Annotated in this window: 186 protein-coding genes, 3 tRNA genes, 3 pseudogenes, 1 riboswitch and 1 other annotated feature (1 of these 194 running past the window's edge); of the genes and pseudogenes, 102 read left to right on the top strand and 90 right to left on the bottom strand. The window is 53.6% G+C overall.

From position 1 onward, the window contains the following. Nucleotides 1-800, bottom strand: partial view of a glucan biosynthesis protein D gene (locus KVT28_RS12475; protein ID WP_101763662.1) — the 5' portion only. It extends 859 nt beyond the left edge of the window; the window shows 800 of its 1,659 coding nt (coding positions 1-800); it begins with the start codon at nucleotides 798-800; its stop codon lies beyond the left edge, outside the window. Between the two features lie 288 nt (nucleotides 801-1,088). Between KVT28_RS12475 and elaB the strand changes: the two genes are divergently transcribed. Both elaB and KVT28_RS12465 read left to right on the top strand, forming a co-directional pair. Beyond that, entirely contained in the window at nucleotides 1,089-1,400 is a 312-nt protein-coding gene (gene elaB, locus KVT28_RS12470; protein WP_192234492.1) for a stress response protein ElaB, read from the top strand. A 144-nt stretch (nucleotides 1,401-1,544) separates the two neighbouring features. Next, nucleotides 1,545-2,741 (top strand): nicotinamide mononucleotide deamidase-related protein YfaY, encoded by a 1,197-nt coding sequence (locus KVT28_RS12465; RefSeq protein ID WP_101763664.1) that lies wholly within the window; start codon nucleotides 1,545-1,547, stop codon nucleotides 2,739-2,741. A 37-nt stretch (nucleotides 2,742-2,778) separates the two neighbouring features. Here the strand turns inward: KVT28_RS12465 and yfaE are convergent, their stop codons facing one another. The 4 genes from yfaE to ubiG all read right to left on the bottom strand — a co-directional run bounded on the left by yfaE (nucleotide 2,779) and on the right by ubiG (nucleotide 8,079). Beyond that, on the bottom strand, nucleotides 2,779-3,039 hold the full coding sequence (yfaE, locus tag KVT28_RS12460; protein WP_061717835.1) for a class I ribonucleotide reductase maintenance protein YfaE: 261 nt from the start codon (nucleotides 3,037-3,039) through the stop codon (nucleotides 2,779-2,781). A gap of 2 nt (nucleotides 3,040-3,041) precedes the next feature. Next, nucleotides 3,042-4,172, bottom strand: coding sequence for a class Ia ribonucleoside-diphosphate reductase subunit beta (nrdB, locus tag KVT28_RS12455; RefSeq protein WP_101763665.1), 1,131 nt, complete (start codon nucleotides 4,170-4,172; stop codon nucleotides 3,042-3,044). Between the two features lie 53 nt (nucleotides 4,173-4,225). Then, nucleotides 4,226-6,511, bottom strand: coding sequence for a class 1a ribonucleoside-diphosphate reductase subunit alpha (gene nrdA / locus KVT28_RS12450; RefSeq protein ID WP_101763666.1), 2,286 nt, complete (start codon nucleotides 6,509-6,511; stop codon nucleotides 4,226-4,228). Nucleotides 6,512-7,353: 842 nt separating this feature from the next. Continuing rightward, nucleotides 7,354-8,079, bottom strand: coding sequence for a bifunctional 2-polyprenyl-6-hydroxyphenol methylase/3-demethylubiquinol 3-O-methyltransferase UbiG (gene ubiG, locus KVT28_RS12445; protein WP_061717833.1), 726 nt, complete (start codon nucleotides 8,077-8,079; stop codon nucleotides 7,354-7,356). A gap of 176 nt (nucleotides 8,080-8,255) precedes the next feature. On the opposite strand from ubiG, the gene gyrA reads away from it, so the two are divergent. Further along, the gene (gene gyrA / locus KVT28_RS12440) at nucleotides 8,256-10,895 is read left to right on the top strand and encodes a DNA topoisomerase (ATP-hydrolyzing) subunit A (protein WP_101763668.1); all 2,640 of its coding nucleotides are present in this window, start codon (nucleotides 8,256-8,258) and stop codon (nucleotides 10,893-10,895) included. Nucleotides 10,896-11,059: 164 nt separating this feature from the next. Next, nucleotides 11,060-13,915: a two-component system sensor histidine kinase RcsC gene (gene rcsC, locus KVT28_RS12435; RefSeq protein ID WP_101763669.1), complete on the top strand. Its 2,856-nt coding sequence runs from the start codon at nucleotides 11,060-11,062 to the stop codon at nucleotides 13,913-13,915. A gap of 48 nt (nucleotides 13,916-13,963) precedes the next feature. On the opposite strand, the gene rcsB is transcribed toward rcsC, so the two are convergent. Genes rcsB through KVT28_RS12420 form a run of 3 tightly spaced genes read right to left on the bottom strand, consistent with a single transcriptional unit; the run spans nucleotide 13,964 to nucleotide 18,457 of the window. Next, nucleotides 13,964-14,614: a response regulator transcription factor RcsB gene (rcsB, locus tag KVT28_RS12430; protein ID WP_007889370.1), complete on the bottom strand. Its 651-nt coding sequence runs from the start codon at nucleotides 14,612-14,614 to the stop codon at nucleotides 13,964-13,966. Nucleotide 14,615: 1 nt separating this feature from the next. Continuing rightward, the gene (rcsD, locus tag KVT28_RS12425) at nucleotides 14,616-17,279 is read right to left on the bottom strand and encodes a phosphotransferase RcsD (RefSeq protein ID WP_101763721.1); all 2,664 of its coding nucleotides are present in this window, start codon (nucleotides 17,277-17,279) and stop codon (nucleotides 14,616-14,618) included. A 23-nt stretch (nucleotides 17,280-17,302) separates the two neighbouring features. Further along, the gene (locus KVT28_RS12420) at nucleotides 17,303-18,457 is read right to left on the bottom strand and encodes an MFS transporter (protein WP_110866581.1); all 1,155 of its coding nucleotides are present in this window, start codon (nucleotides 18,455-18,457) and stop codon (nucleotides 17,303-17,305) included. A 562-nt stretch (nucleotides 18,458-19,019) separates the two neighbouring features. On the opposite strand from KVT28_RS12420, the gene KVT28_RS12415 reads away from it, so the two are divergent. The 4 genes from KVT28_RS12415 to ompC all read left to right on the top strand — a co-directional run bounded on the left by KVT28_RS12415 (nucleotide 19,020) and on the right by ompC (nucleotide 25,898). Further along, nucleotides 19,020-20,804, top strand: coding sequence for an Ig-like domain-containing protein (locus KVT28_RS12415; RefSeq protein ID WP_217548725.1), 1,785 nt, complete (start codon nucleotides 19,020-19,022; stop codon nucleotides 20,802-20,804). Nucleotides 20,805-20,876: 72 nt separating this feature from the next. Then, nucleotides 20,877-23,009 carry a type I secretion system permease/ATPase gene (locus KVT28_RS12410; RefSeq protein WP_217548723.1) on the top strand — a complete coding sequence of 711 codons (2,133 nt, stop codon included), beginning with the start codon at nucleotides 20,877-20,879 and terminating at the stop codon, nucleotides 23,007-23,009. After that, nucleotides 23,006-24,175, top strand: coding sequence for an HlyD family efflux transporter periplasmic adaptor subunit (locus KVT28_RS12405; protein WP_217548721.1), 1,170 nt, complete (start codon nucleotides 23,006-23,008; stop codon nucleotides 24,173-24,175). Before KVT28_RS12410 ends, KVT28_RS12405 begins: the two co-directional genes overlap by 4 nt. Before the next feature lie 598 nt (nucleotides 24,176-24,773). Continuing rightward, complete coding sequence (gene ompC / locus KVT28_RS12400) at nucleotides 24,774-25,898, top strand: porin OmpC (RefSeq protein ID WP_101763675.1); 1,125 nt, start codon at nucleotides 24,774-24,776, stop codon at nucleotides 25,896-25,898. Between the two features lie 24 nt (nucleotides 25,899-25,922). Here ompC and KVT28_RS12395 read toward each other — a convergent pair whose 3' ends face one another. Beyond that, nucleotides 25,923-26,486: a TetR/AcrR family transcriptional regulator gene (locus KVT28_RS12395; protein WP_192233291.1), complete on the bottom strand. Its 564-nt coding sequence runs from the start codon at nucleotides 26,484-26,486 to the stop codon at nucleotides 25,923-25,925. Between the two features lie 93 nt (nucleotides 26,487-26,579). Between KVT28_RS12395 and KVT28_RS12390 the strand changes: the two genes are divergently transcribed. After that, nucleotides 26,580-27,035, top strand: a complete 456-nt coding sequence (locus KVT28_RS12390) for a nuclear transport factor 2 family protein (protein WP_217548719.1) — start codon at nucleotides 26,580-26,582, stop codon at nucleotides 27,033-27,035. 3 nt (nucleotides 27,036-27,038) lie between these two features. On the opposite strand, the gene KVT28_RS12385 is transcribed toward KVT28_RS12390, so the two are convergent. Further along, nucleotides 27,039-27,197 carry a hypothetical protein gene (locus KVT28_RS12385; RefSeq protein WP_168197464.1) on the bottom strand — a complete coding sequence of 53 codons (159 nt, stop codon included), beginning with the start codon at nucleotides 27,195-27,197 and terminating at the stop codon, nucleotides 27,039-27,041. A gap of 147 nt (nucleotides 27,198-27,344) precedes the next feature. Then, complete coding sequence (locus KVT28_RS12380) at nucleotides 27,345-27,458, bottom strand: response regulator (protein WP_192233297.1); 114 nt, start codon at nucleotides 27,456-27,458, stop codon at nucleotides 27,345-27,347. A gap of 141 nt (nucleotides 27,459-27,599) precedes the next feature. On the opposite strand from KVT28_RS12380, the gene apbE reads away from it, so the two are divergent. The 3 genes from apbE (at nucleotide 27,600) to KVT28_RS12365 (ending at nucleotide 31,456) form a co-directional block, all read left to right on the top strand. Next, on the top strand, nucleotides 27,600-28,637 hold the full coding sequence (apbE, locus tag KVT28_RS12375; RefSeq protein ID WP_217548717.1) for an FAD:protein FMN transferase ApbE: 1,038 nt from the start codon (nucleotides 27,600-27,602) through the stop codon (nucleotides 28,635-28,637). A 10-nt stretch (nucleotides 28,638-28,647) separates the two neighbouring features. After that, complete coding sequence (gene alkB / locus KVT28_RS12370) at nucleotides 28,648-29,289, top strand: DNA oxidative demethylase AlkB (RefSeq protein ID WP_217548715.1); 642 nt, start codon at nucleotides 28,648-28,650, stop codon at nucleotides 29,287-29,289. Nucleotides 29,290-29,803: 514 nt separating this feature from the next. Beyond that, nucleotides 29,804-31,456, top strand: a complete 1,653-nt coding sequence (locus KVT28_RS12365; protein ID WP_110866591.1) for a multidrug ABC transporter permease/ATP-binding protein — start codon at nucleotides 29,804-29,806, stop codon at nucleotides 31,454-31,456. Nucleotides 31,457-31,612: 156 nt separating this feature from the next. Here KVT28_RS12365 and KVT28_RS12360 read toward each other — a convergent pair whose 3' ends face one another. Both KVT28_RS12360 and KVT28_RS12355 read right to left on the bottom strand, forming a co-directional pair. Then, a complete protein-coding gene (locus KVT28_RS12360) occupies nucleotides 31,613-32,338 on the bottom strand; it encodes a 4'-phosphopantetheinyl transferase (RefSeq protein WP_217548713.1) in 726 nt (241 codons plus the stop codon). Between the two features lie 77 nt (nucleotides 32,339-32,415). Further along, nucleotides 32,416-32,619 (bottom strand): hypothetical protein, encoded by a 204-nt coding sequence (locus KVT28_RS12355; protein ID WP_008105079.1) that lies wholly within the window; start codon nucleotides 32,617-32,619, stop codon nucleotides 32,416-32,418. A gap of 291 nt (nucleotides 32,620-32,910) precedes the next feature. Between KVT28_RS12355 and KVT28_RS12350 the strand changes: the two genes are divergently transcribed. The 4 genes from KVT28_RS12350 to KVT28_RS12335 all read left to right on the top strand — a co-directional run bounded on the left by KVT28_RS12350 (nucleotide 32,911) and on the right by KVT28_RS12335 (nucleotide 36,217). Next, on the top strand, nucleotides 32,911-33,231 hold the full coding sequence (locus tag KVT28_RS12350; protein WP_101763682.1) for a metalloregulator ArsR/SmtB family transcription factor: 321 nt from the start codon (nucleotides 32,911-32,913) through the stop codon (nucleotides 33,229-33,231). Between the two features lie 41 nt (nucleotides 33,232-33,272). After that, nucleotides 33,273-34,562 (top strand): arsenic transporter, encoded by a 1,290-nt coding sequence (locus KVT28_RS12345; protein WP_217548711.1) that lies wholly within the window; start codon nucleotides 33,273-33,275, stop codon nucleotides 34,560-34,562. A 12-nt stretch (nucleotides 34,563-34,574) separates the two neighbouring features. After that, entirely contained in the window at nucleotides 34,575-35,000 is a 426-nt protein-coding gene (arsC, locus tag KVT28_RS12340) for a glutaredoxin-dependent arsenate reductase (RefSeq protein WP_217548709.1), read from the top strand. A gap of 287 nt (nucleotides 35,001-35,287) precedes the next feature. Beyond that, nucleotides 35,288-36,217, top strand: a complete 930-nt coding sequence (locus KVT28_RS12335; protein WP_217548707.1) for a hypothetical protein — start codon at nucleotides 35,288-35,290, stop codon at nucleotides 36,215-36,217. A 65-nt stretch (nucleotides 36,218-36,282) separates the two neighbouring features. Here KVT28_RS12335 and KVT28_RS12330 read toward each other — a convergent pair. From KVT28_RS12330 to KVT28_RS12320, 3 genes are all read right to left on the bottom strand, one after another. Beyond that, nucleotides 36,283-36,359 (bottom strand) — tRNA-Pro (locus KVT28_RS12330). Between the two features lie 70 nt (nucleotides 36,360-36,429). Then, a complete protein-coding gene (yejM, locus tag KVT28_RS12325; RefSeq protein WP_192233308.1) occupies nucleotides 36,430-38,184 on the bottom strand; it encodes an LPS biosynthesis-modulating metalloenzyme YejM in 1,755 nt (584 codons plus the stop codon). Between the two features lie 22 nt (nucleotides 38,185-38,206). Further along, entirely contained in the window at nucleotides 38,207-38,434 is a 228-nt protein-coding gene (locus KVT28_RS12320; RefSeq protein WP_036648480.1) for a YejL family protein, read from the bottom strand. Nucleotides 38,435-38,592: 158 nt separating this feature from the next. On the opposite strand from KVT28_RS12320, the gene yejK reads away from it, so the two are divergent. Further along, nucleotides 38,593-39,597, top strand: a complete 1,005-nt coding sequence (yejK, locus tag KVT28_RS12315; protein ID WP_101763686.1) for a nucleoid-associated protein YejK — start codon at nucleotides 38,593-38,595, stop codon at nucleotides 39,595-39,597. Nucleotides 39,598-39,632: 35 nt separating this feature from the next. On the opposite strand, the gene KVT28_RS12310 is transcribed toward yejK, so the two are convergent. The 3 genes from KVT28_RS12310 to KVT28_RS12300 all read right to left on the bottom strand — a co-directional run bounded on the left by KVT28_RS12310 (nucleotide 39,633) and on the right by KVT28_RS12300 (nucleotide 45,832). Further along, nucleotides 39,633-43,445 (bottom strand): S6 family peptidase, encoded by a 3,813-nt coding sequence (locus tag KVT28_RS12310; protein WP_217548705.1) that lies wholly within the window; start codon nucleotides 43,443-43,445, stop codon nucleotides 39,633-39,635. Between the two features lie 216 nt (nucleotides 43,446-43,661). Next, the gene (gene rplY, locus KVT28_RS12305; RefSeq protein ID WP_101763688.1) at nucleotides 43,662-43,946 is read right to left on the bottom strand and encodes a 50S ribosomal protein L25; all 285 of its coding nucleotides are present in this window, start codon (nucleotides 43,944-43,946) and stop codon (nucleotides 43,662-43,664) included. Nucleotides 43,947-44,077: 131 nt separating this feature from the next. Further along, nucleotides 44,078-45,832, bottom strand: a complete 1,755-nt coding sequence (locus tag KVT28_RS12300) for a DEAD/DEAH box helicase (protein ID WP_192233312.1) — start codon at nucleotides 45,830-45,832, stop codon at nucleotides 44,078-44,080. 166 nt (nucleotides 45,833-45,998) lie between these two features. On the opposite strand from KVT28_RS12300, the gene rsuA reads away from it, so the two are divergent. The 3 genes from rsuA to KVT28_RS12285 all read left to right on the top strand — a co-directional run bounded on the left by rsuA (nucleotide 45,999) and on the right by KVT28_RS12285 (nucleotide 48,590). Next, on the top strand, nucleotides 45,999-46,721 hold the full coding sequence (gene rsuA, locus KVT28_RS12295) for a 16S rRNA pseudouridine(516) synthase RsuA (protein WP_101763690.1): 723 nt from the start codon (nucleotides 45,999-46,001) through the stop codon (nucleotides 46,719-46,721). 12 nt (nucleotides 46,722-46,733) lie between these two features. Further along, nucleotides 46,734-47,927 carry a Bcr/CflA family multidrug efflux MFS transporter gene (locus tag KVT28_RS12290; RefSeq protein ID WP_192233314.1) on the top strand — a complete coding sequence of 398 codons (1,194 nt, stop codon included), beginning with the start codon at nucleotides 46,734-46,736 and terminating at the stop codon, nucleotides 47,925-47,927. A 336-nt stretch (nucleotides 47,928-48,263) separates the two neighbouring features. Then, a complete protein-coding gene (locus tag KVT28_RS12285; RefSeq protein ID WP_101763692.1) occupies nucleotides 48,264-48,590 on the top strand; it encodes a hypothetical protein in 327 nt (108 codons plus the stop codon). Here KVT28_RS12285 and yejF read toward each other — a convergent pair. From yejF to yeiP, 9 genes are all read right to left on the bottom strand, one after another. After that, nucleotides 48,584-50,173 (bottom strand): microcin C ABC transporter ATP-binding protein YejF, encoded by a 1,590-nt coding sequence (gene yejF, locus KVT28_RS12280; RefSeq protein ID WP_217548703.1) that lies wholly within the window; start codon nucleotides 50,171-50,173, stop codon nucleotides 48,584-48,586. The two genes, KVT28_RS12285 and yejF, sit on opposite strands and share 7 nt — an antisense overlap. Then, nucleotides 50,174-51,196, bottom strand: coding sequence for an ABC transporter permease (locus KVT28_RS12275; protein WP_217548701.1), 1,023 nt, complete (start codon nucleotides 51,194-51,196; stop codon nucleotides 50,174-50,176). Then, entirely contained in the window at nucleotides 51,196-52,287 is a 1,092-nt protein-coding gene (locus tag KVT28_RS12270; protein ID WP_176972345.1) for a microcin C ABC transporter permease YejB, read from the bottom strand. The genes KVT28_RS12275 and KVT28_RS12270 overlap by 1 nt, the downstream gene beginning before the upstream one ends. 10 nt (nucleotides 52,288-52,297) lie before the next feature. Next, nucleotides 52,298-54,106: an extracellular solute-binding protein gene (locus tag KVT28_RS12265; protein ID WP_217548699.1), complete on the bottom strand. Its 1,809-nt coding sequence runs from the start codon at nucleotides 54,104-54,106 to the stop codon at nucleotides 52,298-52,300. 65 nt (nucleotides 54,107-54,171) lie between these two features. Further along, the gene (locus tag KVT28_RS12260; RefSeq protein WP_110866603.1) at nucleotides 54,172-55,737 is read right to left on the bottom strand and encodes a cyclic di-GMP phosphodiesterase; all 1,566 of its coding nucleotides are present in this window, start codon (nucleotides 55,735-55,737) and stop codon (nucleotides 54,172-54,174) included. 280 nt (nucleotides 55,738-56,017) lie between these two features. Continuing rightward, nucleotides 56,018-56,593 carry a bifunctional murein DD-endopeptidase/murein LD-carboxypeptidase gene (mepS, locus tag KVT28_RS12255; RefSeq protein ID WP_008105015.1) on the bottom strand — a complete coding sequence of 192 codons (576 nt, stop codon included), beginning with the start codon at nucleotides 56,591-56,593 and terminating at the stop codon, nucleotides 56,018-56,020. Between the two features lie 514 nt (nucleotides 56,594-57,107). Further along, nucleotides 57,108-57,815: a phosphatase PAP2 family protein gene (locus KVT28_RS12250; protein ID WP_101763698.1), complete on the bottom strand. Its 708-nt coding sequence runs from the start codon at nucleotides 57,813-57,815 to the stop codon at nucleotides 57,108-57,110. 44 nt (nucleotides 57,816-57,859) lie between these two features. Then, nucleotides 57,860-58,834 (bottom strand): GTP-binding protein, encoded by a 975-nt coding sequence (locus KVT28_RS12245; protein WP_217548697.1) that lies wholly within the window; start codon nucleotides 58,832-58,834, stop codon nucleotides 57,860-57,862. 106 nt (nucleotides 58,835-58,940) lie between these two features. Next, the gene (gene yeiP, locus KVT28_RS12240; RefSeq protein ID WP_008105009.1) at nucleotides 58,941-59,516 is read right to left on the bottom strand and encodes an elongation factor P-like protein YeiP; all 576 of its coding nucleotides are present in this window, start codon (nucleotides 59,514-59,516) and stop codon (nucleotides 58,941-58,943) included. A 152-nt stretch (nucleotides 59,517-59,668) separates the two neighbouring features. Here yeiP and KVT28_RS12235 point away from each other — a divergent pair, with 152 nt between their 5' ends. The 4 genes from KVT28_RS12235 to fruA all read left to right on the top strand — a co-directional run bounded on the left by KVT28_RS12235 (nucleotide 59,669) and on the right by fruA (nucleotide 63,981). Then, nucleotides 59,669-59,923: a YkgJ family cysteine cluster protein gene (locus KVT28_RS12235; protein ID WP_008105007.1), complete on the top strand. Its 255-nt coding sequence runs from the start codon at nucleotides 59,669-59,671 to the stop codon at nucleotides 59,921-59,923. A 278-nt stretch (nucleotides 59,924-60,201) separates the two neighbouring features. Continuing rightward, complete coding sequence (gene fruB, locus KVT28_RS12230; protein ID WP_217548695.1) at nucleotides 60,202-61,332, top strand: fused PTS fructose transporter subunit IIA/HPr protein; 1,131 nt, start codon at nucleotides 60,202-60,204, stop codon at nucleotides 61,330-61,332. Beyond that, entirely contained in the window at nucleotides 61,329-62,267 is a 939-nt protein-coding gene (gene fruK / locus KVT28_RS12225) for a 1-phosphofructokinase (RefSeq protein ID WP_101763702.1), read from the top strand. Before fruB ends, fruK begins: the two co-directional genes overlap by 4 nt. Before the next feature lie 16 nt (nucleotides 62,268-62,283). Beyond that, nucleotides 62,284-63,981 carry a PTS fructose transporter subunit IIBC gene (fruA, locus tag KVT28_RS12220; RefSeq protein WP_217548693.1) on the top strand — a complete coding sequence of 566 codons (1,698 nt, stop codon included), beginning with the start codon at nucleotides 62,284-62,286 and terminating at the stop codon, nucleotides 63,979-63,981. 54 nt (nucleotides 63,982-64,035) lie between these two features. On the opposite strand, the gene nfo is transcribed toward fruA, so the two are convergent. Beyond that, nucleotides 64,036-64,881: a deoxyribonuclease IV gene (gene nfo, locus KVT28_RS12215; protein WP_101763704.1), complete on the bottom strand. Its 846-nt coding sequence runs from the start codon at nucleotides 64,879-64,881 to the stop codon at nucleotides 64,036-64,038. A 57-nt stretch (nucleotides 64,882-64,938) separates the two neighbouring features. After that, on the bottom strand, nucleotides 64,939-65,982 hold the full coding sequence (locus tag KVT28_RS12210; protein ID WP_217548691.1) for a YeiH family putative sulfate export transporter: 1,044 nt from the start codon (nucleotides 65,980-65,982) through the stop codon (nucleotides 64,939-64,941). 138 nt (nucleotides 65,983-66,120) lie between these two features. On the opposite strand from KVT28_RS12210, the gene yieE reads away from it, so the two are divergent. The 4 genes from yieE to KVT28_RS12190 all read left to right on the top strand — a co-directional run bounded on the left by yieE (nucleotide 66,121) and on the right by KVT28_RS12190 (nucleotide 70,624). Then, complete coding sequence (gene yieE, locus KVT28_RS12205; protein ID WP_101763706.1) at nucleotides 66,121-66,987, top strand: DNA-binding transcriptional regulator YeiE; 867 nt, start codon at nucleotides 66,121-66,123, stop codon at nucleotides 66,985-66,987. Nucleotides 66,988-67,123: 136 nt separating this feature from the next. Next, nucleotides 67,124-68,590, top strand: coding sequence for an amino acid permease (locus KVT28_RS12200; protein WP_101763707.1), 1,467 nt, complete (start codon nucleotides 67,124-67,126; stop codon nucleotides 68,588-68,590). A gap of 169 nt (nucleotides 68,591-68,759) precedes the next feature. Beyond that, nucleotides 68,760-69,839 carry an iron ABC transporter permease gene (locus KVT28_RS12195; protein ID WP_101763708.1) on the top strand — a complete coding sequence of 360 codons (1,080 nt, stop codon included), beginning with the start codon at nucleotides 68,760-68,762 and terminating at the stop codon, nucleotides 69,837-69,839. Continuing rightward, on the top strand, nucleotides 69,839-70,624 hold the full coding sequence (locus KVT28_RS12190; RefSeq protein WP_110866609.1) for an ABC transporter ATP-binding protein: 786 nt from the start codon (nucleotides 69,839-69,841) through the stop codon (nucleotides 70,622-70,624). Before KVT28_RS12195 ends, KVT28_RS12190 begins: the two co-directional genes overlap by 1 nt. Nucleotides 70,625-70,813: 189 nt before the next feature. On the opposite strand, the gene fghA is transcribed toward KVT28_RS12190, so the two are convergent. The 3 genes from fghA to KVT28_RS12175 form a co-directional block, all read right to left on the bottom strand. Further along, on the bottom strand, nucleotides 70,814-71,656 hold the full coding sequence (gene fghA / locus KVT28_RS12185; protein WP_137386162.1) for an S-formylglutathione hydrolase: 843 nt from the start codon (nucleotides 71,654-71,656) through the stop codon (nucleotides 70,814-70,816). A gap of 12 nt (nucleotides 71,657-71,668) precedes the next feature. Then, the gene (locus KVT28_RS12180) at nucleotides 71,669-72,793 is read right to left on the bottom strand and encodes an S-(hydroxymethyl)glutathione dehydrogenase/class III alcohol dehydrogenase (RefSeq protein WP_064739274.1); all 1,125 of its coding nucleotides are present in this window, start codon (nucleotides 72,791-72,793) and stop codon (nucleotides 71,669-71,671) included. Between the two features lie 67 nt (nucleotides 72,794-72,860). After that, nucleotides 72,861-73,772 carry a LysR family transcriptional regulator gene (locus KVT28_RS12175; RefSeq protein WP_101763711.1) on the bottom strand — a complete coding sequence of 304 codons (912 nt, stop codon included), beginning with the start codon at nucleotides 73,770-73,772 and terminating at the stop codon, nucleotides 72,861-72,863. A 99-nt stretch (nucleotides 73,773-73,871) separates the two neighbouring features. Here KVT28_RS12175 and KVT28_RS12170 point away from each other — a divergent pair, with 99 nt between their 5' ends. The 7 genes from KVT28_RS12170 to mglC all read left to right on the top strand — a co-directional run bounded on the left by KVT28_RS12170 (nucleotide 73,872) and on the right by mglC (nucleotide 82,098). Then, nucleotides 73,872-74,999, top strand: coding sequence for a YbfB/YjiJ family MFS transporter (locus tag KVT28_RS12170; protein ID WP_217548689.1), 1,128 nt, complete (start codon nucleotides 73,872-73,874; stop codon nucleotides 74,997-74,999). Nucleotides 75,000-75,116: 117 nt separating this feature from the next. After that, nucleotides 75,117-75,782, top strand: a complete 666-nt coding sequence (gene folE, locus KVT28_RS12165; RefSeq protein ID WP_217548687.1) for a GTP cyclohydrolase I FolE — start codon at nucleotides 75,117-75,119, stop codon at nucleotides 75,780-75,782. Nucleotides 75,783-75,835: 53 nt separating this feature from the next. Further along, complete coding sequence (gene yeiB / locus KVT28_RS12160; RefSeq protein ID WP_101763713.1) at nucleotides 75,836-76,996, top strand: DUF418 domain-containing protein YeiB; 1,161 nt, start codon at nucleotides 75,836-75,838, stop codon at nucleotides 76,994-76,996. 142 nt (nucleotides 76,997-77,138) lie between these two features. Continuing rightward, on the top strand, nucleotides 77,139-78,179 hold the full coding sequence (gene galS / locus KVT28_RS12155) for an HTH-type transcriptional regulator GalS (RefSeq protein ID WP_217548685.1): 1,041 nt from the start codon (nucleotides 77,139-77,141) through the stop codon (nucleotides 78,177-78,179). Between the two features lie 303 nt (nucleotides 78,180-78,482). Then, the gene (gene mglB, locus KVT28_RS12150) at nucleotides 78,483-79,478 is read left to right on the top strand and encodes a galactose/glucose ABC transporter substrate-binding protein MglB (protein WP_101763715.1); all 996 of its coding nucleotides are present in this window, start codon (nucleotides 78,483-78,485) and stop codon (nucleotides 79,476-79,478) included. 70 nt (nucleotides 79,479-79,548) lie between these two features. Continuing rightward, nucleotides 79,549-81,069, top strand: coding sequence for a galactose/methyl galactoside ABC transporter ATP-binding protein MglA (gene mglA / locus KVT28_RS12145; protein ID WP_110866613.1), 1,521 nt, complete (start codon nucleotides 79,549-79,551; stop codon nucleotides 81,067-81,069). A gap of 18 nt (nucleotides 81,070-81,087) precedes the next feature. Next, the gene (mglC, locus tag KVT28_RS12140) at nucleotides 81,088-82,098 is read left to right on the top strand and encodes a galactose/methyl galactoside ABC transporter permease MglC (RefSeq protein WP_007889502.1); all 1,011 of its coding nucleotides are present in this window, start codon (nucleotides 81,088-81,090) and stop codon (nucleotides 82,096-82,098) included. A 119-nt stretch (nucleotides 82,099-82,217) separates the two neighbouring features. Here mglC and sanA read toward each other — a convergent pair whose 3' ends face one another. The 5 genes from sanA to KVT28_RS12115 form a co-directional block, all read right to left on the bottom strand. Beyond that, nucleotides 82,218-82,937: an outer membrane permeability protein SanA gene (sanA, locus tag KVT28_RS12135; protein WP_008104952.1), complete on the bottom strand. Its 720-nt coding sequence runs from the start codon at nucleotides 82,935-82,937 to the stop codon at nucleotides 82,218-82,220. Nucleotides 82,938-83,071: 134 nt separating this feature from the next. Then, nucleotides 83,072-84,769, bottom strand: coding sequence for an NAD-dependent malic enzyme (locus KVT28_RS12130; RefSeq protein ID WP_101763321.1), 1,698 nt, complete (start codon nucleotides 84,767-84,769; stop codon nucleotides 83,072-83,074). 160 nt (nucleotides 84,770-84,929) lie between these two features. After that, on the bottom strand, nucleotides 84,930-85,826 hold the full coding sequence (cdd, locus tag KVT28_RS12125) for a cytidine deaminase (protein WP_217548683.1): 897 nt from the start codon (nucleotides 85,824-85,826) through the stop codon (nucleotides 84,930-84,932). Between the two features lie 124 nt (nucleotides 85,827-85,950). After that, complete coding sequence (locus tag KVT28_RS12120) at nucleotides 85,951-86,643, bottom strand: CidB/LrgB family autolysis modulator (RefSeq protein WP_101763323.1); 693 nt, start codon at nucleotides 86,641-86,643, stop codon at nucleotides 85,951-85,953. Next, a complete protein-coding gene (locus tag KVT28_RS12115; protein WP_217548681.1) occupies nucleotides 86,636-87,019 on the bottom strand; it encodes a CidA/LrgA family protein in 384 nt (127 codons plus the stop codon). Before KVT28_RS12115 ends, KVT28_RS12120 begins: the two co-directional genes overlap by 8 nt. Nucleotides 87,020-87,171: 152 nt before the next feature. Here KVT28_RS12115 and KVT28_RS12110 point away from each other — a divergent pair, with 152 nt between their 5' ends. Continuing rightward, nucleotides 87,172-87,528, top strand: coding sequence for an endonuclease domain-containing protein (locus KVT28_RS12110; RefSeq protein ID WP_192411507.1), 357 nt, complete (start codon nucleotides 87,172-87,174; stop codon nucleotides 87,526-87,528). Between the two features lie 137 nt (nucleotides 87,529-87,665). Here the strand turns inward: KVT28_RS12110 and metG are convergent, their stop codons facing one another. Next, entirely contained in the window at nucleotides 87,666-89,699 is a 2,034-nt protein-coding gene (gene metG / locus KVT28_RS12105; protein WP_217548679.1) for a methionine--tRNA ligase, read from the bottom strand. A gap of 161 nt (nucleotides 89,700-89,860) precedes the next feature. Here metG and apbC point away from each other — a divergent pair, with 161 nt between their 5' ends. After that, nucleotides 89,861-90,973, top strand: a complete 1,113-nt coding sequence (apbC, locus tag KVT28_RS12100; protein WP_110866619.1) for an iron-sulfur cluster carrier protein ApbC — start codon at nucleotides 89,861-89,863, stop codon at nucleotides 90,971-90,973. Here apbC and KVT28_RS12095 read toward each other — a convergent pair. Beyond that, nucleotides 90,970-91,422, bottom strand: coding sequence for a GNAT family N-acetyltransferase (locus KVT28_RS12095; RefSeq protein WP_110866620.1), 453 nt, complete (start codon nucleotides 91,420-91,422; stop codon nucleotides 90,970-90,972). The two genes, apbC and KVT28_RS12095, sit on opposite strands and share 4 nt — an antisense overlap. 226 nt (nucleotides 91,423-91,648) lie before the next feature. Here KVT28_RS12095 and ahpC point away from each other — a divergent pair, with 226 nt between their 5' ends. Further along, a complete protein-coding gene (ahpC, locus tag KVT28_RS12090; RefSeq protein ID WP_101763328.1) occupies nucleotides 91,649-92,212 on the top strand; it encodes an alkyl hydroperoxide reductase subunit C in 564 nt (187 codons plus the stop codon). A gap of 67 nt (nucleotides 92,213-92,279) precedes the next feature. Further along, nucleotides 92,280-93,848, top strand: a complete 1,569-nt coding sequence (gene ahpF, locus KVT28_RS12085; RefSeq protein ID WP_192411512.1) for an alkyl hydroperoxide reductase subunit F — start codon at nucleotides 92,280-92,282, stop codon at nucleotides 93,846-93,848. 69 nt (nucleotides 93,849-93,917) lie between these two features. On the opposite strand, the gene KVT28_RS12080 is transcribed toward ahpF, so the two are convergent. The 6 genes from KVT28_RS12080 to KVT28_RS12055 all read right to left on the bottom strand — a co-directional run bounded on the left by KVT28_RS12080 (nucleotide 93,918) and on the right by KVT28_RS12055 (nucleotide 102,550). Continuing rightward, nucleotides 93,918-94,121 (bottom strand): hypothetical protein, encoded by a 204-nt coding sequence (locus KVT28_RS12080; RefSeq protein ID WP_101763330.1) that lies wholly within the window; start codon nucleotides 94,119-94,121, stop codon nucleotides 93,918-93,920. Nucleotides 94,122-94,306: 185 nt separating this feature from the next. Further along, the gene (locus tag KVT28_RS12075; protein ID WP_217548677.1) at nucleotides 94,307-96,172 is read right to left on the bottom strand and encodes a GNAT family N-acetyltransferase; all 1,866 of its coding nucleotides are present in this window, start codon (nucleotides 96,170-96,172) and stop codon (nucleotides 94,307-94,309) included. After that, the gene (gene galE / locus KVT28_RS12070; protein WP_217548674.1) at nucleotides 96,172-97,203 is read right to left on the bottom strand and encodes a UDP-glucose 4-epimerase GalE; all 1,032 of its coding nucleotides are present in this window, start codon (nucleotides 97,201-97,203) and stop codon (nucleotides 96,172-96,174) included. Before galE (KVT28_RS12070) ends, KVT28_RS12075 begins: the two co-directional genes overlap by 1 nt. Nucleotides 97,204-97,259: 56 nt before the next feature. Further along, a complete protein-coding gene (locus KVT28_RS12065) occupies nucleotides 97,260-98,384 on the bottom strand; it encodes a sugar efflux transporter (RefSeq protein ID WP_217548672.1) in 1,125 nt (374 codons plus the stop codon). Nucleotides 98,385-98,437: 53 nt separating this feature from the next. After that, complete coding sequence (locus tag KVT28_RS12060) at nucleotides 98,438-101,101, bottom strand: beta-N-acetylhexosaminidase (protein WP_217548670.1); 2,664 nt, start codon at nucleotides 101,099-101,101, stop codon at nucleotides 98,438-98,440. A 51-nt stretch (nucleotides 101,102-101,152) separates the two neighbouring features. Further along, nucleotides 101,153-102,550: an OprD family outer membrane porin gene (locus tag KVT28_RS12055; protein WP_217548668.1), complete on the bottom strand. Its 1,398-nt coding sequence runs from the start codon at nucleotides 102,548-102,550 to the stop codon at nucleotides 101,153-101,155. Nucleotides 102,551-102,816: 266 nt separating this feature from the next. Beyond that, nucleotides 102,817-102,912: riboswitch (TPP riboswitch) on the top strand. 33 nt (nucleotides 102,913-102,945) lie between these two features. Between KVT28_RS12055 and thiM the strand changes: the two genes are divergently transcribed. From thiM to fbaB, 3 genes are all read left to right on the top strand, one after another. Continuing rightward, a complete protein-coding gene (gene thiM, locus KVT28_RS12050) occupies nucleotides 102,946-103,731 on the top strand; it encodes a hydroxyethylthiazole kinase (RefSeq protein ID WP_192233356.1) in 786 nt (261 codons plus the stop codon). Beyond that, the gene (gene thiD, locus KVT28_RS12045) at nucleotides 103,728-104,528 is read left to right on the top strand and encodes a bifunctional hydroxymethylpyrimidine kinase/phosphomethylpyrimidine kinase (protein WP_137386135.1); all 801 of its coding nucleotides are present in this window, start codon (nucleotides 103,728-103,730) and stop codon (nucleotides 104,526-104,528) included. Before thiM ends, thiD begins: the two co-directional genes overlap by 4 nt. A 147-nt stretch (nucleotides 104,529-104,675) precedes the next feature. Beyond that, a complete protein-coding gene (gene fbaB, locus KVT28_RS12040) occupies nucleotides 104,676-105,728 on the top strand; it encodes a class I fructose-bisphosphate aldolase (protein WP_110866629.1) in 1,053 nt (350 codons plus the stop codon). A 156-nt stretch (nucleotides 105,729-105,884) separates the two neighbouring features. Here fbaB and KVT28_RS12035 read toward each other — a convergent pair whose 3' ends face one another. From KVT28_RS12035 to KVT28_RS12015, 5 genes are all read right to left on the bottom strand, one after another. Then, complete coding sequence (locus tag KVT28_RS12035; RefSeq protein ID WP_101763339.1) at nucleotides 105,885-106,571, bottom strand: GntR family transcriptional regulator; 687 nt, start codon at nucleotides 106,569-106,571, stop codon at nucleotides 105,885-105,887. 98 nt (nucleotides 106,572-106,669) lie between these two features. Next, complete coding sequence (locus KVT28_RS12030) at nucleotides 106,670-108,130, bottom strand: mannitol dehydrogenase family protein (RefSeq protein ID WP_217548666.1); 1,461 nt, start codon at nucleotides 108,128-108,130, stop codon at nucleotides 106,670-106,672. Nucleotides 108,131-108,174: 44 nt separating this feature from the next. Next, nucleotides 108,175-109,458 carry an MFS transporter gene (locus KVT28_RS12025; RefSeq protein ID WP_101763341.1) on the bottom strand — a complete coding sequence of 428 codons (1,284 nt, stop codon included), beginning with the start codon at nucleotides 109,456-109,458 and terminating at the stop codon, nucleotides 108,175-108,177. Nucleotides 109,459-109,542: 84 nt separating this feature from the next. Continuing rightward, a complete protein-coding gene (locus KVT28_RS12020; protein ID WP_101763342.1) occupies nucleotides 109,543-110,553 on the bottom strand; it encodes a Zn-dependent oxidoreductase in 1,011 nt (336 codons plus the stop codon). A 208-nt stretch (nucleotides 110,554-110,761) separates the two neighbouring features. After that, nucleotides 110,762-110,837: transfer RNA gene (locus tag KVT28_RS12015), tRNA-Asn, on the bottom strand. A 306-nt stretch (nucleotides 110,838-111,143) separates the two neighbouring features. On the opposite strand from KVT28_RS12015, the gene KVT28_RS12010 reads away from it, so the two are divergent. Continuing rightward, nucleotides 111,144-112,265, top strand: a complete 1,122-nt coding sequence (locus tag KVT28_RS12010; protein ID WP_217548664.1) for a Gfo/Idh/MocA family protein — start codon at nucleotides 111,144-111,146, stop codon at nucleotides 112,263-112,265. A 77-nt stretch (nucleotides 112,266-112,342) separates the two neighbouring features. Here the strand turns inward: KVT28_RS12010 and yegS are convergent, their stop codons facing one another. The 10 genes from yegS to KVT28_RS11960 all read right to left on the bottom strand — a co-directional run bounded on the left by yegS (nucleotide 112,343) and on the right by KVT28_RS11960 (nucleotide 126,640). Then, nucleotides 112,343-113,242, bottom strand: a complete 900-nt coding sequence (gene yegS / locus KVT28_RS12005; protein ID WP_110866633.1) for a lipid kinase YegS — start codon at nucleotides 113,240-113,242, stop codon at nucleotides 112,343-112,345. Between the two features lie 249 nt (nucleotides 113,243-113,491). Further along, nucleotides 113,492-114,859 (bottom strand): tRNA 5-hydroxyuridine modification protein YegQ, encoded by a 1,368-nt coding sequence (yegQ, locus tag KVT28_RS12000; protein ID WP_101763345.1) that lies wholly within the window; start codon nucleotides 114,857-114,859, stop codon nucleotides 113,492-113,494. Between the two features lie 145 nt (nucleotides 114,860-115,004). Continuing rightward, a complete protein-coding gene (baeR, locus tag KVT28_RS11995) occupies nucleotides 115,005-115,712 on the bottom strand; it encodes a two-component system response regulator BaeR (protein ID WP_217548662.1) in 708 nt (235 codons plus the stop codon). A 9-nt stretch (nucleotides 115,713-115,721) separates the two neighbouring features. Next, nucleotides 115,722-117,107 carry a two-component system sensor histidine kinase BaeS gene (baeS, locus tag KVT28_RS11990; RefSeq protein WP_101763347.1) on the bottom strand — a complete coding sequence of 462 codons (1,386 nt, stop codon included), beginning with the start codon at nucleotides 117,105-117,107 and terminating at the stop codon, nucleotides 115,722-115,724. Further along, nucleotides 117,104-118,510, bottom strand: a complete 1,407-nt coding sequence (gene mdtD / locus KVT28_RS11985; RefSeq protein ID WP_110866636.1) for a multidrug transporter subunit MdtD — start codon at nucleotides 118,508-118,510, stop codon at nucleotides 117,104-117,106. The genes baeS and mdtD overlap by 4 nt, the downstream gene beginning before the upstream one ends. A 16-nt stretch (nucleotides 118,511-118,526) precedes the next feature. Further along, nucleotides 118,527-118,925, bottom strand: coding sequence for a tRNA(fMet)-specific endonuclease VapC (gene vapC / locus KVT28_RS11980; protein WP_217548660.1), 399 nt, complete (start codon nucleotides 118,923-118,925; stop codon nucleotides 118,527-118,529). Next, nucleotides 118,925-119,158 (bottom strand): type II toxin-antitoxin system VapB family antitoxin, encoded by a 234-nt coding sequence (gene vapB / locus KVT28_RS11975; RefSeq protein ID WP_217548658.1) that lies wholly within the window; start codon nucleotides 119,156-119,158, stop codon nucleotides 118,925-118,927. The genes vapC and vapB overlap by 1 nt, the downstream gene beginning before the upstream one ends. A gap of 71 nt (nucleotides 119,159-119,229) precedes the next feature. Continuing rightward, the gene (gene mdtC, locus KVT28_RS11970) at nucleotides 119,230-122,301 is read right to left on the bottom strand and encodes a multidrug efflux RND transporter permease subunit MdtC (RefSeq protein ID WP_217548656.1); all 3,072 of its coding nucleotides are present in this window, start codon (nucleotides 122,299-122,301) and stop codon (nucleotides 119,230-119,232) included. Next, entirely contained in the window at nucleotides 122,298-125,420 is a 3,123-nt protein-coding gene (locus KVT28_RS11965; protein WP_217548654.1) for an MdtB/MuxB family multidrug efflux RND transporter permease subunit, read from the bottom strand. The genes mdtC and KVT28_RS11965 overlap by 4 nt, the downstream gene beginning before the upstream one ends. Further along, the gene (locus tag KVT28_RS11960) at nucleotides 125,420-126,640 is read right to left on the bottom strand and encodes an MdtA/MuxA family multidrug efflux RND transporter periplasmic adaptor subunit (protein WP_110866640.1); all 1,221 of its coding nucleotides are present in this window, start codon (nucleotides 126,638-126,640) and stop codon (nucleotides 125,420-125,422) included. The genes KVT28_RS11965 and KVT28_RS11960 overlap by 1 nt, the downstream gene beginning before the upstream one ends. Nucleotides 126,641-126,880: 240 nt before the next feature. On the opposite strand from KVT28_RS11960, the gene KVT28_RS11955 reads away from it, so the two are divergent. Next, nucleotides 126,881-127,843 carry an aldo/keto reductase gene (locus KVT28_RS11955; protein ID WP_217548652.1) on the top strand — a complete coding sequence of 321 codons (963 nt, stop codon included), beginning with the start codon at nucleotides 126,881-126,883 and terminating at the stop codon, nucleotides 127,841-127,843. Nucleotides 127,844-128,061: 218 nt separating this feature from the next. Beyond that, nucleotides 128,062-129,396: a carbohydrate porin gene (locus KVT28_RS11950; RefSeq protein WP_167391199.1), complete on the top strand. Its 1,335-nt coding sequence runs from the start codon at nucleotides 128,062-128,064 to the stop codon at nucleotides 129,394-129,396. Between the two features lie 56 nt (nucleotides 129,397-129,452). Here KVT28_RS11950 and yegD read toward each other — a convergent pair whose 3' ends face one another. The 3 genes from yegD to KVT28_RS11935 all read right to left on the bottom strand — a co-directional run bounded on the left by yegD (nucleotide 129,453) and on the right by KVT28_RS11935 (nucleotide 134,220). Further along, nucleotides 129,453-130,805, bottom strand: a complete 1,353-nt coding sequence (gene yegD, locus KVT28_RS11945; RefSeq protein ID WP_217548650.1) for a molecular chaperone — start codon at nucleotides 130,803-130,805, stop codon at nucleotides 129,453-129,455. 77 nt (nucleotides 130,806-130,882) lie between these two features. Continuing rightward, on the bottom strand, nucleotides 130,883-133,447 hold the full coding sequence (locus KVT28_RS11940) for a diguanylate cyclase (RefSeq protein ID WP_217548648.1): 2,565 nt from the start codon (nucleotides 133,445-133,447) through the stop codon (nucleotides 130,883-130,885). Nucleotides 133,448-133,608: 161 nt separating this feature from the next. Next, complete coding sequence (locus KVT28_RS11935; RefSeq protein WP_101763357.1) at nucleotides 133,609-134,220, bottom strand: phosphatase PAP2 family protein; 612 nt, start codon at nucleotides 134,218-134,220, stop codon at nucleotides 133,609-133,611. 230 nt (nucleotides 134,221-134,450) lie between these two features. Here KVT28_RS11935 and udk point away from each other — a divergent pair, with 230 nt between their 5' ends. The 3 genes from udk (at nucleotide 134,451) to asmA (ending at nucleotide 137,619) form a co-directional block, all read left to right on the top strand. Beyond that, complete coding sequence (gene udk, locus KVT28_RS11930) at nucleotides 134,451-135,089, top strand: uridine kinase (RefSeq protein ID WP_008104883.1); 639 nt, start codon at nucleotides 134,451-134,453, stop codon at nucleotides 135,087-135,089. A gap of 72 nt (nucleotides 135,090-135,161) precedes the next feature. Continuing rightward, nucleotides 135,162-135,743, top strand: coding sequence for a dCTP deaminase (gene dcd / locus KVT28_RS11925; RefSeq protein WP_007888946.1), 582 nt, complete (start codon nucleotides 135,162-135,164; stop codon nucleotides 135,741-135,743). A 76-nt stretch (nucleotides 135,744-135,819) separates the two neighbouring features. Beyond that, entirely contained in the window at nucleotides 135,820-137,619 is a 1,800-nt protein-coding gene (gene asmA / locus KVT28_RS11920; RefSeq protein WP_217548646.1) for an outer membrane assembly protein AsmA, read from the top strand. Between the two features lie 103 nt (nucleotides 137,620-137,722). Here the strand turns inward: asmA and KVT28_RS11915 are convergent, their stop codons facing one another. Beyond that, the gene (locus KVT28_RS11915) at nucleotides 137,723-139,279 is read right to left on the bottom strand and encodes a TerC family protein (protein WP_217548644.1); all 1,557 of its coding nucleotides are present in this window, start codon (nucleotides 139,277-139,279) and stop codon (nucleotides 137,723-137,725) included. A 786-nt stretch (nucleotides 139,280-140,065) separates the two neighbouring features. Here KVT28_RS11915 and wbaP point away from each other — a divergent pair. From wbaP to KVT28_RS11775, 28 genes are all read left to right on the top strand, one after another. Next, the gene (gene wbaP, locus KVT28_RS11910) at nucleotides 140,066-141,499 is read left to right on the top strand and encodes an undecaprenyl-phosphate galactose phosphotransferase WbaP (RefSeq protein WP_008104880.1); all 1,434 of its coding nucleotides are present in this window, start codon (nucleotides 140,066-140,068) and stop codon (nucleotides 141,497-141,499) included. Between the two features lie 273 nt (nucleotides 141,500-141,772). Beyond that, nucleotides 141,773-142,903 (top strand): polysaccharide export protein, encoded by a 1,131-nt coding sequence (locus tag KVT28_RS11905; protein WP_101763361.1) that lies wholly within the window; start codon nucleotides 141,773-141,775, stop codon nucleotides 142,901-142,903. A 9-nt stretch (nucleotides 142,904-142,912) separates the two neighbouring features. Continuing rightward, nucleotides 142,913-143,347 carry a protein tyrosine phosphatase gene (locus tag KVT28_RS11900; RefSeq protein WP_217548642.1) on the top strand — a complete coding sequence of 145 codons (435 nt, stop codon included), beginning with the start codon at nucleotides 142,913-142,915 and terminating at the stop codon, nucleotides 143,345-143,347. 12 nt (nucleotides 143,348-143,359) lie between these two features. Continuing rightward, on the top strand, nucleotides 143,360-145,537 hold the full coding sequence (gene wzc / locus KVT28_RS11895) for a tyrosine-protein kinase Wzc (RefSeq protein WP_217548640.1): 2,178 nt from the start codon (nucleotides 143,360-143,362) through the stop codon (nucleotides 145,535-145,537). A 181-nt stretch (nucleotides 145,538-145,718) separates the two neighbouring features. Then, nucleotides 145,719-146,855, top strand: a complete 1,137-nt coding sequence (locus tag KVT28_RS11890) for an EpsG family protein (RefSeq protein WP_217548638.1) — start codon at nucleotides 145,719-145,721, stop codon at nucleotides 146,853-146,855. 15 nt (nucleotides 146,856-146,870) lie between these two features. After that, complete coding sequence (locus KVT28_RS11885) at nucleotides 146,871-147,593, top strand: SGNH/GDSL hydrolase family protein (RefSeq protein WP_217548636.1); 723 nt, start codon at nucleotides 146,871-146,873, stop codon at nucleotides 147,591-147,593. 24 nt (nucleotides 147,594-147,617) lie between these two features. After that, nucleotides 147,618-148,796: an acyltransferase gene (locus tag KVT28_RS11880; RefSeq protein WP_192233381.1), complete on the top strand. Its 1,179-nt coding sequence runs from the start codon at nucleotides 147,618-147,620 to the stop codon at nucleotides 148,794-148,796. 74 nt (nucleotides 148,797-148,870) lie between these two features. After that, nucleotides 148,871-149,788 (top strand): glycosyltransferase family 2 protein, encoded by a 918-nt coding sequence (locus KVT28_RS11875; protein ID WP_101763367.1) that lies wholly within the window; start codon nucleotides 148,871-148,873, stop codon nucleotides 149,786-149,788. Between the two features lie 73 nt (nucleotides 149,789-149,861). Further along, nucleotides 149,862-150,614, top strand: a complete 753-nt coding sequence (locus KVT28_RS11870; RefSeq protein ID WP_110866651.1) for a glycosyltransferase family 2 protein — start codon at nucleotides 149,862-149,864, stop codon at nucleotides 150,612-150,614. A 50-nt stretch (nucleotides 150,615-150,664) separates the two neighbouring features. After that, nucleotides 150,665-151,699 carry a glycosyltransferase gene (locus KVT28_RS11865; protein ID WP_101763369.1) on the top strand — a complete coding sequence of 345 codons (1,035 nt, stop codon included), beginning with the start codon at nucleotides 150,665-150,667 and terminating at the stop codon, nucleotides 151,697-151,699. Nucleotides 151,700-151,756: 57 nt separating this feature from the next. Beyond that, a complete protein-coding gene (locus KVT28_RS11860) occupies nucleotides 151,757-153,967 on the top strand; it encodes a phage tailspike protein (RefSeq protein ID WP_217548634.1) in 2,211 nt (736 codons plus the stop codon). A gap of 210 nt (nucleotides 153,968-154,177) precedes the next feature. After that, nucleotides 154,178-155,440, top strand: a complete 1,263-nt coding sequence (wcaK, locus tag KVT28_RS11855) for a colanic acid biosynthesis pyruvyl transferase WcaK (protein ID WP_101763371.1) — start codon at nucleotides 154,178-154,180, stop codon at nucleotides 155,438-155,440. A gap of 4 nt (nucleotides 155,441-155,444) precedes the next feature. After that, nucleotides 155,445-156,668, top strand: a complete 1,224-nt coding sequence (locus tag KVT28_RS11850) for a glycosyltransferase (RefSeq protein ID WP_192411955.1) — start codon at nucleotides 155,445-155,447, stop codon at nucleotides 156,666-156,668. Beyond that, nucleotides 156,665-158,005 (top strand): MOP flippase family protein, encoded by a 1,341-nt coding sequence (locus KVT28_RS11845; protein WP_008104858.1) that lies wholly within the window; start codon nucleotides 156,665-156,667, stop codon nucleotides 158,003-158,005. Before KVT28_RS11850 ends, KVT28_RS11845 begins: the two co-directional genes overlap by 4 nt. 326 nt (nucleotides 158,006-158,331) lie before the next feature. After that, the gene (gene galF / locus KVT28_RS11840) at nucleotides 158,332-159,225 is read left to right on the top strand and encodes a UTP--glucose-1-phosphate uridylyltransferase GalF (RefSeq protein WP_101763372.1); all 894 of its coding nucleotides are present in this window, start codon (nucleotides 158,332-158,334) and stop codon (nucleotides 159,223-159,225) included. 48 nt (nucleotides 159,226-159,273) lie between these two features. Further along, nucleotides 159,274-160,287: a UDP-glucose 4-epimerase GalE gene (galE, locus tag KVT28_RS11835; protein WP_217548632.1), complete on the top strand. Its 1,014-nt coding sequence runs from the start codon at nucleotides 159,274-159,276 to the stop codon at nucleotides 160,285-160,287. Nucleotides 160,288-160,813: 526 nt separating this feature from the next. Further along, a complete protein-coding gene (locus KVT28_RS11830) occupies nucleotides 160,814-162,238 on the top strand; it encodes a mannose-1-phosphate guanylyltransferase/mannose-6-phosphate isomerase (protein WP_217548630.1) in 1,425 nt (474 codons plus the stop codon). 5 nt (nucleotides 162,239-162,243) lie between these two features. Next, on the top strand, nucleotides 162,244-163,629 hold the full coding sequence (cpsG, locus tag KVT28_RS11825; protein WP_217548628.1) for a phosphomannomutase CpsG: 1,386 nt from the start codon (nucleotides 162,244-162,246) through the stop codon (nucleotides 163,627-163,629). Nucleotides 163,630-163,750: 121 nt separating this feature from the next. Then, nucleotides 163,751-165,091, top strand: a complete 1,341-nt coding sequence (locus KVT28_RS11820) for a bifunctional 2-polyprenyl-6-hydroxyphenol methylase/3-demethylubiquinol 3-O-methyltransferase UbiG (RefSeq protein WP_217548626.1) — start codon at nucleotides 163,751-163,753, stop codon at nucleotides 165,089-165,091. Nucleotides 165,092-165,102: 11 nt separating this feature from the next. Next, on the top strand, nucleotides 165,103-167,619 hold the full coding sequence (locus tag KVT28_RS11815) for a glycosyltransferase family 1 protein (protein WP_217548624.1): 2,517 nt from the start codon (nucleotides 165,103-165,105) through the stop codon (nucleotides 167,617-167,619). Then, nucleotides 167,619-168,656: a GDP-mannose 4,6-dehydratase gene (gene gmd / locus KVT28_RS11810; RefSeq protein WP_217548622.1), complete on the top strand. Its 1,038-nt coding sequence runs from the start codon at nucleotides 167,619-167,621 to the stop codon at nucleotides 168,654-168,656. The genes KVT28_RS11815 and gmd overlap by 1 nt, the downstream gene beginning before the upstream one ends. Before the next feature lies 1 nt (nucleotide 168,657). Then, entirely contained in the window at nucleotides 168,658-169,557 is a 900-nt protein-coding gene (locus KVT28_RS11805) for a GDP-mannose 4,6-dehydratase (protein WP_217548620.1), read from the top strand. After that, nucleotides 169,533-170,696 (top strand): glycosyltransferase family 1 protein, encoded by a 1,164-nt coding sequence (locus tag KVT28_RS11800; protein WP_254633539.1) that lies wholly within the window; start codon nucleotides 169,533-169,535, stop codon nucleotides 170,694-170,696. Before KVT28_RS11805 ends, KVT28_RS11800 begins: the two co-directional genes overlap by 25 nt. Next, nucleotides 170,693-171,808 carry a glycosyltransferase family 4 protein gene (locus KVT28_RS11795; RefSeq protein ID WP_254633529.1) on the top strand — a complete coding sequence of 372 codons (1,116 nt, stop codon included), beginning with the start codon at nucleotides 170,693-170,695 and terminating at the stop codon, nucleotides 171,806-171,808. The genes KVT28_RS11800 and KVT28_RS11795 overlap by 4 nt, the downstream gene beginning before the upstream one ends. 134 nt (nucleotides 171,809-171,942) lie before the next feature. Further along, nucleotides 171,943-173,355 carry an NADP-dependent phosphogluconate dehydrogenase gene (gene gndA, locus KVT28_RS11790; RefSeq protein WP_217548618.1) on the top strand — a complete coding sequence of 471 codons (1,413 nt, stop codon included), beginning with the start codon at nucleotides 171,943-171,945 and terminating at the stop codon, nucleotides 173,353-173,355. A gap of 290 nt (nucleotides 173,356-173,645) precedes the next feature. Further along, the gene (locus KVT28_RS11785; protein ID WP_217548616.1) at nucleotides 173,646-174,446 is read left to right on the top strand and encodes an ABC transporter permease; all 801 of its coding nucleotides are present in this window, start codon (nucleotides 173,646-173,648) and stop codon (nucleotides 174,444-174,446) included. 13 nt (nucleotides 174,447-174,459) lie between these two features. Then, nucleotides 174,460-175,200 carry an ABC transporter ATP-binding protein gene (locus tag KVT28_RS11780; RefSeq protein ID WP_217548614.1) on the top strand — a complete coding sequence of 247 codons (741 nt, stop codon included), beginning with the start codon at nucleotides 174,460-174,462 and terminating at the stop codon, nucleotides 175,198-175,200. Nucleotides 175,201-175,409: 209 nt separating this feature from the next. Continuing rightward, a complete protein-coding gene (locus KVT28_RS11775; protein ID WP_217548612.1) occupies nucleotides 175,410-179,225 on the top strand; it encodes a glycosyltransferase in 3,816 nt (1,271 codons plus the stop codon). A 101-nt stretch (nucleotides 179,226-179,326) separates the two neighbouring features. Here the strand turns inward: KVT28_RS11775 and KVT28_RS11770 are convergent, their stop codons facing one another. The 12 genes from KVT28_RS11770 to hisL form a co-directional block, all read right to left on the bottom strand. Next, nucleotides 179,327-180,442, bottom strand: a complete 1,116-nt coding sequence (locus KVT28_RS11770) for a succinylglutamate desuccinylase/aspartoacylase family protein (protein WP_217548610.1) — start codon at nucleotides 180,440-180,442, stop codon at nucleotides 179,327-179,329. 112 nt (nucleotides 180,443-180,554) lie between these two features. Further along, nucleotides 180,555-181,352, bottom strand: a complete 798-nt coding sequence (locus tag KVT28_RS11765) for an ABC transporter substrate-binding protein (protein WP_217548608.1) — start codon at nucleotides 181,350-181,352, stop codon at nucleotides 180,555-180,557. Nucleotides 181,353-181,418: 66 nt separating this feature from the next. After that, a complete protein-coding gene (locus KVT28_RS11760) occupies nucleotides 181,419-181,895 on the bottom strand; it encodes a YbaK/prolyl-tRNA synthetase associated domain-containing protein (RefSeq protein ID WP_217548606.1) in 477 nt (158 codons plus the stop codon). 88 nt (nucleotides 181,896-181,983) lie between these two features. Further along, nucleotides 181,984-182,595: a bifunctional phosphoribosyl-AMP cyclohydrolase/phosphoribosyl-ATP diphosphatase HisIE gene (gene hisIE, locus KVT28_RS11755; protein ID WP_101763386.1), complete on the bottom strand. Its 612-nt coding sequence runs from the start codon at nucleotides 182,593-182,595 to the stop codon at nucleotides 181,984-181,986. After that, nucleotides 182,589-183,365: an imidazole glycerol phosphate synthase subunit HisF gene (gene hisF, locus KVT28_RS11750; protein WP_192233420.1), complete on the bottom strand. Its 777-nt coding sequence runs from the start codon at nucleotides 183,363-183,365 to the stop codon at nucleotides 182,589-182,591. The genes hisIE and hisF overlap by 7 nt, the downstream gene beginning before the upstream one ends. After that, nucleotides 183,347-184,084 carry a 1-(5-phosphoribosyl)-5-[(5-phosphoribosylamino)methylideneamino]imidazole-4-carboxamide isomerase gene (gene hisA / locus KVT28_RS11745; RefSeq protein WP_192411542.1) on the bottom strand — a complete coding sequence of 246 codons (738 nt, stop codon included), beginning with the start codon at nucleotides 184,082-184,084 and terminating at the stop codon, nucleotides 183,347-183,349. Before hisA ends, hisF begins: the two co-directional genes overlap by 19 nt. Beyond that, nucleotides 184,084-184,674 (bottom strand): imidazole glycerol phosphate synthase subunit HisH, encoded by a 591-nt coding sequence (hisH, locus tag KVT28_RS11740; protein WP_101763389.1) that lies wholly within the window; start codon nucleotides 184,672-184,674, stop codon nucleotides 184,084-184,086. The genes hisA and hisH overlap by 1 nt, the downstream gene beginning before the upstream one ends. Continuing rightward, nucleotides 184,674-185,741 carry a bifunctional histidinol-phosphatase/imidazoleglycerol-phosphate dehydratase HisB gene (gene hisB, locus KVT28_RS11735; protein ID WP_137386098.1) on the bottom strand — a complete coding sequence of 356 codons (1,068 nt, stop codon included), beginning with the start codon at nucleotides 185,739-185,741 and terminating at the stop codon, nucleotides 184,674-184,676. Before hisB ends, hisH begins: the two co-directional genes overlap by 1 nt. Next, complete coding sequence (gene hisC, locus KVT28_RS11730) at nucleotides 185,738-186,814, bottom strand: histidinol-phosphate transaminase (protein WP_192411543.1); 1,077 nt, start codon at nucleotides 186,812-186,814, stop codon at nucleotides 185,738-185,740. Before hisC ends, hisB begins: the two co-directional genes overlap by 4 nt. Beyond that, a complete protein-coding gene (hisD, locus tag KVT28_RS11725) occupies nucleotides 186,811-188,118 on the bottom strand; it encodes a histidinol dehydrogenase (protein ID WP_217548604.1) in 1,308 nt (435 codons plus the stop codon). Before hisD ends, hisC begins: the two co-directional genes overlap by 4 nt. 4 nt (nucleotides 188,119-188,122) lie before the next feature. After that, nucleotides 188,123-189,022 (bottom strand): ATP phosphoribosyltransferase, encoded by a 900-nt coding sequence (gene hisG / locus KVT28_RS11720; protein WP_210081861.1) that lies wholly within the window; start codon nucleotides 189,020-189,022, stop codon nucleotides 188,123-188,125. A 53-nt stretch (nucleotides 189,023-189,075) separates the two neighbouring features. Next, nucleotides 189,076-189,197: a sequence feature (His leader region), on the bottom strand. Beyond that, nucleotides 189,173-189,220 (bottom strand): his operon leader peptide, encoded by a 48-nt coding sequence (gene hisL, locus KVT28_RS11715; protein ID WP_100396937.1) that lies wholly within the window; start codon nucleotides 189,218-189,220, stop codon nucleotides 189,173-189,175. It overlaps the preceding feature by 25 nt. Before the next feature lie 176 nt (nucleotides 189,221-189,396). On the opposite strand from hisL, the gene KVT28_RS11710 reads away from it, so the two are divergent. Then, on the top strand, nucleotides 189,397-190,224 hold the full coding sequence (locus KVT28_RS11710) for an SDR family oxidoreductase (protein ID WP_217548602.1): 828 nt from the start codon (nucleotides 189,397-189,399) through the stop codon (nucleotides 190,222-190,224). 100 nt (nucleotides 190,225-190,324) lie between these two features. Here the strand turns inward: KVT28_RS11710 and KVT28_RS11705 are convergent, their stop codons facing one another. From KVT28_RS11705 to puuD, 3 genes are read right to left on the bottom strand one after another with little or no spacing between them, the layout of a single operon-like run. After that, nucleotides 190,325-191,602, bottom strand: a complete 1,278-nt coding sequence (locus tag KVT28_RS11705) for an FAD-binding oxidoreductase (protein WP_101763397.1) — start codon at nucleotides 191,600-191,602, stop codon at nucleotides 190,325-190,327. A 24-nt stretch (nucleotides 191,603-191,626) separates the two neighbouring features. Further along, entirely contained in the window at nucleotides 191,627-192,184 is a 558-nt protein-coding gene (gene puuR / locus KVT28_RS11700; RefSeq protein WP_008104818.1) for an HTH-type transcriptional regulator PuuR, read from the bottom strand. Continuing rightward, entirely contained in the window at nucleotides 192,181-192,945 is a 765-nt protein-coding gene (puuD, locus tag KVT28_RS11695; protein ID WP_217548600.1) for a gamma-glutamyl-gamma-aminobutyrate hydrolase, read from the bottom strand. Before puuD ends, puuR begins: the two co-directional genes overlap by 4 nt. 210 nt (nucleotides 192,946-193,155) lie before the next feature. Between puuD and KVT28_RS11690 the strand changes: the two genes are divergently transcribed. Together KVT28_RS11690 and KVT28_RS11685 are read left to right on the top strand one after the other, a co-directional pair. Beyond that, nucleotides 193,156-194,574: a glutamine synthetase family protein gene (locus KVT28_RS11690; protein ID WP_192234497.1), complete on the top strand. Its 1,419-nt coding sequence runs from the start codon at nucleotides 193,156-193,158 to the stop codon at nucleotides 194,572-194,574. A gap of 371 nt (nucleotides 194,575-194,945) precedes the next feature. Next, on the top strand, nucleotides 194,946-196,304 hold the full coding sequence (locus KVT28_RS11685) for an APC family permease (RefSeq protein WP_101763400.1): 1,359 nt from the start codon (nucleotides 194,946-194,948) through the stop codon (nucleotides 196,302-196,304). A 194-nt stretch (nucleotides 196,305-196,498) separates the two neighbouring features. On the opposite strand, the gene ygbI is transcribed toward KVT28_RS11685, so the two are convergent. After that, entirely contained in the window at nucleotides 196,499-197,260 is a 762-nt protein-coding gene (ygbI, locus tag KVT28_RS11680; protein WP_101763401.1) for a DNA-binding transcriptional repressor YgbI, read from the bottom strand. A 259-nt stretch (nucleotides 197,261-197,519) separates the two neighbouring features. Here ygbI and ltnD point away from each other — a divergent pair, with 259 nt between their 5' ends. The 5 genes from ltnD (at nucleotide 197,520) to KVT28_RS11655 (ending at nucleotide 202,563) form a co-directional block, all read left to right on the top strand. Further along, complete coding sequence (gene ltnD, locus KVT28_RS11675) at nucleotides 197,520-198,428, top strand: L-threonate dehydrogenase (RefSeq protein WP_101763402.1); 909 nt, start codon at nucleotides 197,520-197,522, stop codon at nucleotides 198,426-198,428. A gap of 2 nt (nucleotides 198,429-198,430) precedes the next feature. Further along, nucleotides 198,431-199,690, top strand: a complete 1,260-nt coding sequence (gene otnK, locus KVT28_RS11670; protein WP_254633528.1) for a 3-oxo-tetronate kinase — start codon at nucleotides 198,431-198,433, stop codon at nucleotides 199,688-199,690. Next, nucleotides 199,687-200,313: an aldolase gene (locus KVT28_RS11665; protein WP_192233438.1), complete on the top strand. Its 627-nt coding sequence runs from the start codon at nucleotides 199,687-199,689 to the stop codon at nucleotides 200,311-200,313. Before otnK ends, KVT28_RS11665 begins: the two co-directional genes overlap by 4 nt. Next, nucleotides 200,313-201,092, top strand: a complete 780-nt coding sequence (locus KVT28_RS11660) for an HPr family phosphocarrier protein (RefSeq protein ID WP_217548598.1) — start codon at nucleotides 200,313-200,315, stop codon at nucleotides 201,090-201,092. Before KVT28_RS11665 ends, KVT28_RS11660 begins: the two co-directional genes overlap by 1 nt. Before the next feature lie 118 nt (nucleotides 201,093-201,210). Beyond that, entirely contained in the window at nucleotides 201,211-202,563 is a 1,353-nt protein-coding gene (locus KVT28_RS11655; RefSeq protein ID WP_217548596.1) for a GntP family transporter, read from the top strand. 198 nt (nucleotides 202,564-202,761) lie between these two features. Here the strand turns inward: KVT28_RS11655 and sbcB are convergent, their stop codons facing one another. Next, nucleotides 202,762-204,183, bottom strand: coding sequence for an exodeoxyribonuclease I (sbcB, locus tag KVT28_RS11650; protein WP_101763407.1), 1,422 nt, complete (start codon nucleotides 204,181-204,183; stop codon nucleotides 202,762-202,764). 202 nt (nucleotides 204,184-204,385) lie between these two features. On the opposite strand from sbcB, the gene dacD reads away from it, so the two are divergent. From dacD to KVT28_RS11625, 5 genes are all read left to right on the top strand, one after another. Next, nucleotides 204,386-205,552 (top strand): serine-type D-Ala-D-Ala carboxypeptidase DacD, encoded by a 1,167-nt coding sequence (gene dacD, locus KVT28_RS11645; RefSeq protein WP_217548594.1) that lies wholly within the window; start codon nucleotides 204,386-204,388, stop codon nucleotides 205,550-205,552. A gap of 308 nt (nucleotides 205,553-205,860) precedes the next feature. Beyond that, nucleotides 205,861-206,919, top strand: a complete 1,059-nt coding sequence (locus tag KVT28_RS11640; protein WP_101763409.1) for an FUSC family protein — start codon at nucleotides 205,861-205,863, stop codon at nucleotides 206,917-206,919. Nucleotides 206,920-207,080: 161 nt separating this feature from the next. Continuing rightward, entirely contained in the window at nucleotides 207,081-207,401 is a 321-nt protein-coding gene (tmaR, locus tag KVT28_RS11635) for a PTS system regulator TmaR (RefSeq protein WP_008110563.1), read from the top strand. Between the two features lie 140 nt (nucleotides 207,402-207,541). Beyond that, nucleotides 207,542-207,730 (top strand): type II toxin-antitoxin system HicA family toxin, encoded by a 189-nt coding sequence (locus tag KVT28_RS11630; protein ID WP_007891008.1) that lies wholly within the window; start codon nucleotides 207,542-207,544, stop codon nucleotides 207,728-207,730. Nucleotides 207,731-207,747: 17 nt separating this feature from the next. Beyond that, nucleotides 207,748-208,161 (top strand): type II toxin-antitoxin system HicB family antitoxin, encoded by a 414-nt coding sequence (locus KVT28_RS11625; protein WP_101763410.1) that lies wholly within the window; start codon nucleotides 207,748-207,750, stop codon nucleotides 208,159-208,161. 86 nt (nucleotides 208,162-208,247) lie between these two features. On the opposite strand, the gene KVT28_RS11620 is transcribed toward KVT28_RS11625, so the two are convergent. The 3 genes from KVT28_RS11620 to KVT28_RS11610 form a co-directional block, all read right to left on the bottom strand. Beyond that, on the bottom strand, nucleotides 208,248-209,075 hold the full coding sequence (locus KVT28_RS11620) for a glycosyltransferase family 8 protein (RefSeq protein ID WP_217548592.1): 828 nt from the start codon (nucleotides 209,073-209,075) through the stop codon (nucleotides 208,248-208,250). A gap of 18 nt (nucleotides 209,076-209,093) precedes the next feature. Beyond that, nucleotides 209,094-210,476 (bottom strand): D-arabinono-1,4-lactone oxidase, encoded by a 1,383-nt coding sequence (locus KVT28_RS11615; protein ID WP_217548590.1) that lies wholly within the window; start codon nucleotides 210,474-210,476, stop codon nucleotides 209,094-209,096. A 74-nt stretch (nucleotides 210,477-210,550) separates the two neighbouring features. Next, the gene (locus tag KVT28_RS11610) at nucleotides 210,551-211,192 is read right to left on the bottom strand and encodes a TetR family transcriptional regulator (RefSeq protein ID WP_217548588.1); all 642 of its coding nucleotides are present in this window, start codon (nucleotides 211,190-211,192) and stop codon (nucleotides 210,551-210,553) included. A gap of 212 nt (nucleotides 211,193-211,404) precedes the next feature. Here KVT28_RS11610 and KVT28_RS11605 point away from each other — a divergent pair, with 212 nt between their 5' ends. The 5 genes and pseudogenes from KVT28_RS11605 to KVT28_RS11585 all read left to right on the top strand — a co-directional run bounded on the left by KVT28_RS11605 (nucleotide 211,405) and on the right by KVT28_RS11585 (nucleotide 216,619). Continuing rightward, nucleotides 211,405-212,232 carry a MetQ/NlpA family ABC transporter substrate-binding protein gene (locus tag KVT28_RS11605; RefSeq protein WP_137386082.1) on the top strand — a complete coding sequence of 276 codons (828 nt, stop codon included), beginning with the start codon at nucleotides 211,405-211,407 and terminating at the stop codon, nucleotides 212,230-212,232. A 12-nt stretch (nucleotides 212,233-212,244) separates the two neighbouring features. Then, nucleotides 212,245-213,375: a methionine ABC transporter ATP-binding protein gene (locus KVT28_RS11600; protein ID WP_217548586.1), complete on the top strand. Its 1,131-nt coding sequence runs from the start codon at nucleotides 212,245-212,247 to the stop codon at nucleotides 213,373-213,375. Then, nucleotides 213,356-214,012: a methionine ABC transporter permease gene (locus KVT28_RS11595; RefSeq protein WP_192233454.1), complete on the top strand. Its 657-nt coding sequence runs from the start codon at nucleotides 213,356-213,358 to the stop codon at nucleotides 214,010-214,012. The genes KVT28_RS11600 and KVT28_RS11595 overlap by 20 nt, the downstream gene beginning before the upstream one ends. Before the next feature lie 97 nt (nucleotides 214,013-214,109). Continuing rightward, nucleotides 214,110-215,309 (top strand): annotated as a pseudogene (locus tag KVT28_RS11590) (M20 family metallopeptidase). Between the two features lie 11 nt (nucleotides 215,310-215,320). Next, nucleotides 215,321-216,619, top strand: coding sequence for an NtaA/DmoA family FMN-dependent monooxygenase (locus tag KVT28_RS11585; protein ID WP_217548584.1), 1,299 nt, complete (start codon nucleotides 215,321-215,323; stop codon nucleotides 216,617-216,619). Between the two features lie 87 nt (nucleotides 216,620-216,706). On the opposite strand, the gene KVT28_RS11580 is transcribed toward KVT28_RS11585, so the two are convergent. Next, nucleotides 216,707-218,281 carry an ATP-binding protein gene (locus tag KVT28_RS11580; RefSeq protein ID WP_217548582.1) on the bottom strand — a complete coding sequence of 525 codons (1,575 nt, stop codon included), beginning with the start codon at nucleotides 218,279-218,281 and terminating at the stop codon, nucleotides 216,707-216,709. A 100-nt stretch (nucleotides 218,282-218,381) separates the two neighbouring features. On the opposite strand from KVT28_RS11580, the gene KVT28_RS11575 reads away from it, so the two are divergent. From KVT28_RS11575 to KVT28_RS11560, 4 genes and pseudogenes are all read left to right on the top strand, one after another. Beyond that, a complete protein-coding gene (locus tag KVT28_RS11575; RefSeq protein ID WP_217548580.1) occupies nucleotides 218,382-220,682 on the top strand; it encodes an AAA family ATPase in 2,301 nt (766 codons plus the stop codon). Between the two features lies 1 nt (nucleotide 220,683). Next, entirely contained in the window at nucleotides 220,684-221,655 is a 972-nt protein-coding gene (locus tag KVT28_RS11570; protein ID WP_217548578.1) for a hypothetical protein, read from the top strand. A gap of 600 nt (nucleotides 221,656-222,255) precedes the next feature. Next, nucleotides 222,256-222,572, top strand: a pseudogene (locus KVT28_RS11565) (type II toxin-antitoxin system RelE/ParE family toxin). Between the two features lie 14 nt (nucleotides 222,573-222,586). Further along, a pseudogene (locus tag KVT28_RS11560) lies at nucleotides 222,587-222,888 on the top strand (transcriptional regulator). Between the two features lie 98 nt (nucleotides 222,889-222,986). On the opposite strand, the gene KVT28_RS11555 reads toward KVT28_RS11560, so the two are convergent. The 4 genes from KVT28_RS11555 to KVT28_RS11540 all read right to left on the bottom strand — a co-directional run bounded on the left by KVT28_RS11555 (nucleotide 222,987) and on the right by KVT28_RS11540 (nucleotide 224,954). After that, nucleotides 222,987-224,009 carry a type II toxin-antitoxin system HipA family toxin gene (locus KVT28_RS11555; protein WP_217548576.1) on the bottom strand — a complete coding sequence of 341 codons (1,023 nt, stop codon included), beginning with the start codon at nucleotides 224,007-224,009 and terminating at the stop codon, nucleotides 222,987-222,989. After that, nucleotides 224,006-224,317, bottom strand: a complete 312-nt coding sequence (locus KVT28_RS11550) for a HipA N-terminal domain-containing protein (RefSeq protein WP_110866690.1) — start codon at nucleotides 224,315-224,317, stop codon at nucleotides 224,006-224,008. Before KVT28_RS11550 ends, KVT28_RS11555 begins: the two co-directional genes overlap by 4 nt. Then, a complete protein-coding gene (locus KVT28_RS11545; protein WP_110866699.1) occupies nucleotides 224,302-224,634 on the bottom strand; it encodes a helix-turn-helix transcriptional regulator in 333 nt (110 codons plus the stop codon). The genes KVT28_RS11550 and KVT28_RS11545 overlap by 16 nt, the downstream gene beginning before the upstream one ends. A 244-nt stretch (nucleotides 224,635-224,878) precedes the next feature. Then, nucleotides 224,879-224,954: transfer RNA gene (locus KVT28_RS11540), tRNA-Asn, on the bottom strand. A 507-nt stretch (nucleotides 224,955-225,461) separates the two neighbouring features. Between KVT28_RS11540 and KVT28_RS11535 the strand changes: the two genes are divergently transcribed. The 4 genes from KVT28_RS11535 to nac all read left to right on the top strand — a co-directional run bounded on the left by KVT28_RS11535 (nucleotide 225,462) and on the right by nac (nucleotide 230,435). Continuing rightward, nucleotides 225,462-226,385 (top strand): sugar ABC transporter substrate-binding protein, encoded by a 924-nt coding sequence (locus KVT28_RS11535; RefSeq protein ID WP_101763419.1) that lies wholly within the window; start codon nucleotides 225,462-225,464, stop codon nucleotides 226,383-226,385. A gap of 33 nt (nucleotides 226,386-226,418) precedes the next feature. Then, on the top strand, nucleotides 226,419-227,903 hold the full coding sequence (locus KVT28_RS11530; protein WP_217548574.1) for a sugar ABC transporter ATP-binding protein: 1,485 nt from the start codon (nucleotides 226,419-226,421) through the stop codon (nucleotides 227,901-227,903). Nucleotides 227,904-227,917: 14 nt separating this feature from the next. After that, a complete protein-coding gene (locus KVT28_RS11525) occupies nucleotides 227,918-228,949 on the top strand; it encodes an ABC transporter permease (RefSeq protein ID WP_101763421.1) in 1,032 nt (343 codons plus the stop codon). A gap of 568 nt (nucleotides 228,950-229,517) precedes the next feature. Next, nucleotides 229,518-230,435 carry a nitrogen assimilation transcriptional regulator NAC gene (gene nac / locus KVT28_RS11520; RefSeq protein WP_101763422.1) on the top strand — a complete coding sequence of 306 codons (918 nt, stop codon included), beginning with the start codon at nucleotides 229,518-229,520 and terminating at the stop codon, nucleotides 230,433-230,435. The last annotated feature ends 251 nt before the right edge of the window (nucleotides 230,436-230,686 follow it).

The raw sequence follows: 230,686 nt of genomic DNA, 5'->3' as shown, positions 1-230,686 counted from the left end.
TCGTTACGCGCAAACAGGTGGTTTTCCACCTCCATCACGACGCGTTTCTCCTCGCAGTGAATGGTGAACTTGTAGGCACCGGTGACGCTCGCGCCATCCAGCAGGGCGTAGACCACGAAAGTAGTGTCATCCGCTTTTGGTGTTTCGAACCAGAACGCGGTGAAGTCCGGGAACTCTTCTTTGCCGTTGCTGAAGGTGTTGACCGCCACGCCGCGCGCGGAGAGGCCGTACTGGAAGGTTTCATCAACCGCACGGAAATAGCTGGCGCCAAGGAAAGAGACGATATCGCGGCGCGCCAGTTCAGGCTTCTTAAACGCACGGAAACCGGCAAAGCCGAGATCGGTTTTACCAACCAGCTGCCTGGTATCAACGTTGGCGTTGTGATAATTGAACAGCTCCGGACGGAAGTGGATCTCACGCGCTTCACGGCTCTGGGCATCGACCGAGAACATGCGGATGCGGCGCTTGAAGCCCATACCGACGTGGAAGAATTGCACGTCCAGCTGACGATCGGGGATGTTATTCCACAGCGAGTGGTTGGCGTCGTACTGAATTTCGTTATAGGCCTGTGGAGTGAGATTGGCCAGGGTGTCGGGCAAGGGGCCGGGGGCGCCGCCCCAGGGCTGTTTTGCCAGCGCGGAGGCTTTCTTTTTCAGTGAGTCGAAATCGAAGCGAACCGCGGTACCGTCGGCGATACCATCATCGGCCCAGGCGGATTGTGCAAACAGCGTGGAGAGACCCGTCATGCCGCTAACAGCGGAGAGGGCCATGGACGCTTTCATAAATTTTCTACGATTCATGCCGGAAATCTAATCCTTAGCTGCTCGGGTGTATTTTGACTCTCGTAAGACGAGAAGCGTCTGACTACAGGGGGTTACGACAGTCGTGAAAATAAATAATTCAGTCTGCGGAAAATTTATCAGATTAATCAAATAAGCGAAGCAGAATTCGCGTAGCGGCAGCGTACATGACACAACTTTGCACTGCGGTGGATGAAACTCGGTGAAAACCTTGCAGTCGCCACCCAGCAAATCTGCAATTTATGACTATAGTTAAACCACAACGAGCAAGGAACATGGAGGAACTACATAGTGTCATCTTCAGATCAATTTGAAACGCACCTTGACGACGACCTGGCGCTGCTAACGGAAACGCTGGAAGAAGTGTTACGGGCATCAGGCGATCCGGCCGATCAGAAATATATCGAGCTGAAACTCAAAGCTGAACAAGCGCTGGAAGACGTGAAATCGCGCGTTAGCCATGCGTCAGACAGCTATTACTATCGTGCCAAAAACGCGGCCTATCGCGCCGATGATTATGTGCATGAAAAACCGTGGCAGGGGATTGGCATCGGTGCCGCCGCTGGCCTGTTTGTCGGTTTACTGCTGGCTCGACGTTAAGTTCCAACGGGCGCGACACGCTTCGCGCCCGCTTCCTGATTGCCTCGCCGCTTTTCCCGCTAAATCCCTGTTTCGCATCATCCGCGATTGTGTTTCGCCTGCGCGCTTCCTACAGTAAAGCGACAGGGAAAAGGAGAACGCAACGTGATACGTGTAGAAATGCTCTCAACGGGCGATGAAGTGTTACATGGGCAGATTGTCGATACCAACGCCGCGTGGCTGGCCAATGTGCTGTTCCAGCACGGTTTGCCGATGACCAGCCGTAGCACCGTCGGTGATGCAATGACCTCGCTGGTGGAGGCGCTGCAGAGCCGCAGCCAGATTGCTGACGTGCTGATCGTGAATGGCGGTTTAGGACCGACCAGTGACGATCTCAGCGCGCAGGCCGCAGCCATTGCCAGCGGCAGCGAGTTAGTTATCCAGCAACCCTGGCTGGAAAAAATGGAAGCCTGGTTCGCCAGCCGCGGACGTGTGATGGCACCGAGCAACCGCAAGCAGGCAGAAATCCCCGCCATAGCTGAGATGCTCGATAATCCGGTCGGCACCGCATGCGGCTTCGCGCTGCAGCTCAATCGCTGCTGGATTTTCTTCACCCCTGGCGTGCCGTCGGAATTTAAAGTGATGGTTGAGCAGGAGATTATTCCGCGCCTCAAAGCACGCTTTGAACTGCCTGAGCCACCATTGTGTTTGCGCCTCACCACCTTTGGACGTGGGGAAAGTGACATTGCCGCCGAGCTGGAGCCGCTCCCGCTGCCGGAAGGCGTAGTGATGGGCTATCGCTCATCGATGCCGATTATTGAAATCAAACTCACCGGACCCGCCAGCCAACGCGTGGCGATGGAGCAAGTGTGGCAGCAGGTAAAACTGTTGCTGGCTGAATGCACCATCTTTGAGGGCACCGAAGGTTTACCGGCGCTGCTGGCGCGCGAGTTGCAGCAGCGTGGCTTCCATTTGGCGCTGAGCGAGCAGTTCACCGCCGGCTTACTTAACTGGCAGCTGGCCGCTGCGGACGTGGCGCTCAGCAAAGCAGAGATTCTGCCGCCGCAGGATGAAGATCTGGAAGCGCAGGTTGCGCGCACGCGTGACTGGGCGAAACAGCAGGGCGTGGCGCTGGCGTTGTCGGTGGGAAATTTAGTAGAAGGCGAAGTATCGATTGCATTGCATACGCCGGAAGCCAGCTGGGGCCAACGCGTAAAGTTCACTCATGGACGTCATAACGTGGAAACGCGGCAGAAAGTGGTGGCAATGATGGCGATGAACATGTTGCGTCGCTGGCTACACGGCAGTGAAGTCAGCACCGGTCACGGTTGGATTGATGTGCTGGAAACGGTGAAAAGCTGATTGATCACCAGGTCGCCATAAATGGCGGCCTGGTCAATCACAGCTCGATCTCAATCTCCCCTTTGGCGCGACAGCAGCACGGCAAAATCTCGCCTTGCTGCACAAACGCCAACGGGGTTTCGGCATAATCCACTTCGCCTTTTAGCAAACGCATGCGGCAAGAGCCGCAGTAGCCTTCGCGACACTGAAACTCAACGCACAGATTATTAGCTTCCAGCGTCGCCAGCAGATTGGGGTGATCTTCTGCGCACTCCAGCCGGGAGCCGGAGCTACGCAGAATAACAACAGAGCGGCTCATGCTTACAGCTGGAAGCCGTCGAAATCGTCTTCGCCCACTTCAGAATCAATCTGACCGACCAAATACGAGCTCACTTCAACTTCCTGCGGTGCAACCTGTACGTTGTCCGACACCAGCCACGAGTTGATCCATGGAATGGGGTTGGAACGCGTCTGGAACGGCAGATCGAGACCCACCGCCTGCATACGGATGTTGGTGATGTACTCGATATACTGGCACAGAATGTCTTTGTTCAGGCCAATCATCGAGCCGCCGCTGAACAGGTATTCTGCCCACTCCTTTTCCTGCTCGGCTGCCTTCTTGAACAGATCGAAGCATTCATCACGACACTCCGCGGCGATGGCTTTCATCTCTGGATCGTCTTCACCGGTGCGCAGCAGGTTCAGCATATGCTGGGTGCCGGTCAGATGCAGCGCTTCATCGCGTGCAATCAGCTTGATGATTTTGGCGTTGCCTTCCATCAGCTCGCGCTCGGCGAAAGCAAATGAACAGGCGAAGCTGACGTAGAAGCGAATGGCTTCCAGCGCGTTGACGCTCATCAGGCAGATATAGAGCTGCTTTTTCAGATCGCGCAGGTTAACGGTAACGGTTTTACCGTTGACCTGATGCGTACCTTCACCCAGCAGATGCCAGTAACTGGTCATCTCGATCAGGTCATCGTAGTACTTCGAGATATCTTCGGCGCGCGCCAGAATCTGCTCGTTGGTGACGATATCGTCAAACACCACCGCCGGATCGTTAACGATGTTACGGATGATGTGCGTGTAGGAGCGCGAGTGAATGGTCTCGGAGAACGCCCAGGTTTCAATCCAGGTTTCCAGCTCAGGGATGGAAATCAACGGCAGCAGCGCCACGTTCGGGCTACGGCCCTGAATCGAGTCCAGCAGCGTTTGATACTTCAGGTTGCTGATGAAGATGTGCTTTTCATGCTCCGGCAGCGCCTGGTAATCGATGCGATCGCGCGAGACGTCCACTTCTTCCGGACGCCAGAAGAAGGAGAGCTGCTTCTCAATCAGCTTTTCAAAGATGTCATATTTCTGCTGATCGAAACGGGCAACGTTGACGGACTGGCCAAAGAACATCGGCTCTTTCAGCTGGTCATTTTTGTTCTGCGAGAATGTGGTGTAAGCCATTTTGAGTCCAAATGTGAAGAGGGCCGACCAATGTCGGCCCTGACAAGATGAGATTAGATCTTACATGCGCCGCTTTCGCAGCCATCATCCTGAATGGAAGGTGCCAGATCGTCCTGTGCATCTTCTGCACCGTCGCGGGTGTTTTGATAGTACAGGGTTTTCACGCCGAACTTGTACGCGGTCAGCAGGTCTTTCAGCAGCTGTTTCATCGGCACTTTGCCATTCGCAAAGCGGCTCGGATCGTAGTTGGTGTTCGACGAAATCGCCTGATCGATGAACTTCTGCATCACGCCAACCAGCTGCAGATAACCGTCGTTGGACGGCATTTCCCACAGCAGTTCGTACTGGTCTTTCAGACGCTCATACTCTGGCACCACCTGACGCAGAATACCGTCTTTCGATGCTTTGATGCTGATGTGTCCGCGCGGCGGCTCAATGCCGTTGGTGGCGTTCGAAATCTGCGAAGAGGTTTCAGACGGCATCAGCGCAGAGAGCGTTGAGTTGCGCAGACCGTGCGTGGTGATTGACTTACGCAGGCCTTCCCAATCCAGATGCAGCGGCTCGTTGCACACCGCGTCGAGATCCTTTTTATAGGTATCGATCGGCAGAATGCCCTGCGAGTAAGTGGTCTCTTTAAACCACGGGCACGCACCTTGCTCTTTCGCCAATTCGTTCGAGGCTTTCAGCAAGTAGTACTGAATGGCTTCGAAAGTTTTGTGCGTCAGATTATTGGCGCTGCCATCAGAGTAACGCACGCCGTTTTTCGCCAGGTAATACGCGTAGTTGATCACGCCAATACCCAGCGTACGGCGGCCCATGGCGCCGCGTTGTGCTGCCGGAATGGGGTAATCCTGATAATCCAGCAGTGCATCAAGCGCACGCACCGCAAGGGTGGCCAGCTCTTCCAGATCGTCAAGGCTGTTAATCGCGCCCAGGTTAAAGGCAGACAGCGTACACAGGGCGATTTCGCCGCTTTCGTCATTGACGTCGTTCAGCGGTTTGGTCGGCAGTGCGATCTCGAGGCACAGATTCGACTGACGAACTGGCGCGATGCTTGGATCGAACGGGCTGTGCGTGTTGCAGTGATCGACGTTCTGAATGTAGATACGGCCAGTTGACGCACGCTCCTGCATCATCAGTGAGAACAGCTCAACGGCTTTCACGCGCTGTTTGCGGATGCTGTCATCTTTCTCGTATTTGGTGTACAGACGCTCGAACTCGTCCTGATCGGCGAAGAACGCATCGTACAGGCCAGGCACGTCAGACGGGCTGAACAGCGTGATGTCTTCACCTTTCAGCAGGCGGGTGTACATCAGTTTGTTGATCTGTACGCCGTAATCCATGTGACGCACGCGGTTGCCTTCAACACCGCGGTTGTTTTTCAGCACCAGCAGGCTTTCAACTTCCAGATGCCACATTGGGTAGAACAGCGTCGCTGCGCCGCCACGTACGCCGCCTTGTGAGCAGGACTTCACGGCAGTCTGGAAATGTTTGTAGAACGGAATACAACCGGTGTGGAACGCTTCGCCACCGCGAATCGGGCTACCCAGCGCACGAATGCGGCCGGCGTTGATGCCGATACCGGCGCGCTGAGAAACGTATTTCACAATGGCGCTGGAGGTGGCGTTGATAGAGTCGAGGCTGTCGCCGCACTCGATCAGTACGCAAGAGCTGAACTGACGCGTTGGGGTACGCACGCCGGACATGATTGGCGTTGGCAGCGAGATTTTGAAGGTTGAGATCGCATCGTAGAAACGCTTCACGTAATCCATACGGGTTTCGCGCGGATAGCCAGAGAACAGGCACGCCGCCACCAGAATGTAGAGGAACTGGGCGCTTTCGTAGATTTCGCCGCTGACGCGGTTCTGCACCAGATATTTCCCTTCCAGCTGCTTAACCGCTGCGTAGGAGAAATTCATGTCGCGCCAATGGTCGATAAACGCGTCCATCTGCTCGAACTCTTCGGTGCTGTAATCTTCCAGCAGATGGCGGTCGTATTTGCCCATCTCAACCATTTTCACCACCTGATCGTACAGCTTCGGCGGCTCAAACTGGCCGTAGGCTTTTTTACGCAGGTGGAAGATAGCCAGACGCGCAGCCAGGTATTGGTAATCCGGCGCATCACGCGAGATCAGGTCTGCGGCAGCCTTGATGATGGTCTCATGAATGTCAGAAGTTCTGATGCCATCGTAGAACTGAATGTGTGAGCGCAGTTCAACCTGTGAAACTGAAACATTGTTCAGCCCTTCGGCTGCCCAATCCAGTACACGATGAATTTTGTCGAGATCAATGCGCTCCTGGCGGCCATCGCGTTTAGTAACGAGCAGACTTTGGTTCATGTCGCGTTTTTACCTGTCCATGCATGAATGACGTATTTATCCCCCATGTATGCACAAGGTTTATGCACAAGCCGCTCGTTGTGAGTAAGCCTGTGGATAAACACTATATATAGGGGGTGCGGGAAGTTTGAACAACAATATGGTGAGTATTCTAGTCAGCAATCTCTTCTTAACAAGAGTTGATTTTCACTAAAAAATCGTCATTACCGGCTGGCTAAAATCCTGGATCCGCATGCCGCAAGGCCTGCACTTAGTGTCAACCGCTCAACACTTTTTTTTCACTTTATGATCGGACGCGTGTTTCTTGCTCAACCACCGCGCTTCAGGAATTTTCTTAGACAAAAAAAGCCCCGACAAGGCCGCCAGCAGCGAACTTATCTAAAAGTGCTTATGAATTTTTTGTGACTTGCTTAGCCTATAAAAAAGGCTGGTACGCGTCTAAAAGGAAATTGATCTGGATAGGGCCAAAATTAGGGTATAAGAGGTCGCCATGAATGACGTAATGTTTGTTAGTTAAGCCAACGACGAGTGCGCTGGCCGGGGCCACTTTTGGGCCGGCGGTCCTCGCGCCGCTAGCGCGGTACCTTCACTTCGTTCGTCTGCCTGACGGACCGGCGGAGACGGGACTTCCATGTCCCTGCTCCGCCTTTCGCCCGCGTCCTGCGGGCTCTCCTGGCTTCCTCGCTTCGTTCAGCGCTGCGGATTGCCGGACCAAAAGTGGTCCCGGCCTGCTCGTAAGCTCCAGTGCGTGTTGTTGAAAAGGGCTCATTTGCCCGTGAAGCAGATGTGCAAGGGCCCGCACGTATGATGAACGTACTTTCTGAAATCTAAGCTGGCAGTCATCACTCCTGACGATGCGTATGAATCATGTAGTTCACATCGACACCGCGACCCAGACGGAACTGGTTGGTCAGCGGATTGTAGTGCAGGCCAATCATATTTCTTTCACGCAGCGGGGTTTCATCCACCCAGTTCAGCAACTCGGCGGGACGGATGAATTTCTTCACGTCGTGCGTCCCGCGCGGCACCATGCGCAGCACATACTCGGCACCAAATACCGCCAGCAGCCAGGCTTTTGGATTGCGGTTGATGGTGGAGAAAAACACTTCGCCGCCGGGCTTCACCAGCTGCGCGCAGGCTAAGACTACCGAGCGCGGATCCGGCACATGCTCCAGCATCTCCATGCAGGTCACCACATCATACTGCCCGGCGTGACTTGCGGCGTGATCTTCCACGGTTTGCTGCACGTAGTTAACGCTAACGCCGCTCTCCAGCGCATGCAGACGCGCCACTTCCAGCGGCTCAGCGCCCATATCCAGGCCGGTAACCTCAGCGCCTTCACGCGCCATGCTCTCCGCCAGAATGCCGCCGCCGCAGCCGACATCGAGCACTTTCTTGCCGAACAGGCCATTACTATGCTGCGCTATCCAGCCAAGTCGCAGGGGGTTAATACGGTGCAACGGCTTAAATTCACCCTCTAAATCCCACCAGCGGGATGCCACGGCCTCAAACTTGGCGATCTCGGCGTGGTCGACGTTCTGGCGGCTTTCCTGCGGTTGTTCACTCATTGAATCATCACTCCAGACAAAATATTCCCTCAGTATAAACGCTTAACTCACGCGAACGCATCTCTCACGCTCAAGGAAAAGCGGGATTAAGGCCTGGTTAACGTTCACCGAAGGGAAGCAATGTGATATACTTTCGCACCTTTAAATCCGGGATTATGTAGAGGGATAGCGGCTCCATGAGCGACCTTGCGAGAGAAATTACACCGGTCAATATCGAAGAAGAGTTGAAAAACTCCTACCTCGATTACGCCATGTCGGTCATTGTTGGCCGAGCCTTACCCGATGTGCGTGATGGTCTGAAGCCGGTACACCGCCGTGTGCTTTTTGCCATGAGCGAACTGGGCAACGACTGGAATAAACCCTATAAAAAATCCGCCCGTGTGGTCGGTGACGTCATCGGTAAATATCACCCGCACGGCGATTCCGCGGTATACGAAAGTATCGTGCGTATGGCCCAGCCATTCTCCCTGCGCTACATGCTGGTTGACGGTCAGGGTAACTTTGGTTCGGTCGATGGCGACTCCGCCGCAGCGATGCGTTATACCGAAGTCCGCATGGCAAAGATCTCTTCGGAGCTGCTGGCTGACCTGGAAAAGGAAACCGTCGATTTCGTGCCGAACTATGACGGCACCGAGCAGATCCCTGAAGTCCTGCCAACTAAAATTCCTAACCTGCTGGTAAACGGTTCTTCCGGTATCGCCGTTGGTATGGCAACCAACATTCCACCGCACAACCTGACGGAAGTGATCAACGGCTGTCTGGCGTTTATCGAAGATGAAGACATCACCGTTGAGGGTCTGATGGAGCACATCACCGGGCCAGACTTCCCGACGGCGGCCTTCATCAATGGTCGTCGTGGTATTGAAGAAGCCTATCGCACCGGGCGCGGTAAGATTTACATTCGCGCACGTGGCGAAGTGGAAACTGATGCCAAGACCGGCCGTGAAACCATCATCGTGCACGAACTGCCGTATCAGGTGAACAAAGCGCGTCTGATCGAGAAGATCGCCGAGCTGGTGAAAGAGAAGCGCGTGGAAGGCATCAGCGCACTACGTGACGAATCTGATAAAGACGGCATGCGTGTTGTCATTGAGATCAAACGCGATGCGGTGGGTGAAGTGGTTCTCAACAACCTCTACTCGCTGACACAGCTGCAGGTCTCTTTCGGCATCAACATGGTGGCGCTGCATCAGGGCCAGCCGAAGATCATGACGCTGAAAGGCATCATCGAAGCCTTCGTGCGTCACCGTCGTGAAGTGGTTACGCGTCGTACCATTTTCGAACTGCGTAAAGCGCGCGATCGTGCTCACATCCTTGAAGGCCTGGCGATTGCGCTGGCTAACATCGACCCGATCATCGAACTGATTCGTCGTGCACCAACGCCAGCCGAAGCGAAACTGGGCCTGCTGGCGCAGTCGTGGGATCTGGGTAACGTTGCCGCGATGCTGGAACGTGCCGGTAATGATGCTGCGCGTCCGGAATGGCTGGAAGCCGAGTTCGGTATTCGCGATGGTCAATATTATCTGACTGAACAGCAAGCGCAGGCGATTCTGGATCTGCGTCTGCAGAAACTGACCGGCCTCGAGCACGAAAAGCTGCTCGACGAATACAAAGAGCTGCTGGATCAGATTGCTGAGCTGCTGCACATCCTGCAAAGCGCTGAGCGCCTGATGGAAGTAATCCGTGAAGAGCTGGAGCTGATGCGCGATCAGTTCGGCGACGCACGTCGTACTGAAATTACCGCGAACAGTGCAGACATCAACATCGAAGACCTGATCAATCAGGAAGACGTTGTGGTGACGCTGTCGCATCAGGGTTATGTCAAATACCAACCGCTGACCGACTATGAAGCCCAGCGCCGCGGTGGTAAAGGCAAATCCGCCGCACGTATTAAAGAAGAAGACTTTATCGATCGTCTGCTGGTGGCCAACACCCACGACACCATTCTGTGCTTCTCCAGCCGTGGCCGTCTCTACTGGATGAAGGTCTATCAGCTGCCGGAAGCCAGCCGTGGTGCGCGCGGTCGTCCAATCGTCAACCTGTTGCCGCTGGAAGCCAACGAACGTATCACCGCCATTCTGCCGGTGCGTGAATACACCGAAGGCTTCAACATCTTCATGGCTACCGCGAGCGGTACCGTGAAGAAAACCGCGCTGCAGGAGTTCAGCCGTCCGCGTAGCGCGGGCATCATCGCCATCAACCTGCGTGAGGATGACGAGCTGATTGGCGTGGCGCTGACCAACGGTAGCGACGAAGCAATGCTGTTCTCTGCCGCCGGTAAAGTGGTGCGCTTCGCTGAAACGGCGGTACGTGCGATGGGCCGTTCGGCTTCGGGCGTTCGCGGTATCAAGCTGGCTGAAAGCGACAAAGTGGTGTCGCTGATTGTGCCACGCGAAGAGGGCGCGATCCTCACCGTGACGCAGAACGGTTACGGTAAACGTACCGCCAACAGCGAGTATCCAACCAAGTCGCGTGCGACCCAGGGCGTGATCTCGATTAAAGTCACCGAACGTAACGGACCGGTTATCGGCGCGGTACAGGTGGTGGATGGCGATCAGATCATGATGATCACCGATGCCGGTACGCTGGTGCGTACTCGCGTATCGGAAGTCAGCGTGGTAGGCCGTAATACTCAGGGCGTGATTCTGATCCGTACAGCGGAAGATGAAAACGTGGTGGGTCTGCAACGCGTCGCGGAGCCGGTGGAAGAGGAAGAACTCGACGCCATCGACGGTAGCGTAGCGGAAGGCGAGGAGGATATCGCGCCGGAAGTGGACAGCGACGACGATGCACCAGAAGCTGACGACGAAGAGTAATTCGTAACGGCTTTAATAAGCGGCAGGTCAGGAAACTGGCCTGCCGTTTTTTTATCTGAGTTTTCCCCTAAAGGCGCGGGCTAGCTGGCTTTTTAGGGCCGATAAAGCTAGTGTATGGAAGCTTTTCAACATCCTGATAACCTCTTACCGCCAGTGAGCCTCATTTGAAATATCTCGTCTCCTTTCGCACTACGCTTCGAATTTCGCGCTATCTGTTTCGTGCGCTGGCGTTGCTGCTCTGGGCGCTGGGTGCGCTGCTGACCACTTTCTACATCATCAACGTGCTGCACGAGAAAGAGAACGCGGTGCGTCAGGAGTTTGCCGCCAATTATGGTCAGGCTGAGTGGTACGTGCGCCATTCGGCGGATGTGATGCGCGAGCTGAAATACATCACCGAAAATCGCCTGAGCAGCAGCGCTAATGGTCTGGATGTGCTCAACGGTTTGCCGCCGGGCAAAGGTGCGTTGCCGCAGTTCACGCCGCTGTTTTCCGATGGCGACTGCACGTCAATGAGCAATACCTGGCGTAACTCGCTGGACTCGCTCAGCTACTACATCAATTACTGGAAAAGCAATTTTGCCTCGGCGTATGAATTGAACCGCGTGTTCTTCATCGGCGGAGAGAATCAGTGTCTGGCTGATTTCACTATCGGCAGCAACAATTCGGTCGATCGTGAACGTAGCCTAAAAGCGCTGCGCGAACGCGTGCTGCATTATCGCAACGGCAATGAAGAAGAGCGCCGTCAGCCGATGTATTGGATCACTAGCAGCGCGCAGCCGGGCGTCGGCAACTTCTATATGGTGATGCCGGTATATGTGGCGAACAAGCTGCAGGCGTTGCTGGGCGTGGAGCAGAATATTCGCCTTGATGAGTTTATTCAGCCGGGCGGTTTGCCGCTGGTGGCCACCATCACCGATGAAAACTACCGTCCGCTGATCAGTTCGCGTCGCGGCGGGCCGGGCTACTCGCTCGACGATCTGCCGGATAACAGCACCTGGTTCGGCTATCTCGACAGCTATCGCCAGCTGGTGCTGAAAAAGCCGCTGCCGCCGTCGAATCTCAATGTGGTGTGGTCGCTTTCCACCGACGTGTTAACCGATCAGCTCAAGCTGATGCTGATCAACGCGCTGCTACTCAATATCTTAACCGCGGTGATTTTGTTCACGCTGGCGTGGATTTTTGAGCGCCGCATGTTCCTGCCGGCCGAGGAGAATGCGCATCGGCTGGAGGAGCACGAGCAGTTCAACCGCAAGATTGTCGCCTCGGCGCCGGTCGGCATCTGTATCCTGCGCACCAGCGACGGCACCAACATTCTGAGTAACGAACTGGCGCATAACTATCTGACGCTGCTGACGCAGGAAGATCGCCAGCGTCTGAATGAAATCATTGGCGGTCAGCAGGTCAACTTTGTCGATGTGCTGACCGGCAGCAACACCAACCTGCAAATCAGCTTTGTACATTCGCGTTATCGTAATGAAAACGTGGCGATTTGCGTGCTGGTGGATGTTTCGGCGCGCGTGCGTATGGAGCAGTCGCTGCAGGAGATGGCGCACTCGGCCGAGCAAGCCAGCCAGTCGAAATCAATGTTCCTCGCCACCGTCAGCCATGAACTGCGCACGCCGCTGTACGGCATTATCGGTAACCTCGATCTGCTGCAAACCAAAGTGCTGCCGAAAGGCGTCGATTCACTGGTGACGGCGATGAACAACTCGTCGAGCCTGCTGCTGAAGATCATCAGCGACATCCTCGACTTCTCGAAGATTGAATCCGAACAGCTGAAAATTGAACCGCATCCGTTCTCGCCGCGTGAAGTGGTCAATCACATTGCCAGCAACTATCTCTCGCTGGTGGTGCGTAAGCGCCTGGCGCTGTATGTGTTTATCGAAAACGATGTGCCGCTGATTATGGATGGCGACGCCATGCGTCTGCAGCAGGTGATATCCAACCTGCTTAACAACGCCATTAAATTCACGCATACCGGCTGCATCATTCTGCATGCTTACGTCAAAGAGGGTTATCTGGCATTCCGCGTACGCGATACCGGCGTCGGTATTCCGGCCAAAGAGGTAACGCGCCTGTTCGATCCGTTCTTCCAGGTGGGTTCTGGCGTGCAGCGTAACTTCCAGGGCACCGGCTTAGGGCTGGCGATTTGTGAAAAGCTGATCAACATGATGGACGGCGACATCGAAGTCGATTCCGAACCGGGTATGGGCAGCCAGTTTATCGTGCGTATTCCGATCTATTCCGGTCAGCTGGCGGCGCCACCGCTGCTCGACGGCTTGCAGGAAAAAGCCATCTGGCTGGATATGCGTAATGAGTATCTCGCCAGCTTCCTGCTGCGTCTGCTGCAACAGCAGGGTATTCAGGCAGCGTATTACCACGGCCAGGCGGCGGCTGATGATGTGATCATCAGCGATCACGATGAGCCTGCCGCGCAAACTGGACGCGCACATATTCGTATCTGTGGTGAGCACATCGATATGCCGCACGAAACCGCGCCGGGGCAATGGATTCAGAGCAGCGCGATGCTCCACGATCTGCCGCAGCTGCTGGGCCGCATCTACCGCATCAACATTAATAGCCAAACCGCCACGCCGCTGCCGTTAACCGCGCCAAAAGCCGCCGCGACCTTCGAGGATATTATCGTGCTGATTGTTGATGACCATCCGATCAACCGCATGCTGCTATCAGAACAGCTCGGCACCGTCGGCTATCAAACCAAAACCGCGCAGGATGGCGTTGATGCGCTGAACGTGCTGAGTCGCAACCATATCGATATCGTGCTGAGCGACGTGAACATGCCGAACATGGATGGTTATCGCCTGACGCAACGTCTGCGTCAGCTGGGACATACTTTCCCGGTGATTGGCGTCACGGCAAATGCGTTAGCGGAAGAGAAGCAGCGGTGTATGGATGCGGGTATGGATAACTGTTTGTCGAAGCCGGTCACGCTGGATGTGTTGAAAAGCACGCTGGCGGTGTATGCGGAACGCGTCAGAAAGGGCAGGGTAGAGGCGTAAAGCGGATACTAAAAAATGGGCGGTGTCAGAAGACGCCGCCCATTCGTATTACTCTTTGTCGACCTGAGTGGCGCTGACAGAAGAGAGATAGTTCAGCAGCGCGATATCGTTTTCCACGCCCAGTTTCATCATGGCTGATTTCTTCTGGCTACTGATGGTTTTGATACTGCGGTTAAGTTTCTTAGCGATCTCAGTCACCAGGAAACCTTCTGCGAACAGACGCAGTACTTCACTCTCTTTCGGCGACAGACGTTTGTCACCGTAACCACCGGCGCTGATGCGCTCCAGCAGTTTTGCCACGCTTTCCGGCGTATATTTTTTGCCTTTCTGCAGAGCCGCGAGTGCTTTTGGCAGATCGGTTGGTGCGCCTTGCTTCAGTACGATCCCTTCGATATCCAGATCCAACACCGCGCTCAGGATCGCTGGGTTATTGTTCATGGTCAGAACGATAATCGAGAGGTCCGGATAGTGACGTTTGATGTATTTAATCAGGGTGATACCGTCACCGTACTTCTCGCCTGGCATGGAGAGGTCGGTAATCAGGACATTAGCGTCCAGTTTGGGCAAGCTGTTTACCAGTGCTGTTGAGTCTTCAAACTCACCTACAACGTTAACCCATTCAATCTGTTCCAGTGACTTACGGATACCGAACAGAACGATCGGATGGTCATCGGCAATAATTACGTTCAAGTTATTCATCTTATTGGTTACCTTGCTGCAGCAGTTGGCTGACGTAAGCGTCAATTTCACTGGTGGTATTTTTAATGGTTAAATCGTCACATACTTTAATGTGTTGTTCTAACGCTTCACAAAGCTGTTTACCTGAACCCAGATTGAGCATGGCAAACACGCCTTTCAGGCGATGTGCTGTCTGAGCAAGCGAGGGATAATCCTTTTCCGCCGCTTCAGTATACAGTCTCTTCACATCTGGCGGTACTGTCTCGGTAAACAGCTGGAAATAGCCTCCGCTCATTAGCGGCGTGGCTTCTTCATCTTCGCGACTCTCCTCTAACAAATCATGAGAAAGTTGCTTTTCAATCAGGGCCAGCAGCGCATCAAGCAGTGCATTACTGAGATTGAAGTTGACCCGGAATTGCTGATCGTTCAACGCGTGATGACCCATTTCGTCACCGGCCAGCAGCAGCGCCCAGCCGGTCAGGCGCGCCGGATCGTCGGTCACCAGCACATCATGATCCTGACCAGTTAAACGCTCATCCGAGGTCAGGCATTTCGCTCCCCAGTTTTCGAGGTGGCGACAAACGATCTTGTGTACGTCTTCTACGGCGATATCCACCAACGCGGTCACGCCTTCCAGCAGTTTCTCTTCCTGCTCGCCTTGCTGCTCTAACGCCAGCGGCAGCTGAATATTGTAGCGTGTGCCGATATCGGGTTTAGCGATGATCTCCAGCTGGCCGCCCATCTGTTTGCACAGCTGCTTACAGAGGAAAAATGCCATGCCGGACGCCTGGCCAAAACGATCTTGCGTGGTGTCGCCGAGATAGGGGAAATCGACATTCGCCAGTTCATCGACGCTCAAGCCGGAGCCGGTATCCACCAGCTGCAGTAAGACCTGATTGGGCTTGTCTTCACTGGTTTTGATCTCCAGCGAAATCTTGCCCCAGCGCGTGGTGGTCAGCGAATAGTGCATCAGCGTGGTCAGCACTTTACGCAGCGCACGACGATCGCCAAAACGCATCTCGTCATTGGCTAAATGGTTATTCACCACCAGCGCTAAACCTTTACGACGCAGCAGCGGCAGGCTTTCCAGCGCGATTTCGTCCAGCATATCCTGCAGGTTGAACACGCTGGCATCAGGCGACCAGTCATGCGCTTCCAGGCGATTAAGCAGCACAATGTCATCCACCAGGCGCGCCAAACCCTGGCTCTCGTCGAGCAGATCGAGCACGCTTTCGTCATCGTCACGCTGGCTAAGTTGTACTAGTTGCTTAACCATGCTTTGCAGTGGACCATTGAGGGCGTGACCGAGGTTATGCATTAACTGCTGACGCATCTGGTGATTACGATCCAGCACCTGTTGTGCCTTCTGCAACTTCTTATTTACCAGTAATTCGCGGTCCTGATCGCGCATCATAAATAGCTGAGTATGCGGCGACAGCACGCTGCGCGCGTGGCGAATTTCATACACTTCATTATTGATGGTCGCCTGCAATACGCCCTGATGTTGATCGGACATATTGATGATTTTCTGCAGATTCAGGTGCGGCAATAGATGTTCAGCGATTTTATTGCTGAGCAGCGTGCGGTTAGTGGCGAAGTCGTACACCAGCAAGCCGACCGGCAAACTGGCGACGATCTCTTCGTTAAGCATGCGCAGCGAATCCAGCTCGGCGCTCTGATTCTCGTTCGGGCGCAGCGATTGCTGACGCAGCAGCGTAATGCCCGCAATCGACAATAAAAACAGCACAAGGTTGATCAGCAGCGGCCACATCAGATTATGCAGCGTATCCAGCGCCAGGCTGGTGAGCGGCACGCGATACACCAGCTGCAGCGAAGTGCTAGGCAGCGAGGCGGCGATCTCCAGATTCGGGTTTACCAGCGCCACGTGCGTGCTTTCGCTGCTGGTATCGTCGCTGGTGGTGGTGGTGGTCGACGTTTGCGTCGCGTCCTGACGCAGTTGGAAGTTCTCCAGCGGCATATTACGCGGAATCAGATCGTTAACCGGCAAATCAAATGCCACCACGGTGGCTAAATGGCCCGGCTGATTGAAAGTGGTGCGCAGGGTAAAGTAGTGATCGTTCTGCCAGGCGAAGTGACGCAGCGGCGAGAAGCTTTCGCGCTCATCCAGCGCATTGGCCTGCTGCAGCATCTCGGCGCGGCGGCTATCAACCAGCGAATTGATCGCACTCTCTTTATAACGTGTCGCCATGTCTTTCAGCGGCAGCGTGGAGATCATAATCAGGCTGTTATCCTGACCATTGAGGAAGTACATCGACCAGGTCGGATTTTCCGCGCCCCACAGCGTATCGAGATAGTTGGACATGCGCATGGTCATATCCAGCGTGCTGCTATCGTGCGAACCGAAAATCAGTGCTTCGGTTTTGCGGCGGGTTTTTTCCAGATAATAGACATCCGGGCGCAGGCGGGTTTCCTGAAGATTACTGTTCGGCGACGAACCGGCGGCGCTGGTGGCCAGGTTCTCATAGATCTGCCACGTAGCGAAGCGCGACGCATCGATGCGTTTCTGCATCGCACGCGCCAAATCGGTCATCGCATAGCGCTTCTCTGTCATCCAGGCATTCACGCTGTTGTGCACCATCGCGCCGAGCGCCAGAAAAAGCACCAGGTTAAACACCACGAAAAAGCGCGTTACATTGCCGGATGTCAGAGGAAATTTATAAGGCAGCATAGTGTCTCAGGATCATGGAATTAGCGCGCAACCCGTCGGGCACTGGCAGCGACGGCCAGCAGCAGCAGAGCGATAAGCAAAAATGCACCACTCAGGCTGATCCACTGGGAAATTAATCCGATTAAAGCCGGACCTGAAAGAATACCTGCATAGCCTAACGTTGTCATGGCCGAAATCGCCAGATTCGACGGCATATCGTGTTGATTCCCGGCAGCATTGAACAACATCGGCACCGTATTGGCGAGGCCAAAACCCACCAGCAGGAAAGCCAGCAGCGCAATTTGCGGCCACGGCAGCAACACCGCCAGCGTCATGCCTGCGGCAGCGGCTAACGCACCGGTCAACATCACCGGATAACGGCCGAAGCGCTGAATCACTTTATCGCCGGTCAGACGACCAATGGTCATTGCCACCGAGAACACCGCATAACCTAAACCAGCGTGCGCCGGACTCATCTCCGGGCTTTGCAGCAGCAACAGCGCGCCCCAATCCAGCACCGCACCTTCGGCAAGAAACAGAATAAAGCAGAGTAAACCGAGGAATGCCACCCAACCGCGCGGAATAACCAGCCACGGCTGATCGGGCTGATGCAGGCGTTCGGTCATCAGCGTTGGCAGGCTCCACACCAGCAGCAGCACAATCAGCACCATCACCGCGCCAACCGCTTGCAACGGCGTCAGGCCGCTGCCGAGTAACAGGCTGACGGAGCCGGCGCCGATAATCCCGCCGAGGCTAAAGAAACCGTGGAAACCGGACATCATCGGCTTGCGTGCGGCTTTTTCCACTTCGACAGCCTGCACGTTCATCGCGACATCCAGCATGCCGAGTCCGGCACCAAACACCATTAAAGTGGCGGCCATCAGCCACATCACATCAAGCGTCGCCAGCAGCGGTAACATCGCCAGCACCACCAGCGTGGAGCACAACATCACCCGACGACCACCGAAGCGCGCAATCAAACCGCCGGTAATCGGCATCGCCGCCAGCGAGCCAATTCCCAAACACAGAAGCAAACCACCCAATGATGCGCCGCTCAATGCCAGACGCTGGCTGGCGAACGGCACCAGCGGTGCCCATGCGGACATGCCCAATCCAGCGATGAGGAAAACGATACGTGTCCCGAGGTTGACACGGTGATGCAATTTATTTTGCGGCGCGGCGTCCAGTGCTGTCATATAGAGTAGTTTTCATTAGCGGGTGAAGCGACGAAGTTTAGCATCAAAGCGCATGTCACACCGCGCATCAGACCCTATCAGATGGCAGCGATTAAACGCCAGAAACAGGCATATTACCGATTTTTTACGCATCGCTGCGCTTTTCCAGAACTTTCCTGGCATGTGCCAATCATTACTGGAGTGACTTAAGTAAAATTTTTTCTGCCGAATGATGCAGTATACTGATGAAAGATTCCGCGCCACATGCGGCCTGGACGTCAATTTTTTGGCGCTGTCGCAAAGCATGCATTTCCGGATTTTCGCCAATAGGCAGCGACCACGTAAAACCGATATGTTAGTCATCCCATCAGCTCCCGATGCGGAATATAGCGAGATCGAGATTATTTCTCCTCCTTTGGGAGAATTTTGCTGTGCCTTGTTTTACTCCTTGTTACCTGCGGGTAACCCGTTTTCATCAGGCGAAGCGGGCCATTGATTAATGGCCTGTATGGCGCACCGGTACGCTTAAAACATTAATAAGCTTAATGACCGTTGCAATACCTTCCCTGTAACGAGGTTACCTATGTCTTCACGTCAATCCGAACAACAATTAGCGGCGATTCTGCACTCTGCGGCCACTCTTTATCCGCTGGCAGACGACACATCATCTTTGCAAACGCGCAGCGTGGATACTACGCCGCCCGCGCCGTTACGTCCTTATGAACCTATTGCACAAGATGGCGTGATTGCCGCATGGGAATCCGGCAGGAATATTCACCTGCGCGGTCGCGCCGAATCTGAGCCAGGCGCCACCGTAACGCTGACCTTTAACGGCGAAGTCTGGCACAGCACGGTAAATAAATGGGGTTACTGGAATGCTTCGATGCCGCCGTCGGTGCTCAACGGATTGTCCGACGGTGCTTATTCGCTGACGCTAACCCTCACCGACAAAGCCGGTAATAGCACCGATACGCAGGTGGGCTTTGGGGTTTACGTGGATAAAACCATCAAGCCTACGCTGACGGTGGATCCGATCAGCGGTGATAACGCGGTCAGCGTGGCAGAAGGCATTTACGGCGTGGAGGTGCACGGCAGTGTTACGCACATGCCGGCGAACAGCCATATCACGGTGATTTTAGCCGGGAAAAAATACTCTGGCGGCGTTAACGATAAAGGCGAATGGACCGCCGCTATTCCTTCACAGGATCTTCAGGCGTTACAGGATGGCGTCTACAGCCTGAAAGTCAGCGCTACCGATCCCAACGGCAAAACCACCGCTTATCTGCAGGATGTCACCTTAATTACCCACGTTAGCAGCCTGCCGCACATCAGTTTCGATAAGGTCACGGCAGACAACGTGATCAATAAAGAAGAGAGCCAAAACGATCTCACCTTTAGCGGCGATCTTTCGGTGGTGGTGCCGGGCCAGCAGCTGTTGTTGTGCAGCGGTGATGCGGTTTATCACGCGCAGATTGGCAGCGACGGTCACTGGCAGGTAACGATTCCGGCCAGTGAAGTGGCGAGCTTTATTGCACTGGGCGAAATCCGCGTTTATGCGCAGGATGGCGCTGGCAACAGCACCGACGCAATGCTGGAACTGAACGTGGTCACCCAACTGCCAGACATCTATTACGAAATGAATATTGGCGGCGATACCACGCTGAATCAGCAGGAAGCGCAGCACGATCTCAGTTTCTATCTCGAAGGCGTGAAGGAGCTGACGCTCAACGGCAAAAACTACACGCCGGTCAACGGCATGGTCACCATCAGCGCCGAAGATCTGCAGGCGCTGCCGGATGGCGAAGTGTCGGCGCTGGCCACGCGCTGGGATGAGTACGGCAACCACGACACGCAGATTATTGAGAACCTGTTCAACGTTGCCACGCATCAGGTGCCGACCATTACGCTGAATCAACCGTTTGGCGACGGGGTGCTGGATGCGGCGGAGCTGAATAGCTGGCATCTGATTCAGGGCAGCAGTAGCCATCTCGATCAGGGCAGCCTTGTGACGTTGACGCTGGGCGATCAGAGTTACACCGCCACGGTTAAAGCCGACGGCAACTGGGCGCTGACCATTTTGGCGGGTCAGCTGGCACCGCTGGATGATGGCAGCTACCAAATGAAGGTCAGCGCGCAGGACAAAGCAGGCAATGTGGCGACGGCGACGCAGCCGGTGACCATCGATAGCCATGAGGCGGCCGCCAGCGTCAGCAGCGAGCCACTGAATACGCAGCTGGTCGACGCAGGCGACAGCGCCGCCGCTCAACCCAGCGATGCGCGCGCCACGGAGAGTCACTACAACGCCAGCGATAGCAGTTACACCCTCGGCGACCATCTGCAGCAACATCAGGTTCAGAGCCTGGCGTAATCCGCCCATCAACCGCTAGCAACATCGGCTAGCGGTTGCCAGCCCACTCTCATTGCTCACGGGACAACAGGGATGACAGCACAACCCTTCAACAGCGACAACGGCATCGCGGCAATGCTGCGCGTGGCGGCACGCTTCGGTAAACCGGCGGACGGCAGCACGCTGCGCCAGCAGATGCGCTGGTTTCAACATCTGGCCCCGACGCAACAGTTAGAACGTTTAGCCCGGCTGTTAGGCCTGCATTTGATGTTGCTGCCGCACAGCAAACTGCGCTGGCGGCAGGAAATTGTGCCGGTATTGCTGCTGCTGGAAAATGGCAGCGTGGCGTTGATAGAAGAGGTGGATAGTAACGGTGGCGTACGTTACTGGCTGAGTGAAAGTGGCGATGTGGTGCGCGCAGGTCAGCTGCAGGATTTGCTCATGCAGGCCGACATGCAGGTCGGCGTCGTTGGTGTGGCGGCGCGGGCGCGTGATGCGCGCATCGATGAGTTTGTGCAGCCGTATCAGCCGCACTGGTTCTGGCATCACTTTCGTGGCATGAAGCGGCGCATTGCGGAAATCAGCCTGGCCTCGCTGGTCGGCAACGTGCTGGCGCTGGCGGGCATTCTGTTTTCTATGCAGGTGTACGATCGGGTGATTCCGGCGCAGTCGCTGCCAACGTTGTGGGTGTTGTTCGCCGGCGTGGTGCTGGCGGCCGCCATTGAGTATCTGATTCGCCTCATGCGCACCCAGGTTTCTGATCTGATGGGCAAACGCATCGACCTGAAAATATCCGCCATGCTGTTTGCGCGGGCGATGAACATCCGCAACGAAGCGCGTCCGCGTTCCACCGGCTCCTTTATTGCCCAATTGCGTGAAATTGACCAGGTACGCGAACTGCTGACGTCCACCACGGTGAATGCCGCCGCCGACTTGCCGTTTGTGCTGCTGTTTCTGCTGATTATGGCGTCGATTGGCGGCTGGCTGGTGCTGATTCCGTTACTGGCAATCCCGCTGATCGTCACTCCTGGTTTACTGGTGCAGATCCCGATGGCGCGTCTGGCGCAGGAAGGGTTGCGGGAAAGCGCGCTGCGCCAGGCGGTGTTGGTGGAAACCTTAGAAGGTGTAGAGGATATCAAAGCGCTGCAAGCGGAACCCTATTTTCAACGCCAGTGGGAGCAAACGCACGAAGTTAGCGCGGCCATCAGCAATCAGCAACGTTTGTGGGGCGCGCGCCTCACCGGTTGGTCGGCCAGCGTGCAGCAGCTCACCTATGCCGGCATGTTGGTGCTCGGCGTCTATCTGGTGCTCGACAATCAGATCACCACCGGCACGCTGGTGGCGTGCAGCTTGCTCTCATCACGCACCATCGCGCCGCTGATGCAGCTCACCATGGTGTTTTCGCGCTGGCAGCATGCGAAATCGGCGATGAAAGGGCTGGATGAACTGTTAAAGAAGCCGCTCGACCAACCCGATCACGCCACGCTGGCGCACTGTCCGGTGCTCAGCGGCCACTATCTGCTGCAAAATGTGCATTACCGCTACGAAGAGGAGAGCGGTAATAGCGTGCTCAACATTCCGCAATTGCAGATCACGCCCGGCGAACGCGTGGCGATTCTCGGTAAAGTCGGCGCGGGCAAATCGACGCTGCTGAAGATGCTGGCCGGTCAGGCGCGCGCCAGCCAGGGCAAAGTGCTGGTGGACGGCGTCGATCTCACCTGCATCGATCCGGTCGATCTGCGGCGTCAGCTTGGCTGGCTGTCGCAGGATGCGCGGCTGTTTTTCGGCACGCTGCGCCAGAACCTGCTGCTCGGTAATCCGCACGCCAGCGAGCAGGAGATGCTGCAGGCGCTGCGCATTAGCGGCGCGTTAGCTTTGGTGCAGCAGGACGCCGCCAGCCTTGATCGCATTATTCATGAAGGCGGACGCGGCTTGTCCGGCGGCCAGCGGCAAATGGTGCTGCTCAGCCGGTTAATTCTGCGCCAGCCGCAGGTGGTTTTGCTGGATGAACCGACCGCGGCGATGGATGAGCAACTGGAGGCGCAGGTGATTCGTCAGCTGGCGCAATGGGTCACCGGGCGCACGCTGGTACTGGTCACGCATCGTCCCACGCTGCTGCGCATGGTTGATCGCATCATTGTGATGGATAACGGCCGCATCGTGGCCGATGGCGCGCGCGACGAGATTCTGCGCCACGCCGCCAGTAAAAAAGGAGATGCGGCATGAGCGTGGTGCTGTTGGATAAAGATCTGACGCGGCGTGAGCGTCGCACCTCGGCGATCATCTGGCTGTGCATGGTGGCGCTGCTGCTGTTTCTGCTGTGGGCGTACTTTGCGGTGCTGGACGAAGTCACGGTTGGCATCGGCAAAGTCACGCCTTCCAGCCGCGCGCAGATCATTGATAGCCTTGATGGCGGCATCGTCAAACAGCTCAATGTGCACGAGGGCAATATCGTGCAGCGCGGCGAGGTGCTGGCAACACTCGATCCCACGCGTTTTCAAACCAACTTTGGTGAGGCGATTGCGCGGGTGCGCACGCTGCGTGCCTCCTCTGAACGTTTACAGGCCGAGCTCAGCGACACGCCGCTGAGGTTCAGCGCCGATATCCTGCAACATCCCGAACTGGTGGCGCGCGAAACGCAGCTCTATCAGGCGCGGCGGCAGAATTTTGTCGAGACCATCGGCAATTTGCAGCAATCCCTTGCGCTGGTGCAGGCAGAACTCAACGTGACGGAGCCGCTGATGCTGCGCGGCGCGGCGGGTAAGGTGGATGTGATTCGCCTGCGTCGCCAGGTTAGCGATCTGCGCGGCAAAATCGACGAAGCGCGCAACGATTATTACGTGCGAGCCCATGAAGAGCAGGTGAAGAACAACGGTGAGCTGGATGCGCAGTTGCAGGTGGCGGCAGGGAAACAGGATCTGCTGACGCGCACTACGCTGATTTCGCCGGTGCGCGGCATTGTGAAGGATGTGCGCGTCACCACCGTGGGCGGCGTGCTGGAGCCGGGTGGCAAGCTGATGGAGATTGTGCCGCTGGAGGATCAATTGCTGATTGAGACGCGCATCAATCCACGCGATATCGGCTATATCCGGCCGGGTTTACCCGCGGTGGTGAAGATCACCGCCTACGACGCGTCGATTTATGGCGATCTGCACGGGGAAGTCGAAACCGTCTCGCCTGATACGCTGCAGGACGAAGTGCGGCACGACGAGTTTTACTATCGCGTCTATGTGCGCACGCAAAAAGCCGAACTGACCAATAAAAGCGGCCGCAGGTTCGCCATCATGCCCGGCATGGTAGCGAATGTTGAGATTAAAACCGGTCATAAAACCGTGATGGATTATTTGCTTAAGCCACTGAATAAAGCCAGGGAATCACTGCGTGAGCGTTAACAATATGCGCCGGCAAATATTGCAGCGATCTTTGTTACGCCCCGAAATTAACATTGCCGATTTAAGGCTATGAATTGAACGAAATGTGCGAAAAGAGACAAATAATGCGCGGCAATTATTGTGGTTAATTTAACCCGCGTAATTAACTTTACGCAATATAAGGCGATGTCTGAATTGCGGGCAAAAAAATGCCGGACCATCTGGTCCGGCGGGAAATTAGGGTAAATCAAAACATTCGGGGTGAATGAAGGTAATAATGAAATAAATGATGATAGCGGAGATAATTGTATGCTCTGGATGGGTTTGAGTTTTGTCATTCAGTGCGGAAATGTAACTCATGTAATTTGATGTTTTTGAACAATTAAAATATGTGTTGTCAAAAAGTGCTATATTTTTTACCTATCTGTGCTGGTTATTAGTTCCCCTGAATTTACATCCTGAAATAACTATTTAATACACTGAAACAGTTTTGGAAATTTAGTAGCATTTTCGTGATAGATTATTGCCCAACATAAAATAACAATGGCGTGCCGGCTGAATTTTTAATCATTCAGTTCGCAGTGGCAAAAATAAAGGCACATTAAAGAGGGTAATAAAAATGAAACGTCGCGTTCTCTCCCTGATGATTCCTGCATTGCTGGTGGCAGGATCAGCAAGCGCAGCTGAAATTTACAATAAAGATGGCAACAAATTAGACCTCTACGGCAAAGTGGACGGTCTGCATTATTTTTCTGACAACTCTGGCTCAGACGGTGACCAGTCTTACCTGCGTTTTGGCTTCAAAGGTGAAACTCAGGTGACCGATCAGCTGACCGGTTACGGCCAGTGGGAATACCAGGCTGCACTGAACACCGCAGAAAGCGAAGGCACCGCGAACAGCTATACGCGTGTTGGTTTTGCCGGTCTGAAATTTGGTGATGCAGGTTCATTCGATTACGGCCGTAACTACGGCGTGATGTACGATCTCGGCGCATGGACTGACGTTCTGCCAGAGTTCGGTGGCGATACCTACGGCGCGGACAACTTCCTGTTCCAGCGCAGCAACGGCCTCGCAACCTATCGTAATACCAACTTCTTCGGTTTAGTGGATGGCTGGAACTTCGCGGTTCAGTATCAAGGCAAAAACGATAACCCAACCGAATCTACTGGCTCTGGTCGTGATGTGTTGGGCGAGAACGGTGACGGCTACGGTCTGAGCACCACTTACGATCTGGGTTCAGGTTTCGGTATTGGTGCAGCGATGTTCCAGTCTGACCGTACCAATAACCAGAACGGTAACAATCCACGTACCGCCAACATCCTGGGTCGCGGTGATAAAGCCGAAGCTTACAGCGGCGCGCTGAAGTATGACGCTAACAACGTTTACCTGGCCGCAATGTACAGCCGTTCATACAACGCAACGCGTTTCGGCGCCAGCGATAGCGGCACCGTTTACGGTTACGCCAACAAAGCGGATAACTGGGAATTGGTGGCACAGTACCAGTTCGACTTCGGCCTGCGTCCATCTCTGGCGTTTGTCTCTTCTCGCGGCTCTGACATCGAAGGTTACGGCAGCCAGAACCTGAAGAAATACATTGATGTAGGCGCAACTTACTACTTCAACAAAAACATGTCGACCTACGTTGATTACCAGATCAACCTGCTGGACGACAACAACTTCACCGACGCAGCCGGTATCAATACCGATGACGTCGTAGCACTGGGCTTGGTTTACCAGTTCTAAGGGTGATGGAGCGTGACTTGCCGGTCACGCTCCCGTTTTCAGCAGCGCATCCAGCGCGGCACGCAGCACGTCGACCACCCGTTCCGCCTCCTCGCCAATCTGTACCTGCACAATCGCGCCCTCAACCAGCAACACAATCTGCGCCGTTTTGACCTGCTGATCGGGCATCAACTTGTCGCTGATCGCCTGCGCCATCTCACGCTTATGTTGACGAATCAGTTCGCTGGCTTCCGCTAACGTGTCGCCCAGCTCCGCGGCGGTATTGATAAACGCACAGCCGCGATAATCGTCATCCCTGAACCAGCTCAGTAACGCCGCGGGCAGCGCATCGATCAATGCCGCATGCTGATTCAGCGCATGGCGAAACGCCAGCATCCAGCGCTGATGGCGCTGCTGTAAAAACGCCAGCACCAGCGCATTCTTCGCCGGAAAGTGACGATAGAAAGTCACTTTGGTCACGCCCGCTTGCGCAATCACCTTATCCACGCCGGTGGCGCGAATGCCTTGTTGGTAAAACAGCTGCTGCGCGCACAGCAAGATACGATCGCGCGCGGAGGCGGTGGCATCAAAGATCAGAGGCTCAAGCATAAAAATTCCTGTGTTTGCATGTAGACAGAATTGTCTACATACGGCAGGATGAATCAAGTAGACAGACCTGTCTACATAATAGGGAGAAATAACATGCTGGTGCCACCGTTCAATCAACAAACCGCATTACAGAAAGTCCGCATGGCGGAAGATGCCTGGAACAGCTGCGATGCGCAGCGTGTTTCGCGGGTGTACAGCGAAGATACGCGCTGGCGCAATCGCAGTGAATTCGTCAATGGACGCGCAGAAGTCGTGACCTTCCTGCAGCGTAAGTGGATCAAAGAGTTGGATTATCGACTGATCAAGGAGTTATGGGCGTGGCATGAAGATAAGCTGGCGGTGCGCTTTGCCTATGAATGGCATGATGACAGCGGTAACTGGTTTCGCAGCTATGGCAATGAGAACTGGCACTTTGGTGCCGATGGTTTGATGATTCAGCGATTCGCCTGCATCAACGATCTGCCGATCAGCGCAGATCAGCGTCTTTTCCACTGGCCAGCCGGCACGCGCCCGGACGATCATCCGGGCCTGAGTGAGTTGGGACTGTAGCGGTTACTGCATACCACGCCATTTTTTGGCTTTGGGTGCCGGTTGCGGCGGCGGGTTGGTGATGGCGCTCAGGCTGCCTTCCATCGCGACACCCGCCAGCGTAAAGGCCGAGAAGCTCAGCCAGTGCTGCCATTTACTGTTTTGTGTTTTGCTATTTTCCATTCTGCACCTCGCTGAAGTTCAACTCATCTTCAACAATGCAGCATTCATGCCAGCGCACCGCTCTCAGCGCCACGCGGCTTGTAGCGACTTTGCTACACTGCGCCAGCGCTGAAGCGGTGCAGAAGGGTGATTTTCTGGTGCAATAATTTAACGTCGGCGTGCAGGATAGTGCTGAATCAGGCGATGGCGGTAAGTCTGCCAACATTTGAAACTGCCATAAATGAACAGCCCGGCGGTTACGGCAATAATCATATAAATCATCTGATGCTCCTGTAGGCATAACGTTGCAGGAACCGGTTATCCTGTGTCAGCGTTTATCGAACATCAAGCAGCTTTAGACTGCTTTACAAGCGAGTTATGCTTTGTAATTGGCTGTAGTAATGGGTTACAGATGAGGAATTGATGCGTTTTCAGAACATTCTGCTAATTAGCCTGCTGGCATTAGGTTTCAGCGGTTGCGAAAAAAACAGCAGCCAACCTGCGATGGTACTGGAAGGCAAAACCATGGGCACCGTGTGGCGCGTCAGCGTCGCCGACGTTGATCCGCAGCGTAAAGCGGCGTTGCAACAGCTGATCCAGCAACAGCTGGATCGCGATGACGGCGAACTCTCGACGTGGAAAAGCGATTCGGTGCTGTCGCACTTTAATCAGTATCAAGGCAACGCACCGCAGCCGGTAAGCGCTGACATGGCGGACATCGTCACTGAAGCGCTGCGAATCGGGCATAAAACGTCGGGTGCGATGGATATCACCGTGGGCCCGCTGGTCAATCTGTGGGGTTTTGGCCCGACGAAGCAACCGGCGCATACCCCCAGCGAGGCTGAAATCGCCGCTGCTAAAGCGCGGACCGGTTTGCAGCATCTGCGCGTGATTCAGGGCGTTAACGGTCAATGGCTGCAGAAAGATCTGCCCGGCCTGTATGTCGATCTCTCCACCATGGGCGAAGGCTATGCCACCGATCATCTGGCGCGTCTGATGGAGCAGCAAGGCATCACTGATTATCTGGTTTCAGTGGGCGGCGCAGTATTGAGCCGTGGCGTCAATGCTAATCAGCAGCCGTGGCGCGTGGCGATCCAGAAACCCACCGATCGCGAAAACGCGGTGGAAGCGCGCGTCGATCTGCAAGGGCATGGCATCAGCACCTCCGGCAGCTATCGCAACTATTATGAACTGGATGGCAAACGCATTTCGCACGTCATCGATCCGACTACCGGAAGACCGATTGAGCACAAGCTGGTGTCGGCAACGGTGATAGCCACCACCGCGCTGGAAGCGGATGGCTGGGATACCGGTTTGATGGTGCTCGGCAGCGAACGCGCTAAAGCGTTGGCGTTGAAAGAGCATCTGGCGGTCTATTTGATCAGCAAGCAGGGCGACGGTTTTACTCACTGGATGTCGCCGCAGTTTAAAACCTTCCTCATCGATCAGGCATCTCAATAAGGAGGCGCACATGCTGGATTTATTTAGTGACGAAGCGCCGTGGCAGGAACCGCTGGCGGATGGCGCGGTGATTCTGCGACGTCGTGCCCGCGAACAGGCCGACGCGCTGCTGGCGGCGATTCACGATATCGCCGCGAAAAATCCCTTTGCCCATCGCATCACGCCCGGTGGCCATCGCATGTCGGTGGCGATGACCAACTGTGGTGATTTTGGCTGGTCCACCGATTCGCGCGGCTATCAATATACCGAGCAAGACAGCAACAGCGGACACCATTGGCCGCCGATGCCCGCGCTGTTCCGCGAGCTGGCGCAGCAAACCGCGCACGAAGCGGGCTTTGCTGGTTTCAATCCGGATGCCTGCCTGATTAACCGCTATGAACCCGGCGCAAAACTGACGCTGCATCAGGATAAAGATGAGAAGGATCTGCGCCAGCCGATTGTGTCGGTTTCACTGGGATTGCCTGCGGTATTCCAGTTCGGCGGTTTCGAACGCGGCGACGCCACCCAGCGCGTGCTGCTGGAACATGGCGATATCGTGGTGTGGGGCGGGCCATCGCGCCTGCGTTATCACGGCATTCTGCCGCTCAAACCTGGTATTCATCCGCAGGCAGGCGCGTTCCGCTACAACCTGACCTTCCGCCGTGCTTTTTAGCGCATTTTCGTCTCGGCGCAATTAATTTGGAATGCATGTTGTTAAGCCATTGATGAAGGCGCTGGCCGGTGCCACTTTTGGTCCGGCGGTCCTCGCGCCGCTTACGCGGTACCTTCACTTCGCTCGTCTGCCTGACGGACCGGCGGAGACGGGACTTCCATGTCCCGGCTCCGCCTTTCGCCCGCGTCCTGCGGGCTCTCCTGGCTTCCTCGCTTCGTTCAGCGCTGCGGATTGCCGGCCCAAAAGCGGCCCCGGCCTGCTCATCAACTTCAGTGCTTATTACTGAAAAGGGCTCATTTGCCAGAGGCGCAGATGTGTCAGAGCCCGCACAGATAATGCATTTTCAAAACAAAATACCTTCTTATCTGACAAGCATTTCGCAATAAATCGCGCCGCTACCAAACGAGCGGCGAGAAACATTTTACTCAGGCAAATTTGAGATGAGAATTATTCTTGCTATCAGCCAAGGCGACATTAAACTGCAGGCTGCTTTATTGACCGCTGGAACCCTTTGATGGCATTGCTGCAAGTCGTTTTTCGCCAGTACCGCTGGCCTTTTATTGGCGTCATTCTTCTTACATTGTTAAGCGCCGTGCTTGGTATTGGTTTGATTGCCTATATCAATAATGAGCTGATCGTCGCGGTGAATACTTCGATTTCGGTGCTGCCGAGTTTCCTTGGCCAGCTGTTCCTGCTAATGGCGGTGACGCTCGGCTCCCAGCTGGCGCTGACTATGCTCGGCCATCACTTTGTCTGGCGGCTGCGCGGCGAATTCATCAAACGGATTCTTGATACGCGCGTGGAGCGCATCGAACAGATTGGCAATGCCCAACTGCTGGCCGGTCTCACCAGCGATGTGCGCGCCATCACCATCGCCTTCGTGCGTTTACCCGAGCTGATTCAGGGCATCATTATTACGCTCGGTTCGGCGCTTTATCTCGCCTGGCTCTCGCCAAAAATGCTGTTGATCACCTGTCTGTGGCTGGTGGTGACGCTGGTTGGCGGCTGGTTGCTGGTATCACGCGTTTATCAGCACATGGCTAAGCTGCGTGAAATCGAAGATGACCTGTATCGCGATTTCCAGACCATTATCGAAGGGCGTAAAGAGCTGCAGCTTAACCGCGAACGTGCGCAGCTTATTTACGACAGCGTTTATCAGGAGAATGCCAAAAGCTATCGCCACCACATCGTGCGCGCCGATACCTTCCACCTCAGCGCGGTGAACTGGTCGAATATCATGATGCTCGGCGCGATTGGCATCGTGTTCTTTATGGCGAACGGGCTGGGCTGGGCAAATACGGCGGTGGCGGCAACTTATTCGCTGACGCTGCTGTTCCTGCGCACACCGCTGCTGGCGGCGGTCGGCGCCTTGCCAACGCTGCTCAGCGCGCAGGTGGCGTTTCGCAAGCTCAACAGGTTTGAACTGGCGCCCTATGAAGAAACGTTCAAGGCGCTGCCAAAAGTCAGCGACTGGCAAACGCTGGAGCTGCGCGACGTCTGCTTCCACTACGGCGAGCACGGATTCCAGGTTGGGCCGATCAATTTGACGCTGCGCCGCGGCGAGCTGGTGTTCCTGATTGGTGGCAACGGCAGCGGAAAATCGACGCTGGCGATGCTGCTCACCGGCCTCTATCAGCCGCAATCGGGCAGTTTGCTGCTGGATGGCAAGGTGGTGGATTGGCAAAACCTCGATGCGTATCGCAAACATTTCTCGGCGGTGTTTACCGACGTGCATCTGTTTGATCGCCTCATCGGCGATCAAGGGCAGCCAGCCAATCCTGCGCTGGTGCAGCAGTGGCTGGAGCGTCTGAAGATGCAGGACAAGCTCAAGCTGGAAGGCAACAGAGTGCTTAATCTGCAACTGTCGAAAGGGCAGAGCAAACGTCTGGCGCTGCTGCTGGCAGCCGCCGAAGAGCGCGATATTCTGTTACTCGACGAATGGGCGGCGGATCAGGATCCGCATTTCCGTCGCATCTTCTATCGTGAGCTGCTGCCGTGGTTACAGGAATCGGGTAAAACGGTGTTCGCTATTAGTCATGACGATCACTACTTTATTCACGCCGATCGCTTGCTGGAGATGCGCGAAGGTCAACTAAGTGAGTTAACCGGTAACGAACGCGAGATGGCAACGCTGGATGCGGTGCAACGTACCGATACCGGCCATTAACGCCAGCCGGGAAAGCTTAGCAAAAACCCTTATTGGGCAAGAAGTTGCGGAGTGAGTATAGTCACTCCCAGCAGAAATCCTCGTTTCTGCGTCCCTGGAACACTTTTCTGTCGTCTTGTGTTGTCACCGGCTCAGGTTTATTTCTGAGCCGGTTTTTTATTTTGTCGGGAGCGGATGCGTCAGCAGCGTAATCACGCGATCTCCAGCCAGCCAAAAACGCGCCTGCAGCAGCGCTTTGGTGGTGAAATACTCATCAAAATCCTGACACAACCGCAGCGTTGCGCGGCCTTGCTGCACGTCCAGTTCCAGCACTTCCGCCTGAAGAAAATCCATTGGCTGATGCAATTGCGGCCACAGCGCTTTGTACACACTCTCTTTCAATGAAAACAGCAGTGTAGCGGCCTGGGCAAAGGGCATAGGCCGCGCCAGCAGGCGCTGTTTTTCCGCCGGGCTCATCAACATCCCAGCGGTTTCATCGGCGGTTTCCTCCGCCATAATCTGCTCAACATCCACACCCACGCACAGTGGCTCGCGCGTCGCAGCCATCACCGCAACGCTGTGCGTATGCGACAGCGACGCCTGAATGCCGGCGGGCCACAACGGTGAGCGATCGGGCGCATTACACAACACAAAGTGCGGTAAACCGAAGTGCGCAAAGTTTTGCTGCACCAGCCAGCGACTCGCCAGATGCTCGGCTTTGCGTTTCGTTACCGCGCTCTGTAGCGACGCGGGCAGCGGCAGTTGCCACGCCTGGTGCAATCCAGCATGCCAGTGATGTTGATCGAATTCGCACCAGGCGATCGGCAATGTATCCAGCGACATGCCAGCAGCGCGGATAAACGGTGAAGAGGGCAGGGCAAGCGGCGTTTCAGAGGCGAACATAAAAAATCACGGCTGACGGAAAACGTAGTTTTACCAGCCAGCCGGATGGAGAGCAAGCCAAAGGGGCTCGCCTACTTTTAGTTATTTGGCGGAATAGCCATGCCTTTAATCTGCACCACGAAGTGCTGATGGCCTTTGGTGATGCGCGCACCGCGATCGCACCAGCGCGAGGCGAGACGGAAGAAATCGTCGCTGCCGATATCGTAAGCCAGTTCAACTTTATTGATACCCGAGTGCAGGAGTTCTTCCGCATCCTGCAGGTTTTTTGCTTTGATGACCATAATGGTTTCCATCGAAAAAACAAGAGCTGTAAGAGTAAGAGAAGTCTGTGACAGTTTTGTTTCAATTTGATGAAGCGCTGTAACATTTATCCAGAAATGTGATCTGGCTCGGGTTGAGTTGCTTTCGGTAAGTTACTGATTAAAAGCCAATAATCAGCATTTCTTTGGCGATAATCTGAGAATGCTTTATTGCATGGAAAACATATGAAATCGCCAGACTTTATATTCTGCCTTTACTTCCAACACATATGAATTACCATATGTAATAGATTTTTACTGGAACCTGGCCCAATGCTCCCTGTTCAACTTTTCAAACTGCTTGCCGACGAAACGCGTACGACCATCGTTTTATTATTACGAGAAGCCGGAGAGCTGTGTGTCTGCGATCTCTGCACCGTTACCCAACAATCACAGCCAAAGATTTCACGCCACATTGCCTTGCTGCGCGATGCTGAGCTGATTCTGGATCGACGTGAAGGCAAGTGGATACACTATCGCCTTTCTCCGCATATGCCGGCCTGGGCTGCATCGATTATCGATACGGCCTGGAATAGCCAGCGTGAGGAAGTGCGTGAGTCGCTGAAGAACGCCGCTGCTACGGGTTGTGAATAATCATTAAACACATTCGATTATTCGAATGCATTGGAGGCGTGATGTTTCTGGCAGGCGCAATATTTGTTTTGACCATCGTGTTTGTCATCTGGCAGCCGCGCGGCCTGAGCATTGGCTGGACAGCAACGATAGGGGCTTTACTGGCGCTGGTGACCGGCGTTATCCAGTTAAACGATATTCCCGCTGTGTGGCATATCGTCTGGAATGCGACAGCGGCTTTTATCGCCGTCATTATCATCAGCCTGTTGCTGGACGAATCCGGTTTTTTTGAGTGGTGCGCTTTGCACGTAGCGCGCTGGGGAAGTGGGCGAGGGCGGCTGCTTTTCACCTATATCGTGTTGCTCGGTGCATGCGTTGCCGCGCTTTTCGCCAATGATGGTGCGGCTCTGATATTGACGCCGATCGTCATCGCAATGCTGCTGGCACTGGGCTTTAGTAAAGGTGCAACGCTGGCTTTCGTCATGGCAGCAGGATTTATCGCCGATACCGCGAGTTTGCCGCTGATCGTATCCAATCTGGTTAACATCGTTTCCGCAGATTTCTTCAAATTGGGATTCAACGCTTACGCGGCGGTGATGGTTCCGGTTGATATTGCCGCTATTATCACCACGCTGATAGTGCTGCACCTTTTCTTTCGCAAAGACATTCCCGCCAGCTATGAGGTTTCACGCCTCAAACTACCAGCTGAAGCCATAAAAGATCCCGCTACCTTTAAAGCCGGTTGGCTGGTGCTGTTGTTGCTATTGGTGGGATTTTTCCTGCTGGAACCGCTGGGCATTCCAGTCAGTGCTATCGCCGCACTGGGCGCGTTAATTCTGTTTATCGTTGCCAAAAGAGGTCAGGCGATTAACACCGGTAAAGTGTTACGCGGCGCGCCCTGGCAGATCGTGATTTTTTCGCTCGGCATGTACCTGGTAGTTTATGGCCTCAAAAATGCTGGGCTGACGCAACATCTCTCTGACTTACTCAACCTCATTGCCAGCCACGGCTTATGGGCCGCCACCTTGGGTACCGGTTTGGTGACGGCGCTGCTTTCTTCAGTAATGAATAATATGCCAACGGTGCTGATTGGTGCGCTGTCGATTGATGCCAGCAGTGCGCAGGGCGTGATAAAGGAAGCGATGATTTATGCCAATGTTATTGGTTGCGACCTGGGGCCAAAAATTACGCCGATTGGCAGTCTTGCCACATTGCTATGGCTGCACGTACTCGACCAGAAGAACATCAACATTAGCTGGGGTTATTACTTCCGCGTGGGTGTCGTGATGACATTGCCCGTGCTGCTCGTCACCCTTAGCGCGCTGGCCCTGCGCCTAACGTTGAACCATTAAGAAGAGAGCACCATGACTGACATCACCATTTATCACAATCCCGCTTGCGGCACTTCGCGCAACACGCTGGCGTTAATACGCAATAGCGGCGTTGAACCTACCGTTATTCTTTATCTTGAGACGCCGCCAAATCGTGAGCAACTTAAGGCGTTGATTAGCGCGATGGGGATCGGTGTGCGCGCTTTATTACGCAAAAACGTCGAACCCTACGAACAATTGGGTTTGGCTGAAGAGCGTTTTAGTGGCGAGCAACTCATCGAGGCGATGTTGAATTATCCCATCCTGATTAACCGTCCGATTGTTGTCTCCCCGCTGGGAACGCGTTTGTGCCGGCCTTCAGAAGCCGTGCTCGATATTCTTCCCGATGCGCAGCAGGGCGAATTCAGAAAGGAGGATGGTGAGAAGGTGATAGATCAGCAGGGTAATCGAATCGTTTAGACCGAATTAGAAACAATAAAAAAGCAGCCATAAGGCTGCTTTTTTGGATTTTGGTCGGCACGAGAGGATTTGAACTTCCGACCTTGGACACCTCATATGCTTAGGGCGTTTCCATCACTTAGCTAGGGGGCAAAGTGAGTAAGGGTGACGGGAGTGTTTCTATAGTAGAGATATTAATGTGATTAAGATCAAATTTCCGACAATTGAGAAGTGTATAAATACGTCAACTTATTATTCGCTACGAATAAACCGAGCCCTGACGAGATTTTCAATTCGGAAATTAACAAATGAAAAATACTATGCTTGCTTTACTGGTAATGAGTTCATTTTCTACCGTGGCTGCTGACTTATCTCAGGCACAGGAAGCAGTAAGCCACACAGACCGCTACGGCGATTCGATTAACAACCGTCCAGAGGGTTCGGCGGGTGTACGTGGCGATTCACAGGATACTATGGGCGCTGCTATTGGTGCTGAACGAGCTCAGGCCCATGCTGATTTGAACAGTGCTCAAACTGTTAGCCAGAATCGGGCCGCTAACATGGCTGCCGTAGCTCGTGCTGATCAGGCCCAAGCTGTAGCTGACCGGTACGGTGATATTTCTGCACATCCTGCAGTAAATCAGGCTCCATACGCTACGCCTACTAAAACTCCTACGACTGTTCCGAACATGCAGCCTCAAGCCGTACCGCAAGCAACACCACATAAAACACCATCTTACAGTGTGCCTACTCCTACAGCACAGTTAACGCCCCAGATCGCACCTAATGAACAGTTAACTCCTTCCTACAGTGTTCCGACTGTTAAGCAACAGCTCACCCCGCAAGCCGTACCAACCAAACAACCTCAGATTACCGGTGCTTCTTACCGTGCCTATATCAATCAGCTTGAGCAAGCACAAACAATAAACGTCGCTGTTAGCAGCCTGAAACCTTCAACACTGGTTAACGTCACTGTGAACGGGATAACTAAAACTACAACGGCTGGGGTTATTGCGGCTGTTAATCCATCCGTACAAGTTGCAGTCCCACACGTTCCCGCGTTTCAGGTTAATACGGGCAAAGGTTCCAAAAATGATAAGGCTTCATCACATTCTTTTGGCGGTAGCGGTAATGGTGCTAATAATGCTGCTAACACTAATAGCGCTCACGGCTTAGGCGGTGGGCCGCATATTGGTGGCGGTTCAGCGATGGGCGGTGGATTCCACGGTAGCTGGTAAGCGAGAAAATTCAGATATGAAAAAGGGATTATCTCGAAAGATAATCCCTTTTTTCGAAAGGATTTTGGTCGGCACGAGAGGATTTGAACCTCCGACCCCGGACACCCCATGACCGTGCGCTACCAGGCTGCGCTACGTGCCGAACGTGGAAGAATATTACTGTTTCTACGCACGATTGCAATATGAGCCGCATTTAACTGCCTCATAATTAATCAGTTTGCGACGAAACGCTTCTCTTCCGTCAGCACCTGCAGTAACAACGCCAGCTGCGGTTTATGATCTTTCAGTTTGTTACCCTGCGCATCGTAAGCGCTGTAGCTGCCATTGTTATTCAGCACCAGCGTCACGGTTGGCGTGGTCACTACCAGCTTGCCATCTTCGCTGCTCGCCACCCAATCGTGGCTGCGTTGTGCGGCAAACAGATCTTCACCCTGCGAGAAGTTACCGGGATTAGTGCGCACGTGCAGTAAACGCTGCATCAGCGTGGTCATCACATCCTGCTGATCGGTCAGGCGATCGATGGTTTGCGCTGGCGTATTCGGCCAATGCACCACCAGCGGCACCTGTAACGTCGCACGGTTACCTGGATTGTCATCGTTGCTATCCAGATTGACCGCACGCTGCGCCGTGATCACCACCACGGTATTTTTCAGCAAATCGCGATCCTGCAAGGTTTGCAGCACCGCCTTAATCTGCTCGTCGACACCGCTTGCCTGACGCGTATAGCTACGCTGGCGCGCTTTTAGGTTGTCGCCATTGACCGTCACACCGTTAAGGGCAATCCACGAGAACCACGGCGCATTGTTTGATTTGTGGCCATTGAGCCAGTTCTGCCACTGCGTCACCGTGGTGCTATTCGGTTGGGTGTCGGCCTGCGGCAGCGAGTAATCGGCTAACAAAGCCTGACGATACAGCGGTTGGCTGAAGCCGTCCGATGAGAACAAGCCAAACTGATAGCCTTGCGCGTTCAGCGCATTCAGCAGCACGGAAGGCGTACGCGACGCTAACACGCCATCCATATAGCTGGAAGAGATGCCGTAGAACAGACCAAATAACCCTTTTTCCGGCTGTAGCCCCGCGCTGAAATGCTGGGTGAAGCGCACGTTCTCACTGGCGAATTGATGAAGCGACGGCAGCGCTTTTTCCACCGTGGCGTTGTTCAGACCATCAACGGTTAGCACCAGCAGATTGTGGCGCGTACCGCCATCGCGGAAGGTAATGTCACTCAGTGGATACTGCACTGACAACGCTTCCGGATCACCCTGTTGCACCAGACGGCGCTGATACTCTTGCGCATCCAGCAAACCGTGACGCTCAAGGAAGCGACGCGCGGTCATTGGATAGGAGAGCGGCAGGTTGGCGCGCTGCATGGTAATTGGGCGATAGAAATTGGCATCGGCCCAGATATAGAGCAGATGACTGGCGAAGAAGGCGCTGATAAACAGCGCAGCCAGCGGTTTGCCGAACGAGCGCCGATTAAGGCTGCGCAGCTTTTGCCAGCTCCAGGTCGCGAACAGCATTTCGACGAGGAAAATCAGCGGCACGCTGATAAACATCAGCTGCCAGTCGCGCGCCATCTCGCTTTGATCAGGGTTTATCACCAGCTCCCACACCACCGGATTGAGGTGCAAGTGGAAGCGGCTGAACACCGCGCTGTCGACCATAATCAACGTCAGCCCGGCGGTGGCGACAATCGCCGACAACACCCTAAGCAATCGCTGTGACATCACCACGAAAGTGAGCGGGAAGATGATCAGCAGATAACCGGCGAAGACGATGAAACTGAAATGACCGATCCAGCTGGTATAGGCATAGATACGTCCCGCGAGTGACGCGGGCCAGTCGGCGACCAACAGGTAGCGGCTGCCTAAAATTAACGCGAAGATAATATTAAACAGGGCAAACCAATGCCCCCAGCTGATCATCTGGGAGACTTTTTCACGGTAGCGCTGCCGGTTGGTTACCATATTATGAGGTCAAATCTGCATATTAATGAGCGTTATCATCGCGTACGGATGACTGCAACGCATCCGCGAAAGATCGAGCCAGTGTGCGGCGTTGAGCCGGTGAAACGCTGGTATTGATCAAGTTAGTTACCATGTTACCCAATACCATCAGGGAAAGGTCGGTTGGCGCTTTGTCTTTTTCAAGAATCTGCGCCATCTCTGCGAGGAGCTTTTCCACGCGTTCGTCACTGTAACGGGATGATTGTGGCATATCGTCGTCTAATCAAGGGTGAAAAGGCGGTATATTACCGTAACAACGCATTTTTTTCCGCAATTTTATCGCAAGCAGAGCGATCAGTTTGTGCTGGCAGTTGAAAGCGGCTGCGGGCGGTGTTTGAATACGCGCCTGAGCTAAAAGGAGAGTCTACCATGAGTCTGGATATCGACCAGATTGCCCTGCATCAGTTAGTTAAACGTGATGAAAACCAGCTTGAACTGGTACTGCGCGACACCTTGCTGCCTGCAACCCGCGCGGTTGAAGAGATGGCAGAAGAGTTGCACCGGGTTTATAGCGCCAAAAGCAAAGCTTACGGCCTGTTTAACGAAGATAGCGAACTGGCCGATGCGTTGCGTAACTGCCGCAAAGGGGAAGATGACTTTCTGGCGTTTAGCCGTGCGGCAACCGGACGTCTGCGTGATGAACTGAGCAAATATCCGTTTGCGGAAGGCGGCGTGGTGCTGTTTTTACACTATCGCTATCTGGCCGTGGAATATTTGCTGATTGCGGTTCTCAACAGCCAGTCGAGCATGCGCGTTAACGAGCAGCTGGATATCAGCAGCACCCATTATCTTGATATCAATCATGCGGATATTGTGGCGCGTATCGATCTCACCGAGTGGGAAACTAACCCGGAATCCACCCGTTATCTGACCTTCCTGCGCGGTCGCGTGGGGCGTAAAGTAGCGGATTTCTTCATGGATTTCCTTGGCGCTAGCGTCGGTCTGGACACCAAAGCGCAAAACCGTGGCCTGCTGCAAGCGGTTGATGATTACTGCGCCGAATCGGATCTCGATAAAAACGAGCGTCAGAACTATCGTCAGCAGGTTTACAGCTACTGTAACGATCAGCTGCAGGCCGGCGAAGAGATTGCGCTACACGATCTCTCCAGTGAATTACCGCCGCTGGGAGAAAAAACGTTTCAGGCCTTCACCCAGGAGCAAGGTTACGAGCTGGAAGAGACCTTCCCAGCGGATCGTAGCACCTTGCGCCAGTTGACCAAGTTTGCGGGTAGCGGCGGCGGATTAACCCTGAACTTTGATGCCATGCTGCTCGGCGAGCGTATCTTCTGGGATCCCACCACCGACACGCTGACCATTAAAGGCACGCCACCGAATTTGCGCGATCAGCTGCAACGCCGCACCAGCAGTAAATGAAAAAAGCCGGGTCACCAAAGTGCCCGGCTTTTCTATCAGAACGAATAGTTTATGCCACTGCTGATGAGGGAATCGGTGCGGAACTTGCCACCAAAGCTATGCTTCGCGCCAATATTCGCTGACCAGTTGTCGCTGATTTTCCCTTCTAAACCCAGATGAACCCGATAACGATCGTCGTCCAGCGCGCCATAAACGCGTCGGCTGTGGCGATCCTCAAGGGTTAGTGAAGAGCCAGAACGGCCCGGTGAAAATTGTTTTTCAACGGTGGCGCTGAATCGCACGCGTGGCAGCAGCGTACCGAGCCCCTGTTTGCTGACTTCAATACCCGGCGCGAGTCCCCACGGCATGGCTGAACTCAGGGCAATGCTGGCCTCTCTGCTTTCCAGCGTGTATCCCGGTAAATAGCCTGCGCTGGCTTTCAGGTAAGGCGATAGCGTGAAAGACGCATCCAGCAGAGGGTAGGATTTACCCCATTTTGCACTGCCTGCCAGCATATGGCTGGTTTTTGAGGTGCTTTTTACTCCCAATACCGGGTCAAGGTGAATGTCCTGACGCAGATGCAGGTAGCTGGCAGCAAGATCCATAAACCATCCTTCATCGCTCATTCCGCTTGCATACAGGCCCAGAGTGCTCAGTTTATGGCTAATGCTGGCTTCGTCCCCGGCATTTCCCTGGCTGTAACTGGCGGTCACGCCATAAAGCCAGGCATCCGCTTGCGCATCGGCGCCGATCTCTAGCCTGCTGTCTTTTAACGTTACGCTATCCATTCTGCCGCGATTTTGGCTGAGGCTGGCCCATGCGCCGCTATTTTCATGGTTACCGCGCAGGAGCTGAGCGCGATCGGTCAGCATATTGCTGATTTCACTGAACAGGTAGTGGCGCGAAGCGAGCAGGGCGCGCGTACTCTGCACCAGCGGCTGATTATCAATGACCTCAAACCAGTCTTCTGCAGTACCCGGATTTGGCGTGATCTCGGGCTCAGGTTTCACTTCTGGTTCAGGCTTAACTTCCGGTTCGGGCGTAATGTCGGGTTCGGGATGAGTCTCCGGATCGGGGTCGATTACCGGATCGGGTGGTAACACCGGATCCGGCGTTTTGGCAATGATCCATTTCACGCGACCATTCTCTTCCACAACCTGATAATCAGCGGTATAGAGCGAGAACCCGCGTTTGACCGGAGGTAGCGTGAAATAGTCGTGCGCGGTTCCGGCGGGCGCGTTCACCAGCACGATCTCTTTCGCGATGCGGTTGGGGAAGGTTTCACCCAGCATAAAACCAAGATCGAGGGTGTTGCTGCCGCCCTGCACGCTGGACCCAATGTATAAACTGTCGCTAATGGCGGACTGCGGCGCGATGCCGAAACCAAGTTGCAGATGATTTGCCGTCAGATGTTCCACAGAGAGCAGCTTCGGCGTCCAGGCCATTTCATCTGCAGAAAGAAGCGAGATGATACCGCCTTTACCTGCATCCATCCGATGCACGCGGCTGTTACCATTCATATTCCAGAATGTTTCACTGCTCAGGGTGACTCTCGCTGAGTGACTGTCGTTGATGTGGCCGTGGTAATCGACTTTGCCAAGATGAAGCAATGCGTTATCGCCCAGCGTGATATTGCCCTCAACCGAGCTGGCGGGAAGGAAACGCAACTCTTCCGCGTTTCGCTGTGCAACTTTGCAGCTGCCCTTAGTGCTTTGCACCGGCGAGGTGCAGCGTAAAATTTGCTGCTCATCAGCAGCGTCGGGATGGTAGCCAAGGATAACCTGGCTGTTGTCGCCCGCCTGGATATCGGCTTTAACCTGCGCGTATTCACCGACCTGTAAACGTGCATTGTCATTGACTACAATGTTATTGGCGGTGAAAGAGGAAGTGTACCAATCGTTGTCAATGATCAGGCCGCCGGCATGAGGAACGGGTTGCCCGGACAGCAGAAGAGTCCCCTTATTGACGCTGATATTTCCATTTAAATGGATATTACCGGTCAGTGCGAAATGTGTATTTCCACTCTCCGGAGATAAATTCACGTCTAATGCACCATTATTTTTATCCGACGAGCGCGTGCCAATGTCTCCGCGGAAAACTAAATCATTTAACTGCGATAGTCGATAATCGACGGCTTGAACCAGATCATATCCCAGATACTTCCAGTCTTCATTGTCCTGCTGATTTGTGGGGAAGTACCAATACTTCTCTTTTTTTAATTGAAAATACTCTTTACGTTTTGTTCTCGAATTATAATATTCATAAATATCACCAATGTTACCAATATCGACACTGCTCCAGGTGTTTATATTGATATCGCTACGTGAGTACCCTGTAAGCGTTAGACTGGCCGAGGTTAACTCACTCTGATTGATCACTGCCGCACCGCTATCCGTGTGATTAATCTGTCGCATTGTGAGGTTATTACCATTAAGGTCCAATGTCCCCCCACGATAACCAAAATAAATGTTATCAGGATTAACCTGGTCTTCGCTCGCTAAAACAACGGTAGGCCGACCGCTCGCTAAATACAGTCGAGAAAATGCCTGGCGATTTCCTTGCGCATCTTTTTGTTGTTCCAGAATAACGGTGCCATCGCCGATATTCAGTCCGCCTTCATTGACACCTGTGGCATTAATATGTAAGACGCCACCGCCAATTTTGTGTAAATCATCATCTTTGAGTCCATTCACTTGCCAGATGACTTTTTTCCCTTCATCGATTTCAACGCCGCCGCCCACCCAGGTTGCGCCCACATTCTCTGCAGATTTCAGGGTGTAGTTATTAGAAAACTGTAGTTTTCCTGCTCCCAGATTGACAGCCTCATTAAGAATAATGTCTCCGCCCGCGCCGTTAAAGCGAATATCTTTGGTTGCATCAAGTTCAATAAGGCTGGCTTTGCCTGGTGCCAAATGACGATATGTGTTGTCTATACCTTGCCAACCCCAGTTTTTACTACCCTGAACCAGCTTATCTGCATTCCAGTAAATTGGGCCATTATTCGCAAAATCAGTGACATCGGGAGAGATATTGTTGGCAATAATCCCATTGAAATATTCTTCATTAAAACGTGTTGAGATAACTTTGCGACCATAAGGCGTTGCGCTACCATAACCACCATAATGTACACCAGCGAGTTTCCATTTTTTATCAACATTGTCGTAGACGTAAATAGGGCTGCCACTGTCACCGCCGCCGGTTGATATTGATAAAGCGGATGAATATTGATGGCCAGGTTCATATTGAATCCAATAGAAATCGTCATTTTTTTCTTTGTTGAAGGTAATGGTGTCAATATTAATTGTTCCACCCGCTAACCATTTATAGGCACTGGCCAGGAACTCTTTCTCAGTGAGGTCATTTGTGACCTGTGTCATTTCACCAGCACCCGCGCGCACATAAGCAATATACCGAGAGCCATGTCCTTTCTGAAGCTCATTACGTTCCACATAATCTATTGGCGCTACTTCGGTTACAACTTTGTTTAACCGTGGCAGAATATTATCCTGAACGGCGGATTGATTGCGGTTAATAAAAAGATAACGGGAGGAATAAGCAGAAGGACCGCCAAAAGAAACGCTACCCAAAGCGGTTACGTGCCGTGTGGTGGTTACATAGGATGGATTAATCAATGTGGCAAACCCGCGACGAGATACACTGCTAAGGTCGGGCATGGCAAAATCAAGATAACCACTCAGCTCGCCATCTTTCTTAAAAATGGGAATGTTGCTTAAGCCGACACGATATTTACCCATATTCTCGGCAAAATCACGGTATTCTTGCACGTTAATGTCATGACGCATTACGCCCGCATAGCCAGAAAATGAGATGAGTATGATGCCATAGCCCAAGGCAGGTATTTTTTTCACTTGAAGTCCTTGCAGACAAATTCTGGAGAAATGTTAAAACGGCATTCTCCATGGTTTGTGAAAGCTTCATGGTAAAGAACAGTCTCAAATAAACGAAGGCAGAGAGAAATGAAAGACAGGGGTTTTTAGGAAGGGAAGATATCGGGTTATTTTTTATGCCTAAAATAAAAGGGCCGGTTTCGCAACCGGCCCTTCTACCTTCAACTCATTCAGCAATTAAGCGCGAACGAAGTCGATGTGGAACAGTTTTGGCTTGAACGGATGACGCTGTACCGCCTGAGCTTTAACTTTAACTTCTTTGCCATCAACCGCGATGGTCAGCACTTCGCTGTAGAACTCAGGTTTAACCTGTACGTTCATCACTGCATCGTGGTCGAGTTCGATAGCAATTGGTGCTTCATTTCCGCCATAGATGATGGCCGGGAATTTGTTTGCTACACGCAGGCGGCGGCTCGCACCCTTACCCTGGTCTTTACGTACTTCAGCGTTAATAGTGAACATTTGATGTCTCTTCAATAGTTCCTGCTACAGGCGACCCAGCAACAGGACGGTTATTCAAACTGCTTTTACGGATGCAAAAGCGGGCGGCATTATAGCCCCAATGATGCTGCAGGGGCAAATGATTCCGCCGCTTAACGCAGCTCATTGGCACGGCGATAACGGCCCTGATAATCAAACATTTTTTCGCGAATCTGCCAGAAATGGCCTTTTGCGCGTGCCACCACAAAGTCCGGATGACGCAATAAAGGCTGTAAGGCGATGACATCCGCTGCGGTTTGCCAGCCAAGTTCCACGCCCGGCGCGCGCTGATGCGGGCGCATAAACAGCTGCTCAAAGGCTTTGCGTTGTGCTGGCGTTTGCAGGCGAAAACGCTCGCTGACGCTGGTGCCATCTTCATCGAAATAGGTGGCTTTCAGCCATTCGCCTTTATCATCGCGTCCTTGCTCCAGCGTCATGCCGGCGCAGCGCAACACGCGCGCATCTTTCAGTTTCAGCGCCGCTTTCAGCATGTCATCCGGGTCGACCAGAATTTTGTCGCATTGGTGGCAGCGCCGCGCGGCAATGTCATTCTCGGCGCCGCAATCCGGGCAGCTTTTGAAGCGAAAGCGATAATCACACTGTTCGCGCTCACCTTCATCATCTTCCAGCACGCCCTGACAGCGGCGGCCAAAATGCTCAATGATGTGTCCATCTTCGGTGGTTTTGCCCCAGAAGGTATTGGCGAAACCGCAGGCGGGACAAAAAACCTGCACCGGCTGATTGTCGCTGGCCCCTTTCGGCGCGCCGACTTCGGGGGTGAAAAGATCGTGTGGATTACCGGCGTAATCCAGCACCAGACAATCGGTTTTGCCGGGTGACAAGCGTAAACCGCGACCGACGATCTGCTGGTAGAGGCTAACGGATTCGGTAGGGCGCAAAATGGCGATCAAATCCACGTGGGGCGCGTCAAAGCCAGTGGTCAGAACGGCAACGTTGACCAGAAACTTCAGCTGCTGCGCTTTAAATGCACCAATCAAGCGGTCACGATCCTTTACTGCCGTTTCCGCCGAGACCAGCGCGCTGTTTTCAGGCAGCAGCGTGAGGATTTCACGGGCATGTTCCACGGTGGAGGCAAACACCATCACGCCACGGCGATCTTCAGCAAACTCAATAATCTGGCGAATAATATGCGGCGTTACGCGATGCTGTTGTTTCAGCTCGCGGTTGAGATCGGCTTCGCTAAACAGGCCATTATTTTGCGGGATCAGGCGGCTGAAATCGTACTGCACCACCGGCATATCTAAGCGCTCCGGCGGCACCAGAAAGCCGTGTTTGATCATATAGCGCAGCGGCAGCTCATAAATGCAGTCCCGGAACAGCGCTTTCTCATCGCCGCGCACCATGCCGTGATAGTGGAACTGATATATCCAGCCTTTGCCGAGTCGGAAGGGCGTGGCGGTCAAACCCAACAGGCGCAACTGCGGATTGTGCTGCCGCAGGTGGGCGAACAGCAGCTGATACTGGCTCTCTTCGTTATCGCTGATGCGGTGACACTCATCAACGATCACCAGTGAAAAGGCGCTATCGAAGCGATCAAGATTGCGTGCTACCGACTGCACGCTGCCAAACACCACTTTGCTTTCGCTCTGTTTGCGCTGCAAACCCGCGGCGAAGATGTCTGCTTCAAGTCCATAAGCCTGGTATTTGCTGTGATTCTGCTCCACCAGCTCTTTGACGTGGGCCAGCACCAATACCCGTCCACGCGCTAGCCGCGCCAGTTCAGCAATCACCAGACTCTTACCCGCCCCGGTCGGCAGCACAATCACCGCAGGCGTGGTATGGCGACGAAAGTGGTTGAGGGTGGCGTCAACCGCCTCTTGTTGGTATGGGCGCAGGGTGAATGACATCGGGGCAAACTTTTTTCTGGAACGGACGCGCATTATGCCATGAAAGCCAGTTAAACGCAGGTTCACTACTGTTAGCACTCTAAGGATCAAGCTATACTGCCCACACTTTCTTAACGGACAAAAACACCGTTTCAGTTTCCCCCGCAGTAACAGGCAAAGCGAATTCATGCGACTCGAAAAATTCATATCTCAGCAACTGGAAGTTAGCCGTGCTATCGCCGGACGCGAAATCCGCGCCAAAAAAGTCACCATTAACGGCGAAGTTGTGCGCGATGCGGCATACAAAGTACAGCCAGACGATGAAGTCGAATACGACGGCAATCCGCTGGTGGTACAGCAAGGACCGCGCTATTTTATGCTGAACAAGCCGCAGGGTTACGTCTGCTCAACCGACGATCCCGATCATCCCACCGTGCTGTTCTTTATCGAAGAACCCGCAGCGTTCAAGCTGCATGCGGCGGGCCGTCTGGATATCGACACCACCGGTTTGGTGCTGCTGACCGACGATGGCCAATGGTCACACCGCATTACCTCCCCGAAGCATCACCTGGAAAAAACCTATTTGGTGGAAGTGGAGGAGCCAATCGATCCTGTCCTGGTTGAGAAGTTCGCTGCGGGTGTACAGCTGCACAATGAAAAAGAGCTCACCAAGCCGGCCGTGCTAGAGATTCTCGATGAGAAAGCCGCCCGTTTGACTATCAGCGAAGGGCGTTACCATCAGGTCAAACGCATGTTTGCGGCGATGGGTAACCATGTCTCAGCGCTGCATCGCGAACGTATTGGTGACATCGAGCTGGATGAAGATCTCGGCGAAGGTGAATATCGTGAACTGACCCAGCAAGAGGTCGACAGCATCGGCCTGCCAGAAGAACTCAAACAACGTAAATAGCGGGAGAACGCGGTGCGCAAGGAAAAGAATTCACCGGTCGGTTTAGTGGTCATCCTCGGATTGCTGGCAATGCTGATGCCGCTCTCTATCGATATGTATCTGCCGGCCATGCCGCAAATCGCCCATGAGTTTGCGGTTTCGGCGGGCAGCGTGCAGATGACGCTCAACCTTTACATCCTCGGTTTCGCCATTGGCCAGTTAGTTTACGGTCCACTGGCAGACAGCTACGGACGTAAACCGGTGATTGTGCTGGGAACGCTAATTTTTGCCTGCGCCGCCGCGGCTTGCGCGCTGTCACAAACCATCGATCAGCTGATCTTTATGCGCTTCCTGCACGGCTTATCGGCCGCCGCTGCCAGCGTGGTGATCAACGCCTTGATGCGCGACACCTACTCGAAAGAGGACTTCTCGCGCATGATGTCATTCGTGATGCTGGTGACCACCATCGCGCCGCTGCTGGCACCGATTATCGGTGGCTGGCTGCTGTTGCTGTGGAACTGGCACGCTATTTTCTGGACGCTGGCAGGTGCCGCGCTGTTCACCACCATGCTGGTCGTGACGCAAATTCGTGAAACGCTCAAGCCCGAACAGCGCCAGCGCTTTCATCTGCGGACCACGCTGGGCAACTTTGTGGCGCTGGTGCGCCACAAACGCGCCTTCAGTTACATGCTGGCAAGCGGTTTCTCCTTTGCCGGATTATTCACCTTCCTCAACGCCGGTCCGTTTGTCTACATCGAAGTGAACCACGTTTCCCCGCAGAACTTTGGCTATTACTTTGGCCTGAACGTGGTGTTCCTGTTCGTGATGACGTTGATCAACAGCCGCGCCGTGCGACGTTTTGGTCCGGTGAAAATGTTCCGCATGGGATTGTTGATTCAGTTCGCGATGGGCGTTTGGCTGTTGATTTCCAGCGCGCTGGATTTAGGCTTCTTGTCGCTGGTGTTTGGCGTGGCGATGTTTATTGGCTGCGTCTCGACGGTGTCGTCGAATGCGATGGCGGTGATTCTGGATGAGTTTCCGCATATGGCTGGCACCGCTTCCTCGCTGGCGGGAACGCTGCGTTTTGGTGTCGGTGCTTTAGTCGGCGCGCTGCTCTCATTAGTCAGCATTAACAGCGCCTGGCCGATGGTTGCCACCATTGCGCTGTGCGCCACAATTTCGATTGTGCTGTTCACCTATGCTTCTCGGCCTCAACAGCCAGCGTGACATCCCAGGTTCGCTGTAAAAGGCGACCTGACCTCTCTTGATTCTTCTCCCTCACTCACTAATCCCCATTCATTCGTTATGCTTAATGTTTCCATTATGTGAAAATTTAGAGATAAAAAAGTAACGATAATGCGTCTAAAATGATTGTTAACCGCAGCCGAACACGGTAAACATAGGCATAAATGTGAGAAGCCTCGCAAATTATAAATTGGCTACACGCTTTGTGTTTAAAACGAGAAGGCAGACTGAATTGGTATTCAGAGCTAATCAGATTGGGATTCACCACGTTGTGCCGTCGTCGTGAATAAAGTTAACGTCTCTGGGGGCCGTATAACTATGCTGCAACTTTCCGTTGTGCATCGCTTGCCACAACATTATCGCTGGTCGCTGGAACATGCGGGTGAAATTGTGCGTCAGGAAGCAGCGAATGGCGTGCATGCCGAAGATTTAGTGGTGCTGCGCCTGCTGAGTCATGATGGTCATCCGGCGCTGGAAATTCTGCACCAGCTGAAGGAGACGCTGGCGCAAATTCAGGTCGAGTGCAAAATCGCCGAGTGTGAAGGGCAGCCTTGCCTGCTGATTCAACGTGATGACGAAAGCGCGACCAACTGCTGCCTGAAAAATCAGGGTGTCGCTATCGCCGAAACCTTTGATGGTCACTGACTTAGATCTTTTCCCTGCGCAGACGCCAGTAGCTGCCGCGTGTAATCGGCTGCTGGTGCGTTAAACAGCGTTTCGCAATCACTTTGCTCCACCACTTCACCCTGACGCAGCACAATCAGCTGATGACAGAGCGCGCGCACCACCTGCAAATCATGGCTGATAAACAGATAGGCGAGCTGATGCTGCTGCTGCAAACGGCGCAGTAAGGTGAGAATTTGCTTCTGCACCGAGCGGTCCAGCGACGAGGTGGGTTCATCCAGCACAATCAGCTGCGGCTCCAGGATCAACGCGCGGGCGATGGCGATGCGCTGGCGCTGACCGCCTGAAAACTCCGCCGGATAGCGTGAGCGGCTGTCGGCATCGAGTCCCACTTCCTGCATCACCGCAATCACTTTGGCTTCCTGCTCCGCACTGCTCAGTTCCGGGCGATGCACCGCTAAACCTTCCGCAATCACCTGTTGCACCGTCATGCGCGGATTGAGCGACGAATTGGGATCCTGAAACACCACCTGAATGCGCTGGCGCAGCGGCAATAACTGCTTTGGCAACAGCTGATGCAGCGGCTGATCGTCAAACCAGATCTCACCGCGCGCGCTAATTAAACGCAGCAGCGCCAGGCCCGTTGTGCTTTTGCCCGAGCCCGATTCGCCCACCAGTCCGAGGCTTTCGCCACGCCGCAGGGTAAAGCTAAGATCCTTCAGCGCCATCTTCTCTGCCACAGTGCGACGCAGCAATCCCCGCCGGATCGGGAAACCAACCTGTAAATTCTTCACCTGCAACAGCGGTTGCGCATCCAGCAGCGGCACCGGTTCGCCATCCGGCTCGGCGGCGATCAGTTCGCGCGTATAGGGCTGCTGCGGCTGGCTGAACAGCATATCGCAGCGATTATGTTCCACAGCACGGCCATTGCGCATCACCGTGACGCTGTGCGCCAGCTGACGCACGATATTGAGGTTATGGGTGATGAACAGCATGCCCATGTTGAGTTCACGCTGCAGTTCGCGCAGCAGTTGCAGAATTTGCGCCTGCACCGTCACATCCAGTGCTGTGGTCGGTTCATCGGCGATCAGCAGCTTCGGCTGGGTTAGCAGCGCCATGGCGATCATCACGCGCTGTCGCTCACCACCAGAAAGCTGGTGCGGAAAATCCTGCAAGCGCGATGCCGCATGGCGAATGCCGACGCGATCCAGGCAGCTCAGCATTTCGCCACGCGCGGCTTCGCGCCGCATGCCGCGATGCACCGACAGCACTTCATACAGCTGCTTCTCCACGTTATGCAGTGGATTGAGCGACACCATCGGTTCCTGAAAAATCATCGCCATCTGGTTGCCACGCAGCCCGCGCAGGGTGCGTTCGCTGGCTTGCAAAATATCCTGGCCGTTAAACAGAATTTCGCCTTGCGGATAGTTGACCGGCGGTTGCGGCAATAAGCGCATGATCGACAGCGCAGTCACGCTTTTACCTGAACCGGATTCGCCCACCAGCGCCAGCGTTTCGCCGGCGTCAATCTGCAGCGAAATGTCTTCTACCACGCGGCGATCCTGAAAGGCCACCGCCAGATGATTCACCGTTAACAGGCTCATTTAGCGTCCTCGACTCGGGTCAAAGGCATCGCGTACCGCTTCGCCAATAAAGATCAGTAACGACAGCAGCAGGGCGAGGGCAAAGAAGCCCGCCAGTCCCAGCCACGGCGCCTGTAAATTGTTTTTGCCCTGGAGCAGTAGCTCGCCAAGCGAGGGTGATCCCACTGGCAAACCAAAACCCAGGAAGTCCAGCGAAGTTAGCGTGGTGATTGAGCCGCACAGAATAAATGGCAAAAACGTCAGCGTGGCGACCATGGCGTTGGGCAGCATGTGGCGCAGCATAATGCGGCTATCGCTGACGCCGAGCGCGCGCGCCGCACGGATATAATCGTAGTTACGTGCGCGCAGGAATTCGGCGCGCACCACGCTCACCAGGCTCATCCAGCCAAACACCACCGTCACCAGCAGCAGCCACCAGAAGCCGGGCTGAATCACGCTGGAGAGCAGAATCAGCAGGAACAGCGAAGGCATGCCGGACCACACCTCAATCAGGCGTTGACCCACCAAATCGATGCGGCCGCCAAAGTAGCCTTGCACCGCGCCAACCACGATGCCAATCACGCTGGAGAACAGCGTCAGCATGATGCCGAACAGCAATGAGATGCGCGTGCCATACAGCAAGCGTGCCAGCACATCGCCACCGTTAGCATCGGTGCCGAGCCAGTTTTGTGTGGAAGGTGGCGAAGGGAAGGGCACATCGGTGGCGAAGTTAATGGTGCTTTCGCTGAAGCGAATCGGTGCCCAGATCGCCCAACCTTGTTGATCGATGCGCTGCTTCAGCCAGGGATCCTGATAATCGGCAGGCGTAGAGAAATCACCGCCGTAATCACTTTCGCTGTAGTTGAATAGCAGCGGCACATACCAGCGCTGCTGATAATGCACCAGCAGCGGTTTGTCGTTAGCCAGCAGCTCAGCGCCCAGTGACAGCACAAAAATGATCAGGAAAATCCACAGCGACCAGTAACCGCGACGGTTATGGCGAAAACGCTGCCAGCGCTGCTGGTTAACCGGAGATAAGCGCATCAGCGTCCCTCAAAATCAATGCGCGGATCGACCAGCGTGTAGGTCAGATCGCTAAGAATGTTCATCAGCAGGCCAATCAAGGTGAAGATATAGAGCGTGCCAAACATCACCGGATAGTCGCGCTGAATAGTGGCGTCATAGCCGAGCAGGCCCAAACCATTGAGTGAGAACATCACCTCTATCAACACCGAGCTGGTGAAAAACATGCTGATAAAGGTGGCGGGGAAACCGGCGATCACCAGCAGCATGGCGTTGCGGAACACGTGGCCGTACAGCACGCGCTTCTCATCCAGCCCTTTGGCGCGCGCGGTGACCACATATTGTTTGCGGATCTCATCAAGGAACGAGTTTTTAGTCAGCATGGTCAGCGTGGCGAAACCGCCAATCACCGTAGCCAGCACCGGCAGCGTGATGTGCCACAGGTAATCGCTGATTTTGCTGTACCACGGCAGCGCATCAAACTGCGGTGACGTCAGGCCGCGCAGCGGGAACCAGTCGAAATAGCTGCCGCCAGCGAACAGCACAATCAGCATGATGCCGAACAGGAAGGCCGGGATCGAATAGCCAATGATGATAAAAGTGCTGCTCCAGATGTCGAAAGCGCTGCCGTTACGCACCGCTTTTTTGATGCCCAGCGGAATCGACACCAGATAAATGATCAAGGTGCTCCACAATCCCAAACTGACGGAGACCGGCAAACTCTCTTTGATCAGCTGCAGCACCGATGCGCTGCGGAACAGGCTGTCGCCGAAATCAAAACGGATATAGTTCCACAGCATTTCACCGTAACGCTGCAGCAGCGGTTTATCGAAGCCATAGCGATGCTTAATTTCCGCGATCACTTCCGGATCGAGTCCGCGAGCGCCGCGATATTGGCTGTCGCCGGGATTGTCACGCATCAGCGCACCGCGCGCGCCGCTGTCGCCGCCGCCTGAGCCAGGAATGCCGGTGCTGTGACCAAACTGCACATTGGCTAACGCCTGATCCACCGGGCCGCCCGGCGCAATCTGCACAATAAAGAAGTTCAGGGTGATGATCGCCCAAAGTGTCGGGATGATCAGCAGTAACCTGCGAAGAAAATAGGCTGCCAAACCGTGCTCCTCAGCGTCGATTGGCCGGCAATCGCCCGGCTTTGTTCACATCGTACCACCAGTTTTCCAGACCGGTAGCAAACGCGGGTTTAATCTCGGGATGGGAAAACTTGTCCCAATACGCCATGCGATCTTCCGCGCTGTACCACATCGGAATCATGTAGGCATTCCACAGCAGGATGCGATCCAGCGCTTGGCCGAGCGGCAGCAGCGCTTTCTCATCGCCCTGATGCTCAACGATCTGCTGCACAAAATGGTCGACTATGGGATCTTTCACGCGCGGCCTGTTCCAGGAAGAGTCAATAAATTGAGATTGCCAAATCGTTTGCAAGCTGGTCGAGGGCCATGGCATGGCGTAATAGAGCGATGGGATCATGTCGTAGTCGCCTTCGCGCATACGGCGGAGATATTGCGAGCTGTCAATCTGGCGCAGCGAGACCTGGATGCCAAGCCGTTGCAAGCTGTGCTGGAACGGCAACGCCCAGTCGTTTTGCGTACCGCTGCGCATCAGTAATTCGAAACGGAACGGCTGGCCGGATTTCACATTCACCAATTGCTGATTTCTGATTTCCCAACCCGCCGCTTTCAGCAAGTTCATGGCTTGCAACAGGTTGCCGCGATCGAAACCGCTGCCGTCAGAACGTGGCGGGGCATACTCATTGTTGAACACTTCGGACGGCAGCTGCGCTTTGTAAGGCGCCAGCAGGATCAACTGCTCGGCTTTGGGATAGCCAAGCGCGGCATATTCAGTGTTCTGGAAATAGCTGCGCGTGCGTTTATAAGCGCCATAGAACAAGGCTTTGTTCATCCACTCGAAATCGAACGCCAGCGTGATGGCTTCACGCACGCGACGATCGGCGAACAGCGGTTTTTCGTTGTTAAATGCCAGCCATTGCGTGTCGGTGGAAACGGTGTTGGGAATGGTCGATTTGACGATGGCGTGACTGTCAAAGTTGCGACCGCGATATTGTGTCGCCCATTTCTTCGCTGAACTCTCTTCGCGCAAATCGTAAGCGCCGGCTTTAAAGGCCTCAAACGCCACGTTGTCATCAAGATAATAGTCATAACGCAAAGTATCGAAGTTAAAACGCCCGCGATTCACCGGCAGATTGGCGGCCCAGTAATCTTTCACCCGGCTGTACTGGATAAACTGACCCGATTTATAAGAGGTGACGCGATAAGGCCCGCTGGCCAGCGGCGGATAACCAATCGGCTCGTTAAACTTTTTGTTTTGCCAGAATTTTTCCGGGATGACCGGCAGCGTTAGCCAGCTGAGAATCCGATCTTTGTCCGGTTTCGGCATGTCGATACGCACGGTGAGACGGTTTAGCGCTTTCACTTGCACGTCACGAAACGCCACGCGGAACTGCGGCACACCTTCCGTCATGAATTTCTGGAAGGTGAAAGCCACATCCTGCGCGGTAATCGGTGTTCCGTCCTGAAACTGTGCATGAGGATTGATCGACACTTCCATCCAGCGATAGTCGTCGGGATAGCGCGCTGATTCCGCGATCAGCGGATAGTAGCTGCCAGGTTCATCATCGGAGGTGGTAAACAAGCCGTCATACAGCGTATCGGTACCGATGCCGGGATTGCCGCGCGAGGCGAAACGATTGAAGTTGTCGTAGGTGCCCACCACCGCCAGCGTGATCTTGCCGCCTTTGGGCGCGGCGGGATTGGCGTAATCGTAGTGAGTGAAATTCACCGCATATTTCGGCTCGCCCAGCTTAGCGAAGGCATAGCTTTCATTGATGGTGGCGGCATGCAGCGGCGCAGTGGCGCTACAAATGAACAACGCTGTGACAAGACGCAGCAGCATAAGTGGGGCGATCTCCTGTGGTGTTCCGCACTTTATGGTAGCAGTTTCATGGGGTTCGCGTGATGTTAACTCAGCGCGCGCTGGCGTTGATAATAGCTGACGAGGTTTTCGGGGCGTAACGGACGACTAAACAGATAGCCCTGCAAATGCGTCACGCCGCGATTCACCAGCCACGCCGCCTGATCGCCCGTTTCGACCCCTTCAGCCACGGTTTTGAGATTGAGTTTTTTTGCCAGCAGCAGCACTGCATCAAGCACCGGTGAGGTGACAGTTTCTGTACCAATGCTTTGCACAAAGCCGCGATCGATTTTCAGGTAATCGAACGGATATTTTTCCAGATATATCAGCGCGCTATGCCCAGTGCCAAAATCATCAATCGCTATTTTAAAATTGTTCTCATGTAGCCAGGCGAAGATTTCTCCCGCGCTTTTTTCACCGACCATGCTGCGTTCGGTAATTTCAAACACATAGTTGAAGTGATCGGTAGGCATGATGTTAATCCATGCCTGGACATCGCGCCGGAAGCTCTCTGAGGCGAGATGAAGCGGCGAGAGATTGAGGCTCAGGCGCGTGCCGCGCGGCAGCTGTTTACAGAGAAACTGGGCATCGCGCGCCACCAGCGTGAACAGATGCTGAGTGAGCGGAATAATCAGGTTTTGCGCTTCGGCGTAGCTGATAAAGGCATCCGGCGGAATCATGCCTTCAGTGGGATGCGTCCAGCGCAGCAGCGCTTCCACGCCGTAGGGTTGTCCATCGTGCGCAGTGACCAGCGGCTGGTATTCAACATGAAACTGGCCACGTTTAATGCCCTGCATGATCTCTTTGCCCGGCCGCTGATGTCGCGTCAGCAATAACCCGCTTAGCGCGGAAATCAGCAGTGAGAAGAGTATGCCGGTCAGCAACGTCAGTGAGTAATCGCGTGGCGCTAAGGTGGTGCCAAACAGCACGAAGCGTAGATCGCTGTTATTAAAGGCTATTTCATGTAGCGATGCCGGTAAATCACTCGCGCGTACCACGTTGTTGCTGCCGCTCAACAGCGCTTTGTTGCCGACCACCAGCGCCATGCCAGTGATTTCGGGATGATAAGAGGCCAGCAGCTGATAAGGCGTCAGGCTGATGTTCATGGTGGCGAAAAGGCCGGTCTCGGCTGAACCTGGATTTTTCACCCATAGCACCAGCGCCGGTTTCTTCGGTAGCAATGGCGTGCCTTCCAGCAAGCGCATATCGCGATCGCGTTCCAGTTCAGACTCAGGAGAAATATCGTTGGCTGGCATCAGAAAAGCGCCGGTGGCAGAAGAGCAGTAAGCGTTGCCATCACGCACCAGCAGGATGGCGCGGATATTACCGGCAAAGGCGGCGCGAGAAGTGAGCTCACGACTGACGTTGTTGCAGGCTAACTGGGTGTATTGCTGTAAGGGATAAAGTGTATCGACCAGGCTTGCTATCACCTGTTGTAAATCGTCGCGGCTGTGTGCCAGAAGCTGTTCGTGTTGTTGTACACGTTTTTGCCAGGTGAGTGTTAATAGCACGGTGACAAAAAGCAGAAAGAATGCCGCGCCGATAATCGCGCTATGCCAGGCGATACGGCGTGAATAACTGCGGTGGTGTTTTAATGTCCCTGACAGTGGCATGGAGTGCATTCCCCTTGTCTTGCCATTTTTTATTATGTTTATCTTTTGGTCACTACCCACTTCAGACCGCAGCCACGGTGATAACGGTGTCTGCAGCGCAATATCTGGGTATCAGGAAGTCAACGAGAATATAACGAGAGCGCGAAGAATGTCTCGTTATATTTTTGATTCTCAATTACTTTTTATCGGTTGGATTTGAGTTAAAAACTACGGGCGAAAAAAAACGCTGCCGGGGCAGCGTTTCTGATTCTCTGGCTGAGAGGATCATCAAAGAAATACGTTAGCTTGGGTTTTTAGCAAGAACCCGACGCGCTTCGCGGTAACGATTTTTCCAATAACTGTCATTCAGGTTGGAAATCATTACGCCACTGCTGGTGGACGCGTGAACAAAGTTATCGTTGCCAAGATAGATGCCCACGTGGCGACCGGTAGAACCGGCGCGGAACAGCACTAAGTCACCTGCGCGCAATTTATTGCGTGAAATCTCTTTGCCGGTGTCTTGCTGTTCAGACGTTGAGCGTGGCAAATCTAAACCGAACTGCTCGCGAAAGGTGCGCTGAACAAAAGCAGAACAATCAATGCCGCGTTTGGTGTCGCCGCCTAAGCGATAACGTACACCTTTCCAGTCACTGTACTGTTCCATGATGCGGGACTTAACGTCCACGTTCTGCACCATCTGTTCAAATTCGTCCTGAGACGCTTGAAGTAAAAAACCATTCTGGTTGTTAACTTCATGATTCTCGTTATTCGCGTTCTGACCGTTATGGGTACTGCTGCATGCTGATAAAAGTGTTGCGAGTGCTACCGCGGGAATGATCCGCCTGAGGTATCTCAGAATTGGTTGAGACTTGACCATTGTACGTGTTTTCCTTCGATTTCCTTACGACAGAATGTCGTCAGCCAGATGACAAAACGGGTTGAGATTAATAAGTACGACCGTCTAAGACAAATCCTTAATTACTAAAATGTGTTAATGCACACATTTTTGTCGCTTTCAGCACCGCATTTTATGCTGTTGCTTACTAATCGGATTTGAGGTTAACCGATTACAGACCGCGTGGCGAGTGCTTTTATATAAATATTCAAAGGTTTTTTCGATGTGAAATCAATCTGTAACACAATGGCGAGTTTATCAACAATTGGCAGCGATTTAATAGCCAAACAGCGGTGCAATAAGGGGGTAATTCTGGCGCTAAGGCCGATTTTAAGAGGGTTCGGGCTGGACAACTTAGGATTAAGGCTATTGTTCCGCGTTTTTCATCATAATCTTTTCTTTTACCTGAATAATGTTAGTTTGCTAATAGTTTATTCAGGTTTTAAATAAGCGCGAGCGACTGACTTTTTGTTCTATGATCACTCGCGCTTAACAATTACGTGCGCGGCTTATATTTGCCCGGCAACGAACGGTTCAGCCAATTCACCAGCTTGTCGCTGAAGGGCGTTAACAGGCACCAGCTCATGCCAACCAGCACGACTGACAATGAACCCACAGCGATATCAGTAAACCAGTGCGCACCCGCCATCACACGTGGCAGAGCAAACACCACGGTAATCATCAAACCCACCAGAAACGCGCGGAAGCCGAAATAGCGCCACATAAAGCAGGTGAAGATCATCAGCATCATGCCGTGGTCGCCAGGGAAGCTATCTTTCGAGGCATCTTTGGCCGGGATGCCGGTCAGTTCGCTTACGCGATGCACATTCTCAAAAAACAGCGTTGGGCTGGAGTGCTGTACCGGCAGCAGATGACCGAGCTGGTTCAGTACTACCGCGCTCAGCAGCATCGTGATGCCAATGGCCAGCAAACGGCGACGACCTTGCGGTGTCTCGCGACGCCAGTAGCTTAAATAGAGCAAACCCATAGCCAGCAGCGAAACCACATCGAAACCGCGGAAGTTAGTGATGGCCACTAACAGTGCGAAACCGTGATGATCAACCATCTGGTCATTGAAGCCATAAAAGATGGCTTTATCGATACCAAACCAGAACCCGTGATCCGGCGGCAGGTACCATGAAAGGAAAAGCATCACACCCAGTGCATTCAGCAGCAGGATGGTGACTAATCGAGAAGCGCGCATAGAAAATAGACTCAAAGTGAAAACAACGGGGCAACCTAACGCATCTAATTTAAACGAATCTTCAACAAAGCGGTCTGCAAAAGGTTCCAGTCAGCAGGCTGATGATGAATCAATTCGATGCGGCTATCCGGCGGTGTAGTAGGGCGGGTTTCTATAAACAAATCGTCGCCCTGGCGATTGATATTCACTAAACCATCGGCAGTGCGCAACACACCTTTAACGCGATCAACCGGCGCATGCCTTGCCCACTCTAGCGCTTTGATCGTATCAAACACGGTTTCACCATCGAATATCCAGCCACAGGAAGCATAGCCCTGGCCTTCATTTAGCGCACGACGCCAGCGCGCCTGGCCATCCAGTTTCAGTGCGGCCAAGCCTTGTGGACGTGAATTCTGGTGGTGATGTGCTGCATCGGGAACCGCACGATCCGCTAAGGCGGGTTGAGTCAACAGCGCGGGATCGATGCGTCCCCACGCCGCTTCCACCAGCTGACGCTCGCCCAAAAATTGCTGTTGCCAGGTCTGTAACCGCTGACGATCATCATCGCTCCAGCGGTCGCTTTTGTTCGCCACGATGATATCGGCCGCCACCAGCTGATCGCGGAAATTCTCATTCTCCACTACGTGTGCGTCGGCAAGCTGGCGCGGATCGAGCAGCGTTAAGGTGGCATCCACCTGAATCCAGGGTTGATAGACGGCAGCACGCAGCATATTCAGCAGCTGTTTGGGATGGCCAAGGCCGGTGGGTTCGATAATCAGACGATCGGGTTTAGCCTGTTTTAGCAGCATGTTCAGCCCCACCTGCAGCGGCAAGCCGTTAACGCAGCACATGCAGCCGCCGGGAATCTCTTTCAGCGTGGCACCGCGATCGGCGAGCAGTGCGCCGTCGATGCCAATTTCGCCAAATTCGTTGACCAGAATCGCCCAGTTTTCATCGGCGGGTTTATTGGCTAACAGATGCAGCAGAGTGGTGGTTTTTCCGCTGCCAAGAAATCCGGTGATGAGGTTTACGCGCGTCACAAAAGGGCTCCCAAAAAAAGAGAATAAATCGCGCGTGGATGAGAGGCATCCGGCGCGCACGGCCTTGTTATACTATAACAATCACCGGCCGCCGGACGGAAGCACGTTATGAATCAGCGCGTCCCATATAACGACGTTCCGCAATATGAATGCGGATGCGATCGCCATTGCTCAGGTATTCCGGTACCTGAATGGATAAGCCGGTGCTCATGCCTGCGGGTTTGGAGCGAGCGCTGGCGGAGGCGCCTTTAATGCCCGGCGAGGTATCAACAATTTCCATATCGACGGTTTGTGGCAGTTCAAGCGCCAAGACCTGGCCATCCATCGTCAGCACCTGAATGCCGGGAATGCCACCTTCAGGAATAAACAGCAGCTCTTCTTCAATTTGCTCTTTTTTGAAGTTGTACGGCGTGTAGTCTTCGTCATCCATAAACACATACTCATCACCATCTATATAAGAGAAGGTGACGGCGCGGCGGCTAAGCGAAATGGCGTCAATAATATCGTCGCCTTTGAAGCGCTCTTCCACTTTCAGGCCGGTGCGGACATCGGTAAAACGCATTTTATAGAGCGTCGCGGCACCGCGAGCACTTGGGCTCTGTACATCAATGTCTTTCACCAGCAACAGTTTGCCGTTCCAGGTGACAGCCATCCCTTTTTTGATTTCATTTGCCTTTGGCATGGTGGTTTTCTCGCTGACAGGAGGTTAATGCGCGTCACGTTACTCGCGCGGCGAAAAACTGGCAAGTCAGCCAATGTAAAATTGTTGCCGGTGCATGGCATTCGCGGTCTGGGACTGTTATTGTCGCGGCGAATTGTCTGCAGGAGCGCATGATGTTTTGTCGTGACCAGTGCGGTGCCTGTTGCACAGCCCCCTCAATCTCGTCCCCGATTCCTGGCATGCCGCACGGCAAGCCGGCCAACACGCGTTGCGTGCAGCTTGATGAGCAACAGCGTTGCAAAATCTTTGGTTCACCGCTGCGTCCGGCGGTCTGTGCCGGCTTACAGCCCAGCGCCGAAATGTGCGGCAGCAGCCGTGATAGCGCCATGACATTTCTGCTTAAACTGGAAGCCGATACGGCGCCCTGAAGCACTGCTGACGCATAGCTGAAGAATTGGGCTTAGTGCCGTTGGTCTGTACAGCAAAAGCATCAGCCTGCCTGCCGGTAAAAATCTTAAATCCAACATGAAGTGTGCGGAACGTCAAAAATCTGCTACTCAGATCGCGCATTTTCTTGCCTGCTGTACGTGGCTGTACCATATTCCCTGAAACGTTTCAGCGTTGTCACTCCGGCTAAGTCCGCGATGCACAGCAGCTTTTTTCACCATCTAGCTGAAACGATTCAATACAGCAAGCGAGGAGAGATATGTTCCAGCTCGAAGTTCAGGCCATTCATACCGGTGCTAGCGCACAGAATAAAGAAGAGGCCATTCGTCAGGTTGCCGCTGCGTTAACCGCTGCAGGCAATGTGGCCGAAGGCTACGTTAACGGCATGCTGGCGCGCGAACAGCAAACCACCACTTTCCTGGGTAACGGCATCGCCATTCCGCACGGCACCACCGACACCCGCGACCTGGTGTTGAAAACCGGTGTCCAGGTTTATCAGTTCCCGCAGGGCGTGGATTGGGGCGAAGGGCAAACGGCGTATGTGGCGATCGGTATTGCCGCTAAATCGGATGAACACCTCGCGTTGCTGCGCCAGCTCACTCACGTATTAAGTGATGACAGCATTGCTGAACAGCTGAAAAACGCCTCGGCGGAAGATCTGCGTGCGCTGCTGATGGGCGAAAACCAGGCGGCAGAATTCAAATTCGATACCTCGCTGATTGCCGTTGATGTGGCGGCCAGCGATTTAATCACGTTACAGGCACTGAACGCCGGACGTCTGCAGGCTGCAGGCGCGGTGGACGCGTCATTTATTGCTGACGTGATTTCCCGCGCCCCACTGAGCCTCGGTCAGGGCATCTGGCTGAGCGACAGCGCCAACGGCAATCTCGGCAGCGCAGTGGCCGTAAGCCGCGCGGCAGCGCCATTCCAGCATCAGGGCGAAAACGTCGCGCTGTTGCTGACCGTGGCGGCTAACGATCAGCGTCCGCTGGAAGTGCTGGGCTATCTCAGCAACCTGCTGCTCAGCAACAAAGCTGAACGTCTGCTGAAGGCCGATGCCGCCGGTATTCTGGCGCTGCTGACCAGCGAAGTCGATGAAGCTGCCGAGCTGCTGACCGCTGAATTCACCATCCGCAACGAACACGGTCTGCACGCGCGTCCGGGCACGGCGCTGGTGACCGTCATCAAACAGTTCAACAGCGACATCACCGTAACTAATCTCGATGGCAGCGGTAAGCCTGCTAACGGCCGCAGCCTGATGAAAGTCGTTGCGCTCGGTGTGAAAAAAGGCCATCGCCTGCGCTTCACTGCCAGCGGCGAAGATGCACAGCAGGCGCTGAACGCAATTGAAGAAGCGATCAATTCTGGTTTAGGCGAGGGGGTTGCATGAGCCGTCGTGTCGCAACAATTACCTTAAACCCGGCTTACGATCTGGTCGGATACACGCCAGAAATTGAGCGCGGCGAAGTTAACCTGGTGAAAACCACCGGCCTGCACGCGGCGGGTAAAGGCATCAACGTTGCCAAAGTGCTGAAGGATCTCGGTATCGATGTCACCGTCGGCGGTTTCCTCGGCAAAGAGAATCAGGACGGCTTTCAGCAGCTGTTCAGCGAACTCGGCATCGCCAACCGTTTTCAGGTGGTGCAGGGCCGTACGCGTATTAACGTTAAGCTGACCGAAAAAGACGGCGATGTGACCGACCTGAATTTCTCTGGCTTTGAGGTCACCGCGCAGGATTGGGAGCGCTTCACCGCCGATTCTCTGACCTGGCTCGGACAGTTCGACATGGTGTGCGTCAGCGGCAGCTTGCCAGCCGGCGTGGCACCAGAAGCGTTCACTAAATGGATGAGCGATCTGCGCACGCTGTGCCCGTGCATCATCTTCGACAGCAGCCGCGAAGCGCTGGTTGCCGGTCTGAAAGCCGCGCCGTGGCTGGTGAAACCGAACCGCCGCGAGCTGGAGATTTGGGCTGGTCGCAAACTGCCTGCGCTGCAGGACGTGATCGGTGCTGCACATGAACTGCGTGAGCAAGGTATTGCGCACGTAGTGATTTCTCTCGGTGCTGAAGGTGCGCTGTGGGTGAATGCCTCCGGCGAATGGATCGCCAAACCGCCTGCCTGCGAAGTGGTCAGCACCGTCGGTGCCGGCGATTCGATGGTCGGCGGCCTGATTTACGGCTTGCTGATGCGTGAATCCAGCGAGCACACGCTGCGTCTGGCGACGGCAGTGGCGGCGATGGCCGTCAGCCAAAGCAACGTTGGCGTGAAAGATCGTACCCAGTTGGCCGCGATGATGGCGCGCGTCGACTTACAACCCGTTAACTAACAGCAGGAGAGCGATAATGAAAACGCTGCTGATAAAAGATTCTTCACTGGGACTGGCGTCAGGACATCTGGCGCTGGAACGTTTACGCGCGACGGCGGCACAAGCTGGCCTGATGCTGACCGACAATGCCGCCGAAGCTGAACTGGTGCTGGTTGCTGGCCACAATATGCCAAACGACGCAGAGCTGGCCGGTAAATCGCTGGCGCTGGTTGATGTGCAGCAAGCGCTGCGCGATCCGCTGGCGGCAATCAATCAAGCCAAAGCGAGTGCCAAAACCTGGCAGCCTGCGGCTGCAACCGCTGCCGCGCCAGTAGCTGCGCAGAGCGCTGCTCAGAAACGCATCGTGGCGGTGACCGCCTGCCCAACCGGCGTGGCGCATACCTTTATGGCTGCTGAAGCTATTCAGGCCGAAGCGACCAAGCGTGGCTGGTGGGTGAAAGTTGAAACCCGTGGTTCTGTGGGCGCAGGCAACGCGATTACCCCAGAAGAAGTGGCGGCGGCCGATCTGGTGATCGTCGCGGCTGATATCGATGTGGATCTGGCGAAATTTGCCGGTAAGCCGATGTACCGCACCTCAACCAGTCTGGCGCTGAAGAAAACTGCGCAGGAGCTGGATAAAGCGCAGGCCGAAGCGAAAACCTATCAGCCGAGCGGCAATCAGGCTGCCAGCGCACAGGGCGACAGCAAAGAGAAAGCCGGTGCCTATCGTCACCTGCTGACTGGCGTTTCGTACATGCTGCCGATGGTGGTTGCCGGTGGTTTAAGCATCGCGCTGTCATTTGCCTTTGGTATCACCGCATTCAAAGAGCCGGGCACCTTAGCGGCGGCACTGATGCAGATCGGTGGCGGCAGCGCCTTCGCGCTGATGGTGCCGGTGTTAGCCGGTTTCATTGCCTTCTCGATTGCGGATCGTCCGGGTCTGACGCCTGGTTTGATTGGCGGTATGATCGCCACCAGCATTAACGCCGGTTTCCTGGGCGGTATCATCGCCGGTTTCATTGCCGGTTACGCCGCGAAAATGCTCAGCAGCAAAGTGAAACTGCCGCAGAGTATGGAAGCGCTGAAGCCGATTCTGATTATTCCGCTGGTGGCGAGTTTAATTACCGGTTTGCTGATGATTTACGTGGTAGGTAAGCCGGTGGCGGGCATCATGACTGGCCTGACAACCTGGCTGGCCAATATGGGTACCGCGAACGCAGTGCTGCTGGGCGCGATTCTCGGTGGCATGATGTGTACCGACATGGGCGGTCCGGTGAACAAAGTGGCCTATGCGTTTGGTGTTGGTCTGCTGAGTTCACAAACCTACGCACCGATGGCGGCCATTATGGCAGCCGGTATGGTACCACCGCTGGCGATGGGCCTGGCGACGCTGGTTGCGCGTCGTAAGTTCAACAAAGGTCAGCAGGAAGGTGGTAAAGCGGCGTTGGTGCTTGGGCTGTGCTTCATCTCTGAAGGTGCGATTCCGTTCGCGGCGCGTGATCCAATGCGTGTGCTGCCGTGCTGTATCATTGGCGGCGCGGTAACCGGTGCGATTTCCATGGCGATTGGCGCGAAACTGATGGCACCGCACGGTGGTCTGTTCGTCCTTCTGATTCCAGGCGCGATTACCCCAGTATTGGGTTATCTGCTGGCGATTGTGATTGGTACTGCGGTAGCGGGACTTGGCTACGCCATCCTGAAAAGACCGGAAGAAGAGCTGGTTAAAGCCGCGTAATCTTCGTCACACATAAAAAAGGGAGCTGCGGCTCCCTTTTGTTTAATCAGATAATTAACCCTGCTGCTCCGACTTCAACCATGCAATCTCATCCTTCCAGATATCCGGATTAATGGTTTCCAGAATCATGGGAATGCCGTCAAAACGTTTATCTTTCATCAGCCAGCTAAACGCGGTTTTACCGATATTGCCTTCACCCAGACTGTGATGGCGGTCGACGCGACTGCCCAGCGTGCTCTTGGCATCATTCAGGTGCATACCGCGCAGATACTGGAAACCAACGATGCGCTCAAAGTCGCTGAAGGTCTCGGCGCAGGCTTCTTCGGTACGCAGGTCGTAACCGCCCGCAAAGGCGTGGCAGGTATCAATGCACACGCCAACGCGCGACTTATCTTCCACGTGCTCAATAATGGTGGCGAGGTGCTCGAAGCGGAAACCGAGATTGCTGCCCTGACCGGCGGTGTTTTCGATCACCGCCACCACGCTGCTGGTTTTATCCAGCGCGATGTTGATCGATTCGGCGATACGCTTCAGGCAGGCTTCTTCTTCAATCTGCTTCAGATGGCTGCCTGGGTGGAAGTTCAGCAAGGTCAAACCCAACTGCTCGGCACGCTGCATCTCATCGAGGAAAGCCTCGCGCGATTTCTCCAGCGCTTCCATCACCGGATGGCCGAGGTTAATCAGATAGCTATCGTGCGGCAGAATCTGCGCGGAGGTGAAGTTGTAACGATCGCAGGCGGTTTTGAACGCATCGATCACTTCTCCTGACAGCGGTGCGGCTTTCCACTGGCGCTGATTTTTGGTGAACAGCGCAAAGGCTGTGGCTTCGAGTTCGTGGGCACGGATAACTGCCTGGTCCACGCCGCCTGATGCACTGACATGTGCGCCGATATATTTCATGCCGCTCTCCTGATTGGGCGATTGCTGCTGCAAAGCTGCCCATCATAGCGGATGCGGTTACGCCATGAAATGTTGCACCAGCACATTGAGTGCTCCGCCGCCGAGAATTAACCAGCCAAACATCACCAATCCCAGCAGCAAGGGTTTACAGCCAGCCTGTTTCAGGGCGCTAAAGCGCGTAGTCAAACCCAGCGCAGCCATCGCCATCGCCAGCAGCAGATTGGCCAGCTGATTCAGCGTGCTAACAATATTGGCAGGCAGCAGATGCAGCGAGTTAAACAGCGCCACCGCAATAAACAGCAGCGCGAACCAGGGAAAACGAATCGCTTGTTGCTGTGCGTTGTGGCTAGGCTGACGTTTCAGCCAGCTTCCCAGCATCAGCAAGAAGGGCGCTAACATCATCACGCGCAGCATTTTGGCAATCACGGCGGTGTTTTCGGCCTCGGCACCCATCGCGTGTCCTGCCGCGACAACCTGCGCCACTTCATGCAACGTCGAACCGGTGAAGATACCGAAATGTTCCGCGCTGACCGTTGGAAGCAGCGACCACAACATCGGATACAGCACGATGCCAACGGTACCAAACAGCACCACAGTCGCAACAGCCACCGCCACTTTTGACGGCGCAGCCTTAACGATAGGTTCACTCGCCAGCACCGCCGCCGCGCCACAAATGCTGCTGCCCGCCCCAATCAGCCACACGGTTTCGCGATCCATCTTCAGCAGACGAATGCCGATAAAACAGGTCAGCAGGAAAGTGGAGCTGAGAACCATCACATCAATCAATACGCCGCTAAGACCGACATCAGCAATCTGCTGCACGGTAATATGAAAGCCATACAGGATGATGCCGAGGCGCAGCAAGCGCTGTTTCGCCAGCATTACGCCGCTGTCACAGGCGCCGGCCATCTGCGGATAAAGGGTGTTACCGAGCACGATGCCCAAAATAATCGCTAACGTCAGCGCACCGAATCCGGCCCCGGCCAACCAAGACTGATTGCTTAACCACGCCGCGGTACCGGCAATCGCCACGGTCAACAGCAAACCCGGCAGCCAGTGATGTAGATGAAACGGGGTTTTATTCACGCTTAACTCAGCCATACTTTTCTCCTGTAGGGGCACCATTCCTGGCGACCTTCTAACATTCAATCTCTGCCTCAAGCCTGCGCTGCGCTGGTATAAAAGTAAAATTGATAATATATTTATAATTAACCAGAATAAGTAATATAAAGGAACCGCATGCACATCACGTTGCGCCAGATTGAAGTGTTTACCGAAGTGCTGAAGAGCGGCTCGACGACGCAGGCCTCGCAGGTGCTGGCGCTGTCGCAGTCGGCGGTGAGCGCCGCGTTAGCAGATTTGGAAAACCAACTCGGTGTGCAGCTGTTTGACCGCGTCGGTAAGCGGTTGGTGGTGAATGAGCATGGCCGTTTACTCTATCCGCGCGCCGTGGGTTTGATGGAGCAGGCGGGCGAAATCGAACAGCTGTTTAAGGAAGATAACGGGGCGATTCGCCTGTTCGCCAGCAGCACCATCGGTAATTACCTGCTGCCGGGCATGATCGCCGCCTATCGCCGCGATTTCCCGGCGTTGCCGCTGGAGCTGAGCGTCGGCAACAGTCAGGATGCGATTAATGCGGTGGCGGATTTCCGCGTCGATATCGGTTTGATCGAAGGTCCGTGCCACGAGCTGGATATTATCAGCGAGCCGTGGCTGGAAGATGAGCTGGTGGTGTTTGCCGCGCCGGATGCCGCCATCCTGCAGCAGCCGATTACGCTGGAAGCGCTCGCCGCCGCGCCGTGGATTCTACGCGAGCGCGGTTCAGGCACGCGCGAGATCGTTGATTATCTGCTGCTGTCGCATCTGCCACAGTTTCAGCTCGGCATGGAGTTAGGCAATTCAGAGGCGATTAAACACGCGGTGCGTCACGGCATGGGCATCAGCTGTTTGTCGCGGCGGGTGATTGAGGATCTGCTGGAAGCCGGCACGCTGGTGGAAGTCGCGATCCCATTGCCGCGCCTGACGCGCACGCTGTATCGCATCCATCATCGACAGAAGCATGTGTCCAAAGCGTTGAGCCGTTTCCTGTCGTATTGCCGTGAATAATCACAGCGCTGATCACGCTGCGGCTAATAATTCCCGGCCGATCATGAAGGTAACTAATAACCCGACGTGAATGCTATACAGCTTGGGGCTAGCTGCTACAATCTCGCCTCATTTTTATCCAGCATAGCGTTTACACATGCATAATGACTCAAAAACAACACAACAACCTGGATTGCGCCGTGAATTAAAAGCGCGTCATCTCACCATGATCGCCATTGGTGGTTCCATCGGTACCGGCCTGTTTGTCGCCTCGGGTGCCACCATTTCTCAGGCCGGACCCGGCGGCGCGCTGCTCTCCTATGCGCTCATCGGCCTGATGGTTTACTTCCTGATGACCAGCCTCGGCGAACTCGCGGCCTTTATGCCGGTTTCTGGCTCCTTCTCCACCTACGGTTCAAAATATGTTGAAGAAGGCTTCGGCTTCGCGCTGGGCTGGAACTATTGGTACAACTGGGCGGTGACCATCGCCGTTGACCTCGTCGCCTCGCAGCTCGTCATGAACTACTGGTTCCCGGACACGCCCGGCTGGATCTGGAGCGCACTGTTCCTTGGCCTGATGTTCCTGCTCAACTACATCTCAGTCAAAGGCTTCGGCGAAGCGGAATATTGGTTCTCGCTGATCAAAGTGACCACCGTCATCATCTTTATTGTGGTTGGCGTGTTGATGATCACCGGCATCATGCGCGGCGCAGAAAACGCCGGCTGGCATAACTGGACCGTGGGCGAAGCGCCGTTCGCCGGTGGTTTTGCTGCGATGATAGGCGTGGCGATGATCGTTGGCTTCTCCTTCCAGGGCACCGAGCTGATCGGTATCGCGGCCGGTGAATCTGAGGATCCGGCGAAGAACATTCCGCGCGCGGTGCGTCAGGTATTCTGGCGAATTCTGCTGTTCTATATCTTCGCTATTCTGATCATTAGCCTGATTCTGCCGTACACCGATCCGAAGCTGCTGCATAACGATGTCACCGATATCGCCATCAGCCCGTTCACGCTGGTGTTCCAGAATGCCGGGCTGCTTTCGGCGGCAGCGGTAATGAACGCAGTGATTCTGACGGCGGTACTGTCGGCGGGTAACTCCGGCATGTACGCCTCAACGCGTATGCTGTTCAACCTGGCACGCGAAGGTAAAGCGCCACGCATTTTCGGCAAGCTGTCGAAAGGTGGCGTGCCGCGTAACGCGCTGATTGCTACCACCGTGGTGGCGGGATTGTGCTTCCTGAGCTCGAAATTTGGTAACCAGGAAGTTTACCTGTGGCTACTGAACACCTCAGGCATGACCGGTTTTATTGCCTGGTTGGGTATCGCCATTAGCCATTACCGTTTCCGTCGCGGTTATATCGCGCAGGGTCACAACCTGGCCGATTTGCCGTACCGTTCGGGCTTCTTCCCGCTGGGACCGATCTTCGCTTTCATTTTGTGTCTGATCATTACGCTGGGACAGAACTATCAGGCGTTCCTCGCTGACCGCATTGATTGGTATGGCGTGGCCGCAACCTATATTGGTCTGCCGCTGTTCCTGATTATTTGGTTGGGCTACAAGCTGACACGCGGTTCGCGCTTCGTGAAATACAGCGAGATGGAGTTCCCGACATTTAAAGAGTAGTCATACCCTTGCGCGATAAATCGCGCCGCTACGAATAAGGTGCACGTGTAGTAGCGGCGCAATTTATTGCGCATTGTTTTGGATTTTGTTACTCAGATTGAATTGATAATTATTATCACCTGCACTATTGTGGCTGCCGTTATGATTTCGACAAGAAACGGGTAGAACAATGCGTACCACCGACGCCACGCTGCTGGCGGAAAACGGCCTCGAAACCGACACCATGACGCGTTATCGTCAGGTACTGCGCCAGCGACTGATGTTAATTGGCGTGCTGGCGCTGGCGATATTAGCGTCAGTGATTCTTGATTTCACCCTCGGCCCGGCTGGGCTCTCCCTCGACACCTTATGGCAAACGCTGACGCATCCCGATGCGGTCGATGCGGGCACCCGCGTGATTGTCTGGGATATTCGTTTACCGTACGCCTTGATGGCGGTGGTGGTGGGCTTCTCGCTCGGCCTTGCCGGTGCAGAGATGCAAACCATCCTGAATAACCCGCTTGCCAGCCCGTTTACGCTCGGCGTTTCGTCGGCGGCGGCCTTTGGTGCGGCGCTGGCCATCGTTCTTGGTATCGGCATTCCTGGCGTGCCGGATCAGTGGTTTATCTCCGCCAACGCGTTTGTGTTTGCGCTATTTGCCGCCTTGATGCTGGATGGCGTGACGCGCTGGACCAAAGTTTCGACCTCTGGCGTGGTGCTGTTTGGTATCGCACTGGTGTTCACCTTCAACGCATTAGTCTCAATGATGCAATTCATCGCCAGCGAAGATACTTTGCAGGGCCTGGTGTTCTGGACCATGGGCAGCCTCGCGCGCGCCTCGTGGGAAAAGCTCGGCGTATTAACCGCCGCCTTTGCCATCCTGATTCCGTTCTCGATGCTCAGCAGCTGGAAGCTGACCGCGCTGCGCCTCGGCGAAGATCGCGCGGTGAGTTTCGGTATCGACGTGCGCCGTCTGCGCCTGGCAACGCTGCTGCGCATCAGTATTCTCTCTGCGCTGGCGGTGGCGTTTGTCGGCCCAATTGGTTTCATCGGTCTGGTCGCGCCACACATTGCGCGCATGATGTTTGGTGAAGATCACCGCTATTACCTGCCAGCCAGCGCGCTGGTCGGTGCGCTGGTGCTGTCGCTGGCTTCGGTGGCGTCGAAAAACCTGATTCCCGGCGTGATCATTCCGGTGGGAATTGTGACGTCGCTGGTCGGCGTGCCGTTCTTCCTCAGCATTATTCTGCGTCATCGGGGGACGGTGTAATGGAGCAGGGATTACGTCTCAAGCATTTCTCCGCCGGTTATCCGAAACGCAAGGTGATTGACGATCTCAACGTGCCGGAACTGCCGCAGGGCAAAATCACCGTGTTGCTTGGCCCCAACGGCTGCGGCAAATCGACGCTGTTGCGCGCGCTGGCTGGTTTGGGCAAAGGGCAGGGCGAGCTGTGGCTGAACGGTGAAGAGCTGATGAGCCAGCCGTTTGCGCGCCGGGCGCAGCGTGTGGTTTATCTGCCGCAAAGTTTGCCGGCGGGCGTGCATCTGCACGTGCTGGAGTCGATTATCGTGGCGCAGCGTGCGTCGGGTGGCTTGCACAGCGCCTCGAGCGAAGCGGAGATCATGCATCTACTCGAGCAGCTCGGCATCGCGCATTTAGCCATGCGTTATCTCGATCAGCTTTCGGGCGGGCAGAAGCAGTTGGTGGGTCTGGCGCAATCGCTGATTCGCCGTCCGGAACTGTTGCTGCTGGATGAACCGCTCAGCGCGCTGGATCTTAACTACCAGTTCCACGTGATGGATCTGGTGCGTCGTGAAACCCGGTTGCGCAATATTGTGACGGTGGTGGTGGTGCACGATATCAACATCGCGCTGCGTCATGCGGATCACGCGTTGATGCTGAAGGATGGCAATCTGCTGGCGGACGGCGAGCCGTCGCAGGTGATTACGCCGGAGACGTTGGCGCAGGTGTATGGCGTGCGCGGCCGTATCGAGCACTGCTCACGCGGCATGCCGCAGGTGATGATCGACGGGCTGGCGGAGACGTTGGTGTAGTTAGGTAGGTGCACGCTGTCCCCCAAAGGGTGCACGCTGTCCCCCTCCTCGGTCCTCCCCCATTAATGGGGGAGGAAGATGCTGCTATATGTGAGTAAATAAGCTGCATGTGGCAGCGTCTCCTTCCCCCGTTTACGGGGGAAGGCCGGGATGGGGGGCAGCCAGCAGGATCTGGAACAGCCAGCACCATCACACCAACAAATGCTTCGCGTGGAAACGCAGATGATCTTCCACGAAGCTGGCGATAAAGAAGTAGCTATGGTCATAACCCGGCTGAATGCGTAGCTCCAGCGGGAAACCTTGCTCACGCGCCACCGCTTCCAGTCGCTCTGGACGCAGCTGATCGGCGAGGAACTGATCGCTATCCCCTTGATCAATCAGAATCGGCAAGCGCTGTTCCACGTCACGCATCAACAGGCAACTATCCCATTCACGCCACGTCTGACGATCTTCACCCAGGTATGCGGCAAAGGCCTTCTGCCCCCAAGGCACTTCGGTAGGATTGACGATTGGCGCGAAGGCAGAAGCAGACGCAAAACGTCCGCCAAGACGCAATGCCAACACCAGCGCACCGTGACCGCCCATTGAATGACCCATCACCGACTGACGATCGCTCAGCTTAAAGTTATCCGCCACCAACTCCGGCAGCTCCGCGCTGAGGTAATCGAACATGCGGAAGTTCGCCGCCCACGGCTGCTGCGTGGCGTTGAGGTAGAAACCTGCGCCCTGGCCGAGATCGTAACCGCTGTCGTTCGCTACCTCGTCACCGCGCGGGCTGGTGTCTGGCATAATCAGCACCAAACCCAGCTGCGCAGCCACGCGCTGGGCGCCGGCTTTGGTGGTGAAGTTCTCATCGCTGCAGGTCAATCCGGCGAGAAACCACACCACTGGCGGCGGTGCGTCACTCTGCGGCGGCGGCAGAAAAATGCTGAAGGTCATCGGACAGTTCAGCACGGCCGACTGATGACGCCAGCGCTGCTGCCAGCCACCAAAAATGCGATGCTCTTCTAACAGCTCCAAAGTGGAAGCCATAACGTCTCCTGATTACTTAGTAAAATGCACCACCGTACGGATGGATTTCCCTTCATGCATCAGATCAAAGGCGTCGTTAATCTCTTCCAGCGGCAGGTTGTGGGTGATGAAATCGTTCAGGGCGAATTTACCGTCGAGGTAATCCTGCACGATGCCCGGCAACTGTGAACGGCCTTTAACGCCACCAAAAGCGGAACCACGCCATACGCGACCGGTCACCAGCTGGAATGGACGGGTAGAAATCTCCTGGCCCGCACCAGCCACGCCGATAATCACTGATTCGCCCCAACCTTTGTGGCAGCACTCCAGCGCCGAACGCATCACGTTAACGTTACCGATGCACTCGAAGGAGAAATCCACGCCGCCGTCGGTCAGTTCAACGATCACATCCTGAATCGGCTTATCGTGATCTTTCGGGTTGATCAGATCGGTGGCACCCAATTTGCGCGCCAGATCGAATTTACTGGTGTTGAGATCGATACCGATGATGCGACCGGCTTTCGCCATCTTCGCGCCGATAATCGCCGACAAACCAATGCCGCCGAGGCCGAAGATCGCCACGGTATCGCCTTCTTTCACTTTGGCCGTGTTCATCACCGCGCCCATGCCGGTGGTGACGCCGCAGCCCAGCAGGCACACTTCTTCCAGAGGCGCTTCTTTGCTGATCACCGCCAGCGAGATTTCCGGTACCACGGTGTATTCAGAGAAGGTTGAGGTGCCCATGTAGTGGAAAATCGGCTTGCCGTCTTTGAAGAAGCGGGTGGTGCCGTCTGGCATCAAACCTTTGCCCTGGGTGGCGCGAATCGCCTGGCAGAGGTTGGTTTTGCCCGAGAGACAGAACTTACACTTGCCGCACTCTGGGGTGTAAAGCGGGATCACGTGGTCGCCGACGGCCACGCTGGTCACGCCTTCACCCACCGCTTCCACCACGCCGCCGCCTTCGTGACCGAGGATCGCCGGGAATACGCCTTCCGGATCTTGTCCCGACAAGGTGTAAGCATCGGTGTGGCACACGCCAGTAGCCACGATGCGCACCAGCACTTCACCTTTTTGCGGTGGCATCAGATCCACTTCTTCGATTTTCAGCGGTTCGCCAGCTGCCCAGGCAACGGCGGCGCGGGTTTTAATCATGTTCATGCAATCCCTCTTCCTGTAGATGCGGGGTAAGTGGCCCCGATGGTCGTGATGTCGATAAAACAGAAACTCACTCGGCAACGTGCAGCGGATGCCGTAACTCGTCGTTAACCGGGCGATCGTCAAACAGTTCAATAATCAAGTATTTCAGCGCTTCCACATTGGGCGTAAACGCATCGCGCCGCCACATCAGCCAGGTGGCGGTATCGCGGTAAGCAGGCGGTAGCGCATGTTCCTGCACGCGTGCGCGCGCCGGCATTTGTGCCAGCACCGAGGCGGGAATCATCGCCACGCCCGCGCCGCCGGCCACACACGCCACCATCGCGTGGTAAGACTGTATCTCCATCACGCTGCTCGGCGCGGTCTGGCTTTCGCGATACCAGGCTTCCAGCTTGGTGCGGTAGGAACAGCTGTTGCGGAAAGCAAACAGCGTGTCGCCTTGCACATCGCGCGCGCTGGCAATCGGCGCATGTTCCGGGCTGGTGATCAGCACCATCTGCTCATTAAAGGCAATGCAGCCATTGAGATCGTCGTGCGCCACCGGACCATCCACCAGCGCGGCGGCCAGCGTGCCTTCCCGCACTTTGTCGATGATTTCACCGGAAGTATTGGTGATCAGCGACAGTTCCACGGCGGGAAAACGCTGGTGATAGGCCGCCAGGAGGGCAGGGAGGCGCGTCGCGGCGGTGCTCTCCATCGAACCGAGCGCGAAGTTACCGCCCGGCTCACCGGCGCGCGCCATGTTCAGTGCTTCATCGCTCAATGCCAGGATGCGCTGCGCATAGTTAAGAAAATTGTGGCCCATTGGCGACAGGCGAATGCGTTGCTTCTCACGAATAAACAGATCAACGCCAATTTCATCTTCCAGCTGGCGCAGACGCGTGGTGAGATTAGAAGGTACGCGATGGAGTTGCTCGGCGGCACGCGCCAGCGAACCTGATTCGGCGACGGAGCAAAACATGCGGAGCTGTACTAAATCCATATTCTCTTCTCGTAAGCAACTTGGTTAGTATTATTCACTTTCCGTGAGTTTAAACGTCATGCATGCTAGTGACAAGTGATAAAACATTCTGAGGTCGGTATGGCGTTTCGTGTCGCGCTTAGCGCGTTCTTAAGTTTAGTGGTTGCGATGGGGATTGGGCGATTTGCTTTCACGCCGCAGGTTCCGCTGATGATTCAGGACCATCAACTGACGCTCACCAGCGCCAGTCTGGTGGCGGCACTCAACTATCTCGGCTATCTGTTTGGCTCGTTTGATGCGATGCGTGCGCGCAACCGCGTCGAGTGGCGTTTACAGACGGGCGTGTGGGGCGCAGTGATTTTAACGCTGCTCTCGGCCTGCGTCAGCGGTCCGTGGTTACATGGCCTGATTCGTTTCCTGATTGGCTGGGCCAGCGGCTGGGCGATGGTGTTGCTGGCGGCATGGGCCAGCGACCAGCTACATCATCACGGACGTCCCGGCTTGCTGGCGGCGGTGTTTGCCGGACCCGGCACCGGCATCTTTATCAGCGGCATGCTGGCGGTGGCGCTGCACGCCAGCGGTGTCAGCGCGGCCTTTGCGTGGGCGGCTTACGGTTTGCTGGCGCTGTTGTTGATTGCCGCGATTGCGCGATTCCTGCCGCGCACCGGCCAGTTACATCGCCCCGATCAAGCTGCATCGCCGCTGGTGCTGAATGGCAATCTCAAGCGCCTGGTGCTGAGTTACAGCCTCGCCGGCTTTGGCTACATTCTGCCCGCCACTTTTCTGTCGCAAATGGCGGCGGCGCGTTTTCCTGACAGCGCGTTTGCCCAGTTTGTCTGGCCGGTGTTTGGTGGCGCGGCGGTGATCGGCATCGTGTTAGGTATTCTGACGCGTCACTGGGGCAGCAGCCATCTGCGGCTGGCCATAGTGTTGTGGGCGCAGGCGTTGGGCGTCATCGCCGCGATTGTACTGCCAGGCTTGAATGGCCTGATGCTGGGCGCAGCGCTGATCGGCGGCGGCTTCCTGTGTGTGGTGCAGCTGACGCTGCAATATGGGCGCGAGCTGGCGCCGCAGCATGCGCGCTATCTTGCCGGTTTGCTCACCACCGGTTATGCGGTCGGGCAGTTGGGCGGTCCGCTACTGTCGTGGATTTCCAGCATGCTATGGCATCAGCTGGAACCCGCGCTATGGGTAGCGGGCGCCAGCTTAATCCTTGCGGGAATGCTGGTTTTACGTCGCCGTACGTGATGAAAAGCTTATCAGAATGATTACTGGATTAAGGGCGCGGAGTATTTCACAATACGCGCTCAGAATTTCCCCCGTGGGCGAAAACCCGCGGGCGCATCACCTGTCGGAGAAGAGTAAATGAGCACCTTAAGTCAGGAAGCCGCCCTGGTTCACGAAGCGCTGTTGGCGCGTGGTCTGGAAACACCGTTACGTGCCCAGGTGCGTGAAATGGATGACGCCGCGCGCAAACGCGAAATTGCCGGTCACATGACGCAAATCATGCAGCTGCTGAACCTGGATCTGGAAGATGACAGCCTGATGGAAACGCCGCACCGCATCGCCAAGATGTATGTGGATGAGATTTTCTCAGGTCTGGATTACGCCAACTTCCCGAAAATCACCGTTATTGAAAACAAGATGAAAGTGGATGAGATGGTAACGGTGCGTGATATCACGTTGACCAGCACTTGCGAACACCACTTTGTGATTATCGATGGCAAAGCCACCGTGGCCTATATCCCGAAAGAGAAAGTGATTGGCCTGTCGAAAATCAACCGTATTGTGCAGTTCTTTGCCCAGCGTCCGCAGGTGCAAGAGCGCCTGACGCAGCAAGTGCTGGTGGCGCTGCAAACGCTGCTCGGCACCAATAACGTTGCGGTGTCGATTGATGCAGTGCATTACTGCGTGAAAGCGCGTGGCGTGAAAGATGCTACCAGCGCCACCACCACCACCTCGCTTGGTGGCTTGTTCAAATCCAGCCAGAACACGCGTCAGGAGTTTTTGCGCGCGGTTCGTCACAGCTAATCTGTTTGGGCAACAGCCTGTTGCCCGATTTCCTCTCTCCGTCAGGGCACTCGATGCAACGCTATCTCGCGCTGGATTTCATTCGTGGTTGCGCCATTCTCGGCATCTTGCTGCTGAACATTGTCGGCTTTGCGTTGCCATCGGCCGCCTATCTCAATCCGGCGTGGCGCGGCGAGGCTGCTACGTCTGATGCCTGGACGTGGGCGATCATGGATGGCCTGGCGCAGCTGAAATTCCTCACGCTGTTTGCCTTGCTGTTTGGTGCCGGTCTTTATATGCAGGCGCCGCGCGGCAGCCGCTGGATGTCGGCGCGTCTGACGCTGCTGGTGCTGCTCGGATTTATTCACGGCATCTTTTTTTGGGAAGGCGACATCCTGCTGGATTATGGCCTGATTGGGCTGATTATCTGGCGCATGCTGCGTGATGTGCCTTCCGACCGCGCGTTGTTACAAACCGGCGCATTACTCTATCTGGTCGGCTGCGGCGTGCTGCTGATTTTCGGCGCGGTCTCCAGCCCCAATCCCACGCGATCCTGGCTGCCGGGTGCGGCGGACCTGCAGTATGAAAGCTACTGGAAACTGCTCGGCGGCTGGGAAGCGGTGCAGAACCGGCTGGATCATCTGTCATCAGGCCTGATGGCGCTGGCATCACAATATGGATGGCAACTGGCGGGTTTGATGCTGATTGGTGCGGCATTGATGCGCAGCGGCTGGCTCAGCGGGCAATTTAGCGTGCAGCACTATCGCCGTTCGGCGGCGCTGCTGCTGACTATCGGCTGGCTGATCGCCATTCCCGGCATCGCCGCGCAGTGGATGATTGGCTGGGAATTCCGCTGGACCGGCTTTTTCCTGCAGGTGCCGCGCGATCTCGCCAGTCCGTTTATCAGCCTCGGTTATGCCGCACTTTGCCTGGGATTCTGGCCGCAAATTGCGTCAACGCGCGTCAGCTACGCCATTCAATGCGTTGGCCGCATGGCCTTGAGCAATTACCTGTTACAGACGCTGATTTGCACCACGCTGTTCTACCGCTTTGATCTGTTCCTCAGGTTCGATCGACTGCAGCTGCTGGCCTTTGTACCGGCTATCTGGCTGGTTAATATCCTGTTTTCCGTGCTGTGGCTGCGCGTCTTCCCGCAAGGCCCAATGGAGTGGATCTGGCGCAAACTGACACGTCTTGCCGCGGGAAAAGCTGATCCTTCCTCCTCGCTCAGATAATGATGTTCATCACAAAGGTTGCAGAATTGTATGTAACCGTTTTCATTGCTGTGACGTGATTCACGTAGTCGTTTCACATGCCCTGACAGAATAGCGCCGTTACGCGCTTGTCGCGCATTTTCAGCCTCTGTGGAACAGCTGCATGATAACGATTCGTGATGTCGCCCGTCAGGCCGGTGTGTCAGTAGCCACCGTGTCGCGTGTGCTCAACAACAGCAGTGCAGTCACCGCCGATACCCGGGAAGCCGTGCTGGCTGCCGTTGATGCGTTAGGCTATCGCCCGAACGCCAACGCGCAGGCGCTGGCTACGCAAATCAGTGACACCATCGGCGTGGTGGTGATGGATGTTTCCGATCCCTTCTTTGGCGCGCTGGTGAAAGCGGTTGATACCGTGGCGCAGCGCGTGCATAAACACGTGTTAATCAGCAACTCCTGGCATCAGGAAGAGAAAGAACGTCACGCAATTGAGGTGCTGATACGTCAACGATGTAACGCATTGGTGGTGCACGCGAAAACGCTTTCAGACGCCGAACTGATGCAGTTTATGGATCAGGTTCCCGGTATGGTATTGATTAATCGTACAATTCCCGGTTACGAACACCGCTGCGTCTGCCTGGATAACGTTACCGGCGCTCAGGTAGCCACGCGCATGTTGTTACAACAGGGACATCAACGCATCGGCTTTCTTAGCTCCAGCCACCCGATTGAGGATGTAACGCAACGACGTGAAGGCTGGCTGCAGGCCTTGTCAGAACAGGGAATTCGCCCGCAGGAGTCATGGATTGCGCATGCTGAACCTGATATGCAAGGCGGCGAAGCAGCGATGGTGGAGTTGCTGGGTCGTAACTTACATTTAACAGCGGTGTTTTCCTACAATGACGGCATGGCGGCGGGTGCATTGACCGCTTTAAAGGACAACGGCATTCAGGTTCCGCAGCATTTCTCTGTCATTGGCTTTGATGATATTCCCATCTCCCGCTATACCGATCCGCAGTTAACCACGGTCCGTTATCCTATTGTTTCTATGGCGAAACTCGCCACAGAATTAGCGCTTAAAGGCGCCGCAGGCGAGCTGGATCAGCTGGCTATACACTGCTTTATGCCAACGCTGGTGCGTCGCCATTCTGTCGCCCAGCGGCAAATTGTGGAGTCGGTCACTAATTCAGGCGATAGCTCAGTGTAACCGTTTCCAATCTGTGATTGCATTCACAGTTAATTAACATGCCGCTCACTATGATGGCAGCGTCTTACCGGACTGAAACATCATGTAACGCCGGGAATTCCTTCTCCCAGCCGGTTTCAGTAGCCGATTGAAATAGTTCACAACACTCTTCAGGAAGCGTTTACCTACAGGGAAGTCAGGATTGCGATGGTGGCCCGGCTTTGCGTTACGCGTCCGCCCATTATCAGGTTTACAACCGACGGCGCTGTTTGCCCGCAGGCAAATAGCGCAATGAAATGCCCTACATAAAAAACCGGAGATACCATGAATAAGAAGGTTTTCACGCTCACAGCACTGGTTGCCAGCATGATGTTTGGTGCAACTGCGCATGCCGCCGATACCCGCATTGGCGTGACCATCTACAAATACGACGACAACTTCATGTCGATGGTGCGTAAGGACATTGAGAAAGAAGCAAAATCATTGGGCGGCATTCAGCTGTTGATGAATGACTCCCAGAACGACCAGTCTAAACAGAACGACCAGATTGACGTGCTGATGGCGAAAGGCGTGAAAGCGCTGGCCATCAACCTGGTGGATCCGGCTGCTGCGGCAGTGGTGATTGATAAAGCGCGTGGCAACGATGTGCCGGTGGTGTTCTTCAACAAAGAACCTAACGCCAAAGTGCTGGCCAGCTACCCGAAAGCGTATTACGTCGGTACCGACTCTAAAGAGTCAGGCATCATCCAGGGTCAGCTGATTGAGAAGCACTGGAAAGCCACGCCAGCCTGGGATCTGAACAAAGACGGTACCATCCAGTTCGTGCTGCTGAAAGGCGAGCCGGGCCATCCGGATGCCGAAGCGCGTACCAAATACGTGATCGATACCCTGAACAAAGACGGCCTGAAAACGCAGCAGCTGGCGATGGATACCGCGATGTGGGATACCGCACAGGCAAAAGACAAAGTTGACGCCTGGCTCTCTGGCCCGAACGCCAACAAGATTGAAGTGATCATCGCTAATAACGATGCGATGGCGATGGGTGCGGTTGAAGCGCTGAAAGCGCACAACAAAACCAGCATTCCGGTGTTTGGTGTCGATGCACTGCCAGAAGCGCTGGCGCTGGTGAAATCAGGCGCGCTGGCCGGTACCGTGTTGAACGATGCGGAAAACCAGGCGAAAGCGACGCTAGATATTGCTAACAATCTGGCCAATGGCAAAGAGCCAACTGCAGGCACTAACTTCAAGATGGACAACAAAATCGTACGTGTTCCTTACGTACCAGTAGATAAAGAAAATCTGTCGCAGTTTGTGAAGTAATTCATCCTGGGCGCGGCATTTCGCCGCGCCTTATTGCATCTGACCAACGCTTTATTTAGCCAGGTAAATTATGGCCAGTGAGAATCCGACCACACAGCGTGAATATCTGCTGGAGATGACGAATGTCTCGAAATCATTTCCAGGGGTTAAAGCCTTAGATAATGTGAATTTAAAAGTGCGGCCGCACTCTGTTCATGCATTAATGGGCGAAAACGGCGCCGGGAAATCTACATTATTAAAATGTCTGTTTGGGATTTATAAAAAGGATACGGGGAGCATCCTGTTTCAGGGTGAGGAAATTGATTATAAGAGCTCCAAAGAAGCGCTGGAAAATGGCGTTTCCATGGTGCATCAGGAATTAAACCTGGTTCTGCAACGCAACGTCATGGATAACATGTGGCTTGGCCGTTATCCGCGTAAAGGCGTGTTTGTTGATCAGGATAAAATGTATCGCGATACCAAAGCGATCTTTGATGAATTAGATATTGATATCGATCCGCGCGATAAAGTTGCCACCTTATCGGTGTCGCAGATGCAGATGATCGAAATCGCCAAAGCCTTCTCCTATGATGCCAAAATCGTCATTATGGATGAGCCGACATCATCGCTGACCGAAAAAGAAGTGAACCACTTGTTCACGATTATTCGTAAGCTGAAAGATCGTGGCTGCGGCATTGTGTATATCTCGCACAAGATGGAAGAGATATTCCAGCTGTGTGATGAGATTACCATTTTGCGTGACGGACAGTGGATCGCCACCCAGCCGCTGGAAGGCCTGGACATGGACAAAATCATCTCGATGATGGTTGGCCGTTCATTGAACCAGCGCTTCCCGGATAAAACTAACGTGCCGGGGGAAACCATTCTTGAGGTGCGCCATTTAACCTCACTGCGTCAGCCGTCGATTCGTGATATCTCGTTCGATCTGCGTAAAGGTGAAATTCTTGGTATTGCCGGTTTGGTGGGCGCTAAACGTACCGACATCGTCGAAACCCTGTTTGGCATTCGCGAGAAGTCAGGCGGTACGATTAAGCTGCACGGCAAGAGTATTAATAACCACAGCGCCAACGAAGCCATTAACCACGGCTTTGCGCTAGTGACGGAAGAGCGTCGCTCCACCGGTATTTATGCGTATCTGGATATAGGCTTTAACTCGCTTATCTCCAATATTAAAAAGTATAAATCCAGCATGGGGCTGCTCGATAATAAACGCATGAAAAGCGATACCCAATGGGTCATTGATTCGATGCGCGTGAAAACGCCGGGTCATCATACGCAAATTGGTTCGCTTTCCGGTGGTAACCAACAGAAAGTGATTATTGGTCGCTGGTTATTAACGCAGCCGGAAATATTGATGCTTGATGAACCGACGCGCGGGATTGATGTGGGCGCGAAATTCGAAATCTACCAACTTATTGCCGAGTTGGCGAAGAAAGAGAAGGGCATCATTATTATCTCTTCTGAAATGCCAGAGCTGTTGGGTATTACCGATCGTATTTTAGTGATGAGTAATGGCCAGGTAGCAGGCATTGTTGATACCAAAACGACCTCGCAGAATGAAATCCTGCGTTTAGCGTCATTACACCTTTAATGAAGCAAGGGCTTTAACATGAAAGCGACTACTAAAAAGAATGCGCTAACCTGGTTAAAAGAGGGCGGCATTTACGTTGTCCTGTTTGTACTGCTGGCAATTATTATTTTCCAGGATCCAACGTTCTTAAGTTTAATGAACCTGAGTAATATTCTGACCCAATCTTCGGTGCGTATTATTATCGCACTCGGCGTGGCCGGTTTGATTGTCACCCAGGGTACCGACCTTTCAGCGGGTCGTCAGGTTGGCTTAGCGGCGGTGGTGGCAGCCACGCTGCTGCAGGCAATGGATAACGCGAACAAGGTGTTCCCGCATCTGGATACCGTACCCATTCCGGTGGTTATCCTGACCGTGTGCATCATCGGCGGTGTGATTGGTCTGGTGAACGGGGTGATTATTGCTTACCTCAAGGTAACGCCATTTATCACCACGTTGGGCACCATGATTATCGTTTACGGTATCAACTCGCTCTATTACGATTTTGTGGGTGCATCGCCAATTGCCGGTTTCGATCCTGGCTTCTCCAAATTTGCCCAAGGCTTCCTGCGTTTTGGTGATTTCAAACTGTCGTTTATCACCTTCTACGCTGTGATTGCCATCGTCTTTGTTTGGGTGCTGTGGAATAAAACTCGCTTTGGTCGCAATATCTTCGCTATCGGTGGTAACCCGGAAGCGGCGAAAGTGTCTGGCGTGAACGTGCCGTTCAACCTGATTCTGGTGTATGCCTTGTCTGGCGTGTTCTACGCGTTCGGCGGGATGCTGGAAGCAGGCCGTATCGGCAGCGCCACCAATAACCTCGGCTTTATGTATGAGCTGGATGCGATTGCGGCTTGTGTGGTCGGCGGCGTGTCGTTTGCCGGGGGCGTGGGTTCGGTGGCCGGCGTGGTGACCGGTGTCATTATCTTCACCGTGATTAACTACGGTTTGACCTACATCGGCGTTAACCCTTACTGGCAGTACATCATCAAGGGCGGCATTATCATCTTCGCCGTGGCGCTGGATTCATTGAAGTACGCACGTAAGAAGTAGTGGGTTTCCCCAACTTTCTCCCGCAGGCGGGAGAGGGAGTAGACCGAATTCTGGCTTAAACCTGCACTACACGGTTCCCTCTCCCGCTCGCGGGAGAGGGCCAAGTGAGGGAACAAACATCACTTCTGCAGTTTCTCTTCCAACTCCAAAAGCTGCTCCGGCGTCACCGCCGGATAACTCTGCGCATCTTCCGGCACTTCATGCACCGCAGGAATCGGCACTAATGGGCCAAGGAAGCGCGGCTCGCGCTTCATCAAATACAAATCCGCCAGCGCACCCAAACGCGCACCCACTTCGCGGAAACGCACCGACAACATATTCTTCGGCGACGGCACCGCATAGCACTGCGCCTGAATGCCCAAATGCTGCGCGATATACAGCGCTCGCTCGCAGTGGAAGCGCTGAGTAATGATGATGAAATCGTTGGTATCGAACACTTTACGCGTGCGCACAATCGAATCCAGCGTGCGGAAGCCAGCGTAATCCAGCACGATGTCCGACGGCGCGACGCCCGCTTTGATCAAATCGCGGCGCATGGTCATCGGTTCGTTATAGCTTTGCTGCGCATTATCACCGCTCAGCAGCAGGTAATTGACCTTGCCGCTGTTATAGGCGTTTAACGCGCCCTGAATGCGATAGAGGTAATACTGATTGATCACGCCCGTGCGGTAGTACTTCGCCGTGCCCAAGACCACGCCGACCTGACGATGTGGCAACGAGGTGACATCTTCATATATAAAGGGCGCGGTTTTCCAGCTGATCCAGCGATCCAGGCCGAGCGCGGTCGCCACCATCAGTAAGATGATGAAAAACAGACCAAAGAAAACGCGTTTAATCATGCGCGCGGGCACTCGGTTGGCAGAATTCAGAATGGATAAAGGCTACTTGAGGCGGGCGGGGGAAGCAAGTAAACGCCCGTTGGCTGACGTTTTTTTAAACGTTGCCGGATCTAAATGATCCGGCAACGGATTTATCAGATCGAAGTACGGCGATAATTACGATACTGCGGCAGCCAGAAGTTGTTGCTGACGGCTTTCGACAATACATCTTCCGACGTCACCACCGCCACGCCCGCCAGCTGCGCGGCTTTACCCACCTCAATGGCAATCAGCTTGGAAACGCCCTGAATGTCTTTGATCTCCGGCAGAACCGGACCTTCGCCATCGTTAACCAGCGGCGAGCAGTCGGCCAATGCGCGACTGGCGGTCATCAGCATCGAATCCGTCACGCGACTGGCGCCCGCGGCGATAACCCCCAAACCGATGCCAGGGAAGATATAGGAGTTATTGCACTGGGCGATGGGATAGGTTTTCCCTTTCCAGGTGACTGGCGAGAACGGGCTGCCGGTGGCAACCAGCGCGGCGCCGTCAGTCCAGGCGATGATGTCGGCTGGCGTCGCTTCAACGCGTGAAGTCGGGTTCGACAGCGGCATAACAATTGGACGCTTAGTGTGCTTGTGCATCTCGCGAATGATCTCTTCGGTGAACAGGCCAGGTTGGCCAGACACGCCGATCAGAATATCCGGCTTGGCGTTGCGTACCACGTCGAGCAGAGAAATGGAGTCGCTGCTGGTGTCCCAATCTTTCAGGCTGTCACTCTTCTGCACCAGCTTACTCTGGAAATTGAGCAGGTTCGGCAGCTTGTCGGTGAGCAAACCGAAGCGATCGACCATCATCACGCGGCCACGCGCTTCATCATCGCTCAATCCTTCCGACTTCATCTGCGCGATGATCTGCTCGGCAATACCGCAACCGGCAGAACCGGCACCGAGGAACACCACTTTCTGCTCGCACAGGCGGCTGCCCGCAGCGCGGCTGGCGGCGATGAGGGTGCCGACGGTCACTGCGGCGGTGCCCTGAATATCGTCGTTGAAGCAGCAGATCTCATCGCGATAGCGCTCCAGCAGCGGCATGGCGTTTTTCTGCGCGAAGTCTTCGAACTGTAACAGCACGTTCGGCCAGCGACGATTCACCGCCTGAATGAATTCATTGACGAACTCTTCGTACTCTTCGCCGGTAATACGCGGATGACGCCAGCCCATATAGAGCGGATCGTTCAGCAGCTGCTGGTTGTTGGTACCCACATCCAGCACCACCGGCAAGGTGTAAGCCGGGCTGATGCCGCCACACGCGGTATACAGCGACAGCTTACCGATTGGGATGCCCATGCCGCCGATACCCAAATCTCCGAGGCCGAGAATACGTTCGCCATCAGTCACCACGATCACTTTGACATTCTGCTTGGTGGCGTTCTGCAGCATGTCTTCAATGCGGTCGCGGTTGTTATAAGAGATGAATACGCCGCGCGCGCGACGGTAGATTTCAGAGAAGTGTTCACAGGCGGCGCCGACCGTTGGGGTGTAGATAATTGGCATCATCTCTTCCAGATGATTGTCGAGCAGGCGGTAGAACAGGGTTTCGTTGGTGTCCTGGATATTGCGCAGATAGACATGCTTGTCGTTGTTGTTTTTAAAATCCAGGAACTGGCGCCAGGCACGTTCTGCTTGCTCTTCGATGGTTTCTACCGCTTCGGGTAGCAGGCCGTTGAGGTTAAATTCGTTACGTTCTTCGAGGGTGAAGGCGCTGCCTTTATTCAACAGCGGAAATTCCAGCAGGATCGGACCCGCATAAGGAATATACAGCGGGCGTTTACTTTCGTAGTCGAGTTCCATGCAGTGCTTGCTCCGGTTGCAGTGTTTTCTGACGTATCGCCGGGAAAAGGTAACGCCAGTCCATCTTGAAGTGAAGAGGTTCTGGCGCCCGATCCTATGAAAATTCCTGCAGATGTACAGCTTTTGTTAACAGGAGGTCACAAAAGCGGTAAAAGGATCACTAAACTGATGTTTTCGAAACTAAAGTAAGTGAGAAATCCTCACATCCTAACGCCTTAAGCGTCGCGCGGGTCGCGTCAAGCTGACTCAGCGTGCTGTCCTGACATTCCGCCAAAACCGCTTGCTGAATTGTCTCCAGCGCTTCGTTGCTCATGTTCATCAAAATCAGTGCAGCCTGCAGCGGCGGCAAGCTGGGGTTGAAGGCGGCGTTTTCTGCATAGCGACCGGTAAAGACCTTGCCGCTCTGGCTGCGCAGCGCCACGCCGCTGTAACTCTGGCTGTAAGGCGCGTGACTGTGATTGGCGGCGGTAATGGCGGCCTGTTGCAATGCACCGCCTGCAACCGCAAAACCATGATCGACCGGCGTTAGAAGACGTTCGGTGATATTCAGATCGGCAGGGCCAAACGCATCCGGCAGATAGTCGCCCAGCGTGCTAACCGCGCGTCCCGGCAGGCTGATGCGAATCGCCGTGCCGCTGTTCAGTTCGTTCATAAACTGACGGCAATGTCCGCACGGCGTGTAGTTGACGGTAATCGCCGCCAGCTTCTCTTCACCGCGCAGCCAGGCGTGCGTAATGGCGCTCTGCTCGGCGTGCACCGTCTGCTGCAGCGGGGTATGCAGGAACTCCATGTTGGCGCCGAAGTACCAGTGGCCGCTGACGCCGCGCGAAATCGCGCCGACATTGAAGTGAGACACCGTTGCCACGGCGCAGCTCGCCGCCAGCGGCAGCAGTTCCAGCGCCAGCGCATCTTCATCCAGTCCGGTAAGCTGTTTCAGTTGCGCGACATCCTGCGGACGCAATACGCCATGGAAATCCGGCGCATCCAGCAGCGGCTGAATAGCAGCTTGCAGCGCAGCGGGCAGGGCAGAAAAAGCAGTTAGGAATCGTGAATGCATGATGGGATGACCTCAGTTACGCGTTAGCGGCGATGCGCCGCCTGACGTTTTATATGTGATCCAAGTCGCTCTGACAATGCAAGCTGATTGGGTTGTTTCAACTTTGCGAGATCTCTCGCAAGTTTTAGCCCCACCAATGCATTAATAGCGGAAAAAGCAGCGGCGCCAGTAACGAGGTGATGATGCCGCAAATCACCAGCGCAAGGGAGCTGAACGCGCCTTCCTGATAATCGATCTCAGCTGCGCGCGCGGTACCTAACGCGTGCGATGCGTTACCAATTGCTAACCCGCGCGAGGATTTGTTTTTCACCTTAAACAGATTGAGCAGCATATGGCCAAACACCGCACCCAGCACGCCGGCGATAAGCACGCAGATGGCGCTGATGGCAGGAATACCGTGCAGCGATGCGGAGACCGCCATCGCAATTGGCGTGGTAACGGATTTCGGCATGATGGTGGCGGCGATTTCCGGCGTTGCGCCCATCCACAGCGCAATCGCGGTGCCCGATACCATTGCCGTGATGCTGCCGATGAAGCAGACGCTGATGATGGTTTTCCAGCGCGCGCGAATCTGATGCATCTGCTCATACAGCGGCAACGCCAGCGCTACGACTGCCGGTTGCAGCAACTGATTGAGCAGGCTGCTGCCGGCAAAATAGCGCGTGTATGGCAGGTGAGTCAGCAGCAGAATCGGGATGACAATCGCCATCGCCACTAACAATGGATTAACGATGGAGATATTAATTTTCGCCGCCAGTTTTCGCGCCAGGAAATAGGCGATCACCGTCAGCGGCAGCGACCACCATGCATCACTCATTCGGCTTCTCCTGCGGGCGCTGCAGGCGCTCTGCGCTGAGCCCGACAATCAGCAGCACCATAAAAGTACTGACAATGCATGACACCACAATCGGCCCAAACTGCGCGGTGAGGATATCGGTATAGCCCATTACACCAACGCTAATCGGCACAAACAGCAGTGCCATATAGCGAATCAGTAAATGGCATCCGGGTTTCACCCACTCAACCGGCATGATTTGCAGACCCAGCAGCAGGAATAGCAGCAGCATGCCGATGATGCTGCCGGGAATGGTTATTGGGAGCAGGGCAGAAATCCCCATTCCAGCGTAAAGCGCCGCATAGATGATGACGAAGGCGCGCACATAGCGCCAAAAAGCAGTGAGAACGGCAGGCATGTCAGGCTCCTGTTTTCGTAGCGCTTTATCATACGCATTAAGCGATTAGCGTGCTAGCGATCACATTGGAATGCAGATTCCAGCTTTTTCATCGCGTTATTTTCCTCCTGCAAACATGGCGTAGGGTAAGCCGATATCGCGAAAGGGAGGCGATGATGAAAGCGATTACGCGGCGGCGACAACTGCGCCAGGCAATGCCTGAAGCGGAGCATCTTTTGTGGCGTTTTTTACGTAATCGGAATTTATGCGGAGTGAAGTTTCGGCGTCAGCATCCGATTGGCGGTTATATCGTGGATTTCGCCTGTATTGAAAGGAGGGTGATAGTTGAGCTAGACGGCGGGCAGCATAACGAAGATGAAGCGAAGATTTATGATCAACAACGAACGGCTTTTTTAGAGCGAGGTGGCTGGAGAGTGATTAGATTCTGGAATCATCAGGTTTTCGAAGAGTTTGATGCGGTGATGGAGGAGATATATCGGCAGTTGATGTTGCCTGGGCCCTCACCCTAGCCCTCTCCCGCCAGCGGGCGAGGGAATGGTTAGGTGGAGCAGGCTAGCATAAAGTGGAGTGAAAAATTAAATGGCTGCTTTGAACGGTTCCCTCTCCCGCGCGCGGGAGAGGGCTAGGGTGAGGGCAACGAAATCCGTTACTTAACTGACATGCCCGGTACTGCGCCGCTATCAACCGACAGCACAAACAGGTCTTTGCCGCCTGGACCCGCTGACAGCACCATACCTTCGGAAATACCGAAGCGCATTTTACGCGGCGCGAGGTTGGCGACGATGATGGTCATCTTGCCTACCAGCACCGACGGATCCGGATACGCAGCGCGAATGCCAGAGAAAATCTGACGCTTCTCGCCACCCAAATCCAGCTCCAGACGCAGCAGCTTGTCAGAACCCTCAACCAGCTCCGCTTTCTCTATCAGCGCCACGCGCATATCGACCTTGGCAAAATCATCAATGGTGATGGTGTCGCCAATCGGCGCATCAGCCAGCGGACCGGTTGCTGCAGGCTTATTCGCCGCCGCCGCATCTTCTTTCGAGGCCTCAATCAGCGCGTCGACTTTGGTCATTTCGATACGGCCATACAGCGCTTTGAACGGCGCCACTTCATGATCCAGCAACGGTTGGGCAATTGCATCCCAGCTCAGTTCGCTCTGCAGGAAGGCTTCGGCACGCTCGCTCAAAGATGGCAGCACTGGCTTCAGCCAGGTCATCAAGACGCGGAACAGGTTAATGCCCATGGAGCAAATCGCCTGCAGGTCGGCATCGCGGCCTTCTTGCTTTGCTACCACCCAAGGTGCCTGCTCATCGACATAGCGGTTTGCCAGATCGGCCAGCGCCATGATTTCACGGATCGCGCGGTTATATTCGCGGCTGGCCCAAGCTTCGCCAATCTTCTCTGAGGCCGCCACAAAGGTTTGATACAACGCGGGATCGGCCAGTTCACTCGCCAGTTTGCCGCCAAAGCGTTTGGTCAGGAAGCCGGCATTACGTGACGCCAGGTTCACCACTTTGTTCACCACGTCTGCGTTCACGCGCTGCACGAAATCTTCCAAATTCAGGTCGATGTCGTCGATGCGTGAAGAGAGCTTGGCTGCGTAGTAATAGCGCAGGCTATCGGCATCCAGATGCTGCAACCAGGTGCTGGCTTTAATAAAGGTGCCGCGCGATTTAGACATCTTCGCGCCGTTCACCGTCACATAACCGTGTACGAACAGGTTGGTTGGCTTGCGGAAGTTGCTGCCTTCCAGCATCGCTGGCCAGAACAGGCTGTGGAAATAGACGATGTCTTTACCGATGAAGTGATACAGCTCAGTAGCGGAATCTTTCTTCCAGAACTCGTCGAAATCGATATCGCCGCGTTTGTCGCACAGGTTTTTGAATGAACCCATGTAACCGATTGGCGCATCCAGCCAGACGTAGAAGTATTTGCCCGGCGCGCCAGGGATTTCGAAGCCGAAGTAAGGTGCATCGCGGGAGATATCCCACTGCTGCAAGCCAGACTCGAACCACTCTTGCATCTTGTTAGCCACCTGCTCTTGCAGTGCGCCTGAACGCGTCCACGCCTGCAGCATCGCGCTGAAAGAGGGCAGATCAAAGAAGAAGTGCTCGGAATCGCGCAGCACCGGCGTCGCGCCTGAGACCACCGATTTCGGGTCGATCAGCTCGGTTGGGCTGTAGGTTGCGCTACACACTTCGCAGTTATCGCCATATTGATCCGGTGACTTACATTTCGGGCAGGTGCCTTTCACGAAACGGTCCGGCAGGAACATGCCTTTCTCAGGATCGTACAGCTGCGAAATGGTGCGGTTCTTAATGAAGCCGTTCTCTTTCAGGCGACCATAAATCAGCTCGGACAGTTGACGGTTTTCGTCACCGTGCGTCGAGTGATAGTTGTCGTAGCTGATATTGAAGCCAGCAAAATCCGTTTCGTGCTCCTGCTTCATCTCCGCGATCATCTGCTCCGGCGCGATGCCAAGCTGCTGAGCTTTCAGCATGATCGGCGTGCCGTGAGCGTCGTCTGCACAGATGAAGTGAACCTGGTTGCCACGCATTCGCTGGTAACGGACCCAAATGTCAGCCTGAATGTGTTCAAGCATGTGACCGAGATGGATTGAACCGTTTGCGTACGGCAGTGCGCACGTTACCAGAATTTTTTTAGCGACTTGAGTCATGTTTGCGTAGCGTTCCGTTGAAGAAAAATCGGTGTTAGATGTTAACCGAAGCACCCTCTGGCGTAAACACAGCTGGACATCCACGTCACTTTTAGCGCCTATCTGATATTATTGAACAGACACCGCCGCAATCTGGCGTGATGAATAAACAAGGAGAGGGGATGACTTCACAATCCCAGCAACATCATTCACCTGAGGCGCTGCGAGCATTGGTTATCGGCGTGTTGAGTGACTTTGAACATCCGACGCTGCAACATAACCTGACCACGCTGAAAGCCCTGCGCCATGTCGCGCTGCTGGATGACAAGCTGCATATCGAGCTGGTGATGCCGTTCGCGTGGGCCAGCGCTTTTGAAGAGCTGAAAGCGCAAACCAGCGCCGAACTGTTGCGCCTGACGGATGCCAGCGCCATTGACTGGCGACTGCGCCACGACATCGCCACGCTGAAGCGGGTGAAAAACCATCCGGGCGCGACCGGTGTGAAGAACATCATCGCCGTGAGTTCTGGCAAAGGTGGCGTGGGCAAATCCAGCACCGCTGTGAACATGGCGCTGGCGCTGATCGCTGAAGGCGCGCGCGTGGGGATTCTCGATGCGGATATTTACGGTCCGTCGATCCCTAATATGCTCGGCACCGAAAATCAGCGTCCTACCTCGCCAGATGGCACGCACATGGCACCGATAATGGCGCACGGCCTGGCAACCAATTCGATTGGTTATCTGGTCACCGACGACAACGCCATGGTGTGGCGTGGTCCAATGGCCAGCAAAGCCCTGATGCAGCTGCTCAACGAAACCCTGTGGCCGGATCTCGATTATCTGATCCTCGATATGCCGCCAGGTACCGGCGATATTCAGCTGACGCTGGCGCAAAACGTGCCGGTGACCGGCGCGCTGGTGGTCACCACGCCGCAGGACATCGCCTTGATTGACGCGCGTAAAGGGATGGTGATGTTCGAGAAAGTGAGCGTGCCGGTGCTGGGCGTGATCGAGAATATGAGCATGCACATTTGTAGCCAATGCGGACATCACGAGCCGATTTTCGGCACCGGCGGTGCGCAGAAGCTGGTGGAAGATTACAGCACCCGTTTGCTGGCCCAGTTGCCGCTGCACATTACGCTGCGTGAAGATCTGGATGATGGCGAACCGACCGTGGTGCGCCGTCCGGACAGTGATTTCACCGCGCTCTACCGCCAACTGGCGGGTCGCGTTGCAGCGCAGCTCTATTGGCAGGGAGAGATTATCCCTGGCGATATCGCGTTCCGCGCCGTTTAACGCCTTCCAGTTCCGCTGGTGCGCGTCGCCAGCGGAAAATGCATCAGCACATATTTTCCCTGCTCGCTCTCGCCAACCGCTTCGCGCCGCCAGCCGTGTTTGAGATAAAAATCCATCGCCGCCTGATTCTGTTGCAGGCATTTTAAGGCGCCCGTCGAGCTAAATCGCGATTGCACTTTTTCTAACAGCGCGCTGCCCACGCCTTGTCCCTGCGCATCGGGGTCGACATACAGACTATGCAGGAAGTTGTCATTATCCAGCACCGCCGCAAACCCCACGCGATGCCCATTCAGTTCAGCGACCAGCACGGTTTCGCCCAAAATCACCGCATCGAAATCTTCTAACTGCCAATCATCGCCATCCAGCCACGTCCAGTTATGGCGTCGCGCGGCAAGATACAGCGTGCGCAGAAAAGGCCGATCGGCTTCGTCAAAAAAACGTATATGCACCCATTTGCTCCGTCAGTTAGGTATTTGAATAAAAGTAGCAGTTTCACCGCAAAAAGATAAAGCCTGACAGAACCGCGCCCTTTTTGTGTAGAATGCCTCCGCGAGCCGCATGAAATCAGGTGTCGGCGCTTTGATAGCTTTTGGTTATCTGATTGATAACGTCTGCATATTAGAAGTTGGCCCGAAAATTCTGTAGCCTGCATCACATCTTTTAACGGAGGTCACCATGTCCATCATTAATACCAAGATCAAACCATTTAAAAACGCAGCGTTCAAAAACGGCGAATTCATCGAAGTCACCGAGAAAGACGTTGAAGGTAAATGGAGTGTTTTCTTCTTCTACCCGGCTGACTTCACCTTCGTATGCCCAACCGAACTGGGTGACGTTGCAGACCATCACGAAGAGTTCCAGAAACTGGGTGTAGATATCTACTCTGTTTCTACTGACACGCACTTTACCCACAAAGCCTGGCACGGTTCTTCAGACACCATCGCGAAAATCAAATACGCGATGATCGGTGACCCAACTGGCGCGCTGACCCGTAACTTCGAAATCATGCGCGAAGACGAAGGTCTGGCAGACCGCGGTACCTTCATCGTTGACCCGCAAGGTATCATCCAGGCGATCGAAATCACTGCAGAAGGCATTGGCCGTGACGCATCTGACCTGATCCGTAAAGTGAAAGCCGCTCAGTACGTTGCTTCTCACCCAGGTGAAGTTTGCCCGGCAAAATGGAAAGAAGGCGAAGCAACGCTGGCTCCATCACTGGACCTGGTTGGCAAAATCTAAGTTAGCTGCCATTCGATCTTTCTCTATCGGGTGCTACGGCACCCGATTTTCATGACAGGAACTCACTATGCTCGACACCAATTTAAAAACCCAACTCAAGGCTTACCTTGAGAAACTAACGAAACCGGTTGAGTTGATTGCCACATTGGATGATGGCGCCAAATCGGCAGAGATTCGCTCTCTGTTGGCCGATATCGCGGGCTTGTCAGACAAAGTCAGCTTCCGCGAAGAGAACGATCGTCCGGTGCGTAAACCCTCTTTCCTGATCACTAACCCAGGCAGCCAGAGCGGTCCGCGTTTTGCCGGTTCGCCAATGGGTCACGAATTTACTTCACTGGTTTTAGCCCTGCTGCAAACCGGTGGACACCCGTCGAAAGAAGCGCAGAGCCTGCTGGATCAGGTTGTGGCTTTGGAAGGCGACTTCCACTTCGAAACTTATTATTCCCTGTCGTGCCACAACTGTCCTGACGTGGTACAGGCGCTGAACCTGATGGCGGTGCTGAACCCGCGTATCAGCCATACCGCGATTGACGGCGGTATGTTCCAGAACGAAATCACCGAGCGCAACGTGATGGGCGTGCCGGCGGTGTTCCTCAACGGTAAAGAGTTCGGTCAGGGCCGTCTGAGCCTGGCGGAAATCGTCGGTAAAGTGGACACCAACGCCGACAAGCGCGCGGCGGAAGAGCTGAACAAACGTGAAGCCTACGAAGTATTGATCGTCGGCAGCGGCCCGGCGGGCGCAGCAGCGGCCATCTACTCGGCACGTAAAGGCATCCGTACTGGCCTGATGGGCGAGCGTTTCGGTGGTCAGGTGCTGGATACCGTAGACATTGAAAACTACATCTCCGTACCGAAAACCGAAGGCGCGAAGCTGGCCGGTTCTCTGCGTGCCCACGTTGATGATTACGATGTTGATGTGATTGATACCCAGAGCGCCATCAAGCTGATTCCTGCGGCGAAAGAGGGCGGTCTGCACGCAATTGAAACCGCATCTGGCGCAGTACTGAAATCCCGCAGCATCATCATTGCTACCGGCGCACGCTGGCGCAACATGGGCGTACCGGGCGAAGAGCAGTATCGCACCAAGGGCGTAACTTATTGTCCGCACTGCGACGGCCCGCTGTTTAAAGGCAAACGCACCGCGGTGATCGGCGGCGGTAACTCAGGCGTTGAAGCGGCAATCGATTTGGCCGGTATTGTTGAGCACGTGACGCTGCTGGAATTTGCCAGCGAAATGCGCGCCGACAAAGTGCTGCAGGACAAACTGCGCAGCCTGAAAAACGTCGATGTGATTCTGAACGCACAGACCACCGAAGTGAAAGGCGACGGCAGCAAAGTCACCAGCCTGACCTACATTGACCGTAACAACCAGAGCAGCCACGAAATCGCGCTGAGCGGCATCTTCGTGCAGATTGGTTTGCTGCCGAACACCACCTTCCTGGAAGGTGCGGTTGAGCGCAACAAGATGGGCGAAATCATCATTGATGCCAAGTGCGAAACCAGCCTGAAAGGCGTGTTTGCCGCAGGCGACTGCACCACGGTGCCGTACAAGCAGATCATCATCGCCAGCGGTGAAGGCGCGAAAGCCTCACTCAGCGCCTTTGATTATCTGATTCGCACCAAACCGGCTGAATAAGTTTTGCGATAGCCACGCAATAGCCCCGCAACGCATGTTGCGGGGCTTTTTTTTATTTAGAAACAATGATTAGCCTAACCAGCGTATGGCTTGCGCATCGCTGATATCGCGGTAATAGATTTTATGCAGCCGTTCGCCACAGCCTTTACATTGTGCTTCAACATGAGTTGAGAAGTAGGCTCGCCCGGTGGGAGAAATAGCGCCTTTGCGGGAAATACGGATGTTATGCCATTTGTGTGCATGCGGAATAAAGCTGAAGAATTTTAATTTCATTATCGCTACCGGAATGGAGTGGGCGGTGTTTATCTTCAAATCCGGAGCGCAATTAGGCCCGTTTTCTGGCGTAATAAATTTGATAAGTATCAAGGTGATTAAAACTTTGCTTATTTCACCGCGCTTCTGTTGCTTCCGGTGCGAATAAAAATAGATTCGCACCGGATTATTTGATCGCGGAAGGATTACAGCATTAGCGCCATAAACACGATTTCATCACTAAACCGTGCAACCTCCTGTTTCATTCTGCTCACCACCTTAAAACCTTTCTTGCGATAGATCATAGCTGCCGGGTTCGATTGCCAGACGCATAAGGTGATGCGGCGCATTTTTTGCTGTTTGGCTTGATCCTTAAGCTTTGACAAAATTTGATTGAAATAGCCTTTTCCCTGTTCCTCGGGCTGCAGCGCCACGCTGCAAATGAAGAAATCGTCCGGCTGGCGATGCTGATTCACGAAACTGTCGTAAGCCACATCCAGTGGAAAAACCTCCTGACGATAGCCATATTGCACCTTGATGTGATCGTAATCCTGAATCGGCGCAGCGTTAACGAAACCCACCATTTTTCCCTGCGGATTATAAATCACGGCAATCTGTTGCAGGAAAGGCTGGATATTTTGCCGCTGCTGTAGGGTGGTTATATCAGTGGCATAAATATTATCGACCGAGCAGTATTCCAGATAGCTGGTGGTGAAAATTAATTTCGCCATCGCGAGCTGTTCTTGCTTGTCTGTAATACTTCCCGGTTTGAAGATCAGTGGCGACACTTTCTGACCATCAATCGGCTGCCAGAAATCACCTGCTTTAATATTCTTTGCGGTAAGCGCAATTAAAAAATCGCTGAATAATGCATTCACTTTATCCAGTTGCGGATCCTGAGAGAGCACGCCGTAATAGTGATAATAGGGAATTTCAGCACGCAGCTGCGGCGCATAAGCAATTTGCAGGATATCGCATTCAGAAAGCAAAGGTACCAGTTCACCTAACTGCAGAGGATCGCTTAATTGCCAGTCGCGTTGTGCTAGCTGAGTAATCGTATGCTGATAATGCTGCTGCTCTTCACCACTCAGCGGGCGACGTTCACCGCTGAGAATATCCTCAGTCAGGCGCATGCCTTTAATCCCGCTCACGCGATGCTGCTGAACATCAAAACCCCATACGGCAAACCGGCTGAAATCCTGATGGCTGAGCTGCGTGACCTGCAATTGCTCGCACCATAACTGGTAAAAAGGTTCGAAGATGGCGCGTTCGCTTTCCGGTGTTTTAGCTGGAATTGGCTGAGGCCAGCCGCGATACACCGCACTGAGCCGCCGTTGTAAGTTCTGCAACACCGGATTGTTTTGATGACTGATGATCATGCCGGTTTCATCGGTGAAGAGATTCAGCCAGTTTATTTGCTGCTGTTCTGCCGTAAAATCAGGCAGTTCAGGATGACAGAGAAACAGCGTCGCAGGCTGAGCGGGAAGTGTATCGGCATCCATATAAACGCCGCCGCACCGATTGAGAATCGCCAGGCGGAAGAAGTCAGAAAGCGTAGCGTAATAGCGCTTATCATGCAGTTGCTGCAGCACATCGATCAGCGCGCCATCAAATGACTGCATCAGTGCGCTCAAGCTGTTGACCTGCACCAGCGCATCAGGCAGAAACAGCGTGCCAGCATGAAAGGGGCTGTTTCCCTGCTGAGCGACGAAGCGATCCTCTGCCGCCAGCTGCTGTGCATTCCACACCCATAGCGTTTGCCGGAAATCACTGCGGCTGGCTTCTATCGCGCGTTGCCATTGGGCAATGGTGCGGTTGACGTTGAGTGGTGATGGTCCGCCGAGCCAGATGCGATGGAGCGTGCATTCATTACCTGTCAGTCGGCTGGTGGGCACCGCGAACATCGAAGAGAGTTCCGCAACGCACACCTCGTGCGGCTGATGTTCCACTTGCCACTGTTTAAACTGCCGTAATGCTTGTTGCCAGTCTGCTGTCGCGGGATAGGTAAAGCGCTTTTTAAGCGCGGCGAGTTGGCGTTCGTAGTGAGGTAAAAACGTTTCGCGCGTCATCATCAGATTTCGCTCCCGGTTGGTTGAGCAACATAGCCTTGCGGATTCTGCGTATGCCAGCGCCATGCGTCGCGCAGCATGTCTTCGAGGCCGCGAGTTGCTTGCCAGCCCAGTTCTTTTTTCGCCTGACCGGGATCGGATAAGCAGATGGCGACATCGCCGGGACGACGCGGGCGCATATCGAGCGGCACGCGTCGGCCGCTCACCTGTTCAAACATCTGCACGATTTCCAGCACCGAGTAGCCTTGTCCGGTACCCAGGTTGTAATGGCGATAGCCCGGTTTGAGATGATTTAGCGCCTGAATATGACCTTCGGCTAAATCCATCACGTGGATGTAGTCGCGCACGCCGGTGCCGTCGGGCGTTGCATAGTCATCACCAAATACCGGCAGATGGCTTCTCAGTCCATTGGCAACCTGAAACAGATAGGGCAGCAAATTGTTGGGAATACCTTCAGGATGCTCACCAAGCTGGCCGGAGGGATGCGCGCCGGCGGGATTGAAATAGCGCAGTGCGGTAATGGCTAACTCAGGTTGTGCATCAACCACTTCACCCATGATCTTCTCCACCATATATTTGGAGGCGCCATAAGGGTTGGTGGTATTGCCGGTATCACAGTTCTCACACAGCGGAATCTTTACCGGAATGCCATAAACCGTGGCGGATGAGCTGAAAATAAGTTTTTTCACCTGATGCTGCTTCATGGTTTCCAGCAGCATTAGCGTTCCGGCAATATTGTTTTGATAATACTTCACCGGTTTCTGCAGCGATTCATTTACCGATTTCAGCCCAGCCATATGAATAACCGCATCAATCGGCTGATGGCTAAATACCAGATTTAGATCGGCGCGGCGGCGAATATCGCCCTGATGAAACGTCATTTTCTTTCCGCTTAACGCTTCGACACGCGTTAAGGCCAGCGGTGAGCTATTACACAAATTATCCAGCACGATCACACGATGGTTTTTCTGCAGCAGGCTAAGGGCAATGTGTGAGCCAATATAGCCCGCACCGCCAGTAATTAAGACATTCATTTACGTACACTCCATGTGTTTTGTTGCGCGCAGCGGTGCGCGACGAATGAGGGTGTTTAAACATTGTCGACCTTTGTTATCAGTAGTAATGACATCACCAACAGCACACAGGCTGCCGGCCAGATGGCCAGCGGTGAGACGGTGGTGATAATTCCCTGTAAAACGCCAGCCAGCAGCACGCCGATGGACATCGAATTGGTATACAGCGTGGCCGCCATTCCCTGACGATGTTGCAGTAAATCCTGAAACCAGAACATGCCAACGGTAGCGATGATAGCGATGAAAATGGCATTGAAAATTTGCAGTAACATCAGTGGGATAAAACTTTGACTGAAGTAAATTCCCACATAAAACATCATGCCGCACAGCATGGCTGCCTGCATTTGCGTTTTCTTACCCCAGCGTTTGAGCATGCTGGCGCTGAGCAGCATGATCGGTATTTCCAGCGCCGCGGCGAGGCCAAAAAGCACGCCACTCCAGTCGGCAGACAAGGTTGGCTGCTCTGCCAGATGCAAAGGAAACGCAATCAGATAGAGTGCGCTGCAGCTCCATACCAGCAAGGTGGCAAGCATCAGGAAGCTGAGGTTGTGCCCTAGCGGCTGCCGGGCCGTTTGCTTTGCAGGAGCCGCGCTGGCTATCTGCTCGCCAGGCGGCAAGGTGACAGCCAGCAGCGTTACGCTCAGCAACAGCACGAACATGATGGCATACAGCCAGGTGAAACCGGCCAGCTGAATAATCCAGAACGCCAGCGGCGGGCCGAATACCCACGCCAGCGAAAATTGCGCGCGTAAAATGGCGCTGAAAGCATTGTCACTGCGGGTTTGCCGTGCCAGCGCGAACAGTTGCGGTATCGCCGCACTGCCGCAAGCATTGAGCAGCGAACCGAGCGAAATTAACAGCAGATAATCGCGGCAGAAGATAAACAGCAGCGCATTGAGCGCCTGTGCGAATAAGCACAAGAGCAGTAGCGGGCGACGCTGCGTGACACGATCTGAATAACGGGCAATCAGTAAGCTCATCGCAATACTGCTGAGCGCATTAACGCTGTAGAAGGCGCCGATTTTCCAGGCTGCCACGTTAAGTTCACTGGCTAGAAATAAGCTGAGCGTCGGAATGAACAGGGCGCCGCTTAAACCGGCACCCAGCGCAACAACATAAAAAGAGAAGGTTGAGTGTTTCATCGACATCCTTGTCAGTGTTCGCCCCAGGCACTCCAGCGAGGGGCAGAAAGTTTTTAAAGTGCTTCAGCGCGGCTGAAGCGTTTGCCATCCGGACTCACGCTACGCACCCAGACTTTATCGCTAGCAGTAATTGCCGGTTTAGCATGTGGTTGATAACGCTGCCAGCGCTTACCCTTATCCAGGCTGTACTCCAGCGGCAGACCCGGCAGCGCAATGTTCATGGTCAGTGTGCCATTCTCGACGCGCGCCCCCGGCACCGGTAAACGGTAGTGAATACCGGCTTTATCCATCTTGCCCAACTCACGCTGGCCTAACAGATTGGCGAAACGCTGCCAGTCCTGATTGCGCTGCTGCTGGTTAACGAAGTGGGTTTCACCTCCTTTAAAGGTGCGACCTTGCTGATAATCCAGCTCCCACTCCGCGCGATGCCAACCGCGTTCGGCCACCGACAGCAGGCGCGGGAATACCATGTAATCCATCTGCTGATCGGTACGCGTGGTTTCACTCCACAGCTGTACTGAAATGCCGTATGCGCCTGACCACGGCTTATTCGAGGTGGCATCAAAGGTCTTCCCGTCGCGATCCACCGAGGTTTCAGCGTTCTGCGGCAGGTTGTTCGGCGCGAATCCAAACATCTTGCGCTCATCGCTGAAGCGTGTGCCCCAGTAATAGCCGCGCTCGTTAGGATTCACCTCATACGGGAAGTCCATGTAGACGTAATCCGGATTGGAGATCACCACTTCATAATCTTTCAGCGTCCAGTCGTTGGCGGTGTCAAAGCCGCCCCAATAGAGCGTGTCCCAGAAGTTAACGCGTACGCGCGAAGTGGCGAAGGCGTGCGCGTCAGTGGCATCTTTCAATCCATCCTGCCAGGCCTGCATCACCGGAATGCCGTGCGCTTTCACCATCTTGCTCACTTCCAGCGCGAAGTGACTTGGCAAGTGCTCCAAATCTTCCACCTTGCCGGATTTCACCACCGCCTGGCAGACCTGAGATTTTGCCCAGGGTTTGTCCTCTTTGCTTTGGTCTAAAATGCCCGTTCCCGCTTTCGGGTTCTTAACATCGCTGTAGCCGCTACCGAGGCGAATGTTTTTCGCTTCATCACCGCCAAAGTGCCAGGTGGTCAACGGTTGGCCGGCTTCGCGGTGCATCGTCTGCACTTCACCCATCACTTTATCGACAAATCGCTTCGAGGAATCGAGGCAAGGATTGAGATAGCTGGTGCGGTCGTACAGTTGCACGGAACGGGTATTCGAGGTATCCGTGGGATCCACCAATCGATATTCACTGGCCTGCTGCGGTTTACCCGCTTTCATCAGTTGCTGATATCGCGCCTCCATAGAGATCACCGCCGCGCGTGCATGCGCGGGCATATCGATTTCCGGGATCACTTCGATGTTGCGCGCCTGCGCATATTTGACGATCTCGATATAATCGGCGCGGCTGAAATGTCCGGTTCCGTTGTTATTCGTGAGCGGGCCGGAGCCCAATTGCGGCAGAAGACATTGCTGCTCAGTCAGATCGTGACAACGCTTACTGCCGACGTCGGTCAACTCTGGCAGACCGGGGATTTCGATACGCCAGGCTTCGTCATCGGTCAGGTGGAAGTGGAATTTATTCATCTTCCACGCCGCCATTTGATCGAGCATGCGCAGCACCGCTTGCTTGCTGTGGAAATTACGCGCCACATCGAGGAAGGCACCGCGATAGGCAAAGCGCGGTGCATCTTTCGCTTCAAGCGTGGCGATAATCGGTTTACCTTCAGCCGGCACCAGCGACAGTAACGACATTAAGCCGTAGTAAACGCCAGCCTGATCGTAACCAATGATATCGGTGCCGCGCGGTGTGATGCGCAGTTCATAAGCACCGGAAACCGCCTCTGCGCCGTGGAAATGATTGACGGCGATACGGGTATGAATGTCATAACCCGCTGACTGCGGTTTGAGCCCCATCAAATCGAAACGCTGTTTAACTGCATCGGCCTGGTTGTCCGCCAATACCTCAAGATGCAAGGCAACGCCACGGCTCAGATCGACATCCGCCGCATGAACTTTCACCGAACGCGGCGTTGGGGTGATTTGTCCGCGCAGCGCGCTGGCAGGCAGTTGCGCCACATCGGCATTCTTTGTGAAACGACTTTGCGGCAGCATTAGCTCGTTTTTATCGTCGGCAATGCGCTTCCACTGGGCGCCAAACGGCTTAACAAAGTCGCTGAGGTTTTCGGTATCGGTGCTGGTGATAATTTTTGGCGTGGCATTGGCGGCGGTGACATACCAGCGCGGCATCACGTCGGTGATAAACAGCTGCCAGTATTCATTGACGATAGGGATCTCAATCGACTCACCCGCCGCGATACCTTTGAATTTCTCCGTCGGTTCCAGACGGGTTAAATCGCCGACGATATGGGTCATTTTGAACTGATCGTTATCCACCCGCAGCGTTTCGTGCACGTTGCTCATGTAGATTGCCCAGTTTTTACTGGTGAGCGCCGGACCGTTGTTGGTCAGCGTGATGGTAGCGGTGTTGCAGGATGCCCAATCGGCACCGAGTTTCGCGCAGTTCACGCCGTGATCGGCCGCCTGGTTGTCAGTGACCTGATACTGCACGCCGAACTGACTGATTTGATCGACGACCTGCTGATTACTGCGCGGGAATGAACTGCAGGCGGCAAGGCTTATCACGCTCAGCGCCAGTAAACTGATTTTTAACTTTTTCATGTTGTTATCCTTCTCCACGGAGGTAAGTCTCTGGCTCCTGCCAGATCGGGGTCAAAACAGGGTGAATGGCGCGACGACCATAAATTTGATGTCTTTCTCGTCCTGGAAGATGTTGCCGTAGCCGCCGCTATAGCTGGGAAGATCGCTGTGATTGTCGTAGCGGGTGTAGTGCAGTTTGAATTGGGTGTCTTTGGCGCGGCCTTGCTGGATGGTGTAAACCAGGTCGAGGCTCCACGCGGATTCTTTCAGGCGCTGATTTTGGTCGTAGAGGGGATTGGTGGAAGGCTTCGCGTCCCAACCGTAGGCGTACGATGTACCGACTTGCCAGCCAGGTAATTGCCAGTGTCCCAGATCCACCATCACACCGGCGAAGAGCGCTTTCTCACCGTTGGCGTTCCAGTCTGAGCGAGAATCCCACCACACGTCCATGCGGCCATTCGAGCTGGCGTAAGACGGCGTCATACGTTGCAGGAAGAAGCCCTGATTACCCTCGGCTTTTACCCATGTGCCTTCGAGGCGGAAATCGAACGCGCCGAGCGTGTAGCCGAACGTCAGCGCCTGCAGCCACGCGAGGCCATCGTAAACATCGTTCACCTGGCCAACGCCGCTGTTGTCACGATCCTTCGCGCCATAAAATTGATAACTGGTGCGCAGCGGTGCATCGGCCAGCGGCAGCTGATAAGAGGCTTTGGCAAAATACTGATCCATGTAATTTGCCGCCTGGCCGTAGGCGCCTTCCAGCACCAGCGCGTTTTTAAAATCGTATTTGGCACCAAAGGATTGCAGCCACGGAATCTCCGTCACGCCATCGGCTTTACGGAAGTTGTACATGTCGCGATACCACGGCGCTTTGTATTCGTCAGTCCACATCCAGGAGACGGAAAGGGCGCCGGCGTCGCTAAAATCAAAGGTGGTGCCGGCCTCAACGCCGCGATAGGTGCCGGGCAGGAAGCTCCAGTGCGGTGCCAGCAGCGTCTGCCCGGTGGGCTGCAGATAGCCTGCGCGCAGCCAGTGATCCTGCCATTTTGCCTTGATGGCGGCTTTATAGAGACTTAAGCCGCTCTTATCTCCGCTCCAGTCCTCATCCCAGCGCGTACGGGCATTGCTGAAACCAATTTCATTCGGTGCCGCCGGGCCGCCGTTGCTTAACTCCAGCGCGCCAAACGCTGCCAGATCGAGGCCGATCACCTCGCCGGCGTAACCGGATGAGAAGTCGAGATTGGCATTCGCAGAGGCGTGATGCAGATTGGCATCATACTGACCGTACGAGCCTTTTTGCGGATCCATCTCTTTGCGATCGCGCTGGCGTTGCCAGTAAAACAGATTGCCAGAGAGAGTGGCGTCTTCGACAAAACCCACGGCGTGGGCGGAGGGAACCGGCACAAAAGTGCCGGCAAACAGGGCAGAGACAATGGCCGCAGAGAGCGGCGCGCGTGGAATCCGACGCATAGCAAATCCTCCGTGATGCTTCCATAAACAATTAACAAATCCGTATTGTTTCGTCATGAAACAAGTTGCCGGGGATGCTATTTTTCGCGACGCGAATTATCAATGGGATTTATTACAAAGTATGACGCAGCACGCAAAAAAGCGTCGTTTTAAGGCGTTTTATCAATAAGTTACATGAATGTGTAATTTGTTGCTTTGTGAGCCAGATTCCAGGAAAGCGGCGTTTACTTGCTTTACCCCAACTTGTTCCCTATGCTCGCCAACGTAGTTTTGACTCGGGGTGCCCCTTTAATACAGGGCTGAGATACACCCGCCGACCTGATCTGGATAATGCCAGCGTAGGGAAGTCAGATGCCTGACCGCATTCGCCTTCTTGATCGCCGGTTGGGAGCCTTATGAAACAGCCTGACCTTCTTTCCCCCGCGCAACTCGCGCACTCTCTGCAACTGCTGCGTCAGCAAGCGCCGCTGGTGCACTGCATGACCAATGACGTGGTGCAAACCTTTACTGCCAACGTGCTGCTGGCACTGCAAGCTTCGCCCGCGATGGTGATCGATCCTGAAGAAGCGGCGCAGTTTGCCGGTTTTGCCGATGCGTTGTTGATAAACGTAGGTACGCTGACGCGCGACCGTCGTGATGCGATGTGGGCGGCGGTGCAAGCGGCGCAAACCGCAGGCACGCCGTGGACCTTGGATCCGGTGGCGGTTGGCGCACTAACGCTGCGCACCGCATTCTGCCAACAGTTGCTGAGCCTGCAACCGGCGGCGATTCGCGGTAACGCTTCAGAAATTCTCGCACTGGCGCAACAGGCTAGCGGCGGACGCGGTGTCGACAGTCTGCATCAGGCCGATATCGCGTTAAGCGCTGCCCAGCAGCTGGCGCGTGATTACCACACCGTTGTGGCGGTGACCGGTGAAGTGGATTATGTCACTGACGGCGTGCAGACATTCGCCATCCCCGGCGGCAGCCCGCTGATGACGCGCGTGGTTGGCACCGGCTGCGCGTTGACGGCGGTGGTTGCCGCCTGCACCAGCTTGCCGGGCGATCGCCTGCAGCATGTCGCTGCGGCCTGCCGCGTGATGTCGCTGGCGGGTGAGCAGACAGCGCGCCAGGTCGCCGGGCCAGGCAGCTTTGCCGCTGCTTTCCTCGATACGCTGTGGACGCTGGAGGTCGAGGCATGAAACGCATCAATGCATTGACCATTGCTGGCACCGATCCGAGCGGCGGCGCAGGTATTCAGGCCGACCTCAAAGCTTTCTCCGCGCTGGGCGCGTATGGCACCAGCGTCATCACCGCGCTGGTGGCGCAGAACACCTGCGGCGTGCAGTCGGTGTATCGCATCGAACCTGATTTTGTTGGCGCACAGCTCGATTCGGTGCTGAATGATGTGCGCATTGATGCTGCGAAGATAGGCATGCTGTCCGAAACCGCTATTGTCGAGGTGGTCGCCGAGCGGCTGAAACGGGCCAGCCTGCCGTTTGTGGTGCTGGATACGGTGATGATTGCCAAAAGCGGCGATGCGCTGCTGTCGCCGGATGCGGTGGCGAGCGTGCGCGAATTGCTGCTGCCGCAGGTATCGCTGATTACACCAAACCTGCCGGAAGCCGCCGCGCTGCTGGGGCGCGCGATGGCGCAGGATGAGAAAACCATGTTGCAGCAGGGCGATGCGCTGCTCGATCTTGGCTGCGAAGCGGTGCTGATGAAGGGCGGACATCTTAGCGATGCCGAAAGCCCGGACTGGCTGATTACCCGCGACGGACGTCAGCGCTTTACCGCGCCGCGCGTCAATACGCGCCACACGCACGGCACCGGATGCTCGCTTTCAGCCGCGCTGGCGGCGTTGCGTCCGCGCCATGATAGCTGGGCAGCGACGGTCGCTGAAGCCAAGGCGTGGCTGCAACAGGCGCTGCTGCACGCCGATTCGCTGGAGGTCGGTAAAGGCATTGGGCCGGTGCACCATTTCCATCAATGGTGGTAGGGCGTAACGCCAGATTGCCGCTTTTTCACTGCGCATCCGTCTGAAAAATGGAGTCAGCAATTTGCCAGCCTGGCGCTTTCCGGTCCAGGCTGTTGGGGGCGAATCGGCAACGGCCGGTTCCAATCCAGCCATTTATCAGGAGCGAACATGACGGACATCGTACAGTTATTGGGCAAAGAGGCGGATAGCCTTCTTCAACATCGCTGCATGACCATTCCAGCGGATAGCCTCTATTTACCCGGCGCGGATTATGTTGATCGCGTGATGATCGACAACAATCGTTCTCCTGCCGTACTGCGCAACATGCAAACGCTGTACAACACCGGACGTTTAGCTGGCACCGGCTATTTGTCGATCTTGCCGGTCGATCAGGGCGTTGAGCACTCGGCGGGCGCATCCTTTGCGGCCAATCCAGCTTATTTTGATCCAAAAAACATTGTTGAGCTGGCGATTGAAGCCGGCTGTAACTGCGTCGCCTCCACCTACGGGGTGCTGGCTTCAGTTTCTCGTCGCTACGCGCACCGCATTCCGTTTATGGTGAAGCTAAACCACAACGAAACACTGAGCTATCCGACGCAATACGATCAGACGTTGTACGCCAGCGTGGAACAGGCCTTTAATCTGGGCGCGGTGGCGGTTGGCGCCACCATCTACTTCGGTTCTGAACAATCACGTCGCCAGATTGAAGAGATCTCCGCGGCCTTTGAACGTGCGCACGAGCTGGGCATGGTGACGGTGCTGTGGGCCTATCTGCGTAATGATGCGTTCAAGAAAGAGGGCGTCGATTATCACGCCAGCGCCGATTTAACCGGCCAGGCCAACCATCTGGCGGCGACCATCGGTGCGGATATCGTCAAGCAGAAGATGGCGGAGAATAACGGCGGCTATAACGCGGTGAAGTTTGGTCATACCGATGAGCGCGTCTATAGCAAGCTGACTTCGGAAAACCCGATTGATTTGGTGCGTTACCAGCTGGCGAACTGCTATATGGGACGCGCAGGTTTGATCAACTCCGGCGGCGCTTCTGCGGGTGAAACGGATACCGCGGAGTCAGTGCGTACGGCGGTGATCAATAAGCGTGCCGGCGGCATGGGGCTGATTCTGGGGCGCAAGGCGTTTAAGAAGACGTTGAAAGAGGGCGTGCAGCTGATTAATGCGGTGCAGGATGTGTATTTGTCGAAGGATGTGACGATTGCTTGATTGAGTGGGGGTTGTGCTGGCTGTCCCCCATCCCGGCCTTCCCCCGCGAGCGGGGGAAGGAGATGCTGCCACATGCTGCTTCAACACTTACATTTTGCAGCATCTTCCTCCCCCATTAATGGGGGAGGACCGAGGAGGGGGACAGCGAGCACTAAATCAAGGCGCCTCAAACCACTCACTATTACGCTCGGCAATCGGCGTAATAGTCAAAATCATCTCCTGCAGATGACGCCGCATTGCGCTTTCAGCTGCGTCAACATCATGCGCTTTCAACGCGTTATAGATATCTTCATGCTGCTGAATCAAACGCTCCGGCGGTGACACTTCGCTCAGGGTCAGAAAGCGCACGCGGTCCATGGTAGCTTTGATGTTCTCCACCGTTTCCCACGCCAGCAGGCAATTAATCCCTTCAGCAATTAAGCGGTGAAACTCATCGTCCAGCCCCAGGAAAGCCTGGCTGTCATGACGTTCAGCGGCGAGACGCTGCAGCTGCAGGTTATGCTCCAGCGCCATCAATCCGGTCGCACCCATCTCCTGCGCGGCGCGGCGAACCACGGCGATCTCTACCGCTTCACGGATAAAGCGACCGTCGGCCACGCGCTGAGCGGAGATTTTGCGCACGAAGGTGCCGCGCTGCGGTAGCACCTGCACCAGTCCGGCTTCCGCCAGCTTGATAAAGGCTTCACGTACCGGCTGACGTGACACGTTAAAACGCGCCGACACTTCCTTCTCCGACAGCAGCGAGCCCGGATGAATAACGCAGGTCACAATATCTTTGCGCAGATAACGATAGATCTGCTGATTTACCGGTTCGCTGGTGGTTATGGTATAGGCAGTCGACATGCAGCAATATCCGTATTACGGCTGGCATCTGCCAGCCCGTTAAGAAAGGTTCAGTCTAATCAGCACGCTGCGTCTGCGCTACACATTTATGCAGGCGCTTAGCCTTGTGTGACGAGGCTTTGAACGGTGGCGCGCGCGCCCTGTTTAACCAGTTGCTGATAGAGTTCAGTCACGCGTGAGACAAAGGCGGGCTGCTGCTGCAGATCGTCACCAAACACGGCGTTGAGGCCGAGCAACGCCTTAACGCGTGTCGCACCGTCCTCACTGTTTGCCACAATGTCCGCCAGCTGATCTTTCAGCGGATCGCGAATCTCAATGGCCTGACCTTGCTCATCCACGCCGCTGACGTAGCGCATCCAGCCCGCCACGCCCAGCAACACGAAATCGCACGAGGTGCCATTGCGCAGATGCCAGCGCGCGCTATCCAGCAGGCGCTGCGGCAGTTTTTGCGTGCCATCGGTGGCGATTTGATAGGTACGATGTTTGATGGCGCGATTCTCGTAACGCGCAATCAGGGAATCAGCGTAGGCTTCGAGATCGACGCCTTGCGTGCGCAGCGTCGGCGCCTGATCCTGCAACATCAACGCGCGCGCCGCCGCACGATAGCTGGCATCCGCCATGCAATCGCTGATGTGTTCATAACCGGCGAGAAAACCGAGATACGCGAGGAACGAGTGGCTGCCGTTGAGCATCCGCAGCTTCATCTCTTCGAACGGCAGCACATCGCTGACCAGCTCCGCACCCGCGTTTTCCCACGCCGGACGTCCGTTAACGAAGTTATCTTCGATGACCCACTGGAAAAACGGTTCGGCTTCAACCGCCACCGGATCGCGGCTGCCCAAACGTTCCGCCAGCGTGTCGAACGCTGCATCGGTCATGGCCGGGACGATGCGATCAACCATGGTCGAAGGGAAAGTAATATGCGCCTGGATATACTCCGCCAGCGCAGGGTTGTGGCGCGCGGCCAACTGGGTGATCACGTTGCGCGTGACATGGCCGTTTTCCGGCATATTGTCGCAGGACATCACGCTAAACGGCGGCAAATTGCGTTCGCGGCGGCGGATAATGGCCGCCAGAATCAAGCCGGGCAGCGAATGTGGCTCACCAGGATGAGCGAGGTCGTGCACAATATCGGGATGATCGGGATTGAGCTTGCCGCTCGACGGCATGTAGCAATAACCTTTCTCGGTTACGGTCATCGAGACAATCGCCACGTCCGGCTGGCTCATCGCCTCAATCACCGCCTCAATGCCGTCGCCTTTGCCATGCAGCGCTTGCGTCACCACGCCAATCACCCGCGTGTGTAAACTCTCATCCGCCATTTCGGTTAGCGTGTAGAGCAGATCCTGCTGACGCAGCGCCTGAATCAGCGTGCCGCTGTTGAGATTCACCTCGCAATAACCCCAGTCGCTGCCCTGAGCGGCCAGCTTATCGGTCGCCAGCGCCTGATGCGCGCGGTGGAAGGCGCCAAAGCCGATATGCACCATGCGGGTTTTGAGTTGGCTACGATCGTAAGCGGGGCGTTGGACATCAGCGGGGAGGCGTTCAAGCTCTAACATAGTCATTCCTTTTAGCAAATGGGGCGCTCAGCGCCCCATGAGAATTACACTGAAACCGGTTTATTGGTGGCTTTTGGTTCACGAATCACCAGCAGTACCAGCAGCGCGCCGACGCCAGCCACCGCACCTGCGAGGATAAAGGCGCTGTCAAACTTACCGGAGTGCTGCACGATGAAGCCAGTCACCACCGGGCCGATCACACCGGACAAGCTACCAATCAGATGGATAAAGCCACTGATGCTGCCGACACGGCTTTTGTGCACCACGTCCTGCACAATCGCCCAGTAAATTGCGCCGGTGATGTAGAGGAAGAAGATCGAGATCGACATCATGATCACCGCCGAGTTGACCTCTTTTATCGTACCTGCCAGCGCCACGCAAATCGCCGCGGCGGTAAGTGAAACCACCAGCACAATTTTTCGTGAAAGCAGCAGCTTGCCGGTGATGTTGAAAATCTTATCGGAGATCCAACCACCCAGCGCCAGGCCCACGAAGCCAACAATCCACGGGATCATGGTGGTGATGCTCATCGCTTTGATATCGAGGCCGTGCGCCTGCACCAGATACGCCGGGAACCAGCTCAGGAAGAAGAACAGAATGTAGTTGTAGCAGAAGAAGGCAAAGGCGGTGACCAGAATGATCGGCTGGCGCAGATAAAAGCCTAACCCGTGCGCGGCGCCGCTTGAGTCGATCACGTCGGCCGGTTCTTCGGCTTTCAGTTTTTCTACTAAAGCACGCTCTTCTGCTGATACACGCTTACTTTTTGCCGGATTGTCGGATGCGAAGAAGAACCACAGCGCCAGCCAGACGAAGCCAATCGCGGCGATCACTACAAATGCCGGACGCCAGCCGAACGACAGCGCCAGATAGCCAACAATCGGACCGGCAACCGCGCCACCCAGCGGTGAACCCGAGCTGAGTAAGCCCATTGCGGTGGCGGCCTGTTTTTTCGGGAACCAGCCGTTAATGGCTTTGTTCGCTGAGGCAGAGATGGGGCCTTCCGCCATGCCAAACAGCACGCGCAGAATCATCATCGACCAGAAGCCAGTCGCCATCGCGGTCAGGCCGCAGAACAGCGACCACATGCCAACGGCGGTGCCGAGCACGATGGTCGGGCCAAATTTATCCGTCGCCAGGCCACCGATGAAGTTAAACAGGGCATAACCGAAGAAGAAGCTGCCGAAAATCATGCCGAACTGCTCGGCGTTGATCATCAGGTCTTTTTCCACCAGCGGTACCGTCAGAGAGAGGGCGATACGATCAAGGTAGTTGATCATAAACACCAGGAACAACAGCAGTACGAGGGTCCAGCGCAGGTTCTTAAACATAGAAACTCCGTCATCGTCATTTTTTATAGTAATAATGCCGGCGGGTAAGGGACCGGCAAGGGGACACCTGGTGTGCGGGTTAACTTAACCCATTTGTAGGATCACTTTGCAGCAGGTGCGGGGATCTTTTTCGAACAGCGTCATGGCTTGCTCAACGTCTGCTAGCGGGAAATAGTGCGTCACCAGTTTCTCCGGCTGGATCTGGCCTTGCTCAATCCACTCAATCACCTGCGGGAAGCGATTGCTGTTGAGACGCGAGGTGAACAGCGACAGCTCTTTGCTGGTGAGACTTTGCTGCGTGATGCTGCACGGCTCGCCAGAAAAACCCAGCAGGCCGATACGCGCCGCCGGTGAGGCGAGGGCGGCGGCTTCTGCCAGGATCGAAGGGTGACAGGCGGCGTCGATAATCAGCGTTGGTTGCAATCCTTCCAGCTGCGCGGCGAGCGGAATTTCGCTGTTGTTGAACACCTGATCGGCACCGTTTTCCTGCGCCAGCGCCAGCCGTTCTGGCAGACGATCAACCACCAATACCTGTTCAACGCCATACACGCCTTTCAGCACCTGAATGGCGGTAAGGCCCATTGGTCCGGCACCGTAAATCAGCGCCACATCGTTTGGCTGTGGTTTGAGGAAGGCGGTGATATTGGCCGCGATGGTGAAAGGTTCGACCATGCTGGCGAGTTTGTCGGGAACGCTATCCGGCAGGCGGAAGGCGTTTTTTGCTGGCGCCACGGCATATTCGCTAAAGCCACCGTCGCGGTGCACGCCAATCACCTGCAACGTTGTGCAGACGTTCGGGCGACCAATCGAGCAGGGATAGCAGTGACCGCAGCTGACCACCGGATCGACCGCCACACGTTCGCCAATGCGGCTGGCGGCAACGTCATCGCCGACCGCATCAATCAGGCCGAAGAATTCGTGACCAATCACGCGCGGATATTTAGCGAAAGGATTGTGGCCGTGCCAGATATGCACGTCGGAACCGCAGATGCTGGCAAATTGCACCTTCACGCGTACTTCACCTGCAGCGGGTTGCGGCAGCGGACGTTCTGCCAATACCAGTTCACCCGGTTGCTCAATCACTACACTTTTCATCATCTACTCCAACGGGAATGCAATGATGAAAAAATACGCGCACTAATACTACCATACAAGTCGGCGTTAAAGAGTTGTGAAGAGAATCACAGAGGAACAGTTACGTAGGGGCGCCATTCATGGCGACCAGGGAATCACGGCCACCCTAAATGGCGATGCTGAAATGACAAAAACCCGCTCAGGTTTCCCTGAGCGGGTTTTTTAAATTTGGCTCCTCTGACTGGACTCGAACCAGTGACATACGGATTAACAGTCCGCCGTTCTACCGACTGAACTACAGAGGAATCGTTTGAACGGGGCGCATATTATCGAGCGACCCTCGCCTTGTCAAAACTCTTTTTCACAATTCGTTCTGACTGCTGAATAAAGCGTCAATTGCGCGCTATGAGCGGACTCAGCGCGGCAAAATCACGACTGATACAAACTCTTTTGTGACGATGATCACCATCTCTATGCAAAATTACATTCTGATTTGTCGATTTTGTCAGATACCTCGCATGCATGATCACAGATATTTCATTTCGCCGTTGTCGGGGCCAAAAGCGAAACATATATTCCAGATAAACTCTTAAGCGAATGCGGGAATAGTCATGAACAAAGTCAGAATTGGAATGATTGGCAGTGGTTACATCGGTCGTTGTCACGCGATTGCTTACGCTCAGGCACCTACGGTTTTTGCCCTGAAAGGCGAGATCGTGCGTGAAATGCTGGCGGAAGTGAACCCAGAGCTGGCAGCAAAACAGGCGGCAACTTTTGGCTTTGCCCGTTCTACCGGCGACTGGCACGAGTTGGTGCGCGATCCGAACATCGATGTGGTTGATATCTGCGCGCCGAACTTCCTGCATAAAGAGATGGCGCTGGAAGCGATTCGCAACGGCAAGCACGTTTACTCTGAGAAACCGCTATCGCTATCAGTGGCCGATGCGGAAGAGATGGTACAAGCGGCGCAGCAGGCGGGCGTTAAAACGCTGGTCGGCTTTAACTACATGAAAAACCCCACCAGCCAACTGGCGCGCGAAATTATCGCGCGTGGTGAAATCGGCGATGTGGTGCACTTCTACGGCACGCACAATGAAGATTATCTGGCACGGCCGGAAACGCCGCTCGATTGGCACTGCCAGAAAGCGTTGGCCGGATTAGGCGCGCTTGGCGACCTCGCTGCGCATATTGTGAATATGGCGCACTATTTGGTCGGTGATATTGAAGAAGTCAGCGGCGATATGATGACGGTGATTAAAGAGCGTCCGGATCCGAAGGATGCTTCACGCCTGCTGCCGGTGGAAAACGAAGATCAGGCCAGCGCCTTGCTGCGCTTTAAAAACGGTGCGCACGGCGTATTTGAAACCTCGCGAATCGCCTGCGGCAGCAAAATGGGCCTGACCTATGTGGTCACCGGTACTAAAGGCACGCTGCGTTATACCCAGGAACGTATGGCCGAGCTGGAGCTGTATATTCACGATGAACCGGCAGGCCGCCAGGGTTTCAAAACCATTTTGACCGGTCCGGCGCATCCGGATTACGCTAACTTCTGCGTCTCTGCCGGGCACGGCATCGGTTTCAACGATCAGAAAACCGTCGAGATTCGCGATTTAATCAATGGCATTGCCGCTGGCGATCGCATGTGGCCAGATTTCGCCGAAGGATTGCAGGTGCAAAAGGTGCTGGAAGCGGTTGCGGTTTCCGCGCTGGAACGCCGCTGGATGAAGGTGTAATCACAGTTAACTGAACAACATCGTAGCGGCGCAATGTATTGCGCGCCGTTGAAAGCGCGCCGCTACGGTAATGTGCGTTAAGCAAGTAACGGGCATTGAGGCGGTAAACGGCAGCTCAGTGCGCCCGCCATCACTTCAATCTCAAACTCACTTCCCGTCAGCGGTTCGCCATCCAGATTAAATGTCATCTCGTGCGGTGAACGGATGGTGAGCGACTGCAGCTGCGCCGTGACGATATTCGGATTTTCATCATCACGCGTCAGCGAATGCAGCAACGTTGGCAGCAGCTCTTGCGCGGTGACGATGCTGAGGTTGAGCTGTCCGTCATTGATTAAGGCATCCGGGCAGAGCTTTTGTCCGCCGCCAGCCTGACGTCCATTGCCGATGCCAATCACCAGCGCATCGCCTTGCCAGTTAAAGCCGGGGCCGCTGATTTCGCAGCGATCCGGTTTCAGCGCATCGACGCGCATCAAACCATGAATAAAGTACGACACGCCGCCGAGCGCCGATTTCAGCTTTTCAGGCGTTTCGGTGGTGATGCGTGTACCAAATCCGCCGGTCGCCATATTGATAAAGTAGCGATCGCCGTTCACGCGCGCCAAATCGATAGCCGTGGCTTTTCCCACCAGCGCGAGACGTAAAGCCGGTTCCATCCCTTCAGGAATACCGACGCTGGTGGCGAAATCATTGGCGGTGCCGAGCGGTAAAATGCCCAGCGCCGGACGCTGCTGCTCGGGCAATCCCGCCAGCGCGGTGGCGATCTCATTGATGGTGCCATCACCGCCGCCAGCCACCACGGTTTCTGCCTGCAAAGCGACCGCTTCTTGCACATAACGATCGCCATCACCTTTTTCCCAGGTGACGCGCACCGCCAGATTAAAGCCTTCATCACGCAGCGTATTCACCGCAGCGCGCAAATCTTCATTACCTGCGCCTTTCCCGTTGAGGATCAGCAGCGTCAGCGGTTTGTTTTGCATTATCAGTTCCTTGATGCGAGAGACAGAGCACTGGTTATAGCATAGCTGGGGAGAGAACTTTATCGGCGGGCGACGAAAAAATCGGTGGGCAATCAAAAAAGAAAACCCGCACGGGGGAGCCGGGCGGGTGAATGAGGTGGTTCCTGGTACTACCTGCTTTTATTCTTACTCGTTAGCAGCAGGCGAGATTCTAAAGCGAGGCGAAGAAAGGGTCTGTGATCCTACTCTAACTTCGCCATTTTCTTTTCTTTATGTGCGATTTTTCCCGTGAGGATCGTAGGTGCTGTGGCCATCGGTGAAGTTACGCAACAGCAGGGCAAAGGCGAGGTTGACCGATTCCGGGACCGGGATCCACACGCGGTGTCCATCACCTGGCGCCACGTCCACCGCCGATCCTTTATCGTTCTGCATGGTTTCCAGCGTGCAATTGAGGTTGCCTTCGGGCGTCATGATCTCGACAGAATCCCCGAGCATAAACTTATTCTTCACCGCAATCTGCGCCCAGTCACCGCGACGTTCGCCGGTGAATTCGCCGACAAACTGCTGGCGCTCGGAGATGGAGAAACCTTGCTGGTAGTTCTGATAGCTGTCATGGGTATGACGACGCAGAAAGCCTTCGGTGTAACCGCGGTGCGCCAAACCTTCCAGCGTCTCCAGCAGCGCTGGATCGAAGGGTTTACCCGCAGCGGCATCATCAATGGCACGGCGATAAACCTGTGCGGTACGCGCGCAGTAGTAGAAGGATTTGGTGCGGCCTTCGATTTTCAGCGAGTGCACACCCATTTGGCTAAGACGTTCAACGTGCGCCACCGCACGCAAATCTTTTGAGTTCATGATGTAGGTGCCGTGTTCATCTTCGAAGGCGCTCATCACCTCACCCGGCTTCATCTTCTCTTCCAGCAGGAACACGCGGTCGGTGGTCGCGCCGACGCCCAAAGTCGGCTCCTGCACCTTAACCGGCTCATGGAAACCGACGATATTGCCCATCTCATCCTGCTTGCCTTCTTCCACTTTGTATTCCCAGCGGCAGGCATTGGTGCAGGTCCCTTGATTAGGATCGCGTTTGTTGAGGTAGCCCGAGAGCAGGCAGCGGCCGGAGTAAGCCATGCACAGCGCGCCGTGCACGAAGATCTCAATCTCCATTTCCGGCACCTGCTGACGGATTTCTGCAATCTCATCCAGCGATAGCTCGCGTGAAAGAATCACGCGCGTCAGCCCCATCTGCTGCCAGAATTTCACCGTGGCCCAGTTGACCGCGTTGGCCTGCACCGACAGATGAATCGGCATCTGCGGAAAGGCTTCACGCACCAGCATAATCAAGCCGGGATCGGACATGATCAGCGCGTCCGGCTGCATGGCAATGACCGGCGTCAGATCGCGGATAAAGGTTTTCAGTTTGGCGTTGTGCGGGGCGATGTTGACCACCACGTAGAATTTCTTACCGAGCGCATGGGCTTCATTGATGCCCTGCGCCAGAATCTCGTGGGTGAATTCGTTGTTGCGCACGCGCAGGCTGTAGCGCGGTTGGCCAGCGTAGACGGCATCAGCGCCGTAGGCAAAGGCATAGCGCATATTCTTCAGCGATCCCGCTGGAGAAAGCAGTTCAGGTTTTAACATGGATTTTCTCACTGATGTCAGGTCAGCATGCCATCGTGGATGGCAGGTGCAGCGGCCGCATTATACGGCCCTGCAAAAGGTGGGGAATTGTAGGCAGGCCCGCACCCGATGTAAATTGACCTGGATCAATGTAAGCCGTTGCAGGCTACAGCAAGCGGCAGACGTCCGCTTCCCAGCGATAACCCATGCCGTACACCGCGCGGATAAACGGCTGTTCCGCATCGAGGCTTTCCAGCTTGCGGCGCAGGTTTTTGATGTGACTGTCGATAGTGCGATCGGTGACTACGCGGTAATCGTCGTAGAGATGATTGAGCAACTGCTCGCGCGAGAACACTTTTCCCGGCTCCAGCGCCAGCGTTTTCAGCAGACGAAATTCGGCGGGCGTCAGCTCCAGCTGCTGTTCACGCCAGCAGGCCTGAAAGCGGCTCTCATCAATATGCAGAGGCGATTCCTGCTGCGCCTCTTCCGGCGAACGTTTGACGCGGCGCAAAATGGTTTTGACGCGCGCCACCACTTCACGCGGGCTGAACGGCTTGCAGATATAGTCATCCGCGCCGATTTCCAGCCCCAGCAGGCGATCAATCTCCTCGGTGCGCGCGGTCACCATGATGATCGGCAGTTCCGAGAAACGGCGAATTTCGCGGCACAGCGTTAAGCCGTCGCGGCCGGGCAGCATCAAATCCAGCAGCATCAGGTCCGGCGGCGTGTGATGAACATAGCTCAACACCGCGTTACCGTCGGCAATGTGGTGCGTGCGATAGTTGGACGCCTGCAGATAATCAATCATCAGCTGCGCCAGTTTGGGTTCATCTTCTACAACAAGGATCAGAGGATCGCTATTTTCCGGGCTCATAAGTGGCGTCTAGTGAGGAACATACGGCAAGTTTAGCGTGATTTGCAGTCCACCTAAATCAGAGTGATCCGCACTGATGCTGCCGTCATGCGCTTCCACGATATTTTTACAGATCGCCAGGCCAAGCCCAGAGCCGCCGCTGGCGCGATTGCGTGAACTTTCTGCGCGGAAAAATCGTTCAAATAATTGTGCCTGATGGGCCGGATCAACGCCCGGCGCGCTGTCCGCAAACCGCAGCTGCCAGTTTTCGCCCGCCAGCTGCATCGAGAGCTGCACCGCGCCACCGCTGTCGGTGTAACGCAGGCTGTTTTCCAGCAAATTGGTGAACAGCTGCATCAGGCGATCGGGATCGCCAAAGCTCTCCGCCTGCGCGGGTAACGCCAGATTAAGAGCTAAGCCGCGGCTGCGATAACGTTCGCCGAAGCTGCCGGCCACCACTTCCAGCAGAGTGACCAGGTCAACCGGCTGCTTGCGATAGGCGAGGGCGCCCGCGTCAGATAATGACAGCTGATGCAGATCCTCCACCAGTTTGGTCAGCACCACCACTTCGCTTTGTAGCGAGCTGATGGCTTCAGGCGTCAGCTTGCGCACACCATCCTGCATCGCTTCCAGCTCACCACGCAGAATCGCCAGCGGCGTGCGCAGTTCATGGGAGATGTCGGCCATAAAGGCGCGGCGGTTGCTTTCGTTCTTTTCCAGCGAACTGGCAAGCTGGTTGAAGTCGCGGCCCAGTTGGCCGAGTTCATCGCTGCTGCCGACTTCCACGCGGGTAGCGAAATTGCCCGCCGCCAAATGGTGCGTGCCATCCACCAGCCGTTTTACCGGTGCCAGTAAACCGCGCGCCAGCAGCCAGGTGACCAGCGCGGCGAGTAACCCGGTCAGCGCCACAATCATCCAGCTGGTGCGTCGCTGCTGCTGATCAAAGTTGATGTCGGTGCTGCGCGTCAGACGTTCTGCCGGTGAGGCAATCACCCAGCCAACAATTTTGCCGTTGCTGGTGGTGATATTGCGCCGGGTACCTTCCGGCGGTACCGGCTGGCGCGGCCCTGACAGCACTTTGTATTGCTGATCGATAATCCAGAACTGCGTGCGCCAGCCGTGCGGCGGTAACTGATTCACGCTGCCCGGATTCTGCTCCAGCGAGCGCAAAATTGAAAAAATCAGCTTGTCATTGCTGCGCAGAAAATCCCAGCTACCGTGCTGTTCATACTGATCGGCCAGCGCATCGCTCAGCAGGGTTAAGCGCTGCTCGTTGCCCTTTTTGATGTAATCCACAAAGCCGTGCTCAAAGCTGAGCCGCACGCCCCAATGCATGGTGATGATCACCAGCATGCAGGTGGAAAAAATCGCCGCAAACAGCTTGGCACCAATGCCCCATTTTACCGGCCGCTTCATCCTTTGCTCCTGCCTCTAAGGTCAACGTTTTTACTGACATCCTTCGGTACGCGCCAGAACACCAGCGCCGGCAGCGCAATCACCAGCGCCATGCATAGATAGGTGTAAATGAAGGTTTGATGCGCCGCCGGGCTGTCGGCTACCACGCCGTGGCCAAATGCGCCCAACAGCAAACCGGCCACGGTGACGCCAATACTCATCGACAGCTGCATGATCATCGACAACAACGAGTTGCCGCTGGAAGCCAGATCGTCCGGCAGTTCCTTTAGCGTCAAGGTATTCATCGAAGAGAAGCGGATGGCGTTGACCATGCCCTGCAGCAATAACACCACCGGCAGCAGCCAAATCCATCCCAGCAGCGCCACCAGCGGGAACAGCAGCACCACCAGCGCCAGCGCCAGGGTCGCGCCGACCAGCGCATTGCGATAGCCGAACAGGTTGACGATGCGCACCACCACGCGCTTAGTCCCCATATTGCCGAGCACCATTGGAATCATCATCAATCCGGCGTGGAATGGGCTGTAGCCGAGGCCGACCTGCAGGAAAATGGGCGTCATAAACGGCAGCATGCCGCTACCGATGCGGCCGGTAAAACTGCCGATCAGGCCAATTGAATAGATGCGGTTATCAAACAGTTTCAGGCTGAACAGCGCATTATCGTTGTTGCGGCCGTGCATCAGGTAGAACAACAGTGAAAACACCCCAACCAGAATCAGTAAGCCGAGCAACAGCGGCGATCCGCCGGCGCTGCGCTGACCATCCAGCGCCAGCGTTAAGGTCGCCATGCCGACGGCCAGCAGCACAAAACCGAGGAAATCGAAGCGCCGCGTCTGCATGGTATAATTCGGCATCAGCGTCAGCGTGGCAATCGCACCAATGATGCCAACCGGAATGTTGATCAGGAAAATCCAGTGCCAGCTGGCGTACTGCACCAGAATCCCGCCCAGCGCCGGGCCGAGCAGCGGACCAATTTGTCCCGGCGTGGTGACGAAGGTCATCGCCGACATATATTGCTCGCGCGGCACAATTTTCATCACCGTTAAGCGACCAACCGGCACCATCATCGCGCCACCAATGCCTTGCACCACGCGCGCCATAATCAGCTCATCGAGCGTGGCGGAGAAGGCGCACAGCAGCGAGCCGATGCTGAACAGCACAATCGCGCAGAAGAAGATATTGCGCACGCCAAAACGGTCCGCCAGCCAGCCGCTGATCGGCAACGTAATCGCCACCGTCAGCACATAAGAGACGATCACCGAGTGCATATTCAGCGGGCTGACGTTGAGATCGCGCGCCATCGACGGGATCGCGGTATTGACGATGGTGGTATCCAGCGCCTGCATAAAGAAGCCAAACGCGACGATCCACAGCTGCCAGCGCACGGTGGCGTTTTGAGGTGACATGCAGGTACCCGTTATGTCAGATCCAGTTTTCGCAGATCAGCCCATTCACGCGTGAAAATTCACGCAAATTGTTCGATACCAACGTCAGGGCGGCACTGCGGGCATGAGCGGCGATATGAAGATCGTTCAGGCCGATAGGCGTGCCATTTTTCTCAAGCTCTGCGCGGATAGCGCCATAGTGGAAAGCGGCTTTGGCATCGTAATTCAGCACATCAAGGCGTGAGACAAAATCTTCAACGGTACGTAGGTTCCGCTCAGGAAAGGCGCTCTTTTCTGAGCCGTGAAACAGCTCCGCCAGGGTGATCGTCGAGATAACCATCCGGCCGACATTGGCGTTGAAACGTTCGAGCACTTCAATCGGCCGCCGCTTGATGACGTAGATAACAATATGGGTATCCAGCATGTAGCGATGCATTAAAACGCTTCCCGCTCAGATTGTTCCTGCGAAGCATGCTCATCCATAAAATCATCGCTCACCGTCGGACCGTCGAGGAAAAAACTGTCCCAGGCGTTCTCTATGGGCGTGAGGATGCGCTCCTTGCCGATTGCTCTCACAGTGACGTTTTTCACATCATCAGGAAAACGAACGTCTGCTGGAATGCGAACGTTTTGCGTCCTGTTGCTGGTAAACACGGTACCTTGTGACATATAAACCTCCTCAGTATTGAACTGGTCAAAGTTTACGCTCTTGGTGCTACATAGCAAGCGTGTGTAGCAAGTCATTCAGCTATCAGTTGAACCTTTTTCTTACGCCGCCGCAGCTTATCCATCATCAAATAGACTACCGGCGTGGTGTAGAGCGTCAGCAGCTGGCTCATCACCAACCCCCCGGCGATGGTGATGCCGAGCGGCTGACGCAGCTCCGCGCCGTCACCGCTGGTCAGCACCAGCGGCAGTGCGCCAAACAGCGCGGCGAGCGTGGTCATCAGTATCGGGCGGAAACGCAGCTGGCACGCCTGGAAAATCGCGTCGCGCGGCGACAGATTGCCGTTACGCTCGGCATCCAGCGCAAAGTCGACCATCATGATGGCGTTCTTCTTCACGATACCGATCAGCAGCAGAATGCCGATCAGCGCAATCAGGCTGAACGGCGTGTTGAACAGCTCCAGCGCCAGCAGCGCGCCGACGCCCGCCGACGGCAGCGTGGAGATAATGGTCAGCGGATGCACGTAGCTCTCATACAGAATGCCCAGCACGATATACACCGCCGCAATCGCCGCCAGCATCAGGTAGAGCTGATTGGATTGCGACTGCTGGAACACCTGCGCGGTGCCGGCAAAGCTGCCGCGCACGCTGGAAGGCACGCCAAGCGCGGTGATGGTGCGGTCAATAGCTTCAGACGCCTGCGACAGCGATACGCCTTCCGGCAGGTTGAAGGAAACGGTGGACGCCGCCGACAAGCCTTCGTGGTTCACCGACAGCGGCGCGTTGGCCGGTTGCCACTTGGCAAACCAGCTCAGCGGAATCGCTTTGCCGTCGCTGTTGATCACAAACATCTGATCGAGTGAACTGATGTCCTGGGTGTAGCGCGAATCAACTTCCATCACCACTTTGTACTGATTAAGCGGTTGATAAATGGTGGAGATCTGGCGCTGGCCAAAAGCGTTATTCAGCAGGGCGTTAGCGGCAGAGACATCAATGCCGAGCCGCGCCATGCTTTCACGGTCGTAAGTCAGGTTCATTTCACTGCCGTTGTCCTGCTGATCCGAGTTGACGTCCGCCAGCTCGGGCAGGGCGGCGAACGCCTGACGGATTTTCGGCTCCCATTCGCGCAAATCATTCAGGTTATCCGACAGCAAACTGTACTGATAGCTGGCGTTGGACTCACGTCCGCCAATGCGAATGTCCTGCACCGCGTTGAGATAGAGATTGGCACCGGGCTCTTTCGCCAGCTTGATACGCAGCCGGGCGATCACTTCCTGCGCGCTTTCGCTGCGCTCGGAGAGTGGCTTGAGCGAGACGAACATCGAGCCACTGTTAGTGCGCGAACCGCCGGTAAAGCCGGTGACGTTATCCACTGCCGGATCGGCTTTGATGATGTTCATGAAATCCTGCAGCTTGCCGCGCATCGCCTGGAACGAAATGCTCTGATCCGCCGAGATAAATCCTTGTAAGCGGCCGGTATCCTGTTCCGGCATAAAGGTTTTCGGGATCGAGATGAACAGCCAAACGGTGAGCGCCACGGTGCCGAGCAGCAACATCAGCACCCAAATGGCGTGATTCAGCACCCAACCCAATGAGCGCGCGTAGCCGTTTTGCACTTTCATCAGCAGTTTGCCGAAACCGCGGAGACGCGGCTGGCTGCGTTTGACCTGCGGTTTCAGCAGATAGGCGCACATCATTGGCGTCAGCGTGACCGAGATAAACAGCGAGATCAGAATCGCCACCGACAGCGTGATGGCGAACTCCGAGAAGAAGCGACCAATAATGCCGCCAATCATCAGCAGCGGCAGGAACACGGCAATCAGCGATAGGCTCATCGACAGCACGGTAAAACCGACCTCGCGCACGCCGGTCAGCGCCGCCTGCAGCGGCTTCATGCCCGCTTCGACGTGGCGCGCAATGTTCTCCAGCACCACAATGGCGTCATCGACGACAAATCCGGTGGCGATGGTCAACGCCATCAGCGACAGGTTATTCAGGCTGAAGCCACACAGATACATGGCGGCGAAGGTGCCAATCAATGAAACCGGCACCGCAGCGGCGGGGATCAGCGTGGCGCGCCAGTCACGCAGGAAGGCAAACACCACCAGAATCACCAGCGCGACGGCGATGATCAGCGACTGCTCCACTTCATGCAGCGAGGCGCGAATCGTTGGCGAGCGGTCCTGCGCAATTTGCAGATCGATGGCAGCGGGGATCACGTCATGCAGTTCCGGCAATTCGCCACGAATGCGATCGACGGTATCGATGATGTTGGCTTCCGGCGATTTACGCACCACCAGCAGCACCGCCGCTTTACCGTTGGTCATCCCGGCGTTGCGTACATCCTGCACCGAATCCTGCACGTTAGCGACATCGCTGAGGCGCACCGCCGCACCGTTGTTGTAGTGCACCACCAGCGGCTGATATTCGCTGGCGGTTTGCAATTCTCCGTTAGTACGTAACTGCCAGCGCTGCTGCACGTCGTCAATCGCGCCCTGCGGACGGCGCTGGTTGGCGTTACTGATGGCGGTGCGCACCGCATCCAGTGATACGCCCTGGTTGAACAGCGCCTGCGGATTGAGTTCAACGCGCACCGCCGGCAGTGAACTGCCGCCGACTGTCACATCGCCTACGCCCTCAATCTGCGACAGTTTCTGCGCCAGTTGCGTTGAGGCGTAATCATACAGCTGACCGGGATTATAAATGTCCGAGGTCAGCGTCAGGATCATGATTGGCGCATCGGAAGGGTTGGCTTTGCGATAGCTGGGACGACTCGGCATGCCGGTTGGCAGCAGACTTTGTGCGGCGTTGATCGCCGCCTGCACATCGCGCGCCGCACCGTTGATGTCGCGATCAAAATCGAACACCAGAATGATGCGCGTGCTGCCCAGCGAGCTGGTGGAGGTCATTTCGCTGACGCCCGCGATGCGCCCCAGCGAGCGCTCCAGCGGCGTTGCCACCGATGCCGCCATGGTTTCCGGCGACGCACCGGGCAGCGAAGCCGAAATCAAAATCACCGGGAAATCCAGCTGTGGCAGCGGCGCCACCGGCAGCAGACGGAAGCCTAGAATACCGGCCAGCGCAATCGCCAGCGTCAGCAAGGTGGTGGCGACCGGACGATGGATAAACAGCGCGAAAAACTTCACGACTGCGCCTCCGGGCGCTTAAAGCGACGGCGCGTAGCGTGCGACAGGCGATCAAACAGCAGATAGATCACCGGCGTGGTGAACAGCGTCAGCACCTGGCTCACCACCAAACCGCCCACCATGGCGATGCCCAGCGGACGACGCAACTCCGCGCCAACGCCGGTGCTCAGCATCAGCGGCAGTGCACCGAGCAGTGCCGCCAATGTGGTCATCAGAATTGGGCGGAAACGCAGCAAGCACGCCTGATAAATCGCCTCGCGCGGCGGCATGCCTTGCTCACGTTCCGCTGCCAGCGCGAAGTCGATCATCATGATGGCGTTTTTCTTCACGATACCGATCAGCAAAATAATGCCGATAATGGCGATGATATCCAGCTCATTACCGCTCAGCATCAGCGCCAGCAGCGCGCCGACACCGGCGGTGGGCAGCGTCGAGAGAATGGTGATGGGATGGATAAAGCTCTCATACAGCACGCCGAGCACGATATACATCGCCACCACCGCCGCCACAATCAGCCACACGGTGCTGGACAGCGCCGCTTCAAAGGCCAGCGTGCTGCCCTGGAACTGCGTCATCATTTCGGCGGGCATGCCCACCTGATCTTCCGCTGCGCTCACCGCTTTCACCGCATCGCCCAACGAATACCCTTCCGCGACATCAAACGAGAAGGTCGCCGACGGGAACTGGTCGAGATGGTTAATGCTGAGCGCGGCGTGGCGCTGCTCAATCTGCGCGATGGCGCTAAGCGGCACGCTGCCGCCGTCGCTGCTGGTCAGGCGAATGCCGTCGAGGCTCGCCAGTCCTGGCGTGGCATCGCTGTTCTGCTCCAGCACCACGCGATATTGGTTGGCCTGAGTGTAAATGGTGGAGATCAGGCGCTGGCCAAAGGCGTTATACAGCGCGTTATCCACGTCGGCCATGCTGATGCCGAGGCGGCTGGCGCTGTCACGATCGACTCTTACAAAAGCTTCCAGACCTTGATCCTGCCAGTCGCTGCTGACGTCGCGCAGTTGCGGCAGCGTGTTAAGTTGCGCCAGCAGTTTCGGCACCCACAAACTCAGCGACTCCAGCGAACCCGATTGCAGCGTGAACTGGTACGGCGTGCGACTCGCCTGGGTATCAATGGTCAAATCCTGCACCGGCTGCAGCCATAGGGAAATGCCGGGCACTTTGGCTAACGCCTGTTGCAGACGCTGCTGCACGGCCGGAATGCGATCGTCACGCTCATCCAGCGGCTTCAGGTTGATTTGCAGGCGAGCGCTGTTGAGCGCGGCATTGGTGCCATCGACGCCGACAAACGAGGTCATGCTCTGCACCGCCGGATCTTTCATGATGATCGAGGCGACATCGCGCGTGCGCTCTGCCATGTTGGCGTAAGAGACCGACTGCGGCGCCTGCAAGGTGCCCTGAATAATGCTGTTATCCTGCTGCGGGAAGAAGCCTTTGGGGATCATGATCCACAGCAACACGGTGATCAGCAAGGTGCCGAGCGCTACCGATAAGGTGATCCACGGATGCAGCAGCACGCGCGTTAAGCCGCGTCCGTAACGGGCAATAATGCGGTCAAACATCGCTTCGCTGGCCCGCGAGAAGCGGTTCTGCTTGCGCAGCGATTCAGCGCTTAACATGCGGGCGCACATCATCGGCGTCAGCGTCAGCGACACCACGGCGGAGATCAAAATCGCCACCGCCAGCGTCACGGCGAATTCGCGGAACAGGCGGCCAATCACATCGCCCATAAACAGCAGCGGAATGAGCACCGCAATCAGTGAGAAGGTGAGGGAGATAATGGTGAAGCCAATCTCGCCCGCGCCTTTCAGCGCCGCCGTCAGCGGCTTTTCGCCTTTTTCGATATAGCGCGAGATGTTCTCGATCACCACGATGGCGTCATCAACCACAAAACCGGTGGCGATGGTCAGCGCCATCAGCGTCAGGTTGTTGATCGAGAAGCCCAGGAAATACATCGCGGCAAAGGTGCCGACCAGCGACAACGGCACGGCGACGGCGGGAATGAGGGTCGCCGGAACGTTACGCAGGAACAGGTAGATGATCATCACCACCAAACCCATCGCCAGCATCAGTTCGTGCTGGGTATCGCTGACCGAAGCGCGGATGTTGGTGGTGCGGTCGGTAAGCAGTTTCACCTCCACCGATTTCGGCAGCGTGGCGGTTAATCCGGGCAGCATGGCGCGAATATTATCGGCGGTGGCGATGATGTTAGCGCCGGGCTGGCGCTGCACGTTGAGCACAATCGCCTGCTGACGGTTCGCCCAGGCGCCCAGCCAGCTGTTTTCGGCACCTTGTTCGATGGTCGCCACATCGCCCAGCCGCACCGGCGCGCCGTTGTTATAGCTGATGATCAGCTTGCGATAATCTTCCGCCGAGGTCATCTGATCGTTAGCCGACAGCGTAATTGAGCGCGTTGGGCCGTCGAGGCTGCCTTTCGCCGAATTGACGTTAGCGTTAGTAATGGCGGTGCGCACCGATTCGCTGGTCAGGCCGAGCGCAGCCAGCGCCTGGGTGTTCATCTTCACACGCACCGCAGGACGTTGCCCGCCCGACAGCGTGACTAAACCCACGCCCGAAACCTGAGAAATCTTCTGCGCCACGCGCGTTTCCACCATATCCTGCACCTGCGTGAGCGGCATGCTGGTGGTGGTGACGGCGAGCGTCATGATCGGCGGGTCGGCCGGATTCACTTTGCTGTAGACCGGTGGATTTGGCAGATCGCTCGGCAGCAGATTGGTGGCGGAGTTGATCGCTGCCTGTACTTCCTGCTCGGCAACATCCAGTGGTAGCGTCAGCTGAAACTGCAATGTGACAACCGACGCGCCGCCCGAACTCTGCGACGCCATCTGCTTCAGGCCGGACATCTGGCCAAACTGGCGTTCCAGCGGCGCGGTAATGGAAGAGGTCACCACATCGGGAGAAGCGCCGGGATAGAGCGTAACCACCTGAATGGTCGGATAATCGACTTCAGGCAACGCGGAGACCGGCAGAAAACGGTAGCCGAGCACGCCGGCTAACAGAATGGCGATCATCAGCAGCGTGGTGGCGACCGGGCGCAGAATAAACAGGCGCGAAGGTCCACCGCTGCTGTCAGGAGGCATCACCTGCATTATTGACGCTCTCCGCGTGCGGGCTGCGCAGCGCGCGTGCTGTGGGTCGCGGCGCTTTGCGGTGCCACTACTTCAACGGTGGCACCTTCCGTCAGGCGATCGAGCCCATCGGTCACCACGCGTTCGCCTGCTTCGAGGCCCGCACTGATCACCACTTTCTGGCTATCCTGTAACCCAGCGGTGACGCGTTTTTTGCTCACTTTGTTATCACTGTTGACCACCCAGACAAAGTGACCGTCATTGCTCATCTGCAACGCGGCGGTGGGGATCACCACCGCATCCTGCAAGGTGTCCACTTTCAGACGCGCATTGACAAACTGATTAGGGAACAGCGTGTCATCTTCGTTGCTGAAGCGTGCTTTGAGTTTGATGGTGCCGGTGGTGGCATCAATCTGGTTATCGAGGCTCAACAGCGTGCCGCTGGTCAGCAGCGTTTTGTTGCTGCGATCCCAGGCTTCGACAATCAGCGGCTGTCCGCTTTTCTGCGCCTTGAGGATTTGGCTGATGTTGTTCTCGGCGACGCTGAACACCACGTCAATGGGGTGCGTTTCGGTGATCACCACCAATCCGGTGGTATCGCCGGAGGTGATGTAGTTGCCGACATCCACCTGCTTCAAGCCGACCCGTCCACCAATCGGCGCAGTAATGCGGCTGTAGGTGAGATTAAGCTGGGCGCTGGCGACGTTGCCTTCATCAGCTTTAAGGGTGCCGAGCGTTTCGCTCACCAGCGAACGTTGCGTATCGAGTTCCTGCTGCGACACCAGCGAGGTTTTCGCCAGTTTTTCATAGCGACTGAGATCGCGGCGCGCGTTGGCGAGCGTAGCCTGGTCTTTTGCCAGTTGGCCCTGCGCCTGAGTTAATGCCACCTGATAAGGGCGCGGATCGATTTCCGCCAGCAGCGCGCCAGCGGCCACTTGCTCTCCTTCCTGGAAGTGCAGCGCCATCAATTGGCCGTCAACGCGGCTGCGCACCGTAACGGTGTTGGCGGCGGTCACGGTGCCAAGGCCACTGAGGAAATACGGCACGCTTTGGGTGGTGGCAGCGGCGGCTTGCACTGGCGCTAAGGGGCGTTTGCCACCTGCGCCGCGACCACGCTGCTGCTGACCTTCGGCCTGCGGCTGTTTATTCGGTTCCGCTGGATGCTGCCACCAATAATATCCGCCCGCCAGCACGGCAATCACGGCTACGGCCAGTAAGCTTGTTTTAATTCGACGGTTCATCAAGGCGTGTGCTCTCCAGCATTTTTCGTTTTCCCCAATGCGAAATATAAAAATAGCCATTTCGCAAACGAATGATTGTAGTCGCCCGGACCGGGCAAAAATTGAAGGAAATAAGAATATCGCCCCATTAAAGGTAAGTATTCATATTCTGTAAATATTCTGCCAGCAATAGGCATAAGCGCGGCAATTTCCTTTGCTAAGCTCAATACAGACCTGTCTCGTTTGAATAAGGAGAACAAAATGAGTCAACAGAAACTCCGCCAGCTCGGCGACAGCGGTATTGAAGTTCCCCGTCTCACCTTTGGCGGCAATGTGTTTGGCTGGACGGTGGGTGAGAAAACCTCATTTTCCCTGCTTGATGCGCTGGTGGAGAAGGGCTTGTTCTTCATCGATACCGCCGACGTTTATTCGCGCTGGGCGCCGGGTAACGAAGGTGGCGAATCGGAAACCATCATCGGTAAATGGCTGAAGAAAAGCGGCAAGCGCGACAGCATCGTGCTGGCCACCAAAGTCGGCATGGAGCTGTCGCCGGAGAAAACCGGCCTCAAGCCGGCTTACATTCGTCAGGCGGTAGAAGATTCGCTGCGCCGCCTGCAAACCGACGTCATCGATCTTTATCAGGCGCACCGCGATGATGACGCGACGCCGTTGCTGGAGACGCTGAAAGCCTTTGATTCGCTGATCAAAGAGGGCAAAGTGCGTGCCATTGGCGCGTCTAACTATAACGCTAAACGTCTGCAGGAAGCGCTGGACGTGAGCAAGCAACATGGCCTGGCGCGCTATGAAACCCTGCAGCCGGAATACAATCTCTACGATCGTCAGGAGTATGAAAGCGGTTTGGAGCAGGTTGCGGTGAAAAATGGCCTCGGCGTGATTAACTACTATTCGCTGGCCAGCGGCTTCCTCAGCGGTAAGTACAAAAAGCCAGAGGATGCCAGCAAAAGTCAGCGCGGGCAGGGCATCGTCGACAAGTACCTGAATGAACGCGGCAAGCGCATTGTTGAAGCGCTGGAAGATGTTGCCGCCTCGCACGATGTGTCGGCAACGCAGGTGGCGCTGGCGTGGCAGATTGCCCGTCCGAGCATTACCGCCCCGATTGTCAGCGCCACATCGCTGGAGCAGTTGGATGAGTTAGTGAAAGCTACACAGCTCGAGCTCAGCAAGCAAGAGATCGAAGAGCTGGCGAGCGCCAGCAAACTGTAAGGTTTTCAGGGACGCTGCGGCGTCCCGCTATTTTCCAGCTCTGCCTCACAAAAAATGCCATTTCCCACAAAAGATTTTCAATCATCGACAGACGTCACAATTGCGCTAACGAACTATCATCCTGCGGTAAACTGCGCACATATTTGCAAAAACTGACAAATCCTCAGCACTATCCTCTGTTCGATCCATTCCAGTAACTTCATATAAGAATAACCATCATGAACAGAAAAGAAGCAGTGCAGCATTTACCCCGCCTGGCAGCGGGAACTCTGATGTTTGCGATGCTGAGTGCATCTGCGCTGGCCGCTGATGCTTTCAGTTACGACTCTCCCTATATGTTTGGTGATTGGGGCGGTTACCGAACGCAGCTGGAAAATGACGGCATAAAATTCGACGTTAACTACACCATGGAAAGCGGCTCCAATCTGGCGGGCGGCGCCGATACCAACACCTCAATGCGCTACAGCGATCAGTGGGCGTTTGGCGCTAACTTCGACCTGGAAAAACTGCTCAACTGGCAGGATGCGCAATTCCAGATGACGATTACCGATCGTAATGGTCAGAACATTTCCGACCAGGTCGCCGATCGTCGCACCGGCATGTTGTCCTCCACTCAGGAAGTGTACGGACGCGGTCAAACCTGGCGTTTAACCCAGTTCTGGTTAAGCAAAGGTCTGTTCGATAACACCGTGAACCTGAAAGCCGGTCGCGTTACCGTCGGTGAAGATTTCGATAACTTTGACAGTAAGTTCCAGAACCTGGCGTTCGGTAGCGGCCAGGCCGGTAACTGGCGTGGCGATCGCTGGTTCAACTGGCCGGTGTCCCAATGGGGCGGCCGCGTGAAGGTGAATATCACACCTGAAGTGTTCTTCCAGGTGGGCTTCTATAACCAGAACCGCGCCAACTACGATCGCGGCGACGGATTCCGTCTTGATACCAGCAACTCCGAAGGCAATCTGGTGCCGGTAGAGTTGGGCTGGAAACCGACGTTAGGCGCCGATAAGCTGCCGGGTAATTACCGTATCGGCTATTACTACTCTTCGGCTAACGGCGATAACTACGGCAGCTGGCGCGATGGGGCTTATCAAAGCCAGGATCACGCTTACGGCGGCTACGTGCTGTTGCAACAGCAGCTGACCGCGCAGGGCGGCGATGCCAGCCGTGGTTTGGGCGTCACCGTTCAAGCGGTGATGAACGACCACAAAACCTCGAAAACGGATAATTATCAGTCGGTGAGCTTCACCTGGAAAGGGCCGTTTGATGCGCGTCCGCAGGATGAGATTGGTGTGGGTGCGGCACGTATTCACGTTAACAGCGCCTACACGCGTTCGCAGCGAGAGCAGAACAACGCGAACGGTGAGACCGACTTCAATAGCCCAACCTACCTGCCGATTCAGGATGGCTCAGAGTACAACTATGAGATCTACTACAACGCGCAGCTGACCAAATGGCTGCAATTGCGTCCGAACCTGCAATATGTGGTGGCGCCGGGGGCGGTAAGTGAAGTGAAAGATGCGTTTGTGGGTGGGATCAGTGCGAACGTGAATTTCTAATCTGGCAGAATCTGTGGCTTTGCCCTCTCCCTTTGGGAGAGGGCAGGGTGAGGGGATTATCTGAACATCACTTCAGCCCAGCGGGCGAGGCCGGCGGTCACCGAGGCGAAGTCATCGCCGCTGGCGATAGGCGTATCGGGCAGCGCCTGCTGTAACGCCGCACGCAACACCGGAGAACGTGCGCTACCGCCGGTGAGATAAATCACTTCCGGCTTGGTTTCGCAGGTGGCGAGCGCCAGATGCACTTGCTCCAGAATGCGCTCCAGCGGTTGATTAATCGCCTCTTCCAGCTGCGCAGCGCTAATTTGCGCCTGCAATTGCGCGGCGATAAACGCCAGCGAGGCATCGGTCTCTTTCACCTCCGACAGCGCAATCTTGCTCTCTTCCGCCGCACGCACCAGACGATAGCTCAGCTTCTGCTGCCACACTTTCAGCAGGTGCGCCACTTTTTCGCTGTGTTCAGCATCGCGAATCAAATCGCGCAGCAGTTTGCCGCTGGCCGCGGAATAGAAGTCGCTTTGTGCCGGAACGTCGTTGATCGCCACCGCATTCCACCACGGCAGCGCGGGCAGCGCGGTGCCTTTTTGCGTATTGCCACCGAGCCCCAGCAGCGGCATCAGGGTTTTAAACGCCAGCATAATGTCGAGATCGTTTCCGCCCACGCGGCATCCGCTGTGGCCAAGTAAACTTTCACGGCGATCGGTTTTATGACGCCATTCCGGCCCCATCAGCAGCATCGAGCAGTCGGTGGTGCCGCCGCCGATATCGACGACTAATACGCGCGTCTCTTTCTGCAGCGTGGCTTCGAAATCGAGGCCCGCCGCCACCGGCTCAAACTGGAACTCCACATCACGAAAACCGGCGCGCTGTGCCGCACGCAGCAGAATGCCTTGCGCCTGCTGGTTAGCCTCTTCGCCGCCTAAACCCTGGAAGTTAATCGGGCGGCCAATCACCGCTTGCTCAATCGGGCGATCGAGCTGGGTTTCGCCTTGCTGACGAATGTGCAGCATCATCGCGCACACCAAATCTTCAAAGAAGGCGATCTGCTGTGGCTTCAGGCCGTTAGCGCCGAGGAAGGATTTCGGTGACTTCACGAACCATACTTCTTCGGGATCGACCATATATTGCTGCAGCGCGGTCAAACCGAACTGCACGCTGCCCGGCGTGACGTCGATATCTTCTTCGCGGTTATAGCGCAGCGCACGCTGCAGTAAGGCGGTGCCTTCGCTGTCCGGCGTTGGGACCTGATGATGGCGATGCAGCCATTCGCTGATCGCTTCACGCGTTGGCGCGCAAATCATGGAGGGAAGCAGGCGCTGACCATTTTCCAGTGTCAGCAGGCGCGGCGTGCCATTATCGCTGACCGCAATTGAGCAATTTGCTGTGCCGTAATCGAATCCGATAAACATATTTATCCCCCATGCCGGAAAAAAGGGGGCGACTTTAGCGCAGCCAGCGCGGGCTGGCAATGGGCAGACGTGGCAGATTACATCTGCACTTCCTGATAAACGTGATACTGACCACGGCCCGCGTGTTTTGCGCTGTAACAGGCGACATCGGCCTGTGACATCACCACATTGCTGATGCAGTTGCGTTGATCAATTTGCGTGATGCCGGCACTTGCGCCGACATGATAAGTCTGCTCCTGCCACATAAAGCGATATTCGCTCACGGCGGTGACGATACGCTGCACCACGTCGCGCACCTGATCCACTTCGCAATTCGGCATTAGCACGCCAAATTCGTCGCCGCCCAAACGCGCCAGCATATCGCTGCTGCGCAGATGATGCGGCATCAGCTCTGCCAGTTCGCGCAGCAGCGCATCACCGGCGGCATGCCCGGCGGTATCGTTCACCGCCTTGAATTTATCCAGATCGATAAATACCAAGACGTGATGGGTGTGGTTGGCCGCCGCATCGTTCACCAACTGCTTCAAACGCTGCTCGAAACTGTGGCGATTTGGCAGGCGCGTCAGCATGTCGTGTGAAGCGCTGTAGCTCAGGCGCTTCATCACCTTGCGCGATTCACTGACGTCCTGAATAACCATCACCGCGCCGATGCTGGCGCCGGTCAGGGTTTTCAGCGGCGTGATGCTGTAGTGGATCTCCACGCGCGTGCCGTCTGGTGTATGCAGCACCAGCTCTTCATCGAGTTCGGGAGAGATTTTTTCGTCCGGCAGCTGGCACAACAGCAAATTATCGACGCGCGGGCCGCTCGCGCCGCGCGTGATGTTAAGCAGTTCGGTAATGGGTACGCCTGCGGCTTTTTCCTGTGGCCAGCCGCTCAGCGTTTCGGCCACCGGATTCATAAAGGTGACGCGCATTTCATCATCGGTACTGATCACCGCTTCACCGATGGAATCGAGGGTGATCGCCATGCGCTCTTTTTCCTGGAACAGCGCTTCATTCAGCGCGCGCAGCGGCGTGATGTCCTGACAGATGCCGAGCATACGTTCGATCTGCCCATCCTGACTCAGAATGCGGTTGGCCTCAGAGCGCACGTAGCGCGGGCCTTCCGGTAAATTAATCCGGTATTCCAGCTGGAAAGCGCTGCGGCGTTCGATGGCCTGCTGCACCACAAGCGTGGCGGTTTCCCGCTCGGCCGGATCAAGCAGATGCACCCACAGATCGTAGGTGGGCGTCTGGTGCGGACTTAAGCCAAACAGCTCATACATGCGCTTGTCCCACAACATCTCGCCGGTCAGCAGATTCCACTCCCACACGCCAATGCCGCCAGCTTCATTGGCCAGCGTGATGCGCTCCATCAAGCGTCGATTAATCTGCTCACTCTGCTTCAATTCGGAGATATCGATAATCTGCGCGATGAAGTAGTGCGGCTGTTGCGCGGCGTCGCGCACCATCGATACCGTCAGGCGCGCCCAGACGATTTCGCCATCCTTGCGAAAATAGCGCTTCTCCATGGTGTAGGTCATGATTTCACCCGCCACCAATCGCTCCAGCTGCTGTAAATCGTTGTTGAGATCGTCGGGATGGGTGATTTGCTGGAAGGTGAGCTTTTTCAGCTCATCGGCCGGGAAACCCAGCGTCTGGCACAGCGAATGATTGACCTGCTGCCAACCGCCATTCGGCGAAACCAGCGCCATGCCAATCGCGGAGTATTCCATAGCGTTACGGAAGCGGGTTTCACTCTCGCTGATATGATGCTTCTCGCGCTGGAAGGCATCCATCACCAGCGCCATCACGTGGCTCGGCAGCAGCACCAACAGAAATGGCAGCCAGGTGCTGACCTGGCCGAGCAGCATGCCGTTTTGCGCCAGGTTGACCCAGTTAAAGGCCAGCAGAATCGAGATGAAACAGGCGTTGAGGAAGAACAGCAGAAACGCTTCGAACTTGGGTAGCCGCACCGAGCACCAAAAAAGAATCACCACAATAAAAGTGAAGGGCCACGGCAGAAAACGCAGCGACAAATAGCTGGCGAGCAGCGTGACAAGCAGCGTCAGGCCGGTTTCCAACTGACGGCCTGGCGTCAAAATCTGGCGCAGCGGTTTATTTGGCCACAGCAATAACACCGGGCCAAACGCCAGCACGCCGATCACCTCAGAAATCACCCACGTCGAGAAGAAGGGCAGTGACGCATTGCTGCCCACATGCAGCATCCACAATGCCACGACGCCACCTAACAGCGGCGCAATCAGGCCGGCGCACAGGGCAAAGCGCACCCAGTCGAGTAACGAATTGAGCGGGGCGCGGCGATCGAGCAGCGCGCGCAGCATCACGCCGCCCAGAATCGCCTGTACCATATTTAAGATGGCGAACTTAATGTTACTGAGTGCGGGACCAATAATGATCAGATTGGCCAACGCGGTACCCAGTACGCAGGCAAGCAGCAGTAAGGGAACGTGTTTGGAGTGGGCGCGAAACACGATCACCGTCATCAGCGCGGTGGAGTACCAAAGCGGCGAAATACGGCCACTGACAACAATCAGTTCCAGGCAAAATAGCGTCAGTAGAAAAGTGAGCCCGCCAATGAGCAAGGCATTGAGCCAGGTTCGCTGTGGCCTTTCCTGTGAAGTTAGTATCTCGAGGGTCATGCAAGAATCCAGCAGCGCGCACCTGATTCACGATGGAAAATGCGCCAATCAATCACTATTTTGCATGCTAGCACATCTGTTTGAGATGTCTGCGGGGAATTCGACTTTAGTCGTTATTCACTGAATTGATTGGCCCTTTGCGCGCAAAGGGCCAAACGGGATTAGCGAAAAAGATCGGCGCGGGTAAACGGCTTTTCTAAGCCGGCAAGATTGGCAGAGAAGCGTTCGAGGAACTGTTGCGTGGTGGCGACGCGGCCGTGGCTCAGCAACAACAGCGGCACCAGCAGCGCGACGCCAATCTGCGGCAGGCTAAAGCCCTTCAGTGAAGTGCGGCGCTGCGTCAGCAGGAATGCGGTGCTAAGCGTAAAGCCAAGCATCAGGCCCGCCAGCACTTCGCTTTTGGAGTGCGCGTGGATGACCAGGCGCGACAGGCCAACCATCAGCGGGATCAGATAGCCGATGCCAATGGTAAACAGGCGCCAGCGCGGCGACCAGCGGCCGGAGATCAGCCACATCATCACCGGCCAGAGCGTGGCCGACATCGCGCTGTGGCCGCTGAAGCCGGTAAAGTTGAATCGGGCGCTACCAATGCCAAAGCCGAGAAACAGGATTTTCGAGACGCTCACCACCAGGCCAGCCAGACCAAACGCCAGCACCCAATACCAGACGGTTTGGCGGTTGTCGCTTTTCCATGGCAAGACCAGCGCGATGATCACCGCAGTCGGGATCAGCAACATGCTGTCGCCAAAATAGGTCAGGGTTTTCCAGCTCATACTTTTCCTTGCGGCTATATTCGGAGTGCCAACGCCGGCTGCAGTGTTGGCAGATGAACAGTGTATCGATTAAGCGTCTGGCTGCAAAAGGGGATATTCTGAAAAGCCGTTGGCCCATTTCTCTGGCATCAACCCGGTGAAATACCTATAATTGCCGCCAACTAACCCTCTCATTCGGCCCGTTGCAGCTTCGGCTTAGGCAGGCTCCAGTTATCAGGTCTTAAAAAAGTATGACTGACAAGTCTCATCAGTGCGTGATCGTTGGCATCGCAGGTGCATCCGCATCCGGAAAAAGTCTTATCGCCAGCACGCTCTATCGTGAAATCCGTGACCAGGTCGGTGACGAGCATATCGGTGTGATCCCCGAAGATGCCTACTATAAAGATCAGAGCCACCTCACCATGGAAGAGAGGGTGAAAACCAACTATGACCATCCGAGTGCGATGGATCATGATCTGTTGTTGCAGCACCTGCGCGCGCTTAAAGCCGGTCAGGAAATTGAGTTGCCGGTTTACAGCTATGTTGAGCACACCCGCACCAGCGACTGTATTCATCTCAAATCGAAAAAAGTCATCATTCTCGAAGGCATCTTGCTGTTAACCGATGCGCGCCTGCGTCAGGAGATGAATTTCTCTATCTTCGTCGATACGCCGCTGGATATCTGTTTGATGCGCCGCATGAAGCGCGATGTGAATGAGCGCGGTCGCTCTATGGATTCGGTGATGAGCCAGTATCAGAAGACCGTGCGTCCGATGTTCCTGCAATTTATTGAACCTTCCAAGCAGTACGCTGACATCATTGTGCCGCGCGGCGGAAAAAACCGTATCGCCATTGATATCCTCAAGGCCAAGATTAATCAGTATCTTTGACGACATGGCGTCCGCCCCGGCGTGACGCGCTGTCGTAGCCATTCGCTACACTTAATTCATGGAGTACCTGCGATGAGATTATGCGATCGCGATATTGAAGCCTGGCTGGACAACGGAAAGTTGGCGATTGAGCCGCGCCCGCCAGTGGAACGCATCAACGGCGCCACGGTGGATGTGCGCCTCGGCAATCAGTTCCGCACTTTTAGCGGTCATACGGCGGCGTTTATTGATTTGAGTGGTCCAAAGCATGAAGTCAGTGCCGCGCTGGACCGTGTGATGAGCGACGAGATTGTGCTGCCGGAAGGCGAAGCCTTTTTCCTGCATCCTGGCGAGCTGGCGCTGGCGGTGACGCTGGAATCGGTCACCATTCCTGACGATCTGGTCGGCTGGCTGGATGGCCGCTCTTCGCTGGCACGCCTAGGTTTAATGGTGCACGTCACGGCGCACCGTATCGATCCGGGCTGGCAAGGCCGCATCGTGCTGGAGTTCTATAATTCAGGCAAACTGCCGCTGGCGCTGCGTCCAGGCATGTTGATTGGTGCATTGAGCTTTGAGCCGCTGTCGGGCCCGGCTGCGCGACCGTATAACCGTCGCGAAGATGCCAAATATCGTGGTCAGCAGGGCGCGGATGCCAGCCGCATCGACAAAGACTGACTATCAGTAAGTGGCCGGGGTGAGCGAGCGCAGCCAACGCTGCTGCAACGTGAAGTATGAAGGCAATGAGGATGTGATGAGAAGAGTGATAACAACGCTGGCCATCCTGTTAGTGGTGGTGGTAGCGGGCATGACGGCATTGGTGTTGCTGGTCAATCCCAACGACTTTCGTACCTACATGGTAAAGCAGGTAGAACAGCGCAGTGGTTATCAGCTTCAGGTAGGCGGCGATCTGCGCTGGCACGTCTGGCCGCAGCTTAGCATTCTCGCCGGACGCATGAGTCTGACCGCGCCTGGCGCGACGCAGCCGATGGTCACCGCCGATAACATGCGCCTGGATGTCCATCTCTGGCCGCTGTTGTCGCATCAACTGAGCGTCAGCCAGGTGATGCTGAAAAACGCCATCATCCGCGTCACGCCAGACAGCGCCGCACAAAAGCCGAGCGGCGCGCCAGTAGGCCCCGGTGATGCCGAGCCAGTGAGCAGCAGCGATAACGGCTGGTCATTCACCATTGGCAAACTGCGTCTCGCCGACAGCCTGCTGATTTGGCAGCAGCCCGGCGGCGACGAGTATAATTTCCGCGACCTCAATCTCAACCTCGATCAGGATGCCAGCAAACAGGCTAGCATCAACCTGGCTACCCGAATTTCGCGTAATCAGCGCAATGTTAGCGTCAATCTCAAAGGGCAGATGAATGTGGCGCAATACCCACATCGTCTGGTCGGACAGCTGGATGAGTTGAATTATGCCATCGACGGCGCCAATCTGCCGACGCAGGGCATCAAAGGCACCTTGAGCGGGCAGGGCGAATGGAACGGTGACAATCAGCGTTTCTCCCTACAGAAGATGCAGCTCACCGCCAATGACAGCGCACTGGATGGCAGCGCCGAGGGGCGTCTGGCGCTGCCGCAGCAGCTTAATCTGGCGCTACACGCCACCCGTTTAGACATCGACGCGTTGATGGCGAATGCACCGGTGACGGATAGCAGCGCGCCGCAGCGAGCCAATGTGGTGAGCACGCCAGTGATTGCTGAACCGCGAATGCGTGACAACAGCGACTCGCCGCTGAATCAGCTGGATTTGACGCTCAATCTCACCGCCGATAGCAGCGTGTGGCGCGGCCTGACGCTGACCAACTTGCAGATCGATGCCAGCAATCAGCAAGGTTTGATGACGCTGAGTAAGCTGCAAGGCAAATTTGGCGAAGGCCATTTCTCCGTTCCTGGTTCGGTGGATATCCGCAAACCGGTGACGCAAGTGGCGTTCCAGCCTGAGCTGGATAACATTGCCATTGCGCCGCTGCTGAAAGCATTAGAACTGCCAGAAACGCTGCAAGGCACGGTTTCACTGCAAGGCGATGTGAGCGGTGCTGGATTGAGCATTGAAGAGGCAAAACGTAACTGGCAGGGCAGTGCGGATCTGGAAGCCACTAATTTGCAGCTTTCGCAGCTGAATCTGCAGCAGATGGTGCGCCGTGCGGTGGCGCGCGTCAGTAATCGTGTCACCAACGATCAACCCGACGACCAGGGCATTCAGCAGTTGAGTGGGCGCGTGAGTCTCAAGCAAGGCATCTTCAGCTTGCCGGATCTGCAGGGCGGCAACAGTCGTCTGGCGGTGCAGACCAAAGGCAATGTCGATATGGTTAAACAGCAGCTCGACGTCACCATTAATATGATGCTGCGCGGCTGGCAGGGCGACGATAAATTAGCCGCACTGCTGAACCAGCAAACTATTCCGCTGCGCATGTACGGCGGCTGGAATAATCTGCAGTACTCGTTGCCGGTGGATGACGTGGTACGTCAGCAACTGCAAAGCGAAGCGAAGTCGCGGCTCAATCAGTGGCTGGATCGCCAACAACCGGCGAAGCAGCCGTAGGGGCGCCATCCAGGGCGCAATGCCGAACAGTTAAGCGCAAGAGCGACTTTCGTTCGCCTTGCGCTGAGGCAGTTGCAGCATGTTCGTGCGGCGACCTGGTTAATTATGGTGCTATCGGCACTATCTCCACTTTCTGCACACGGTGATTTTCTACCTGCAACGTTCGCAGAAGATAATCACCGATCTGCAACTCTTCGCCTTCCTGCGGCACATGTTGCAAGATGTCCATCAGTAATCCCGCCAGCGTGTGGTAATTGCGCTTTTCATCGAGTGGCAGCTGCACGTAGACGGCTAAATCCTCTAACGGCATATGACCATTCGCCACCCAACCGCCGTCGGGCAGCACTTGAATATCATAGCGCGCATCGATTTTTTCTCCTTCATTCGGCAGATTGCCGGCGATGGTTTCCATCAGATCGCTCAGCGTGACCACACCTTCCACCGAACCAAACTCATCCACCACAAAGGCGAAGTGGGTGCGCGCGTTGCGGAACTGCTCCAGCGCCTGCAACAAGGTAACGCGCTCAGGAAAGATCAATGGCTGGCGAATCAGCGAGCGTAAATCCAGTGATTTGCTGTGCAACGATTGATGCAGGAGATCAATCACGTGCACCACACCGAGCGGGTCGCGGCCCTGTTCGGTCACCAGAATACGCGTGTGTTGATTGCGATCGAGCTTCGCCATAATCTCCGCCGGATCTTCGGTGAGGTCGATATGCTCGACGTCGTGGCGCGACGTCATGATGCTATTAATCTGGCGCTGACCCAGCCCCAGCACGCGGGCAATCATGCGCCGTTCCTGACGGTTAAATAGCGCGCCCTCTTCGCTGTCGCTGACCAGTGACGCGGTATCGGCGTCCAGTTCCGCACGCTGCGCCTCGCCGCGCAGAATGCGCAAAACGGCTTCTGACGTACGCTGACGCAGTGGACGGCCGGCAGTGAGAAAGCGGCGGCGATTGAACATCGCCAACTGATTGAGTATCTCAATGACGATAGAGAAACCAATCGCCGCGTAGAGATACCCTTTTGGAATAATGAAGCCTAACCCCTCGGCCACAAGGCTGAAGCCGATCATGAGCAGGAAGCTCAGACAGAGAATCACGATGGTCGGATGGCCGTTAACGAAACGCGTCAGCGGCTTACTCGCCAGCAGCATCAGCAGAATCGCCACCGTTACTGCCGCCATCATCACCGGCAGCTCGTTGACCATGCCAACGGCGGTAATCACCGAGTCCAGCGAGAAGATGGCGTCCAGCACCACTATTTGCGCCACCACCGGCCAGAATTTAGCACCGTTCTTATTTTGACCGGTTTCCTCGTCAGCGCCTTCCAGGCGACTGTTTAACTCGGTGGTGGCCTTATAAAGAAGAAAGAAACCACCGCACAGCAGCAGCAGATCGCGGGCGCTGAAGTCGTGGTGCAACAGAGTAAACAGCGGTTGTGTCAGGGTTACCAGCCAGGAAAGTGAGGCGAGCAGCGCTAAACGCGACACCAGCGCGAGAAGCAAGCCGATAATGCGCGCACGGTCGCGTTCCTTCGGCGGCAGCTTTTCGACGAGGATGGCAATGAAAACCAAGTTATCAATGCCCAACACCAGCTCCAGAACGATTAGCGTTACTAATCCTGCCCACAGCGACGGATCAATGATCCACTCCAACATGTGTTAATCACCTTAATGTCTGTGTTATGCGCTTAATCTGATGATAGTGAAACGGCGTTAAGCCTGTAAATAGCCGCTGACTCGGTCAATTGGCGGGTCAGCCAGAAGAGAAGAATATCCCTGATTGCCGATTTGCACCGATAAGATGAAAGTATGGATAAAGATTGCACCTGAATGAAAGAGACAATTATTTTTTTTCAGCAGATAACCACGTGCATTTTTAATGCAGTCTATTGCGTGGTTGAGTATCGAATTAATCTGAATTTTGCAGGGGAATGGCCTGAAAGGGCTGGCATCAATACTTATCGCTGGTAGTCTTTTTCCTAAAATAGTGCAGGGAACACGGGGCCTACTTGTAAACAAGCCAGTAATAACTAGTATAGCAACGTGTTAGTAAATGTCTGCGCCAAAGTTGTTTATAGCGTGCTCCTTAGCCTCTTAATGTTGCGAACTGTGATCGCACGCGGACCACGGCCAGTAATTAGCGCAAAAATGCCGCATAAAACAAGTTGTAATTAGGATGAAAGCGGTATTGGCAGCGACAGCCAAGGGCGGTAGCGTGCCTGAAGCGCCTTTCTCTTGGTTTAATGGTCTGCCACTGTGGTAAGGGAAGTCGGACTAATCTGTTGGTATTAATCACAATTCTCTTGCTTACTATTGTGAGAATTGATTTGGCCTCAGAGAATTTACCGCAGATTGCCTCAACAAATGCAGTGAATATTTCGCTCATTTATCAAACAGCGTTGAGGCATTAGGGATTAAAGAAATAATATAAAAGAGTTAACTATGCGCGATAACGAAATTACATATAAAAGTCTTCTGACAAAAATTTTACTGGCGTGCTCGGATTTAATTTGTTTCAACGCAGCATTATTTATTGCGATGGCATTGATTAATTCGTTTACCCATTCTCCACTGGCAGATATATCTGAAAAATACCTGCATTTAAAAATTGCTACGCACATTGCGCTTTCCGTTATTTGCGTGGGCTGGTTCTGGGTTCGCCTGCGTCATTATACCTATCGCAAGCCATTCTGGTTCGAGCTCAAAGAGATCTTTCGTACCATTCTTATTTTCTCTGTCATCGATTTGTCAATTTCAGCCCTTTCACAGTGGCAAATGTCGCGCTTTGTCTGGGTAGCGACCTGGGTTCTGGCGTTGATTTTGATTCCTTTAGCGCGCGCCATCTCTAAGCGTGTGCTGAATCATTACGGCATGTGGAAAAAGCAAACCATCATCATCGGCAGCAGCCGCAATGCCCAGGAAGCCTGGCAGGCGCTGCAGAGCGAAGAAGTGATGGGCTTTGATGTTATCGCCTTCTTCGATGTCGATAAGAGCAGCCCACAGGCCAGCATCTCAGGCGTGCCTGTGCTGCACAATGAACAAGAGTTGTGGCAGCTGACCAACAGCGAAACCCAATTCATCGTGGCGGTGGAGTTCGAACAGAGCCAGCACCGCGACCACTGGCTGAAAACCCTGGCGATGCACAATTGCCGCTCGGTTTCTGTTATTCCAACACTGCGCGGTGTACCGCTGTACGGCACCGACATGGCTTACATCTTTAGCCATGAAGTGATGATTCTGCGTGTGAATAACAATCTGGCCAAGCGCACATCACGTTTCCTTAAGCGTGCATTCGATATCGTCGGCGCGCTGAGCATTATCCTCGCGCTGTCCCCGGCGTTGCTGGTCCTTGGATTTATGGTTGGCCGCGATGGCGGACCACCGATTTACGGTCATGAACGTGTGGGTTTAGGCGGCCGTAAGTTCAAATGCCTGAAATTCCGCTCAATGGTGATTAACTCGAAAGAGGTGCTGGAAGAGGTACTGCGTACCGATCCTGTTGCCCGCGCCGAGTGGGATAAAGATTTCAAACTGAAGAACGATCCGCGCATCACCAAAGTCGGCCATTTCATCCGTAAAACCAGTCTGGATGAGCTGCCGCAGCTGTGGAACGTGGTACGTGGCGATATGAGCCTGGTGGGGCCGCGCCCGGTGATTGAAGATGAGCTCTGCCGTTATGCCGGTGATGTCGATTATTACCTGATGGCGAAACCAGGCATGACGGGATTGTGGCAGGTTAGCGGTCGTAACGACGTTGACTATGAAACACGCGTCTATTTCGACTCGTGGTATGTCAAGAACTGGTCGCTGTGGAATGACATCGCGATTCTGTTTAAGACGGTTGGCGTAGTGCTGAAACGCGACGGCGCCTATTGATAGACAGCGAAGCCGGGGAGGGCAGCAAGCTCCCCGGTTGAAAACTGCGGGTGCTGGGTGTGTCGTTATTAGACAGCTGCACTGATTGAGTCTGTATAACCATTTTAATTGATGTCGTCTTTAGACTCGGTGACAACATAAAACCAAGGGAGCGCATAATAATGACCCACAGTTTCAGTGTTTAACCCGTCACATTCCATTTTTGTAAGACGCTACACAGCGGGCGATTTCGCCTCTATCAATCAATAACTGATAGCGAAGAATCAGATGATAATGAAAATTAAATTGATACCTTTACTGGTATCCGCGACTTTTCTCTCCGGATGCACCATTGAGCCGGGTTCTCACCTTTCCACCAGTGGAAAAGATGTCATAGAGCAACAGGATAGCAACTATGACATCGACAAATATGTCAACGTCTTCCCGCTGACGCCGCGTCTGGTTGAACAGATGCGTCCGAAGCCGTTAGTCGCGCAGGCTAACCCGATGCTGCAAAATGAAATTCAGAGCTACGAATACCGTATCGGTGTCGGCGACGTGCTGAACGTCACCGTCTGGGATCACCCAGAGTTGACCACACCTGCCGGTCAGTACCGTAGCGCCAGCGACACCGGTAACTGGGTACAGGCAGATGGCACCATTTTCTACCCGTACATCGGTAAAGTGCGCGTAGCAGGCCGAACGGTTACCGAGATCCGCAGCGAAGTGGCGCGTCGTCTGGCGCAATACATCGAAAGTCCGCAGGTTGACGTTAACGTCGCCTCGTTCCGTTCGCAGAAAGCGTACGTGACCGGTTCGGTCACCACCTCCGGACAACAGGCGATCACTAACGTGCCGCTGACCGTGCTGGATGCCGTCAACGCCGCCGGCGGTTTAGCGGCTGACGCTGACTGGCGCAACGTGGTGCTGACGCACAACGGCAAAGAACAACGTCTTTCGTTGCAGGCGCTAATGCAAAACGGCGACCTGAGCCAAAACCATCTGCTCTATCCGGGCGACATCCTTTACGTACCACGTAACGACGATCTCAAAGTCTTCGTGATGGGTGAAGTGAAGCAGCAGTCAACGCTGAAGATGGATCGCAGCGGCATGACGCTGGCCGAAGCACTGGGCAACTCGCAGGGTATGGATCAGACCACCTCTGATGCCACCGGCGTGTTCGTGATTCGTCCGATTCGCGGCGCCAACCGCACCAAGATCGCCAACATCTATCAATTGAATACCAAAGATGCGGCATCGATGGTGATGGGCACCGAATTCCAACTGGAGCCGTACGACATCGTCTATGTCACCGCGACACCAATCACCCGTTGGAACCGTGTGATTTCGGGCCTGCTGCCGACCATCGTAGGTATTGACGATGCCAGCTCCTCGGCCCTTCGTTTCCGCAACTGGTCGAACTAAGGGTTCGCCATGATTAAGTCCGTGTTAGTCGTCTGCGTCGGTAATATCTGCCGCTCCCCCACCGGGGAGCATCTGTTCAAACGCGCGCTACCAAACATCCGGATTGCCTCCGCAGGGCTCAGCGCGCTGCAAGGCTATCCGGCGGACCAGAAAGCCCTGGCTGTGGCCGCCGAACACGGCGTGTCGCTGGAAGGGCATCAGGCTAAGCAGTTAACGGCCAGCATGTGCCGTGACTATGACCTGATTCTGGTAATGGAAAAGCGTCACATTGAACAGGTGAATCGCATCGATCCAGCCGCACGCGGAAAGACCATGCTGCTTGGCCACTGGCTCAATCAGCAGGAAATTGCGGATCCGTACAAAAAAAGTCGCGAGGCCTTTGAAGAGGTCTACGGGTTACTGGAAAACGCTACCCAGAAATGGGTCAACGTATTAAGCCGATAGTTGGGAATATCCATGAATATCAAAAACAAGGTTATGACCGCGCCAAAGGAAGATTCGAATGGATGGGATCTGGCGCATCTTGTGGGACAGCTGATTGATCATCGCTGGATCATTGTTGCCGTTACCGCCTTCTTCATGCTGGTAGCCACGCTCTACACACTGTTTGCTACACCAATCTACAGCGCGGATGCGTTAGTCCAGGTTGAACAGAAGAACGCCAGCTCAGTACTGAATGAGTTAGACAGCATTCTGCCGCCAACGCCGGCGTCCGATACCGAGATTCAGATTCTGGAATCGCGCATGGTTATCGGTAAAACCGTTGACGATCTGGGTCTGGACACCGTTGTCACTCAGAACTATTTCCCGGTGATTGGTAAAGGTCTGTCGCGTTTGATGGGTAACAAGCCATCAACTGTCGCCATCTCCCGCCTGGAAATTCCACGCACCATCGATAAGCGTACTGTTGAACTGGAAGTGACCGGTCCTGACTCGTATACCGTGTCAGCGGACGGTGATGAGCTGTTCAAAGGTAAAGTTGGTCAGTTGGAAACGCACGGTGAAGTGACCATGCTGGTAAGCGGCATCAATGCCGATGAAGGCACCAGCTTCAGCGTTACCAAACTGAACGAGCTGCAGGCGATTAACTCCGTGCTGGCCAACCTGACCGTTGCGGATAAAGGCAAAGATACGGGCGTGCTGGGTCTGGAGTATCTGGGTGAAGATCCGGAGCAGATCAGCAAAGTGCTGAACCAAATCGTCAATAACTACCTGCTGCAGAACGTTGAGCGTAAATCTGAGCAAGCGGAAAAGAGCCTGGAATTCCTGCGCAACCAGCTGCCGCAAGTGCGTGGCAAACTGGATGATGCCGAAGACAAGCTGAATACCTTCCGTCGCCAGAACGAGTCGGTTGACCTGTCGCTGGAAGCGAAATCGGCGCTGGATTCTTCTGTCAGCGTGCAGAGCCAGTTGAACGAACTGACCTTCCGTGAAGCCGAAGTGTCTCAGCTGTTTACTAAAGATCACCCAACCTACCGCGCGTTGCTGGAAAAACGCAAAACGCTGGAAGGTGAGCAGGCGCAGCTGAATAAAAAGATTTCTCAGATGCCACAAACGCAGCAAGAGATCTTGCGTTTAACGCGTGATGTGCAGTCTGGTCAGGAAATCTACATGCAGTTGCTGAACCGTCAGCAAGAGCTGGGTATCAGTAAAGCCAGCACCGTGGGTGATGTTCGCATCATCGATGGCGCAGCAACCGGCAACAGCCCGGTGGCACCGAAGAAACTGCTGATCATCGCGGCGAGCGTGATTCTGGGTCTGATGGTTTCTGTTGGTCTGGTGCTGCTGAAAGCGCTGCTGCATCACGGCATCGAAAATCCAGAGCAACTGGAAGAGCTGGGCATGAACGTCTATGCCAGCGTACCGCTGTCAGAATGGCAACGTAAGAAAGATACCGAAGCACTGGCGCGTCGTGGCAACAAGGTGAAAACCGATCCCCACGAAACGCTGCTGGCGCTGGGCAATCCAACTGATCTGTCAATCGAAGCGATTCGTAGCCTGCGTACCAGCCTGCACTTCGCGATGATGGAAGCGAAAAACAACATCCTGATGATCACCGGCGCCAGCCCAGGTATTGGTAAAACCTTTATCTGTGCCAACCTGGCAACGCTGGTCGCCAAAGCGGGCCAACGTGTGCTGTTCATCGATGGTGATATGCGTCGCGGTTACACCCACGAACTGCTGTCAGCCGATAACAAATCCGGTCTGTCTAACGTGTTGTCAGGCAAAACCGAGTTCAGCCCGGCGCTGATTCAGAAAGGCCCGTACGGTTTTGACTTCCTGCCACGCGGTCAGGTGCCACCAAACCCATCTGAGCTGCTGATGCATCGTCGCATGGGTGAGCTGCTGGATTGGGCGAGCAAGAACTATGACCTGGTGTTGATTGATACGCCTCCGATTCTGGCGGTCACCGATGCGTCTATCATCGGTAAGTTGGCCGGTACGTCGCTGATGGTGGCGCGTTTCGAAACCAACACGCCGAAAGAACTGGATGTCAGCTTCAAACGCTTTGCCCAGAACGGTATTGAGATTAAAGGTGTGATCCTCAACGCCGTGGTGCGTAAAGCCGCCAACTCTTATGGTTACGGTTACGACTATTACGACTACGAGTATGGCAAACCGGCCAAAAGTTAATTTGCCCGTCATTCACAGTTAATGATGAGGGTAATCCGGTGAAGAAAGGGGCGGGTTGACCGCCCCTTTTGATCGCACCGTTTGAATGACGACACGCAACGATTTACACAGGTGATTCTCTCTATAACGCCATTAAAAGCCACCGCTGGCACGAGAACTTGTGGAATTAAGGAATCACACCATGGCTCCATATTGGTATTTATCAGGGTTTTTGCTGTTGCTTGCGCTGGTCGAAATCCTGTTGAAGAAAGACGAACGCACCACCCATATTCTGACTTACCTGCTGTGCATCGCCACGGTCACGCTGATTATTTTTGCCGGTATTCGCGGTCTCGGTACCGGGATGGACGACTATCAATATCGCAGCTTCTTTGCCGACTTCGTCCGCCGTATTGAGGTCAACGGTTTTGCCAACACCGTCGCCTTCTTCCGTTATGAACCGCTGATTTTTGCTATCGCGTGGATCACCAGCCTGTTTTCACACAATGCCAGCGTGTTCCTGTTTGTGTTCAGTATTCTGGCAGTTTCAACCAACGCCATCTTCTTCAAAAAGATGTCACCGTATCCGGTGTTGGCATTGGCGCTTTACTCGGCGCATATCTTTATCAACAAAGACGTAAACCAGATTCGTTTTGGCCTGAGCTCGGCGCTGTTCCTTGGCGTGATCTGGACTATCTACCTCAAGCAATACTGGTGGGCGTTTGCCTTCTTTATTCTGTCCTTCCTCAGCCACAACACCGCAGTAATGGTGGTGACCATCATTCCGTTCCTGTTTATTCGGGAATCGCGCTGGTGGCCGGTGGCCATCATCCTGTTCAGTGTGCCACTTTCGGTGGTGGGCGGGACCGGCTTTATTGCCTTGATCGCCGGACATCTGGGATCGATGGGCGAAAGGGCCGCAGGCTACAGTAACGAAGCCTCGAATGCCGGTGACGGCAGCGTGGTGTCAGTCTCCAACCTGAAAAACATCATGCTGGTGTTTATCTTTGTCTACTTCATGCTGAGCAACCAGCTCAAGCGCGAACAGTACGACGTGTGGAAGCTGAACTACCTGTTGATTCTCACTTTTGCCATCGGCGGCGGTATCAGGATCTTCTTCTACAACTACTCATCGGGTGCGCGCCTGTCGAACTATCTGCTGCAGGTCGAACCGATTATTTTGACATCGCTAATCTTCCAGTCAAAACGCGTACTGAAACCCGCGATGTTTGCGATGTTCGCTTTCTTCCTTGTTTATTACCTCTACTACAACACGATCTCACTGAAGCAGGCCGTTGTGGGCTATGAAGTTGCTCGTGAATTCAAATTGTTTCATTAACCGATGAGAGGAAATATGCGGAAGACTTTACTGGCAGTTCTGATCACCTCTGCGCCGCTACTGGCGCAGGCAGAGGATCATCCCGGCACCTTCATCATCGCCGCCTACGGTGACTCCACCACCGCCGGCGTTACCGCGTCGGGCAATCGCAATATCCTCAGTAAAAATAATGAAGTGAGTTTTTTGCAGCAGATGTTGCGTGAGAAATACGGCAACAACATTGAGGTGAAGAACCACGGCATGCCGGGCGCACAGGTTTCGGTGCTGGTTTACGACAAAGACAATACGCCGATGAATTGGTCAGAACGCATGGCGAAATCCGATGCCAACATGATTCTGATTAACTATGCCATCAACGATGCGCGCATCAACTTCTTCAAAGACAAAGGCGAGCGCATTGAAACGCCGCAAGAGTATAAGCGCATCATCACCGAGCTGGTCAAAGGCGCGAAGGCGAATAACAAGCTGGTGGTGTTACAGGAACCGAATCCCATTTGTGGCAAAGCCGAGCGCTGGAACGTCTGGCCGTATGTTTATCAGTTAAATGAAGTGGCTAAAGAGCAGCAGGTACCGATTGTGAAGCAGTACAGCGCCATCAAGCAGAACCGTGACTGGCAATCTGAGATGTCGCCTGATTGCATTCACCCGAACGAGATGCTTTATAAGCAGAAAGCAGAAAGAACCTTCAACGTCTTAAGCAGCACTTTCGATAGCGTTTTGTCGCGGCACAGCAGCTAACCCAACTCAGATTCAGGAGCTGACATGTATGTATTAATCATGGTGCTGTCATTTTGTCTGGCGCTAATCATTCTGCGAGTATTCTCCTTCCACAAAGGCGTGTACAACAGTAGCGGTATTAAAAGTATCTCTGGTATGCGCGCGCTGCTGGCCAGCATCGTGGCGTTCTCACACTTCGCGCACTACATCTATTCGCTGGATGGTCAGTGGGTGTTCGATAAAGACTATTTTGCCTGGTTCTCCGAAGGCAACTTCTTCGTTAACTCCGGTAAATTCGGTGTACTGCTGTTCTTCATGATCTCCGCCTTCCTGTTCTATCGCTGGCTGGATAATGAAACCCTGACGCCAGGGCAGCTGACGCACAAGCTGCTGAAGTCGCGTATCCGCCGTATCGTCCCGATGTTCTGGTTCTCCGGTTTTGTCATCATCGCGGTAGGCGTGGTGCAGGGCGATCTCACTTATAGCCTCACGGCAGTAAAAGATGCCGTGCTGTGGTTGCTGTTTATTGGCAGCTATCGCATGGGTGATTTCCTGACGGCGGATGTCAACGCCGGTGTGGAATGGACGCTTCGCCTCGAATGGTTGCTGTACCTGTCGATTCCGCTGATTTACGTGCTCAACCGCGCCACCAAAGGTAAATACAAAACGCTGCTGATTCTCGGCTCGATCGGCGTGATTTTCTGCGTGGCGGTTGGCCTGCGTCTGTGGGGCAAAACCTATACCGATCCGCGTCCGGTGCTGGGCTTCGCCATGGGTTATCTGGCGTATAAGTATCGCGACATGTTTGCGCACTACAGAACCTCCAGCCTGGCCGGCTTTGCGGTGATTGTGCTGTCGCTGTTCTCGCTGTCGTTCACCAGCAACACCTTCTGGTATCTGATTTTCCTCTGCTGCCTGACGGTAATCTTCTTTATTGTCAGCAGCGGCAACGCCGTGTTTGGCATTCTGGAAAACAAAACCCTGATGTCGATTGGTGAGGTGAGTTACAGCCTCTATCTGATTCACGGTGTGGTGCTCTATTTCATCAAGCAGATCCCGGAAACGCTCTATCCGCATTCGTTCCTGTTCTACACCTTCCTTTCAACGTTGTTCTTTGTCGCCTCCTTCTATGTGGCGAAATTGACGTATCTGTTTGTCGAGAAACCGTTTATCGGCAGTAGCAACAAGAAGAAAGTGGCGATGAAGACCTCGCCGACAAATTAGGACATCACCCATTATTCTTTTGAGCCCACAAGTTATATCATTGATTTTGTAACTTTTTTAATGAGGTGCTGGCAATGCAGGAGATTCGCTTCTCAATTGTTATTCCCGCGTATAACGCGTCGAAATCGATTGTCACGACGCTAGATTGCGTCAAAGCGCAAACCTATCGCAATTTTGAAGTCATTATTGTTGATGACAAATCGGCCGATGCGGCTGAACTGGCGCAGGTGGTACGCAGCGAACGTTATCAGGATTTGGCTATCAAACTGGAGCTGTCTGAGGTCAAACTCAACGGCGCTGGCGCCCGTAACAAAGGTATTGAGCTGGCAACCGGCGACTTTATCAGCTTCCTCGATGCCGACGATGAGTGGCATCCGGACAAGTTATTGGTGGCGAGTGAAACCATCGCCAAACTGGAAGCGCAGGGCAAATCGCGCTACGTCATCTTTAGTCAGGTGAACATCCATCAGGATGGCAGCTTCCTCAAGGTGATGCCGATGCAACCGCCCGGCAAAAACGAAACCGTGGCCGAGTATCTGTTTGGCTGTTACGGCTTTATTCAAACCAGCACCATTGTGCTGAAGCGCGAAGATGCGGCGCAAATCCAGTTTGACGCGCGCTATATTCGCCATCAGGATTATGACTTCTGCATCCGCGCTGACCGCATGGGTTATGCCTTCGTGATGATCGATAAGCCGCTGGCAACCTACCATCTGGTGACCAAATTTGGTTCCAAGCACAAAGGCGAATCGGTCAAATACTCCTTCTTCTGGCTCGATACCATGAAGCCGCATCTGACCACGCGTGACATCCATACTTACAAGGCGTTCAAGCTGCCGCTGCGCTACAAGATGGATGGTAAATCGCTGCAGGCCAGCCTCAGCTTTGCACGCTACTTCTTCCTCACCAACCGTGACAATCGTGCCTACTTCATGAATCGCCTGCTCGATAAGGTGAAGTCGCGCTTCTCGGGCAGAAGAGCCGTCTCCTGATTCACTTTTAAACACTTTCACTTGCTCCCTACACGGGGGCAATTTTTTGGTTCCTGAAACTCCGGGTAGACAAATGACAAATCATGTTGGCACCGTCGGTATTGTGATGCCGATGTATAACGCGCGAAATACCGTTCTGCGCGCGGTTGAGTCGATCATCAACCAAACCTACAGCGACTGGCATCTTTACCTGATCAACGACAAATCCACCGATGATTCACTCGCCTTGGTGCGTGAACATTGTCAGGACGCGCGTATCACCATTCTCGACAACGAGGTCAATCAGGGCGCAGCCGAAACCCGTAACGTGGGGCTGCGCGCAGCGAAAGAAGCGATCATCGCGTTTCTTGACAGCGACGACGAATGGCACCGCGAAAAACTGGCCGAACAGACGGCCGCGATCGCCGCCGGCGACGATTTCGTGATCACGCATTATCACTACAAAACCAAAACCGCTGACCACGATATCAACTACAGCAAACCCTACCTGCAGCAGGAAAACTTCGTGAAGAAGCAATATCGCGTTTGCTTCTCCTCGGTGTGTTTCCGCCGTCCTCCACAGGGCATCTTCTTCCAGCGTAAAGGCCACGAAGACTTCCTGTTCCTCTATGAGTTGTTCCTCCGCTACAAACAAGCCCGCGTGATCCAGAAAACCTTGGTCAACTATTACGAGTTGGGCGATTCACTGTCGCGCAATAAAAATAAAGCGGCGAAGTGGCACCTCGAATTATTAAGAATTATCTATAAAAACAATCCGTTAAAAGTATATTACTATTATGTCTGGTATATGGTGAATGGGGTTCTTTTTGCCTTAAAACACCGCTAAGCGCAACGGTGATTTAGCTGCTTTTATATTTTTGAGGTGGAAAGGATTGTATGAAAAAGATCGTTTTGGTGATTAAAGATGCCTACTCGTATGCGGGCACGGAAAACATCTGCAACTTTATGTCTGAATGCCTCGGCGAGCAGCATGAAGTCACCATTTACTCGCTGGAAGGCCATGGCAAAACCTTTTATCCGTTCGAACGGGTGAAAAAAATTGTCAGCTTTGAAGGCCACAGCAACCCAATTAAAAGCGCCGTTAGCAGCATTCATCAGGAAGGCTTCGACAGCGTATTCCTGATCAGCATGGGCCGCCTGAGCGTGATGTTCGCCTTCTGGAACCTGATGGCGCTGAAGAAGAAGCGCTTCAAGGCGTATGCCTGCGAACACATCGCGATTAACTCGTTCAGCAAGCCGATTAAACTGCTGAAGTGGCTGATGCTGCGCTATTACGACCAGGTGATCGTCCTCACCGACAAAGATCATCAGGTGTTTAACCGCTGGAATATTGCCAGCCAGCAAATCCCCAATCCGGTGGTGTACAAAGCGTTTCAACGTCAAACGCGCAGCCGTCAGGCGCTGGCGGTGGGGCGTCTTGATAACCAGAAAGGCTTCGACCTGCTGCTGGATATCTGGGCCGACTTCAGCAAGAAACATCCCGAGTGGAAACTGGTGATTGCCGGTGACGGCGAACTGCGCCAGCAGCTACACGATCAGGCTGCGGCGTTAGGTATCACTAATAGCGTTAACTTTGTCGGCAAAGTCAGCAACATCAACGATTACTACCGCGAAAGCGACATGGCGCTGATGACGTCGCGCTATGAAGGCTTGCCGCTGGTGCTGCTGGAAGCCAAATCCTGGTCGCTGCCGGTGGTGGCGTACGATTGCCCAACCGGGCCGCAGGAGATCATCAACCACGGTGAAGATGGCTTCCTGGTGCCGATGAATGACAAAACCACCTTTATCAAGCGGATGGAGCAGCTCGCCAGTGATGATGGCCTGTTCTACGCCATGAGTGAAAAAACCAAAGAAACCGCGCTCAAGTTTGACGGTAATCAGATCAAGCAGAGCTGGCTCGCCCTTGTTTAGCGACAATTATCGTGCCTCGGGAATCCTTTTTGGCCGCACAACCACGGGAATTGAAGCATGAAAAGAAGAGAAGTCTTGCAGGCCGCAGCCTCCTCGATTGTTACTGCGCTCTCAGTGAGTGCGTTTTCCAGCTACGCCGCAAAAAGTGGTCAGCCAACGTTAAAATCCGTCGATCCTGCCAGCGTACCGGCAGGCGATGTGCCGATTCTGACGCCAGAAAACGTCTATACCATGCCGCCGCAATTCTGGCAGAACTTCGAGGGCAAACTGTGGATCGGTAAAGCGGGCAGCGATGCCAGCCAGGCCGGCAATCAGATCCCGGTGTTTCTGCGCGATGCCAATGGCAAAGTGTCACAAATCAGCCAGCCGATTGCGCTGAACAAAGGCAACTTCGCCCAGTTCATTCACGACAATGCGGCGTTGATCGCTAATCCCGCGCACTCAATGGTGGTGGAGGACGATCAGGGCCACACGCTGTTCTCCATCAGCGATGTTTCGCGCCCCAATCAAAGCAACTTCAGCCAGCGTCTGGCGCAGCCGAACGGCTACCAGCTGATTGGTGAAATCCCATCGGTTGAAGAGCTGCGCAAAACCCGTCCGCTGTTTGCCGGTGCCAAAATCAAGCTGAAAAGCTGGCACGAAGGGCTGGAAGTGGGCGGCGGCGAGTTCGTCGGCACCTTCGGCGATGGCAAAGATGATGGCGGCGTGAACTTCAGCGGCAACGGTTTTACCTGGCGTCGCGTGGTGGAAGATTTTAATCGCCTGACGCTGTTTGATTTCGGCGCGATCGCCGACGGCAAAACCGACACGGCACCGGCGATCAAAGCCATGTATCAATGGTCGATTGATGCCAGCCAGCAGATTTGCGTGCAATTCCCGGCTGGCACCTTCTTTGTCTCTGAATGTGATTTCGGTGACGAAGGACGTCGCTTCTTCCGCATTTCCGGCGCGATGGTCAACTTCGGTTATTTCCCGGCGACCACGCTGGTTTCCGACGGTCGCTCCGAATTCCTGTTCCAGGTAAATGCGCGCTGGACGGAAATCTCCAACCTGAATTTCAACGGCAATACCGACAAGCGTCCGAACAAACAGGGTTTGTTCCGCAATACCTGTCCGGGCGGCCAGTTCTTCCGTGGTGCCTGCTTGCGCTTCAATCAGGTGGGCGGCGTCTCGCTCAGCCTGCTGGATACGCTGGATTGCAAAATCGATCAGTGGTACGCCAACGCCTGTACCGGCGATGTGATTAAAGCCAGCTGGTCGGGGCAAAAGGCCGGTGCCTGGGATCACAGCACCGCGATTGAGCTCTCCAACTTCAACGCCCAGCACTGTAAAGGCGGCATGGTGTTGAATCTGCCGCGCTGCAGCCAATCCATCATTCATAACGGCTGGATTGAGCACAGCGATTTCCCTGGCGACATCTCGAACGGCCAGTGGATTGTCGATGCGCTGAGCATTGAGGACTGTAAGAACCCGCTCAATGCGCGTAACTCGCGCCTTAATATGCGCCAGACCAATCTGCAGTCGGGCAGCTGGATTGATAACTCACTGGAAGGCGAACGCTGGCTGAACATCTGGGAAATGGGCTCAACGCGCGTTGAATCTTACGGCGTCGCCATTGATGGCAGTCTGAAATACAACTACATCACCTCGCGCTTCCGCCTGACCAACAACAGCGATCAGCAAACCTGGTTTGAACTCGGCAACTTCTACTCGCCAACGGTGGGCGATAGCTGGGAGATCGAGGTATTTGGTCAGTCGCAGTTCAATAACGGCACCGCCAATCAGCCGCTGATGGATGTCATCGACGGCAAAGGCACCGGCGGACGCGCGGTGATTCATCTGCAGCGCAAGAAAAACAAAGCGGAAGCCAGCTGGTCAGCGGAAGGTAGCTCGCCGGTGGTGGAGGTACGTTTCGAACCGCGCACCGATACCGACACCAAAGTGTTCGTGAAGTTAGCGGGCTGGACGCCGACCACCGCTGTGCTGATCAAAAGCACCGCCAAGGATCGCTTCCTGACCGGTCGCTGCGCGCGCGTTGATGCCGTGATGGACAAAGGCGCGCCGGGCAGCACAGCGCAACAGGCCCCGCAGCGTTTTAGCCTGCACAACGGCAAAGCCGGCGTCGGCGGTAACGAGCAGGGCGATCTGCTGCTAGCCTCGCGCGCGCTGAAGCCGGAACAGGTGGATACGCGCGAACCTAAAGGTTTCATTTCGGTAGTAATCAATGGCGAGCAGGTGGCTATGCCGTATTTCGCCGTGAAGTCATAACGCACACTAATCGTAGCGGCGCAATTTATTGCGCGATAAATCGCGCCGCTACGGAATGTGCATAATTTGTAAGCAGTACTGAATAGAAATGCAATTAGCACCACTTTTTTGGGGTTTACTCCCATTGCAGTCCTTTGAATCAGAGTTCACTTTGCCAGTGCAGCTATTGGCGGCTTGTAAAAATTACAAAAATTTTTCCGGAGTTTTTTTATGAAGATTTTATTGGTAGGAAACCATACCTGTGGAAATCGTGGGGATGGCGCGATTTTACGTGGGCTGATTGATTCACTGAAATCCGCGCGTGCGGATTTGGATATCGATGTGATCAGCCGTTATCCAACAAGCTCTGGCTATTTACTGCAGCAGGATATCCAGCAGGATTCCCTGTTCCTGCACAACAGCAAGTCGGGCAAAGGGTTAGTGGGCAGCCTGAAACGCAAGGTGGCAAACCGCCTGATGCCGGACATCATGATGGCGCACCTTGGCAAAGGCGGCGTGTACAAATCCTTCTCGGTGCCACCGCATCTGGCGGCGTTCACCCAAAGCCTTGCACAGTACGACGCGATTATTCAGGTTGGCGGCTCGTTCTTCGTCGATCTCTACGGCGTGACCCAATTCGATCACGCGCTTTGTGCGCTGATGGCGAAAAAGCCGCTGCATATGGTCGGTCACTCGGTCGGTCCGTTCGAGAACCCGCGCGTTAATGCGCTGGCGAACTTTGTCTTCGACCGCGTTGACAGCCTGGTGCTGCGCGAAGAGGTGAGCTACGACCGCCTGAAGCAGGATGGCGTGACCACCAGCAAAGTGAAGAAGGGCGTTGATACCGCATTTTTGGTTGAAGCGCGTGAAGTGGCCAATCCAAGCCATAACCTGCTGCACTGGCAGGCGATTATCAGCGCACGCAAAACCATTGCGATTACAGTGCGTGAACTGGCGCCGTTCGACAAACGTCTCGGCGTCACGCAGAAAGAGTATGAAGCTGCCTTTGGCCGCGTGATTAACGCGATGATTGCCGAAGGTTATCAGGTGGTTGCCTTCTCTACCTGTACCGGTATTGATAGCTACGCCAAAGATGACCGCATGGTGGCGCTGACGTTGCGCGATCATGTCGAGCATCCCGAGCATTACCATGTCATCATGGACGAGTTCAACGACCTCGAACTCGGCATCCTCCTCAGCCATTGTCATCTGACCATTGGTACCCGCCTGCACTCCGCCATCATCTCCATGAACTTTGGTACGCCAGCCGTGGCCATCAACTACGAGCACAAGTCGCTCGGCGTGATGAAACAGCTTGGCCTGCCGCAGATGGCCACCGATGTGCAGAGCCTGATGGACGGTTCGCTCATTGATAAAGTGCAGACGGTGCTGGCCGACTACGACAACGTGAAACACAAAGTTGATACCGCGGTGGCGCAGGAGCGTGAGATTGGTAACCGCATTACAGCAGAAATTCTCAACGTCCTGGGGTGAAGTGATGAAGCTGACCTTTTTCACCATGCGTTTTCCTGTTGCCTCTGAGACCTTCGTGCTCAATCAGGTGACGCATTTCATCGATGCAGGCTACGACGTGGAGATTATCTCCGTGTTTCCGGGCGATATGATCAATCGCCACGCCGCGTTCGATGACTACAATTTGGCAGCGAAAACCCACTATTTACTGCCGGAAGAGAAAGTATCCAACCTTGATAAGCTGACGCAGCGTATCGGGTTGATACTGCCGAAAATCACCAAAGGCGCGCTGCTCAAGTCGCTGAATGTGCGTCGCTACGGCGCACAGGCCAGCAAACTGCTGCTGCCGGCGATTGTCGCCAACACTAAACAGCCTTACACCGCCGATGTGTTTCTGGTGCACTTTGGCTATGCCGGCGCGCTGGCTAACAAGCTGCGCGAACTCGGCGTGCTGAAAGGCAAGCAGGCGACGGTGTTCCACGGTGCAGATATTTCGCGGCGTCACATCCTGGAAGAGCACAAGCTCGACTACGTCAACCTGTTCAAACAGAGCGAACTGATGCTGCCTATCAGCCACCTGTGGGAGAACAAGCTGATTGAGATGGGTTGTCCGCGCGCCAAGGTGCATGTCACGCGTATGGGCATCGAGCCGGAGAAGTTTAACTTCCGTCCGCGCGAGGCGTTCCATCAACCGCTGCGCATCGTCTCAGTGGCGCGTCTGACCGAGAAGAAAGGGTTGGATGTGGCGGTGAAAGCCAGCGAAATCCTGCGCAATAATGGCGGCCAGTTCCAGTTCACCATCATCGGTAACGGCGAGCAGGATGGCATGATGCGCGAGCACATCGCGCGCGCTGGATTGCAGGATTACGTCACCATGCCGGGCTTCAAGCCGCAGGATGAAATTCGTCAGGCGCTGAACGAGGCGGACATCTTCCTGCTGCCGTCTAAAACCGCCGCAGATGGCGATATGGAAGGCATTCCGGTGGCGCTGATGGAAGCGATGGCAGTTGGCTTGCCGGTGGTGTCGACCTATCACAGCGGCATTCCTGAACTGATTGAGAATGACGTCAGCGGATGGCTGGTGGCCGAAAACGATCCTGACGAGCTGGCAGCGACGTTGCTGCGCCTGTCGCGTGGCGATGTGGATGTGGCACCGGTGGTCGCCGCGGCGCGGCAGAAAGTCGAAACTGAGTTCAATCAGCACATCGCTTACGGTGAGCTGGCGAAAATTCTGGAGCGCATGGTGTGAGCGGATTAAAAAAACAGGCCGTTTGGCTGTTTGGTAGTACCTGTTTTGCCGCATTGCTTCAGGTGTTACAGCTCGCCGTGCTGGCGCGCAAACTGGAAACGCACGAGCTGGGTTTACTGGCGATCATCAATGCGATTCTGGCGGTGGCGACCGTGCTGCAGGATATGGGCATGAGCAGCTATATCGTGCATCGCCAGGATATTAATCGCCGCGAGCAGAGCACCATTTACTGGGTGAACGTGTCGCTCAGTTTCTGCACCGGCTTGATTATGCTGGCGATTGCCTATCCGGTGGCGTGGTTCTATCACTTGCCGGAGCTGGTGGGCTTGATCATGCTCACCAGCCTCAACTTCCTGGTATTGGGACATCTGTCGCAGTATCAGGCGCACTATGTGAAAACCAAACGCATGGTGACGCTGGCGAAGATTGAGATGGCCACCAAGCTGTTCGCGTTCCTGTGTACCGTGGCGATGCTGTATTACACCTCGCTTACAGTGGCGGCGGCGATTCTTGGTCTGTTCATCAACGCCTTCACGCGCATTCTCTGCATGATCTACTTCGGCGAGAAATCGTGGCGTCCGACCTGGGAGTTCGACGGCAAAACCTTCGTCAGCGCCGTGCGTTATGGCGTGTATCAGCTCGGTTCGCAGACCATCAATCAGCTGCGTACCCAGGCCGATGCGCTGATCGTCGGTAAAGTGATGGGTGCGGAGATGCTGGGGATTTACTCGCTGGCAAAAGAGCTGATTCTGCAACCGCTGAAGCTGGTTTCGCCGGTGATTAACCGCCTGGCATTGCCGCGCTTCGCTGAGAAGCAGCATGATCCAGAGCAGCTGAAAAAGCTGTTCCTGAAAGGCACTTTCGTCATCATGCTGTTCAGTAGCGCGATGTATCTGGCGATTGGCATTCTTTCCCCGGTCATTGTGCGCGTGCTGTACGGCGCTTCACATGAGCAGGTTTACCATCTGATCCCGCTGATGCTGCTGTTTGGCATGCTGCGTCCGATGGGCGGCTTAACCGGCGCGATTTCGCAGGCCAACGGCCGCACCAATGTTGAGTTCTACTGGAACATTGTGGCGAGCCTGGTGGTGGTTGCGGTGCTGGCGACGACCTACATCTGGCCGAACGTGCTGTATGTGGCGCTGACGCTGTCGATCTCGCAGGTGCTGATCTCAGCCTTTGCCCATCCGTTCTTCATCAAGCCGGTGATTGGCATCCGCTTTATGCCGTATGCACGTCAGTGGGTTTCGGTGTCGGTGGTGTTTGTTGCGCTGATGATGCTGGTAAACCACTTCAACCTGTTCGTGATGCCGGAATGGTTTGAGGGCTGGCTGTAGTCATCAACATCCAACCCGCGTGATGAATCGCGCCGCTACAGATGACTCAATGTTTACACGGTCCGTAGCGGCGCCATTTATGGCGCATTATCGACACAGCTTTCAGTCAATCTCTGGTCTCGTCATCTCAAATCCTTTCACGATTTTTCAGCGGTTTAGCGCATCGGTTCCTCATTGGTATTTCGGCGTTTTTACCGGCCAAATTGGCGATTTTTGATGGTGTGACAGAGAGTTAGTGCCGGTTTTTCAGATAAAGATTATACTTGCTCGACCGGCCGATCCTGCATAATCGACCCCACGTATTCACTTCATGAAATGGAATAAATATGACCAAGCTTAAAGCAGTAATCCCCGTTGCGGGTCTCGGTATGCATATGCTTCCTGCGACGAAAGCCATTCCGAAAGAGATGCTGCCAATTGTCGACAAACCAATGATTCAATACATTGTTGACGAATGCGTCGCGGCTGGCATCAAGGAGATTGTGCTGGTCACCCATGCTTCCAAAAATGCAGTGGAAAACCACTTCGATACCACTTACGAGCTGGAAGCGCTGCTAGAAGCGCGCGTTAAACGTCAGCTGCTGAGCGAAGTGCAGTCAATCTGTCCGCCGGGCGTGACCATCATGAACGTGCGTCAGGCCAACCCGTTGGGCCTGGGCCACTCCGTGCTGTGCGCGCGTCCAATGATTGGCGACAACCCATTTGTGGTGGTGCTGCCAGACGTGCTGCTGGATGACTCCACCGCTGACCACCTGCGTTATAACCTTGCCTCAATGGTTGCTCGCTTCGAAGATACCGGCCACAGCCAGGTGCTGGCGAAACACATGCCGGGCGAAGATCTTACTGAATATGGCGTGCTGACTACCGAAGAGCCGATTGATAACCCAGGCGATATCAGCACCATCACCAGCTTTGTTGAGAAGCCAGAAGCGGGTTCTACCGATTCTGACCTGACAGCAGTTGGCCGTTATGTGCTCTCTGCGGATATCTGGGAAGAGCTGGAGCGCACTGAGCCGGGCGCATGGGGCCGTATTCAGCTGACCGATGCTATCGCCTCTCTGAGCAAGAAGAAGCCAGTTGATGTGCAGCTGCTGACCGGTACCAGCTACGACTGCGGTCGTAAACTCGGTTATATGCAGGCATTCGTCTCTTACGGCTTGCGTAACAACGATCAGGGCCGCGATTTCCGCGAATCTATTCAGAAAATCCTGGCGAAATAAGCTTTCTCATTCTCTACCGCGCCTCTAGCGCGGTTTAAAGGAGTACACATGGCTATTTTGGTAACGGGCGGAGCGGGATACATCGGCTCCCATACGGTGCTGGCGCTGTTAGAGCGCGGCGACGACGTTGTGGTCCTGGATAACCTTTGCAATGCTTCCCGCGAAGCCATCAACCGCGTGGAAAAGCTCTCAGGTAAAAAAGCGGTGTTTGTTGAAGGCGACATCCGCGATCGCGCCTGCCTGCGTGACCTGTTTGCCACTAACGACATCAGCGCTGTGATTCACTTCGCTGCACTAAAAGCCGTTGGTGAATCCACGCGCATGCCGCTGGAATATTACGAAAACAACGTGGCTGGCACCGTGGTGCTGCTGGAAGAGATGCGCGCTGCTGGCGTGTGGAACTTCATCTTCAGCTCATCTGCGACCGTTTATGGCGCCGATGCACCGGTTCCTTACGTGGAAACCACGCCAATCGGCGGCACCACCAGCCCGTACGGTACCTCGAAGCTGATGATCGAATTCGTGATGCGCGACTTCGCTAAAGCCGAACCGAACTTCAAGGCCATCGCGCTGCGCTACTTCAACCCGGTTGGCGCGCATGAGTCTGGCGAAATCGGTGAAGATCCAACCGGCATTCCTAACAACCTGCTGCCGTACATCGCGCAGGTGGCGATTGGCCGTCTTGAGAAGCTGGGCGTGTTTGGCGATGATTACGACACGCCGGATGGCACCGCACAGCGCGACTACATTCACGTTGTCGACCTGGCAGAAGGGCACCTGAAAGCGCTGGACTACTTAGCCAAAGTTGAAGGCTACAAAGCTTACAACCTCGGTGGCGGCGTGGGCTTCTCCGTGCTGGAGATGATCAAGGCGTTTGAGAAAGCGTCCGGTAAGCCGATTCCGTTCGAGTTTAAGCCACGCCGTGACGGCGATTTGCCAGCGTTCTGGGCAGATGCCACGCTGGCGAACAACGAACTGGACTGGCGCGTGACGCGCGGGATTGATGCCATGATGCGTGATACGTGGAACTGGCAGTCGAAGAATCCGAATGGATTTGAATAACAGATAATTAAAAAACTTAAAACCCGGTAAATGCCGGGTTTTTTTACGCCTGAATATTTTAAGCTCTGATTGCTTAGGTTGTTTTTTATTCAGGGTGTGCGTATTAATGGCAGGAATACTCCTAAACGCAAATCTACTCCATCACACCCCATCTTACTGTTTTAGCGTTAAAAAAGTGGTGACTTTAATTGTTTGGAAAATCGACTATATTCTTGTGAGTCAACAGGTTGTACATATGTCGACCATTAAGAGGTTGTTAAGATTTCTAGCCAGGTCATCAGACAATAACCATGTTAATTCTGCAGCACAAAATGTATTATTTGCGGTGGTCTCGGAATAGGTCGATTCTTGCTGCAATTTTGACCATTTAACTTTCTGAGCTCGAAAACAGAGGAATGACTTGTTACACAGCATAGTGGTTGCTGCAAGCCAAGGGCGGTAGCGTGGCTATTTTATATTTTTGATGAAAAAATAACCCGCTGATAAATGATATAGCAGTCTAAAAAGACACATTAGAGGTTGTGGAATGTTACTTCCCGTAATCATGGCCGGAGGAACCGGCAGTCGTTTGTGGCCCCTTTCACGCGAACTCTATCCTAAGCAGTTCATTAGCCTGCATGGACAGCATTCAATGCTGCAGGAAACAGTAAATCGCCTGACTGGCGTAGAAGCCCGTGCTCCGCTGGTCATCTGCAACGAAGAGCATCGTTTTTTAGTTGCGGAGCAACTTCGTCAAATTAACAAACTCTCCCACAATATTATTCTCGAACCGGTTGGTCGTAATACCGCACCGGCGATTGCTCTCGCTGCCATTAACGCGATTGAGCAGGGTGACGATCCCGTCCTGTTGGTTCTTGCTGCCGATCATGTGATTGAAAATCGTGCTGCATTTCACCAGGCAATTGCGACAGCCACTCAATATGCCAAGCAGGGGCATTTGGTCACTTTTGGTATTGTGCCGACAGGCCCTGAAACGGGCTATGGCTATATTCATCGTGGTGCGCAGATTGCTGATGTCGAAGATGCGCCATTTGGCGTACAGCGCTTTGTTGAGAAGCCGAATCTAAAAACAGCGGAAGATTATTTAGCGTCTGGTGAATATTACTGGAACAGCGGTATGTTCATGTTCCGCGCTAAACGTTACCTGCAAGAGCTGGAAAAATTCCGCCCTGACATTCTTGATGCCTGTCGTCGTGCCATGGCTGGCGTTCAGGAAGGGCAAGATTTTATCAATATTGATAAAGAAGATTTTATTGCCTGCCCGGATGAATCTGTCGATTACGCCGTAATGGAGCAAACCGATGCTGCAGTGGTTGTGCCACTTGATGCCGGTTGGAGCGATGTCGGCTCTTGGTCAGCGCTTTGGGAAGTGAATGAAAAAGATGCCGCGGGTAACTCACTCAAAGGCGATACCTTCCTGCATAACACCAAAAACTGCTACATCAACAGTGAAGACCAGTTGGTAGCAGCCATTGGCGTGGAAAATCTTGTCATTGTTAATACTAAAGATGCAGTGCTTGTCGCGCGTAAAGATCAGGTGCAAGACGTGAAGCGTGTGGTCGAATTCCTGAAAAGCGAATGCCGTAGCGAATATCGTCGCCATCGTGAAACCTATTGGCCTTGGGGTCGCTGCGATCTGGTGGTCAATACGGGACGTTTCAACGTGAATCGCATTACCGTAAAACCGGGTGAAGCGTTTGAGTTGCAGATGCATTACCACCGCACCGAGCACTGGGTCATTCTCTCCGGCACCGCGAAAGTGACCATTCAGGATAAGACTTTATTGTTGACTGAAAACCAATCGACCTTTATTCCAATTGGTCATCAGCACACGCTGGAGAACCCAGGGAAAATTCCTCTGGAACTGCTTGAGATTCAGTCTGGCTCATATTTGGGTGATGACGACCTGATTTTGATTAAAGAACAATTTGCCCCTAAAGAAGGACAATAATAAAAATGGATGCACTGACGTGTTTTAAAGCTTATGACATTCGTGGTGAGCTGGGCAAAGAGCTAAACGAAGATATTGCTTATCGTATTGGTCGCGCTTATGGCGAATTCCTTAAACCAAAAACCATTGTTGTTGGTGGCGATGTCCGCCTGACTAGCGAAGCACTTAAAATGGCGCTAGCCAATGGTTTAATGGATGCGGGTACGGATGTACTTGATATTGGCATGAGTGGCACTGAAGAGATTTATTTCGCCACTTTCCATTTGGGTATTGATGGTGGTATTGAAGTGACGGCCAGCCATAATCCAATGAACTATAACGGAATGAAATTGGTGCGCGAAGGCGCGCGCCCGATCAGTGGTGACACTGGTTTACGTGATGTGCAACGTCTGGCTGAAGCGAATGAGTTTGCTAATGTCGATAGCACCAAGCGTGGCAGCTATAAGCAGATCTCAATTTTGGATGCCTATGTCGACCATTTGATGGGCTATATCAATCTGGCTAATTTTAAACAACCAATGAAGCTGGTGATTAACTCAGGTAACGGTGCCGCTGGTCACGTGATTGATGAGATCGAAAAGCGCTTTAAGCAGGCAAACGTACCAGTCAGCTTTATTAAAGTTCATCATCAGGCCGATGGTAACTTCCCGAATGGAATCCCTAATCCTCTGTTGCCAGAGTGCCGCAAAGATACCTCAGATGCAGTGCGTGAGCATAATGCAGATATGGGTATCGCTTTCGACGGAGATTTTGATCGCTGTTTCTTGTTTGATGAAAATGCAGAGTTTATTGAAGGCTACTACATCGTAGGATTGTTGGCAGAGGCTTTCCTTAAGAAAGAGCAGGGTGCCAAAATTATCCATGATCCGCGGCTGACTTGGAACACGATTGATGTCGTGACGAAAGCAGGTGGGATTCCAGTGATGTCTAAAACTGGGCATGCATTTATTAAAGAACGTATGCGTGAGGAAGATGCGATTTATGGCGGCGAAATGAGCGCGCATCACTATTTCCGTGACTTTGCTTATTGTGATAGCGGAATGATTCCATGGTTGTTGGTGGCTGAACTGCTGGCGGTGAAGGGAGCTGGATTATCTGAAATGGTTGCAGCCCGTATTAGCGCATTCCCTGCCTCTGGAGAAATTAACTGTAAGCTGGAAAATGCCGCACATGTAATTGAACGTGTGCAGCAGACATGTAGTGATACAGCCTTGTGCAAAGATGACACTGATGGCATAAGTATTGAATATGATAACTGGCGGTTTAATCTTCGTATTTCAAATACCGAACCTTTGGTAAGACTCAATGTTGAGTCCAGAGGGAAACCAGAGTTAATGCACGAAAAGACCAGCGAGATATTAAGTATTTTAAATCAAGGAAATAATATTTAGTCACTGTATGATGTTTAATTATTTCATTGCGATGGATTTTAAGTAATGGATGCTTTTTTATAAATTGAACATTAGTACCCATTAAAAATGATATCGCCGCCTTTGGACGTTGGAATTTATCATGAAAAACAGCTTGTACAGAGAGTTTGAAAATAAATATCGAGGATCGCGAGATTTAATCAAATCTCGCTTGCAAGTTTATCTTCCTGCTGTTGAAAAAGTAAAGTTGTACAGTGATGATTTAGTCGCGCTAGATTTAGGTTGTGGCAGGGGAGAATGGTTGGAGATCGTCAACAATCTGGGATTTAAGGAAAGAGGCATTGATCTGGATGAGGCGATGCTCTCTGAGTGTCGATCGCGCGGGTTAACGGTTGAACAGGGTGATGCGCTTGCCATTTTGCAAAGTTTACCCGAGAATTCAGTTGCAATTGTTACAGCTTTCCATGTCGTCGAACACATGGAATTCGACAAAATTAATAGTCTTATCATTAATTCATTACGAATATTGCAGCCAGGCGGACTACTGATACTTGAAACACCAAATCCGGAAAATATTATTGTTTCAACCCATCAGTTTTTACTCGATCCGACGCATAACAAACCCATCCCAATGCAGTTGTTGAGTTTTTTAATAGAAGAAAGTGGTTTTGCTAGAACGAATACCTTGCGTTTACAGGAAGATGACACATTAGCAGACCGAAACAATATTAGTCTTCATGATATTCTCAATGGCGTCAGCCCTGACTATGGTATTGTGGCGCAAAAATCAGCTGAACCAGCATTGATGACCAAACTTGATTCTTTTTTTAGTTCATCACATGGTATTTCACTGGAATTCCTGACAGATAAATATCAGAAAAACCTGGATGAAAAATTCAAACTAAATGCTGCAGATTTTCAACAGTTAAGTCATGCAGTTGAAAACCTTATGAGAACGAATGCTGGCCTGGAAAATAAAATTAAAAAAGTAGAGTTGTCAAACCAGCGAGAACGTGAAGCCCTCAAAGATAAAATAGATAATAAATTAAATGCATTGTCAAACAATGACCTGGTAATGAATAAGTTATTTTCATGTCAGGATGAATTAAAAAGAGTATCTAATCTACTTACAGCGACTCATAATAGTACATCCTGGAAAATTACTGCTCCAATGAGGCTTGTTGGGAATGCAATTAAGGGGAATGAAAAGGGAAATGCTATCAACTTCTTAATAAAGAGACCTGCAAAAAAAATTATAAGCAGCATGCTGAATTTAATCAATCGTGATCCAAAGCGTCGAATAGCAGTGATTAATTTTTGCAAAAAAACACGACTTGATAAAATTATCAGACCAATTTACGCATTCGTATTGAAGTCTGTAAGTGTTAATAAGGTTATGCCGCAAAATATTAATGAAGGCAGTATGCTTGATGCTAAGTTATCCCCATATGGGAAGGTAATTTTAAATAAATTAAATAGATAAGATACTCGCTTATGAAGATTATAATTGATATGCAGTCTTGTCAGACAGTCTCAAGATATCGTGGCGTTGGCCGATATTGCCTTGAGTTAGTAAAGGCAATAACGAAAAAAGACAATGAAAACGAATATATTCTTTTGATGAATGAAAGTCTTGGGTTCATTGATGATATAAAAGCTGAATTTATAGGTGTTTTAGAATCGAGAAATTTTCGCAGTTGGACGCAATTTAGCAACACTTCATCTTATCATGGTGATAAAACAGAAATAGCAATTTCTGAAATCATTCGTGAAGGCGTGATTAGAGACATTGATGCTGATATCGTTTTTCTGCCTAATCTGCAAGAAGGGTGGGAAGATGGGGCTGTTATATCCATCGGAAAGCTTGCTGGAGCTGATCAAGAAAATTACATTTCAACATTGCATGATGTTATTCCTTTGCTTTTTGAAGACGAATACCTGGCTAAAGGGAATCCAATTAGGCCATGGTACTTTGAGAAAATAGATTATGTAATGCAATCTACTAAAGTCCTTACTGTATCTGAATCTTCAAAAATTGAAATTCAAAAGCTTCTTGATTTAAAGAATGTTTCTGTTTTACCAAACGGCATAGACATTGATTTCTTTAGTGATGTTGACGAAGAAAGTAAAAAGAATGTTCTAAGAAAATTTAATATTAACAAAAAGTTTATACTATATACGGGGGGGATGAATCCGCATAAAAATCTTGATAATTTATTCAAAGCGATATCATTCTTCCCCCCGGAAGCTAAGAAAGAATACAATCTTGTTTTAGCAGGTAAAATTCCTGCAACTATAAATGCAGTAAAATCCCAATTAAGTCAATTAGGGATTTTAGACAACGTTATCTTTACTGATTACGTATCCGACAGTGAGCTTGCTGCACTTTATGGCGCCTCAAGTTTATTTGTTTTTCCTTCGTATCAAGAGGGGTTTGGCATTCCTGTTCTTGAGGCAATGGCATCAGGAACTGTTGTTGTTGCTAGTGATATCTCCGTAATGCATGAAGTCATTGGTGACGATGTGGATGTGTTCTTCCCTCCCTTTGATCCGCATGCTATTTCAGCAAAGATCTTACATTCTCTGACCGATGATGAATTTCGTGAACAATTTAGAACGCATGCTGCTGAACATATCAAGCAGTATACGTGGTCAAATAATGCTGATAAATTCATCGCCGAAATTAATGCTTTTAAAAATGAAAATAGTAAGGGAATTATCCGTAAGAATAATTCAACACTTGATTTAGTTATTGAAAGCATTAAAGCAAATTCATTATCTCTTGATGAAATAACACTAAGCCGTGCGGCAAAACTATTAAGCGAAAATTTCAAGCCTTTAAACCGAAAACCAACAGTATTCATCGATATCAGTTCGATGGTTCATAACGATTTCAAAACAGGTATTCAACGTGTCGTTAGGGCCTTGGCGAGTGAATTAAAGTACAAGTTGGATAACGTAGAGCTGATTTATTCCTATGCGAATCACTTGAATTTCTTCAAAGCGATAGTCGTTAATGATAAGTACAGCTGTGGTGATGATGACGAAGTGGTAGATTTTTATCATGGTGATAAGATCTTATATCTTGATCTGCATCCCGCATTAGCAATCTCACATAGAAATATCAATGCTCGGTTGCAATCTATGGGTGTTGAAATAATATATGTTGTTTACGATTTGATACCCATCTTAAAGCCTGAAGCTTTTGTTAAAGAGTTAACAGAGGAATTTATCGGTTGGGCTCAAACCACCAGTTATGCTGATGGAGTAATGTGTATTTCTCGTTCAGTTGCTGATGAGTATCTCTATTGGCTGGAAAGAAATAAGCCACAGCGCTCTACACCATTGAAAATTGGCTATTTCCATCTTGGTGCCGATATTGATAATAGTATACCGACTGTCGGGATGCCTGAGGATGCAGATTTATTGCTGTCCTCGATGAAAAATGACTTGAATTTCATTATGGTCGGCACGTTAGAACCAAGAAAAGGGCATCTTAATACGGTTAAAAGTTTCGAAAAACTTTGGCAGCAAGGTTATAATATCAATCTTTTTATTGTTGGACGTAAGGGGTGGCTATCTGATGATATTACCGACTATATTAATGAACATCCGGATTTAAATAAAAGATTGTTCTGGTTTAACGGTGTAAGTGATGAGTATCTTGAAAATATCTATGGAATTTCAAATTGTCTTATTGCAGCCTCAAATGCAGAAGGGTTTGGCTTACCATTAATTGAGGCTGCAAGGCATAAACTCGCGATTATTGCTAGAGATATTCCAGTTTTCAGAGAGGTTGCAGGAAATAATGCTTATTATTTCAACGGATATACACCTGAACTTCAGTCTGAAGAGATGAAAAAATGGATTGCGCTCTGGGATAAGGGCCAGCACCCTGATTCAGCGGGGATGAAGTTTTTAACCTGGAACGAGAGTTCAGTACAGTTTATTGAATCATTTGTGAACAATAACTGGTACAAAATATATGATTTTAATGAAGGAAAACGATAATGACTAACATTGCAGTAATTACCGGTATTACCGGACAAGATGGCGCCTATTTGGCTGAATTATTATTAGACAAAGGCTATCAGGTTTACGGTACTTATCGCCGTACAAGTTCGGTTAATTTCTGGCGCATCGATGAATTAGGTATCAAAAACCATCCTAATTTACATTTGGTTGAATATGATTTGACCGATCTCTCTTCCAGCATCCGCCTGTTAGAGACCAGTAAAGCCACCGAAGTCTATAACCTGGCAGCACAAAGTTTTGTTGGCGTTTCTTTTGACCAGCCGGTCACGACCGCAGAAATTACCGGTATTGGCCCGCTGAATCTGTTGGAAGCTATTCGTATCGTCAACCCGAAAATTCGCTTCTACCAAGCCTCAACCTCGGAGATGTTTGGTAAGGTACAGGCTATTCCACAGAAAGAAGATACCCCATTCTATCCACGCAGCCCATATGGTGTGGCGAAGCTTTATGCACACTGGATGACCATTAACTACCGTGAGAGCTACGATATCTTCGCTTCCAGCGGCATTCTGTTCAACCATGAATCACCACTACGTGGTCAAGAGTTTGTCACACGCAAAATCACAGATTCAGTTGCCAAAATTAAGCTGGGCAAATTAAATGTGCTGGAATTGGGCAATATGGATGCTAAGCGCGACTGGGGATTTGCTAAAGAGTATGTGGAAGGGATGTGGCTGATGCTGCAGGCAGAAGCGCCTGACACGTTTGTTCTGGCCACCAATCGGACTGAAACTGTGCGTGATTTTGTTAGCATGGCATTCAAAGCGGCAGGCATTGAACTTCGCTTTGAGGGTAAAGATGAACAGGAAATTGGCATTGACGTAGTGAGCGGTAAAACGCTGGTGCGCGTGAATCCCAAATTCTACCGACCTGCAGAGGTTGAGCTGTTAATTGGCGATCCTGAAAAAGCTAAGCGTTTATTGGGTTGGGAACCAGCAACTAGCCTTGAAGAACTTTGCAAAATGATGGTCGAAGCAGACCTGCGTCGTAACCAGCAAGGGTTCTCATTCTAATATGAAGGCTAAAAAAGCATTGATCACTGGGATCAATGGCTTTACAGGCCAGTACATGGCAGCGGAACTTTCCGCTGCTGGATACAGCGTGTATGGCATTGGTGCCTCAATGGCAAATGGTCGTGAGAACTACCATCAGGTCGATTTAGCGGATACAGAAAATCTGGCTAGCGCGATAAAGGCAATCGCACCTGATGTTGTTGTCCATTTGGCAGCCATCGCTTTTGTCGGCCACGCCAATCCAAATGCGTTTTACAAGGTGAATCTTGAAGGAACACGCAATCTTTTACAGGCATTGGTTGACTTACCTCAGCGTCCAGAATCGGTTCTGATTGCCAGCAGTGCCAATGTTTATGGCAATGCCACGGCAGGCCAACTGCGAGAAGACACAGTTCCTAATCCTGCCAATGATTATGCGGTCAGTAAGTTATCGATGGAATATATGGCGAGGCTATTTAACGACAGGTTGCCAATTATCCTCGCCCGGCCGTTCAATTATACTGGCCGCGGGCAAGCGGAAAACTTTCTGATTCCAAAAATCGTTAAGCACTTTCGTGACCGGAAAGCGATTATTGAGCTGGGTAATATAGATGTCTGGCGCGATTTTTCCGACGTGCGTTATTTAACAGCGTGTTATCTGGCGTTATTGCAGTCTGGTACTATCGGGCAAACGATAAATGTTGCCTCTGGGGAAATGCATTCACTGCGTGATGTTATTGCGCTATGTGAAGACATTACCGGGCATAAGATCACTATCCAGATTAATCCGGCCTTTGTACGTGCTAATGAAGTTAAACAACTTTGTGGTGATACTAGCTTACTTAAACGTATGGCCGACCCGCTGCCGCCAAAAATCCCCCTAAAAGAGACACTGCGCTGGATGCTGGGAGACATGCCCTGAATATCATACTTTCCACTGATTGTATTAAGTATCCGCTAACGGGAATTGGCCGTTATGCGTTTGAATTAGCGCAAGAATTACAGGGGCGTGAAGGCGTATCACTGCGTTTTTTACACGGTTTGCATATGCAAGATAATCTTGCGATAGCGGCAGAAAGTGCTGTTCCTATGCAGGGGATTAAGAAGCGGCTGCAGCAAAGTAAGCTGGTGAATGATATTTACCGCTTTACCTGGCCTCTAGCCAAAAGTGTTGTTTTGCGAAAGCAGCCATCACATATTTATCACAGCCCCAATTACTATATTCCTCCAGCGATAAAGCATGCCGTGGCAACGTTTCATGATTTATCGATTTTTCATTGGCCGCAATTTCATCCCACAGGGCGAGTGCATTTAATGCAGCACGAATTGCGTAATACGGTCAAACGTGCACAGCATTTTATTACTGATTCAGAATATACACGGCGTGAATTGAGTGATTTTTTCTCACTGGATTTGGACAGAATTACGGTTGCACCGCTAGCCTGTAATCGCAGTTTCCATCCTAGAGATGAAGGTGATGTTGCGCAGGTGTTAAAACAATACGGTTTAGCTTGGCGAGAGTATTTGCTTTATACCGGTACAATTGAGCCAAGAAAAAATATTATTACCCTTTTACGTGCCTATGATCGACTCGAAGCGGTAGAAAAACGTCACTTCCCATTAGTAATTAGCGGATATAAAGGTTGGGAGAGTAGGGAGTTATTTTCTTTGTTTGAACGAGGCGAACGCGAAGGATGGTTAAAGTATCTGGGTTTTGTGCCGGGGCGTGATCTTCCTATGCTATACAGTGCAGCCCGAGCATTTGTTTTTCCATCTACCTATGAAGGTTTCGGTTTACCGGCACTGGAAGCTATGGCCTCCGGCACCCCGGTGATTTGCTCTGATGCTTCATCGTTGCCGGAAGTCGTAGGAGATTGTGCTTTGATGCATCAGCCTGATGATGTTGATCGGTTGTGCGAACATTTAACGACGCTCATTAACGATAATACAGTCCATCTAAAATTATCACAGCAGGGTCCAGTGCGCGCCCAGCAATTTTCATGGTCGCATTGTGCTGACCGAACGATAGCCGCTTATAAGCAGGTCGCTCAAACGCTATGATAAAAGTACTACACTGTTATAAAACGTATTATCCCGACACTTTTGGTGGTATTGAACAAGTTATTTATCAACTGGCTGAAGGGGGGAGGAAAGAGAACATTCAAGCCTCCGTATTTGTGCATAGCCCTGATCCACAGTCAGTCCAGTTTGAGAAAGATAACCACACTGTATATCGAGTGAAAAGTCTTTGTGAGCTGGCATCAACCCCGTTTTCACTGCAGGCGGTGGCAAAATTTCGCGCCTTGGCACAACATGCCGATATAGTGCATTACCATTTTCCTTATCCCTTCATGGATTTTATGCACTTTGCTGCCGGGATCGATAAGCCCTGTGTGGTCAGTTATCATTCGGATATTGTTAAGCAAAAGACGTTAGCGCTTATCTATGCACCCCTAATGAAACGATTTTTGCAGCGTGTTGACGCGATAGTCGCGGCTTCTCCCAACTATGTTGAAACCAGCCCAGTCTTGAAACATTACCGGGAAAAGGTGAAAGTCATCCCTTACGGCCTGGATAAAAAGTTTTATATCAATCCACCAGCCGTGGATGTGGAAAAATGGCAGCAGCGCTTTCCTATGGGATTCTTCCTGTTCATTGGTACTTTCCGGTATTACAAAGGGCTGCATATCCTGATTGAGGCGGCTAAGAATAGCCAATATCCGATAGTCATAGTCGGAGCTGGGCCAATTGAGCAGGAGTTAAGAGAACAAGCAAAAAGCCTCGCAGTTGACAATATCCATTTTGTTGGGGCATTGGATGATGAAGATAAAGCTACGTTACTTTCACTGTGCACAGCAATTGTTTTTCCCTCACATCTGAGATCAGAGGCGTTCGGTATTTCTTTGCTTGAAGGTGCACTGTATAGCAAACCTTTAATTTCCAGTGAAATTGGCACCGGAACCACTTATATAAATCTCGATAAACAGACAGGACTGGTGGTTCCGCCCGCCGATCCGGTTGCATTACGGCAGGCTATGGACAGACTATGGAACGAACCAGATTATGCTAAGCAATTGGGCCAAGGGGCTTATCAACGCTTTGAGCAATTGTTTACTGCGGAAAAAATGATCGAAAGTTATACAAATCTGTATAAGTCATTGTTGAATGGGTGATTATTTGGTGAATTTTTTTCATTCCTCTATAGCACCAATCATTACCTCTTAGGTGCTTTCCTGAGTTAACATACTGGTCACTTATTGGTGGTGTTACCAGTAACACCATGCGAGACCACTGACAGGAGTATGCAATGTCCAAGCAGCAGATCGGCGTAGTAGGTATGGCAGTTATGGGTCGCAACCTAGCCCTTAACATCGAAAGCCGCGGTTATACTGTTTCAATCTTCAACCGTTCGCGCGAGAAGACAGAGGAAGTCATCGCTGATAACCACGGCAAGAAACTAGCCCCTTATTATTCAGTGGAAGAATTCGTAGAATCTCTCGAAAAACCACGTCGTATTCTGTTAATGGTTCAGGCTGGTGAAGCAACAGATAAGACTATCGCCTCTTTGACTCCACACCTCGAGAAAGGCGATATTCTGATTGATGGCGGTAATACCTTCTATAAGGACACTATTCGTCGTAATAAGGAACTCTCTGAGCAGGGCTTCAACTTCATCGGTACTGGTGTATCCGGAGGTGAAGAGGGTGCACTGAAAGGCCCTTCAATCATGCCAGGCGGCCAGAAAGATGCTTACGAGCTGGTTGCCCCAATTCTGCATGAAATTGCCGCAGTGGCCGATGAAGACGGTGAGCCATGCGTCGCGTACATCGGTCCTGATGGCGCGGGTCATTATGTGAAGATGGTGCATAACGGCATCGAATATGGTGACATGCAGCTGATCGCTGAAGCTTACTCACTGTTGAAAGGCGCGTTGGGCCTGAGCAACGAAGAATTGGCAACTACGTTTACTGACTGGAATAAAGGTGATCTGAGTAGCTACCTAATCGACATCACCAAAGATATCTTCACCAAAAAAGATGAAGAGGGTAAATATCTGGTTGATGTGATTCTGGATGAAGCTGCTAACAAAGGCACCGGCAAATGGACCAGTCAGAGTTCGCTCGATCTCGGTGAGCCGCTCTCTCTCATAACCGAATCTGTGTTCGCCCGTTACCTCTCTTCCCTCAAATCACAACGTGTTGCTGCGTCTAAGATACTCAGCGGCCCGCAGCCAAAAACGGTGGAAGGCGACAAAGCTGAGTTTGTTGAGAAAGTGCGTCGCGCGTTATACCTTGGTAAGATTGTGTCTTATGCACAGGGCTTCTCCCAGCTGCGCGCCGCGTCTGAAGAGAACAAGTGGGATCTGCAGTACGGTGAAATCGCTAAGATTTTCCGTGCAGGCTGCATAATTCGTGCGCAATTTCTGCAGAAAATTACGGATGCCTATGCAGATAATGCCAGCATTGCTAACCTGCTGCTGGCGCCGTATTTCAAAAATATTGCTGACGAATATCAACAGGCGCTTCGTGATGTAGTGGCTTATGCGGTTCAGAATGGCATCCCAACGCCAACCTTCTCTGCTGCAATCGCCTATTACGATAGCTACCGTTCAGAAGTTTTGCCTGCTAACCTGATCCAGGCGCAGCGTGACTATTTTGGTGCACATACATATAAGCGTATCGATAAAGACGGTGTATTCCACACTGAGTGGCTTGACTAGGCAATAGCCAGTTATTCAATATACATCAAGCCAAGCACATCTTAGGATGTGCTTTTGTTTGCGGTAAATATGCCGTTCTCAAGCTATTTTTTTAGATGTCAATTTGAAGTTAAGTATTTTCTGGGATTAACTCTTTCTAAGTCGTTCAACAAGGTCACGCTAACGTGATAATTTAACTCCTCATTTCGTATTATTCTGATTCTGATAGATGCATATAAAAATATATGCTTTTTGGTAGACGATTAGCGGTGAGGCTTTAAAAATTTTCATTTATTTGATGGAATAAAATAATGCAAGGTAGTTCTGTTCAAATTGCACTTAAAGATATTTTTTCCGCCATCGGACGTTATCCATTAGTTGGTATGTTAGGTTGGCAGGATGTAAAACAACGTTATAGGCGTTCTGCGTTGGGTCCATTTTGGCTGACCATCAGCATGGGTGTGATGATAGGAACGATCGGAATTGTTTTCGGTTCAATTTTTAAAACACCCCTAGAAGAATTTTTGCCATTCCTGGCATGCGGCATGATTCTCTGGTCTTATTTTACCAGTATTATTAATGAGGGGGGGGTCGGTTTTATCAGTGCTGAACGCATTATAAAACAATTGCCAATCCCCTTGTTCGTGCATATTATGCGAGTTGTCTGGCGTAATATGATTATCTTATGCCATAACATTGTGATTCTTCCGCTTGTTTTTCTTGCTGTAGGTAAACCGCTCACGCTAGACATTTTTCTGGTTATTCCCGGTTTCTTACTGGCAACGTTAAATTTAACGTGGATTGCTCTTCTTTTAGGCGTGCTCTGTGCGCGCTATCGTGATTTGCCACAGATAATTACGAGTCTGTTAAATGTGGTTTTCTACTTTACTCCGATCATGTGGATGCCACATCTAGTGCCACAGCGCGCTGGTCAGTTTATTCTCGGTTTAAACCCAGTATATCATTTGATGGAAATTGTAAGGGCACCCATCATCGGTCAAATGCCTAGCTTGACTAGCTGGCTGGTTTGTCTTTGCATTGCCTTTTGTGGCTGGGTATTAACTGTGGTTACTTATGGTCGCTATAAGCGCCGCATCGCTTACTGGTTATAAGAAGAAATTTATTATGGCTTCGATTGAATTTAAAAATGTAAGTGTTGACTTTCCGATTTATAACTCAAACGGTAGGTCATTGAAAAAGAAATTAATGCAGGTCGCCACAGGTGGGCAGTTGGGGGCCGATGAGCATGGTCGTGTTGTGGTGCGCGCCATTGATAGTCTCTCTTTTCATCTCAAAGATGGCGACCGTGTTGGCTTGCTGGGCCACAACGGCGCCGGAAAAAGTACCTTGCTTCGTCTGCTAAGTGGTGCCTATGAGCCTTCATCAGGTGAAGCGGTTAGTGTCGGTGAAGTGGGGTCATTGATTGATATTTCATTGGGGATTGACCCTGAGGCAACTGGCCGCGAGAATATTTTTTTTCGTGGTCAGCTATTGGGCCGCACTCGAGCTCAAATTGCTGACAAGATTGATGAAATTATCGAATTTTCAGAGCTAGGTGATTTTGTTGATGTACCAGTGAGAACTTACTCTTCGGGGATGCATTTACGCCTGGCTTTTGCGGTTTCTACTATTGTCCGCCCGGAAATTTTGTTGATGGACGAATGGCTTTCTGTAGGCGATGAGGCTTTTAAACATAAAGCTGAAGCACGCATGTCTGAAATGGTACAAGCAACCAATATTTTGGTTATCGCATCCCACTCTAAAAGTATGATTATGAAATCCTGCAATCGAGCTATCTGGCTTGAGCACGGTAAGATCCGCATGGATGGTGATGTTGAAGAAATTTGCAATCAGTATTTTGGCTAAGCAGTGTTACATAAGTCTATATCCAGAAATCTAAATAGGGTCCGAAATCTTGCCTTTTTAAAAAAAGGCAAGCTCATCAATTTAATCTCTCTCATTTTTTAATCCTAAATTCAATCCCTAAAAAATTCTAGTTGCTATTACTTAATTTTAAGTGGTCTTAATTGCACGGTTTAATAACTACTTACTTATGATTTATTAATTGGAATAACATGAAAAAAAAAGTTCACATTAAAATATCAGATCAAGGTTGGATTCTTGAAAAGCTGGCTAAAGAAATCACAAACCGTTTGCCCTACGTGAGTTATGGCGTTGAACCTGATGCTTCGGCAGAGATTCAGTATTATATAACTTATGGTTGTCGTGGCGAGCGTGTTTCACCGATTGAGATCGCATTTTTTACGCATAAAGAAGAAGATGCTGGCGCTGCTGCCAAATTTGATTTTGTGGCTTCCGAGGTTGATTTTTGCGTCGCGCAATCGCCTAAAACTGAATCTTTGATTCGTTCAGTGGAGCCCGATCGGAAGCAAACAATATCTCCGGGAGTTGATCTTGACGCATTTACTCCGCGTGTGCGTATTGGTGTTGTAGGCAGAACATATCATACCGGGCGTAAAGGGGAAGCTCTGGTGGCAGAAGTTATCGACCTGCCAGGCATTGAGTGGCATTTCACCGGGAAAGGGTGGCCGGGGCCAGCCGAATTTGTCCCTGATGCAGAATTGCCCGAGTTTTACCGTTCAATGGACTACATTCTGGTTCCGGCTTTAAATGAAGGTGGACCAATGTGTGTGCTGGAAGCGCTCGCCAGTGGTTGTAAAGTAATAGCACCGGCGGTGGGATGGGTGCCTGAGTTTCCTCATATCGAGTTCACCACCGGAGATGCCAACGATTTACGTCGTGTACTAATGGACGTTGTTGAGGAAAAATTCGCATTAAGGCGCAGTGTAGAAAAATACAGCTGGCAGGCCTGGGCTGAGCAACATCACCAGTTATTTTGCCAACTACTTGGTTACAACCCGCTCAATAGTTCTACAGAATCTTCTGAACTCAACCAGATTACGCAGAATTCACTTACCACTGCTGTTAGTGAAGCTTTGCGCGTGTCGGTCATTGTTCATGGTAAAGAGATGTCATCTTCGTTGGGTGGCCCGTCAGTTCGAGCACCGCGTACAGTCGAAGCCTTGCGTGGCATTGGTGTCAATGCTTCTTTTGTTGCAGGTAGAAATTTTAAAGCTGAAAAAAGTGATGTTGTTCATGCCTTAAATGTCTGGCATCCAGATGAATGCGCTGCTTTGCTTCAGCAGGTAGAAAAATATCACTGCACTACCGTTTTTTCTCCCATCTTTTTAGATCTCTCTGAATATAGTTTTTATAATCAAAAGCTACTTAATGTTCTGTCACAGTGTGAGTCTCTTAATGAGGCCAAAAATGCACTTACAGCGTTTACTCACGAGAACGATCAGTATCTCACTATGCCTTTACAGCAGCGAGAACCTTTCCCTCATTACTATTCTACAATTCGTCGTTTAGTTAGTTTTTCGCATCATCTTATTTTTCTTAGCAAGCACGAAGAAGCGCTGTTAAGGCAGATAGGTATCAATCATCCATCGACCAGCATAGTTAAAAATCCAGTGAATAGTGCTGTGTTTTCACATGGAGATCCTGCCTTATTCAGACATCACATTGGGGTTGATGATTATGTGCTTTGCGTAGGGCGAATTGAGTCAAGAAAAAATCAGGCGTTATTGGCTTTGGCATTAAGCGAAGAAAATATCCCACTCGTGTTAGTTGGCCATGAGTCCGATAGTAATTATGCTAATTTAATCCGGAAATGGGGCGGGAATAATGTCATTTTTGCCGGTCGTATTGAGGCAAATAGTCCAATGCTGGCTTCCGCCTATGCGGGTGCAAAAGTATTCTGCCTGCCGTCCTGGAGCGAAGGGGCTCCTTTAGTCGCCCTTGAAGCAGCATCAGCAGGCTGTAACATGGTGCTCAGTAACCGCTCTTCAGAAAAAGAGTACTTCGGCGATCTAGCGCGTTATGTCAACCCTGCTGATATCGACGATATCCGCAAAAAAGTAGTTGCTGCTTGGTCCGATAGTACAGATACTCGTGCTCTTCAGGTTTGTAAGTTGCAATCGTTGATGACCGAATTCCACAGTTGGGAAATCTACGCAAATAAAACGAAAGATGCCTATTTTCAGGCTGTGCGCCATGTTGCTGATAAAAATGAAAATAAGCAACCTGACAACAAAAGAAATATTTATGTCGACCTGACAACAACCGCACATCATAAGGCAACGCCTACGGGAATTGCTCGGGTAGAAAGCTGTTTATCTGAAGAGTTGCATGAAATTTATGGTTCTGAAGTACAATATATTATCTGGAATTCATATTATCAAAAATTCATTAAAATTAACTACACGGATTTTCTCAATGGCAGTGTAAAGGGATTTTCAACAGAGCCTTTACCTGGCGTCGAGCAAGGGGTAGTGTCATCAAATATAAACTTCTGTCCTGATGATATTATTGTTGTCTTTGGTGGAGCCTGGATTCGTAATAGTAACTATTTGCGAACTTTACATTCAATAAAAAAACTCTATCGTGTAGCTATCGTTACAACTATTTATGATGTAATTCAGCACAAGCTACAATATCTTTTCCCTGAAGGTGTTGGTCTGGAGTTTTCGGTCAACTGTAAAAATATCATTAGTATTTCTGACCATGTATTAACATGTTCGGAGCAAAGTCGATTGGATATTATCGACTTCTGTCTGGAGACGCAGACACCGCTGTGTCCGGTGAGTATTTTCAGGCTTGGAGATGAAGCGGTTCATACTGATTACGCCACTAACATCGAATTAGCGAGTGAGGGCTTGACGGGTCTGGAGCCCGGAGACAAATTTGTACTGTTTGTCAGCACCATTGATATTCGAAAAAATCATTCTCTGTTACTCATGCTCTGGAAAGGGCTAATTGATGAATACGGTGCGGCAGTACCAAAGCTTGTGCTGGTCGGTAATTTAGGATGGCGAGGTGAAGAAGCGATAAATCTTCTGAAGAGAACGCCAATTTTACACCATAAAGTATTGTTGCTTCACGGCGTTAAAGATTCCTCACTTGACTGGTTATATAAAAATTGTCTCTTCACCGTGTTTCCATCTTATTACGAAGGATGGGGATTACCGGTTGCTGAAAGTTGTCGTTATGGCAAATTCTGTCTCGCATCGAATGCGGGATCGTTGCCAGAAGTGGCCCCAGGTCACGCTGAGTATATTGATCCTTTAGATTGTATTGGCTGGTACAAGGCACTGCAAAAGTACTGTTTTGATCGTGAAGCTCTTGCAGAAAAAAATCGTCTTGCAGCTCACTACCAGCCAACTGACTGGCATCAAACTGCCGGGCAGGTTGTGCAGGCATTAGAGACCGTTCAGGCTTCTATACGCTTGCCAGTTCTTAAGGTAGGAGATGTTATTAACTTTACTCTTGAAAATAGAGCAGATCAGATTCTTGTCGAGGAATATGCTTTAAATGGTTGGTATTTTACCGAAATAACTGGGACATGGACTGCGGGAAATAAATCGTATATTGGTTTTGAATATTATCACGATAGCGATCTGCCCCTCGCATTTTCATTACTGGCATTTGGTTATACGCCTTCAAATGAAAATATTTCTGTGCAGGTTCTTGTTAATAACCAGCTGGTCGCGATTTGGAGCGTAGGTGCTGATGCCAAACAACACGAGGCTTTGCTTCCTGCTGCGCTCCTAAATGCCAACAAGGATTTTATTGTTGAGTTAATCATTGAGAACCCAAAATCACCAACTGAGTTTAGCTCTCTCGATCACCGGAGTTTAGGATTGCATGTTGCTAGCGCATCTCTTGTTCAGTATAAAGAGAGTGAAATTGTTGAAGATATTGCAGAAAATGTTGCGGCAATAACTGAAAATAGTATGGCGAGTGGTATCGTTTACCGAATGAAACGAAAATTGCATTCGCTTAAAAATAAACACTTTCCTCACCACTGATCTTCGTTAACGCATATTCAGCAAAGTAATTACAGGTAGCTGTACCACTTGGTTTAGCAGCTACCTGTTTTAATTATTTTAGTACGGTAATTTATGGGCTGTTACCCAACCAACAACTCCCCCCTTCTCCCAGCATTCTCCCCAGCCAGCCGCACCACCAACATCCCCGCCGTCACAAACTTGGTCAAATTTCTCGCATACAACACGCCACCAAACTCTGCCACCAGCGGCATCACCTGGTCAGTAATGGGATCAACAACCTCCGCCACTACTTCCCCAGCCTTAATCCACTCGCCCAAATTACGTCGGTAAAACACCAATCCAGATTGCGCCGCATGAATATACTCACATCCCGCTAGCGCCGTCGCCGGATGAATCAGGGCAGGGGATTCACCCACTTCACCGGAAATATATCCTCCCTCAATCAGCGCATTGATAATCGCGTCAGCATCATTCTCCGCCATCTCAGGCGATACATCCGCCACACCGCGCAGTTCCAGCGTCACCGGCAGCAAGCCGCGCGGCATCGGATACTCATCACCAAAACGCTCTGCCAATGTTAGCCACGGCTCACAGCAAGCCTCATCAAACGGTTCACCGCCAGATATCTGCGCCAGCAACTGCACTTCACTGCCTAACCAACGCGCCAAAGGTTCAATGTCCGGCCATGCGTGCGGCGTGGTGTAGAGGTGCGGCAGCGCATCCCAGTCACAATGCAGATCAATCATCAAATCGGCCTGGCTCGCCATACGCATCAGCGTAAAGCGCTGGGCATCCAGTTCGGTGCGGGCAATGCGGTCACGATAATGGCGATCAATCGCTTCCCTGATCAGGCGTTTGTTTTCGTATTCACTTTGCGTCAGTGATCCAGCGAGTTCCTCAACCAAGGCTTCACCCAATGCCGGGAAGCGGCGGTTAAAGTCTTGTCCTGATAACGTATGGAAACGCCCGAGATGGCTACCGTGCCAGTGTTGTCCCATGGCTAAAGGATTCGCCACCGGCACCAATGTGATTTTGGATTTGAGTTGTCCGGCAGATTCCAGCGCCAGCAGTTTCTGTTTCAAGTACCATGCCACCGCCATGCCCGGCAGTTCATCGCCGTGCAGCGCAGCCTGAATATAGACGCGTTGCTGCGAATCGGTGCCGAAGTGGAAGCTGACAATTTCGCGTTGCGTGCCCAGCGAGGCGCTCAATAGAGGATGATGTTGTTGTTGCATAACGCTATCGATGTCCTTTATTCATGGCACGCTTTCAGCGACGCCAGATGCATTTTCTGATGGAATTATAGTGCTGAGTGCAAAAAGGGCGGCAAAAAAGCCGCCCAAAAGATTACTGCTGGATGGAGATGTCAGTTGCGAAGTACTTTTTCTGAATTTTATCGAAAGTGCCGTTCTTCTTCAGTTCGGCAAACGCGTTATCCAGTGCGGTTTTCAGTTCGGTGTCGCCTTTACGCAGACCAATCGCGGTGCCCGGACCGATAATCGGATCCTGTACAATCGGGCCGGCCAGTTCGAAATCTTTGCCCTGCGGATGTTTCAGGAAACCATTGGCGGCTTGAGCAGCATCGGTAAACACCACATCAAGACGACCCGAAATCAAATCGCTCTCAACTTGTGCCTGATCGCCATAAGGTACAACCTGCACGCCATGCGGCTGCCATTTGGCCAGCGCATAACGCTCCTGCACGGTGCCTTGCTCAACGCCCACGGTTTTGCCTTTTAGCGATTCAGCAGTTGGCAGCAAGCCAGAACCTTTACGCGCAATCAGCTGCGTATGGGTGTCGTAGAGCGGCACGGTGAAATCAATCTGCTTCAAACGTTCTTCGGTGATGCCCATATCCGACAGGATGGCGTCAAACTTGCGCGCTTTCAGCGCCGGGATCATGCCATCGAACTGGCTCTCGACCCACACGCATTTGGCCTGCATCTGCTGGCACAGCGCATTACCGAGGTCGATATCAAAACCAACCAGTTTGCCCTGTGGCGTCTTGGATTCGAAAGGAGGATAGGTGGGATCAACCGCGAAACGCACCTGATCAATTTTTGCCTGCGCACCAAACGCGCAACCTGCCAGCACAGCCAGCGCCAGCGTCTGACGCAGGCGGGCGGTTAAACGAGAACTTGCCATAATATCGGTCTTCTTTTGATGTGATGTTGAGTCAGAAAGAGTACCGCTCAGGGCCTGGCAAGGCAATTAGAGGATTATTTTCATCACGTTACCATTATGCAGCGCCCGATAATCCGCAACATTCAGCACCACCGATTGCTCCAGCAATCCGGCATTGAAGGCGATTTCGTCATAGCGTTCAAACAGCAGCGGATCGACCACCAGCTGTAAATCAGGATGGAAGCTAAACGGCGGAATAGCCCCAAATACGCAGCCGGTCAGCGTATCCACTTCCGCAGGCGAGGCCAGCGAAGCACGGCGACCGCCTACTGCCGCCGCCACTTTGCTGAGATCGGCTTGCTGATCGGCAGGCAGCACCGCCAGCACATGCTGTTTGATACCGTTGCCTTTCACATGGCACACCAGCGCCTTCGCACCTTGCCCTACTTCCGTGCCACGAATTGCCGCCACCGCTTCGCACTTGCCGGTCGCTTCATGCTCCATCACGCGATAGCGCGCCTGATGTTGGTCGAGCAGGGCGATCAGTTTTTCATGGGTGGTCATGGTGTTTTCCATGCTGATGAATAGCGTAGGGTGCGCATTTATGCGCGCCTGGGACATTGGTCGCCATGAATGGCGACCCTACGAAACGTTATTTATGACGCGCGCGCAGATTATTGATGATGGTGCTCAAATCCAGCTCCTGATCCTGCAGCAGCACCATCAGGTGATAAAGCAGATCCGAAGCTTCATTGGTCAGCTCGTGACGATCGTTAACCGTTGCCGCCAACGCCGTTTCCACGCCTTCTTCCCCCACTTTCTGCGCGATACGCTTGGTGCCGCTGGCGTAGAGCTTCGCGGTGTACGAACTCTCCGGATCAGCGCTTTTGCGCGAAGCCAGCAGCTGCTCGAGCTGATAGAGGAACGTCCAGTCTGGCGCAGCCGGTGAGAAGCAGCTGGAAGTGCCGAGATGGCAGGTTGGGCCAATCGGATTGGCCAGCACCAGCAGCGTGTCGTTGTCGCAGTCCGGCGTAATGCTCGCCACTTGCAGGAAGTGGCCCGAGGTTTCGCCTTTGGTCCATAAACGGTTTTTGGTGCGAGAGAAGAAGGTGACGTTGCCCTCGCTGAGGGTTTTTTGCAGCGCTTCTTCATTCATATAACCGTGCATCAGCACTTCGCCGGAAACGTTGTGCTGGACGATAACGGGCATCATGCCCGCGGTTTTGACCCAATCCAGCCTGGCCAGTTGTTCTGCAGTTAACACGCGCGAATCTCCACACCGTTGTCGATCAGGAAGTTTTTCAACTCGCCGATATTGATAATTTGTTTGTGAAACACCGAAGCTGCCAGCGCACCATCGACGTTCGCCTGCTCAAAGGCTTCAAGGAAGTGCGGCATGGTGCCTGCGCCGCCGGAGGCGATCAGCGGCACTTTGCAGACATCGCGCACTTTCTTCAGCTGCACCAGGTCGTAGCCGTTACGCACGCCATCCTGGTTCATCATGTTGAGGACGATTTCGCCTGCGCCCAGCTTCTGCACTTCCTGTACCCAATCCAGAGTTTCCCACGTGGTCACTTTGGTGCGCGCTTCGTCGCCGGTGTACTGATTGACGTGATATTTGCCGCTCACTTCGTCAAACCAGGTATCGATGCCCACTACGATGCACTGCACGCCAAAGCGATCGGCCAGGCGCGTAATCAGCGTCGGATCGGCTAATGCCGGCGAGTTGATGGAAATCTTGTCGGCACCAAACTGCAGAATGCGCGCCGCGTCTTCTTCGCTCTTAATGCCGCCCGCCACGCAGAAAGGAATATCGATCACTTCCGCTACGCGCGACACCCAGCTTTTGTCCACGACGCGGCCATCCGATGAGGCGGTGATATCGTAGAACACCAGCTCGTCCGCACCTTCCTGCGCATAACGCTGCGCCAGCGGCACGATGTCGCCGATGATTTCGTGGTTGCGGAACTGAACGCCTTTCACCACTTGTCCGTCACGCACATCGAGACAAGGAATTATCCGTTTTGCCAGCATGCGATTGCCTCCGCCACCGTGAATTTATCTTCCAGTAACGCGCGACCAACGATCACGCCCTGTGCGCCGCTGCCGCGTAACGCCGCGATGTCATCCAGCGAACCGATGCCGCCTGAAGACTGAAAAGCGATGTCCGGGAAGGCCGCAGACACTTCTTTATACAGCGCGACGTTGGATCCGCTCAGCGTACCGTCGCGCGAAATGTCAGTGCACAACACATGCTTAAGGCCAACCGGCTGATACCAGCCAATCACCTCTTCCAGCGTCACGCCCGCCGCTTCCTGCCAGCCGCTGATCGCCACCTCTTTGCGGTTGTTGGCATCAATGCGCACATCTAATGCCAGCACGATGGCGTCAGCGCCAAACTCGTTAAACCAGCTTTTGACTTCTTCCGGTTGCTTCACCGCGGTGGAACCGACCACCACGCGCGTGGCACCAGCTGCCAGCAGCGCCGCCACATCATCGCGATGGCGGATGCCGCCGCCGACCTGCACCGGCACGGTCACGCCGCGCAGTAAGGTGGTGAGCAGGGGAATCTGACGTTTGGCCGGATCTTTCGCGCCGGTCAAATCCACCAGATGCAGCACTTCTGCACCCTGGCGTTGGTAATCCTGTAAACGCGGCAGCGGATCGCTGCCGTAATCGCGCTGCTGGCCGTAATCGCCCTGATGCAGGCGCACCACTTTGCCGTCGATTAAATCTAATGCGGGGATAATCATCACATCTCCAGGAAATTTTTCAGCAGCTGCGCGCCGGCTTTGCCCGAACGCTCCGGGTGGAACTGCACGCCGAAGAAGTTATCTTTCTGCAGGGCAGCAGTGAACGGATAACCGTAATCGCACTGGGCGATGGTGGCGGCATTCACCGGCATGGCGTAGCTGTGCACGAAGTAGAAGTAGCTGCCATCGGGAATGTCGCGGAACAGATGATGGCCCGCTTTAGCGGTGATCTGGTTCCAGCCCATGTGCGGCAGCGGTAAATCCTGCGTGTCCATCAGCGTGACGGGCTCATCAACCAGGCCGAGCGTGGTGACGCCGCCGTTCTCATCGCTACCGCGACCGAGCAGCTGCATGCCGAGGCAAATACCGAGCACCGGCTGAGTACAGGCTTTGATTAAGTCGATGAGATCGCGCTCCTGCAGCTGGTTCATCGCCGCCTGCGCGGTGCCCACGCCGGGCAGCAGCAGCTTGTCGGCATGCAGCACCACATCCGGGTCGCGGCTCACCTGCGGCGTGTAGCCGAGGCGCTCAATCGCCCACTTCACCGACGACAGGTTGGCGCAGCCGGTATCGAGGATCACCACGTTCATCACAGCACTCCTTTCGAGCTCGGCAAGGTGTTGCCTTCCACGCGAATCGCCTGGCGCAGCGTGCGGCCAAAGGCTTTGAACAGGCTTTCCACACGATGGTGATCGTTACGGCCTTTGGTTTTCAGGTGCAGCGTGCTCATCATCGCGTAGGAGAGGGAGCTGAAGAAGTGCTCGACCATCTCGGTGCTGAGATCGCCGACGCGCTGGTAGCTGAACTCGGCTTTGAATTCGATGTGCGGACGGCCGGAGATATCCAGCGCGCAGCGCGCCAGGCACTCATCCATTGGCAGCACAAAGCCGAAACGGCCGATGCCACGTTTGTCGCCCAGCGCTTTCAGCAGCGCTTCGCCGAGCGCCAGACCGGTATCTTCCACGGTGTGGTGATCGTCGATGTAGAGATCGCCTTTCACATCAATGTTCATGCGGAAGCCGCCGTGCACCGCAATCTGGTCCAGCATGTGATCGAAGAAGCCGACGCCGGTGTTAATTTTGCTGCCGCCTTCACGATCCAGCCACACTTCGACTTTAATCTGCGTCTCTTTGGTGTTGCGTTGCACCAGCGCGTAACGATCGCGTTTGGTCAGGCGCGCCTGAATCGCATCCCAATCTTCGCCTTCCGCGCCGTAACGCAGGCCCTGAATGCCCATGTTCTGCGCCAGCTGAATATCGGTCAGACGATCGCCAATCACGTAGCTGTTGGCGGTATCGAGCGCACCGGCGGCCAGCCAGGCTTCCACCATTTTGGTCTTCGGCTTGCGGCAATCGCAGTTATCTTCCGGCATATGCGGGCAGATCAGGATGTCGCTGAAATTCACGCCTTGTGAGCGGAGAATCTGCATCATCAGGTTGTGCGGGCCGTCAAAATCGGCCTGCGGGAAGCTGTCGGTGCCGAGGCCATCCTGATTGGTGATCATCACCAGCTGATAGCCCGCTGCCTGCAACGCCAGCAGCGCCGGAATGGCATTCTTCTCAAACGCCAGCTTCTCCATGCGATCCACCTGATAATCGGTGGGTGGCTCAGAAATGATGGTGCCGTCGCGGTCGATAAAAAGGATCTTCTGACTCATGCTTGCTCCACTGATAAGGCTTGCAGCGCGGCGATCAGGCGCTCGCACTCTTCACGGGTGCCGATGGAGATGCGCAGGCATCCCGCAAGGCCGGGGTTTTTGTTTTGGTCGCGCAGAATAATGCCTTGATCCCACAGCGTTTTAAACACTTTTGGCGAATCAGTGAAGCGCGCCAGAATATAGTTGGTTTCACTCGGGAACACCTGCTGCACCACGCTTATCTGCGGCAACTGCTCAAACAGCCAGGCACGATTGGCGTTCAGTTCAGCAACGTGCTGACGCATCAGCGCAATGCCTTGCTCGCTCAGCGCTTGTCCAGCCACATCCGCTACCGGCGTCGCCAGCGGATAGGGCGCAATCACCTTCATCAGCAGATCGATCACCGGCTTGTTCGCGAGGGTGAAGCCGCAGCGCAAACCGGCCAGCGCAAAGGCTTTAGACAGCGTGCGCAGAATCACTAAGTGCGGATATTCCTGCAGCCAGCCCGCCAGCGTCGCGTCCGGGCAGAACTCGATATAGGCTTCATCGGCCACCACCAGCGCTTTACCGGCGGTCATCGCCAGCAATTCGCGGATGTCATCCTGATTGATCAGGTTGCCGGTCGGATTGTTCGGGCTGCACATATAGACGACTTTCACGCCGTCGAGCTGGTCAGCAATCGCCGGCAAGTTCAGCTGCCAGTCATCAAGTGCCGCTACGGTGCGGTATTCAATGCCGATGGTTTCGGCGCTGACGCTATACATGCCGTAGGTTGGCGGGCAGAACAGAATCGCATCTTTGCCCGGCTCACAAAACGCGCGCATCAGCAGTTCGATACCTTCATCCGCACCGCGGCTGACCAGAACCTGCTCCGGCGTCAAACCGGCGTAAGCGGCATAGCGCTCAATGACAATCTTTGGCTGGCATTCCGGATAGCGGTTCAGCGTCTGCTGCGACAGCTCAAACGGCACCGGCAGCGGGAATTCGTTGGCATTCAGCCACACATCACCGTTACCACCCAGACGACGCGCCGATTGATACGGCGTCAACGCTCGCACGTTGGCGCGCGCTAACTCTTCAATATTCAGGCTCATGCTTGCTCCTTTAGCGCGGCAACACGCAGGGTAACGGCATTTTTGTGGGCTTCCAGCTGCTCGGCGGCGGCCAGCGTTTCAATCGTCGCGGCAAGATTGAGGAAGCCTTGCGGCGTCAGCTCTTGCACCGTCATACGTTTCTGGAAATCGGCCAGGCCAAGGCTGGAACAGGTCGCGGTGTAGCCGTAGGTCGGCAGCACGTGGTTAGTGCCGGACGCGTAATCGCCGGCCGATTCCGGGGACCAGTCGCCAAGGAATACCGAACCGGCGCTGGTGATGCTTTCGACCAGATCGCGCGGCTGGCGCGTCTGAATGATCAAGTGCTCCGGGCCGTACAGGTTGGAGATCTCAACGCACTGCTCCAAATCGCGCAGCACAATCAGGCGGCTGCTCGCTAACGCCTGACGCGCGGTAGCCGCACGCGGCAGCAGCGCCAGTTGCTCTTCAACCGCTTGCGCCACGCCTTCGGCCAGTTGCAGCGATGGCGTCAGCAGAATCACCTGCGAATCCGGGCCGTGTTCCGCCTGCGACAGCAAATCAGATGCCACGAACCCGGGCGTGGCGCCTTCATCGGCGATCACCAGCACTTCCGATGGACCGGCCGGCATATCAATTGCCGCGCCATCTAAACGCTGGCTGACCTGACGTTTGGCTTCGGTGACATACGCGTTGCCTGGGCCAAAAATCTTGTCCACTTTCGGCACGGTTTCGGTGCCGAAGGCGAGGGCGGCGATGGCTTGTGAACCGCCCACCTGAAACACCTCTTTCACGCCACACAGCTGGGCGGCGTAAAGAATTTCATCGGCAATCGGCGGCGGCGAGCACAGCACCACGCGACCGCAACCGGCGATGCGTGCCGGTGTCGCCAACATCAATACGGTTGAGAACAGCGGGGCGGAACCGCCAGGAATGTACAAACCCACCGATTTGACCGGACGGGTAATCTGCTGGCAGCGCACGCCAGGCTGAGTTTCCACATCCACTTCCGCCAGAATCTGCGCGTTGTGGAAGGTCTCGATATTAGCCACGGCCACGGCCATCGCCTGCTTCAGCGTGTCACTCAGACGATCGCTGGCCGCTTGCATCTCTTCAGCGCTGACGCGCAGGTTATCCACCTGCGCTTTATCGAAGCGCGCGCTAAATTCACGCAGCGCCGTATCGCCGCTCTCTTTCACATTAACTAACACGTCGCGCACGATCTGGCTGATAGTTTCTGAAGCCGAAATCGCCGGACGCATCAGCAGCGCTTGCTGCTGCTCTGCGCTGCATTGCTGCCAATCAATGGGTGTCATCAGCGTGCTCATGGTATTACTCCAACATTTTTTCAATTGGCAGCACGAGGATCGAGCTGGCACCCAGCGACTTCAGCTTTTCCATGGTTTCCCAGAACAGCGTTTCGCTGCTCACCATGTGCATCGCCACGCGGCTCACATCGCCGGCCAGCGGCAGCACGGTTGGACGCTCAGCGCCCGGCAGCAGCGCAATCACTTCATCCAGACGCTCGCTTGGCGCGTGCAGCATGATGTACTTGGATTCACGCGCTTTAATTACGCCCTGAATACGCGTCATCATTTTGTCGACCAGCTCTTGCTTAGCGGGCGGCAGTTCGCCATCGCGCTGAATCAGCACCGCTTTAGAGCGGTAGATCACTTCCACTTCGCGCAGGCCGTTCGCTTCCAGCGTGGCACCGGTTGAAACCAGGTCACAAATCGCATCGGCCAAACCCGCGCGTGGTGCGACTTCAACCGATCCGTTCAGCAGGCAGGATTTAAAGGCGACGCCTTGTTTATCGAGGTATTTCTTCAGCAGGTGTGGATAAGAGGTGGCGATGCGGGCGTTATTCAGGCATTGCGGGCCGGTGTACTCTTCATCAACCGGCATTGCCAGCGACAGGCGACAACCGCCGAAATCCAGACGACGCAGCGTGAAGTAACGCGGATCTTCGCCCTGAGCACGACGGTTCAACAGCTCCTCTTCCAGCACGTTTTCACCGACGATACCGAGATCGACCACGCCATCCATTACCAGGCCAGGGATATCGTCATCGCGCACACGCAGGATGTCGATCGGCATGTTCTCCGCAAACGCAATCAGACGCTGCTGCTGAAGGTTAATTTTGATACCGCAGCGTGCCAGCAGTTCGCGTGATTCATCACTTAAACGGCCAGATTTCTGCATAGCTATGCGAATACGGGTGTTATCTAACATGGTTCCTGTCCTCTTATTCAATCCTGTCTGAACGTGTTGGTTGGCGTTCGCCCATAAAAAAACCCCCGGAAGATGATCTTCCGGGGGCTCTCTTTGCGTTCGCACCACTGGAAGATCCTAATCGTCTCCCAGCACACATCGCCTGAAAGACTAGTCAGGGTGATGGTGATGATGGTGGTTGAACTGAACGCGTGTCATAGTAAATTCCGTTGCTGAATGAGTATTCATTTGCGTGCTGAATAACCTAACGAAGATGGTGACAATTGGCAACCCTTTTTTAACCGTCAATTTCCGGAATCTCCCGAAACAGTTTACGCTGGTTTGGCACATCTACCCGCACTAAGATGAAGTGTGAGCCCATAGCAGGAGTCGATATGAAAAAGGTCGCGATTGTAGGTCTGGGATGGCTGGGTATGCCGCTGGCGATGGCGCTAACGGCACGCGGCTGGCAGGTCACTGGCGGTAAAACCTCGCCGGATGGCGTGGATGCCGCACGCCGCTGTGGCATCGAAGCCTTCCAGCTGGTGCTAACGCCTGAGCTGGAGTGTGAAGCCGAAGAGTTGGATACGCTGATGGCGGTGGATGCGCTGGTGGTGACGTTACCTGCCAGCCGCACGGTAAAAGGCGGTGAAGATTACATGCAGGCGGTGCAGAACGTGGTGGATACCGCGCTGGCGAAGAAAGTGCCGCGCATTATTTTCACCAGCTCAACGTCAGTGTACGGCAGCGGTGAGGGCGTAATGAAAGAGAGCAGTCCGCTGCAGCCGGAAACCGTCGCCGGCAAGACGTTGGTAGAGCTGGAGAACTGGCTGCACGATTTGCCCGGCACCAGCGTGGACATTGTGCGCCTCGCAGGATTAGTGGGGCCGAATCGTCATCCAGGTCGTTTCCTTGCCGGTAAAACCGGGCTGGAAAACGGCGGTCATGCGGTCAATCTGGTGCATCTCGATGATGTGGTCGATGCGATTGTGCTGTTGCTGCAAACCCCGAAAGGCGGGCATGTTTACAATTTATGTGCCTCGAAACATCCGTCGCGCGACAGTTTCTATCCTAGCGTTTCGAAGCAGTTGGGGCTTGAGCCACCGACGTTTGTCGCTGAGCCAGTGCGTTCAAACGGCAAAGTGATTGATGGCTCGAAGATCGCGAGTGAGCTGGGGTTTGAGTATACGTATGATGACCCGATGAAAATGCCGCTGGAGTGATTTCCCCTCACCCTAACCCTCTCCCGCAGGCGGGCGAGGGAATCTTTTGCTCCCTCTCCCGTGGGAGAGGGCCGGGGTGAGGGCATCAGCGCGCAGCAGATTAAACCCCAAACCGATCCCTTAACGCATACCACGCCGCTCCCATTGCAGTGAGCGGCACCTTAAACCTTCTCCCACCTGGAAACGGCAGATGCGGCAATTTTGCGAACGCATCAAATCTCTCGGCGTGCCCACGCAGCACTTCAGCAATCAACTTTCCTGAAAGATGGGTACAGGTCACGCCATGTCCGCTGTCGCCCTGCATAAAGAACGCATTCTTCTCCACCTGCCCAAACTGCGGCATGCGCGATAGCGTGAGCAGGAAATTTCCGCTCCAGCGGTGGCTGATTTTGATGTCACGCAGCTGCGGAAAAGTGCGCAGCAACTTAGGGCGAATCAGCGCTTCGATGTCATCCGGCTCGCGCGCACCATAAACTACGCCGCCGCCGTAGAGCAGGCGGTTATCGGCGGTGAGGCGGAAGTAGTCGAGCAGATAATTACAATCTTCAACGCAGTAATTGTTCGGCAGCAAACCCAAAGCCTGATCGCGCGTTAAAGGTTCGGTGGTGACGATCTGCGAGCCGCACGGCATGCTTTTGCCCGTCAGGCGCGGTTCAAGCTGTGACGGCAAGTAAGCGTTACCGGCAAAAATCACGAAGGTGGCGCTGACTTCGCCCTTAGCGGTTTTTATGCGATGCGGTGCGCCGTATTTCACTTCAATCGCCGCCGACTGCTCATAAATGCGCCCGCCGTGACGGCGAATCGCTTCGGCTTCGCCCAATGCGAGATTAAGCGGATGCAGATGCCCGCCGCGCTTATCGAGTAAGCCACCGACGTAGCGATCGGTCGCCACTTCGCGCCGAATGCCGCGTTCGTCGAGCAGCTCCAAATCGTGATTGCCATAGCGTGCCCAAAGGGCTTTTTGGCTGCGCAGATGGCCCATTTGCCGCTGATTCAGTGCGGCGAAAATGCCGCCGGGACGATAGTCGCAGGCGATAGCGTAACGGTCGATGCGGTCGCGAATAATCTCCGCGCCTTCAAACATCATGCTGCCAAGCATTTGTGCGGTCTGTTTGCCGTAGCGCTGCTCAATCACATCCACGTCGCGGCTGTAGGAGTTGACGACCTGGCCGCCGTTGCGGCCGCTGGCGCCAAAGCCGATTTTCGCCGCTTCAAGCAGCACCACGTCGTAACCGGCTTCGGTGAGAAACAGCGCGGATGAAAGTCCGGTAAAACCGCCGCCAATGATGCAGACATCGCACTGCACCGACTCTTGCAGCGCCGGCCACGGCTCATGGGCGTTGGCGGTAGCGGCGTAATAACTTCCCACATGTTGCATTAAATCCTCCTTAAGCGCGAAATCTTAGAAATTGGCGGGCGTATGCGCGCTAACAATGCGACACGGCTGATCTGAGGTATTGGTAAAACTGTGCGGCAAGCCGGTATCAATCACATAGCTTTCACCGCGATAGAGATGGTAACTCTGGCCGTTGACCACCAGCGTGATTTCCCCTTCCAGCACGGTGCCGGTTTCCTCGCCGGGATGGCGTAACTTCTCGCCGGTGCTGGCGCCGGGTTCATAACGCTCCAGCAGCATCGCCAGCGCGCGCCGTGCGGCACCGTTATCGATCAGCATAAGCGATACGCCCAGGCTGCCGATCTCCACGCACTCTTCCGGGCGTACAATCACCCGCGGCGTGGCATTGATTTTGGGTTCGGAGAAAAACTCTGAGAGCGACAGCCCGTAAACTTTTAGCAGCTTCTGTAAGGTGCTGACGGCCGGGCTCACTTTGTCCTGTTCGATAGTGCTAATGGCGCTGTGCGTTAAACCTGATAACTCAGCGACGCGACGCTGAGACAATCCCAACTCCTGCCGGATCTGCGATAAGCGACGTCCGGGTGCCAGAGTGGCATCATTCATGGCTGTTTTTCCTTGTGATAACAGACCGCGGCGTGGATAAAAGCCTCAAACAAACGGCGCGAGACCGGATCGCGATCGGAGTGCCATTCCGGATGCCATTGCACCGCAAGGGCAAAAGGGTGCTTTGGCAGGCTTACGGCTTCAACCAGCCCGTCGGGCGCGCGCGCTTCGATATGCAGCTGCGGACCGGTTTCGCGGATGCCTTGCCCGTGCAGCGAGTTGACCGCAAAAGGTTCGGCGCTGCCGAGCAGTTGGCTCAGCATGCCATCCACTTCTGGCTGCACGGTATGTGCCGGCGCGTATTGCTCATCCAGCGATAACGCGTCGTTTTCGCGATGCTCCTGAAACAGATGTGTCATATGCAGCTGGCGATGCAGCGCACCGCCATTAGCGACCACCAGCTCCTGCAAACCGCGACAGATACCGAACATCGGCATCTTTTTACCGATCGCATGGGTGATGAGCCCAAAGGCGAGGCGATCGCGCGCCGGATCGGCATGCGCCTCTTTACCGTCCGCGCCGTAATGCCAGGGTTCAATGTTGCTGGGGCTGCCGGTCAGCAAAATGCCATCCAGCACGGTCATACTGTTTTCTAATAGATGAGGTGCTTGCATCAGTTGATGCGGCAAGGGCAGCGGCACGCCACCGGCAAGCATGATAGCGTCGAGATATTTGTTATGAATCGTTTGCCCTGCGTGGCTGCCGATAAAATTCTGGCACATCACTACGCCAATCAAGGGCTTGTCAAAAATAATGCCCATAACGTCTCCGCGTTGCTGTTCAATATTTTCGCCGGAAATGCGCGGCTGGCCTTAAAAGTGTGCAATATTTTGTCAATCTAGCAACCGATCGTTCATTCCTCAAACAGAATTGTTACATTTGCACACTTTTTGCGTTAGCGCTATGTTAGTGGAGTGGCTGTTATTTTGAGCATTGCGCGCACCAATATTAAACGGTAAAGGGCGGGTGGGATCATGACGAACCTCGTAGAAGTAGAAGACTTCACGCGACACAGTGAAGAGAAACGAACAAGCGCGTTCCAGCTGGAGGTCAAAACCTGGCTGGAACGCCATCCTGAAACGCAGTATGTCGATATTCTTCTTAATGATTTAAATGGGGTATTTCGCGGTAAACGCATTCCCATCTCCGCATTGGCAAAACTGGAAAAAGGGTGTTACTTCCCGGCCTCGGTTTTCGCTATGGATATTCTCGGTAACACCGTCGAAGACGCCGGACTGGGTCAGTCACTGGGCGAACCCGACCACCTCTGCATGCCGGTGCCCGGCACCTTAATTCCTTCTGCCGCCGATCCCACGCACATCGCTCAGCTGTTGCTGACCATGTGTAACCAAGATGGCACTCCCTTTGACGTTGAACCCCGTAATGTTCTCAATCGGCTGTGGCAACAGCTGCGTAATCGAGGATTGTTCCCGGTGGTAGCGGTAGAGCTGGAGTTCTATCTGGTGGATAAAAAGCGTGATGCGGAGGGCTTCATTCAGCCGCCGTGTTCGCCGGGCAGTGACGAACGCAATATGCAGAGCCAGGTGTATTCAGTGGATAATCTCGATCACTTCGCTGACGTACTGCGGGACATCGACCATCTGGCCAAGCTGCAAGGCATTCCCGCCGATGGCGCGCTGGCGGAAGCCTCGCCCGGCCAGTTCGAAATCAACCTGCATCACACACGTGACGTGTTGAAAGCCTGCGATCACGCTATCCAGCTGAAACGGCTGGTGCGTCAGGTGGCGGAAAATCACGGCATGACCGCCACTTTCATGGCCAAGCCTTATGAAGAGTACGCAGGCAGCGGCATGCATGTGCATATCAGCATGCTGGATGCCGCCGATCACAACGCCTTTGCGCTCGATGATGGCAGCGATTCACCGCTGATGAAACGCGCGCTGGCGGGCATGATCGATTTAATGCCGGCTTCAATGGCGCTGCTGGCGCCGAACGTGAACGCTTATCGCCGCTTCCTGCCGGAAGCCTATGTACCGCTGCAGGCGTCATGGGGACACAACAACCGCACGGTTGCGCTGCGTGTGCCTTGTGGCGATGCGGATAACCATCGCATCGAGTATCGCGTGGCCGGTGCGGATGCAAATCCCTATCTGGTGGTGTCAACAATTCTTGCCGGTATCTTGCACGGTCTGGATAATCAGCTACCTTTACCGCATGCGGTGCAGGGCAATGGACATGAAGCCGAAGGGCTGGCATTACCGATTCGGCAGAGTGATGCGCTGTATGAATTTGAGAATAGCTATCCGCTGCAAAAGCTGCTGGGCGAGCGTTTCAGCGGGGTGTGGCACAGCTGCAAACAGTATGAACTGATGCAGTTTGAGCGCTTAATCACCTCGACGGAAATCGACTGGATGCTCAAGAATGCCTGAGTGCCGGAAGAATTGATCTAACGTCTTGTGCCGATGGCATAAGTTGGGGCAAAATACGCGCCCTGCAAAATGAGAACTAACCGACGTTAACCGCGTCGGTTATTTTTTTGCATGATGTACTCACTGACATTCACACGAGGCCGGACACGCATCCGGATAGATAGATACTGACAAACACGCTTGTGCGTGAGATTTGAGGAAAACAAAGATGGGACTGTTTAACATTGCACCAGCGCAGGCTGGTTCTCGCTTCCGTGATGACTACGGCGCCGCGACAATCGTAAACACTAATATCACTTCTCACTGCAGCAAATTGCGCAGTAGCCCTGTAGCCCAACCGATCGCGGTTGTCGTCTGCGGGGGCCTGAACAATGTCGCTTAACACCTCTGCCGCACCTCAGCGTGCACACCTGAAAAAATCTCTGACCCTGATCCCGGTTGTCATGATGGGCCTGGCGTATATGCAGCCAATGACCCTGTTTGATACTTTTGGTATCGTGTCTGGATTGACCGACGGCCACGTCGCCACCGCTTATGCTTTCGCCCTGATCGCGATTCTGTTTACTGCCGTGAGCTACGGCAAGCTGGTACGCCGCTTCCCATCTGCGGGCTCCGCTTACACCTATGCTCAGAAGGCAATCAGTCCGCACGTCGGCTTTATGGTTGGCTGGTCATCACTGCTGGACTACTTGTTCATGCCGATGATCAACATCCTGCTGGCGAAAAGCTACTTTGAGACGCTGGTGCCGGGCATTCCGTCGTGGATTTTCGTGGTGCTGCTGGTGGCCTTTATGACCATCTCCAACCTGCGTGGAATCAAAACCGTTGCCAACTTCAACAGCGTGATCGTGGTGCTGCAGGTGGTAGTGATGGTAGTGATTACCGGTATGGTGGTTTACGGTGTGGCACACGGTGTTGGCGAGGGGACATTGACCAGCAGCAGACCGTTCTGGTCTGAGAATGCGCACGTAGTCCCGATGATTACCGGTGCGACCATTCTCTGTTTCTCGTTCCTTGGCTTTGACGGTATCAGTTCGCTGTCAGAAGAGACCAAAGATGCTGAACGCACCATCCCGCGCGCGATTTTCCTCACCGCGCTGATTGGTGGTGTGATCTTTATTGGGGTTTCTTACTTCCTGCAGCTGTACTTCCCGGACATCTCGCGTTTCCAGAATCCGGACTCTTCACAGCCAGAGATCATGCTGTTCGTGGCGGGTAAAGCGCTGCAAATTGGCATCCTGATCTTCTCGGTGGTGACGGTGCTGGCATCCGGTATGGCCGCGCACGCAGGCGTTTCACGTCTGATGTACGTGATGGGCCGCGATGGTGTGTTCCCGCAGCGTTTCTTTGGCTTCGTGCACCCGAAATACCGCACGCCGTCACTGAACGTGCTGCTGGTGGGCGCGGTCGCGCTGATGGCGATCAACTTCGACCTGGTAACCGCAACTGCGCTGATTAACTTCGGTGCGCTGGTGGCGTTCACCTTTGTGAACCTGTCGGTGATTGCGCAGTTCTGGATCCGTGAGAAGCGTAACAAGACGCTGAAAGATCACATCAACTATCTGGTGCTGCCGGTAATGGGTGCCCTGACGGTGGGTGCGTTGTGGATTAATCTGGAAGAGACCTCCATGGTGCTCGGCCTGGTGTGGGCAGCGATTGGTATTATTTACCTCGCCTTTGTGACCCGCACCTTCCGCAACCCGGTTCCGCAGTTCAGCGAAGAAGTGTGATTTGATCGACGTCGCTGTCCCCCATCCCGGCCTTCCCCCGCAAGCGGGGGAAGGAGACGCTGCCACATGCACCTCCTCACTCGTATAGAGCACCATCTTCCTCCCCCATTTATGGGGGAGGACCGAGGAGGGGGACAGCAAGCACGGACCAGGGATGGGGGACAGCGAGCACCGACCGAGAGGGACAGCACGCACTATCCCGCCAACACCAACTCCCAACTCCCCGCACTCAACGCCTCGCGTCCCGCTTTACTCAACCCCGCATCGGTAATCAAGGTATCAAACCGCTCCAGCGGTAACGCCAGATGCGTCGCAATCTTGTTGTACTTCGAACTGTCGCTTAACAACACGCGCTTACTACTCACATCGCTCGCCGCCAGCTTTACCGGCACCTTATCCTCATCCGGCGTAAACAGCCCGCGCGGGCCCCAGCAGGACGCGGAGATAAACGCGATATCAATCGCCAGCTGGCGCAAACTTCTGGCGGCCGCTTCACCGACGCTGGAACGGTTCTCACGACATACCGTGCCGCCGGTGTGAATCAACTTACAGCCGCTGCTCTCCATCAGCAGGCGCGCAATCACGAAATCGTTGGTCACCACCAGCAAGTCATCACGCTCAAGCAACTCGCGCGCCAGCGCCAGTGTGGTGGTGCCGGCATCGAGATAGATGCAGCTATTACGCGGAATATGACGCGCGGCATACTGCCCAATCGCCATCTTCTCGCCGCTGTACATATTGGTTTTCGCCAGATGCGATGGCTCCGCCGCCAGGCGATCCGCTGAGCGCACGCCGCCCGAAACAGACAATACCGCACCTTGCTCTTCCAGCTTCTGCACATCGCGACGTATCGTCATATGCGACACACCCAAGCGCTCAGTGAGCTCGGCAATGCTAACCACGCCGCGTTCGCCCACCAGCGCTAAAATTTGTTGATGACGTTCAACCGGAATCACCTTGCTCTCCCTGAATTATCATTTTTTCACATTGTAGATCATCGATTCACAGCCCGCAGCACAATTTATCTTGGCGGAATCTAAGCAGAAATCCCATCTGGACTGACTTCGAAGCGCTGACCTCCGGCTGTGAATCCATGTTAATCATTGAGCGGCTAAGTTAATTTTTGTGATATCACGCACGTTTATTCGCCACTGACTGCGGCAGACTTAACACCAATGAACAAATTATCACTTAAATTAACAATGGAGGTTTGCTATGTCAGCAACCGTGAATAACATCGGCGTGATTGGTTTAGGTTCCATGGGCATGGGTGCAGCGCAATCTTGCATCCGTGCAGGATTAAATACCTGGGGTGTTGATCTCAATCCGCAGGCGCTGGAAACCCTGCGTCAGGCCGGTGCGCGGGATGCGCAAACCTCCGCTGCCCGCTTTGCCGCTGAACTCGATGCGGTGCTGCTGCTGGTGGTGAACGCCGCGCAGGTTAAAGCAATCCTGTTCGGTGAAAACGGCGTGGCGGCGCAGCTCAAGCCCGGCACCGTGGTCATGGTCTCTTCTACCATCTCTTCACAGGATGCGCAGGCGATAGAACAACAGCTGGCGCAGCATCAGTTGCTGATGCTGGATGCACCGGTTTCCGGCGGCGCAGCCAAAGCCGCAGTCGGCGAGATGACGGTAATGGCGTCCGGCAGCGATGAAGCTTTTGCCCTGCTCAAGCCTGTGCTGGATGCGGTGGCGGCGAAAGTCTATCGCGTGGGCAGCGAAATCGGTCTCGGCTCAACCGTAAAAATTATTCACCAGTTGCTGGCGGGCGTGCACATTGCTGTGGGCGCTGAAGCGATGGCGCTGGCCGCGCGCGCTGGAATCCCGCTCGACACCATGTATGACGTGGTGACCAACGCCGCCGGTAACTCATGGATGTTCGAGAACCGCATGCGTCACGTGGTGGATGGCGATTACTCGCCGAAATCAGCGGTCGATATCTTCGTTAAAGATCTCAATCTGGTGGCGGATACCGCCAAGTCGCTGCACTTCCCGCTGCCGCTGGCTTCTACTGCGCTCAATATGTTTACCGAAGCCAGCAACGCCGGCCACGGTCGTGAAGATGACAGCGCAGTGATCAAGATCTTCAGCGGCATCACGCTGCCGCAGGCGAAGGAGCAATAATCATGCGTTTAGGCGTTATTGCAGACGATTTTACCGGCGCAACCGACATCGCCAGTTTTCTGGTGCAAAACGGTTTGCCGACCATCCAGTTCAACGGCGTGCCGGAAAGTCATGACGCGCTGAGCGCGCAGGCGATTGTTATCAGCCTGAAGTCACGCTCATGCCCGGCGCAGCAGGCGATCGATCAGTCGCTGGCCGCGCTGCAGTGGCTGCAACAGCAGGGCTGCGATCGTTTCTATTTCAAATATTGCTCCACCTTTGACAGCACCGAGCAGGGTAACATCGGCCCGGTAACCGATGCGCTGCTGGCGGCGTTGGGCGAAACGCAAACGGTGATCTCGCCGTCGCTGCCGGTTAATGGTCGTACGGTGTATCAGGGCTATCTTTTTGTCGCCGATCAGCTGCTGTCTGAATCGGGCATGCGTCATCATCCGGTAACGCCAATGACCGACAGCAATCTGGTGCGTTTGATGACGCGCCAGGCCAAAGGCCAGGCCGCGGTGATCAACGCCGCGCAGCTCGATCAAGGTGCTGATGCGGTGCGTGCGCAGCTGGATACCCTGAAAGCGCAGGGCATCAACTATGTGGTGCTAGACGCGCTGCACGAACAGCACTTGCTGACGCAGGGCGAAGCGCTGAAAGAGACGCGCCTGGTGACCGGCGGTTCAGGCCTGGCGATCGGTATCGCCCGCGCCTGGGCAACACAGCAGCAGAACAGCGATGCTGAACAAGCCGGGCGCCCACAAGGCGATCGCGCGGTGGTGATCTCAGGCTCCTGCTCGCAAATGACCAACCGTCAGGTGCAGGCGTATCGTCAGCAAGCGCCCTCGCATGAAGTGCTGGTGGAACGCTGCCTTGATAACGCCGAAAGCTATGCGCAGGAACTCTGTGACTGGGTGGCAGCGCATCATCAGTCCGAACTGGCACCTTTGCTGTTTGCTACCGCCGATGCCCAGCAGCTGCAAGCCATTCAGCAGCAGTACGGCGCAGCGCGCAGCAGTGAAGCGGTTGAGCAGCTGTTTGCCGCAGTAACCCGTGAACTGAAAAGCCGTGGCTGGCAGCGCTTCATCGTTGCTGGCGGTGAAACCTCGGGCGTGGTGGCACAAAGCCTTGGCGTTACCGCATTCCACATTGGCCCGATGATTTCACCGGGCGTGCCGTGGGTACGCGATATCCATCAGCCGCTGTCGCTGGCGCTGAAATCAGGCAACTTTGGCGACGAACAATTCTTTGCCCGCGCACAACAGGAGTATTCAGCATGACGGAACAACAAGCACGCGAAGAAATGGTACAGCTCGGCGCGTCCTTCTTTCAGCGTGGTTACGCCACCGGTTCAGCGGGCAATTTGTCGCTGCTGCTGGAGGATGGCAACTTGCTGGCGACGCCAACCGGCTCCTGCCTCGGCGAGCTGCAGGCCGATCGCCTGTCGAAAGTGACGATTCAGGGCGAATGGATCTCCGGCGACAAGCCGTCGAAGGAGGTGGCTTTTCACCGCGCGCTCTATCTGAACAATCCCGCGTGCAAAGCGGTGGTGCATCTGCACAGCCACTATTTGACGGCGCTCTCCTGCCTCAACGATCTCGACACAGCAAACTGCATCCGTCCGTTCACGCCGTATGTGGTGATGCGCGTCGGCGATGTGCCGGTGGTGCCGTATTACAAGCCGGGCGATCAGCGCCTGGCTGACGATCTGGCCAATCTGGCCTCGCGCTATAACGCCTTCCTGCTGGCTAATCACGGTCCGGTGGTGGTGGGCAAATCCCTGCGCGAAGCCGCCAATAACACTGAAGAACTGGAAGAGACCGCGCGCCTGATGTTTACGCTCGGTGACCGCTCGATTCGTTATCTGACCGATAGCGAAGTCGCGGAATTGAGGAATGTTTAATGCCTAAGTTTGCAGCCAATTTATCAACGCAGTTCGGTGAGCTGCCGTTTATCGAACGCTTTGCCGCCGCGGCCAACGCCGGTTTTCGCGCCGTTGAATTCCTGTTCCCGTATGACTTTCCGGCCGAGGTGATTAAAGCCGAGCTGGAAAAACATCAGCTGGAACTGGTGCTGTTCAACACCGCCGCCGGCAACGTGCAGGCGGGCGAGTGGGGCGTTTCCGCCATTCCGGGCCGTGAACAGGAAGCGCGTGCCGATATCGATCGGGCGCTGGAGTATGCGCTGGCGCTCAACTGCCGGCAGGTGCATGTGATGGCGGCAACGGTGCCAAACGGTGCCGATCGTGCAGCCTATGAAGAGACTTTCGTGCGTAATATGCATTATGCCGCCGAGCGTTTTGCGCCGCACGGTATTCGCCTGCTGCTGGAAGCACTTAATCCAGTCACTAAGCCGAATTATCTCTACGCCAGCCAGTATCAGACGCTGGCGATGATGGCGCGTATCGATCGGCCCAACGTCTTTACCCAGCTCGATCTGTTCCATGCGCAGTTGGTGGACGGCAATCTGACGCATCTGATTCGTGAATACGCTGGTCGTTATCGCCATATCCAGATCGCCTCTGCGCCGCATCGCCACGAGCCGGATGAAGGCGAGATCAACTATTCCTATCTGTTCGACCTGCTGGATGAAGTGGGTTACGACGGTTGGGTGGGATGTGAATACATTCCGCGCGGCCGCACTGAAGCCGGCCTCGGCTGGTTCGCGCCTTACGCTAAATAAATTTTTTTAACCACCCAGCACAGGGATTTTCAGCACTGTGCTGGGTAAGTCTTACCTGAATTCGTCAATACCAGATAGAGCTGTACCCAAACTATACTAATTAAATCAGAGGATTATCATGTCTACCGCGTTGTTGTTAGCCATTGCTACCGCCAGCATTGTGATCTTGCTGCTGCTGGTGATTAAAACCAAAGTTCACCCCTTTGTGGCGCTGCTGATTGTCAGCTTGCTGGTGGCGATTGCGACCGGCATTCCAGCCGACAAAATTATGGAAACCATCTTTAGCGGGATGGGTAACTTGCTGGGGCATATCACCATTATCATCGTGCTGGGGGCGATGCTCGGCGCAGTGATTGAAGCCTCGGGCGGTGCCGAGTCGCTGGCGCAACGCTTCAGTAAGTCGCTGGGTATCAAGCGGACCGTGGCGGCGCTGACCATGGCGGCGTTTATCCTCGGCATTCCGGTGTTCTTCGAGGTCGGCTTCATCATCGTGATTCCGCTGATTTATGGCTTCACCAAAGTGGCGCGCGTGTCACCGCTGAAGTTTGGCTTGCCGATAGCGGGCGTGATGCTGACGGTGCATGTGGCGCTGCCAACCCATCCCGGCGCGGCGGCGGCGGCGGGCATTCTGCATACCGATATGGGCTGGCTGATGATGCTCGGTATCCTGATCTCGATTCCGGTGGGTATCGTCGGTTATTACGTCGCGAAAGCGATGAACCTGCGCCAATATCATCTTTCCGTTGATGTATTAGAACAGCTGCAGCTGGCGAAGCCGGAAGGCAAGCCGAAGAACGACGCGCCAGCGCCGGGTGCACTGACCATTACCGGTCTGATTGTTGTGCCGATTCTGTTGATCGTCATGGGTACCGTCGCGCATACCACACTGGCTGAAGGCAGCACGCTGCGTGCGGTGATGACGGTGATCGGTACGCCAGCCATTGCGTTGCTGATTGCGCTGGGACTGGCGGCATGGCTGCTCGGCGTGCGTCGTGGCTGGAGCAAAGAGAAACTGGAAGATCTCACCGGACGTGCGATTCCCAGCTCCGCCAGCGTGATTCTGGTTGCGGGCGCGGGCGGCGCGTTTGGTAAGGTGCTGGTGGAATCGGGCGTGGGCAAAGCGCTGGCGTTGACGCTGGAAACCTTGCATCTGCCATTAGTTCCGGCTGCGTTCATTCTGTCGCTGGCGCTGCGTGCTTCGCAGGGATCGGCAACGGTGGCAATTCTGACCACCAGCGGCTTGTTAAGCCAGGCGGTGGGCGATGTGACGGGTATGCAGCGCGTGTTGGTGACGCTGGCGGCCTGTTTCGGTGGGTTAGGCTTGTCGCACGTCAATGATGCGGGTTTTTGGGTGGTGACGCGTTATCTGGGCTTGTCAGTGGCCGATGGTCTGAAGACCTGGACGGTATTGACGACGGTGATGGGGCTGAGCGGTTTCGCACTGACGTGGCTGGTGTGGGGGATGATTTAGAATTCCAGGTCGCCATTTATGGCGTAATGCTCGTCAGTTAAGACATGAAAACCCTCAATTACCGAGAGCACACATTGTAGCGGCGCAATTCATTGCGCGATAAATCGCGCCGCTACGGAAGGTGCGGTGATTTGATAAGGTGCTTAACTGATCGGCATTACGCCATTTATGGCGACCTTTATCAACATTCGCAGAGAACTAAGACACCAGCTCCTGCGCATACAAATACAGCGCCTTCAGCTGCGCCATCTTCTCCGTATTCCCCTCATGCAAACTCGCCAGCGACTCCAGCTCCAGCAAGAACGCCTGCACGCGCTCGGCATTCAGCGCTTCGCGGCGATGCTGCAACCAGCGCTGCTGTTCGGCGTCATCCAGGGTGCCAGGGAAGTTGCGCGCACGGTAGCGGAACAACAATTTAGCAATGCGCTTATCGTCGAAGGTCAAATCCAGCGCCGGTAAATTTTGCGGCGGCGTCTGGCGGATGATATTCATGCCAGCGCGATCGGCATCGCTAAAGAAACCGTCATACAACTGCGCGTCAACATCATCTGACGGGGTAAACGGCTCGGCGTCGGCAAACAGCGCCACCACTTTCTCACGCACTTCCGCGTGGTCACGCAGCAGCTTGAGGTTTGCAAGGCACTGCTGACGATCGATGTTGAGGCGCGCGGCATCTTCCGGACGCAGCGTGCTGGCGGGCGCCAGCACGGGACACTTATTAATGTGCACCAGCTTGATCGGCACCGCAGGCAGATCGCCTAAATCGCTGTGGCGGGTATATAAACGTTCGCGCAGTTCGTCAGATTCCAGCGTCAGCAGCGGCGACATATCACCGGCCAAATCGGCAACAATCAGCGCGTTACGGTTATCCGGATGCCACGCCAGCGGCACAATCCAGCTGGTGTTACCGCGCGCCGCACCGAACATGCCGGAGACGTGCACCAGCGGTTTCATCTGCGGGATATCAATCAGCGTCATCAGTTTCTGTTTGTTGCGATGGGTAAACAGAAACTCAAACAGCTTCGGCTGCTTCTCTTTTACCAGTTTTGCCATCGCCAGCGTGGCATAAACGTCGGACATCGCATCGTGCGCCTGTTCGTGCGCTACGCCGTTGGCCTTAGTGAGATGCTCCAGCTTGAAGCTGGGGAAGCCATCGTCATTCTCCGGCCACTCAATGCCTTCCGGACGCAGCGCGTAGCAGGCGCGCATCACATCGAGTAAATCCCAGCGCGAATTGCCGTTCTGCCAGCTCCAGCCATAAGGATCAAAGAAGTTGCGATAGAAGATATTGCGCGTCACTTCATCATCAAAACGCACATTGTTGTAACCAATCACACAGGTTTGCGGCTCGCTAAACAGGCCGTGAATGCGTTCGGCAAACGCTGCCTCGGTCACGCCACGCGCTTTGGCGGTTTGCGGCGTAATGCCGGTGATCATCACCGCTTCCGGCTGCGGCAGATAATCGTCGGCTGGCTGGCAATAAAACACCTGCGGTTCACCTACTGCATTGAATTCTTTATCGGTACGCAGGCCCGCGAACTGCGCCGGACGGTCCAGCGACGGGCTTTTACCGAAGGTTTCATAATCGTGGAATAAGAAGGTGAACTCAGAGGCGGGCACGGCGTTATCCTGGCAATGGAGAATCAACGCACAGGATAGTCGTCCATGGGTAGCAGTACAACCTCGATCATCCTCGCTGCGAGCGGGCGCGCAGCATTTATGCGCAGTTCATACTTTTTTTCAATTTATTCAGATCTGTAAGCGCTATTTGCCGTAAAACGTGCGGCGGTAAATTCATTTTTTTGATTTTGAGGAAGAAGTGTTGAAAAGGCGTCTGCTGGTAACTGTATCTGGAATAATTATTTGGGCATCGTGGGCGCAGGCTGACGACAGCATGCCGTTTCCCCTGACACCACCGCCGATTGATGCGGCTTCATGGGTGTTGATGGACGCCACCACCGGACAAATTCTCACCGCTGGCAATCCGGATGAAGAGCGTAACCCGGCCAGCCTGACCAAACTGATGACCGGCTATGTCGTGGATCGCGCTATCGATCAGAATAAAATCAGCCGCGATGACAAAGTCACTATCGGCAAAGATGCGTGGGGCGCAGGCAATCCGGTGTTCAAAGGCTCCTCGCTGATGTTCCTCAAGCCTGGCGATCAGGTCACGGTGCGCGACCTGATGCGCGGCGTGATCATCGATTCCGGTAACGATGCCTGCGTAGCGCTGGCGGATCACGTGGCCGGCAGTGAAAGCAGCTTCGTCACCATGATGAACAGCTACGTGCAGAAACTCGGCCTGTCGCACACCCATTTTGAAACCGTGCACGGCCTCGATGCGCCGGGCCAGCACACCACCGCACGCGATCTGGCGGTGCTGTCGCGTGCCATCATCAGCGGCGAGCCCGATTTCTACGCCATGTACGGGGAGAAAACCCTGACGTGGAACGGCATCACCCAAAACAACCGCAACGGCTTGCTGTGGGATCAAAATCTGCACGTCGATGGTCTGAAAACCGGCCACACCGAAAGCGCCGGTTTTAACATCATCGCTTCCAACGTCGTCGGCCGTCATCGCCTGATTGCGGTGATCATGGGCGGCAAGAGCCCGAAAGGGCGCGAAGAACAGGCGCGCAAGCTGCTGGTGTGGGGCCAAAACAGCTTTGATACCGTGCAACTGTTCCACGCAGGCAAAAAAATCGGTAGCGAAAACGTCTGGTACGGCAATCCGCATAAGGTCGATGTCGGCACCACGCAGGATATCTACCTGTCGCTGCCGCGCACCGAAGTGGCCAACGTGATGGCGAAATACGTTATCGATCGTAAAGATCTGGAAGCGCCGCTGAAAGCGGGCGAGCAGATTGGCGAAATTCAGGTGATGGACAAAGATAAGCAGTTGGCCAGCTATCCGCTTTACGCGCTGCAAGCGGTGGAAGAGGCGGGCATCATTACGCGTATCAGCGATTACGTGAAACAGAAACTGTAATCTGTCGCGTCTTTCCGCGTCATCATCGTCGCCGTGATGCGGCGATGATGACACAATCGCTGTTGGCGTTGCAGACCAGAAAGGTGTGCTGGTGTACGATGACATGATTTTCCGATCGCCATTCATGGCAACCGTTTTAATGCGCGCACCAAACACGCTGCGTTACATCAATGTTTCTATTGAGAAAACCTGATGTAACGTCCATGTTGTATTTCAGCAAAACCTGAAAAATAATTGCGTTCGACCCTGATGATGCAGCCGTCACCAGGGTAACATAGCGCGCAAATTTTTAGCGTTCCCGGACAACCATGTTACGCGCTGACAAGCCCATCTCGCAGATTGAGTTCTGGTTCTACCGCCACTATCGCACCGTACACGGCGTGCGTATCGCTATCGCCTTTGTGCTGTGTTTCCTGTTTGTGCGGCTCACCGACATTCCCGAAGGCACCTGGCCGCTGATTACGCTGGTGGTCGTGATGGGGCCGATTTCCACCTGGGGCAATGTGCTGCCGCGCGTGGTGCAGCGTATCAGCGGCACCTTTGCCGGACTGATTTCTGGCCTGATCGCGCTCAAGCTTGAGCTGTTTTCACTGCCGGTAATGCTGGTGTGGTGCGCCGTTGTGATGGTGGTCTGCGGCTATCTGACGCTGGGAAAACATCCCTACATGGCGCTGCTGATCGGCATCACGCTCGGCGTGGTGGTCGGCGCACCGGCCGGGGATTTCACCATCGCCATGTGGCGCGGAGGCGATGTGATTCTCGGTTCACTGATGGCGCTGCTGTTCAGCGCCATCTGGGCGCAGCGCGCCTACACCCATTGGCGCATCCAGTTGTCAGATGCGTTTATCGCCATGGCCAAACTGCATCACACCGGCTTCTCCGCCAATTTGCTGGAGAAGCCGCGGCTGAATAAACCTTTTCAGAAATTGCTGAGCAGCGTGATCAAAATGCGCGCGCTGCTGGAGCCGGCGAGTAAAGAGACGCGCATTCCGAAATCGGTGTTTGAGGCGATCCAGACCATCAATCGCAATCTGGTCAACACCATGCAGATGCAAATTGATGCATGGTGGTCGTCGCGTGAAAGCCACTTGATTATGCTCAACGCGCCTACGCTGCGCCGCACCCAGCAGATGACGGAAGACACGCTGAATGCGCTGGCCACGCTGATGGTGAAAGGCGAAACCGAGCAGATCACCGCCAACAGCCACGCGCTGGAGGAGATCACCCAGGAACTGGAGCAGCTGATTGCTAATCGCAGCGGACGTTCCGAAACCACGGCGATTTACGGCTACGTCTGGCTGAGCCTCGAACAGGCGCGTCAGCTGGAGCGTATGACCGATTTAGTGCGTCTGGCGCTGCGTAAATAGTTTTCTCAGGCAAGGACTTAATGTGAATCACCCTTTCTTTGCGCTAAGATAAGCGCCAGTCCGAATTTAGCGGTGAGAATTGCAACCCTGGCGGCCAAGCCGCTAAGCTAAACGTTATGACTATTCCGCCTGCCGACGCAGGCCTCAAGAAAGGTGCCAACATGGAAAATGCCAAGCAATCATTTCAGGACGTACTGGAGTTTGTGCGTATGTTCCGTCGTAAAAACAAACTGCAGCGCGAAATCGTGGATAACGAGAAGAAAGTCCGTGATAACCAGAAACGTGTGCTGCTGCTGGACAACCTGAGTGAATACATCAAACCCGGCATGAGCATCGAGGCGGTGCAGGAAATTATCGCCAGCATGCGTGTGGACTATGAAGACCGCGTTGATGAGTACATCATCAAAAACGCTGACCTCTCCAAAGAGCGTCGCGAGCTGTCGAAGAAGTTGAAAGCGATGGGCGAGCCAAAAGCGCAATAAATTTCCATCTACCACTCATCTTGAGGTCGTCATTTATGACGACCTTTTTATTTGGGAAAAGATAACCCCAATAACTCTTCTTGCGATTTAGAGTTATTGGGGTTATCTTTTATGCTTTCAGGACGCGGAAAGGCAATGGCATGGATAGCAGATCATTAATGGCCGAGATCAAGGCCGATGGCTGGGAACTAATACGTGTGAACGGCAGCCATCACCATTTTGTCCATCCGGTAAAAAAAGGGCTGGTGACGATACCGCACCCCAAAAAGGATTTGCCGATCAAAACGGTGAAAAGTATCAGGAAACAAGCCGGACTGACTGTCCATTAATTCGAAAGAGGTGACGTATGTTTTATCCCATCGCGATTGAGGCGGGTGACCAAAGCACGGCATTTGGCGTCACGGTGCCGGATTTGCCGGGCTGTTTTTCTGCTGGAGATACGCTGGAAGCGGCGGTAACAAATGCCAAAGAGGCGATTATCGGCCATCTGGAGCTGCTGGTAGAATTAGAGCAGGACATCCCGGCGGTTTCTGAATTGAAATCGTTGATGAAAGATCCGCAATATGCAGGTTATGTTTGGGTGCTTATTGATGTGGATGTCACTCGCATTTTGGGCGGGTCCGAGAAAATCAACGTAACTTTGCCAAAACTGCTGATTGATCGCATTGACCGCTGCGTAGCGACGCATCCCGAATTCAAAACCCGTTCAGGTTTTTTGGCGCAGGTCGCGCTTGAGCGCATTGCGAAGACCCGTTCATAAGCTGCGTCGGGCACCCATTTATGGCGACCTGGCCCGCAGTAATGGGCAATTCATATGAAACAGCGCGACGAATCGCGCTGTTTTTTTTATTCCACCGCGAACTCCCACCATAGCTTTTCCAGCGCGTAGTAGCGGTCGCGTTCCGATTCAGGCTGATTCAGGTCGCGTTTCCACGGCTTCGCCAGAATAAAGTGCAGGTTCTTCACTTCATCTTCGCGCCACATCTTACTGTGCTGGAACGGCAAGGTTTTCAGCGCATTGTATTTGTAAGAAAGCGGCAGCCAGCGATCCTCGAACACTTCATTAAGCAAATCCTGCTCGGAGAAGGGATAGCGGCGCAGATCGGTAATGCCCGCCACTTTCTCCTGCAGCCACGCAAACACCGCCAAATCCGGCTTCAACACCAGGAAGCCGCCGTTCAGGTAGCGATCGAGCGTGGACGGTGCCGGTTCGCCGCGATCCTGCCAGGTATAGTGACAATTCTCTGGCTGCCAGCTGGCGGGATAACTGGCGATCTTGTTGGGATTGCAGCGACAGGCGTGGCACGCTGCCAGCGCATGCTTGCCCAGATCGAGCGTAAACAGCTCATCCATGTTGCGCAGCACCAGCATGTCGGCATCGAGAAATACTACGCGCTCACAATCAACCAGCTCCCACGCGCGCAGCTTGCTCCACACTTCTCCGAACTGCGCCGAGGCGTAATGCTGCTCCAGTTCGGCGTTTGGCATCAGCGGATCCACCGGATGGATCACGCAGCCCAGCGCCTGCAACGCTTCACGCGTCTCCAGATCGATGGCGTCGGTGACCATGACAATCAGCGGCCAGCGGGTTTCGCTGCGCTTCAGCGAGCGGTGCAGCGCCTTCACGCCAATGAAATAGTCCGGCTGCGTTAACAGCGTTACCCATGCAAACATGGTTTCTCCCCTTCAAACTTAATCAAACAAAGCAGTGACATAGTCATTGCTAAAACGGCGTTGTGGATCGAGCTGGTCGCGCACCGCGCGGAAAGCGTCCCACTGCGGATAGATATCGCGCCACTGATAGCGCTGCGGATCGTAATATTTGCCCCAGTGCGGACGTCCGCCTTCGGCCGCCAGCAGCTTCTCGACTTCAGTGAGAAAATGCAGGCCATCCTGCGACAGCGAACCGTCATCAGCGTAATAGACCACAAAGCCAAAGAAGCAGGTGGCGTGCTGATACGCCGGGCTGAGCCAGCCTTCAGACGCGCCGGTACAGCGCAGAATGATCGGATAGTGCATGTGCGGATGATTCTCGGCATACCACGCTTTGATCTTGCTGATAATCTGCGGCGTTTTCTCCAGCGGCACGCCGATCTCGACGTTGATCTGCGGCACGGCAATGCCGCGACAAAATAGCTGATAGATATCGCCGCTGATGTCGGTGAAATCGCGGAAACGCGTCACGGTGCGGAACTGTTTACCCCCTTTGCCGTGAATCTGCGTATCGCGATGCATCTGCGCCAGCGTCTGGTCGATGGTGTCATTCAGGCTGCTGTCGGTGTCATCGCCATGCTCAATCACCTCGCGCTGATTGGCGTGCCATGCCTGCGAATCTTCAGCGCTGGCTTCGTGTGCGTTCCACACGTGCATCAGGTTGTCATCGACAAACCACCAGGCTTTGCTCATCTCATATTGCTGGTTCCATTCGATCAAATCGTTCTCCAGCGTATCGGCGGAGACGGCGAATTTGTGGCAGGTAAACAGGCGGAAAGGGCGGGTGCGCAGCGTCACGGCCGTCACAATGCCCAGGCTGCCGAGCGAAACCTGTGCGGCAGCGAAATCGGGGTCACCGCGCACAAATTCACGCACGCTACCGTCAGCCAACACCATGCGGATGCGCAGCGCTTCATCGGCGATGGAGCTTTGTGCTAAACCCTGGCCGTGCGTGCCGGTGCCCATCGCACCCGCCAGCGTCTGCACCGCAATCACGCCCGGCGACGATGCCAGCATGCGATCCATCTCGGTTAGGGTGCTGTAAACCTGCTCCAGCGGCGTACCGGCGGCAAAGGTGACGCTCTCTTCGTCTTGGGCGATCACGCCGTTGAACGCGCTGAGATCCAGCAGCAAATCCTGCGCATCAACGCCCAGCATGCGGCCCGGCGACAAGCGGTTGCCCAGCACGCGCACTTTGCCGCTGGCGGTGCGCAGCAGTTGTTGCAACTCCGCTTCAGTTTGCGGCTGTTGTAACTGACTACGCTGACCAACCACCGTGTTTTGCGCCCAGTTCCACAGTGCGCTGTCCCGATCGGTATTCTGCGTATGGCGTAAGGGATAAAGGTGGGGATCTTTGTTCACTACGGCGTTCCTTAGTCTGTGGTCTGTGACGGTCCCAAATTTAAAAGCGTAGACCATCAGCGCGCAGCCGCAGCCTACGAGGCTTTGCGCACATAACGCAGCGTGGCGGTGACGGCTAACTGGCGGTTGCGACGGATGCTGTCTTCCTCGCTATCGTTCGGCGTGAACAGCGTGTGAAAGGTGTAGCGATTGGAGACGTGATGCACACAAATGCTGCTCAGCAAGCGGTGCACATCCACGGTATCCAGCCCATCCATAAACAGCCCTTGCTGCTGGCCGCGCGTCAGAATGTCATCCAGCACATCGAGTGCACTTTTGTTCAGCGCCTTAATGCGTTCGGATTGCATGATATAGCGCCCGCGCAGCAGGTTTTCGGTACACACCAGCCGCATAAAATCCGGATGCAAAACGTGGTAATCAAAGCTGGCTTCCACCAGTTTGGTCATCGCCAGTTCCGGTGCCATCTCGGCAAGATTAAGGCCGGTTTCATGCTGGCGAATCGCCTGATACACCTGCTCCAGCACCTCAATATAGAGCTGCTCTTTATTGCCAAAGTGATACACCACCATGCGTTTGGTGGTTTGCGCGTGCTCAGCGATCTGCTCCAGCCGCGCGCCCTGCATACCGAACTCGGCGAACATTTTCAGCGCACCAGCAAGAATGCGCTTCTTAAGCCCTTCAGGGTCATTTTTTCGTTTAGGTGTGGTGTCCGACATAGCGCTCAGTAACAAGTCCATCAAAAGGGGGAGGATAGCACAGCCATTTCTCGCGTGTGGCGATGCGAGCGGCGCCGCGGCTTTATGCTTTTCAGGAATAGCATTCCTGAATAAATCATAATGCAGGAATAAGCAACTGCGTATACTGCGGTCATCTGTCGTTACGACAGCTAATTTTGACTCGCGCAATTATAACTATCAGGAAGCACTTTATGCACACACGTCTGTCAGCAGTAAAAAATAAATTCCTGTTAACGGCTGGCGCCTTGCTGCTGGCCAGCGCGGCGCTATCGCCGCTGTCCATCGCGCATGCGGCGGACAAAACCTCGGTAAAAGTCGGCATTATGAGCGGCGAAGATGAAGACGTCTGGCGCGAAGTGATCAAACAGGCGGCAGCAAAAGGCTTAACGGTGAAAACCGTCATTTTCAACGATTACAACCAGCCGAACGAAGCGCTGCAAAACGGCGAAGTGGATGCCAACGCCTTCCAGCATCAGCCGTTCCTCAATAACCAAATCAAGGTCAATCACTACGACATCGTACGCGTCGGCGATACCGCCGTGTGGCCGATTGGTCTCTACTCGAAGAAAGTCAAAAGCGCGAAAGCGCTGAAAGAGGGCGCGGTGATTGGCGTGCCAAACGATCCCTCTAACGAAGCGCGTGGTCTGGTGCTGCTTGAGCAACAAGGCTTGATCAAACTGAAGCCGGGCGTCGGCATCGCGGCCACCACCGCCGATATCACCGCCAATCCGCATCATCTGAAAATCAAAGAGCTGGATTCCGGCATCATCGGCCGCTCCGTTCCTGACCTCGATGCCGCCGTGGTCAACACCGATTGGGCGCTGAAAAGTGGCCTGACCGCTGAAGATCGCATTGCGCAAGAGCCGGTAAAAGATAACCCCTACAACAACTTTATTGCGGTGAAAAAAGAGAACGTCAGCGCGCCGTGGGTGAAAACGCTGGTGGCTTCTTATCAGAACGATGCCGTGAAGACCGTGTTTGACAAGGTCTACAAAGGCACGGGCGAAACGGCCTGGTAAGGAACGATAAAGATGACGTTATTCTCAGCAGCCGAAACGCCCTTTACCGCCGTGAAACGCGGCGTGGCGGAAAGTGCCCATGACGAGGCGCAGGTGAAGTTTCGCGACAGCGGCAGCGTGGTGCGCCTGCAAGGTGTGTCACGTCGTTTTGGACAAACCCAGGCGCTACGCGACATCTCGTTGACGGTGCAGAAAGGCGAAATCCTTGGCCTGATCGGACGCAGCGGCGCGGGGAAATCCACGCTGATCCGCTGTCTCAACGGGCTGGAACAACCTGATGAAGGCGTCATTGAAATCGAAGGCCGTAACATCACCGGCCTGTCAGAAAAACAGCTGCAAACGGTGCGCAGCCGCGTTGGCATGGTGTTCCAGCACTTCAATCTGTTATCAGCAAAAACGGTGGCGCAGAACGTCGCGCTGCCGCTGAAAATCGCCGGCATGGATAAAGCGCAACGCCAGCAGCGCGTGGCGGAACTGCTGGCGCTGGTGGGATTGGCGGACAAAGCGCAAAGCTATCCGGCAGCGTTATCCGGCGGCCAAAAACAGCGGGTTGGCATTGCCCGCGCGCTGGCGGCCAGCCCGGCGCTGCTGCTGTGTGACGAAGCCACCTCCGCGCTCGATCCGGAAACCACGCGCTCAATTCTGGCGCTGCTCAAATCCCTGAATCAAAAACTCGGCATCACCATTTTGCTGATTACCCATGAGATGGAAGTGATCAAATCCGTGGCGCATCGCGTGGCGGTGATTGATGCCGGTGAAATCATTGAGCAAGGTCCGGTTTGGCAAGTGTTTGCGCATCCGCAATCGGCCCTGACGCGCACGCTGCTGCGCGGTTTGCTGCCGCAGCTGCCGGAAAATATTGCAGCGCGCCTCAGCGATGACAAGCAGGGCGACGCCATCTACAGCGTGCATTTTGCCGGTGACGATGCGCAGGGCGATCTGCTCACCCGCTTTGCCGGCGCGCTGCCGGGCAAATTCCGCCTGCTGCAGGGCGGCATCGATCACATCCAGCACTACGCGGTGGTGCGTTTCTTTATTGCGCTCCCGGCAGCCAACGCGGCCGACGAGCAACAGATTCTCAGCTGGCTGCATGCGCAGCAGGCTCAAGTGGAGTTGGTGGGTTATGTCGCCAGTCATGATTGATCTTTTACTCAATGCATTAGGTGAAACGGTATTAATGACGGTGATTTCCGGCCTGTTTTCGCTGGTGGCGGGCTTGCCGCTCGGCCTGATTCTGGTGATGACCAGCCCCGGCGGCATCGCCGAGCATCGCGGCGTGAATCGCGTGCTGGGCCTGATCATCAACAGCTTCCGCTCGCTGCCGTTCATTATTCTGCTGGTGGCGTTGATTCCCTTTACCCGTTTTCTGGTCGGCACCTCGCTCGGCACCTGGGCAGCAATTGTGCCACTGTCGATCACCGCCACGCCGTACTTTGCGCGCGTGGCGGAAGTGTCGCTGCGTGATGTCGATCGCGGCCTGATTGATGCGGTGCGCGCCATGGGCGCCAGCAAGCTGCGTATCGTCTGGGACGTGCTGATCCCGGAAGCGCTGCCCGGCATCTTGTCGGGGTTTGTGGTTACGCTGGTGGCGCTAATTGGTGCTTCGGCGATGGCCGGCGCGATTGGCGCAGGCGGACTGGGCGATCTGGCGATCCGTTATGGCTATCAGCGCTTTGAAACCTCAGTGATGATCGCGGTGATCGCGGTGCTGATTGTGCTGGTGTGCGGCATTCAGTGGCTCGGCGACCGGTTAGTGCAGCGTATTGATAAGCGCCATTGATTATCACTGATGCGCGATAAATCGCGCCGCTACGAATACCTGCATCTAAGGTAGCGGCGCAATCTATTGCGCATTGTTTTGCCAAAGGAGAATGCTCATGTCGCTGAATCCACTTCAGCTCACGCTCGAAAACAGCCTCGAACAACACAGCGCCGCTTATCTCAAGGTATCGCAGGCGATATTCCAAAATCCCGAAACCGGCAACAACGAATATTTTGCCAGTTAGCAACTCACGCAACTACTCAGCGCTGAGGGCTTTGCGGTCACGCGCAACGTCGCCGGACATGAAACGGCGTTCTACGCGGTGAAGGCCAGCGACAAACCGGGCCCCACCATCGCTTTTCTCGCGGAATATGACGCGCTGATCGGCATCGGTCACGCCTGCGGTCATAACCTGATTGGCACCACCAGCGTGGCGGCGGCCATTACGCTCGCGCAGGTGCTGGATCAAACCGGTGGACGCGTGGTGGTGTTAGGCACGCCCGCGGAAGAGGGCGGATTAGCCGGACCGGGCGGACCCAAAGGCAACGTGAAAAAGCGCTTTGTCGAAGCCGGCTACCTCAAAGATGTCGACGTGGCGCTGATGGTGCATCCTTCGGGCAAAACCCGCCTGACTGAATCCACGCTCGCCAATAATCATCTCTATTTCCACTTCTACGGCAAGCCGTCGCACGCCGCCAGCGCGCCCCATGAAGGGATCAACGCACTGGATGCGCTGGTGCTGCTCTACAACGGCATCAGCGTGTTGCGTCAGCAACTGCCGGATGGCGTGCGCGTGCACGGCATTATCACCAACGGCGGCCAGGCCCCGAACGTGATCCCGGAATACGCGTCGGCGCATTACTACATCCGCGCGGACAGCCGCGAAGTGGTGGAATCCCTTGAGCCGCGTCTGCGTGCCATTGCTGAAGGCGTGGCGCTGGCGACCGGCGCGCGCGTCGAGATTGATCATCAGATTGGCCCGCGCGATTTCAAACTCAACTCAGCGCTGGATGCCTTGCTGCTGGAAGAGTTCACCGCGGCAGGCGAGCAGGTTGATCTCTCGCCGCAGAAAAACAGAGTCTCCACCGATGCTGGCGACATCAGCCACGCGGTGCCGACGGCGCATCCGTGGCTGAAAATCGGCCATGACGATCTGATTTTCCATACCGTGCCATTTCGTGAAGCGGCCAACTCAGCGCGCGGCTATCAGGCGCTGCTGATTGGCGCGCGCGTGCTGGCACGCACCGGCTTACGTCTGCTGACCGATGCGGACGCCTTAAACAACGTCAAAGCGGATTTCGCGCGACAACCATAAAGGAGAGTGTTGTGTCGCAAACCTATCGCAGAAAACTGAAAACGCTGGTCGGCGCCAGCAGTGTGATTTCCGCCGCCAATGACAGCCAGCCCGGCGTGGGCATTACGCGCGCTATCGAACTGGCGAAAATTGCCGAGCGCGAAAAAATCACCGGGCTGTTCACCGCCGATTTGCTGCAGGCCGATGCGGCCGGATTAGCGGGCACCACCGGCACGCAAGATCCGCTGATTGCGCTGGCGGCATTGAGCCAGGTCACTTCGCACATCGGTTTAATCGCTACCGTCAGCACCAGCTGGCTGCATCCGTATAATCTGGCGCGTCAGGTCGGCACGCTCGATCACATCAGCGGCGGTCGCGCGGGCTGGAACGCAGTGACCTCGTCGGTAGGCGAGGAGAACTTCGGTGAAAGCCAGCTGCCGCCACCGCAGGAGCGCTACGCGCGCGCCACTGAATTTATTGAAGTGATGAACGCGCTGTATGACGCCAACGAACGCGCGGCAGTGCAGCGCACCGCCAGCGGCGGCATTCGTCTCGACCACAGCAAACTGCATCCAATTCACTATCGCGGCGACTATTTTCAGGTGGCGGGACCGCTTAACGTACCGCCGCCGCCACAGCGCCGTCCGGTGCAGTTCCAGGCGGGCCAATCCGACGCGGGCGTCACGCTCGGCGCACGTTATGCCGAAGTGATTTACACCTCGCAGCCCACGTTTGATGCGGCGCAAACCTTCGTGGCTGATGTGCAGCAGCGGGCGCGACGTTTTGGCCGCGAACATAATCCGCCGCTGATCATGAACTCGTTCCACGCCATCATTGGCGACAGCGACGCCTATGTGGCGCGCCGTCTGCGCGATAAGCATGAACGCATCAACTATGAACAGGGCAGATTACGCGTGGCCGATATGCTGGGCGGCGAGGTGGATTTGCGCGATGTGCCGCTCGACCAACCGCTGCCCGCCGCGTTAATTCCCGAACTGGCGCAGGTGCATCGTCGTCAGGGGCGCGCCGCCATTTTCCGTGGCTATGCGCTGGAAGGATTAACCCTGCGCGAGCTGATCATCAAAGCCGAAGAGACCGGCCACTGGTTTGTTGCCGGTACGCCAGAAACCCTGGCCGATGCCATCGAACAGCGCTACCGCGCCGGCGTGCTGGATGTGATTTCGCTGCATGGACTCGGCCAGCCCGATCAGCAGGATTTGCTGCTTAACGGCCTGCTGCCAGAACTGCGTCGCCGCCAGCTGATCGATAACGATTATGTCGGCAACGATTTCCGTAGCAGTCTGGAGCTGGCTGCGTTAACAGAAAAATAAACATACTATAATGGAAGGCATAGATAACGGTCCCGAAATCCAAGCTATTATGCCTTCAAGTAATACATTGCTAAAATTAATTTTAAGTTAATCATTTGTATCTATTTTAAAGAGTTTTTTTAATGTTTCACTTGTGACTTCTTTTGCTTCGGTGAATTCATTTTGACTAATAGATGGTGTGGTTCGGCTATAAAGTAAATTCTCTTGCCTGTACAAAATATTCTCAATCCTACCCCAAAGTAAGTCCGGTAATGTTATTGGCTCTTTTATTTTTTGTGGTAACTTTCCATTTTCTAAATTCAATAATTTCTTGATGTCTTGGTCTGATAAGTTGCAATTAATCTCATTAACAATAAACTCTTTGAGGGCTGATTTTAATGTTATTCCTAATAAACTATATGCTAACCAATTTGCTTGCGATAAAGGTTGTTTTGATAAAGTAACAGAGGCTACGACCCCTTCATACAATCCTTTCGTCCATGGCTTGCGAATCGATAATCTTTCATTCTTCTTTGCAATCTTTTCTGCCAATCTCATTCTTGATTTAGGTGGGTCGGGCAGAAAAGATTTTTTTACATTTATAAAATTTTCAATGGGAACATCAATAATCCTCCCTTTATCATGAGAAAAGACTTTATCTGCCCACTCCCCCATCCAAACTCTTGATAACGTTGCATACTCTTTGACGACTTGAACAAGCCAATCATGCAATGCTATGAAAACATGATGTTTGACATTAATGTCAGATTTACTACTATTCCATGGCATTTCTGATGCATCGCCTTGCATTGAAACAATTACTTTTGTTAAAGATAATTTTGGATGGGGTAGTCCTGCTTGGCCTTTTGTAAATCCAACATCAAAACTTTTCATTGCTGGGGCTACTAAACGGTCATTACAATAAAAATAAACACCGTACTCTCCTGCGCCAGGACTAGACTCATTACTTAGGCCTGCAATAACTTCAACATCAATATTTCTTTTTTTATCTGTAGTTAATATTCCATGATATCTTCTAGGTTCATAGTTAGGAGGGTATGACCAGTTATCAAAAAACTCGGGGTCAATGATTTTATCATTTAGCTTCAAGTAAACATTATTTATGGTTAGAAGTTTCCCATAAGTTTTTCTTAAGTGGTTATGCAGTTTCTCAATTAGATCATCGGTGATAATGATTCTCAATTTCTTCAGTTCTACGCGTGTTGAACCGAAATCAATATCTCCAACTGTAAATAGAGGTAGAATCCACTCTTCATCATCAAGCCAACTGTCATCAAATTCGACTTGATACGTTTGTTCTTTTTTGTACCGTGTTTTAATTTGGATATCGCTAGCCAAAGCTACAACTGCTCTTTTTGTACCCACACCAAAAATTCCAATAGTTTGATCTGTTGAAGAGGAACCAGTATGACCAGGGCTAACAATGTATTTCAGTTCGTTTTGTGAGAGGCCACCCGCGTTATCTTCAACGCTAATAATACCCTGCTCTTTGTTTAGGGTAATGTTAATTTCGATGCTGTTTCTTCTACCATTTCGAGTCCAAACGTCGAAGCTATTATCAATCAATTCACATATGGATTTATTAAGATCGTAATCAGCTATTATTGATAGAAAAAGTCTTTTTGAGGGTACCGCATCCAGAGTTCCTACTTGATATTTCATCCTTAACCCCAATTAAATTAATTATTGTTTATGACATATCTATCATGTTATAAAGGTAAAATGCAAATATAAATCAATTGTAGTTACAGGAGTGTAACTAATGCTATTTTATAACAGAAACGATGTTGCACCACCGCTCCCATTCCAAAGTCATGAAGCAAGAGCTGAACGTAGTGATCTAGTTGAGTTCATGAGCCTTTCTGATGATAGAAAAGCTCAAACATCAGTACCTCCCACGCGATTTAGAATAAATGATGAATCGATACAATTAGCGTTAAATAAGCTTTTTCATTCTAAGTGTGCATTTTGCGAGAGTAAAACTCCGCTATCCATACACCTTTTTAGACCAACTGATGGCGCAATGCCATTATTGAAGTCTGCCTTTTCTCATATTTATTATATTTGGCTCAGAACTGACTGGGGTAATTATTACTCAGTATGCTCAAATTGTAATGCTAATTCTCGAAATACATTCCCAGTTTCTGGTAAAAACCGCGGGGAACTCCCTTCTATAGAGGATGTAAAAAATTTCGCCAATGAAAATTTTGGACTCTGGCGAGGGAAACATATGGATAAAGCATTATTATTGGATCCCTGCGAAGTTAAAAATTTCGGAATGCATTTTTCTGTCGACTATTCCGGTGAAATCTTAGCACGAACGCGTCGCGCAGAAATAACAATAAAACTGTTTAATTTAAACAGTCAGTATCTGATTGAAGAGAGAGGTAGAGCATATGATAATTATATCAATATATTGTTATCTAATCTTGTTAGAAAAATCGAGTCACCTCTTTTTGAATTTAAAAGTATAGAGTTTGGTGGTACATGGTTTTTGTTACTTGTGCGACTTATTAAAGTTATAGAAATAAAGATCGATAAAAAACTGCTAAAAAACAAAAGTAATCTTTATAGTATTTTACAAGATGTTTATAAAACCTCCTTTGGAATTAAGGTGGTTAATGACTCCATTAATGAATTAAAAAACAAGCGGATACTTAAAAAAGAAATAAAAAACAGCACGCCCGTCTCACGCATTGAATATATAACACCATCATTTTTCGAACTGCAGAACTTTAAGTCATTGCAAAGCATTAGGTTGAAAATGCCTAAAGTTAGGCTTGCAGATAATGTATATAACTATCAAGATGAAGCTGCAGCTTTACTAATATTAGGTGAAAATTCATCAGGGAAAAGTTCTATTCTTGAGGCTATTGCATTAGCACTATGTGGAGAGATGCAACGTAGCCAGCTAGGCAAATCACCATTAACATTTGTTCTCTCACCTGAATTAATGGGTAGTACAAATGGTTATAGTCCAAAATCAGCTTCAGTTATCGTTGAATTCACTAATTCAGCAATTCTAGAATTACAAATTGAGAATGATTTTAAGTTGAAAGTTACAGGTGAAATCGATGCAATACCACCACTCTTTGCCTATGGCGCCTTCAGACAGTATGGAGCTTATAATAGATTAAAGAATTCAATAGGTAATATTGGGACGTTATTTTATTCTGATCGTGTTTTGGTAAATCCTGAAGTATGGTTACTCAGTCTTCAAGATAATGAATTTTTGATGGTTGTAAGAGCTTTAAGGAAAATACTATCAGTGGATGAAGACTTTGATGTTTTAATCCGTGACAAAGAAAATAATCGCTGCCTTATGGTTACTAAAGTTGGTGACAATAATAATATTACGGAAGTTAAGACACCATTCTCTGTAGTATCTTCAGGTTTCAGGTCAGTTTTGGCAATGGTTTGCGATGTATTAAAAGGATTACTTGCAGGACAATGCCGGAATGGGACAGTTGAGTTTGATAAAGCTAAAGCTATAATATTGATTGATGAAATTGAGGCGCACCTTCATCCTCGCTGGAAGATGCAAATAATGACCGCCTTAAGGCAAACATTTCCCAATGCATACTTCATCGCTACAACTCATGACCCCTTGTGTTTAAGGGGAATGTATGAAAACGAAGTGGTTGTATTCAATAGGATTAGAATCTCACAAAACAAAAATAATGAAATTCCTATAATGGTTGAATTAATTGATCAGCTACCTAATATTGAAAATCTTACTATTGAACAGTTATTGACATCCGATTTATTCAGTATGTTCAGTACAGACTCAAGTGGGGCAGAAGCTAAACTAGCTCATTTAGCTGACCTTTTGGCTAAAAAATCAAGTGGTATTTTTTTAAAACCTGAAGAAGAAGAAGCGCTAAAAGAGCTTGAACAGCAAGTGAGCTCCTCATTACCCCTTGGCTCAACAGAAGTAGAAAGAATAGTTCAGAAAGCCGTTGCAGAATATCTACAGCGTCGTAAACATGAAAGTAAAGCCGGTTTACACATTCTTGAAGAAGAAACGCGCCGTTCAATAATTAAGGCATTAGAGGGATATTGATATGCGTTCTGTAAAAAGAGGTAATAAACCGCCACCTCCTTCACTCATGTCAACAAAGAAAGATGGAAAAACAGAGCTTGAAAGAGTTAGGGCTCACATGACGAAGGTGTTAAAACCCAACGAAAAAAGAGAGCCATTTAAATTTTCAGTCTATAAATCTGATGATGTAAAGAAAAGGCTTGAAGAATTATTCCATGGTAAATGCGCTTATTGTGAATCTTTTTATGCTAGCCAAGCACCGGTGGATGTTGAGCATTACAGACCTAAAGGTGCTGTTGAGGGTGAGCATCAGCACCCCGGATATTGGTGGGTTGCTATGGATTGGGAAAATTTGCTACCAAGCTGTATTGACTGCAATCGACGTAGAAAACAAATAATACCAGTAGTGGTTAATAATATGAGACAACTTCATCAAAACATGCAGACAGGAAAGAAAGATTCTTTTCCAATATTAGGTGTAAGAAGTTTAGCCGAAAACAAAAATTTCTCCCAAGAAAAACCTTTACTGCTGGACCCGACACGAGATAATCCTTCGGAGCACATAGCATATTGCATTAAAAATGATAACGCAATCGGATTGATTATACCTCAAACGATTCATGATGTTGATGACAATAATCATGATTATGCCATGTTGGGTCAAGAGCGGTTAGAAAGAAATGTTAGTATAAGAGGAGCGGTCTCAATTCAAGTTTATGGATTAAACAGAATTAAGTTAGTTCAAGAAAGAATTTCATTAATTAATAGAATGAGTTTTTTAGAGGAGGTTGTTGTCGAGTTGGGGACTATAATTCAAAATCTAAACAATTCAGAATTAAACGATTTCCCTGATGTAATAAATGCCATAAGAAGTATCAAACTTCTTCAGGAGAAAATATTAACTGAGATGCGAAATCTTACAATGCCTCATGCGCCATTCAGTAGTTTAGCAAAAGCTTATTTAGACGATTTCAAAGAGAGGTTGCTGACGTAGTTATTAAATATATATTGATATCTAGTCAAGGTGGTTGGATACGTTTATCTTGAACAAAGATATTCTTATAAATTATGCCTTGTAAAGTTGCATTGACTTTGTTTTTGATGAATTATCAGCTGTTATTTTTATAAGATATTTCTGGGTTTGTTATAATGTTGATTTTTATTTATTACCAAATAATCGAATTTCTAACTTCCAACGGTGTGTTTTTATTTATATTGATTAAGCTTATTAGTAAATAATATATGTGATATTGAGGAGGAGGGTAAGCAAACAAAACCCCAAGTCCTTGATCGTAAAACTGAACTCTGAGTTTTAGCGTCAATATGATGCTAAACAATATTTTTATTGGATAATAATTCATATAAATTTAAATATATGGCTAACCAAATTATTTCCTCAGACGTCTGCTTTTTATCCATAATTTGCATTTATATTAAAAATTAATTCCACCCATATTAATTGAGTAAGCTAAAAAATCCTGTGCATTTTATTCAATTCCAATTTATTCATTCCCGCGATACTTCGATTATCGTTTTACCCCTATATAGCTTTAGACCTATATTTACGGGGTTTGTTGTCTGGCAGATCGAAACGATGGAGCGATTTGATCACTGATTGATGACACAGATCGAGCTTGTGTGCTGGCAGCATTAATCGTTTTACGACAAAAAGGGCCGGGATTATGCAGACCTTATGCCGATTCGATTAAATGATCCTGTTTTAGCAATATGAAAGAACTGCGTTTGCAGAGTAAAGGCGATCCCATTCGAGCATTTTTTGCCTTCGACCCATGGCGAACAGGAATCGTGCTTTGTGCTGGCAGCAAGGTGGGTAATGAAAAGCGCTTTTGTGCCGAGATGATCCCGTTGGCTGATCGTGAATTTACTCAGTACTTAGAGAACAAGAGTTGAAAACTAGTAACGCGATGGGTAGAACGCTGGAACAGATTCTTGCTGATGAAAAGCCTGAAGTCGTTGCTAATGCACAGGCGTTGGCAGAAGAGATGCTGCTCAATATTCACCTTGCTGAACTGCGCGAGAAAGTGCAGAAAACACATGTGGAAATGGCGCAGGCGCTCAACATCAAACAACCGACTGTTACTGTCATGGAAAAGCGGGGCGCGATCTTAAGTTGTCAACGCTCAAGCATTACATCCAAGCGGCTAGGATCAAACTGCGTCTTGGTATCGAATTGCCGGACGGCACGCATTACGAATTTGTGGTGTAACCGCCAGCAAGTACGTTCTGAAATCTTGTAAGGTGCGCATTTATACGCAGCAGGTTGGCGGTCGCCATAGGAAGTGCAGATTCCAGCCCTGATTCAAGCTAAATTTCAGTGACCGCCAATAAAGTTATCCGCCGCGCAACATAGTCGAGGACAGTTTTTCGCTGCGCTTCTGGCATGTGACTTTCAGTGTAGGTATCAATAATCAGCTGATGGTTACTGATAATTTCGCTTAGCCATTTTTTGGCCAAAGCGGGATGAATATCCATACCTTGCGCGAGCAGAATAAAATCCGCTCCCAGATATTCCCCGTAAATGGAGTTAATTCCCGGAGCGCTTTCCGCATCATTTTCTTCTCGCTCCAGAAGCGGCAACGCTAAATATTCTTTAAACGCCGTAGGGTAGGGAACGACGCTGATAAAGTCATAGACTGGAGCCAAATAAGGCGCTCCTTTTTCAGGAAGGATGATGCCGATATTGCGCAGATGAAAATCATTATTGCCTAATACATAGGCATAGATGATGCGTAAAAAGAGATCTCGCTTACTCTTTAAGCTGCTACTTACCGAATGATTGAGAAATTTAGCGGCTTTCTCGTAACTCGTGGCCTTTTTATTGTCTACATAGCCATATTTATCGCCGAGGCCCATCGCGCCATCTAACTGCTCCTGATGCAATCTGCCTTTATCAGTCCCTATCCGGTCATATCTCTTGATGACAAAAGCGAGTTCATCTGGCCGGTTATCATCATGCTTAAACTGCATAAGTCCAAAGGATGGAACGTCAAATTTCAGGCGTTGCATCAGACACATCGTTGCATGCTCATTTTCTGCCAGGTGCGGGTACTCCTCTGGTGAGGGTTTTAGAATATAGGTACCGTCGTTGCTGACCACATGCAACTCTCCTGCTTCCAGGCGGAGAGAGAGCTTGGGTTGATAGCCTGAAATGCTCATCCCTTTCTGGCGCTCAGGGAGTTCCTGAATAAACTGGCTACGGGTGAACGGCAAGCTCAGGGACACTTGCAAACTACCCAGTAAATGTTTAATGCCTTGTGTCGAATAGCCCGTATTCAACTCGGATTCTTTCAGCAGGTTTAAATTTATCAGGCAGCGTTCTGGGTTCATTGAGTTATCTCTTTAAGTACGACGGCACCAAGCAAGTCGTCACCATTCTGCATCAGTAAACCGAACAGATCTTTGTCGTCAATTTTCTGAATTTCAGAATATCGTTTACGCAACCATCCTTCTGGTGCTAATCCCTTGAAGAATGGATGAAGCTCTTCACTAAAGTAAGGCTCCGACCTCACTGGCATGCTAAGAGATATTGCTGGCCCGCGATAATTGGGCTGATAGCAGAAAGCAAAACCTCTTTCTACTTCACTCAATGTTCCTACAGGATGGTGGTATAGCCACACCGCTATTTTTCGAGCCATACTTTTATTCCGAGCTCTTTAAGCAATGCATGGAGATTAATTGCCTTTGCCGATGATGGTTTGGCAATCATTCGTTTAAACGTCGAGATTGAAACGCCAATTTGCAAAGCCATCTCTTCATAAGTGATATTTTGTTGCTTGAGTTCACGCGTCATGATCTGCGGCAAAAGCGAAAATTCCAGAGCGTTGAGAGCGCGTATGTCGTTCGGAGCACATTGAGTTGAAGATTGAATGTTCAACGCCCACTCTTCCAACACGCACTGTCGATCTGATTCAGAGAGCTTGTTAAGTTCAGATTTGATGTCATCCAGGTTCATTTTTGACACTGCTGCGCCTTTGCTAGCCTGCATTTTACGATATGACTCAACTATAAAGCCTTAAGGTTCATTTTTGAACCTATTAACTATTTTATCGCCAAATCCATGCAGTGACGTTAGAGATGAGATTGAAAAGTGTCATTAATGACACTTGATAAAGCTGCGGAATTGAGTGAGCGGAGATTTGGATATATACAGGAAAGCAAAAAGCCCGCTTAGTTTCCTAAGCGGGCTTCTCTAAATTTGGCTCCTCTGACTGGACTCGAACCAGTGACATACGGATTAACAGTCCGCCGTTCTACCGACTGAACTACAGAGGAATCGTGTGAACGAGGCGCATATTAGCGATGCCGATCCCCGTTGTCAAAGCCCGACTGCACACTTTTGGTTTAAGTGCGCGTAAAAGCAGCGGAATGCTGCTTTTCTGCCTTGAATGATCAGATTCTAAACTGCCAGCAAGATCTCACTTTAAACGCAATTCCTTTGAGATGTTAGATGCATGTCAAAGTTTTGTTATTTGCCGATTTTAAAACAATCATTTCAGTGCTTTTATGATGAAAGTTTCAAATGCAAGTTAGATGAAATAAATGAACTGCTAATCATCACCGACGAAATGAGTTGTGTCATCTGAAACGGCATTTCGAAAATAACTGGCTGATTAGTAGCGGGTTACACAGAAAAGATGCAGTAAATCGATAGCGTTAGACCAGAAGCCTTACCTCTACAACCACAAAAAAAACGCCAGCGACGTTGGGTGAATGTAAAAGATATTTTTCATTCGCGGTCTCAGCCAACCTGAGCATGTTAACGAATAAGAAGGGTTACCTATGAAATTCAAAAAAGCGTTATTAACTTCCCTGTTAGTTTGCATGTTACCTGCCGCCGTGATGGCAAAAGACCTTCAGGTAGGCGTTTCTATGGCGCTGTTTGATGACAACTTCCTCACCATTCTGCGCACCGCAATGCAGAAAGAGATGCAAAAAGACAACATCAAAGGCCAGGTTGAAGACGCCAAAGGTGACGTGGCCCAGCAGCTGCAGCAGGTGCAGAACTTCATTGGTCAGGGCGTTGACGCCATTATCGTTAACCCAGTGGATACCAACGCGGTGAAACCGCTGGTGGATGCCGCAGCGAAAGCCGGCGTGCCGCTGGTGTTCGTCAACCGTAAACCGGCAGGCGAGTTGAAAGACAAAATGGCGTTTGTCGGTTCGGATTCTGAACTGGCGGGCCGTCTGCAGATGGAAGCGCTGGCTAAAAAGATGAACGGCAAAGGCAACGTGGCGATTCTGCTGGGTGACCTGGCTAACGAATCCACCCGTGAACGCACCAAAGGTGTGGAAGCGGTGGTCGCCAAATATCCGGGCATTAAAGTCGTGCAGAAACAGACCGCCAAATTCACCCGTAATGATGCGGTGGACGTGGTGAGTAACTGGCTGACCGCGGGCGATGACATTCAGGCGATTGCCTCTAACAACGATGAAATGGCAATCGGTGCGCTGCAGGCGCTGGGTAAAAACCCGAATCACATCCTGGTAGCGGGTGTGGATGGTACGCCGGACGCACTGCAGATGATCAAGAACGACAAAATGGTCGCCACGGTCTTCCAGGATGCGAAAGGTCAGGGTGAAGGCGCGGTACAAACAGCGGTCAAGCTGATTAACGGCGAGAAAGTGCAGAAAGTGGTCGATATCCCGTTCCAGCTGATTACCAAAGATAACTACGAAAAATTCGCCAGTCAGAATCAGAAATAAACCGTAACCGACTTAGCCGTACGGAGGTGATGTATGACCGCTTTTGCGCTTGAAGCCGAAGGCATCAGCAAGTTCTTCCCCGGAGTGAAGGCACTCGACAATGTCTCACTGCGTATTAAACCGGGGTCGGTACATGCCCTGATGGGTGAAAATGGCGCGGGCAAATCCACTTTAATGAAATGCCTTATCGGGATGTATCGTCCCGATAAGGGCACCATTCGCATTAAAGGGGAGCCGGTGCAGTTTCAGGACACCATGGATGCGCTGCGTTCCGGCATCTCCATGATTCACCAGGAACTCAATCTGGTGCCTTACATGACCGTGGCCGAGAATATCTGGCTCGGCCGCGAACCGATGAAGTACGGCTTTGTTGACCACGGCAAGCTGAACAAACAGACGCAGGAGCTGCTGAACAAACTCAATATCCGTTTGAAAGCCGATCGTATGGTTGGCGAGTTGAGTATTGCGTCGCAGCAGATGGTGGAAATCGCCAAAGCGGTGTCATGGAATTCGGACATCGTGATTATGGATGAACCGACCTCGGCACTGACGGAAACCGAAGTGGCGCACCTGTTTACCATCATCCGCGACCTGCGTGAGCAGGGCAAAGCCATCATCTATATCAGCCATAAGATGGATGAGATTTTCACCATTACCGATGAGATCAGTATTTTCCGTGACGGATCGTGGGTCGGCAGCAACAGCACCAGCGAATACACGCGTCAGTCACTGATTACGCAGATGGTGGGCCGTGAATTAACCCAGCTGTTCCCGAAATTCAACGGTGAAATCGGTGGGGATGTGCTGACGGTGCGCAATCTCACCTGCAAAGATCGCTTCACCGACATCAACTTCACGGTGCGCAAGGGCGAAATCCTCGGCGTAGCGGGATTGGTGGGTGCCGGACGCAGCGAAGTGATGGAAAGCCTGTTCGGCATGGAGAGTTTCGACAGCGGTGAAATCCTGATTGATGGCATACCGGTCAAGATCGATTCGCCGTCAACGGCGATTGAGAAGGGCATGGCGTTCCTGACCGAAGACCGTAAAAAGTCGGGGCTGTTCCTGGTGTTGTCGGTGATGGAGAACATGAGCATCGTCAACATGCCCGATTACACCCATAAAAGCGGTTTTGTCAGCCACATCAAAATGGCGCAGGACTGCATGGATCAGATTCGCAAGCTGAACATTAAAACCCCCACCATGGATCAGATCATCAATAACCTCAGCGGCGGTAACCAGCAGAAGGTGCTGATTGCCCGCTGGCTGCTGGCGCAACCGAAGATCCTGATTCTTGACGAACCCACGCGCGGTATCGACGTGGGGGCAAAAGCAGAGATTTATCGCTTGATCAGTGAACTGGCGAATCGCGGCGTGGCCATCATTATGGTGTCGTCCGAACTGCCAGAAATTCTCGGCATGAGCGACCGCGTGATGGTTATGCACGGCGGACGTATAACCGGCATCCTCGATAAAGAAGAGGCCAATCAGGAATCCATTTTGTCGTTGGCATCCGAGTGAGGCGTGAGACACCTATGAGTAACGTAAAAATTACGGCCCCGCAGGCCGCAGAACAGAGTTCTTTCTTTGGCAACCTGCGTCACAAGCTGCCAAAAGATACCGGGATTTTTGTCGTGATGGTGGGCATTGCCCTGATTTTTGAAATTGCCGGTTGGTACGTACGTGACCAATCTTTCCTGATGAACACCAACCGCCTGGTGCTGATTATTTTACAGGTGGCAATCATCGGCATCATCGCGGTGGGCGTGACCCAGGTCATCATCACCACCGGTATTGACCTGTCATCCGGTTCGGTTATTGCCCTCACCGCGGTGGTGGCGGCCAGTCTGGCGCAAACTTCAGACAGCCTGTCGCCGATGTATCCCTCGCTGGTGAACCTGCCTGCGGTGATCCCCATCGTCGCCGGGATTGGCGTAGGGCTGCTGTGCGGCGTAATGAATGGCGTGCTGATCACCAAAACCGGTATTCCACCGTTCATCGCCACGCTCGGCATGATGGTGTCGGCACGCGGTCTGGCGCAGTACTACACGCAGGGTAACCCGATTAGCTTCCTGTCAGATGGCTTCACCTCCATCGGCCAGGGCGCGATGCCAGTCATTATCTTCCTGGTGGTGGCGTTCCTGTTCCATATCGCACTGAAACACACCCGCTACGGCAAATATGTCTACGCGATTGGCGGCAACATGACCTCCGCCAAAGTGTCCGGTATTAACGTTAATAAGTACCTGATCATTGTCTACACCATCGCCGGTGCGCTCTCTGGCCTGGCGGGTGTGGTGCTGGCGGCGCGCGTCAGTAGCGGCCAGTCGAGCATGGGGATGGCGTACGAACTGGATGCCATTGCCGCTGCGGTTATCGGCGGCAGCAGCCTGATGGGCGGCGTGGGCCGCATCACTGGTACGCTGATTGGTGCAGTGATCCTTGGCCTGATCAAGAGCGGCTTCACCTTTGTCGGTGTCGATGCTTACGTGCAGGACATCATCAAAGGCATCATCATCGTCGCAGCGGTTTCAATAGATATGCATCGCAACCGTAAAAAACGCTAATACGCTTCATACTTCACGCTGTAGCGGCGTTGGCTGCGAAAATTCCCCCCGGCCACATAGTTAACTATGCTCCCGGGGGGAATTTTCTTGCCGCCTTGCTACAGCGCGAATTATTTTGCGTAGTGACATTGTGCACGGTCAGTTCCCTCTCCCGCGCGCGGGAGAGGGTTAGGGTGAGGGACAGCGCGCACCGCCCGCCACATAAGTTTTCCAACTGGCTAACCTCCTTCTTTCCCGCTCCTTTTGTTCCATTCCCGCCGTTTCTGTTCACTTTCTGTGTTTTCTGCACCAAACCAGCTCATCCGGTCATCACTTTTTTGCACGCCTGACTCGCATTTTCTGCCCCACAGCGGTGCATGCTGTCTAAAGCTCACGCAAATCACGTCATCGCCCACGCTTATTAACTCCTTCGAGGTAATCACAAACGCTTATTTTCCGTGCCGTTAGGAAAAATCTGGCAACGCAATTTTGCATCGCGAACAAACCTGGCCTGCATATTGCAACTTCATTTCCACAAGCCAGCAGGCTGAAACACCCAACTGGGTATTCGGGGATTGACGGAGGCAACATGAATTTAAGACGACTCAAATATTTTGTAAAAATCGTCGATATCGGCAGCCTGACTCAGGCAGCAGAAGTGCTGCACATCGCGCAGCCTGCGCTTAGCCAGCAGGTGGCGACGCTGGAAAATGAACTCGATCAGCAATTGCTGATCCGCACCAAGCGCGGCGTGACGCCCACTGAAGCCGGAAAAATTCTGTATGCCCACGCTCGCACCATTCTGCGCCAGTGTGAACAGGCGCAAACGGCGGTGATTAACGCCGGCCAGGCACTGAACGGCCAGGTTTCGATTGGTTTAGCGCCGGGCACCGCCGCATCCTCGCTCACCATGCCGCTGCTGCACACGGTGCGTGAGCAGTTCCCGGATGTGCTGGTGTATCTGCATGAAAACAGCGGCACCTCGCTCAATGAAAAAGTGATGAACGGCCAGCTGGATATGGCAGTGCTGTACGACCGTGCGCCAACGGCGGGCATCAACAGCATTCCTTTAATGAAAGAAGAGCTCTATCTGGTGGGCGCAACGGCGTGCCCGGGTGCGACGGTCGATCTGGCCGATGTGGCGCAGATGAGCCTGTTCCTGCCGCGCGATTACAGTGCGGTGCGTAAACGTGTCGATGAAGCGTTCTCGCTGCGCCGTCTGAGCGCGCGCATCATTGGCGAAATCGAATCCATTTCGACGCTGACTGCGGCGGTGTCCAGCGGCATGGGCGTGACGGTGCTGCCAGAATCTGCGGCGCGGGCGCTGGTGAGTTCAACCCATGCGTGGATGGCGCGCATTAACAGTCCGTCACTCAATCTGCCGCTGTCGCTGAACATCTCGGCGCGTCTACCGCTGTCGCCATCGGCGCAGGCCGTGAAGAATATTCTGCTGTCGCTGCTGAATAAGCCAGCGGTAGAGGACCGCGAATTGATGCTGGTGGGATGAGTTAAGCGCACCTTTTCCCTCACCCTAACCCTCTCCCATCAATGGGAGAGGGGACCGATCCCGCCTATATTAGCCAAATAAATCACCTCACCAACCAACCGCTCAATCAACTCCCTCGCCCGCTTGCGGGAGCGGGGACCGATCCAGCGCATATTTAGCCACAATGATCACCTTACCAACCAACCGCTCAATCAACTCCCTCGCCCGCTTGCGGGAGCGGGGACCGATCCAGCGCATATTTAGCCACAATG

The sequence above is a fragment of the Pantoea sp. GbtcB22 genome (assembly GCF_019091025.1).
GTDB lineage: Bacteria > Pseudomonadota > Gammaproteobacteria > Enterobacterales > Enterobacteriaceae > Pantoea > Pantoea leporis.
The sequence above is the reverse complement of the archived record's forward strand: the minus strand, read 5'-3'. Positions and strand labels throughout refer to the sequence as shown.

What these genes read in the sequence shown, in the direction of transcription:
- yfaE (WP_061717835.1), bottom strand. Translation starts at nt 3,039, where the DNA reads ATGAGCCGCTCTGTTGTTATTCTGCGTAGCTCCGGCTCCCGGCTGGAG.
- nrdB (WP_101763665.1), bottom strand. Translation starts at nt 4,172, where the DNA reads ATGGCTTACACCACATTCTCGCAGAACAAAAATGACCAGCTGAAAGAG.
- nrdA (WP_101763666.1), bottom strand. Translation starts at nt 6,511, where the DNA reads ATGAACCAAAGTCTGCTCGTTACTAAACGCGATGGCCGCCAGGAGCGC.
- ubiG (WP_061717833.1), bottom strand. Translation starts at nt 8,079, where the DNA reads ATGAGTGAACAACCGCAGGAAAGCCGCCAGAACGTCGACCACGCCGAG.
- gyrA (WP_101763668.1), top strand. Translation starts at nt 8,256, where the DNA reads ATGAGCGACCTTGCGAGAGAAATTACACCGGTCAATATCGAAGAAGAG.
- rcsB (WP_007889370.1), bottom strand. Translation starts at nt 14,614, where the DNA reads ATGAATAACTTGAACGTAATTATTGCCGATGACCATCCGATCGTTCTG.
- KVT28_RS12420 (WP_110866581.1), bottom strand. Translation starts at nt 18,457, where the DNA reads ATGACAGCACTGGACGCCGCGCCGCAAAATAAATTGCATCACCGTGTC.
- KVT28_RS12415 (WP_217548725.1), top strand. Translation starts at nt 19,020, where the DNA reads ATGTCTTCACGTCAATCCGAACAACAATTAGCGGCGATTCTGCACTCT.
- KVT28_RS12410 (WP_217548723.1), top strand. Translation starts at nt 20,877, where the DNA reads ATGACAGCACAACCCTTCAACAGCGACAACGGCATCGCGGCAATGCTG.
- KVT28_RS12405 (WP_217548721.1), top strand. Translation starts at nt 23,006, where the DNA reads ATGAGCGTGGTGCTGTTGGATAAAGATCTGACGCGGCGTGAGCGTCGC.
- ompC (WP_101763675.1), top strand. Translation starts at nt 24,774, where the DNA reads ATGAAACGTCGCGTTCTCTCCCTGATGATTCCTGCATTGCTGGTGGCA.
- KVT28_RS12395 (WP_192233291.1), bottom strand. Translation starts at nt 26,486, where the DNA reads ATGCTTGAGCCTCTGATCTTTGATGCCACCGCCTCCGCGCGCGATCGT.
- KVT28_RS12390 (WP_217548719.1), top strand. Translation starts at nt 26,580, where the DNA reads ATGCTGGTGCCACCGTTCAATCAACAAACCGCATTACAGAAAGTCCGC.
- KVT28_RS12385 (WP_168197464.1), bottom strand. Translation starts at nt 27,197, where the DNA reads ATGGAAAATAGCAAAACACAAAACAGTAAATGGCAGCACTGGCTGAGC.
- KVT28_RS12380 (WP_192233297.1), bottom strand. Translation starts at nt 27,458, where the DNA reads ATGATTTATATGATTATTGCCGTAACCGCCGGGCTGTTCATTTATGGC.
- apbE (WP_217548717.1), top strand. Translation starts at nt 27,600, where the DNA reads ATGCGTTTTCAGAACATTCTGCTAATTAGCCTGCTGGCATTAGGTTTC.
- alkB (WP_217548715.1), top strand. Translation starts at nt 28,648, where the DNA reads ATGCTGGATTTATTTAGTGACGAAGCGCCGTGGCAGGAACCGCTGGCG.
- KVT28_RS12365 (WP_110866591.1), top strand. Translation starts at nt 29,804, where the DNA reads ATGGCATTGCTGCAAGTCGTTTTTCGCCAGTACCGCTGGCCTTTTATT.
- KVT28_RS12360 (WP_217548713.1), bottom strand. Translation starts at nt 32,338, where the DNA reads ATGTTCGCCTCTGAAACGCCGCTTGCCCTGCCCTCTTCACCGTTTATC.
- KVT28_RS12355 (WP_008105079.1), bottom strand. Translation starts at nt 32,619, where the DNA reads ATGGTCATCAAAGCAAAAAACCTGCAGGATGCGGAAGAACTCCTGCAC.
- KVT28_RS12350 (WP_101763682.1), top strand. Translation starts at nt 32,911, where the DNA reads ATGCTCCCTGTTCAACTTTTCAAACTGCTTGCCGACGAAACGCGTACG.
- KVT28_RS12345 (WP_217548711.1), top strand. Translation starts at nt 33,273, where the DNA reads ATGTTTCTGGCAGGCGCAATATTTGTTTTGACCATCGTGTTTGTCATC.
- arsC (WP_217548709.1), top strand. Translation starts at nt 34,575, where the DNA reads ATGACTGACATCACCATTTATCACAATCCCGCTTGCGGCACTTCGCGC.
- KVT28_RS12335 (WP_217548707.1), top strand. Translation starts at nt 35,288, where the DNA reads ATGAAAAATACTATGCTTGCTTTACTGGTAATGAGTTCATTTTCTACC.
- yejM (WP_192233308.1), bottom strand. Translation starts at nt 38,184, where the DNA reads ATGGTAACCAACCGGCAGCGCTACCGTGAAAAAGTCTCCCAGATGATC.
- KVT28_RS12320 (WP_036648480.1), bottom strand. Translation starts at nt 38,434, where the DNA reads ATGCCACAATCATCCCGTTACAGTGACGAACGCGTGGAAAAGCTCCTC.
- yejK (WP_101763686.1), top strand. Translation starts at nt 38,593, where the DNA reads ATGAGTCTGGATATCGACCAGATTGCCCTGCATCAGTTAGTTAAACGT.
- rplY (WP_101763688.1), bottom strand. Translation starts at nt 43,946, where the DNA reads ATGTTCACTATTAACGCTGAAGTACGTAAAGACCAGGGTAAGGGTGCG.
- KVT28_RS12300 (WP_192233312.1), bottom strand. Translation starts at nt 45,832, where the DNA reads ATGTCATTCACCCTGCGCCCATACCAACAAGAGGCGGTTGACGCCACC.
- rsuA (WP_101763690.1), top strand. Translation starts at nt 45,999, where the DNA reads ATGCGACTCGAAAAATTCATATCTCAGCAACTGGAAGTTAGCCGTGCT.
- KVT28_RS12285 (WP_101763692.1), top strand. Translation starts at nt 48,264, where the DNA reads ATGCTGCAACTTTCCGTTGTGCATCGCTTGCCACAACATTATCGCTGG.
- yejF (WP_217548703.1), bottom strand. Translation starts at nt 50,173, where the DNA reads ATGAGCCTGTTAACGGTGAATCATCTGGCGGTGGCCTTTCAGGATCGC.
- KVT28_RS12275 (WP_217548701.1), bottom strand. Translation starts at nt 51,196, where the DNA reads ATGCGCTTATCTCCGGTTAACCAGCAGCGCTGGCAGCGTTTTCGCCAT.
- KVT28_RS12265 (WP_217548699.1), bottom strand. Translation starts at nt 54,106, where the DNA reads ATGCTGCTGCGTCTTGTCACAGCGTTGTTCATTTGTAGCGCCACTGCG.
- KVT28_RS12260 (WP_110866603.1), bottom strand. Translation starts at nt 55,737, where the DNA reads ATGCCACTGTCAGGGACATTAAAACACCACCGCAGTTATTCACGCCGT.
- mepS (WP_008105015.1), bottom strand. Translation starts at nt 56,593, where the DNA reads ATGGTCAAGTCTCAACCAATTCTGAGATACCTCAGGCGGATCATTCCC.
- KVT28_RS12250 (WP_101763698.1), bottom strand. Translation starts at nt 57,815, where the DNA reads ATGCGCGCTTCTCGATTAGTCACCATCCTGCTGCTGAATGCACTGGGT.
- yeiP (WP_008105009.1), bottom strand. Translation starts at nt 59,516, where the DNA reads ATGCCAAAGGCAAATGAAATCAAAAAAGGGATGGCTGTCACCTGGAAC.
- KVT28_RS12235 (WP_008105007.1), top strand. Translation starts at nt 59,669, where the DNA reads ATGTTTTGTCGTGACCAGTGCGGTGCCTGTTGCACAGCCCCCTCAATC.
- fruB (WP_217548695.1), top strand. Translation starts at nt 60,202, where the DNA reads ATGTTCCAGCTCGAAGTTCAGGCCATTCATACCGGTGCTAGCGCACAG.
- fruK (WP_101763702.1), top strand. Translation starts at nt 61,329, where the DNA reads ATGAGCCGTCGTGTCGCAACAATTACCTTAAACCCGGCTTACGATCTG.
- fruA (WP_217548693.1), top strand. Translation starts at nt 62,284, where the DNA reads ATGAAAACGCTGCTGATAAAAGATTCTTCACTGGGACTGGCGTCAGGA.
- nfo (WP_101763704.1), bottom strand. Translation starts at nt 64,881, where the DNA reads ATGAAATATATCGGCGCACATGTCAGTGCATCAGGCGGCGTGGACCAG.
- KVT28_RS12210 (WP_217548691.1), bottom strand. Translation starts at nt 65,982, where the DNA reads ATGGCTGAGTTAAGCGTGAATAAAACCCCGTTTCATCTACATCACTGG.
- yieE (WP_101763706.1), top strand. Translation starts at nt 66,121, where the DNA reads ATGCACATCACGTTGCGCCAGATTGAAGTGTTTACCGAAGTGCTGAAG.
- KVT28_RS12200 (WP_101763707.1), top strand. Translation starts at nt 67,124, where the DNA reads ATGCATAATGACTCAAAAACAACACAACAACCTGGATTGCGCCGTGAA.
- KVT28_RS12195 (WP_101763708.1), top strand. Translation starts at nt 68,760, where the DNA reads ATGCGTACCACCGACGCCACGCTGCTGGCGGAAAACGGCCTCGAAACC.
- KVT28_RS12190 (WP_110866609.1), top strand. Translation starts at nt 69,839, where the DNA reads ATGGAGCAGGGATTACGTCTCAAGCATTTCTCCGCCGGTTATCCGAAA.
- fghA (WP_137386162.1), bottom strand. Translation starts at nt 71,656, where the DNA reads ATGGCTTCCACTTTGGAGCTGTTAGAAGAGCATCGCATTTTTGGTGGC.
- KVT28_RS12180 (WP_064739274.1), bottom strand. Translation starts at nt 72,793, where the DNA reads ATGAACATGATTAAAACCCGCGCCGCCGTTGCCTGGGCAGCTGGCGAA.
- KVT28_RS12175 (WP_101763711.1), bottom strand. Translation starts at nt 73,772, where the DNA reads ATGGATTTAGTACAGCTCCGCATGTTTTGCTCCGTCGCCGAATCAGGT.
- KVT28_RS12170 (WP_217548689.1), top strand. Translation starts at nt 73,872, where the DNA reads ATGGCGTTTCGTGTCGCGCTTAGCGCGTTCTTAAGTTTAGTGGTTGCG.
- folE (WP_217548687.1), top strand. Translation starts at nt 75,117, where the DNA reads ATGAGCACCTTAAGTCAGGAAGCCGCCCTGGTTCACGAAGCGCTGTTG.
- yeiB (WP_101763713.1), top strand. Translation starts at nt 75,836, where the DNA reads ATGCAACGCTATCTCGCGCTGGATTTCATTCGTGGTTGCGCCATTCTC.
- galS (WP_217548685.1), top strand. Translation starts at nt 77,139, where the DNA reads ATGATAACGATTCGTGATGTCGCCCGTCAGGCCGGTGTGTCAGTAGCC.
- mglB (WP_101763715.1), top strand. Translation starts at nt 78,483, where the DNA reads ATGAATAAGAAGGTTTTCACGCTCACAGCACTGGTTGCCAGCATGATG.
- mglA (WP_110866613.1), top strand. Translation starts at nt 79,549, where the DNA reads ATGGCCAGTGAGAATCCGACCACACAGCGTGAATATCTGCTGGAGATG.
- mglC (WP_007889502.1), top strand. Translation starts at nt 81,088, where the DNA reads ATGAAAGCGACTACTAAAAAGAATGCGCTAACCTGGTTAAAAGAGGGC.
- sanA (WP_008104952.1), bottom strand. Translation starts at nt 82,937, where the DNA reads ATGATTAAACGCGTTTTCTTTGGTCTGTTTTTCATCATCTTACTGATG.
- KVT28_RS12130 (WP_101763321.1), bottom strand. Translation starts at nt 84,769, where the DNA reads ATGGAACTCGACTACGAAAGTAAACGCCCGCTGTATATTCCTTATGCG.
- cdd (WP_217548683.1), bottom strand. Translation starts at nt 85,826, where the DNA reads ATGCATTCACGATTCCTAACTGCTTTTTCTGCCCTGCCCGCTGCGCTG.
- KVT28_RS12120 (WP_101763323.1), bottom strand. Translation starts at nt 86,643, where the DNA reads ATGAGTGATGCATGGTGGTCGCTGCCGCTGACGGTGATCGCCTATTTC.
- KVT28_RS12115 (WP_217548681.1), bottom strand. Translation starts at nt 87,019, where the DNA reads ATGCCTGCCGTTCTCACTGCTTTTTGGCGCTATGTGCGCGCCTTCGTC.
- KVT28_RS12110 (WP_192411507.1), top strand. Translation starts at nt 87,172, where the DNA reads ATGATGAAAGCGATTACGCGGCGGCGACAACTGCGCCAGGCAATGCCT.
- metG (WP_217548679.1), bottom strand. Translation starts at nt 89,699, where the DNA reads ATGACTCAAGTCGCTAAAAAAATTCTGGTAACGTGCGCACTGCCGTAC.
- apbC (WP_110866619.1), top strand. Translation starts at nt 89,861, where the DNA reads ATGACTTCACAATCCCAGCAACATCATTCACCTGAGGCGCTGCGAGCA.
- ahpC (WP_101763328.1), top strand. Translation starts at nt 91,649, where the DNA reads ATGTCCATCATTAATACCAAGATCAAACCATTTAAAAACGCAGCGTTC.
- ahpF (WP_192411512.1), top strand. Translation starts at nt 92,280, where the DNA reads ATGCTCGACACCAATTTAAAAACCCAACTCAAGGCTTACCTTGAGAAA.
- KVT28_RS12080 (WP_101763330.1), bottom strand. Translation starts at nt 94,121, where the DNA reads ATGAAATTAAAATTCTTCAGCTTTATTCCGCATGCACACAAATGGCAT.
- KVT28_RS12075 (WP_217548677.1), bottom strand. Translation starts at nt 96,172, where the DNA reads ATGATGACGCGCGAAACGTTTTTACCTCACTACGAACGCCAACTCGCC.
- galE (WP_217548674.1), bottom strand. Translation starts at nt 97,203, where the DNA reads ATGAATGTCTTAATTACTGGCGGTGCGGGCTATATTGGCTCACACATT.
- KVT28_RS12065 (WP_217548672.1), bottom strand. Translation starts at nt 98,384, where the DNA reads ATGAAACACTCAACCTTCTCTTTTTATGTTGTTGCGCTGGGTGCCGGT.
- KVT28_RS12060 (WP_217548670.1), bottom strand. Translation starts at nt 101,101, where the DNA reads ATGAAAAAGTTAAAAATCAGTTTACTGGCGCTGAGCGTGATAAGCCTT.
- KVT28_RS12055 (WP_217548668.1), bottom strand. Translation starts at nt 102,550, where the DNA reads ATGCGTCGGATTCCACGCGCGCCGCTCTCTGCGGCCATTGTCTCTGCC.
- thiM (WP_192233356.1), top strand. Translation starts at nt 102,946, where the DNA reads ATGAAACAGCCTGACCTTCTTTCCCCCGCGCAACTCGCGCACTCTCTG.
- thiD (WP_137386135.1), top strand. Translation starts at nt 103,728, where the DNA reads ATGAAACGCATCAATGCATTGACCATTGCTGGCACCGATCCGAGCGGC.
- fbaB (WP_110866629.1), top strand. Translation starts at nt 104,676, where the DNA reads ATGACGGACATCGTACAGTTATTGGGCAAAGAGGCGGATAGCCTTCTT.
- KVT28_RS12035 (WP_101763339.1), bottom strand. Translation starts at nt 106,571, where the DNA reads ATGTCGACTGCCTATACCATAACCACCAGCGAACCGGTAAATCAGCAG.
- KVT28_RS12030 (WP_217548666.1), bottom strand. Translation starts at nt 108,130, where the DNA reads ATGTTAGAGCTTGAACGCCTCCCCGCTGATGTCCAACGCCCCGCTTAC.
- KVT28_RS12025 (WP_101763341.1), bottom strand. Translation starts at nt 109,458, where the DNA reads ATGTTTAAGAACCTGCGCTGGACCCTCGTACTGCTGTTGTTCCTGGTG.
- KVT28_RS12020 (WP_101763342.1), bottom strand. Translation starts at nt 110,553, where the DNA reads ATGAAAAGTGTAGTGATTGAGCAACCGGGTGAACTGGTATTGGCAGAA.
- KVT28_RS12010 (WP_217548664.1), top strand. Translation starts at nt 111,144, where the DNA reads ATGAACAAAGTCAGAATTGGAATGATTGGCAGTGGTTACATCGGTCGT.
- yegS (WP_110866633.1), bottom strand. Translation starts at nt 113,242, where the DNA reads ATGCAAAACAAACCGCTGACGCTGCTGATCCTCAACGGGAAAGGCGCA.
- yegQ (WP_101763345.1), bottom strand. Translation starts at nt 114,859, where the DNA reads ATGTTAAAACCTGAACTGCTTTCTCCAGCGGGATCGCTGAAGAATATG.
- baeR (WP_217548662.1), bottom strand. Translation starts at nt 115,712, where the DNA reads ATGAGCCCGGAAAATAGCGATCCTCTGATCCTTGTTGTAGAAGATGAA.
- baeS (WP_101763347.1), bottom strand. Translation starts at nt 117,107, where the DNA reads ATGAAGCGGCCGGTAAAATGGGGCATTGGTGCCAAGCTGTTTGCGGCG.
- mdtD (WP_110866636.1), bottom strand. Translation starts at nt 118,510, where the DNA reads ATGTCACCTCAAAACGCCACCGTGCGCTGGCAGCTGTGGATCGTCGCG.
- vapC (WP_217548660.1), bottom strand. Translation starts at nt 118,925, where the DNA reads ATGCATCGCTACATGCTGGATACCCATATTGTTATCTACGTCATCAAG.
- vapB (WP_217548658.1), bottom strand. Translation starts at nt 119,158, where the DNA reads ATGTCACAAGGTACCGTGTTTACCAGCAACAGGACGCAAAACGTTCGC.
- KVT28_RS11965 (WP_217548654.1), bottom strand. Translation starts at nt 125,420, where the DNA reads ATGCAGGTGATGCCTCCTGACAGCAGCGGTGGACCTTCGCGCCTGTTT.
- KVT28_RS11960 (WP_110866640.1), bottom strand. Translation starts at nt 126,640, where the DNA reads ATGAACCGTCGAATTAAAACAAGCTTACTGGCCGTAGCCGTGATTGCC.
- KVT28_RS11955 (WP_217548652.1), top strand. Translation starts at nt 126,881, where the DNA reads ATGAGTCAACAGAAACTCCGCCAGCTCGGCGACAGCGGTATTGAAGTT.
- KVT28_RS11950 (WP_167391199.1), top strand. Translation starts at nt 128,062, where the DNA reads ATGAACAGAAAAGAAGCAGTGCAGCATTTACCCCGCCTGGCAGCGGGA.
- yegD (WP_217548650.1), bottom strand. Translation starts at nt 130,805, where the DNA reads ATGTTTATCGGATTCGATTACGGCACAGCAAATTGCTCAATTGCGGTC.
- KVT28_RS11940 (WP_217548648.1), bottom strand. Translation starts at nt 133,447, where the DNA reads ATGACCCTCGAGATACTAACTTCACAGGAAAGGCCACAGCGAACCTGG.
- KVT28_RS11935 (WP_101763357.1), bottom strand. Translation starts at nt 134,220, where the DNA reads ATGAGCTGGAAAACCCTGACCTATTTTGGCGACAGCATGTTGCTGATC.
- udk (WP_008104883.1), top strand. Translation starts at nt 134,451, where the DNA reads ATGACTGACAAGTCTCATCAGTGCGTGATCGTTGGCATCGCAGGTGCA.
- dcd (WP_007888946.1), top strand. Translation starts at nt 135,162, where the DNA reads ATGAGATTATGCGATCGCGATATTGAAGCCTGGCTGGACAACGGAAAG.
- asmA (WP_217548646.1), top strand. Translation starts at nt 135,820, where the DNA reads ATGAGAAGAGTGATAACAACGCTGGCCATCCTGTTAGTGGTGGTGGTA.
- KVT28_RS11915 (WP_217548644.1), bottom strand. Translation starts at nt 139,279, where the DNA reads ATGTTGGAGTGGATCATTGATCCGTCGCTGTGGGCAGGATTAGTAACG.
- wbaP (WP_008104880.1), top strand. Translation starts at nt 140,066, where the DNA reads ATGCGCGATAACGAAATTACATATAAAAGTCTTCTGACAAAAATTTTA.
- KVT28_RS11905 (WP_101763361.1), top strand. Translation starts at nt 141,773, where the DNA reads ATGAAAATTAAATTGATACCTTTACTGGTATCCGCGACTTTTCTCTCC.
- KVT28_RS11900 (WP_217548642.1), top strand. Translation starts at nt 142,913, where the DNA reads ATGATTAAGTCCGTGTTAGTCGTCTGCGTCGGTAATATCTGCCGCTCC.
- wzc (WP_217548640.1), top strand. Translation starts at nt 143,360, where the DNA reads ATGAATATCAAAAACAAGGTTATGACCGCGCCAAAGGAAGATTCGAAT.
- KVT28_RS11890 (WP_217548638.1), top strand. Translation starts at nt 145,719, where the DNA reads ATGGCTCCATATTGGTATTTATCAGGGTTTTTGCTGTTGCTTGCGCTG.
- KVT28_RS11885 (WP_217548636.1), top strand. Translation starts at nt 146,871, where the DNA reads ATGCGGAAGACTTTACTGGCAGTTCTGATCACCTCTGCGCCGCTACTG.
- KVT28_RS11880 (WP_192233381.1), top strand. Translation starts at nt 147,618, where the DNA reads ATGTATGTATTAATCATGGTGCTGTCATTTTGTCTGGCGCTAATCATT.
- KVT28_RS11875 (WP_101763367.1), top strand. Translation starts at nt 148,871, where the DNA reads ATGCAGGAGATTCGCTTCTCAATTGTTATTCCCGCGTATAACGCGTCG.
- KVT28_RS11870 (WP_110866651.1), top strand. Translation starts at nt 149,862, where the DNA reads ATGACAAATCATGTTGGCACCGTCGGTATTGTGATGCCGATGTATAAC.
- KVT28_RS11865 (WP_101763369.1), top strand. Translation starts at nt 150,665, where the DNA reads ATGAAAAAGATCGTTTTGGTGATTAAAGATGCCTACTCGTATGCGGGC.
- KVT28_RS11860 (WP_217548634.1), top strand. Translation starts at nt 151,757, where the DNA reads ATGAAAAGAAGAGAAGTCTTGCAGGCCGCAGCCTCCTCGATTGTTACT.
- wcaK (WP_101763371.1), top strand. Translation starts at nt 154,178, where the DNA reads ATGAAGATTTTATTGGTAGGAAACCATACCTGTGGAAATCGTGGGGAT.
- KVT28_RS11850 (WP_192411955.1), top strand. Translation starts at nt 155,445, where the DNA reads ATGAAGCTGACCTTTTTCACCATGCGTTTTCCTGTTGCCTCTGAGACC.
- galF (WP_101763372.1), top strand. Translation starts at nt 158,332, where the DNA reads ATGACCAAGCTTAAAGCAGTAATCCCCGTTGCGGGTCTCGGTATGCAT.
- galE (WP_217548632.1), top strand. Translation starts at nt 159,274, where the DNA reads ATGGCTATTTTGGTAACGGGCGGAGCGGGATACATCGGCTCCCATACG.
- KVT28_RS11830 (WP_217548630.1), top strand. Translation starts at nt 160,814, where the DNA reads ATGTTACTTCCCGTAATCATGGCCGGAGGAACCGGCAGTCGTTTGTGG.
- cpsG (WP_217548628.1), top strand. Translation starts at nt 162,244, where the DNA reads ATGGATGCACTGACGTGTTTTAAAGCTTATGACATTCGTGGTGAGCTG.
- KVT28_RS11820 (WP_217548626.1), top strand. Translation starts at nt 163,751, where the DNA reads ATGAAAAACAGCTTGTACAGAGAGTTTGAAAATAAATATCGAGGATCG.
- KVT28_RS11815 (WP_217548624.1), top strand. Translation starts at nt 165,103, where the DNA reads ATGAAGATTATAATTGATATGCAGTCTTGTCAGACAGTCTCAAGATAT.
- gmd (WP_217548622.1), top strand. Translation starts at nt 167,619, where the DNA reads ATGACTAACATTGCAGTAATTACCGGTATTACCGGACAAGATGGCGCC.
- KVT28_RS11805 (WP_217548620.1), top strand. Translation starts at nt 168,658, where the DNA reads ATGAAGGCTAAAAAAGCATTGATCACTGGGATCAATGGCTTTACAGGC.
- KVT28_RS11795 (WP_254633529.1), top strand. Translation starts at nt 170,693, where the DNA reads ATGATAAAAGTACTACACTGTTATAAAACGTATTATCCCGACACTTTT.
- gndA (WP_217548618.1), top strand. Translation starts at nt 171,943, where the DNA reads ATGTCCAAGCAGCAGATCGGCGTAGTAGGTATGGCAGTTATGGGTCGC.
- KVT28_RS11785 (WP_217548616.1), top strand. Translation starts at nt 173,646, where the DNA reads ATGCAAGGTAGTTCTGTTCAAATTGCACTTAAAGATATTTTTTCCGCC.
- KVT28_RS11780 (WP_217548614.1), top strand. Translation starts at nt 174,460, where the DNA reads ATGGCTTCGATTGAATTTAAAAATGTAAGTGTTGACTTTCCGATTTAT.
- KVT28_RS11775 (WP_217548612.1), top strand. Translation starts at nt 175,410, where the DNA reads ATGAAAAAAAAAGTTCACATTAAAATATCAGATCAAGGTTGGATTCTT.
- KVT28_RS11770 (WP_217548610.1), bottom strand. Translation starts at nt 180,442, where the DNA reads ATGCAACAACAACATCATCCTCTATTGAGCGCCTCGCTGGGCACGCAA.
- KVT28_RS11765 (WP_217548608.1), bottom strand. Translation starts at nt 181,352, where the DNA reads ATGGCAAGTTCTCGTTTAACCGCCCGCCTGCGTCAGACGCTGGCGCTG.
- KVT28_RS11760 (WP_217548606.1), bottom strand. Translation starts at nt 181,895, where the DNA reads ATGACCACCCATGAAAAACTGATCGCCCTGCTCGACCAACATCAGGCG.
- hisF (WP_192233420.1), bottom strand. Translation starts at nt 183,365, where the DNA reads ATGCTGGCAAAACGGATAATTCCTTGTCTCGATGTGCGTGACGGACAA.
- hisA (WP_192411542.1), bottom strand. Translation starts at nt 184,084, where the DNA reads ATGATTATCCCCGCATTAGATTTAATCGACGGCAAAGTGGTGCGCCTG.
- hisH (WP_101763389.1), bottom strand. Translation starts at nt 184,674, where the DNA reads ATGAACGTGGTGATCCTCGATACCGGCTGCGCCAACCTGTCGTCGGTG.
- hisB (WP_137386098.1), bottom strand. Translation starts at nt 185,741, where the DNA reads ATGAGTCAGAAGATCCTTTTTATCGACCGCGACGGCACCATCATTTCT.
- hisC (WP_192411543.1), bottom strand. Translation starts at nt 186,814, where the DNA reads ATGAGCCTGAATATTGAAGAGTTAGCGCGCGCCAACGTGCGAGCGTTG.
- hisD (WP_217548604.1), bottom strand. Translation starts at nt 188,118, where the DNA reads ATGAGCACGCTGATGACACCCATTGATTGGCAGCAATGCAGCGCAGAG.
- hisG (WP_210081861.1), bottom strand. Translation starts at nt 189,022, where the DNA reads ATGTTAGATAACACCCGTATTCGCATAGCTATGCAGAAATCTGGCCGT.
- KVT28_RS11710 (WP_217548602.1), top strand. Translation starts at nt 189,397, where the DNA reads ATGAAAAAGGTCGCGATTGTAGGTCTGGGATGGCTGGGTATGCCGCTG.
- KVT28_RS11705 (WP_101763397.1), bottom strand. Translation starts at nt 191,602, where the DNA reads ATGCAACATGTGGGAAGTTATTACGCCGCTACCGCCAACGCCCATGAG.
- puuR (WP_008104818.1), bottom strand. Translation starts at nt 192,184, where the DNA reads ATGAATGATGCCACTCTGGCACCCGGACGTCGCTTATCGCAGATCCGG.
- puuD (WP_217548600.1), bottom strand. Translation starts at nt 192,945, where the DNA reads ATGGGCATTATTTTTGACAAGCCCTTGATTGGCGTAGTGATGTGCCAG.
- KVT28_RS11685 (WP_101763400.1), top strand. Translation starts at nt 194,946, where the DNA reads ATGTCGCTTAACACCTCTGCCGCACCTCAGCGTGCACACCTGAAAAAA.
- ltnD (WP_101763402.1), top strand. Translation starts at nt 197,520, where the DNA reads ATGTCAGCAACCGTGAATAACATCGGCGTGATTGGTTTAGGTTCCATG.
- otnK (WP_254633528.1), top strand. Translation starts at nt 198,431, where the DNA reads ATGCGTTTAGGCGTTATTGCAGACGATTTTACCGGCGCAACCGACATC.
- KVT28_RS11665 (WP_192233438.1), top strand. Translation starts at nt 199,687, where the DNA reads ATGACGGAACAACAAGCACGCGAAGAAATGGTACAGCTCGGCGCGTCC.
- KVT28_RS11660 (WP_217548598.1), top strand. Translation starts at nt 200,313, where the DNA reads ATGCCTAAGTTTGCAGCCAATTTATCAACGCAGTTCGGTGAGCTGCCG.
- KVT28_RS11655 (WP_217548596.1), top strand. Translation starts at nt 201,211, where the DNA reads ATGTCTACCGCGTTGTTGTTAGCCATTGCTACCGCCAGCATTGTGATC.
- KVT28_RS11640 (WP_101763409.1), top strand. Translation starts at nt 205,861, where the DNA reads ATGTTACGCGCTGACAAGCCCATCTCGCAGATTGAGTTCTGGTTCTAC.
- tmaR (WP_008110563.1), top strand. Translation starts at nt 207,081, where the DNA reads ATGGAAAATGCCAAGCAATCATTTCAGGACGTACTGGAGTTTGTGCGT.
- KVT28_RS11630 (WP_007891008.1), top strand. Translation starts at nt 207,542, where the DNA reads ATGGATAGCAGATCATTAATGGCCGAGATCAAGGCCGATGGCTGGGAA.
- KVT28_RS11625 (WP_101763410.1), top strand. Translation starts at nt 207,748, where the DNA reads ATGTTTTATCCCATCGCGATTGAGGCGGGTGACCAAAGCACGGCATTT.
- KVT28_RS11620 (WP_217548592.1), bottom strand. Translation starts at nt 209,075, where the DNA reads ATGTTTGCATGGGTAACGCTGTTAACGCAGCCGGACTATTTCATTGGC.
- KVT28_RS11610 (WP_217548588.1), bottom strand. Translation starts at nt 211,192, where the DNA reads ATGTCGGACACCACACCTAAACGAAAAAATGACCCTGAAGGGCTTAAG.
- KVT28_RS11605 (WP_137386082.1), top strand. Translation starts at nt 211,405, where the DNA reads ATGCACACACGTCTGTCAGCAGTAAAAAATAAATTCCTGTTAACGGCT.
- KVT28_RS11600 (WP_217548586.1), top strand. Translation starts at nt 212,245, where the DNA reads ATGACGTTATTCTCAGCAGCCGAAACGCCCTTTACCGCCGTGAAACGC.
- KVT28_RS11595 (WP_192233454.1), top strand. Translation starts at nt 213,356, where the DNA reads ATGTCGCCAGTCATGATTGATCTTTTACTCAATGCATTAGGTGAAACG.
- KVT28_RS11580 (WP_217548582.1), bottom strand. Translation starts at nt 218,281, where the DNA reads ATGAAATATCAAGTAGGAACTCTGGATGCGGTACCCTCAAAAAGACTT.
- KVT28_RS11575 (WP_217548580.1), top strand. Translation starts at nt 218,382, where the DNA reads ATGCTATTTTATAACAGAAACGATGTTGCACCACCGCTCCCATTCCAA.
- KVT28_RS11570 (WP_217548578.1), top strand. Translation starts at nt 220,684, where the DNA reads ATGCGTTCTGTAAAAAGAGGTAATAAACCGCCACCTCCTTCACTCATG.
- KVT28_RS11555 (WP_217548576.1), bottom strand. Translation starts at nt 224,009, where the DNA reads ATGAACCCAGAACGCTGCCTGATAAATTTAAACCTGCTGAAAGAATCC.
- KVT28_RS11550 (WP_110866690.1), bottom strand. Translation starts at nt 224,317, where the DNA reads ATGGCTCGAAAAATAGCGGTGTGGCTATACCACCATCCTGTAGGAACA.
- KVT28_RS11545 (WP_110866699.1), bottom strand. Translation starts at nt 224,634, where the DNA reads ATGAACCTGGATGACATCAAATCTGAACTTAACAAGCTCTCTGAATCA.
- KVT28_RS11535 (WP_101763419.1), top strand. Translation starts at nt 225,462, where the DNA reads ATGAAATTCAAAAAAGCGTTATTAACTTCCCTGTTAGTTTGCATGTTA.
- KVT28_RS11530 (WP_217548574.1), top strand. Translation starts at nt 226,419, where the DNA reads ATGACCGCTTTTGCGCTTGAAGCCGAAGGCATCAGCAAGTTCTTCCCC.
- KVT28_RS11525 (WP_101763421.1), top strand. Translation starts at nt 227,918, where the DNA reads ATGAGTAACGTAAAAATTACGGCCCCGCAGGCCGCAGAACAGAGTTCT.
- nac (WP_101763422.1), top strand. Translation starts at nt 229,518, where the DNA reads ATGAATTTAAGACGACTCAAATATTTTGTAAAAATCGTCGATATCGGC.